This window comes from Glaciimonas sp. CA11.2, assembly GCF_034314045.1.
Taxonomy (GTDB): Bacteria; Pseudomonadota; Gammaproteobacteria; order Burkholderiales; family Burkholderiaceae_D; genus Glaciimonas.
In genome coordinates, this window is record NZ_JAVIWL010000001.1 from 3,226,814 (window position 1) to 3,457,499 (window position 230,686).

The window sequence follows — 230,686 nt, forward strand, 5'->3', positions numbered from 1 at the left end:
GAAGTGAGCCAGTCGGCCATCGTCTCACGCGGCGTAGCACAGGCATAGGTGTAGCTCGATGCGCCCAGAGCAGCGACGAAGATGTGGGCACGGCTACCATCAGTGAGACCGATAGTCGGACCAGCATAATCAATGAACAGTTTCTCGCCAGCCCGGTGAATCTGGCGCATAGAGCGTTTGAGCTGTTTGGCAAACTGCCGGTAATTCACGCAGAACTGTGAGTAGGCATAGGTCTGGTGCTGGGCATAATCGGCACGATACTCTTCCCATAGCAACATCAGCGTCATCCCCTTGCGCCGCAGTTCGTGATGCAGCCTGGCGTAATCTGGCTGGACATGGTCTCGGGTCCGTTCTGGCGTGACCAAAAGCCGGTGCGCCAACTCGGTGTCGTCTACATCTTGCACCGCCGACCAGTCCAAACCGGCAACGGCGGCCAGGCCGACATACTTGGTGACGACTCCTTTTGAAATCCCCAGTGCTGCGGCAATCTGCTGGTGCGATAGTTTGGCATCCAGTTTTAAACGTAATACGTCTTTTATCTTACGCATAGTGATCCTTTGTACGGGCACGTTGTCTCCAGACAAACTGGAAGCGTACCCGTTCGGTTGCTCTATGCGTAACATCATCACGGTGCTGTACGACACCATTCCGGTATCGTGACCGATGATTCTGCTATCGTGACCGCCGATTCTGGTCGGGCTTGAAATCGGTCACGATAGACCGGAATGAGCGGTCACGATGCGCCAGAATGGTCGGTCACGATAGACCAGAATCGGTGGTCACGATCGGCCAGAATACCCACAGCCATCGAAGAAGCGAAAAAAGGACTCGCTGAAGGTGGTATTCCTATTGGTTCGGTGCTGGTGATTGACGATAAAATCGTGGGAAGAGGGCACAATCGGCGCGTGCAAAACGGCAGCGCTATTTTGCATGCTGAAATGGATTGCCTCGAAAACGCGGGTCGACTTAAAGCCAGCGATTATCAACGGGCGGTCATGTATTCCACGCTATCTTGTTGCGACATGTGCAGCGGCGCGGCGCTGCTATACAAAATTCCAAAAATTGTCATTGGAGAGAACCAGACTTTCCAGGGACCGGAAGCCTACATGCGGTCGCGTGGCGTGACCTTGGAAATAGTAGATAACGACGAATGCGTCACCCTCATGCGGGATTTTATCCAAGCCCAACCAGCGCTTTGGGATGAGGACATTGGGGAAGATTAAATTCTACGCTCATCAAATGATGCCCTGATTCATGACACCTTCGGTGTCTCAACCGCGCTGAAATATATTGAATTGAAGAGAGAGAGCAAACACCAAAACGTCATCAGTATCGCCCCAACTATCGTATTCGTTGCAGCCAGATCGTTTTAGGAAGTTTGTCCCATTAAAACCAAGCTAAGCCAATTGACTTAGCTTGGTTGTCATCGACGCACTCGCAGTTTCTACACTTAAGTTGAAATAAATGAAAAGCCGCGATAGTGCTGTCATCACATTGGAATATTTTCTGGCGTATATTTTTCGGGTGATTTTGAAGGATCTGCTTTTACTGCTCTTCCCGCCTTTCTCTGATCAATATAAGTATCTTTTAAAAGTCCTTGCTCGGTATTGAATAATCTTGACTGCCTACGCTCAGCAGGCATTTCCTTATAGGGAGAGCTGATCCAGGGTTGGTGCGCATCTCCCAAAACGTCAGGGTTGGCATCGTGTGGAGGCGCCCCGAACAGCGCAGCATTCCCTCCGGGAAGCTCGGCAAGATACTTTTGCATTGCGAATAAGGCGCGATCAGACAATCCACTTTCAATACCAGTCGGATAGCTACCGCCTACATCGGCATGCGCCCCTGGCGACAACCATTGGGTAAGATTTGTTCGCACATCCCATAACGTCGGAGTAAAGTCGGTCCGTTGTTCGTCCAGTGATATTGCATGGAACCCATATTCAACGCGCTCATTCAGAGCGAGGTCCGCAAAGCGAAAAACATCTAACCGCTGATCTTCGTTCTCGTATTGTGGAATACCTAATGCCCCTACCGTGTCCCATACGCCAATGGCTTGAATCTCAACATCCTCAATTAGCATGCTTGCTTGAGGCGGTGATGAAAAAAAACCAGGTAAATCGTATATTGTCTTTTCAAGCCGATGAATAAATTCGACTTTATTAATGCGATCGTCATCCTTTTGTTTTTGGTTCCACAAGGCACAACCGAGCTTATACGCCTGCTCTTTATCATCGAGATTAATTTTACGTGCATCGAGCAATCCCTGGCTGAGAATCAGTCCTGCCAAAGCACGTGCGGTGTACGCGCCGCGACTGAACCCCACCAGAAAAATTCGGTCACCAGGAACATAGTTGCGAGAGATGAACGTATAACCACGTACGATTCGAGTGACCAGCCCGGCCCCAAACACACCACCTAATAACTTCACCAGCGCATTCGCATCATCCCCGACACCATCAAGGTATTTCGAGATTTGGAGCAGGTTACCGTCGGAATCGAACAGTGAGCGCTCGGCTTCACCGGCATAACTTGTTGACGCGATTGAATCTCGACCAGAAAGCCAGTGGTACAGCTTGAGAACATTGCTAGGCAGCGTGGGAACAGGATCGCCATCAACATCTTTGCCGGGACCATTCCATGTGCCATCTGTGCATAAAATAATATTCTTAGCCATATTGTTTACTTTCCTTTGTGTTTATTGCATGAGCCGGACATGCCAAATCTGCCGATCAGTGAAGCGGAAACGTCATACCTAAAACTTTTAAATGTGCCATTAAGAGGAGAAGAAAAAACTAATGATTTTAATTAAAAAACGGTCGTAACTAATGTCTCTGCAAACGGATCTAAGCCGTCATTTTTTAAAAGGAAAATTTCTTAACATGCGTGTTTCTCCTTCTATTTCGAAGGTTGGTGCAAAAGTTAATCTATAGATATTCGTGTTTACAGGTAAGTATCATTACGTAACATTGGGGTTACATAAAAAATCTATGGTTGATCGCCTTTAGGGCCAATTTAACCGGAGAAATAAGAAGGGTGAGTCTTAAAGGCCAGTGGTGTGGACCGCGAGGCTGGCAAAATTTCCGAAATAAAACGAGCGTATGTTATTCGTTTTATAAAAAATAAAATGAAAAATTTTAAATATTGAATGTGAGAAATATTTCGTTGTTTTTGGATGAGATGTTGCTTATAATAAAATCGTCGAAAACAGGGTGTCATTGCAGCCAGTGTTTTACGACTTATGAAAGTTAAAAAAATCTACCCATCAGATAATTTTTGGAGTGCGTTACATCTTTCGCAAGATATATTTGAGCCGAGAGTCGACGTTCCATCATTTAGGGGTGTTCTGTGAACGCATACGTATTACCGCAAGCCAAATCGCTTTGGGTAACCTCGTTATCAGCGCATATCGGTGCCAAGATTGACGGCATCAATATAAGGGGATCGTTGCCGGGACTGCAAGTCGCCGAGATGTGCGCGGCGTTGCTTCGTTGGGCGATGATATTTTTCCGCGCACAATTTCTGACCTTTACGCAGCATGTCGCATGTAGCTCGCAGTGTGGCGATTTGACGGCAGCACGTCCCGTCTTCTGGCATGTCGACGCCCATCAACATATCTCTTCTCGTCCCAACTCTCGCAGAGCAACCTGCTTTCAGCCCAAGCCCTGAAAGTTACCTCTTCACGACCTGAAAACGTTATTCGATACTCGACAAGACGTGGTCAATATTTTTTTAAACAGGGGCAAATATTCGCAGCGACGCCTATAAACAGTGTCGTCCCTCCACTTAAATAAAGGAATGCCAAGGAATAATCCGAAGTGTTTAAAAACTTAGTCGATTGCAGATGCTGCTGACCATACGCAGCGAATTATTCGCCAGCGTAAAGATCTGTCTGCTTTCGGCGTTGAGCGGTTGTTGGTACCCATTATAAGCGTGTGAGATTTGGTAATTAGCCAGTTAACATAGTATTGCAAATCGAGGACCACTTACCATGAGCATAGTCAATCTAGATCTCCTTCCTGTAACCGCTCGTATTGGTGCCGAAGTACGTGGTATTAACCTATCGGGCGTCATTCATGGCGATACATTTGAGTCACTTCGGCAAGCGCTGTTTAAACACAAAGTATTATTTTTTCGCAACCAATATCATATAGATGACCAAGCGCAAGAAGGCTTTGCACGCCGCTGGGGCGAGCTGGCCCCGCCTACAGCCGCCCCGTTGCGCGACGACGCTGACTTTTTGATGGAACTGGATTCCAACTATAATGGCGGCGCGAATGCATGGCATAGCGACGTGACCTTTGACGTGGCCTATCCGCAAGCCTCTGTCTTGCGTGTGGTTGCGATCCCAGCGGTAGGGGGCGACACCGTATGGGCCAACACCGCTACGGCCTATACCGATTTACCCGAGGGCTTGCGCAAGCTTGCAGATACATTATGGGCATTACACACCAATGATTATGGCCATGCCGCTACCCGACTTGATCCAACGGATGAAAGCTTGCGTCATTATCGGGATGTATTTACTTCAATCATCTATGAAACCGAACATCCCATCGTGCGCGTGCATCCCGAAACCGGAGAGCGGACATTGGTGTTGGGTCAGTTTGTGAAAAAACTGCTGGATTTCACTGCGGGCGATTCGGAACGTCTCTTGTCCATACTTCAAAGCCATGTGACTCGTCTCGAAAATACTATGCGCTGGCGCTGGGCTGTCGGTGATGTGGCGATATGGGACAACCGCGCAACGCAGCACTACACCATCAACGATTACGGTGATCAGCATCCTATCGTCCGGCGTTTGTCCATCGCAGGTGACGTGCCCATCAGTGTCGATGGACGACGTAGCTTAGCACGCGTAGTGGCAGCACGCAGTGGTCCCGAGCTAGCTACTGCCGCCAACCTCGTCGCGGTCAAAAACCAATACGAGGATACGCACATAGTCTTGCCGCGTCTTTGAGTTAGAGGAAAGGCGTCCCCAGCAAGAATGCATATTCTTGCTGGGGATCAGTCACCGTTATGGGATGTTATTCAGGCTTTAAGTGGGCGCGGATATTGAGTCTGTCAATCCGACTGGCTGCAAGTTCAGCCAGCAAATGAGAGGACGATGCAAGCTGACATTACAACGTGTCTACTTGCACTGAATCACTAGAACCTATGATGGAGAAAGGATATCCATGGAGCCTGTCATCAGCGTCAAATAGTCGGTCTGTAGAGAAGTATTAGTGATGATGTGATGGAAAGACAACCCGCCCGGATGGGTTGGAGATCACGGTTCATTAACACTCCCCTCACGGGTTCCATGCACGAGCAGGCGGAGTAGGTTACGAGGCGGCGGGAATTTACCACTCGGATTTCATCTAAGTACTAACGCTAACGGAGAACACCTATGCGTTTTTTTCTCACCTCGACGCACACTCGCAGCGTCCGCATAAGCATCATCGCCGCTGCAGCGTGCCTTATATTTGGTACTTCCAGCGGCGTCGCGCTAGCCGATACGCTAGCGTTCAGGCCAGTTCCCAGCGCTGAAATTTCGGCGCTATCTTCCGCGCCACCATCCGAGCTATATCCGGCGCTTTTTGCTACGGTGCAGATGGCACATGTTTTCACCGACGGCAAAACCTTTGCTGACGCGATACCGAAAGACCCACCGTCCATCATTGCGGCGCTTTACCAGAGAGAAAAAAATCGCCTGGGATTCAAGCTGGCCGACTTTGTGCAACAGCACTTTGATTTGCCACAAGACAGCACGGATGTGTATGTCAGCGATCGAACTCAATCGTTACAACAACACATCGCTGGCCTTTGGCCGCACCTGACTCAGCAGCCTGCCCAAGTGCGCCGCGGTTCTTCACTGCTACCGTTGCCGCAACCGTATGTGGTGCCAGGTGGCCGCTTCCGCGAGGTTTACTATTGGGATTCTTATTTCACCATGTTGGGCCTTCTGCAAAATGGCAAGCCGCAGCTAATCAGTGCCATGGTCGATAATTTTGCCAGCCTGATTGATCGCTACGGCCACATCCCGAACGGCAACCGTAGTTATTACCTAAGCCGTTCGCAGCCGCCTTTCTATTACAAGATGGTGGGTTTGTTATCTACTGAGGATGAGGCCAGCGCTTATGCGCGCTATTTGCCGCAATTGCGAAGGGAGTATGCTTTCTGGATGGATGGTGCAAGTGGCCTCAAGCCCGGCACTGCGTACCGACGCGTTGTGGCGCTGCCTGATGGCGGTTTGCTGAACCGTTACTATGATGACCGCGACGTGCCGCGCGACGAGTCGTATGCAGAAGACGTCAAGGCGGCGCAGCAGAGCAAGCGCCCGGCAGCGGAGGTTTATCGCGATCTGCGTGCCGGTGCGGAAAGTGGCTGGGATTACAGCAGTCGCTGGTTCGCTGACGGAAAGTCACTGACTACTATTGAAACCACCGCCATTCTGCCGGTTGATCTCAACAGTTTGATGTTTGGCTTAGAAAATGCGATCCACCTCGGTTGCGAGCGCGTGCACGATGTGGCGTGTAGTAAGGATTTCAAGCAGCGCGCCGACCGCCGCCGTGCAGCGGTGCAAAAGTATTTTTGGGACGACACCGCTGGAAATTATGTTGATTATCAATGGATCAGGCGGCGATCAACCGCCCGTCCCAGTGCTGCCACGTTATACCCGCTATTCGTCGGCATCGCCGAACCCGCGCAGGCTGTCCGGGTGGCACAGTGGGTTGGCAAGTCGTTGTTGCGGCCCTCGGGTATCGTCACCACGACGGTCGACAGCGGGCAGCAATGGGATGCGCCTAATGGCTGGGCGCCGCTGCAATGGATAGCGGTCGACGGCCTCAATCGTTATGGTCAGCATGCCCTGGCACGCGATATCGCCACGCGCTGGATGGGGAAAGTGCAGCAAGGCTACGCTGCTAGCGGCAAGCTGGTGGAAAAATATAATGTCATTGGCACCAGTGCCTACGCTGGCGGCGGTGAGTATGCTTTGCAGGATGGCTTCGGCTGGACCAACGGCGTTGCGATGCAGCTGATGACGTTGTATCCAGAGCTGAAGCAGCCTTGAAGGGGTGTTTTTTCGATTTATATTAGCTTGTGTAGTTTCTTGCAATATCAAAACATGCGCTGGAGACGTTTGATAAAACACCGGATGTGGCATTTCTCAAGAGAAATTTTATAGCGTTGAGTGGAAATACTTATTAACAAGTGGCAAATCAAGCTTGAGGTCCACGCGTGAGAAAGGCCCAGGGTTGGTCGTAATACGTTCTATGCGCTTAACGTCAAATAACAATATAATCCTGCAAAGTATTTCAATGATAGGAGCATTCTGTGATTAACGCGATCGTAAAAAGCACGCAGGAAACGCTGAATCATGATTTTATATTAGCGACCGAAGAAACCGATTTTGCCAAAGCGCAGACGTTGCTTGATCTAGGCGTAAATGTGAATTGTTTCAACGGCGCCGCGCTTGCGATAGCGGTTGGTAATGGCGAAACAGCGTTCGTCGATTTCCTGATCGCCAACGGTGCAAACGTGCATCTCAAAGAGCCATTTGGATTATCGTTAATTCATCTGGATGCGGCACGCGGCGGTTATTGTACCGAAGCACTCATCAACGCGGGTGCGAACGTGAGCGAAAAAATCGGGGCAGGCAATTCACTCCTACACAATGCTGTTCTCATCGGCGACGCGGAGCGGGTTGAGATGCTGATCAAAGCCGGCGCAGAAGTATCTGCGACAACTCGTCGTGGTGAAACACCATTGATGTTGAACCTGTTAAAGATTTCTGAAGAATTAATGGAAGATGCTTCTCGCCGACTGGAATTTGGTCCGCACTGGTTGCGTGCGCGCTACGCCATTCTTGATCGCTTGGTCCACTCCGATGATGCTGATCTGAATATCCCGGATTCCGGTGGAAAGACTGCGCTGCACTATGCTGCAAGTATCAATGATGACGTTACGTTACGCATGATGTTTTCTACTCTGCCTACTTTGGATACGAGAGACTTACAAGGAAAAACGCCTCTCCACATCGCTTTTGCTTGTGGGAACATATTATTTATTCAGCGAGCAACAGATGGCGGTGCAGATCCCGAACTGTTGAAAAGTTTAGCAAAAGTATAAAATAGTATGGTCAAGGAAAATGTGAAGAACTGATCCGCTTATTTGCAATGATGAAAAATAAAAAACGGTATTTTTACGATTATTGATATTGAATTTCTCCCGAATTTTTGTCGCCTTTGCACAATCTAATATGTATGGCGCTCTCTCAAAAAAAACCGCAAGCTGGTCATTCATATCTGCAATGCGGATGCGCAGCCCAGCCTTTGCGGCAGTTGGAATGTAGCGCATCTGTCGCTTGTTCTTAACTTGATCTCCGATCACAAAGTTAGCCGCTGACATAGTCAAACGCCACCAAACGCCATCAAGCGTGGTCAAACGTATCAATAACGGAAATCGGCCCGTTATACCGTACCTTAATTGCACAACAACGCTACATCCACGTATATTGTCGAACGGATCGCTGAATCTTAGCGTGGAACAGATGTTATGTTTTTAGTCACTGGTGCGACGCTTGTTTCTGCCAGTTGTGTGTATGCGTATTGCTAAAAGCAATAACAAAATCGGAGGATAGATGCGCAAACACCTTGTTAAAAAAACGGGTATGCAGAATCCCGGATATTCGATTCCCCAAACGCACGGGCCACTTCAAACCCACCCTCGCACAATCGGCTGGTTTGGCGCCACTGCACTGGCAATAGGCGGCAGCAATCAAATCCTGTTCCTGCTGTCGGCGCTCTTTATCGGACAGGAAACCATATCGGGACAAGGTAGCGCGACAATTCCCCTGCTGATCGCTGGCCTGTTGCTTGCCTGGGCCGCAGCGCCTGGCTGGGTTGAACTGGTATTGATGTTTCCAAACCGTGTGGGCGGCATTTCCGCAAGTTGCGTCGAGGCTTTTCGGCCATATAGTCCGGTACTCGCCAATCTGACTGGCGTCTGCTACTGGTGGGGATGGGTTCCCACCTGCGGGTTGACCGCCATACTATCGGCATCGGCAATACACGAATGGTATTTGCCGGGCGTGCCAGTCAATGTGATGGCAGTGTCGCTGGTGGTCTTTTTTACCGGTATCAGTCTGTGCGGTATCAAATGGGTAAGTCGGCTGGCGATTCCGATTGCCAGCCTGTCGGCGTTACTGGCGTTCGTTTCTGGATTAGCGCCGATGCTGGCTGGAGAAGTCGATTGGCAACAGGCCACCACCTTCCATCTGACCACGCCTTTTCCCGGCTGGTTCGGCGAATTGACCAGCCTCATGGCCGGGTTGTATCTCATTGGATTCGCCGCGCCCGCGTTTGAGGCGGCGGCCTGTCATGTCGGCGAAATGGTTGATCCTAAGAAAACGTTGCCGCGCGCCATGCTCGCCAGCGCTGCGATAGCCGGTCTGTTCTTCATAATGCTCCCAATCGTGTGGCTCGGCACGCTTGGAGCGGATGCAATGGGCAAAGATTTGGCGCTGGAGTTGGGCCCCACCTTTGCCCCGTTGTTTGGCAATGCTGGCAAGGCAATCGCGGTCTGGTTCATGATGTTAAGCATGTTTTCCGGCACCTTGCAGCCGCTCGCCGGTGCCTCGCGCACGTTGTCCCAATTATCGGAAGACGGCTTGTTGCCACGCGCTCTCGCATTGCGTTCGCGCACCGACACACCTTGGGTGGCGACGTTGCTGACGGCTGGGATGGCGATCTTGTTCCTGTTAATCGGCGACCCGATCTGGCTAATTGCCGCTGCCAATTTTACTTACTTGATCAGTATTGCATTGCCCAGTGTTGCGGTCTGGCTGCTGCGGCGTGATGCGCCCGCGATGGCGCGGCCTTACCGCGCTCCTCGTGGCACCATCATGCTCGGACTGGCTGCCGCCGTCATGTGGGCGGTGTCCGCGTTATTAGGATTCGAGCAGTTCGGATTGCCGACCGTACTAATCGGTTTGGCCTTTGCCTATTCTGGCTCGTTGCTGTACATGTGGCGCAGGATTGCGGACCGGCGCGATTCCGGTTTGCCGGGCATTGCACGCACGCTGCACCTTAAGCTAACCGGCGCGATGATACTGGTTATGGTGTTGGACGGCACCGGTTATCTTCTGGCAGTCGCCAACATTCCACGCCCCGAGGGCGTCTTGATGACGGCACTGGCGGATATTTTCGTCGCCGTCGCCATGCTCACCATTGCCGTTGGGTTAGTGTTGCCTGGCATGATCGCCCATTCAGCAGTCGAGATTCCGAAGCCGCAAAACAGCTTGCCAGCGGCACGCTGACAGAGCTTTCGCGTGCCATGCAGGCGCTTGGACGCGGTGATATTAACGCGGCCCATGCTAGTGTTTCATTTACCCCCGTGCGGGCACGTTCACGCGACGAAGTCGGCGAGATGGCCGCAAGTTTCAATTTGCTACAGTATGAAGTTGCCAACGTAGCCACTGGGCTCGACGGTGCCCGCGAAGGGTTGCGTCATGCGCAGCACGAAGTCACCACTGCGCACTTCAAACTCCAGCAACGCATCCACGAGCATGAGCAAGTTGAAGAAAAACTGTCGGGCATCCTGGATTCCATCCCGATGGTGGTGTGGTCTATTTCCGCTGAATATGCGCTGCTGTATATAAACCCGGCGTCGCACGTCATTTACGGACGGTCGGTGGCAGAGTTTACCGCGGACCCTACTTTGTGGACCAAAATCGTGCACCCCGATGACCGCACCAGGTTCAGGCAGTGGCTGGCGCAAGTATTAATCGGGGACCCACAAACGCTGGAATATCGCATCGTGCGGCCGGATGGCGAGGTGCGCTGGCTTGAAGATCGCGCCAGAACGGCTCGCGATGCGCATGGCAATCCACTCAGGCTTAATGGTGTGGCAACTGATATTTCCGAGCGCAGGTTACGCACTGCACGAATCGAATCCCTCGCTAATTTTGATCCACTGACCGGGCTGCCCAACCGGAATCTCTTCGTCAACCGTCTCGAACAATCATTACGTCATGCACGTCGTGCACGGTCCAGAGTTGGATTACTGTTTCTCGATATCGATCGTTTTAAATACTTCAATGACAGCTTTGGCCACGCATTCGGTGACAGCGTGCTTAAGGAGTTTGCCTTCAGGATTAAATCAGTCCTGCGCGACGAAGACACACTCGCCCGTTTTGCAGGTGACGAGTTCGTCATCCTTTTAGATCACATCAGAGAGTCAGAAGACGCCGCCAGTGTCGCTTTGAAAATACTGACCGCGTTTGCGGAGCCAGTGTCAGCGGATGGACGTGAACTACATATGAGCGCCAGCATCGGCGTCAGCGTCTATCCCGAAGATGCCGATAGCGCTGACACTTTACTCAAGCACGCAGACCTGGCAATGTATCGGGCTAAAGATCAAGGTCGCAATTGCTTCCAGTGTTATACGGTGGAAATGGGTGCTAAGGCAGTGGAAAGGGGGCATCTTGAAGATGCTCTACATCACGCGTTAGAAAACAATGAATTCGAGCTGCATTACCAACCCCAGATCGATTTGGAAAACGGACATGTAAAAAGTATCGAAGCGTTGATCCGCTGGCGAAATCCAAAACTTGGGTTCGTAGCGCCCGGACGTTTCATTCAGATCGCGGAAGAAACCGGCCTTATCGTTCAGATCGGCGAATGGGTACTGAAAACGGCTTGCGCGCAAGCCAGCATCTGGCATCAAGCGGGTTATCCGCTGACCGTGGCAGTGAATGTGTCGGGTCGTCAGCTTAAGCAAAAAAACTTCCTGCATTTGGTGCAGGACGCGATCGAGGCAGCCGACTTGAAGGCAAACTATCTTGAGTTGGAGTTGACCGAAAGTATGTTGATGAACGACTCCGAAGCGACGATTCAAATTCTGGATGATCTAAAAGTCCTTGGGGTTCAGCTATCGATTGACGATTTTGGAACCGGCTTTTCAAGCTTGAGTTATCTGAGTCGATTCCCTATAGATATTATCAAAATCGATCAGACGTTCGTTGCTGGTCTTGCTATCAAACCGGAGGCGGCATCCATTACACTGGCGATCATCGCACTGGCAAAGGCGCTTGGTCTTAAAACCGTCGCGGAAGGCGTGGAGACGGTCGAGCAACTTAATTTTTTGTATGAAAATGAGTGCGATGCGATACAAGGGTTTTATTTCAGTCGCCCATTGCCTGTGGCAGAAATGACAGCGTTACTGCAACGCGGTAGAAAACTACACCTCGGTAAAACTCACGATCTGGGTCCTTATCTGCATCTGATTCCACATTTAGGGACGGATGGTTAGGTTTCAAGCGGCGTCGTCTTCGGCCGCTTGGTGGCGTGATGGAAAAGGGGGCGTTAGCCGAGCTGGGCATTCGCCAGCTCGCTGATGGATATCAGTTATCTTTTACGTCCGTATTCGGATACGGTGATGTTATTCGGGCTTTGTCAGGGCGTGATCATTTAGTGCGTCGATACGACGTGCTGCCAGTTCTGATAGCAGATGAGATGAGGACAATGCAAGGCGCAGTAAGGTTTCCGTGTCCAAGATGTCGAGGGTCGGCATTGTGTTGTCGTCGCGATCTGTGTTGCTTAAGTGGGCTAGGTTGATGCAGGTTTTTATGTCTTGGCAGATGTCTAACGTCAGGGCGTAAAATTCGGCTTCTCGGTCGCCTTTTAATGTTGGGGTTAGCCATGAGAATGACTTGTGGAATGATTCGATTGGTGGTTTGGAGGAGGATGGGTTGAATTCAGGCTTGCTCATGATTGCACCTTGGAGGTGAATGATGAGGGTGCTGTTGGGATTGGTGAAGGGGAAGGGTGTGGGATCGTTTGCGAACGGGAATGTGTAAACGAGGTTCTGCTAAGCATATCGACGGTTCCTTTGTTGGTTATACCGCTACTCGCTACCAAGCGGGTGGGCGGCAAATGGCAGAGTTGGTAGACCGTCAACAAAGGCAAGCGGCAGGCCGAAGCCTCTCTACCACTGCCGCCCCGTGAGGGCGCACAATGGCAAACGCACACAGAAAAACGGCTTTACGCCGTTTGTACGCCTTTGTTGAATCGGGCTACCAACCCGGTCCCTTTTTTTTAGGGACGAAATGAGTATAAAGCATCATCGCTTTTTTTTGAAGTCTCGATTTTCTAGCTTTTGCTGTTTGCCGATTTGCCCAACAAATTAGGCTTTGTTTTTCTACGCGCCGATGGCGCATTGTTTGGCAAATGATTATTTCAATGTCGTTGATAACTTGAACGGCTGGCGCTCCGTGGATGCTTGTCGGGGGTGGCCCGACAGCCAGTTACTTTCTTTTGCTTCGCCAAATGAACAGTAACCAAAGAAAAGGCGACCGCAGAGACGCCGCCCTTCGGGTCCCCAAGTTTTTCGACCGTCAGTCGGGTTGAAAGACCAACTCGCTTCGCTCAAACATGTCTTCCAACAATTCCCGACTAACAGCCGAAAAACTTGGCAGCATCTATGTAGGGGTACGTCAAAAGCAAAAGCAAAAGCAAAAGCAAAAGCAAATTCAAAAACAACCGCAACCGCAACCGCAACATCAACAGCCGTCATGGTTGATGTGATTCAGTTTGTACTAATCTCACCTATCAGCTTTACATGTCTGCACGCACTAGATTTGTCAGCATCGTGTTTAATAATGAAGCGATGACGATTGAAGAGCGACTTGGTTGGCTGGCTTTAGACTATTAATTCGGTAGTGTCGGGAACGTCGGGCTGGGTGGATAAGTTTTTCAGTGCAGCTTTCAGTCCGTCAAAGCATTGCTTGTCGATTGCGCTACCGACCATTGCGGCCATCATCTCTAGTGCTTGCGGTACTGGGATTGGCCCGCGATAAGGGCGATCGGCGGTAATGGCATCAAAAATATCGGCGGTTGTAATGATGCGTGTTTCAAGGCTGATCTCGTCGGCATTGATTCCGCGAGGATAGCCGCGCCCGTCCAGTCGCTCATGATGCGCTCCGGCGACCCGCGCCAGTTCGGCAAAAGCGCCAATGCGCGATAAGATGGTTTCGGTGTAGGTGGCATGAAGCTTCACTGCTACCCACTCTTCTGCATTAAGTTTGCCTGCCTTATCCAGCACACTGTTACTGACACCCAGCTTTCCTACATCATGCAGCAACGCGCCACGCTTCAGCCATCGGCGCCTGGCGAGGGAGAGCCCGAGCGCTTCGGCAATCAAATCCGTATAAAACGCTACCCGTGTGCTGTGACCACTAGTGTAGGGACTTTTAGAATCGACGACCTGACCAAAAGCGGCGGCAATATCATCAAGGTAATCATCGTCAACTGGCACTTCATAGCTGCTGGGCTCAAGCGCAAGAACTGCTGGCGCGATATCTGGCGCGATCAGGGTAGACCAGAATTCACTGGCTTGGGCTGCGCGTTCAAAGGCTTGGACTAACTGTGGATCGAACCAGCGACCTGAGCGTAGGCGTACTTCGTTGATTGCTGCCTCAATGCCATCGGCTGTAAGAAAGACATCAATGACCTGCGCCATCAGTGCAATACGGGCAAAAACAGGTATGGCATCGCCCGCCAATCCATCAGGTTTACCTTGTCCGTTGTAGTGTTCATCCAGGCTATAAATACCGCCAGCGACAGCCTCCGAAAATCGCAACAGCCGTGCGATTTCGGCACCGCGCTGGCAGCGGGTGGCAATCAATTCGCGCGCAATTTGACTACCGTCGCGCAAGATCGTCAACACACTACGAAAACGGTCGGCTAGTCCAGCCTTAAGGCCGGTATGGTTGAGAACGAATTTAAGCACCTGCGGTAGACTTTCACCGACAGTTTTAAAGTCACGCTTGAAGTTAATGTCGTCGGTGAGATACAGCTCGCAGATGCGTGCGGCGTTGCTGCTGCAGCCCAAGTCCTTCAGCAGCAAGGTGTAGTAAAGATCCCATAGCTGGTCCTCAGAAAGCCCCAGCTCACGCCCAATGTGCATTCCAATCCAGCAGCAACGCATACAATGCCCGGGCGGTTGACCTTCCGTGATGTCAAGTGCATAGCTAAGCGAACCGATCAATTCCGACAGTTTGATGCCACCGGCCGGAGGAAAAGCATCCAAATTGGTGTGAAGGTTGTGCATCCGCGACATCCCTTACTTGGCATAAATGAAGCTTAATTCTACGCGACGGAGGGGGAGTCTTGGGAGTTATATTGGTATGTAGCTTGGGGGAAATTTAATGAGTAAGTACTGCGTCCTCACCCCGCGCCTTTGTATGACAATAACGTGTGCGTTATCGATTGCGCTATCTAATAGGCTTTTAACGCTTTTAACGCTTTTAACGCTTTTAAGATTGTTACGCGTTGGGGTATAAGTCAAAACGCGCATGACGTATTTCTTTCATGTGCAGATTAATGATTCACTACGGCTTGCTTGAAGTGAAGCGTCAAAAAAACGTTCACGTAGGGGCCATGCAACATAAAAAGTGGATAGCAAATATTTCGCTGAATATTAGTAATACCTAATATTCAGCATTTATTAGTAATTCCTAATATGTTGAACCTAACGACCAATTATCTTACGCTCGCGCAGATCAGCCAAGGTGTCTTCGGACAAATTCAATTCACCCTGCAGAACCTCTTGGTTTGACTCACCCAAATGCTGGCCGGCCCAGCGGATGGTGCCGGGCATGCGTGACAGTCTGGGAACCGGTGACGTAAGGCATACGTCGCCACGGTCATGATCTGGCACGTCGACAAAGTTGCCGCGTGAGATCACTTGCGGGTGATGCATCAAATCATCAATACTTTGAATTTTTACCGCAGGAACATCTGCCAGTTGAAAAGCGGCGAGTGCTTCTTCGGTTGTGCGAGTTTTCAACCATGCGTTGATGGCGGCGTCGAGCAACGGCCGATGCGTGACTCTATCCTTGTTGAGTTTAAACATCGGTTGTTCCGGCATTTCGGGATGACCGACAACGGTCATGAGCCGACCAAAGACGCGGTCACCTGTTCCGCTGACGAAGATCCATTCATTGTCGCCGGTTAAGTAAGCGCCACCTGGAGACACGTAGTCGGGCGTATTGCCGGTGCGCTCCGTCACCTTTCCCTGATGTCGGTATTTCATCGGGATGTCTTTCAGGAAGGGAATCATGGTCTCATAGAGCGCCAGATCCACTTCGTCGCCAACATTCTCTTTGTGCAGATGTTTGCCTAGTAATGCGGTGACCGCGCCAAAGGCTGCCCATAATCCGGCGGTGAAATCGCAAACAGGCAATCCGGCTTGCTGCGGTGCCGTGTCCTTTTCGCCCGTGACGTACACCAGCCCTGAAAAGGCTTGGGCGTTGCGGTCGAAGCCGGGCGTGTCGCGCCAAGGTCCGTCTTGGCCGTAGCCGCTAATACGCACGATGGTAATGTCGGGACGTTGCTCTTTCATCCAGGCCGAAGTAATTCCCCATCGATCAAGCGTTCCGGGCCGGAAGTTTTCGATGAGAAGTTCAGTCGTTTTAAGAAGTTGGCCTAGGATGGTGCGACCTTCTGGTGTACGAATATCGAGCGCGACGGACCGTTTATTGCGTCCGATTGTTGACCACCAATAGCCGCTATCGCTTTCACGGTCGGAAGGAAAGGCGCCCAGTGTACGCATAGGATCACCCACTTCTGGCAATTCTATCTTGATGACATCAGCGCCAAAGTCTGCCAATAGAGTGGCGGCAAACGGAGCAGAAATGAAGGTGCCAAGCTCGATTACGCGTATTCCTTTTAGCGCTGGTTTGAGGGGCGTGTCTTTGTGGAGTATAGGTTGTGTCATGGCAAAGAGCGTGATTTCATTAGATATCTACGTGATGAATTAGCATTGCTATTGCTGTGCCGAGAGGGATAACCAATCTTGGTCATTGTATGATGCCAAGTCTCTTGGCGAGCTGCTTCGCCTTTTCGGATTCCGCTTTGAGGTCGACCGTGAATTGCGCATTGGTTGGGGTGATCGACTGCGCACCCATTGTGACCAAACGCTCTTTGACTTCGGGATCCTGCATGGCGCCGTTAATAAGGGCGCTCAGGGTCGCTACGACTTCTTTTGGCGTTCCCGCCGGTGCTACAAAACCGTACCAGACAGGCGTCGGGAGATATGTCGGTAAGCCGAGTCCTTCCGCAATGGGAGGGATATCTGGAAAAAGCGCCGAGCGATGGGTGTCAAACACAGCCAGCCCACGCACCTTTCCTGCGCGCAGATGCTGCTGCACCAAAGGCACCACGACGGGAAACAACGCAATGTGGCCCCCGAGCAGGTCGGTCATAGCCTGTGCAGTGCTCTTGTACGGAATCTCAACGACATCAATGCCAGTGGCCTGTTTAAAAATCTCCATCTCCTGTTCACTGATTGTGCCGGGACCGGAGGAAGCATAGCTCAATTTACCCGGGTTGGCCTTGGCATAGGCCACTAGCTCTTTTATATTATTGATCGGCAAAGCAGGGGAGAGAGCCAGCACCAGAGGGATGGTAGCCACTTTTGCGATGGGAACGAAGTCTTTGACCGGATCGTAAGGCGGTGTAGATTTTTGGATCGGTGCGATCACGAATGGATTCGCGGCGATGAGAATTGTGTATCCGTCGGGTGCCGATTGCAACGCAGTCAGGGAGCCGATCAAACCACCTCCACCATCCCGGTTCTCGACAATCACTGATACATGTGATTTCCTGGATATGCTCTCGCCGATCGTGCGGGCCATGACGTCGCTCCCGGTACCCGGCGAATACGGCACGATAATCTTGATTGTCTGATTTGGATAGGGGCTGGCGTGGGCGATGATCGCTGCGCTCGCCAGCGATAGTGCCAACGCCAACGACAATACCTTTCCTAATTTAATCTTGCGGTTTGTTCTTCCGATATTCCATGAATCCATTGCTGTCTCCTCAAAAATCAACTTGAACTTGATTAACGCCGCGCCCTTTGCGGGTCTGCGGCATTTTTTTATTGTATAACTATTTAACTTTCTGATGTAATAATAAATCGATTCGGTCCGAAGCCGCGGACTTTTAAAAAGTCAATTTTATGATGTTGTTACCTTTTGATAGGTTGTCCGACACGCCAAAATGACAGGCGTTACTGGGACTTAATTGTGCAAACGCCCTATCAGTTTGTCGGGCTATTTCTTTCTCTTCATCGAAAGAATCTTTATATAAAAAAATAGTGTCCGATCAATTATCCAATCACGTCATGGATTGATCGTTTTCATGCGAGTGGATCAAAGTACCTGTTTTTTTGACGCTGTTTCCAATCTCTTTGGAAGTCACACATCGTGTAAAAAAATACGGTAATAGCTCTGTAAGCTAAGCTGGTAGGGGTGATGGCGCTAAAGAAAGGTCTCTAAAAATTAGGCCCCGGTGGCTATCGTTATTAATTGTCTCTGAATGCTCAATCTATATTGAGGAGTTGATCAAGCGACAAATGTTGTTTAAAGAATGACAGCATGATGGGAGGTAATTGAGAAAAAAATTTCATTGCGCCACACTCGAAAAACCATTTCGAAATGGTGATATGGTGAAAAGTGCGCGACGCTAGTTGGCCTATTTGAATAGCTTAATTTTCTTATGTGAAAAATATTAGAAAATAAGGTTAGACGATTTAACGCACAATAATCTAAATAGTTATACAATTAGATTTGATGATTGATTATCCGCTCCCCGACCATTGCGCAGATGCGACAACTGTGGCCGCTGGAGTAAGTTAAACGACTGAAAATTAAACGACTGAAAACTGGGAGCGCATCTGTGAATTGGCCAACCGTGATTTACAACGAAGAGGTGATGAGAGAAGGTTTCGGAATAGAAGACGTGTGCATTCCTCTGGAAGCCAAAGTGGCGTTTTTAGATGCACTCTCCGAGACCGGCTTGAAACGGATAACAGTCGGCGCTTTTGTCAGCCCGCTCTTCGTTCCACAGATGGCTTGCTTTGAGGAACTGTTGCGCGCATTCCACCCGAAAGAGGGCGTGACGTACTTGACCTTTATTCACAATCAGAAGGCCAAGAAGCGCGCTGAGCAATATTCTCCCCCTCTGACAATCGAAGAGGAGTTCTGTACGCTGTTTCTCGATATCTGCGACGTTCATCAGCGCAGAAACGTCAATCGCTCGGTCGAGCAGATGATGGAAGGTTGGCCAGAGGTCATTCAGGATGCAAAGGAACGTGGCATCAGCAAAGCCCGCATTGGAATCGGCTCCGCGTGGGGTTCCAACTTCTTGGGAAAGTTTTCTCAGGATTATCGCTTTTCTTTTCTCGAGCGGCAAATGGCCTTGTTAAATGCGGCCGGAATAGCCGTCGTTGAGATCGCACTGCACGATTCGCAGAGTTGGTGCTTGCCTCCCGAGATGGAGGAGGATCTCAAAAAAATCAAACTTCGTTGGCCCGAGGTCAAACAGTTCAATCTGCATATGCATAACGCGCGCGGCATGGCGCTGCCTGCGATTTATACCGCCTTGCGCACTCTGGATAAAGACGACACTGTGATCATTGAGGGAACGCTCGGAGGAATCGGAGGCGGGCAATTCGGCGGGAACGGTCGTGCATCGGGAATGGCGGCGACCGAGGATGTCATCCATATGCTGGAAGGACTGGGCATCGATACCGGCGTGGATCTGGATAAGATCATCGACTGCGTATGGATGCTGGAGAAAATTATTGGTCGCGCCGTATTTGGTCACGTGGCTAAGGCTGGCCCAAGACCAATGCATCCGGATGCATTTTACGATCCGAACATTCCGGGTTTAGAAAGTCTGGAAGCGGCCAAGCATTTTAAGTTGGGGCCGCAAGCATACCAAAAAGAGGGTTACACCCCGTGGAAGCATCCTATCTCTGGTCCTTACTATCAAGGGCCGCGAGAATCTATAAATGATGGACATAAGGAGAAGACAAATGGACTTTAGTTATTCTGATGATCAAGAGATGATCCGCGATTCGGTGAGGAAATACGCTGAGGCGGAACTTCTTACCCAATACAAGCGATGGGACAGAACCGGTGAGTGGCTGACCAAGGATTTCATGGACAAGCTGATCAATATGGGATTGTTGCGGTTGCGCCTTCCAGAAAAGTACGGTGGTCAGGGTTATTCGTTCGTCGACTGCGGGATCGTGTGTGAGGAGATTGGTCGTTGTGACCATAACATCCGGTACATCATCAGCAACGCCATTCACCTCGGTGAAATGGCTTCGTCCATGGCGCCAGAGTTGCAAGAAGAGTGGATTCCACGTATTGCCAACGGCGAAATGATGTCGCTGGCCTTCACCGAACCCGGCGGTGGTGCCGATGCAGGCAACATCACAACTAAGGCAGTTAAGGATGGCGATCATTACATCATCACCGGCGAGAAAACCAGCATCACCTTTTGTGGGGTCTCGAAGGTGGTGTTCGTCTCGGCTCGGACCGGCGGACCCGGACCTCGGGGACTTTCATTCTTTCTGGTTCCAACCGACACGCCTGGCGTTACCGCCACGCCTTTCGAGCGCATGGGACAACGGATTGATCGTGCGGGTAGCTTCTTCTTTGACAATGTGCGGATACCAGCACGTAATATGATCGGCGAGGAGAACCAAGGTTTCATCTGGGCGATGACGATCATCGGTTACAACCGCAATTTCGTTCCATTGGCTTGTATCGGCGCTGCCCAAAAATCCCTCGACGAAACAATCGAGTACGTCAAGATCAGACAAGTTATGGGGCGTTCACTTTCAAAATGGCAAGGCGTGGCAAACGAACTGGCAATGGAGGCAACGAAGCTGGAGGCGGCACGTATGTTGTGTTACCGCGCTTTGTCATTGAAGGACAAGGGACTGCGCCATGATAAAGAATCGTCGATGGCCAAGTGGTGGGGCGTGAAGGCGGCCAACGAAGTCCTTTATACGTGTATGCGTTTGCACGGCCATTACGGTTGGGCGAAAGATTTGCCGTTCGAGCAACGACTGCGGGATTGTCTGGGAATGGAGTCTGCGGACGGACCGCGTGAGGTGCATCTGGGCATCATTGCGCGTGACATACTTGGGAAAGAATTCGCCCCATTTTGAACCAACACCACATTGCAATATAAATGCATGGAAATCCGCCCGATGATGGGATCACGCGCACAATCGGATGCTGTGATGACGGCGGGGACTAACAGCAAGAGGGAGTACTTATGAAGCTCGAAGGCATCCGTGTCATTGACCTGTCGCGCTTTCTGCCCGGACCAATGTTGACGCAGTTCATGGCCGATCACGGCGCCGAGGTCATCAAGATTGAGTCAGTCGACGAGGGCGAGCCGACTCGCGCCGTTGGCGAGATGCGCGACGGGGTCAGCGTATTCTTTGCCAACTCCAGCCGCGGCAAGAAGAGCCTGGCGCTAGATCTAAAGCAACCGGCCGGACTGGAGGCATTGATGCGGCTGATCGAGGTCTCGGACGTCGTCATTGAGGCGTTTCGGCCCGGCGTGGCCGGCCGCATCGGCGTCGGCTATCAACAGATCAGCGCGCGCGCGCCGCACATCGTATATGCATCAATCTCTGCCTTTGGGCAGAGCGGTCCGTACCGTGACCTCGCCACCCACGACCTCGCGATTGAGGCGATGGCCGGTGTGCTGTCGCTGAACCGGGGCAGGGATGGCGAGCCTGCAATTCCCGGATTGCCGGCAGCAGACATGCTGGCGTCGATGGTCACGCTCTCAGGCGTGATGATGGCGCTGCTTCGTCGCAAAGAAACCGGCCGCGGGGATTTTATCGACATGGCAATGGCTGATTGCTTGCTTGCCGCTATTCCCAACAACCTCGACACAGCGATGGCGGGGAGACGTCAACCTAACGTCCCCGAGGCGCGCTCGCTCGGCGGCAACGCGCTCTACGCCATTTACGCTACCAAGGATGGCGACTGGATCGCGCTCGGCGGGCAAGAGATGAAATTCGCTGTCAATCTTCTCACCATGCTGGGCCGGCCCGATCTGATCGATATATGCAAGCTGCCGCCAGGTAAGGGGCAACATCCTGTGCGTGACTTTCTGACAGAAACCTTCCGCACTAAAACCAAGAGCGAGTGGGTGGCCTATTTCAAGGGTCGAGATATACCCTTCGCACCCGTGCAAACGCTGCCTGAAATGCTCGAAGACGCCCACTTCAGGCAGCGTGGTGCTGTCATAACCGATGAACGTGGCTGGGACCATATCGGCAATCCAATCCGATTCACGGACGAACCGGGACACACACGCTTCGACGCGCCAGCGCTCGGGCAACATTCGGCAGCGATCTTGCGTGAACTGCACTATTCGGAAGGTGAGATCGCAAAACTCCAGGAGGATGGCACCATCAAAGAAGCAACACAGGAAGATATCTCGCGTCATACCGGCTCGGACAAGACGATACCCATTGGCGGCGCTGCGTAAATCTGCATTTTGAAAATTCGGGCTTTTTTGGGTTGTGATGCAACTAGCGACATTTGTTTAATCAATGTCGTGATGTTGCATCGCTTTAGGTGACTTGTGCTGCATTTTAGGTGATCGATTTGTTTTAGCTGTGCATGCGCAAACGCCTTATGGCGAACTAGCCTTGCTGGATTCGGTGGCGAAATTTGCGTTCTCCCATTGTTTTCACCAGATAGGTAAAAGAAAACTGATATTTCGAATGTCAACGATTGCAAAGAAGGATTATCTTTTGTTAAAAATGGTGGCCTTCGGGTAATTGTTCCCATCTTTTTTCGCCTTGTCATTGCCATTATTTAATCTCAAAAGTAGTGAACGTCGCTGCTTACGGAATGCACACAAACGCTTGCTTTTTCACGTTTGAAATCGTCAAAAAATCAGGCCAATTTATCTACCTAAAACGATTTTCCATTTATCGTTTAATAACGACATGTGCTAATATAATTTGCATGACAAATACTGTAACCAAGCCCCGCAAAACCACTACTACGGTATCCCGTAAACCTCAAAAAGCCGCCGCTACAGTAGCAGAGGCATTACGCCGTCAAATTGTCACGGGTAAGCTCAAACCTGGCGACAAGTTACATCCCGAGAACGTACTACAAATCGAATTCGGCATCTCGCGTCCAACGCTTCGCGAAGCGTTGCGCCTTCTCGAATCTGAGTCGCTCATCACCATCGCCCGCGGCAGACACGGTGGGGCACGTGTGAACTCAATCGATGTCGGTGCCGCGGCCCGCCAAGTCGGTCTGTTTCTACAAATCGAAGGCACGACACTAGAAGACATATGGCTCGCTCGCATCGTCATTGAACCACCAGCCGCCGGATTGCTGGCGGCGTCGCGCAACCCCATCGCCTTAGCTGAGCTTGAGGCAAACATCGCCGAAGCACGCGAGGCCGCGCAGTCTGATCTGATACGCTACGCCGATCTCAGCGCTGAGTTCTCAATGCTTATTACTCGCCACTGCGGCAACAAAACGATCCATCTTCTCGCTTCACTAATCTACAACATCATCCGCCGCCAGCACGAGCATGTAACAGAACGCACAATCGAAAAAGCCAGTGTCGACAAGCTACGTCAAGACAGCATCAAAGACCGCCAAAAAATGGTGAAGCTGATGCGCAGCGGCACGCCCGCCGCCGCCGAGAAGTTTTGGCGCACGCATCTGGAACACACCCGCGACCTGGTCATGAGCGCATATAGAGCGCCAAGAACGATTGATGTGTTGAATGAGCCGATTGGTGAACTGCGTGCGGTTGGGATTGTTAAGCGACCTGCGCGTCTGGCCCAGTGAATTCGAAGACTGCAGCGCTGATTGATGGAAAGTATCCGACGCTGTTTTACATCAAAACTGACAGTAAAACTCACGGTTAAATCGTCTCACCTGAGTACGGCCCGGCTCTACCGCAGGTTGTCATCAGATGGGAATCCCGTCCCTCGCTGCTTGTCGGCTATCCTCGACGCGATGGGACTTCATATCGGGGTGCAATTTTTACCGACTTCATCCGCACACGCTTAAAACGGTGGCGTCTATACTAAAAATTAGATGTGGTAGTCTTACGCGAATCTGACCGCCTGCCGATTAGGTGGATCAACTTGATAAGAATTTATAAACCATCAAAGATTATTGGGAGTTTTTCATGAAGCCATATGTCATCTGTCATATGTTGTCCTCCATTGATGGACACGCGCTCACTGACGGCTGGGCGCGCCCTTTTAAAAAAAATGCTGGCGACCTGTATGAGAAGCTTGCTCAGCAATTCAAGTTCGATGCATGGATCTGCGGTAGGGTCACAATGCAGGAAATCGCGCACGGTGACGATTATCAGAGAGGCCTGGCCAAAGCACCCGTTCCACGCATTCATTATTTTGCCAACCGCAATGCGGACTGCTATGCCATCTCAATTGACCCTCACGGCAAAGTGGCTTGGAAGAGCAACGTAGCGCTCGCTTCGCATGTCGTCGCGGTTGTGACAGAAGCGGTGTCGGATGATTATTTGGCCTATCTGAAATCCATCAACGTGTCTTATATTTTTGGTGGCAAGACAGAAATTGATCTGGCCCATGTCATTGCAACCCTTGCAAATGAACTTGGCACTAAGCGTCTTATCGTCGAAGGCGGACCCGCGGTGAGCGGGTCATTTGTAAACGCAGGGCTTGTCGATGAGGTCAGTGTTCTTATCTTGCCGCTGATTGATGGACGTGGTGAGCATCCCGCATCGTTTGAGATCGCCAAAGATGTCTGGTCGCAGCCAACTTACCTTACATTAGAGTCGGCAGATATCCAAGAAGGCGGCGGTGTGTGGTTGCGCTACAAGAAGCAGTGATGTCCCAAAAAAATAGCATTTTTGGGATTTTAATACGTGCATCCCTCAATTTTGATGCGCAGTATAGAAAGTGTCTGCAAATCGGCAGCATCGCTGAACCAGCAGTAAGCCTGGACCTTAGCTAAGGTATGGCCAAAACACACCAGATCCACCGGATCAAATGAACGGCGCACTGCGGGATACCGGTCAGAGTTGCTATTTCTTAATGGAAAACCTGGCGGGTTACTCCTGGCGTGTTGTGTACCAAATCAACATCCTCCAGGGCTTGCCTCAATTGAGGTCAATCTGCAAACAATACGAAAGCCAGAAGTCATTGAATTCGCAGCAATTACGCCTGTTTTAGCTGCGGTTTGCTTGTATTTTGCTTCGGTAATGCGCGAAGTAAAGTTGATACATCCTTCAAATTCGAGGTAATACCGCTAAATTGTAAAATTAGGCGGGGATCCGCAAGATGCCTGGTTCACATCCGCTTTTCACTTATCCAAGCGATAGTGCGTCGAAGGTGCGCCCGGCATTCCGAGGTGTGAGTACCCAAATTCGGGCGTCGCATAAAGTTGTTGACCCCGCCGCATGTGCAACTTTGTACGCCCCTTGTCAGTGCCTGTGTATGTCCGTTTTAACTCGTTTAACCTTATACCTATCGAACGCCCATAAAAAAAGCGCGTAAGTCTTTGAAATCAAAGACTTACGCGCTATGTTCTTGGCGGAGAAAGGGGGATTCGAACCCCCGGTAGGCTATGAACCTACACACGCTTTCCAGGCGTGCGACTTAAACCACTCATCCATCTCTCCTGTTTTACTACTCTTCTCTAACTGACTCGATGTTACCGAAGCCGTGTTTCGCGAAGCCGCAGATTATAACAATGTTTTTGGTGGTCTGGCGACTTTCGGTTTTAAACAGTTCACTTTTAACGATTTACCTAGCCTCAAGCGGACTTAAACCAAATTTTTCGGCTTGGTCCAAAGGTTAAGGGAAGCTAACGACAATCTGAATCAGGTAGCCAAAATCCACAAAACCGTCAGGGTGACAACTTACTTGAGTCGCCTTAACGGTTCCTTTTACGACGTTATTGCGCCTCTTTCAACTGATCCAGAATGCCTGGATTTTCGAGAGTGGAGATGTCTTGCGTGATTTCTTCGCCTTTGGCTAGGATTCTCAATAGACGGCGCATGATTTTGCCTGAGCGTGTTTTTGGCAGGTTGTCACCGAATCGGATTTCTTTTGGCTTGGCGATCGGGCCGATTTCTTTGGCTACCCAGTCACGCAGTTCTTTGGCGATTTGTTTCGCTTCGTCGCCGGTTGGGCGGCTGCGTTTGAGGACGACGAAGGCGCAGATTGCTTCGCCTGTGGTGTCATCGGGTCTGCCGACGACGGCTGCTTCGGCCACCATCGGGTTGGCTACTAAGGCTGATTCGATCTCCATGGTGCCCATGCGATGGCCTGATACATTCAGCACGTCATCGATACGGCCCGTGATGGTGAAGTAGCCAGTATCTTTGTTGCGGACTGCGCCATCGCCAGCAAGGTACAAATTGCCGCCAAACTCTGGTGGGAAATAGGTGCTTTTGAAGCGCTCTGGATTGTTCCAGATGGTACGGACCATGGCGGGCCACGGACGTTTTACCACGAGGATGCCGCCTTGACCGTTTGGCAAATCATGGCCGGTTTCATCGACAATCGCTGCCTGAATGCCTGGCAATGGCAGGGTGCATGAACCCGGTACCAATGGCGTCGCGCCCGGTAGTGGCGTGATCATGTGACCGCCGGTTTCGGTTTGCCAAAATGTGTCGACGATTGGGCAACGTTCTGCGCCGATGTGTTTGTGATACCACATCCATGCTTCTGGGTTGATCGGTTCGCCGACGGAGCCTAGCAAGCGCAACGAGGTTAAATCGTATTGCGATGGATGGATCTTTTCATCGGCATCTGCGGCTTTGATCAGCGAGCGAATCGCTGTCGGTGCTGTGTAAAAAATGGTGGCTTTGTGACGCTGAATCATGTCCCAGAAGCGCCCTGCATTCGGGTAAGTCGGAATGCCTTCGAAAATGATCTGCGTGGCGCCAACTGCTGTCGGTCCGTAGGCAATATAGGTGTGGCCTGTGATCCAGCCGATATCGGCGGTGCACCAGTAGACATCATTGGGTTTGATGTCAAAGGTCCATTTCATGGTCAACGCGGCCCACAAGAGGTAGCCGCCGGATGAATGCTGAACGCCTTTTGGGGTGCCGGTTGAGCCGGATGTGTAGAGGATGAACAGTGGATGTTCTGCGCTGACCCATTCTGGTTCGCAATGCTCAGGCTGGTCGGAGACCAATTTATGCATCCAGAGATCAAAGCCGGGGTTAAAGTTGATGTCGCCGCCCGTGCGCTGATAGACGATGACATTTTTGATGCATTCGCAACCGCCGAGGGCGAGCGCTTCATCAACGATGGCTTTTAGTGGCAGACGTTTGCCGCCACGGACTTGCTCGTCGGAGGTGATGACGGCTACTGCGCCTGCGTCAATAATGCGTTCTTGTAGCGATTTTGCAGAAAAGCCGCCAAATACGACTGAATGCGTGGCGCCGATACGGGCGCACGCTTGCATGGCGACGACGCCTTCGACTGACATCGGCATGTAGATAACGACGCGATCACCCTTTTGTACACCGAGCGATTTTAGGCCGTTGGCGAACTTGCAGACTTTTTCGTATAGCTGTTGATAGGTTACTTTGACTACGTCACCGCCGTCGTTTTCAAAAACGATAGCGACTTTGTCGGCGTTGCCATTTTTCAGGTGAACGTCAAGGCAGTTGTAGGAGACATTGAGTTGACCGTCTTCGAACCATTTGTAGAAGGGGGCGTTGGTTTCATCCAGCACTTTGGTGAAGGGTTTATGCCACTCCAGATTTTCACGGGCTAGTCTGCCCCAAAATCCGTCATAGTCGGTTGCCGCCTCCTGGCATAAGGCGTTATAGGCGTCCATGCCAGAAATCGCCGCGTTCTTGGCAAAGTCTGCGGGTGGAAGAAAAACGCGCGTTTCGTGCGACAAAGTTTCGATGTTGGCCATTCGGTGGTCTCCTGCTATTAGAAATTATTGATGCCAGAAAGTAGGCTTTTACACTTACTCAAGCCTTACAGTCAGCGCATTGGTGAAATTTGCATGGTATTCAGGGGTTCTGGTTTGTTAATAGAGCGGTTATGGAATTTCCCGAGGAAAACAGTCGTTCTGTATATCAACTTTTGATAACATTACATGGCTTTATTCCAATAGATTACGCTAAATATGACCTTAATCGTTGACTACGATCGAGCGTATTTGAACAATTTTAAACGGGTTTGTTAGTGGCAACGCGGGCAAACGCCTCTTCGGCCAATTCTGGCCACGCTTGACGTGTAAAATAGCGCAGTCGCACTTTTCAACACTTCAGAACACTATGAGCAACGACTTGAATCCTGTAGCAAAAAAACCGATTGGCATGCTCCCCAATGTCATTTTCATGAGTCGTTGGCTTCAATTGCCACTATATTTAGGCCTGATTCTGGCGCAATGCGTTTATGTATTCCATTTTTGGGTCGAATTAAGCGATTTGATCGGTGCTATTTTTGGCAATGCGGCGTCGCTCCAGCATATTCTTGACGCCGTTACGATTGACGGGGCGATACGGCCGACCAAGCTTACCGAGTCGACCATTATGTTGGTGACATTGGGCTTGATTGATGTGGTCATGATCTCGAATCTGTTGATCATGGTGATTGTCGGCGGATACGAAACTTTTGTTTCTCGCATGAATCTTGAGAATCATCCTGATCAGCCCGAGTGGCTCTCGCACGTTAATGCGTCGGTGTTGAAGGTTAAACTGGCGATGGCAATTATCGGCATTTCGTCGATTCATTTGCTGAAAACCTTTATTAACGCCAATGCGTACGATACTAAGACGCTATTGGCGCAGACCGGTATTCATATAACGTTTTTGCTATCCGCATTGGCGATTGCGTGGTGCGACCGTATTATGACCGCCACCCAACAAAGCCAGCGGATGAACGGTGGCGAACATTAAATGCTGGTAATGGATGCGGAATAAATTGCGCTCTTTACCGATACGCCAAATTTGATTACTGATTCTGATGATGGACGCCTTGATGGAGATGCAAGATGTCGATATATCGCAATTCTGACTATACGGTGCGTAACGATTCGCACGCTTGACCGATTGATTGTTAATTTTAGAAACCTTTCCCGGGGTTTTACCTAGGATTTTACCGAGATACGCCATGACCACGACCACAATTAAGCAAGAAGACCTTATTGAATCGGTAGCTGCAGCATTGCAATACATCAGCTATTACCATCCAGCGGATTACATTCAGCATTTGGCACGCGCTTACGAGGCGGAGCAAAGTCCGGCCGCCAAAGATGCCATCGCGCAGATTTTGACCAATTCACGTATGTGTGCTGAGGGTAAGCGCCCGATTTGTCAGGACACCGGCATCGTGAACGTTTTCCTAAAAATTGGTATGGACGTGCGCTTTGAAGGTTTTAAAGGTGACATCACGGATGCGGTCAACGAAGGCGTACGTCGTGGTTATCTTCACCCAGACAACGTGCTGCGCGCATCGATCGTGGCGGACCCGCATTTTGAGCGCAAAAACACCAAAGACAACACGCCAGCCGTGGTGCACATGGAGCTGGTGCAGGGTAATACTATTGACGTTCAGATCGCGGCCAAGGGCGGCGGATCTGAGAATAAAAGCAAATTTGTGATGCTCAATCCATCCGATTCACTGGTTGACTGGGTCATGAAGACTGTGCCGACCATGGGCGCCGGCTGGTGTCCGCCGGGAATGCTGGGTATCGGTATCGGCGGTACGGCTGAGCGCGCGATGCTGATGGCGAAGCAAGTGTTGATGGAAGATATCAATATGTACGATTTGCTCAAGCGCGGTCCGGAAAGCAAAACGGAAGAATTACGCATTGAATTGTTCCAGAAAGTAAATGCGCTTGGTATTGGCGCGCAAGGTTTGGGTGGTTTGACCACCGTACTGGATGTCAAGATCATGATGCATCCGACGCATGCAGCATCAAAACCGGTGGCGATGATTCCAAACTGTGCCGCCACGCGCCATGGACATTTTGTTCTGGATGGTTCTGGCCCTGCGTTCATGGAGCCGCCTTCCTTGTCCGACTGGCCAGAAGTGCATTGGATGCCGGACACCGAAAAATCGCTGTCAGTAAATCTTGATACGTTGACTAAAGAAGAGGTTGCATCCTGGAAGCCGGGTCAAACGTTGCTGCTAAACGGCAAGATGCTGACCGGTCGCGATGCAGCACATAAGCGGATTCAGGAGATGCTGGCTAAAGGTGAGAAATTACCAGTCGATTTCACTAACCGCGTGATTTATTACGTTGGTCCTGTTGATCCGGTGCGCGACGAGGCGGTTGGTCCGGCTGGTCCGACGACAGCGACACGGATGGACAAATTTACTGACATGATGCTCGAGCAAACCGGTCTGATTTCGATGATCGGCAAAGCAGAACGTGGCCCGGAAACAATCGCATCGATCAAGAAGCACAAGTCGGCCTATTTAATGGCGGTTGGTGGCGCTGCGTATTTGGTATCGAAAGCGATTAAATCCGCTCGCGTTCTTGGTTTCGCCGATTTGGGTATGGAAGCAATTTACGAGTTTGACGTAAAAGATATGCCGGTGACAGTCGCGGTCGATTCGAATGGTATTTCGGTTCATAATACCGGGCCGAAAGAATGGCAGGCGAAGATTCAATCGGCGTCGCTGGCGAATATTCCGGTTACTGCTGCCTGACGAGGTTTATTGCGGTTGGTAAGCGCTTTCCTGATGTTACTTATAAGGACGCAGGAACGCGCGTTTTATTTGGCCGTAGTGATGCCGCGTTGTCGCCTCTTATATAGTCTTAGTTAATAGTCCTTACTAATAGTCTTACAATATGATGACTCCGAGAATGCCGATGGAAAAAGAGAGGCCCATTGGCATTTTTGATTCCGGTATCGGTGGTTTATCGGTTCTTCGTCATATTCGTGACGCCATGCCGTCAGAGAATTTGCTGTATTTTGCAGACTCCGCTCATGCGCCTTATGGCGATAAAACGGAGCAAGCGATCCTGGAACGGTCGCTGTCAATCGCTGAATTTCTGCTCGAACAAAATGCAAAGGCGATAGTAGTCGCCTGTAACACGGCAACGGCCGCTGCAATTAAGGCGATTCGCAGCGCTTATCCCACGTTGGCCGTGGTTGGTATCGAACCCGGGCTGAAACCTGCTGCGCTGCAAACCACGACAAAGAAGATTGGTGTTTTAGCGACGAAGGGCACATTGTCCAGTGCTAGCTTTAACATGTTATCTCAAAAAATTTCAGCCGCAACAGGCGTCCAGTTCACGTTGCAAGCCTGCGTTGGCCTCGCAGATCAGATAGAAAAAGGCGAACTGGATACAGAAACAACGGACTCCATGATATTTCGGTATGTGGCGCCTTTAATTGAACAAAACGTTGATACATTAGTGCTCGGCTGCACCCATTACCCGTTCGTTCGGCCAATGATCGAAAAAATTGTCAAACGCCTTACCTCCACACAGGTTGCGCTCATCGACACCAGCGATGCGGTAACGAAACAGTTGATCCGGATACTTGCGGAATACGATTTGGGCCAAACTAATCCCGAATGTGGGTCTTTGACTGCGTTCACCACTGGCAAGCCAACTGTGCTGAAAAACACCTTTTTTAGTTTGCTGGGATGGCAACCGAGGGTGTTTCAGGTCCCGACGGTACCATGATGAAAAAATAACGCTATTAATCGCATCATTTTCGTATTTTTGAATTGCCAGTACTAATTTTAGTTTGTATAATAGCGAGCTGTTCTGGTCCACAAGATCAAATAGAAATAGTAAGACAGTGGTGGCTGTAGCTCAGTTGGTAGAGTCCAGGATTGTGATTCCTGTTGTCGTGGGTTCGAGCCCCATCAGCCACCCCAATGAAATCAAGCACTTAGCCCACTTTATAGTGGGCTTTTTGTTTTTTTAGGAAGCTAAAACTTCAAATTTAGCAAGATAAATCAAGGGATACCGTGAAAACGGCATCCCTTTTTTTTCTTCAAATTCTGCGTGGTACGTGCATCGCCATTTCTCTGGTTGGGCATAATCTCAACCTGCTCGGTTCCGTTTAGCGGCCATGGCGTATGTAAAGCATAGTCAGCGGGGGTTCCTTGGCAAATCAAATCCGTCGTCTATCTATCTATATATATATAGATAGATAGATAGATAGATAGATACATAGATTGTGCGTCGCCTTTTTGTTAGCAAAAAGAATCGGCGCGAACAATCTCATCTATAAGAAGTAAGTAATTTCATCTTCTTGATCGCGCGCGGGCAGCTTGTCGTGGGCAGAGTAAAGTCTGGCGCAAAGAGATCGGATTTCTGCAGAAGATTGCAGAGTGGCCGCGATGAATTAGAATTATAAAATGACGAATCTGCATAAAAAAGCGGTTGTAGGGCTTCTTCGCCTGCTAATTAGTATGGGCACTTTAGTGTTTGTGCCTGAGCGGACATTGCATTATTGGAGGGGCTGGGCTTTTTTGGGTGTATTTTTGGGCTCTGCGCTGGCGATTACTGTCTATCTGGCAAAAAAAGATCCTAAGCTATTGGCGCGGCGACTAAATATTGGTCCCAGCGCCGAAAAAGTAGAAGGCCAACGCACGATATTAGCGCTGCTCGTCATCGTATTTGCCATGGTGTTTGTTTTGTCCGCCATTGACCATCATTTTGTTTGGTCAACCGTTCCTCTATATATAGTGGTGCTTGGAGATGCTCTTGTCGCCGCGGGGTTCCTTTGTATTTTTTTTGTGTTCAAAGAAAATACCTATGCGTCGGCGATCATCGAGGTCGACGCGAATCAAAAAATCATTTCGACTGGGCTGTATGCATTCGTGCGCCATCCGATGTACGCCGGTGGCGTCGTTATGCTTACTGGCATTCCGCGCGCGCTTGGCGCGTGGTGGGGGTTGTTGTTAGTTGTTTTGATGGCGCTTTTAATTGCGTGGAGGCTCTTTACTGAAGAGATTTTTTTGGCCGAGAATCTTTCTGGCTATGTTAATTACGAAAAGAAGGTTAGGCATCGTTTGCTGCCGTTCATTTGGTGAGGGTACGTGAATGGCGTGGCTTCTTAGAAGTGTTGTTCGCTGCGCAGAGTGTGCGGGCTGCTTTGGCTTCTTCTAATAAGATGCTAATTGTCGAAGTGTTTTCGGCGGTATGTGATGAGGCGCATGAATCCATCGTGATCTCCAATTTTTTCGGGATTAAGTATTATGGAGTACTGAAATAGCGACGGGATTTGCGCGGTAGTTTTGCCTGCTTTCGAGCCGGAATCCGAGATGGAAAAAAAGGTGGTAAAAGTCCTTTTTAAAAGTATTTCAAAATTGTTTATAAAATTGCTTGCCAGTGTTGAGATGTGTTGCTATAGTTCGGCCTCTGTTGAAAACGACGCGAAATACTGAGTACGGCGCAAGCGGTGCGAAGGGCGAAATTGGAGGCGGAAACGAGGTTGTAAAGTGGGGTGTTTTGAGCGGTAGTTGTGAGTTGATTTGGTTTTAAATTGTTTCTAAAATGATTTAAAAAGAAGTTGACGAAAAGTTCGAAGTGCCACATAATCTCATCTCTCTGCTGCTGACAAACAAAACGCTTTGTCAGCGCTGCGAACACCGAGCGTAAGGTTGGGTGTGACGCCAAACAGAGACAGTTCTTTAACAATTAACAGCCGATAAGTGTGGGCGTTTAATGAAAGTGCAGCGTGAACTACTTCGGTGGTTTGCGTATAACTTAAAACATTAAATGTTCACAAAAGAAGAAAATAGGATATTTGCCTGAGTCAAATTGGGGAGATAGCCTGTCAGTATTTTGAGTGAGCGATAGCAGCGATGCTAGGCAGCAATGCCACAAAACAGAGATTAAACTGAAGAGTTTGATCCTGGCTCAGATTGAACGCTGGCGGCATGCCTTACACATGCAAGTCGAACGGTAACAGGGAGCTTGCTCCGCTGACGAGTGGCGAACGGGTGAGTAATATATCGGAACGTGCCTGGTAATGGGGGACAACTAGTCGAAAGATTAGCTAATACCGCATACGCCCTACGGGGGAAAGAGGGGGATTCGCAAGAACCTCTCGTTATCAGAGCGGCCGATATCTGATTAGCTAGTTGGTGAGGTAAAGGCTCACCAAGGCTTCGATCAGTAGCTGGTCTGAGAGGACGACCAGCCACACTGGGACTGAGACACGGCCCAGACTCCTACGGGAGGCAGCAGTGGGGAATTTTGGACAATGGGCGCAAGCCTGATCCAGCAATGCCGCGTGAGTGAAGAAGGCCTTCGGGTTGTAAAGCTCTTTTGTCAGGGAAGAAACGGTCTTGGTTAATACCTGGGGCTAATGACGGTACCTGAAGAATAAGCACCGGCTAACTACGTGCCAGCAGCCGCGGTAATACGTAGGGTGCAAGCGTTAATCGGAATTACTGGGCGTAAAGCGTGCGCAGGCGGTTTTTTAAGACAGGTGTGAAATCCCCGGGCTTAACCTGGGAATGGCATTTGTGACTGGAAGGCTAGAGTGTGTCAGAGGGGGGTAGAATTCCACGTGTAGCAGTGAAATGCGTAGAGATGTGGAGGAATACCGATGGCGAAGGCAGCCCCCTGGGATAACACTGACGCTCATGCACGAAAGCGTGGGGAGCAAACAGGATTAGATACCCTGGTAGTCCACGCCCTAAACGATGTCTACTAGTTGTCGGGTCTTAATTGACTTGGTAACGCAGCTAACGCGTGAAGTAGACCGCCTGGGGAGTACGGTCGCAAGATTAAAACTCAAAGGAATTGACGGGGACCCGCACAAGCGGTGGATGATGTGGATTAATTCGATGCAACGCGAAAAACCTTACCTACCCTTGACATGGCTGGAATCCTTGAGAGATCAGGGAGTGCTTGAAAGAGAACCAGTACACAGGTGCTGCATGGCTGTCGTCAGCTCGTGTCGTGAGATGTTGGGTTAAGTCCCGCAACGAGCGCAACCCTTGTCATTAGTTGCTACGAAAGGGCACTCTAATGAGACTGCCGGTGACAAACCGGAGGAAGGTGGGGATGACGTCAAGTCCTCATGGCCCTTATGGGTAGGGCTTCACACGTCATACAATGGTACATACAGAGGGCCGCCAACCCGCGAGGGGGAGCTAATCCCAGAAAGTGTATCGTAGTCCGGATTGTAGTCTGCAACTCGACTACATGAAGTTGGAATCGCTAGTAATCGCGGATCAGCATGTCGCGGTGAATACGTTCCCGGGTCTTGTACACACCGCCCGTCACACCATGGGAGCGGGTTTCACCAGAAGTAGGTAGCCTAACCGTAAGGAGGGCGCTTACCACGGTGGGATTCGTGACTGGGGTGAAGTCGTAACAAGGTAGCCGTATCGGAAGGTGCGGCTGGATCACCTCCTTTCTAGAGTTTGCCCGGACATTAAGCGTCCACACTTATCGGTGTGTTAGTTAGAAGAAGAACAGTCATATTAGGAACGTGCTAATCAGGACGGGTCTGTAGCTCAGTTGGTTAGAGCACCGTGTTGATAACGCGGGGGTCGTTGGTTCGAGCCCAACCAGACCCACCAGTTATAGAGGTACGATTTAAGGGGGGCTTAGCTCAGCTGGGAGAGCACCTGCTTTGCAAGCAGGGGGTCATCGGTTCGATCCCGTTAGCCTCCACCATTTACTTTTCCGGGCACACCGCCTGGTGCATAAAGTAAGCGTAAAAAATCAAACCTAAGTCAGTATTTGCGCGGGGTAGTAGCGTGAAATAAAAGCGATTTAGGTTTGATCTTTTTAAGATCATTGGCTGTTTGTTCTTTAACAATTTAGAAGAAGTAAAGATTCGTCTGCGCTACGACAGTAGTGTGGATGGGTATGATTGTATCAAATCAAAAAGTATTAAAGAGTTCTCAAAAGAGCATACGTAAGTATGCAAATGCGATAACACTTTGGATACGGCAAACGCTAAAGTAATACTCATAAGTAATATCCTATAACCGGTTTTTGGTCGTGAACGCGATCAGAGGCTAACGTTATAGGGACAAGTGAATAAGTGCACATGGTGGATGCCTTGGCGATTACAGGCGATGAAGGACGTAGTAGCTTGCGATAAGCTGCGGGGAGCCAGCAAACAGGCTTTGATCCGCAGATTTCCGAATGGGGAAACCCACCCTTTATGGGTATTGCATACTGAATACATAGGTATGCAAGGCGAACGTGGCGAACTGAAACATCTAAGTAGCTACAGGAAAAGAAATCAACCGAGATTCCCAGAGTAGTGGCGAGCGAAATGGGAACAGCCTGCACGATTTAGCATCAGCGATAATGGAACACTCTGGAAATAGTGGCCATAGAGGGTGATAGCCCCTTACATGAAATCGGTGGTGTGGAACTAAGTGTGCGACAAGTAGGGCGGGACACGTGTAATCCTGTCTGAACATGGGGGGACCATCCTCCAAGGCTAAATACTCGTAATCGACCGATAGTGAACCAGTACCGTGAGGGAAAGGCGAAAAGAACCCCGGAAGGGGAGTGAAATAGATCCTGAAACCGTGTGCATACAAACAGTAGGAGCGGACTTGTTCCGTGACTGCGTACCTTTTGTATAATGGGTCAGCGACTTACATTCAGTGGCAAGCTTAACCGTATAGGGAAGGCGTAGAGAAATCGAGTCCGAATAGGGCGTTCAGTCGCTGGGTGTAGACCCGAAACCAAGTGATCTACTCATGGCCAGGATGAAGGTGCGGTAACACGCACTGGAGGTCCGAACCCACTAATGTTGAAAAATTAGGGGATGAGCTGTGGGTAGGGGTGAAAGGCTAAACAAACTTGGAAATAGCTGGTTCTCTCCGAAAACTATTTAGGTAGTGCCTCAAGTATCACCATCGGGGGTAGAGCACTGTTATGGCTAGGGGTTCATTGCGAATTACCAACCCATTGCAAACTCCGAATACCGATGAGTGCGAGCTTGGGAGACAGACGCCGGGTGCTAACGTCCGACGTCAAGAGGGAAACAACCCAGACCGCCAGCTAAGGTCCCAAAGATTGGCTAAGTGGCAAACGAAGTGGGAAGGCTAAAACAGTCAGGAAGTTGGCTTAGAAGCAGCCATCCTTTAAAGAAAGCGTAATAGCTCACTGATCGAGTCGTCCTGCGCGGAAGATGTAACGGGGCTAAGCCAGTCACCGAAGCTGCGGATATGTACCTATTTATAGGTCATATGGTAGGAGAGCGTTCTGTAAGCCTGCGAAGGTGTCTTGTAAAGGATGCTGGAGGTATCAGAAGTGCGAATGCTGACATGAGTAGCGATAATGGGGGTGAAAAGCCTCCACGCCGTAAGCCCAAGGTTTCCTGTTCAACGTTCATCGGAGCAGGGTGAGTCGGCCCCTAAGGCGAGGCAGAGATGCGTAGCTGATGGGAAGCAGGTTAATATTCCTGCACCGTCGTGTGATGCGATGGGGGGACGGATCGCGGAAGGTTGTCCGACTGTTGGAATAGTCGGTTTTTGGCTCAGAGAAGGCTGTTAGGCAAATCCGGCAGCGTAATTCAAGGGGTTGAGACGAGTGAATTTATTCATGAAGCAATCGGAAGTGGTTCCAAGAAAAGCCTCTAAGCTTCAGTCACACGAGACCGTACCGCAAACCGACACAGGTGGGCGAGATGAGTATTCTAAGGCGCTTGAGAGAACTCGGGAGAAGGAACTCGGCAAATTTGTACCGTAACTTCGGGATAAGGTACGCCCCGGTAGCTTGACTGGCTCGCGCCAGAAGGGTGAAAGGGCTGCAATAAAAAGGTGGCTGCGACTGTTTAATAAAAACACAGCACTATGCAAACACGAAAGTGGACGTATATGGTGTGACTCCTGCCCGGTGCTGGAAGATTAAATGATGGGGTGCAAGCTCTTGATTGAAGTCCCAGTAAACGGCGGCCGTAACTATAACGGTCCTAAGGTAGCGAAATTCCTTGTCGGGTAAGTTCCGACCTGCACGAATGGAGTAACGATGGCCACACTGTCTCCTCCCGAGACTCAGCGAAGTTGAAATGTTTGTGATGATGCAATCTACCCGCGGCTAGACGGAAAGACCCCATGAACCTTTACTGTAGCTTTGCATTGAATTTTGAACCAATCTGTGTAGGATAGGTGGGAGGCTTTGAAGCGTGAACGCTAGTTTGCGTGGAGCCAACCTTGAAATACCACCCTGGTTTGTTTGAGATTCTAACCTTGGTCCGTTATCCGGATCGGGGACAGTGCATGGTAGGCAGTTTGACTGGGGCGGTCTCCTCCCAAAGTGTAACGGAGGAGTTCGAAGGTACGCTAGGTACGGTCGGACATCGTGCTGTTAGTGCAATGGCATAAGCGTGCTTAACTGCGAGACTGACAAGTCGAGCAGGTACGAAAGTAGGACATAGTGATCCGGTGGTTCTGTATGGAAGGGCCATCGCTCAACGGATAAAAGGTACTCTGGGGATAACAGGCTGATTCCTCCCAAGAGTTCATATCGACGGGGGAGTTTGGCACCTCGATGTCGGCTCATCACATCCTGGGGCTGTAGCCGGTCCCAAGGGTATGGCTGTTCGCCATTTAAAGTGGTACGTGAGCTGGGTTTAAAACGTCGTGAGACAGTTTGGTCCCTATCTGCCGTGGGCGTTGGAAATTTGAAGGGGGCTGCTCCTAGTACGAGAGGACCGGAGTGGACGAACCTCTGGTGTACCGGTTGTCACGCCAGTGGCATTGCCGGGTAGCTAAGTTCGGAAGAGATAACCGCTGAAAGCATCTAAGCGGGAAACTTGCCTTGAGATGATATTTCCCGGGAACTAGATTCCCCTAAAGGGTCGTTCGAGACCAGGACGTTGATAGGCTGGGTGTGGAAGCGTAGTAATACGTTAAGCTAACCAGTACTAATTGCCCGTGAGGCTTGTCCCTATAACCTTAGCAGGTTATAGATTAAGCTAATGAGATATGTGTTTGCCTGAAAAGTGCAATCATACCCAGCAGTGCGGTGACACACCCTTGTCACTGCACTGCAGTAATACAAAACTTTACTTCTTCTAGATTGCGTTGTTTGTTGCCCCATTGGGAACACACGACACTACAGTTTATGCCTGATGACCATAGCGAGTTGGTACCACCCCTTCCCATCCCGAACAGGACCGTGAAACGACTTTGCGCCGATGATAGTGCTGCAACCAGTGTGAAAGTAGGTCATCGTCAGGCTCTTATTAGAAAACCCTCCCCGAGTAATCGGGGAGGGTTTTTGCTTTGCAGAAACGATTTATGCAATGACAACACCCAACACCCAACACCCAACACCCAACACCCAACACCCAACACCCAACACCCAACACCCAACACCCAACACCCAACACCCAACACCCAACACCCAACACCCAACACCCAACACCCAACACCCAACACCCAACACCCAACACCCAACACCCAACACCCAACACCCAACACCCAACACCCAACACCCAACACCCAACACCCAACACCCAACACCCAACACCCAACACCCTCTCAACGTTTAATCTTGAAATTTCCGGACGCCGTGCCCGACCAAGAGACGCCGCTAGTCGATTACCTCCTCTTTGTTGTCTTAACGCTCTTTTTTTTGACGTTGATCAGCGTATTTCCGCTACTTCTCTTCCGTTGCTACCGACGCAGGATAATCGGCAGCAATGGGTACAGTTCGAATAGTCATGTAAATCCGAAAAAATATGATATTTACAATAAAAATGTGGGATTACTAACCGTACTTCAGGTAAGTGATGATAATAAGAGACCTTCAAATCACCCATAATTTTATATTGATCGCGGGTGTCCCACTGATTAAGCTTGTCTGCGCCACTTTTTTATCGGGCTACCTTCGCATCACCGGTCCCTTAAAAGATTATTTAATGTTATCGGAACATGTGTTTTTTTGTAAAATTAGCTGTGCAACGAATGAATTAAGATAGGCTGTATGGGTCCTATTACAGTTAATAACTCAAGGAAATTACACATGAAAAAAATCGCACTTATTCTCGGGTTAACAATGGTTTGTATTGGCGCGCAAGCTGCTGATTGGCAAGTTGTTGGTCAAAGTGATGTATCCAGCCTCCAGTTAGATAAGGATTCTATTAAAGAAACAAACGGCATACGACAAGTATGGTCGATGTGGAACTTTCGAGAGGCGCGTAAGAATGAGGGAGATCCTACGTTTCCGACTTTTAAGTCGTACCAGGATTTGACAGAATATAATTGCGCTGCGAAGACCACGCGATTAGCGCGAGAAATTTTGTTTGTGGAAAATGATGCCAAGGGGGACAAACGCGATCATTCAGAAGCGTTGAAAAATAGTAAGTTTGCCGCACCGGTTAAGGGCTCTTTGGCTGATGGAATTATGACAAATTTCGTTTGTAATCAAACGCTTGGGGCTCAATAATCCCTATCTGAAATAGGAATCGGCGATATGCATATGTCAGAACACCACTTGAATCGCTTTTATTTTAGTCCTGACATGCGTAACTTAATTATCTTCTGATTCCTTTTTTACCCTCTGAGGAAAGCGCTTATAGTGCTGGACCCGATGAATAATAGGATGATGCAAAACCGCTTGCGGTAATTTACTACAATCTGTGGCTCCAGTGTAACTACCGCATGGAAGACAGAATAATTTTCTTCATGCGTTTTTTTATTATTCGCCTTTCTTTCTAATTACTAAAAAATTGGCGCAGTCTGTTATCTGATGTGACATGGATCGTCTTAGATAGGCAATTCATACAAAGAAGACTGTATAATTCTGCCGCGAGTGTCGCCTTCGCATAACGGATAATGCAATCCCCTCCTAAGGGATAGATACAGGTTCGATTCCTGTAGGCGATACCATACTGCGAGATTACGGTCGCATATTTCAGGTTAATAGCGCTATTTTGAATTGAATTTGGTATCCACAATACCGTGTTTCAGTTTGCTATTGATGAGGTACTACAAGGTAATTCCGATACGTACATTGCTTAAATTGCAACTTTTTCAAAAGGGGCGTGTGGCAAAGTCATGTTGAGCGAGCATATTCGAATAAACACGGTGCTGCTGCCAATGGGCCGCTCATTAAATTCCAATTTTTTGGATGCGTGTGACAGGTCATCGAATTCAAGCCGATGCCCTTAGTGAGCTGTATGGTTTTTTGGCTATAAATTACACAACGATCCAACCCGAGCCAACTTAGTGCGGCGATTACTCATAAAATGCAACAACAAGCTATAAAGCGCGTAACTTATAGCGAGATATCGCCACCTATCGGTACAATGCGCAATTCATTCATTTAATTGGCTGCGTGGTGATTTTCGCAGACTCTCTTTTTCTGGTTTTCTACTATGGCAGTCATTTCTATTACCAACGCACAACTTGCGTTCGGTCACGTTGCGCTATTGGATCGCGCTGAATTTTCCCTGGATTCGGGAGAGCGAGTCGGTTTGATCGGTCGTAACGGGACTGGAAAATCCTCTTTGTTAAAAACTATTGCTGGCGTTTCCAAACTGGATGATGGTTTGATGGTGATGCAGCAAGGGATAAAGATCGCTTATGTTGATCAAGAGCCGCATTTTGTTCCTGAAATGTCAGTGTTTGATGCTGTAGCATCCGGCATGGGCGAGATGCAGGCGTTATTGAATGAGTATGACGCATTGACAGGGCAATTTGGTGGGGACGATGACGACGCCATCATGGAGCGCATGCACGTAATCCAGAGCAAGCTTGATGCAGCAGACGCATGGAGTCTGACAAATAAGGTCGAAACCACGCTTGATCGCCTTAACCTGAACAAAGACTCCTTGATGGGTACGTTGTCAGGTGGGATGCAGAAGCGTGTCGCTCTCGCTTGCGCGTTGGTCAGTGCCCCCGACGTTTTGCTTCTCGATGAGCCAACCAACCATCTTGATTTTAGCTCGATCATGTGGCTGGAAGGATTATTGCGCGACTATAAAGGTAGCGTCCTGTTCATTACCCATGATCGTAGTTTCCTGGACAATGTAGCGACACGTATCGTTGAACTTGATCGCGGTCGTATTTTGTCGTTCCCCGGTAACTTTACTGCGTATCAGGTGCGTAAAGCTGAGCAACTCGAAATTGAAGAAGTTGAAAATGCCAAGTTCGACAAATTTCTGGCACAAGAAGAAATTTGGATTCGCAAAGGTGTACAGGCACGCCGTACCCGTGACGAAGGCCGTGTGCGACGTTTAGAATCGTTGCGTCTGGATCGCACAGCGCGGCGCGACCAGCAAGGGCAGGTCAAGCTCGATGTGTCAGCAGGCGAGCGTTCAGGCAAGATTGTCGCTGAGTTGACGGATGTTAATCGCGCCTTTGGTGACAAGGTCATCGTTCGCGATTTCACTGCAACTATTTTACGTGGCGACAAAGTCGGTTTGATCGGGCATAACGGCGCGGGAAAAACCACGTTGCTGAAGTTGATTTTGGGCGAAGATCAACCAGATAGCGGCACTGTCAAACAGGGAACCAAGTTACAGGTTGCCTATTTTGATCAAATGCGGGCGCAATTGGATGACGAAGCAAGCTTGGCAGACACGATAGCACCGGGTAGCGACTGGGTCGAGATTAACGGTCAGCGTAAGCATGTAATGACATATCTGAACGATTTTTTGTTTGCGCCAGAACGCGCTCGGTCTCCCGTTAAATCATTGTCCGGTGGTGAGCGTAACCGACTATTGCTAGCGCGCCTTTTTGCAAAACCAGCCAATGTGTTGGTATTGGATGAGCCGACCAACGATCTGGATATTGATACGCTCGAGTTGTTGGAAGAGTTGCTGGAAGATTATAAGGGCACTGTGTTTCTGGTCAGTCATGACCGTACCTTCCTCGACAATGTCGTGACGCAGGTTATCGCGGCAGAAGGCGGCGGTTTGTGGCGTGAATATGTCGGTGGCTATAGCGATTGGGAGCGCGTGCGTCCAAGTCCTGCAGCATTGGCGGCTAAAGTCAAAGCCGAAACTAAGGCAGAAGTTATACAAGCTCCAGCGGCAAAGCAAAAAAAGCTCAGCTATAAAGAGCAACGTGAACTGGATGAGTTGCCGGTACTTATTGCGAAATTGGAAGCAGAGCAAAAGGCGATTACCGCGCAATTGGCTGATCCTGAGTTGTATGTTAAAAAGCCGGATGAAGTGAAGCGCTTGAACCTGCGCTTTACCGAACTAGATAGTTTGTTGCTCGAAGCGTTGGAAAAATGGGAAGTGATTGAAGCCCGCAACAAAGGTTAACTGCCAAGGCCGTTAATTGTTACGACGAAAAGACATGAAAAATAGGTCGACAGCCAGTATATTTGAACGACGACAATTCAGGTATAACGCTGTCGATTGTATGTTTGCTTTCGTTATTAATTCAGTTTTTTGCACGCTTTTCGCAGTTCACGTGCTTGCGCGCGCAATGCATCAGCATCTTGTGCATGTGGTCGTTGGGTCAGATAATTTTCAATATCGTCTAAAGCTGCTTGCGGACAATCCAAGTGTGCGTAAGCCGCGCCGCGATCACGCAACTCAATGGGATCATTGGGCCGTAGTATCAGCAAGCGTTGCTGCAGTTTCAGTAAGGGCTCCCAATGCTGTCCTTGTGTGAATATTATTTTAAGGTTGCGTAACAGACGACCTAAAATTTCGTGAGGATGGGCGTTTTGCAAATAAGGTTGTAGCGATATTTTCTTTTCTTTGCCCTGAGACGGCGAAGTCCGTAAATAGGGCTCCAGTCTTTCTTCGAGTTCTACATGCGATAGACTTGACCCATTTAAGGGGTCTATCACAATATCACCCGAGGAAACAGTCAGTTTCATCAAGAAATGGCCGGGGAATGAAATTCCGTGTATTGGTAATCCCACCTGTTGCGCCAATTCCATATAAATGATCGCCAGCGAAATAGGAATACCGCGCCGCGAATTAATGACGCATTGCAGATAGCTATTATCAGGGTCGTAATAATTATTAACATTACCTGCGAACCCTAACTCTCGAAAAAAGAAATTATTTAATAACTGTAACTTTTTAATCTGTGAAGCATCTGCGTGAATGCGTTGCTTCAATGTATTGGCGAATTTATCCACAGCAATCTGTGGAGCATTTAGATCCAATGCTGGATAGGGGTCTTGCGCAATGGCAAGTGCCGCTTCAAATAGCGGCACGCTATTGGCCTCTTGCACCAGGGTCGTAAAGTAATTTAGAGAAGAGATCATGTTAAGTATGCTACCAAATAATATCTAATGTAGCTCAGCTTATCGATTAGTGCGAGGAACGTTTGAAATCTTGAAATCGAAACCCCATTGCAAGAAGTGCCCCAAAGTAGGTGATCCCACAAGCCACAAGAACGGCCATCAGCGCACCGACGCGAGCGATCGAATTGGTATGTAGTCCAATCCAGTCAAAGCGCTCTGCGGTCCATAGTGCGACTGCAGCCATCAGGCAAAGAGCGCCCACCAAGCGGATAAAATATAGCATCCAGCCTTTTTCCGGTTTGTAGATACCACGCCGTAACAGACTCCACAGCAAAAGTCCTGCGTTCATGCAGGCACCAAAACTGATTGATAACGCCAATCCTGCTACTGCAAAAATCGGGACAAATAAAGAATTAAGTAGCTGCGTGGTGATTAGCACCGCGAAGGCAATTTTGACCGGTGTTTTGATATCTTGTTTGGCATAAAATCCTGGCGCCAAAATCTTTACGACAATTAAACCTATCAGACCGACGCCATACGCAATGAGTATCCGACTCGTCATCGCGACCGAAATGGCGTCGAATTTTCCGTGATGGAATAGAGTTGCTGTGAGGGGAACCGACAGCGTCGCAAGCCCAACCGCGGAAGGAAGCGCCAGTAAAAAGGTCAGTCGTAATCCCCAATCTAATAGTGAGGAGTATTCGCGATGGTCTGCGTTGGCATTCGCTTTGGAAAGGCTTGGCAGCAGAATAGTGCCGAGGGCGACGCCCAGTAACGCAGTTGGAAACTCCATCAAGCGATCACCGTATGATAACCAGGAGACACTTCCGTGCTCCAGGCGCGACGCGATATTTGTATTGATCATCAGGCTGATCTGCGCTGCGGAGACTGCAAATACCGCAGGTCCCATTTTTTTGAGTACGCGCCTTACACCGCTATCGCGCAGTCCGATAAAGGGGTTTCCCATCATACGCGGCATCATCCCTATTTTGCGCAGCGCAGGGATCTGAATCGCGACTTGCAAAATGCCTCCGACCAATACCGCAAAAGCCATCGCGTAGATCGGCTGAGCCATATGAGGTGCGACAAAAAGTGAAGCGACGATAAATGCGAGATTCAATAGCACCGAAGTAAGCGCCGGAATCTTGAATTCATGCCACGTGTTCAAAATTCCGCCGGCTAACGCTACAAACGACATAAAACCGATGTAAGGAAACATGATGCGCGTCATTACAACCGATGCATTAAACGCAACCGCATCATTTTTGAGCCCAGTTGCCATAAAATAAATCAGCAATGGTGATGCAAGGATACCGACGATGCAGGTAAGAATCATGACCCATGTCATCACCACTGATACATGGTCGACTAAATGCTTGGTTGCTTCTTGACCTTTCTTATTCTTGTATTCTCCAAGAATCGGAACGAAAGCTTGTGAAAATGCGCCTTCCGCGAACAGACGGCGCAATAAATTGGGTATACGAAAGGCGATGTTGAAGGCGTCGGTGAAAGCTGAAGCGCCAAACGTAGACGCAAATAAGATTTCACGAATCAGTCCCGCTATACGCGACAACATCGTCATGCCAGAGACGGTGGCAAGCGTTTTATGCAAGTTCATGGAGCGGCATTATAGCCGCTCATGTTGCCTGTTCACAGCTTTGTAACAAGCTCTTTCAGTCGAGTAGGTTCTCATATTGAAACTTTATGCTTCACATCAGACTGAAAAATGCCTTAGACGCCATTAAAATGATGAAGTCACTAATTCGTCTTGGTCCCAGATAGAAATCTTACTGAAGGAATGAATATTAAGGCAGGAGTGATATTGGTTTGCTTATTGGTGAGAAAGTAGTTATAATCCGTGGCTTTACAGAATTCTGCGTCGCGGTCTGGTTAGTTTTGCCGCGTAAGCATTCCCGACCTCGTTTTAGGATATATAAATGGCAAATACCGCACAAGCACGTAAGCGTGCTCGTCAAGCAGTCGCTCAAAACCTGCACAATTCTAGTCAGCGTTCGACTCTACGCACAGCAATCAAAGCTGCTCGCAAAGCAATCGCCGGTGGCGATAAAGAAGCTGCAACTCTGGTTCTGCAAAAATCTGTGTCAACTATCGACCGAATTGCAGACAAGAAAATCATTCATAAGAACAAAGCTGCACGTCATAAGAGCCGTCTAAACGCAGCTCTGAAAGCACTGTCAGCGTAATATGTATTTTGCCGACTAGGTCGGTCGAAGTTCTTATTTGAGTACTGATTTAAAAAATCCTTGCATAGCCTTTGGTTACGCAAGGTTTTTTTTGTTTTTTATTTTGTCCGTTATAGTCATTTTTTATTTTGCCAAAACAGGCCGCTCGCTAACTTCAGCCTGAGTGTTGACCTTTTTCCGTTGGATATCGGGTGCGTCTCAGCGTAACGTCATGCTAGTCATTCCATTTTTGGGGGGACTCATCAGCAGACCAATCAACATTACCTCCCTTGGGAGGTAAAATCATCGCCAAAGATATTGAATTTTAGAAGATGCGGAAGCTTATTGTGCGCGCGGTAAACCGCTAATGGCGGTGCCTGGTTTTAGATTCTTCTGCTTAAACCAACCTGGATTCATCTCCAATGCATATAGCGCAGCTTTCTCAGCACAATGGGAATCGAGGGTCTGGGCTTTCATTTCTTCGATATTGATGATGACACCGTTTTGGTCCAAAAAGGCGACTGATAACGGAATTAGCGTGTTCTTCATCCACATACAAACGCCCGCAGGCGCATCAAATAAAAAGACCATACCCGCGTTGGAAGCTAACTGTTTGCGAAACATCAGGCCCTGCTCACGCTGGGCTTCTGTCGTAGCCACCTCAGCCTTGATCACATGGATTCCGGCATTCAGTGAGACGACTGGAAATTGTTGCGTTCCTTGCGCTGTTGCTGCAGAGATGACGCCGATGGTGCTGCCTAAGAGTGCAAGCGCCATAACAGCAGTCGATGGGCGATATCTTCTCATGTTGGTAAAGTCCTTTTATGTTTTACCGGATTATACAGAGGGTTATCGCGGGTCGGCAACGCGCTATGTGGTCACGCTCTGATGCAAAGGCAGAAGCTCTACCTCAGATTGAAAACTGATCGGACATAAAAAAAGACAGGCAATGCCTGTCTTTTTTTGAAACTGACGCCTGGATTACTTAGCAGGAGCATCAGCGGCAGGAGCCGCATCAGCTTTAGCTTTCTTAGCTACTTTTTTGTGTGCTTTTTTAGTTGCTTTTTTCGCAGCCGGAGCTGAAGTAGCCGGAGCAGCGGCGGCTGGAGTAGCAGCAGGAGCGGCAGCATCAGCAGCGAAAACAGAAGTTGCGAAAAGGCCAGCTACCAAAACAGCGATCAGTTTAGACATTTTAGAATCCTTTTGATTATTAATCATGTAAGTGCATAGATGATTCATTTGAATCACTGCAATTAACGGTGTGCTGAACTTATGGTTGACGCTTTTTTTAAAAAAAATAAAATAATATTTTAAGTAGCGGCAGATGTCGTATTAGTTGATCTTTAGAAATGTAAGCAATCCCTTCAGATTGCTTGCCGACTTGTTAGCTCAGATGGATCGATTGCACGGAACTCTCCAGGCCAAAGCGGGTGGCTCTCTAATGTAATTTTTCCAATGGCGATTCTGATCAAACGAAGAGTGGGCAAGTCGACCGCAGCGGTCATGCGCCGCACCTGTCGATTTTTTCCTTCGGTGATGGTGAGTGCTAGCCAACTAGTCGGTTTATCCAAGCGTTCGCGGATAGCGGGAACGCGGGGCCAAAGCCATTCTGGCGGGATGATTTGACGAACTTCACAGGGTTGGGTCATAAAGTCACCAAGATCAAGTCCATTGCGCAGGCGAGCCAGCTTTCCGTTATCGGGCAAGCCTTCAACTTGAGCCAAATAGGTTTTTGGCTGTTTAAACGCGGGATGGCTGATGTGATGTTGCAGCTTTCCATCGTTGGTTAATAGTAGTAACCCCTCACTATCAGCATCAAGCCTTCCGGCAGGGTAGATGTTTGGGATAGTAAGATAGTCGGCGAGAGTTTCACGCGTTGGGTGCGATGAAAACTGGCACATCACCTGAAAAGGTTTATTGAATAGAATAAGAGGCATACCGTAGTGTCTCAAAAACATAGCGTCTAGTAAAATACTAGTGCATAATATAAATCGCTGTCTTATGTCTTATATAAGACTCGATGTAATGCCGAATACAATACCAAATATAGAATGGGCCGAAATAGAAGGGTAAAACCTTGGCTCCACCCTCTCGCTTCATCTTTGGAGATATTGCATGTCCCAACATATTAAAGTGCCAGCTGAAGGCAAAAAAATCAGCGTCAATGCTGATTATTCGCTGAATGTCCCGGATAACCCAATCATTCCTTTTATCGAAGGTGATGGAACCGGCGTCGATATTAGTCCGGTCATGATTAAAGTGGTGGATGCAGCAGTTGCCAAAGCCTACGCTGGTAGGCGCAAGATCAGTTGGATGGAGGTCTATGCTGGTGAGAAATCGACGAACGTTTATGGTCCTGACGTTTGGTTGCCAGCCGAAACGCTAGCGGCTATCAAAGATTATGTCGTCTCTATTAAAGGTCCTTTGACGACGCCGGTTGGCGGCGGTATTCGTTCGCTGAACGTCGCTTTGCGTCAAGAACTGGATTTGTATGTCTGCCTTCGTCCCGTGCGTTATTTCCAGGGTGTTCCATCGCCAGTTCGTGAGCCAGAAAAAACAGATATGGTGATTTTCCGTGAGAATTCGGAGGACATTTACGCAGGTATTGAGTGGCAAGAGGGCAGCGAAGATGCCAAAAAATTGATCAATTTTCTCATCAATGAGATGGGCGTTAAGAAGATTCGCTTCCCGAATACATCGGGCATTGGCATTAAGCCGGTATCGCGCGAAGGTACTGAGCGTCTGGTACGTAAGGCGATTCAATACGCGATCGATAATGACAAGCCTTCTGTGACCATTGTTCACAAAGGTAATATCATGAAGTTCACTGAAGGCGGTTTTCGTGACTGGGCGTATGCATTAGCGCAAAAAGAATTCGGTGCGGAGTTGATCGATGGTGGTCCATGGGCAAAATTCAAAAATCCTAAGACTGGTCGCGACATCATTGTTAAAGACTCGATAGCTGATGCATTTTTGCAACAGATTCTGTTACGTCCGAATGAGTATAGTGTTATTGCCACGCTTAATTTGAATGGCGATTACATTTCCGATGCACTAGCAGCGCAAGTTGGTGGTATCGGCATTGCGCCCGGCGCCAATTTGTCTGATTCCGTCGCGATGTTTGAAGCTACTCACGGCACTGCACCAAAATATGCTGGCAAAGATTATGTGAACCCAGGTTCACTCATTTTGTCGGCTGAAATGATGCTGCGTCATATGGGCTGGCTCGAAGCTGCCGATTTAATCATCGCCTCTATGCAAAAATCGATTTCATCGAAAAAGGTGACTTATGATTTTGCCCGCTTGATGGAAGGTGCAACGCAAGTTTCATGCTCAGGCTTTGGTGATGTGTTGATTGAAAACATGTAATTGTATTAAATTTGGCACGATATTAAAAAAACCAGAACTTAGTTCTGGTTTTTTTTGGTGGTCGTTTTTGGCTCTTTTTTGACCTTGTATAAAAAACGCGCGAGCGCGGGTTTTTTACAACAAGCAATTTACTGATAAATTAAGGTGCCTGAATATTAGAAGCTTGCTTGCCTTTTGGGCCTTGAGTGACTTCGAACTGTACTTTTTGGCCTTCTTTGAGGGTTTTAAAACCGTTCATTTGGATTGCGGAAAAGTGTGCGAACAAATCTTCACCACCATCATCGGGAGTGATAAAACCGAAGCCTTTAGAGTCGTTGAACCACTTGACTGTACCTGTTGACATAAAGTAGCGTCTTTCAAATAATGACCAATCAAACGAGCCGTAAAAGCAAGATGCCTTTTCTAGGCCTCCTCTAAAACTTGCTCCCTTCTATTAACAAGAAAACATACTTATTAACTGTGTGCTATTTTTCTTTCAGAAAAAAAATAAGTCAAGTTATTTTTTGTGAAGCGGCATGTGATGATATCCGGCATGTTTTTCTTCGATAACGTGCTCTTGAATTCCTTCGTTGTAACGTCATCTGCACTACAAGAAGAAAGCGCGTACTATTAAATTAATGTAGATTTAATTCCGCGTTTATTTCAAACTATAAAGCATTATCTTTGCAGCGGTTTTGCTGCGTATTTGTATGAACGTTTTAGAATAGACGCATGGCAACCAAGCACGAAGACGGAACGGTAGCGACGCGACAGGAGCAAAAGCTCAAGCCGCCCCCTATGTACCAGGTATTTTTGTTGAATGATGATTTCACGCCAATGGAATTTGTAGTGGCCGTGATTCAGGAGTATTTCAACAAAGATCGAGAGACCGCGACGCAGATTATGCTTAAGGTGCATCGCGAGGGAAAAGGTATGTGTGGGGTATTTTCGAAAGATATCGCGTCGACAAAAGTCGAATTAGTATTAACGCACGCGCGAAAAGCAGGACATCCCCTGCAATGCGTGATGGAGGAAGCATGATTGCGCAGGAATTAGAAGTAAGTTTGCATATGGCGTTTGTTGAGGCTCGACAAGCACGACACGAGTTCATCACTGTTGAGCATCTCCTTTTGGCACTGCTGGATAATCCATCGGCTGCCGAAGTATTGCGCGCTTGTGCTGGCAATATTGAGGATCTGCGCAAGACGTTGACGATTTTTATCGGCGACAACACACCAACGGTGCCTGGTTCCGGGGAGGTAGATACACAGCCAACCCTCGGCTTTCAACGCGTCATTCAGCGTGCGATTATGCACGTTCAGTCGGCATCTAACGGCAAGAAAGAAGTCACTGGCGCGAACGTGCTGGTGGCAATCTTTGGCGAGAAAGACTCGCATGCTGTGTACTATTTACACCAACAAGGTGTGACGCGTCTGGATGTGGTGAATTTTATTTCACACGGTGTTCGCAAAGACCAGGTCGGTGAAGGTCAAAAATCTCCTGAGAGTGTGGAAGAAGTGCAGGCTGAAGGGCAGCAAAAAGAAAGCCCCTTGGATCAGTTCACGCAAAATCTGAATAAACTGGCGCTGGAAGGCAAAATCGATCCATTGATCGGGCGTGAGTTTGAGGTCGAGCGTGTGATTCAAACGTTATGTCGTCGCCGTAAAAATAATCCATTACTGGTCGGTGAAGCCGGCGTGGGTAAGACGGCGATCGCAGAAGGTTTGGCCTGGAGGATCACACAAGGTGATGTTCCTGAAATTTTGAGCAACGCAATCGTCTACTCACTGGATATGGGCGCTTTGTTGGCTGGCACTAAATATCGTGGTGATTTCGAGCAACGTTTGAAGGCAGTCCTGAAACAGTTGAAGGACAGCGAACACGGCATTTTGTTCATTGATGAGATTCATACCATCATCGGTGCGGGCTCAGCTTCCGGTGGCACACTAGATGCGTCCAACTTATTGAAACCAGCGCTTTCCAGTGGCCAACTAAAATGCATCGGTGCGACGACGTATACTGAATTCCGGGGCGTGTTCGAAAAAGATCATGCGTTATCACGTCGCTTCCAGAAAATCGATGTCAATGAACCGACAGTCGAAGAAACCGTACAAATTTTACGTGGCTTGAAGTCTCGCTTTGAAGAGCATCATGGCGTGAAATACTCCGCGATTGCGTTGACGACGGCGGCTGAATTGGCAGCGCGATTTATCAATGATCGTCATTTGCCAGATAAAGCGATTGATGTCATTGATGAGGCCGGGGCTGCGCAACGCGTGTTGCCAAAGTCGAAGCAAAAGAAAACAATTGGTAAAACCGAGATTGAAGACATCATCTCCAAGATTGCCCGCATCCCACCGCAAACTGTTAATCAGGATGATCGTAGCAAGCTAAAGACGATTGATCGTGATTTGCGGAACGTGGTGTTTGGTCAGGACCCGGCAATTGATGCTCTGGCTTCGGCAATCAAAATGGCACGTGCTGGCCTAGGCAAAACTGACCGGCCGATCGGGTCTTTCTTGTTCTCGGGTCCGACCGGTGTTGGCAAGACTGAAGTGGCAAAGCAGCTCGCGTTTATCATGGGTATCGAATTGATTCGTTTCGATATGTCTGAATACATGGAACGCCATGCGGTGAGTCGTTTGATCGGTGCACCACCAGGTTATGTCGGGTTCGATCAGGGTGGTTTGCTGACTGAGGCTGTTACCAAAAAGCCGCATGCAGTATTGTTACTTGATGAAATTGAAAAAGCACATCCTGATATTTTCAATATTCTGTTGCAGGTAATGGATCATGGCACGCTGACTGATAACAATGGACGCAAGGCAGATTTCCGTAACGTGATCATTATTATGACCACTAATGCGGGTGCTGAGAGTTTGCAAAAGCGGACTATTGGTTTCACAGAGAAGAAAGAAGCCGGTGATGAGATGGTGGATATTAAGCGGATGTTTACGCCTGAGTTCCGCAACCGTATCGATTCAATCATCAGTTTCCGTGCCCTGGACGAAGAAGTCATCCTGCGTGTAGTAGATAAATTCTTGATGCAATTGGAAGAACAACTGCACGAGAAGAAAGTGGAAGCAGTCTTTTCCGAGAACTTACGCAAGTTCCTGGCACGCAAAGGTTTTGACCCATTGATGGGTGCGAGACCAATGTCCCGGTTGATTCAGGACATGATTCGAAAGGCACTTGCTGACGAGCTATTGTTCGGTAAGTTGGTGTCCGGTGGTCGGGTAACGGTTGATCTGGACGATAAAGAACAGATTAAGCTTGATTTTCCTGCGAAGAATCAAGCAAAGCCGGCGACCCCGCAAGAGACGGTTGAAGTGGAATAAGTTTTGGCATTCAGCATGAACTTGTGAGCGGGAATATATTCAGTCCCTCTCTTTGTGTTTTTGATTGTGGGTCCAAAAGAGCTGCATGAATAAAATAGTGCAGTCATCACCTCAGTAAAGTACGATAAAAAGCCCGAATTCACGTCTGTGATTCGGGCTTTTTTTGGATCAAACGAAGCATTGTTTGAGTCTAATGAAAGACTGTTTGTAGTAGCGGCAGGGCACAGAAAAACGCATACGCTGCCGCGCAGACCATTAAGGCGTCAAAGCAGCGCCAATCGCTTGCTTGGCTTCAATCTCTGTAATAGTTTTTCGGATCATATCTAGCCGTGCTGAAGTGGCTGGATGTATCGCCGTATGACCGTTTGGAGCACTCGCTGGGTATTGGTTTGCCAGACGTTGCCAAAATACCCCTGCATTATCAATCTTATATCCAGCGCGTGCCACCATGTAGAGTGCAAGTTTGTCGGCGGCGACGTCCAATTGCTGCGTATAAGGTTTGACGCCCGCACTACCAGATAATGAACTGGTATCAGGACGGAGGCGTATCAAGTTGTCGATAATGCCGCTCATAGTGGCTGTCATTCTTTGTCTCACGACGTGCATGAGCGAATTATGGGCCATCTCGCGGGCGATGACATAGGCCAGCTCATCGTCGGTTTGGGCAAATTTGACCATTCCCGATGTAATCAGCAGACGGCGTCCATCCGCATAGCTGTTAACGTTCTCTGTATTTCCCAGTTCGACACCAAATGCGCAGGCCCGGGTTAATGGCACGTTGAGGTTAACGTTATGCCCATTCCGAATCATGCCCAAATTGATGGTTGCGCTTCGGCTGACCAGCGGTCCTAACATGAGCGCGGCCAGTCTCTCAGCATTTGGTCCTGGCGGGACTGGTTTGCCTTCGATAGTCGAGAGTAAGTCGCCGGGCTTGACACCAGCTTGTGCAGCACCGCTGCCAGCCAATACGCCGGTAACTTGTAGTTGATCGGACAAGCCTAAAGAAACTTGGGCCGCCTCGATAAACTCACTCGAATAAGAGAATTTTGTTTTTGCGGTAAAGCCGAGTAGGTTGCGGGCATTGTTCCGGCAAAGATCGGCATTATTAACCAACAATGGCGCTGCAACAGCATACAAACGATCCTGCTGAGTGACGATTACGCGCAATTCTGCTTGCTGAGGATTAGCTGGTGGCTTGATTGGCTGCAGTGTTGGTTGAGTTTTATGAGCGGTTGGTGTTGTGACTGCAGTGGGCTGATTCGGCTCTTGCGTCGCACAGGCGGCTAGCAAGACAAGCGGTAACATTATTGCAGTTCGTCTTAAAGCTAACCATTGCGGAGGTGTTGCCTTCATAGATTTTTCCATCAGTGTTTTCCTGTGCTACCGAAGCCGCCGGTCCCACGCTCACTGCTGTCGAAATCAGCAACAATATTAAAATCGACTCGGAGGACCGGTACGATGACGAGTTGTGCCAAACGTTCCATCGGATTAAGAACGAAATCAGTGTCGCCGCGATTCCAGGTTGATATCATCAGTTGCCCTTGATAATCGGAATCGATCAAGCCGACCAGGTTGCCCAATACGATGCCGTGTTTATGGCCCAGTCCACTGCGCGGTAAGATCATCGCTGCGTACGCTGGATCGCCGATGTGTATGGCCAGACCAGTTGGTACTAAATGTGTTTCACCCGGCTTAATCGTGATTGGCGCATCAAGGCAAGCACGTAAATCAAGACCGGCACTTCCTTCGGTGGCATATTTGGGTAGCTGATCCTGCATACGTGGATCAAGAATTTTTACGTCGATTGTTTTCATATAATAAATTATTTAGCTAATTTTTTGAAAAAGGTGAGTCAAGTAATCGGCCAATGCGGCAACTAAGCGTAATAAAGCGGTTATCGAGCGTCTGCAATGTGGCGATTGTGTCACCGCCATGGCCGCTTAACTTCCCTTTCGGTCCACGTCTTACGATGGCATTTGACGATAGATCAAACGATGCCGACGTTGATACGTACGGCAATTTCGGCAATGAGCTGACGCGCAAGTTGCAGTTTATTCGCACGCGGAAAACTGCTATGACCTTTGACGTCGAATAGGACAAGTTGGTTCTCGTCTTTTCCAAATGTATCGTGACCGATATTGCCAACCAGTAGCGGCACATTTTTCCGTTGACGTTTTGCTTCGGCATATTCGAGCAGGTTTTCGGATTCTGCCGCAAAGCCGACACAGTAAGGTCGTTGCGGCAAGGGCAGAGCGGCAACCGCCGCCAGTATGTCGGGATTTTGGGCAAATACCAATTCGGGCGTGCTACCCTCCGCATTCTTCTTCAGTTTTTGATCACTCGCATTGGCGACGTACCAATCCGCGACCGCTGCGACAGCCACAAAAATATTCTGGCCTGTCACATGCGATAACACAGCATCATGCATTTGCTGGGCGCTAAGAACATTAAGGCAGCGCACGCCATATGGAATCGGCAGAGCAGTTGGTCCTGATATGAGGGTGACTTCAGCACCAGCTTCACGTGCGGCGCGGGCAATCGCGTAGCCCATTTTTCCGGACGAAAGATTGGTTATGCCGCGCACCGGATCAATTGCTTCAAAGGTGGGGCCAGCAGTCAGCAGCAAGCGTTTACCTTTGAGTATTTTGGGCTGAAAGGATGAAATGACTTCTGCCAAAAGCTGGTCAACCTCCAGCATGCGACCCAGGCCGACTTCACCGCAAGCCTGATCTCCCGCGGCAGGGCCAAGCAATTGAATGCCGTCTGCTAACAATTGTTTTGCGTTGCGTTGCGTAGCGGGGTTTTGCCACATTTCCACGTTCATGGCGGGCGCAATCAATAGCGGTAGTCGTGCTTGTCGCGCCACACACAACGTCGATAATAGGTCATCGCAGACGCCGTGGGCTAGTTTAGCCATGAAATCAGTCGAGCAAGGTGCAATCACGATCGCATCGGCGTCCCGCGTCAGATCAATATGCGGCATGTTATTGCCGATACGTGCGTCCCATTGATCAGTAAACACTGGCTGTCCCGATAAGCCTTGCATCGTAATCGGGGTGATAAATTGGAGCGCACCCTGTGTCATGACGACCTGTACCGATGCACCTGCTTTGATCAATGCACGCGTGAATTCCGCCGCTTTGTAGCAGGCAATGCCTCCGGTAAGGCCGAGAACAATTTTTTTACCAGCGAGATCCATCATTACTCCCGGGATAAAACTTCAAAAAAGTAGTGCAAGTTGCTTATTTATTGACACGACGCAGCTCATCTATGACGAACAATACCGCGCCTATGCAAATCGCGCTATCGGCGATATTGAATGCAGGCCAATGCCAGCGCCCAATGTATATATCCAAAAAGTCGATCACGTGCCCATAAGCGATACGGTCCGTTACATTGCCCAGCGCACCGCCGAGTATTAACGCCAGCGCAGTACAAAACATGCGTTGTCCAGCGTGACGTTTAAGCAGAAAAACAATGAAAATCGCGGCGGCTATACCAACGCCCGTAAAAAAATAGCGCTGCCATCCTGACGCAGATCCCAGAAAACTGAATGCGGCGCCAGGGTTGTACACCAACACAAGGTTGAAGAACGCCGTTACCGGATGGGATTCGCCATAACTGAACATCCGCGTGATGGTGACTTTGGTCAATTGATCAATAAGAATTACGAGCCCTGCGATTCCCATCCAGGGAAGCAATCCTGCACTTAATTTAGAGGATGAGTGCGAGTTCGACGATACAGAGCGTTTTTTAGTGGCCATAAATATAGGGTTCAGCAAGCAAGAATCAGTGGTGCCGGATATAAAGCAAATACAAACAAAAACCATCAAGATGATTTACGACCCGAAAATAATACAGATTGATTTCGGGCCGTTCAGTTAAAGCTGGTCTTTGTACTCTATGCAATCAGCAGCTTAGGCAAAATGGCGGTCTTCACCGCTGCCAAACAGGTTAGAAACACAACGTCCGCATAAACCAACATGCTCGGCGTGGCTGCCGACATCAGCGCGATAGTGCCAACAGCGCTCACATTTTTGTTGGGATGATGGCGTTACCAAGATAGTTTCTTCGGCTGCCGATGCGACTTCTGTCACGGTGGCTGCGGAAGTAATCAGGATAAATTTAAGATCATCGCCAAGGCTGTTCAACAGTGCGTATTTACTAGCCGTGACCTTCAACTCAACCTCAGCTTGCAGCGACGAACCAATACCGCCAGCAGCACGCACTTCTTCCAGACGTTTGGTGACATCGGCACGCAACGTGCGTAAGGCATTGAATTTTTCGATCAATGTCGCAGCGCCATCAATGACAGGAAGCGTGTAATAGGTTTGCGTAAAGATCGTCTCGTCACTGTCGGCATAAGCATCTTTGCTGGCAAAGAACGACCAGGCTTCTTCTGCTGTAAATGACAACGTTGGTGCGATCAGGCGCAGCAAGGCTTGGGTAATGTGCCATATCGCGGTTTGGCCCGAACGTCGCGCGTGCGATGTAACACCACCGGTGTATAGCCGATCTTTCAAAATGTCGAGGTAGAAACCACCCAGGTCTTCCGAGCAATACATCTGCAATTTCGAGATAACCGGGTGAAACTCATAACCTTCGTAATGTTGCAAAACATCAACTTGTAGTTGCGTCATGCTAGCAATGGCATAACGGTCGATTTCCAGCAACTCACCAATTGGTACCGCGTCAGTCAATGGGTTGAAGTCGGAAGTGTTCGCCAATAGAAAGCGCAGCGTATTACGGATGCGACGATACGATTCGGTGACGCGTTTCAAAATCTCGTCAGAGATCGTGATTTCGCCAGAATAATCGCTGGAGGCAACCCACAAACGCAAAATTTCGGCACCGAGTGTGTCCGATACTTTCTGTGGTTCGATGCCGTTTTTCAACGACTTCGACATTTTTTTGCCTTCACCATCGACCACAAAACCGTGTGTCAACAGCGCTTTATAGGGCGCACGGCCATTCAGCATTGAGGAAGTCAATAATGACGAGTGGAACCAACCGCGATGTTGGTCCGAGCCTTCCAGGTACAGATCAGCCGGGAACTGCGATTGCAGATGATGCGATCCGCGCAGCACTGTCTGATGTGTCAGGCCCGAGTCAAACCAGACATCCAGCGTGTCTTTATTTTTTGTATAAAGATCAGCTTCGTCGCCGAGCAGGTCCTTTGGGTCCAATGCTTGCCACGCTTCGATGCCGCTTTTTTCGATTAATAGTGCGATTTGCTCTAGCAATTCTGGCGTACGCGGATGCAGGTCGCCGGTTTCTTTATGGACGAAGAAGGCCATCGGCACGCCCCATTGGCGTTGGCGCGAGAGCGTCCAGTCGGGACGATTGACAATCATGCCATGCAACCGGGCTTTACCCCATGCAGGGAAAAAAGACGTGTCTTCAATAGCGCGGATGGCAGTTTTGCGTAAGCTATCACCGCCATCTGTTGGCAAGTTATCCATGCTGGCAAACCATTGCGATGTGGCGCGGTAGATGATGGGTGTTTTATGACGCCAGCAATGCATATAACTGTGATCAAACATCTCTAGCTTAAATAAGCTACCAACTTCTTCCAGTGTCGCGCAGATGGGTTTCGACGCTTCCCAGATTGTCAGGCCATTAAATAACGGCAATGACGATGCATAACGTCCATCGCCCATGACCGGACTGATAATGTCATCGTCTTTGAGGCCATGCGCTTTGCAGGAAATAAAGTCTTCGATACCATAAGCGGGTGCCGAATGAACGATACCGGTGCCGCTTTCAGTGGTGACGTAGTCGCCTAAATAGACTGGTGACAAACGATCATAACCAGCATGCGCAGTGGCTAGCGGATGTTTGAAATTGATTAGCGACAGTGCCGAGCCTTTACAGGTCGCGATGACGCTACCTTCGAGACCGAAACGGACCAGCGATGCCGCAACCAGATCTTGTGCCAAAATCAGCAAAATCGGTTCGCCATTGCGGACCGTCTCCACTAAGGCATAGTCGACTTCAGGATGGACGTTGAGCGCCTGATTAGAAGGGATGGTCCACGGCGTGGTGGTCCAGATAACGACGTAGCCTTTATCGATCGGCAACGCTGACAGGCCGAATGCGGTGGCAAGTTTTTCTGGTTCTGCAAACGGGAAGCCGACATCAATCGATGGGTCACGCTTATCCTGATATTCGACTTCCGCTTCAGCTAGTGCCGAGCCGCAATCGAAACACCAGTTGACCGGCTTCAGACCCCGATACACATACCCTTTTTCGAGTATCGTGCCGAGCGCGCGTAACTCATCTGCTTCGTTGCTGAAGTTCATGGTCTTGTAGGGATTATCCCATTCGCCCAATACGCCTAGCCGGATGAAGTCTTTGCGCTGCAAATCAATCTGGGCGTTGGCATAAGCGCGTGCTTTTGCCTGTACTTCCGCCACGGGCAGATTTTTGCCATATTTCTTTTCGATCTGGATTTCGATCGGCATGCCGTGACAATCCCAACCGGGCACGTATTGCGCGTCAAAGCCAGCCATATTGCGCGCTTTAACGATCATGTCTTTCAGAATTTTGTTCACCGCATGACCTAAATGGATCTCGCCATTTGCATACGGTGGGCCGTCATGCAGGATAAATTTAGGGCGGGCTTTAGAGGCTTTGCGAATGCGCTCATACACCTTTTTTTCTTGCCACTCTTTTACCCATTGCGGCTCTCGCTTGGCAAGATCGCCACGCATAGGGAAAGCTGTTTCGGTCATATTGACCGGATATTTGCTTTGTGGCTTAGTTACTTTTGCGGCCTTGTTATTTTCTGGCTTAGGTACTTGAGTTGGCTGGTCGGACATAATTTTCTTCAATTGAATTCAGTGGATGTCTGTGGCAAAGTGGCGATTGCGGTAAGCTTTGCACCCCTTGGGATGGCACCAATATGTCACAGACTCAGTGCGACAACCTTATCTGCTGCAACCGGCGCTTCATGTTGCAACACGCCTCAAATTCGGTCGGTCGCTGAAATGGCGGCGCTATCGTGCTGGCGAAAGTAATCCCGTGTATTTTCAACATCGCGCTGGATTGCCGCAGTTAATGTTGGCAGATCAACGTACTTTTCTTCGTCGCGCAATTTTTTTAAAAATTCGACCTTTACCACTTTGCCGTAACAATCGCCAGAGTAGTCAAGGATAAAGGCTTCTAGCAGCACATGCCCGCTTTTGTCGACGGTAGGGCGTGTGCCAATACTGGCTACGGCGGGTAGAGGCTGCTCTGTTAGTCCGTGGACCCGCACTGCAAAAATGCCCGACAACGCAGGTCGTTTATGGTGAACGCGCAGATTCAATGTAGGAAACCCCAACGTCCGCCCTAATTTTTTTCCATGAACAACGTGTCCTGAGATGGAATAAGGATGGCCTAATAAGGTTCTTGCAGCGGCAAAGTCACCATTCGCCAATGCGAGACGTACTGCCGATGAGGACACGCGTGTTCCGTCGTTCATCACATTTGGTAAGGTTTTTACCTGAAAACCGTATTTTTTCCCGGCTTCAATCAGCGTTGCGATATTGCCAGCGCGGCGCGCGCCAAAGCAAAAATCTTCGCCTACCATTAACCATTTGATATGCAGGCCTTGTACTAATACTTTTTCGATAAAGTCTTGCGGCGACAGAGCGGAAAAATGCGCATTGAAATGTTCGACGATCACGCGGTCAATACCGGCTTGCGCCAACGATTGCAACTTGTCACGCAAATTGGCTACGCGGGTTGGCAATATGACCGGATGTTGGAAATGCTGAGCAAAAAATTCACGCGGATGTGGCTCAAATGTCATCACGGCAGCATCGAGACCTAATTCGGTCGCGGCTTTGCGCACGTGCGCGAGCAAAATCTGATGGCCGCGATGTACGCCGTCAAAGTTGCCGATCGTCAGAGCGCAGGGCGCACGCGATTCTGCGTTGGGAAGTCCGCGAAATACCTTCATAGAAGTGGCCGGGAAAGATGTTGCAAAACCATAGATTATAAATGCTTTCGCGTCGCAACTCCCACCTACCGTTGGAATGGTTGGTCGTTCTTTGTTTTATTTGTGTTTGAAAAGGAAGAAACGATGAAAAAATCGCCTCAAAAGGGCGATTTTCCAAGCTTCGCGGTATTATTCTCCGCAATTAATGACCGGTATTACTTAAGGAAAAGTCACCGATTTAAGCGGATTTGTTACCGCCGAGTAGGCCGCCAAGCATACCCGCAAGCCCGCTCAAACCACCACCGGATTCAGAAGCCTCTCCATTAGGGGTTAATTTATCAATCAATCCAGGTAGTATTTCTGATAAATGGCTGGCAGTTTCGCCTTCAGAAAGTCCGGTAGCTTGTGCCAAATGTTCTAGTTGACCACCGCCTAACGCCTGTTGGACCTGATCTGGGGATATCGCTTGATTTTGGCCGTTGCTGACCCATGAACTCACCACGTCACCCAGTCCGGCAGCCTGAAATTTGCTCAGTAGACCGCCTAAACCACCCTCTGCGCCACCTACACCAGCACCAGAATGATTGGTTAGCATGCTAAGCGCGGCTTGTATCAGCATCGCTTTGGGATCGTTCGTTTGCCCTGACTCTCCTTGATTGCCGCTGACCGCGCCAAGCAAGCCATCTAATAATCCCATGATTTTCTCCTCAGTAAAAACGGATACCAATATGAAGCGAAATAAAAAAGAACGGGTAACCGACGGCGATACCCACCTAACTATAGGGCTAAATGTGGACGACTGCGACCCTCAATGCGAGTTTTTACTAATAATATTGCCTAAAAGCACTGTATTATTTGCAATATGGAAACAAATTTTGTTGCGGACGACTGATCAGAATGGATGTTTATGATTTAAATTTATCAAAATAGCATGTTAATTTTGGCGTGATAGATTTTATTGCATCTTGTGCAAATGACCGACACTAATTACATTTCTCCCCAGATACCATTTATCGCTGCCAGCGCTGCGAGCCCCGCTGTTTCAGTACGTAATATTCTTGCGCCCATAGACAGCATCAATGCGCCTTGAGCGCACGCGGCTCGCTCTTCTAACTCGGTAAAACCACCTTCCGGACCTATCAATAGCGCCACCGATTGCGGCGGTTGATGGCGGGCCCAGTTTGACAAAGACTCTTCTCCGCGCGGGGACAAGATAATCCGCTTATGTAAGTCTTGTTGACCTAACCATTCATTGAGGGAGGTGAGCGGGGCTAAATGGGGCAATCGATTGCGTCCGCTTTGCTCCGCCGCGGCGACAATGACAGCTTGCCAATGTGCTTGTTTTTTTTCGACCCGATCGCTGGAAAATCGCACGACACAGCGCTGTGCTGACAGAGGTTGAATGCCGGCAGCGCCCAACTCAACGGCTTTTTCAATGATCCAGTCCAGCTTTGACGATTCGGGCAGCGCCTGCGCCAGAGTGATGGCGTAAGGCAATTCAGCTTCACGTGGCGAGAACGTTTTGATTTCTACACTGACGCGCTTTTTTTCGATGCTAATGATAGTGGCAGTGAACTCACCGCCGCCTCCATTGAATAATGTAATCGGTGTCCCAAGTGCAAGACGGAGCACTTGGATATGATGCGCCACCGATTCCGGTAGTGCTAAATGGGAACCAATTTCAAGTGAATTAGGGATGTAAAAACGCGGCATAGGATCGAAAGAATGTGAGTGGCAACTGTAATAGGTTGAGCAAATAGAATGGAGACCTATTAGCTTGCCGTAAGATGGCTTAGTATGACGGAAGTTGACCGGAATCGCTATTTTGATCACGGCTATTCGCCTTAGTAGAGGTTTATTTGGAAGAGTTAACCCAACTAATTCGTTTTGATCGCGTTGGTGATCACGAAGTAAAAATGAATTCTTTATCCATCAGCTTGTTTGTCGCCTTGTTCATCTGTTTGTTTCTCATTTGAAATGAGAGCAGCTGAATCTGTATTTCGATCCTTAAAACTATTTATTTTTGCCTCTAAAAATGCTAGTCGACGTGTTTTTGCAACGTAGGACTCGGCATTTTGGTAAAATATCGCGCTTTAGTGCTATCTCTTTGGACGCGAGCCTAAAACGTCATTTTTTCGCCGCTTGCTGCGCCCTGCACGAACAACCATTGCCTAACTGTAAAAACCATGACCACCACACTCCCGACCTCGAAGATGGCCAATGCGATCCGCGCTTTGGCAATGGATGCAGTACAAAAAGCCAATTCCGGCCATCCAGGTATGCCAATGGGCATGGCCGATATCGCTGTGGCGCTGTGGGCGAAGCACTATCGGCATAATCCCACCAATCCAAAATGGATCAATCGGGATCGATTTGTGTTGTCGAACGGACATGGTTCAATGTTGCAATACGCGTTATTGCATTTGACCGGCTACGACCTGCCGATGGACGAGTTACGTAATTTTCGTCAAATGCACTCCAAAACACCGGGTCATCCGGAACTGGACGTCACGCCTGGAATTGAAACCACGACGGGGCCGCTGGGGCAGGGTTTAACCAATGCAGTCGGCATGGCATTGGCTGAAAAATTGTTGGCCGCAGAATTCAACCAGCCAGCCTTTCCAGTTGTCGATCATTACACTTACACTTTTGTGGGTGACGGTTGTTTGATGGAAGGCATCTCGCACGAAGCGTGTTCGCTAGCGGGTACATTGCGTCTCTCCAAATTGATTGTGCTATATGACGATAACGGTATTTCGATTGACGGTCATGTCGAAGGTTGGTTTAAGGATGACACCCCAAAACGTTTTGAAGCCTACGGTTGGCACGTGATCCGCAGTGTAGACGGGCACGATGTTGAGGCAGTGAATGCTGCCATCCATCAAGCCAAATTAGCCGACAAACCAACCCTGATTTGCTGCAAAACAGTGATCGGTAAAGGCTCACCTAATCTGGCTGGTACCGATAAAGTTCACGGCGCAGCATTGGGCGACAAAGAAATCGCCGCAGTGCGCGAAGCATTGGGCTGGACTTCAGCACCGTTTGAAATTCCTGAGGATGTTTATGCCGCATGGGATGCCAAGGTGCAAGGTCAACGTTTTGAAGATCAATGGAATACTTTATTTGCTGCTTACAGCGCTGAATTTCCAACCCAGGCCGCTGAACTGACGCGTCGTATGAAGGGCGAGTTACCTGGCAATTTTGATCAGACGCTGAGCGCTTACGTTGTCACATGTGTTGAAAAGCAAGAAACTATCGCGACGCGTAAAGCGAGTCAAAATGCAATTCAGGCTTTGGCTCCGGTATTGCCTGAATTCCTCGGCGGTTCCGCTGATTTGACTGGTTCCAATCTGACTAACTGGAAAGAGTGCGTCGCCGTTCGTGCCGACCAACCGGGTAACCATATCAATTATGGCGTGCGCGAATTCGGGATGAGCGCGATGATGAACGGGATCACCTTGCATGGTGGTTACATTCCATTTGGCGCGACCTTTTTGACCTTTTCTGATTACAGCCGCAATGCGTTGCGTATGGCCGCATTGATGAAAATTCGTTCGATATTTGTCTTTACGCACGACTCGATCGGTCTTGGCGAAGATGGTCCAACCCACCAATCTGTTGAGCATGTATCAAGCCTGCGCCTGATTCCGAATCTGGATAACTGGCGTCCATGCGATACGGTGGAATCAGCGGTTGCGTGGGGTTATGCAGTCAAGCGCCATGATGGTCCGAGTACATTGATTTTCTCACGCCAGAATCTGCCATTTCAACAACGTAATCCGACGCAAATTGCGGACATCGCACGCGGCGGCTACGTTCTCAAAGATGCTAAAGACGCGAAAGGCATCATCATTGCGACTGGCTCTGAAATTGAATTAGCAGTCAAGGCGGCCGACGCGTTGGCCGCTGAAGGCATCGCAGTACGCGTCGTCTCAATGCCAAGCACTGATGTGTTTGATCGTCAGGAAGCGTCCTATAAGGCGAGTGTTCTCACCCGTGGCTTGCCACGTGTGGCGATTGAGGCTGGCGTCACTTCAACATGGTATAAATATGTTGGTCTTGAGGGCGCAGTTGTTGGAATGGATACTTTCGGTGAGTCGGCTCCGGCTGGCGTCTTGTTTAAGCACTTTGGTTTCACAGTGGAAAATGTGGTGGACAAAGTCAAACTGACCCTGGCATGAGCGTGGGTATAAAGAAAATTAAAAGTGTTCCTGAGGTGGCCGACGTCACCGATTTCGCCAATATAGTTGGTGACTTTTCGGTGCGTCGCGGTACTGTGGCCGATGCCGGGGTGATCGCTGGGTTGCGCATTGATAGCTGGCGTGCAACTTATCGTGGAATTCTTCCTGTCGCTTATCTCGATAGCATGAAAGTTGACGAAAGTACGGCATTGTGGACGCGCATACTGCATGCAGCATCCGATGCGGCTTGTGTTTTTGTCGCTGAAATTGATGGTGAAATTGTCGGGTTTGCTGCAGGTATGACGCTCAGTGAGCCGAAGTTGGGTTTCGATAGTGAGCTGACTGCGATTTATTTAATTCCATCGGTGCAGCGTGCTGGTATTGGTCGTCGGTTAGTCGCGCACGTAGCATCGACGCTTGCCAGCGCGGGTGCAAACAATATGCTGGCCTGGGTATTGTCACAAAATGACATTGCCCGACAGTTTTATACCAAGTTAGGTGGAGAATTGCTGACCGAGCAAACATTTATCTGGGATGATCTGGAGATGCAGGAAGTTGGTTACGGCTGGCGTACGATACGTGTTAATTGAATGCCGGGTAATGCTAAAGCAATGCTAATACGAGCCGCATAAGAATAAAACTCAGGCTCTAAGCAGGCTTAACGCACTCAGGCAACGACGATTGTACACAATCGTCTGAAGTAAATTTTTGTTCATACCTTAGGAGAAAAGCATGACTATTCGCGTTGCAATTAATGGCTACGGCCGCATCGGCCGCAACATCCTCCGCGCGCATTACGAAGGCGGCAAGAAGCATGACATCGAAATCGTCGCGATTAACGATTTGGGTGATCCAAAAACGAATGCGCATTTGACCCAATACGATACAGCACACGGTAAATTTCCCGGTACTGTGACAGTGGATGGCGACGCGATTGTTGTTAACGGAGACCGTATTAAGGTATTTGCACAACGCAATCCAGCTGAACTTCCATGGGGTGAGCTGAAGGTTGACGTTGTTTTGGAATGCACGGGCTTCTTTACCACCAAAGAAAAAGCTAGCGCGCATATTCATGGCGGCGCCAAGAAAGTGATTATTTCGGCACCAGGCGGTAAAGATGTTGATGCGACGATTGTTTTTGGCGTTAATCACAATGTGTTGAAGTCCACTGATACTGTCATTTCGAATGCATCTTGCACCACCAACTGTCTAGCACCATTGGTTAAGCCATTGAATGACAAAATTGGTGTGGTAAATGGTTTGATGACAACCATTCATTCTTATACTAACGATCAAGTGTTGACAGATGTCTATCACGAAGATTTGCGTCGGGCACGTTCAGCGACAATGAGCATGATTCCAACCAAAACGGGTGCAGCTGCCGCAGTTGGTTTGGTCTTGCCAGAACTGAACGGTAAGTTGGACGGTTTCGCCATTCGCGTGCCAACCATCAACGTGTCGTTGGTCGACCTGTCGTTTGTTTCTGCACGCGAAACAACGGTCGATGAAGTCAATGCCATCCTGAAAGAAGCCTCGGAAGGTTCACTGAAAGGTGTACTGACTTATAACGTTGAGCCATTGGTTTCAGTCGATTTCAACCACAATCCTGCATCGTCCAATTTTGATGCAACATTGACCAAAGTTTCTGGCAATTTGGTTAAAGTGTCGAGCTGGTATGATAACGAATGGGGTTTCTCGAACCGCATGCTGGATACCACTGTGGCATTGATGGAAGCCAAGTAATCTTAACGGTTACCTGAATTTTCCGAAGCCCCGCTAGTCGGGGCTTTTTAACGACCTTAACTTGCAGAGAGTAAACGTTATTACGTTATGATTCTGCGTTTTTAAGGATCAAATCACATGATGAGTTTGATGGTTTGAGCGATTAAGTTGATGGGAAATTAGGCCGCTTTCCCATCAACTGCATCATAAGTTTAATGCGTAGCGGCCGTAAATACTGATGCCAGTAGCTTCTTCACTATGGGTGTTTCAGCGGCAACCCAATCCGGCGATACCCGCGCTCGCTCGTCACCCTGAAGGCGGCGCTGATGTTGCAACTTGCGATAATGGCGATAAGCATTTGCAGCTTCGCTCGCGAGTTCCGCATCAATCAAGCCTAACTCGCCACATAATTTTAATAATGCGATATTGCCAATGTCGGCGGTGAGTTCAGGGTGTAGCGCGGAATGTCGCAAGATTAAAAACTGTACCAAAAACTCAATGTCGATCATCCCACCTTCATCGTGTTTGAGATCAAATAGATCGCTACGATTGCGATTGGCGTCTCGCATTTTTTGGCGCATAGCGCGCACTTCCTGTTCCAGTTTGAGCGGATCGCGGACCTGACGCAAAACATCAACACGAAGGGCTTCGAAGCGTTCACCAATATCGCTGTCGCCTGAGCAAAACCGCGCGCGGGTTAACGCTTGATGTTCCCATAACCACGCTGACTGTCGTTGATATTTTTCGAATGTGGCAAACGTTGATACCAGTAAACCACTGGCGCCATCCGGACGTAAAGCGATATCGATATCGAATAGTATTCCAGCGGAAGTGTGACTCGTCATCCAGGTGATAAACCGCTGTGCCAGTTTGGCGTATAGCGCAGGTGCATCCTGATCTGCATCGTCGTAGAGGAAGACCACGTCAAGATCGGACGCGTAGCTTAACTCCTTCCCTCCCAACTTTCCATAAGCAATAACGGCGAATTTGGGCACTTCGCGATGACGATTTGGGAAGGTTTTCCAGACCGACTGAATGGTGGTGTCGACTAAAATATCTGCAAGCAAGGATAAGTAATCAGATAAGACCTCGACGCTTAGCTTGCCTTCCAGATCTTGCGCCAACAATCGAAACAATTGGGCGTGATGGAGTTCCCGCAGTAAATCAAGCTGACGCTCAGTATCACCTGCGACGGCGTCCATCTGACGTCGGCAATCTTGGGCAAATTGTGGCCAGTCAGGATCGTCATGGAGACTACGGTCGTCCAGCAATTCATCAAGTAGGATAGGATGAAGCGTCAGGAATTTAGCTGCCCAGTCACTTGCGCCGATCATACGGATCACGCGAAGCAAGGTTCCGGGATACTCTGTTAATAATGCCAGATAGGCAGCGCGACGAGCGATAGTATCGAGAAAATCAAGCAGTCGGCCAAGCGTAATGTGTTGTGAGGTCGATTCAGTGCTATTTTTGGATTCTGACAGTTTGCCAATGATAGGCAGCGCAACGTTGATTAACGCCGTATAGCGATTGCGACTAATTTCGGGTAAGTTCTGTATGCGTCCAGATTGCCAGGACGAGGCAAGGCGGCGCGCATTATCGGTGACATCGCCGAAGCCTAGTGAAGTCAATACGCTTTCGATGACGTCCACACTGTCGCGGTCGCTCAGGGCGCAGAGGATATTTTGTGCCTCATTATTGGCGGCATTGTGTTGTCCATTTTGTTTATTTTGCTTATCTTGTTTGTCGCTAAAAATAGCATCAAACTGAGCCGCAACCAGCACGCGACGTTTTTCAAGTTCGTTGAGTAAAGTCTCGGTATCGCCAAATCCCATCGATTGAGCGATGATCAGACGTTCGGCATCGCTAACCGGCAGGGTATGGGTTTGCGCATCATCGAGGTATTGCAAACGATGTTCGAGATTACGCAAAAAATCATACGCTTCCAACAGTTGGTCGACGACCTCGGCAGTCAGCAAATTCTTGTCAACTAACGTGCGCAAGGTTTTACGGGTCGAGCGGTCACGCAGATCATGCTCACGTCCGCCCCGTATCAATTGGAATACCTGCGCCAGAAATTCGATTTCCCGGATTCCACCACGTCCCAGTTTGACGTTATTGTTGCGATCAGGATGTAAAGCTTCCTGGCGGGTGACTTCCGCCCGGATTTGTCTGTGCATCAGCCGCATGGCATCGATCGTGCCGTAATCCAGATAGCGTCGGAATACGAAAGGGCGAGAGATGCTCTCAAGCGCGACAATGTCTTCAGGTCGACCGGTCATTGCGCGCGCTTTGCACCATGCGTAGCGCTCCCATTCCCGACCTTGCGTGACCAGATAGTTCTCGACCATATTTAAACTGGCGACGAGCGGACCCGATGCGCCGTTTGGACGCAATGCCATATCAACCCGAAAAGTAAAGCCGTCCTGAGTGATTTCGGATATGGCGGTGATCAGTTTTTTGCCCAAACGTATAAAAAACTCATGATTTGATAAAGGACGCTGTTCAGTGCTATCGGTGACGGTATCACCGTCTTCCGCGTACACAAAAATCAAATCGATGTCGGACGATACATTGAGTTCGCCACCACCCAGTTTACCCATGCCAAGGATGATCAGTTCTTGCGGTAAGCCAGACTCTTTACCAATCGGCATGCCGTGCAGCCCGACCATCTCGCTCATGACGCTGGCGAGATGCGTTTTGACCGCAAAATCGGCGAATACGGTCATCGTAGTGACGACTTCTTCCAAATCTGCCACACCAGTTATATCACGCGCAATTAACGTGCAGACAATCAAATTCCGCAAACGGCGCATCGCACGCGGTAACGGCATGCCGGAATCTATTTCATTTTGTAACAGCAGTGCAAAAGGCGTCTGGCTTAGGGATAATTGCGCTAATCCCGCAACTTTTTCTGCGCGGCCCGCTTCCGCGCTAATCCAGCGAGTATAAAAATGAGAGGCGGCATCGGTGCTAATGAGGGATTGCGTCACGGCGTTTGACATTCAAGTAATGAATACGGTTTGACTAATTGAATCACTACGCGTGTGACTCTAGACATTAAGCATCGCACAGTGAGTAAGTACGCATGATGCCGCGGATGGAATGGATTTGGAATACTTTTGTCGGGTTTTAAGGGTTTTGATATTTATCGATAACGATACGTGCGAACATAGAGGGGTATTTTGAGTCTGATTGCGTCACTAAGCGGAAAGTAGGTTTATTTTTATTTTCTCTGCATCGTTGATGTATGTTTGTTTTCTGTTTGTCTTGCGTTATTGCGCCATTTCGTTTTTAAATCACCAATTTTCCCCATTGATTGATGTCTAAAAAGCAACAAAATAATCCTGTCGCCGTGCCTCGAATCACACTATTGTGGCGTGCGATTACGAGCGCATACCAACGTATTAACCTGCTAACACATCATTTGGTCGGGTTTGTGCTGAAGACCTTGGTCGTGGCGTATTTTATATTTTGTGGGGTGTTTCTGACGCTGCGTTATGTGGTTCTGCCAAATATTAGCCACTACAAAAGTAACGTTGAACAAATCGTCAGCAGTGCGCTTGGATCTCCGATATCAATTGGAACGATTGCGGCATCATGGGACGGTTTGCAACCGACGCTGACGTTGACCGATGTCATTGTTGCGGATCAAAAAAAATCACCTGCTTTAAGTTTGCCGCAAGTTGCTGCCACACTATCCTGGCGTTCGTTATTGTTAGGTACGCTGCGCCTTGATTCATTAGAAGTTGATCGCCCGAATCTACAAATAGAACGCGATACGGCAGGTAACTTGTTTATCGCCGGGATTCCAATTAATCCCAAATCCGAGAATGGCGGCGGCGGTGCAGAATGGGTTTTGGCACAAAATCAAATTGTGATTCGTCAAGGACGTGTCAGCTGGAACGATAAGTTGCGGGGCGCACCAGAACTAGCGCTCACGAATGTTGATGTGGTAATAAACAACCGTTGGCGTCACCATCGGCTATCAGTGCGGGCAACGCCACCTGCGACATTTTCTACGCCGATTGATTTGCGCGCTGAATTCACGCATCCAGTGTTTGCTCGGAAGAAAGCCGATATTTCTCGTTGGAAGGGAACGCTTTACGCGGACATTCGGAATACAGATTTAACACTCTGGAAAGCTTACGTCGATTATCCGATTGAACTAAATCAAGGAAAGGGCGCGGTAAGAGCCTGGCTTGATCTTGATCATGCCAAGGTGGTCGATTTTGCTGCCGATGTGGAATTAGCCGATTTGTCGGTACGTTTGCGCAAAGATTTAGCGCTCCTGACTTTGCGTCAGGTACATGGTCGGATTTCCGCGCAGGAAGAAATCGGACCGTCATCAGCAGATGGCGTACCGACCTTCGGTAGCAACGGGCATCATATTTCGTTGACGGATTTTTCGTTCGAAACCATGGACGGTTTGGTCCTTCCGCGCACCACCATTAATGAGTCTTATTTGCCAGCCAAAGGTAGTCGGCCAGAAAAATACTCTTTAACCGCCGACAGGCTTGTACTGCAAACCTTAGCTGATTTTGCTCAGCGCTTGCCGTTGACCAAGTCACAAGTCCAGATGCTGAACGACTATGCACCGCGTGGCGAGTTACACAATTTCTCAGCCCAGTGGCAGGGCACTTATCCAGCAGTTACCGCTTATCATGCTAAGGGACAGTTTAAAGGACTGAGCCTAGCTGCGCAGTCGTCTCGAGTTGCTCAACCAAAAACGGCATCCCAGCCAGCGCAACCGGCCATGTCAGCTATTCCTGGCGTTGATAATATTACTGGCAGTATCGACGTTAGTCAGTCAGGCGGTTCGCTCAACGTTGCGTCGGACAAAATGTCAGTGACCTTGCCCGGCTATTTTGTGCAACCGGTGATGCCGTTCCAGCACCTGGACTTAAAGGCGCATTGGCAGGTTCAGGATGGCATGTTAGAAAAATTAGCTCAGAAAGCGTTACCCTCACCATCAATCCCAAGGCAGGGCAAAAATCTGCTGATACAAATTGATAGCCTGAATTTTGTGCAGGATGGAGCCGCCGGATCACTATCGGGCACCCATTTGTTGCCGTTAGGGCGTCATGACGGTGGTCTCGGAATGATCGATATAACCGGCCAGATAAGCATGTTTCAAATAAATACTATCGGGTCTTATTTGCCGTTACACACCCCTGAGCATTTGCGACACTGGTTGGTTGGCGCATTGAAAGACGGGACCGCACGTGACGTAACGATTAAACTTAAAGGTGATCTTGCACATTTTCCATTTAATACGCCAGCGAACGATCCTACCGCAAAAGCCAAGGGTGAGTTTAGCGTTTTCGGTAAGATTGATAACGGAACAATGGAATATGATCCTGGTATTTTTGGTCAGGACGGCAAGCAACCCTTGTGGCCGCTTCTGGAAAAAATTAACGGAACGATTGCCGTGGACAGGACACGGTTGCAAATTAAGGCTGATAGCGCTAAAACGACTAACGTGGCGTTGAGCAATGTGGTCGCAACGGTTCCGGATTTATTGTCGCATGATGGAATGCTCAATATTGAGGGGAAAGGTGCCGGTGCGCTCGGCGATTTTCTGTCCTTTGTTAATAACAGTCCAGTTGAGCACTGGATTGGTGGTTTTACGAATGAGTCTGAAGGCAAGGGCAACGCGCAACTCAATCTCGATCTTCACATTCCCTTGGCGCATGCATTCGATTCTAAAGTCAATGGTACGGTCCAATTTTTTAACAATGACGTTGTGTTGCAAAAGATCATTCCGCCATTACAAGGCGTCAATGGCAAACTTGAATTCAATCAAAAAGGGTTCAATCTAAATGGACTCAAGGGTTCTTTTCTTGGCGGTCCGGTTCAGGCCAGTGGTGGCACGCAGCCAGATGGTCAGAGCAAAATCAAGATTGACGGTGTGGCAACGCTGGATGGGTTAAAAATAGTGTATCCAAGTGCCAACGCGCAAAGTATTTTGAGTCATGCCAGTGGTGCCAGTCGCTACAGCGCAACCGTATCTATCCATGATCATCATACCGAATTGCTGGTTGATTCCAGTTTACAAGGGCTGACATTGAATTTCCCCGCACCATTGCAAAAGGCTGCTAATGACAGCTTGCCACTTAAATTTGAATGGGTCGGCGTAACGTCTAATGATCCATTATTTTTACGTGACGAAATTCGTATATCTTTGGGCGCGGCGATGGCTGCACGCTATCAACGGCAGAAATCCATCGACAAAGAAGCCGAATGGAAAGTATTGCGTGGCGGTATCGGGGTCAATGCACCTATACCGGAACCCGATAGCGGAGTGGTCATTAATCTGAATGCGAAATCGTTAAACCTTGATCAGTGGAGTGATCTGGCAGGCGCTGCTAACGATGGCTCGGCTAATAAAGCTATCACAGATCCAGCTCAACTTGCTGGTATCGCCCAATATGTCAAACCGGAGGTAGTGGCGGTCCGGGCTGGTGAATTGATTCTCATGGGAAAAAAGCTGAACAATGTGGTGGTGGGCGCATCGCATCAAAAAAATATATGGCAGGCAAATATCGACTCTACTCAGGCATCTGGTTACGTGACCTGGAATACGGTCAGTTCTGGGCACGGCCTTGGTAAGGTCACAGCACGCTTGTCATCGCTGATCATTCCAGAGAACGCGACGTCGGATGTGAAAGAAATATTAGAGAGCAAAGATGCTGCGACCGAGATACCGGGTCTTGATATCGTTGCTGAAGATTTTCAGTTAATGGATAAAAAATTAGGTCGGCTGGAACTGGTTGCTGACAACGTGCATGCCGATGTCGGTAGCGAATGGCGTATACGGCGATTGTCCATTCGCAATCCCGATGCCGAACTCAAGGCAGCGGGCAAATGGACCACGGTCAATGACAATAACTTGACCAATTTAACTTATGCGCTAGACGTCAATGATGCAGGAAAATTGCTCGAACGTTTTGGTTTCGCCCATATCCTTAAGAGCACCAAAGGGCGGATGGATGGCGATGTTACATGGAAGGGATTGCCGTTTTCAATTGATATACCATCACTAACAGGACAGATTAATCTGGATATGCAACAGGGTCAATTTCTCAAAGTCGATCCCGGTGCAGCCAAGTTGCTGGGCGTACTCAGCCTGCAGTCATTGCCGCGTCGCCTGACACTAGATTTCAGGGATGTATTTTCGGAAGGGTTTGCGTTCGACAGCGTCACCGCCACGGCGACGATTGCGCAAGGCAAGGCAACCACTGATAACTTCAAGATGCGTAGTGTGGCGGCGACGGTTTTGTTGAGTGGTAGCGCTGACATTGCTCAGGAAACGCAGAATTTGCATGTCGCTGTTCTTCCGGAAATTAATGCGGGTGCGGCCTCGCTGGCAGTATTGGCAATCAATCCTGTGGTTGGCATCGGTACTTTTTTAGCCCAGTTATTTCTACGTGATCCGTTGATGCGGGCTTTCACTTTTGAGTATGATATTACTGGTCCATGGAAAGATCCGATAGTGAAGAAAATCGGGCATAAAGACGATCAGTCTGAAGGCAAAAGTAATGCTACAACTGTCATCGAAAATCATTAGAGTTAACATTAAAAGCAAAGATTAAAAGTAAAAATTAAAAGCAAAGCAATCACCATCAATTAGTCAGTAGCTGTATCGCTTTAAAAAAATAGCGCAAATCACATTAACCTGAGAGTCGGAGTCGAAATATGATGAATCAAGCTACAAGCCCATTCAAAATTGCCGCCATACAAATGGTGTCGACGCCGCAGGTTGAAGAAAATTTTTCTACCGCGCGAAAATTGGTCGCTGAAGCGGCACAGCAAGGTGCGCAATTAGTTTTACTGCCTGAATATTGGCCGATCATGGGATGGCAAGATAGCGACAAAGTGACCATTGCCGAATCTCTTGGCGCTGGCCCTATTCAACGTTTTATGGCAGGGCTGGCAAAAGAACATAATATTCATTTGATCGGCGGCACGTTGCCGCTTATCTCGCAAGAGTCAGGAAAAGTGCTTAACGCCACGTTGGTGTATGGCCCTGGCGGCGAGCAGTTGAGTCATTACGATAAAATTCACTTATTTAGTTTTAATAAAGGCGAAGAATCGTACGACGAGGCGCGCACCATTTCTTATGGCAAAGACGTCACCACTTTCAATGCACCGTGTGGCAAAGTTGGCCTTTCAGTATGCTATGACTTGCGCTTTCCTGAGTTGTACCGCGCCATGGGCGATTGCAGTTTAATTGTGATGCCGGCCGCCTTCACTTACACGACCGGTAAAGCGCACTGGGAAATTTTATTGCGTGCCCGCGCCATCGAAAATCAATGCTATGTTTTAGCTGCCGCGCAAGGCGGTAAACATCCGAATGGCCGCCGCACATGGGGCCACAGTATGTTGATTGATCCTTGGGGCGAAATCAAAATGGTACTGCCTGAAGGCGAAGGTGTCGTCAGCGGCGAGATCGACGCCGATTACATGCGACAAGTGCGTGAAAATCTGCCAGCTTTGCGACATCGGAAGTTGTAATTTCTTTTGCTTTAATGAATGTCTCGGAGTAGACCCGCAGATATCCGAAAGAGGCTAGGAAAGGCTGATCAATTGGGCCTTTCTGCAGAGTTGTTATGGCGCATTAAACTTTAGCGCGGGGTTATCGAACATCGAGATGACGCGTGCGCGCATGGTGCCGGATGGACACAATTCATCTTGGGTATATTGGGTCAGACGAATAGAGTTCGGTACGTTGGCTTTGCACGTCACGCCGACAAACTCAGGTTCCAGACCAGCACCCTTAAAGGTGAAATTTTCCTTGTATTCATCGGTCGGCTTGAATAGCTTTATCAGATCACCTGGATTTTTGAGGCCGTTGTAATCAAAGCCCATGCCTTGGGTTACCAGCGCTGAAATCTGCGCTGGATTGATCCCCGCTTTATCTACCCGATAATTGCCGCCGAAACCCGATGCACCACCAATCAACTGGGATAAATTTCCATACTGACCATTGTTAAGCACCATGCCCACGTGATTGGTTGGTGCGAGCGGATTGAGCTCTCCATAAATCCGTTTAATCGCGACCGCTCCGGGCGCCGACCAGGAGTTAGTCACCATAGTCAGGCTGCCCAACGCCAGATTGGTCGTCACGCCGTCGCTACTTGCGCCAGCGGGCGGCGTGATCCCAAAACGTTGTTGCATGAATGCTGTAATAAATTCCCCTAATCCGATGGCACCGTTGACTTGAACTCGTTCGTAAGGTTTATCATCAAGCTTGAGGCTGGTGAGCGTATTGTGAGTAGGATCGAATCCCATCGGACCGCCGGGTGCCGTATTGGCGTTAGTCGTGACTGTTAATGCGCTGCTGGTGACGGCACCAAAGGTAGCGCTTGCAAACGTGTTGGTAAAAAAGCGAGCGGCTGTCGTCATCCAATCTGGATGATCTTGCATCATCGCGTCGCCTCCCGGGGCTTGCGATTGTCGTGCGCCACGTGGCGTTAGATAAACGTTTCGAAACACTTTGGGCGCTAGATCTGCATCGCTACTGTAAAGCGACTGCACGTCCGCTGTCCCGTTGTCTTTATAGGCAGTTCTTTCCCACATAGCGAAGCGTGGGGCTTCAGCATTTAACTGCGCCAGTTCTCCAAAGCGCCACACCCACTGCATCGCAAACAAAAATACCATAAACAGGCTGAGCGCCACCACTGACTCGAATAACGCCTGCCCAAACTGACGGCGGGAAGGTAATAGATAAAGCCTGCGGGTTTGCGATATAAGCATAGGACTCAGTCAATCAGGAAGAACAACGATTTCTCAGGATAATTCAGTCCTTCCAGTCGTGCGTTCCAGTACGGCAGCATCAGATTGGCGTGCGAGACAATTTGCGAGCGAGTGGTCCAACGCTCAACCGGTGCGCGATAATAGACGCGCGCCTTGCCAATAGCCTTCAGATAATTTTGTTTTATTTCCGCGTCATAATCATGTAACGGCGCTCGGCCGAGATTGAATTTGCTTTCTGATTTTAGCGGTAATTTGTCGGTCGTTTCTTGCAATGCCACCACGAACGAAGGGCCAAGATCCTTTAAGGCTGAATTCTGTATTTCTTTGCTGGCGACAAATATATTACTGGCGGCACGGTCACCTATTTGATAGTTGCCCATATTTGCGTCGCGCATTTCCCACAAGCCAAATCTTTCCGCAGGCAATCCCATGTCGGCTGCAACCGCACCGCCCAATCCCGGTTTTTGAAATAACGTTTCGGTTCCGCGCGAGGAGCGCATGCCGAGCACATCAATCAGATCGCCGAGACCCAACGCCTTGAGAAAGAACTGGGTGAACTTGTTTGGCGCGTTGACGGGATCATCGAATACCGTATTCGCCATCGTAAAACCGCTACCGAGCATGTTTGAAATGGACGTGGCGACATTGCCGCCCAGATTGGACAGGTTCTGAAAATTTGCTGCTTGTTGTGCCAGCGCAGTGGCCATTTCAACTTCGGCATCGCCACCACCCGGACTTGGTGCGTTGAGTGCAGCGCCCGACGCTGGCATCCCGGCAGGCGCACCGCCTACGACGCCAGTCAGGTTGCTTGCATTAGCGTCAGGTAGATTCACTGCTGACGAAGCAGAGCTACTTCCATTGATGCCGCCACCGGCAGCATCCAAAATTGGTGCCAACGTGGCCATAGCGGCGTTGTTCAACGTTTCGGTGGCGGTCGCTATTTGCGGCTGGCCTTTCATTGCGCGGTTGGCTGAGGCCTTGGCGATATTCATGACACCGCGTTCGTAATATTTTTTTGCAGCACCAGCGGCCAACGATGCGCATGCGCCGCCGATGCGGGGTGCATACACCTCGCCGGTTGGTAACGTGAAATACATACAGTCATCAATCCCTGTTGCCTCGCCCCAAAATGCTTTCTTCCAGGCGGGCGTAGCGTTCACCACATCTATAAACTTGTCTAAGTCATCGGGAATCGTTTGGTTTTTATTCAAACCTTGACGACCCACCTTGGACATTGTTACCGCACCTGCCATCGGGATGTGGATATTGAACAGATGGGGATTAATTTCCATGATATCGATGTTGCTCCATGCATATGTCCCGTCCTGCATTTGAATCATGCGTGTACCGCCAGTACGCTCATAAAGACACATTATCGGACTCACGATAAGACCTACCGTATTCATGAATCCTTCGATAACGGGACCAATCACGTCGGCCGCAACATTACCTGCCAACGCGGGGACGATCTGTTCCAGACCGTTGACCGATAGGCCTGTTAGCAACCCATTCGTCGCGCTCAAATTACAGCCATCCACTGTCCATAAACCAACGGCATTGGGAAACAGGCGACGACCGCCCATACCACTCGTCAACTTGAACATATCTGCCATCATCAAGCGATGTACCAAATTGAATTCAGCAGTGCCTTTATCGCCAGGAACTTTGGTTTTCATTTCAGTGCTGCCCATAAACTTACGCGGCGGCTGATGCAGCTTAATCATGCTGCCGAAATCAACTAGACTTTTACCGATCTGATACATCACCGTTTGCGGAATGTATTCTGCTTGCGGTGCATTCGCTGTCAGCAAATCTTTTTGCATTGAGATCAAGGCAGAAGCGGTAGTTGCCAGATGGACCTGTTGCGAAGCAAAAATGGCGTAGTTAGTCAGCGATGTAGTCGCCGTGCCAGCATTGGCTAATACCTGACTGGTGACGCGCACGCCATTGACGATCTTTTCCCAATAGTCGCTAAAGGTTGAGACGGTTTTGAGGATGCTCGATAAACCGGTACCGATATAGGGGATGAATTTGGTTAAGGCAGCCGTTGCCTTCAGCACCTTGGCGTTATTACGCCAGTACTGGTCCGACATGGTGACGTTAGACCACATCGCCGTCATTTGTCCAACAGCCTGATAGTTCGCAATCATGGCGCGGTTGGTGTAGGCGGTGTAATTGAGTCCTTCAGCGGCGACGTTAGCTGAACTGTAAGCAATGGCATCGGCTGCATTGGTCAGGCGGCGCTTTTCAGCAGTTAATTGCGCCATGTTATAAATGGCAAATAATCCGATACAAAGCACTGCAAGAAAAAAGATGGTAATAGGTAAAACCGCACCACGTTGTGTGCGGAGCATATCGCCATGAGCTTTTGAAAAAGTATTTTTGCGCGCGTATTGTAGAGAAAAATCGGGTTCCGTTTTTAACAAAATAGCCTCAACGCTCAGGTCGTTCATGTGACATTGTTGAGATCATAGAAATTTATGGTCGGGATCTGGAAGCTAGCCGCGATATTAATATCTTGATACGACATTCAATCGGCGTGAATGACAAGCGGTGTCATGAATCTTGAATTTAATGACGCGGGGAAGATGATGGTTGATAGTAGAAAGGTTTTGTTACGGGGTGATGACGACCGCCAGTTTGCATCCGAATTACATTTTTTATTGTGAATTAACTTGGCATAAGAGCGAAACGTATTGCTACGTTCTACAGAAAAATAACGCAAAAAAGCACGCGCGTGACGATGTTCACGCTGTCTCTTTTATAAAATAGTGATGGAAGTTTTATCAGAAGACGATCGCATTGCGCGATCGTTTTTAGTACGGCGTAACGTTAGAAATGTGGCGTTGAAACTGGTAAAAGAACGACTATCTGGATGACCTTGCCAGTAACCGGTTGAGCAAGTTCTGCCAGACAATCATCCACTTTCAAACCAAGCCGAGCGGCGTTTCCGGCGCTCAACTCAAGGCAGGAATGCGCTTTAGCCGCAGCAAATTTCCATGGTCGGATATGTTCCACAATACGCATGATATTTCCATCTAGATCAATAAATACTGCATCAATTGGCAATCGCATGAAGCATGTATGGATGCTATTGCATGGAGAAATCAGCATTCCTTGCTGGTCATTTAGAGGAAGTGAACCCAACAAACCGACAGCGCGTTTCCAAAAATTATTGGCGATCCGGACGTCAATTTTCATAGGGTAGTTTGTTATTTGAACGCGTGGTCAGTGCGATGGCGAGTGTGGAGTGGGTCATCGTCTTTAACAATCTGATGATGCGTGAAGAAAAAATAATGAGGCTATAAGTTACACAAATAAACCACACAAATAAACGCCACAAATAATGGACTGATCGTCTTGCGGTATCAGCGTGGTACGTCTATAAATATGAAGTGGTCATTACAAATCGAAAGGTCTGACCTCCAAAAAACTTGCCATCTCCAGATTGGCTCGTGGACTAAACAGGAGTCGTACGGTTTGTTCCACTCCGTTTGTCAGCGCAAAGAATTCCATTTCCGCATTTCCATGTTCGTGCAGCGGTGGTAGGCATTTTTCACCATTACGCGCAGTTGATTTTTCCCATTGTTGTCCAAACAATTTTTCCATGTTCCGATAACTGACTCGTTCATCTTCGTTGCGCAACCACAAGTTGAGACGTCCCTCTACGTCGCCGCCGAATTGTTCCTCCTTCCGGCAGAGGATCGTTAGTCCCCCTTCGTCACGACGTCCGTCCCAAGAGGTTTTAACCATAGCGCCAAAGCGGGTAATTTCAACACGTTTGACGTTCTCTCTGTTTTCTCCGACACGACTAATCTGAGCGCCGCCTGTGAAACGCTTGAGGTTTTCATCGGTGTAAAAGTCATCTGTCAGCAACAAGTTTTTACTCAATGCTTTCTTGATATTTTCCAGAAGCGTAAGCGTAGTCGCTGGTACTTTTATCATCCTACATTCCTCTCTCCCAAATCCAAAGCGAACTGGTGGGGCGCTGTTGGTGATGACGTTCTTAGCCTTATCAGCGATAAAAATTTCCATGAAACTTGTCCCAATCTCATTCAAAAGCGATCCCAAATTTTCATCGAAAAATACTACTTAATCTGGTTTGAAACTTCTCAAAAGCGCGCTATCCATCATCTTGTGTTGAAATTGGCAATAAATTACTTTCTCAACTGATGGCAATCGTCGATTTGGGCGAGTACACATTGCAGTTTTGAAAGGGATTCATGGGGTGATAAATTGAATATCCAGCAGGGAAATCCTCATAAACGGAATGCTTTTTCAGCGATGATTTTCCAATAAAACCATTAATACAGAGTCAGATTTTCAGACGCGACCCATGCTTATCCATTTTTTTTTAGACAACTTGCTTTAGCCACATTTAGTCGTTTTTCCATGCTGGCCTCTAGCAATGGCGATTTGCCGGTTTTGATTAGCGAGTCGTACTCTGCCTGCGGTACGCTGTTCCAATAAGTATTAGAAACACAATCGCAGAACGTAGGCAACTTCGTCTTATTTTTTGGAGTGCCTTGTGCGCTTGCACCCATTTGTATGCATACCTGCGTATTTGCTTGCTTAAGCTGCGGCAGGACTGTAGCGCCCCAGACCGTGCCAGAACAAACAAGAGATAGTGTTAGGGCCGAGCTGAATATTTTTGTTTTCATTAGTGTTTGTTCGAGTTGTCAGATTGGGAATGGTTCAGTGAGAATGATAAAAAGTATAGCTTTTGATGAATGCTGCTATGACGCGCGCACTCTTTATCTGAAATTTGTCATGATAGTGAGCACAATCGGAAAGGCGATGATGATAAAAGTGATTGGGAAAATGAACATGATGAGTGGGGCGATCATTTTCATTGGCGCCTCCATTGCCAATTTCTCTGCTCTCTGAAAGCGCTCGGTGCGCTTTTGTTCCGAAAATTTGCGCAAAGTCGGTCCGAGTGGAACGCCCAGTTTGTCACATTGCAGCACAATACCAACAAAGCGCTTGATGTCCAGATTGCCGGTACGACGGGCGAACTTTTCGAGAGCTTCGGCGCGTCCGGCTCCCGTTTTCATATCGCGCACTACCCGCTCTATTTCCTGCCGCAAGATACAGGCGGGGCCACGCTCACAAAAATTAATGATGGCTGTATTTAAGGTTAGGCCACATTCACAACAGAGCGTCACGATATCGACAAAGGATGGGAAGTAGCGGGATATTTCCAGGTTACGGCGCTTCTTTTGGTCCTTGATCCACATTAGCGGATAAAACCAGCCAATTGACCCAAGCACAGCGACAATATAAAGCACCTTATAATCAATACCAAATGCCCCAAAACTGACCAAAATTCCGAAGAAGAGAGAAACAGCCAGAGAGAAAAATTGAACAGCGAACGTCTCGTTCGGCGTCATGAAATATTCCAGACCGGCCGAATTGAGCATTTGCTTACGCTTGAGTAAGGTGGCTTCGGATAAATAAGCACCGAAATAAAAATCAAAAAACATGACGCCATTCCATACTTTTTTCAGGAGTGGTGGCAATGGATCCATATTGGGCCGAAATTTGCTAACTTTGGCGTTCGCCAATAACTTAAAGATGTAAAAAAGAAATACGCTAAGACTGCCGAAGGCCAGAATGATCGCGCTATATAGATAAATTGAACTGTTCATACCATTCGTCCCTTAGTGATGTTCGTGTTGGGTTTATGCGTATTGCCAATTGCGTGAGTTTTAGAAAACGTTAGTATCTCTGAGGATGGCTTTCTGTATCAGACATCGATGGCGAGAATTTTTTGTATTACTTTGTGACCGATGTAGGCCATGGTCAAACAGATAAACAAGACGATTTTTCCGTAGAAGGTGGTGACTAGTTGACTCATCTCTTCCGGTTGGATGAAATACAAAGCAACGCCCACCAGTCCTGGCAGGCAGATCATGACCCACCCTTGCATTTTTCCCTGCGCGGTCAATGACCTGATTTTTCCTTCAATAGTCAGCTTTTGCTGTATCGTATTAGACAGACTCATCAGGGTTTCAGATAGGTTGCCACCGACCGATTTTGAAATACGGAAGGTCATGACCAATAACTGAAAATCGACCAAATTAATACGCTTGCCAACTTCTTCGATGGCGGTCTCAAAGTCGACACCGACTTTTTGTAAACGAATCACGTGCGCAAATTCATTTGCCAGCGGCGAGCTGATTTCCTTGGAATAAGATTGCAGTGCGATGCTCAGCGATACACCGGCAGTCAGGCTCGATGCAATCACGGTGAGGGCAGTCGGCAGTTCATATTCAATACTACTGAGGCGACGTTTACGTTTGTGATCACTGATCCACAATGGCGCTTTGAAAATAAAATAACCAATCAGCATGATCAATAAAATATTACGCACGACAAAATAGATCACCACCGTCAGCAATATCGTGGCCGCAATTTGCGCAAATAGAACCAGATAGACCCGGCCATCTGTAAGGCCGGTCCACTCCTTGATGCGCTCTAGATAGCGCACGTGCATATCAAAAAGTACTTTAAGAAAGTAGTTTTTTGAGTTTAGCAGTGACCAGGCAATAAACACGACCAGTACAAACACAATCAAGGAAAACATGAAGATCATACTATTCATTGTTCATCCTTTCGATGAACGCCGGCATCATCCCTGAATAACGGAATTCTCCACATGTCTTGCCATTTTTGTCCAATCCTTCGCGATGGAATTTAAAAACGTCTTGAAGTTGAACGGTTTCTGATTCGATCCCGACTACCTCAGTGATGGCGGTCACTTTACGCGCCCCGCATGAATAGCGGGTGAGCTGAATAATCAGATGTACCGCCGACGAGATCTGTTCGCGGATTGCGCGCACCGGCAAGTTCATGCCGGCCATCAGTACCAGCACTTCCATCCGTGCTAATGCATCGCGCGGGGAGTTTGCATGCAAGGTGGTCATTGATCCATCATGGCCGGTATTCATTGCCTGCAACATATCGAGCGCTTCGCCACCGCGACACTCACCGACGATGATGCGATCCGGTCGCATCCGCAAAGAGTTACGCACCAAATCGCGAATTGCGACATGGCCCTTGCCCTCCACATTGGGAGGGCGACTTTCCAGAGATACCAGATTGGGCTGAGAGAGTTGCAATTCAGCAGCATCTTCGATCGTCACAATCCGTTCATCGTTTGGTACGAAGGCCGACATCATGTTAAGGAAGGTGGTTTTCCCGGAGCCAGTACCTCCCGAAACGACAATGTTCAGACGCTGCTCGACAGCACTACGCAGAATATGCAGCATTTCATCGGTCATGGACCCGTACTTTATCAAGTCTTCAGCGATCATTTTGCGACGTGAAAACTTTCGAATCGTCAGTGTTGGTCCCCGTAGCGATAGCGGCGGTACGATGGCGTTGACGCGTGAGCCATCTTTTAGCCGCGCGTCAACCATTGGCGAACTCTCATCAATCCGACGCCCAAGAGGCGTGACAATCCGTTCGATAGCGCCCATGACAGCCAGGTCGCTGGTAAAAGTAGCGGCCGATAGTTCGAGTCGACCGCCGCGCTCAACCCAGATTTCGTCAAACCGGTTGACCATAATTTCAGTGACGCTCTCGTCGGCGATCAAGGGCTCTAAAGGGCCCAGGCCAACTGCCTCATCCAGTACTTCTCGGGTTAGCTGCTCGGTATCAATATTGTCCGGTACGTTGAACGTGGAGGCCAAAAGCTCCTTGATCAACGTTTTGACGTTGGCCTTAAGATCTTCCTCCGACATCTTATTGGCATCGATCCGGCGTAAATCGATTTCATACAGAACGGCCTCGTGCAGCGTTTTGCGCCAGCGCGAAAACTCATGATCAATGACGCGCGCTTGAACCGCAGGCGCTTGTGTGCCGGCACTAGTTGGACGCGATGACGCTGGCTGCTCTGCACGTTCAGTGCGTTCCGGCTTAGTCGCTGGTCTCAGGATGGGAGGAGGATTTGAAGATGTCGCGCTTTCGTGCCTCGCTGTTACGGTTGGTGTGAACGCGGCCGTTGATGGAGCCTTTACCGGTTGCGGTGCACGTTCCTGCGCACGCGGTACCCGCTCAGCAGAAGCATCAAGCAGATCATCTGCTAACAATACGTCATCATCGAAACTGATTTCATCGACCGTTGCGCTGGGCCTAGTGGAATGGTTCGGTGGATTATTGTGCATATTTGCAGACAATGCCCGACGTGCGTTTGCATTGTTTGCTTCATTTGGGTCGTCAAGCTCACGTCGACTGGCGGAGGTGTCTCCTTGCCGATTAACGTGCAAGGTCAGCGTGTAGCCACCGATTCGAATTTCCGTTCCTGCGTTGAGTGGACCAAGGCGATTAATCCGTTCGCCTTCAATCCATGTGCCGAAAATGCTACCGCTATCCTCAAGGAAAATACTGCCCTCGTTGATCAGAAATGTCGCATGTAATTTACTGACACTCCAACCTTTTAAGCGCAGATCGGATCCGTCGGCTTTTCCGACGATAAATTTATCCTTAGTGATGGCGACTTCATCAAGTGTGTCATAACCATCTGACACCACCGTCAATAAGAAACTTCCAGAAATATCTGCCATGGACTATATCTCTCCATTAAAAATAAATGTATTCAGATGTATGCAATCTACTCCAGCGCCGTCGTTATTTATTGGCGGTTCTCGCTACTGTCGTCATCGGCACGATGGCAAGCGCGGTGCTAGAGCAATTTTGTATAACGCCTATTGATACGCTTTACCCAAGTTCGACCTGAGTTCGGCGCACATTCGAACTGTTTAAGGTGTGCGGTCTTCAGGAAATGACACTCCGCCTGGCACAGGACCCGGAACTGGCGTAGCTGGCATTGGACCGGGCTCCTCCATTGGTGGGTCCATTAAACTACGCATCGTCGGCAATTCGCGTTGTTGCGGCATACCTGCTTCTTTACGCGATTGATTGATCCGGTTATTCAGGTTACGCAGCGCATTTGATGTTTCTGCCTGTTCGCCTTCGTGAATGTGTGGGATCGCCACCAGAAATACTTCGGTTTGATTGCGTATCGTCCCAGTTGATTTAAACAGATTACCCAGCACCGGCACGTCTCCCAATCCCGGCACCTTCTGTACGTCGGTACTGCCATCCTGACTATACAAGCCCGATAAGATAATGGCGTCACCGGTCTTCACCGAAAAATCGGTTTCAGTCCGACGGGTGGTAAAGCCCGGAATGCCTCCAACACTGACACTTGGATCAATCTTGCTAACCTCAGCCTTGAGAAGTCCTGTGACATTACCGAAAGGGTCTAGCTTGGGTGCGATTTCGATCAGGATGCCGTAAGGTTTAAACGTGACGTTAGTGCCATTCTGGCTAACCGTTGGGATCGGTACTTCTCCACCAGCCACGAACTTGGCCTGACCGCCGTTGCGGGTTGCGATACTGGGCGAAGCTAAGACGAACGCGTTCCCACTATCGACAGCTAACTGAATGATGGACGGAATCGCAATTGATGCATTCACGGCAGCACTTACTCCACGCTGCTTCTGGTCTGGCACAGTGAAGGTGGCACCTGTGCTGTCGGCACTTTGTGGTAACGGCCGCAGATTGGTGCTGCCACGCGTTGCTTCACCAAATATACCGATATTGAAGCCGTTAAAGCTCTTGGCCCAATTGACACCAAGATTCTCCAGATAGCCTTTCTTGAACTCTACAAAGTACAAGTCAAACACTAGCATTTGCGATTCCTGTTTATAGGCCGGTACGGTGTCGATATCTAATGTGGTGGAGTTGATCAGATTGGCATATTGGCCGGTCAGCGCAGTAATTTTAGAGAGATCTTCTCGCGTAGAGATATGTCCTTCGACATATAGTCGCTCACCTCGGCGGACTACTTCAACACTCGGTAAATCGGCGAGTGCAGCTTTGACATCGCGTTGTTGTTTTAGTACATTGAGTGCGGTGACGCGCAGCCGAATTTCACGTGATAAATTCGGCTTTTTCCATAGCAGGATATTGGTCAGTCCGACTTCCTGTGCAATGATCAGAAGTTTTGTTTTTTCGATCACAGCGGTTGACGCAATCTTGCCGTTACCGACTGCAATGCGATTGACTGGCCCGACTTCCATTACGCGGGCCTCACCTGCATACATCAGAATTTCGTCATCAGGCGGAGGCAGAGGTTTGGCAGGGCCTTTCAAGACGCGATTCGCTGCGCTATTTTTTGCGGCGTTTGAGGTTGATGCGCCCGGCTCATTTTCTCCCTGCGCAATTTGACCATCTTGACCAATTACCTGGACGCTACCATTGCGATCAAGTGATTTTCCATCTAGATACTGCACTTCGGCGCCGTCTCTAGATGCAATTTTTTGGGTAGATGCAGTTTTCCAGCCAGAGTCTTGTGCAGCTGGAGCGGCAAAACTAGGTGTCACTATCAAGGCTGACAATAGTACAAGTATACGTGCGGTGCGGTGATTGATCATGTCGTAGCGTGGTTTTTTTATAGTAATCATTGTGGATTCCCTACCGTGCCGAGAAAGCGTTTAAGTGCTTCGATTTTTTTCGCCTGGTCGTCACCACCGTCTATGTACTCGCCGGTCTTGAAGCGGCCACCGATGATGTAATCAACCTGTGGGCCTTGCGGCAGCTTGAAGCGTTCTTTAGCACCTGGATCAAGTACATCAGACAAAAACAATTTCTTTTGGACGCCATCTACATCGTCTGGGCGGCGCAGGACCGCCACGATACGGGCGCCGGTCTGTACCAAAATCACTTTCTGGGCATCGGCAGCAGGAACCGAAATAGTGACCGTACTGTATGTCGTCCGTCCTGGTTGACTCTGACGGTCACCGAAGCCGCTTTCTTTGGCCCGATCAGCCGCTAGCACTTCGCGTTCGGTGGTCTGGCCTGTCGCCCGGATTTCAACATTTTCCAGTAGCGGTGCCAGCATTGTGTCTTCTTGCGCTGGTCCCGGCGTCGGCATCGGCATTTGTGGGCCATCCGGCGGTCGCTTCATCATGTAAAACAAATCAATATGATCGCCTGCGCGCAGTAAGCCGGAGAACGAATTAATTTCATCCACTGGAATGGTGATGGCACGATCACCCGCGTCAATTGACTTGGAAAAAGGTACGGATTCGTACAAGAGAAAATAGGACTCTAGTAACGGCGTTCCCTTGCGCACCGGTCGGATGATTTTCTTACCAATATAAGCGTCAATCTGTTCTGGAGTGATCGCATCAAAGTTCATATACTCTTTTGGTACCGTGCGCGAAGCTAGCTGGTCCATCGTCAGGATATCGCCGGGACTCAAATCCATACGTGGTACCGTGACTGTTGTACGTACTTTGCTGGCCTCATCGCTGAGGCTTTTTTCTATTTCACTGGAACGGCTTTTTAAATAACTATTAGCCAGAAAAACCGCTAGCGCTGCAATCAACAGAATAACTATTAGCGGAAGCGCTTTCTTAATCTTGTCGGGATTGATGTAACGTTTTAGATTCATAGTGATGGTCTGGAGGTGAGGTTTTAATAAATTCGAAAGACTCGTTTTCTGCTTGAAAAAAGAAGTGCAAAGGACGGTAAGTAAAGGCGGTGCGTGCGGTGCGGATTGTTTGGGTAGTCCTTAAACGGGGAATCCTATTTGTGTGAGCGGTCGTAACTCTCACCCCACCAATGTGTTTTCACGTCGTTAGGATCGCCCTCGGCCCAGGCACCCATATCCATGGCACCAAGGCAGAATCCGATCTGTGGTTCTGCGGGGTCAAACTTACCTTCCATTCTGCTGACGATACTGTTCCAGATTATGACGATAACGTCGAAGGCTTCATAGCCGCCGCTGCCGCCTGGCGGTGGTGCCATACTTCCTAATGGATAGAACGGATGCCATGCCAGTGCATTTTGTGCACGGTAGCTGGCTGATGAAGAAAATGGATAGCGGCCGCGAGATAACGCCTTGGCCTGAAATGCGGCGGTCAGGTTGGAGCTCGGGCTAAGTGCGCCCATCATGTTGGTGATACCGATGATGATGCTATTGGCGATCGGGACTTTAAGCGGATAACTCCATAAGATTTCAATCGATAGAATCGTGTTGTCCTGAATGTTTTTGTTAGTCAGGTTACCTTTAAGACTGTCGCTGCTAAGATCGTCGCCGCCAGCGGCAGCGGTAACGCCAAGTGGCGTACGAAAACGCATATAGTCGGATGGTAATTTGAGAATGCCGTAATCCAATCCCTGCAATTCAATGGTGCCAGATTCGAGAAAAGCAGCTTGAGTAGGGTTGTGATACAGAATGCAAGAATTGAACATCGCATCCTTATAGGCCGCTACCTGTGCCTCGACCACGGCGAGTTTACCAGTGCCGCTTCCCATGTACATCGGCGTAATACCGTTTATGAAACCTTGCAATACCGAGCTGTCGCCGTAGCGCATCAGGCCTTGGATGAACGCCCAGACTGCGGGCGTTACTTTGGTTTTAGCCGTTCCCAGAAAGGAAGAGACACCACCGGGCTTGTTGGCCGCCTCGGACCCATCGCCGCCCGATGTGCCGACGTCGCTATTGGCGGAGGGACCGTCCATCACGCCGCCGGCCTGACCGGCCCCGGCCAGTTCATTGCCGGGTGTTGTGACCACGCTAATGACGTCTTTTCCAGAGGCGTCTTTGCTGTGCACTATTTTGCCAACAGCAGCATAGCCGAGGTTGCCAAGTTGCGCGGTGAGTGGATCGGTCACAAAGCGTGGGACGACTCTGCCGTTGCTCATCGCACCGATGCGTGCTGCTTCCTGAACTGCAAAATTATGTGCCAGTTTGGCGCGATACATCAGCATCAGTTGCAGGCAAAGCAGGGCGAATATCAGAACGACGGGAATGGCGACGACGAATTCTACGAGGCTGGCGCCTCGGTGGTGTTTGGACTTGCGTCTATTTTTTCTCAGCATGGGCGTCAGTCGTTGAAGATTTCAGGATGTTGGTTTTAAATAGGCGTTGAGACGACACCAAGTCCTTGGATATAACTAAAATTCAAATGTCGAATCGCGTCTAACAACACACTCAAGACTGACTTTCCATCGACGGAAACAAATAGAACCATGGCCACGAAGACCAGTAAAATGGAATACTCCACCGCAATCTGACCTCGTTCGATGCGCACGAATCTGATATTACGCATGACAATCCTCGCAATAGAAAATCTTCCATTTGGTGCAGACGGGTGAGCCAGTTGTGCTTAATCTTTGGTTCATCGGGTAATCCAGTTGACAACAATAAAAGTCTGTCCTGCTCGTCGGGTGAAGGTATAGGTTGCTTCGTGGTTTTCGCCGGAGACGAACTTGATTACGGTTCCTTTGTTACCTTCAGCGACGCGCCGGTAAGCGACTTTCCAGGCCTCCGCAGCGCGATCTTCTTCATAGAAAGCAATGTTTTGTTCAAGGTCGAAGTTGTTTGTCATCGTCGTCATAATTGATTCACCCGCTTTATCCACGGTCCGCACTTCGTTCAAAATTATCGTGCCGGAAGGTTTGCGCAAGTGTTTGCCGAGCACCGGCGCTTTGGAATCGATATCGGCTTTCATGCGGGTTGGAAGGTCTGACAAGCTAAGATAGCCTTCCGTGGTCTTGCGATTGCTGCTGCTAAGATTGGCCTGCTTCAGCCAACCGTCTCGGATACCGATGATTTGGACTTCGTGACCAGCTGGTTTGGTGGTCACTTTCCAGCTATCTTTGGCCCACGCAGCTGCGATCAGTACAGATGCTTCGCGCAGATTTTGCGGTCCGTCGATTTGAAAGATCAACATCGGCAATCCGTTCACCTCGATTTCATCGGCCATTCTGGTCATTCCCCAATCTTTAGGAATTCCCTCAAGAAGTAACTGTTCTCCACCTTTCCATCTGTCAAATGCATGGGCGCTGGTGGATACCAGAGCGCACAACCAAAAGCACGTTGCGATCAGATTCTTCAATCGGCACACTTCACCATGGTGATAGTTGTCGTGGTTGTGACAACGGTTAACTTTTGCATCGTGGTTGATCCTAACGTTGGTGAACTAGGGTGAGACAAAGCGTAGCGCCGGGTTGTCGAACATGGAAATGGTGCGGGCGCGCAATATCCCCGCAGGGCAGAGTTCGTCCTGCGTATATTGCGTTAGGCGGATAGAGCGTGGCACGTTGGAAGTGCAGGCAACACCAACGTAATCGCCTTCAAAAGGTGGTCCGCCCTTAAATTGGAAAGTTTCTTTGTAATCATCAGTTGGTTTAAAAATTTTGAAAAGATCCGCTGGATTTTTCAGGCTGTCGTAATTGAAACTCATTCCTTGCGAGACCAACGAGGAGATCTGCGCGGGATTAATCCCCACCTTATCGACGCGGTAATTGGCGCCAAATCCAGAGGCGCCGCCGATCAGTTGCGACAGGTTGGCGTATTGGCCATTATTCAGCACCATTCCCACATAATTGCTTGGCCCCAACGGGTTGAGTTCCTCAAACATACGCTTGCTGCCAACTGCCGGTGGTGCAGACCAGGAATTGGTCACCATGGTCAAACTACCCAAGCGGGTTGGCGTGGTGGTTCCTGCGCTGGGTGATCCAACTGGCGGCGTCACGCCAAATCGTTGTTGCATGAATGCGGTAATGAAATCACTGAGTCCAATTGCGCCGGTAACCTGGACTTGCTCGTACGATTGGTCATCCAGTTTAAGTCTGGTCAGCGTGTTGTGCGTGGGGTCGAATCCCATCGGTCCGCCCGGGACTTTATTGGCGTTTGTGGTGACGGTCAATGCGCTATTGGCAACGGCAGAAAAGGTAGCTGTTGCAAACGTATTCGAAAAAAAGCGCGCTGCAGTATTCATCCAGTCAGGATGGTCCTGCAGCAAATCGCCGCCACCGTTGGCCTGCGAAAGCCTGGCACCGCGTGGCGTCAGATAAACATTGCGAAAGACCTTGGGTGCCAGATCTGCATCGTCACTAAATAATGATTGGAAGTCGGCATCGCCATTACTTTTGTATGCCGTACGTTCCCAAATCGCAAAGCGGGTGGCCTCGGTATTTAATTGTTTCAATTCGCCAAAACGCCATACCCACTGCAAGGCAAAAACTAACACCATAAATATACTGCAAGCCAGAATTGATTCCACCAGCGCTTGCCCGTGCTGGCGGCGTGGTTGCAGCAAGGTTGGATAGGGCACTCTGGTCGGCTTGCTTTGGCGTTTGGCTGGGCGTTTAGCTGGGTTGCGCATAGGGCTAGTCGATCAGGAAGAATAGAGATTTTTCCGGATAGTTCAGGCCTTCCAGCCTTGCATTCCAGTATGGCAGTATCAGATTGGCGTGTGACATAACCTGCATTCGAGAGGTCCAGCGCTCCACTGGTGCCCGGTAGTAAACACGGGCCTTGCCGATCGCTTTCAGATAACTTTGTTTGGTCTCGGCGTCATAATCCTTCAACGGTGCACGTCCAAGATTAAATTTGCTTTCTGAGCGCAGCGGCAGTTTCTCTGCCGTTTCCTGCAAGGCCACCACAAAGGATGGACCAATATCTTTTAGGGCATTGTTTTGGACTTCCTTACTAGCCAAAAATATATTGCTGCTGTCCCCGTTGGCACGGTCTGCGTTTTGAACACGGTAGTTACCAAGATTCGCGTGACGCATTTCCCAAAAACCGAAACGTTCGGCCGGCAATCCCATATCGGCCGCAATCACGCCACCCAAGCCAGGTTTTTGGAATAACGTTTCGGTCCCGCGCGAAGTGCGCATCCCCAAAACATCGATTAAATCGCTCAATCCCAGTGCTTTTAGAAGGAATTGAGTAAATGCGTCTGGCGCGTTGACCGGATCGGTAAAGGACATGTTGGGTAAGGTGAAGCCGTTGCCCAACACGTTTGAAACCGCCGAAGAGACGTTGTTACCCTGACTCGACAGGTTCGCAAAATTGGCAGCTTGTTGTGCTAGACCACTAGCAATGCCTACCGCCGGATCTCCGCTGCCTGGGGTTGGCGCGTTCAATGCTGAACCGGATGCGGGAAGACCAGCTGGTGCGCCACCCAATACGCCAGTGGTGTTGCCTGCGTTGGCATCTGCTAGGTTGATTAAAGATGACGCCGAGCTGGTGGAGTTAATGCTGCTGCCGACTGCCTGAATTATCGGTGCCAAAGTGGCAGTGGCTGCATTGCTAATTACCTCGGTGGCATTCGCAATCTGGGCTTGGCCTTTCATTGCTCTATCGGCAGAAGACTCGGCAATATTCATCACGCCGCGATCGTAATATTTTTTCGCCACACCGGCATTCAGTGACGCACAGGCACCGCCGAGGCGCGGTGCGTACACACCGCCGGTTGGGAGCGTGAAATACATGCAGTCGTCAATGGCGACCGCTTCGCCCCAAAAGGATCTTTTCCATGCGTCGTTGCCATTTACCACGTCAACAAACTTTTTCAGGTCATCAGGTATTTCTTGATTTTTGTCTAGTCCCTGACGACCAACTTTGGACATCGTCACGGCACCCGCCATCGGGATATGAATATTAAACAGATGTGGATTAATTTCCATGATGTCAATATTGCTCCACGCGTAGGTACCGTCCTGCATCTGGATCACACGTGACCCACCCGTGCGTTCATACAGACACATGATCGGACTAGCAATGATTCCGACAGTATTCATGAAGGCTTCGATGACGGGGCCGATGACATCAGCAGCGGTGTTGCCAGCGAGCGCAGGTATGATCTGTTCAAGGCCGTTGGTCGATAACCCGGTTAATATCCCGTTGATGGCACTCAGGTTGCAACCGTCTACCGTCCATAAACCTACTGCATTTGGAAACAGGCGTCGCCCAGCCATATTGCTGGTGAAGCCAAACATTTCGTCCATCATCAGGGCATGCACCATATTGTGTTTAATACCGGTGCTGTTCGGCATGTCGGTTTTCATCACTGTGTCGCCTAAGAACTTGCGCGGCGGTTGATGCAGTTTGATCATGCTGCCGAAGTCAACCATGCTTTTGCCAATCTGATACACGATCGTCTGCGGTATATATTCTGCTTGTGGCGCATTGGCGGCCAGCAGATTGCTCTGCATCGAGATCATGGCCGAGGCAGTGGTGGCGAGATGCACTTGTTGCGATGCAAAAATAGCGTAATTAGTCAGTGAGGTCGTCGCCGTGCCAACGTTAGCCAATACCTGACTGGTAACGCGCACACCATCAACGATTTTGTCCCAAAAGGTGGAAAACTTACTGACTGCGTTGAGAACGCCAGATAGACCTGTGCCGATATAAGGAATATATTTAACCAGTGCGGCAACCGCTTTCATCACCACTGAATTGTTTTTCCAGTACTCCTCGGACATAGTCATGTTGGACCACATCGCCGTCATTTGACCGACCGCCTGATAGTTGGCGATCATGGCGCGGTTGGTATAAGAGGTGTAGTTGAGGCCCTCAGCGGCGACATTTGCGGTGCTATAGGCAATGGCGTCGGCGGCGTTCGTTAGTTGGCGTTTCTCACTGGTTACTTGCGCCATGTTATAGACCGCAAATAGTCCGAGACATAATACAGCGGCGAAGAAGATGGCGATTGGTAATACTGCACCACGCTGACGCGCGACGATAGAGCGGGAAGGGCGATGTTGGTGCACAGCTTTGCTGTTGCGCCATACGGCGCTCGCCATCCTTTCTTTAGCGCATGGTGATAAACGTCTCAATTTGCGCCCCGTATTTGAACAAAGTTTTTATAGATTAATGATTTCGCATGGTCAAACACTTTTGTTGCGTGACTAGTCTGCCCGTCGGTAGTGAGGCAACTCTTTCCCGTAAAATTTTCTCGCGTCGCTGTAAAATGTGCGACGCGAGAGTTGTTGTCTCCAGGATTAGCGACAGATACCGGTAACCGTTTGTGGGGCGATTAACGGTTATCTGTACCGTAATCTTTCATAGTGCGTTGTGTAGCAGCCCTCGTGGCGGCCAGCGTCGCTGCGGTACCAGCGGCAGTAATCTCTGTCTGTCCGTTACTGCCAGACAGTTCTGCAGCCATACCTGCAACCTGATGGCGGATGGTGCTGCCAAAGGCTGCAAAAACACCGATACTTACGACCGCAATCAATGCCACGATGATGATGTATTCCGACATTCCTTGTCCACGTTGGCGCAATGCCGTTTTAATATTTTTAATGTGACGGAATTTGGATAGTGAAAGCGTAGCCATTTGAAATCTCCTAAAGACGCGTGGTTGTGGGACGATTCCCCGTTGCAAGCAAAACAGTCACAAAAAAATTTCCGCAGTTATGCAATTACGTAGCCAACATCAAAAAACGAATGTTAACGGTGCTTTTTTACAGTAGTACGAGGGCTTCTTTTTGGGATTGCTTTGCGGTGCTCGTTGCCGGATAGTTTCGGCAAATTCTGTCAGGATTCACAACTGCTGAAGCGCCGGGCGGCATCAATTCAGGAGCATTTTTTACTACTTCATCGACATAATTCGATAGTGCTCTTTGTCTTTTTAGGTATTTTTCAAAATTATACGCGGCACTTTTTTTAATTTCCCTAACGCAATTGTTGTGCCATGGCACTAAAAATAATTCTGTTTCAAGATCATTTATCTATGAAATTCACGGATTTTTTTAACTGAAAAATTAATTTAAATAGTGTGAATTTTAGGGCGGAAAAATAGGCATTTTTTGCTATAAAAATCATTGTATGGCGTTTTTTGCTTTGCGCAAAAGATGCGTACGAGCGTTCTTATTTCGTGCATTCTTACATATTTTTGTATCGTTTTTTTAGGTATGCAGCGCTTACTTGAAACGGAAATAGGCAAGTATTACGGCAATGTGACACCGCAAAATTTGCATGCCAGAAGCGGATTTGGATCATTTTTCTCATATAGAAAAATGGGAGAAGCCCGAGATGAGAATTTTGGTCGTAAACTGGTCGCAATAAACAGATTCTTCTTTAGCGCCAGATGCTATCGTTACGCAGAATATTTTTCCTTTTCTATAACCACATTTTTCCGAAAAAATCCTATGCCAGATTTGCCCTCTTTTAGGTCGTTCAGTTTTTTACTGATGACCTTTTTTGGTGCGGCGTCATCAATCGTGCAGGCTGCACCAACTTATGGCCCTGAACTCGAAGGCTTTTCAATGCCTTATCCTTTGCAGCATTACGGCTTTTCATCACAAGGCGTTAATTTGCAAATGGGTTACCTGGACGTGGCTGCGGTCACTAAGCCGAATGGCCATACTGTCGTACTAATGCACGGTAAAAATTTTTGCGGCGTAACGTGGGAAGAGACCATAAAATCTCTTAGCGGCGCGGGATATCGGGTTGTAGCACCAGATCAAATCGGCTTTTGTACATCAACCAAACCGGAACACTATCAATACACATTCCAGCAACTGGCGATCAACACGTATGGGTTGTTGGAAAAGTTGGAAGTCACGAAGGCGACGATTATCGGCCACTCCACCGGAGGAATGTTAGCTACACGTTATGCTTTGATGTATCCACAGCAGGTCGATCAATTGGTCCTGGTCAATCCAATTGGATTAGAAGATTGGAAGGCACTTGGCGTACCTTATCGAACGGTGGACCAATGGAACGAGCGCGAACTCAAGATGACATCGGAGGGTATTCGAAAGTATGAGTTGAATACGTATTATGTTGGACGATGGAAGCCGGAGTATCAGCGCTGGGTAGATATGCTGACGGGATTGAATCAGGGGCCGGGTAAAAAATTGGTGGCTTGGAACTCGGCTCTGATATATGACATGATTTTCACGCAACCGGTTGTATATGAGTTTAAAAATTTAAAGATGCCGACCCTGTTGATGATTGGTGACGCCGATACCACCGCGATTGGAAGTGATGTGGCGCCGCCTGAAGTGAAGGCCGTCATCGGTCATTATTCTCACCTCGGCAAGCAAGTTGCAAAAATGATTCCACAAGCGACGTTGGTTGAATTTCCTGGTTTTGGTCATGCCCCGCAGATGGAAGATCCAGAAAATTTCCATAAAATACTGCTGGAATGGCTTGCTAAACAATCGTGAAGTAGGGGGTCGTGTCAATTTTTTGTTATTACTAGAAAGGTGCTTTCTCGATAAAAAATTGTGTTCAAGGCAACGCAACTCCCTCGTAATCTAATTTGGTAAGCTTTCTGCAGCCTCGCTGCCGGTAAGGCATAATTCAGAGACACATGTGTTGTGTACATCGCATGTGTTTTATGTGTACTCAAGCTTGATTGATGCGCAGCGATTCCTGTTAGTACGTTCATGAGCACGTGAATCATTTTTACCCTATATTTTTTAGATTCAATAAATCGATATTGGCTGTAGTATTTTTTATCATGAGGAAGCGCTATGACTGAAGAAGATATTCGCCGCAACGCGTTTGCTATGCCGTTTCATAATCCAGCCTTTCCGCCCGGACCTTATCGTTTTGTTGATCGGGAATTTTTGATCATCACTTACAGAACAGATCCGGAAGCATTAAAAAAGATTATTCCTGCTCCGCTACAATTTGTTGAACCCATCGTCAAATTTGAATTTATCAAGATGCCGGATTCAACCGGATTTGGGCATTATTGTGAATCGGGACAGGTTATTCCGGTAATGCTGGATGGTGTTGCTGGAGGATACGTTCACAGTATGTATTTGAATGACCAGCCGCCAATTGCAGGTGGTCGGGAGTTGTGGGGTTTTCCAAAAAAGATGGGTGAACCACAGCTAAAAGTGCATAAAGATACGATGGTTGGTACGCTCTCCTATAGTGATACCCAGATAGCCGTTGGAACGATGGGCTATAAGCATTTACCCCTCGACGCAGGCGTGATCAAAAAATCGCTGGAAGCACCGACCTTTTTGTTAAAGATTATTCCACATGTTGACGGGACGCCACGAATCTGCGAACTTGTTCAATATAGCCTCACCGATGTGACGATCAAAGGTGCGTGGAGCGGTCCTGGTGCCCTTGATTTACGCCCCCATGCATTGGCACCGATAGCTGATCTGCCTGTGCTTGAAGTGATTTCTGCTGTACATATTATGTCCGATCTGACGTTGCCGCACGGCACTGTTGTTTATGATTATCTCGCCAATTCAAAGTAAAGGAATGCTATGTCATTAAAAGATAAAGTTGCACTAATTACGGGTTCAGCCAGCGGTATCGGTAAAGAAATCGCCATTGAATACGCACGTGCCGGTGCTAAAGTTGTGATCGCCGATTTGGCCCTCGACGCTGCTACCGCTACCGCTGACGAAATCAATAAGTCCGGTGGTACTGCAATGGCAGTCGCGATGAACGTCACGGATGAAGCGCAGGTTGATAAGGGAATCGCAGATACGGTTGCCGCTTTTGGCAGTATTGACGTGCTGATCAGCAATGCGGGAATTCAGATTATCGCGCCTATCGTTGACTCGACGTTGGATAACTGGAAAAAAATGTTGGCGATTCACCTCGATGGCGCTTTTTTGACCACGCGCGCGGCTATGCGAGAAATGATCAAGGCGGGAACGGGCGGTTCGATCATTTATATGGGATCGGTGCATTCGCATGAAGCCTCGCCCCTGAAAGCACCGTATGTTACCGCTAAGCATGGTTTGATCGGTCTGGCAAAAGTAGTCGCCAAGGAAGGTGCAAAGAACAAGATTCGCGCGAACGTCATTTGCCCCGGTTTTGTGCGTACACCGCTGGTTGAAAGGCAGATTCCAGAGCAAGCCAAGGAATTGGGAATCACTGAAGATCAGGTTATCAAAAACGTGATGTTGAAAGATACCGTGGACGGTGAATTCACGACGGTACATGATGTCGCGCAAACAGCCATATTTCTTGGGGGATTCGAATCTAATGCATTGACTGGCCAGTCGATCGTGGTGAGTCATGGTTGGTTTATGCAATGATCCAGATAATCATCGTCGCCGCTGTAAACTATAATTTGTAACACTTTTGATTTATGAGATTCGCCCGCAATACTTAAAATTAATCCGCATCAGGTGGCGCACATCGTGTGCTATCTGATTGCGCGAATTCGTTAAAATTCTTCTAATTACATCCTCTCATTTCACGCTCTATTTTTAAGCTGTGACGCTGGTGTTCGTCCACGTTTTCTTTTCACTTTAGTAAAAAAGGAAGGTGAAAAAAAATACAGGCAGATTTTTAGAAAAATTTCACCTGATCAAATCATTGCAATATGTTGACCTCAGAAAGAAGTCAATGGAACGCTACGACCCGATGAAAACCTGTTTTAGGTTGCGCTAATAAAGAGAGAATTATCTTGGCAGAATTGTCTTGGTTTACCTGCTGGGAATGAATTCATCTCGTTTATAGTGAATCGAAGCGAATAACAATCTAAGATAGGTCATCGTGGAAAAAATAAATGTGAGACAAGCAGAAATCATCCTGGCTATGCAAGATAAAATTAATCGAAAGGTTGATGATAATTGGTTAGGTTCGGGATATCCCTATTTACGCGGTGTACTGGTTGAGGCTGTCGAAGCACTGGATCACTATGGATGGAAATGGTGGAGTAGCGAGCCAAGAGATTTTTCTCTAGTGCAGATTGAGCTCATTGATATGTTGCACTTCAGCTTGTCTCACCTTATTAGTGAATGTGATGGGAACCTGAATGTAGCGACAAGCGTGTTATTAAGTCGCTCCAATCCAAAACTGGAAAGCTGCCATTTTGATGGCAAAGAATATACGTTGGCGCAGTGCGACGTACCGAAGCTATTGGAGCTAATCGCGGCTTTTGCTGCTAGTGGGCGCAACGAATTGGCTTTGCTGGAGGTCACGTGTCGTGCCTGTTGTCTGAACTGGGACCAGATTATGGTCTTATATATTGCTAAGCATGTATTAAATGTTTTCCGCCAAAACCACGGCTATAAAACTGGGCGCTACACCAAAGTATGGGGCGGGAAAGAGGACAACTCGCATCTGATCGAAATTGTCTCCTATCTTGATCCCGCGGCTGCTAATTTTTCAATGCAAATTTACACATTGCTCAATGAGCGTTACGCTTTTTATGCTTTGTTGCCTCAACCCATCATTTGTGCGCAAAGTGATCGTTCTGACAATTGACGCATTACCTGGCCCTCGTGGATTACCTTGATGCGGTTTTCGTATTGTTTTTAGGCTATTTGGGGGCTGTTTTTAGGTTGTTTACTGCAGCCAGCAATTGGATGCTCTACAATCAAGCTTAATCTGTCCACATTGCAAGGCACCTAATAATATGAAACCATTTGAACCCAATCTACAAGCGCTCGCTGTCGCACGCGATGTTTTGCTAACGCCTTTCGGCCTTGATGAATCCAGTCTGCAAAAAGCGCTCGCGACGATGTTCACGCACAAGGTGGATTATGCCGATCTCTATTTTCAGTTTACAAAAAGCGAAGGCTGGAGTCTGGAAGAGGGAATTGTCAAAACCGGTAGCTTCTCCATTGATCAAGGCGTCGGTGTACGCGCGGTTTCTGGCGATAAAACGGCGTTCTCTTACTCAGACGAAATTTCGGAACGCGCATTACACGATGCTGCAATTGCGACGCGTACCATTGCGCGTCAAGGTGCAGGAAAAGTAAAAATAGCGAGTGTCATGGAGCAAAAAGGCGGTCGCTCGTTGTATTTGCCCAACGATCCTTTAACGTCGCTGGATGCAACTGAAAAAGTAAAATTGCTGGAGCGAATCGAACGCATAGCCCGCGCTAAAGATTCGCGCGTCGTGCAAGTCATGGCCGGGCTGGCTGGTGAATATGACGTCGTTCTGGTAGCGCGAAGTGATGGCGTTATTGCTGCCGATATTCGCCCATTGGTACGACTATCAGTCACTGTTATTGCAGAAAAAGATGGTCGACGTGAAATGGGTAGTAGCGGCGGTGGCGGTCGTTATAGTTACGGTTATTTTACCGATGAGTTGCTGGAAAAATATGCCGCTGAAGCAGTCGCAGCGGCCTTGGTGAATTTGGACGCTCGTCCCGCTCCTGCCGGTCCAATGACCGTGGTGCTGGGTAATGGCTGGCCAGGTATTTTGTTGCATGAAGCGATTGGTCATGGCCTCGAAGGCGATTTTAATCGCAAAGGTTCCAGCACGTTCTCGGGGCGCATCGGAGAGCGCGTTGCCGCCAAAGGCGTAACGGTAGTCGATGACGGAACGCTGGCGGACCGTCGTGGCTCGCTGAACATTGATGATGAAGGCAATCCAACGCAGTGCACCACGCTGATCGAAGACGGTATTCTCAAAGGTTATATTCAAGACACCATGAACGCGCGTCTCATGAAGATGCCGGTCACGGGTAATGCACGTCGTGAATCGTTTGCCCACCTTCCGATGCCACGGATGACCAACACCTACATGCTCGCCGGTGATAAAGATCCGGCTGAGATTCTAGCTTCGGTCAAAAATGGCTTATATGCGGTAAATTTCGGCGGCGGACAGGTCGATATAACGAACGGCAAGTTCGTATTCTCCGCGAGCGAGGCATACATGATCGAAAACGGTAAGGTCACTTATCCGGTCAAGGGTGCGACGCTTATTGGTAATGGCCCTGACGTACTGCATCGCGTGTCGATGATTGGCAACGACATGCGTCTTGATCCAGGCGTGGGCGTCTGCGGTAAAGAAGGTCAAAGCGTACCTGTTGGCGTGGGACAGCCAACGTTGCGGATTGATGGCGTGACCGTAGGTGGAACTGCTTAAAAGCGAAAGGCGCATGATGGTCGAAAAGGTTGTCGTCGCTGATAAGTCGGAGCACGAGGTAAAAAATAATCAGGAAAATATCCGGATGCTCGACTGGAGTTGGCTTCCATTTCAAGATTTGAGCGCTTCCCAGACGTATGATATGTTGGCTTTGCGTCAGCAAGTCTTCGTTGTAGAGCAGAAGTGTGTTTTTCAAGATGCAGACGGGATTGATCAGCAATGCTGGCACGGACTCGGCTATTTGCCCAACGCCGGTTTAGTAGCCTATGCGCGCATCGCACCGCCCGGTGTTGTTTACGCAGAAGCGTCAATTGGTCGGGTCGTAACCGCGTCAACATTGCGTGGCATGAACGCCGGACATGCCTTGATGAATCAAGCGATGGCGCAAGTCGCGAAGTTATTTCCCGGGCATGCCATTAAAATTGGTGCGCAGGCGCATTTGCAACGGTTCTATGGTCGCTACGGTTTTGAGCGGATCGGTGAAGTGTATGATGAAGATGGCATTCCTCACATTCAAATGATAACCACCAGTATGCCAAATTCGTCGACATTCATGCACGACGAAACTATTGCAAAAATTCGTAAGTCTTAGCATTCTCCGATGTTTCTCGAATGATAAAAACCGCCACGGATGGCGGTTTTTTTTTGCGCGAAGATTTTTTTCACGTAAAGCTGTCCTCTTTTTTTTCAAAAAAGTATCGGTTTGCCGATCAAGGATTGGTGGTGTCAACTTAAGTAGCATGTTTGAATGATTCTCATTATTAAATTATGGCTTTATCGGAAGTTTCATCTCTTTCCCATCGCTTGATCGATTTCAAGTTGGCGGAAGAGGTGGCCTGGATCTCATTTTTTTTTGCACGGGAAGGGTTCTAATATGATTCAAACTACTCTAAGTGTCACTAGCAATTTGACGGAACGTGTTGATAATTTTCCTCAAAATTTGACGCAGACACAATGGACTCTGGCCAGAGCTGAAGCCAATAAACGTGGTTTGCAACTCTTGTTGCAGGCCTTATTTCGCGAAAAATTACTCGATTCTGATCAGTTAATTTTTGATCCCGCGAGTGATGCGGTCTGGCTGCCGCACTGGCGAAGTAAAACGTTGTTTCGTTTCGATGGTTTGAAGGCGGGAATGGCGGGGAGTTGGCAATTGAATGGCCATATTCATTATTTGAAAAATCATCAAAGGCCGATTAAAGTGACGACCCCGTCCGAAGCGCTAAATATTTTGGCCGGTCTGTTTGAAGTAGCGACTTCAAAGCCGGACATTGAAAGGCTGCAAGCCGAATTACGTAATAGCACCGAGAACGACACGCTCTGTCTGGCTTACCGTCAATCTTGGGCGCGTAGACTTGAGCAAGAAATACCGATGGGGGAAGGAATGATTTCCTGGTTGCAAAAAAAATCAGGAAACAACAAAGGTGGCGAGCGCTTTAATGGCTGTCTGTTTCTTGAACAATGGGGCACTCTGGGACATCCATGGCATCCAAACTATAAGACAAAACTTGGGATGTCAAAGCAGGAGGTATTTGACATGTCTCCTGAATTCGAAGCCAGCATCGAAGTCGAAGTCGCTGCAGTGCGTGCCGACGTTATGCATATAGAAAACATGCCAGGAATGTCTGGCTTTTCTACTTATTCGGATTGGTTCGAACTTACCTTTCCGCAGGTTTGGGGAATATGGAAAGAGGCTTTGCTTGCGCGTAATTTAACCGTTTCTGAATGGTTGCCGTTGCCGATGCATCCATGGCAGGCACAACGCCATTTGCCGACCGAATTTGCGCTTGAGATCGCTGATCGGAAATTAATTCTACTTAACGAGGTCACGTGCGTGGCTTCGCCAACTATGTCCTTTCGAACTGTCGTTCCACAACGCTCTTCACATTTGCCGATGATGAAATTACCGATCTCATTACGGTTGACGAGTGTGCAGCGAAGTCTTTCCCCAAAGTCAGCCCAAATGGGCCCGCGGGTGAGCGCTCTACTACAGGAAATTCTTGCGAGAGAGCAGGGCTTCGGTGATACGTTGGCCATCGTTTGCGAGCAGATCGGCTTGCATTATATTGATCCGAAAGGTAATGATGAGCACGCCCGGCATCTGTCGATTTTGTATCGCGTCAATCCCATGCATCACGCTCAGGACGGCATGTTTCCGATTCCTGTAGGCGCACTTTTTGCCCCAACATCTATACAAAACAGTGGTAAAAAGACGGCATTAGTGACGGAATTGGTTGCAAGCGCTTTTCAGGATAATGCACAAGGCGCGATCGCCTTCTTCCACCAGTATGCGCAGATTGTGGTGACCGCTACGCTTGGCGCTTATTTGTTGTACGGCATAGGTTTTGAGGCGCACCAACAGAATAGTTTTGTACTGATCGACGCGGACGGCATGCCACAAAAATTACTATTGCGTGATTTTGGTGATATCCGTATTCATGCCGAGGCTCTCCGGGTCGCAGGGTTGACATTGCGTTGTTATAAGGCTGATCAGACCGTATTTGAGGATCGTCAAACGGTGCGCGATAAGTTATTGCATGCGGTCTTTCTTTGCCATCTGGGTGAACTGGCTCTGTTATTAACGCAGCTTTACGATTTACCAGAGAAAAAACTGTGGACGGTTCTGCGCGATGTAATGCAAGATGCCTTCGACCATTTGAAGCCGCGCATCGCCCCTACATTGTGGAAGGAGGAACACGCGCTATTAATGGAACAAGCATGGCCTGCAAAATCGTTTATGCGAATGCGTCTGACGGAAAGCGCCGACGATGAGTTGCGTACTATGTCAAATCCACTTGTTGGGCTAGATCCAAGTGATACGGCAAGGATCAATGGCAACTGAGTCAGCTCAAAGCCGCCGTGCGTTATGGTGGCTGTACGGGATTCAGTTGGTATCAATGGGAGCACTCGAAATGAGTGGCCCTTTTTGGCCAGTTTATCTGCGCTCCCTCGGCCATCTTTCACCACAGATGACCAGTATCGTTGGCGGTGCAGTATATGCTGGTCCGATGCTGGCGGCGATGTTGACGACGCCGCTATGGGGACGTTTGGGGGATCGATTTGGACACAAACCGATGTTATTGCGTGCCCTGTTTGCGCTCGCAATAACCCAATTATGGGTCGCAATCGCGGGAAGTGTCACCAGCATCTTGCTTGCACGTTTGGTACAGGGTGGTTTTGCTGGCTTCATCGCCGCAGCACAAGCTTACGGGGCCGGTATGAGTGCGCCTAAACAACGTACCTTTCTGATCGCACAGCTACAAACGGCGACGGCAATTGGCTCTTTTGCGGGGCCGATGCTCGGTGGGTGGCTATATGCCTATTCCGGATTTGAAAGTGTAAATTTGGTCGCAACCGGGTTATGTTTGTCATGCGCAATAGCTGCGACTGCATGCTTACCGCCGCAGCGAAATTGTTTGCCACAGCCACGCAGTAGCGTTTGTATGATCAAAAAAAACGCTAGTAATCTATCCCTTTTTTGGATCGGATTGCTGCTAGCAATCGTATTGATACAAGCCGGAAAAATGATGCCGCAAGTTTTCTTTGCGCTCTATATCGATAGCGTATTATTGGCTCCGGCGTGGGTGACTGGACTTTGCTACGGAGTCACCGCCTTGGGTCTAACGCTCTCGGCGCCATTTTGGGCGCGCTACTTCGATAAGCAATCTGACGCGCGCGCATTGGGAACGGTCGAACGCATTACCTTGCTGTGTGCAGTCACCGTGGGTTTGCAGGCATTGGCTACCAACATTACTGCGTTCATTGCCGTGCGGTTTCTATGGGGGATATGGCTAGGTGGACTATTGCCGGTTTTTTATGCGCTATTGTCGCGTGCCAGCAGCGACAGCATTCAAGGTTACATTATGGGGCTGGGAAATAGTGCGGCCAAGGCCGGCGCATTACTTGGCCTTGGGTGCGGGACGGCCGCTATTGCGTGGTGTGGCCTGACCGCAGGATTCTGGTTTGTCGCAGTGATGTACCTGTTTGCAGCGCTCGGAATCCGCGTGCTACGCTTTTACTTTCTTCCTAATATCGAGGATGTATTGCATTAATTGGCGATCACGTCATCGGCTGAGTCAGCAGGTTCTGACACATGTACCTAAGCCATCCGAAAACTAAACGTTATGTTGTCGGACAATGGTCATTGTTCGACGCGGTGGCTGCGATTAATATCACGTTTTCCGAAACCGAATTCTCAGTAGGAACTGTCTCTGAACCGCGCCTTGAAAACTCGGTCACGATGCACAAATGGCCAATGGCGACCCTACGTTGGATGATTTAAAGAATTGATTATAAGGCATTATTCTGCGAGTGCAGATTGCGTTTCTGATTGATAACGCACATAATTTTTCGGTGGTAATTGGGTGGTGCTTGCTTAATTTTCAAAATTGCTGCATTATCTGGTCCATAGTTCTCATTAATTACGCGAAAAAATGTCTTTTTCAAACACTTACTTTTATTTTTATTTTAGCTATTCCAGCCCCACGGCGGTGAAAAGCGGTAAGCGTTCGTAATCACAGAACAAACCGAAATTCAAAAAAACCGCCCCTGATGGCGGTTTTTTTATTCCCAGTCACTTTTTAGCCAGGAGAGAGAAATGCCACGTACCGATGACTTGCGCATACGAGAAATGAAAGAGTTAACGCCACCATCCCATTTAATCCGCGAATTTGGCGTCACCGAAAAAGGTGCTACCACAGCCGCTGATTCGCGCATTGCGTTACATCGCATTTTGCATGGACAGGATGACCGATTGATGGTCGTGATTGGACCTTGTTCAATTCATGACACCAAAGCGGCGATGGAATATGCACGTCTTTTGGTCGTCGCACGTGATCGTCTGAAAGGCGAACTGGAAGTCGTGATGCGTGTGTATTTCGAAAAACCTCGCACTACGGTTGGCTGGAAAGGTCTGATCAATGACCCTTACATGGATAACAGTTTCCGCATCAATGACGGTTTGCGCATGGCGCGCGAATTGCTGCTCAATATTAATGAGTTAGGTTTGCCAGCGGGTACTGAGTTCCTCGATGTTATCAGCCCGCAATACGTCGCTGACCTGATCAGTTGGGGCGCGATTGGCGCACGGACCACTGAATCCCAGGTACATCGTGAGTTGGCATCTGGCCTGTCATGTCCGGTAGGCTTCAAAAACGGCACTGACGGCAACGTAAAAATTGCAGTAGACGCTATGAAAGCAGCATCGCAGCCACATCACTTTCTGTCCGTCACCAAAGGCGGTCACTCTGCCATCGTATCGACCAACGGAAATGAAGATTGCCACATCATTTTGCGCGGTGGAAAAGCACCTAATTATGACGCTACAAGTGTCGATGCAGCCTGCAAGGACATCGCAGCGAATGGCTTGGCGCAACGCCTGATGATTGATGCGTCGCATGCGAATAGCTCCAAGAAGCCAGAGAATCAGATTCCTGTCTGTGCTGATATCGCAAGTCAAATCGCCGCTGGTGACGATCGCATTGTGGGCGTCATGATTGAGTCACATCTGGTCGCCGGACGTCAGGATCTGGTTCCAGGCAAGGAACTGACTTACGGTCAATCGGTTACCGATGGTTGCATCAGTTGGGAAGAAAGTATTGCCGTCCTTGATGGATTGGCGGAGGCGGTTAAGCAGCGTCGTCTGAAAAAAAACGCGGCGTAACTGCTGTTATCGATCAGTGCGGAAATCGCTTCTGAGCAAAAAATAAAGGCCGATTCAGTTATCTGAACCGGCCTTTATTTTTTCGTAAGTCTTTAATCAAAAACGTTTGGTCAAGACCATCATGTCACCCTCGCGCCGCATCTCAGTGCGATTGAGAAATGACATACCCAGCAATGCAAATGACAATCCGCTTTCGAGCACGACTGCATCAACCTGCCTTATTTCGATATCGCCAACCTTGACGATATCTAGCCGTACACGATAACCAGGCGTAAGACCGTTGGCGGTATTCATCATCGTTTTTTGACCTCGCTTGTAGTTGATGCCAAGCCTGATCGCATCTGATGCCGGCAAAGCAATGACGGTCGCGCCGGTATCAACCAACATCGTCATGATTCCGCCGTTGACCTGACTTTGTGCCACAAAATGACCTGCGCCGTTCACTTTCAACGTCACACTGGCGTTTGCGCTGGGCGCACTGCGACTGACGAACTCACCAATACCGATGGTCTCAAGTTTGCCTTTTACATTCACCGTTGCAGTCGAGCCTGTGACTGAAGTGAGGCGTATATCGCCGCGAACATTATCGCCGACAGAGTAGGTTTTAGGAGCGGCGCCATCGATGATTAAAACCGCTTTACCAGGGAAAAGGCCAGCCACGCCGATATCGGTTGCTTGAGCCGATAATGCCGTAATTATCATGAAAAGGCAGGCGTTCAGCTTCAGCAAGCGCATGGAGTGTGGACTTCCGATAGGCAAGTTAACGTGGAGGAGGGCGGAAAGCGCACGATATAGCGCTTTTCCGCAGTGGCGTCTTTTGAGGCTTGAGACTGCCGTAGCGAACAATCTCGCTTAATCCCTGAAATTGTTAAATTCCAGCGGCAAGTCTGGTACTTCCTTGCGCAGCATTGCCATCGCCGCTTGCAGATCGTCGCGCTTGGCACCGGTTATGCGGACTGCGTCGCCCTGAATACTGGCCTGTACTTTCATCTTGCTGTCTTTGACCACGCGAACGATTTTCTTGGCATCGTCGGATTCGATGCCGTTCTTGATCTTGATGACTTGTTTGACCTTGTCGCCGCCAGTTTTCTCGATCTTACCGATGTCGAGAAATCTTACGTCAACACTGCGCTTCACCAGCTTATTTGTGAGCACATCGCGTACTTGGGCTAATTGGAAGTCGGAATCGGCGTAAGCAGTCAGATCGCGCTCTTTCAGTTCAACGCGTGCATCGCTGCCTTTAAAGTCGAAGCGCGTAGCAATTTCTTTGCTGGCTTGATCGACGGCATTCTTAACCTCAGCAAGATTGGCTTCGGAAACGGTATCAAATGATGGCATTTTGGTAATTCCTTAATGTTTTTCTAATGGTGCGTGTATTTTGTATTCTTTGAGGCCGTGCGTACCGTTTAGCATTTTGGCCCATTGTGGACGATCCTATCGCTTCGAACCAATTAGACCGACAGCCTCATAGCGTGCATTCTATCGAACAAAAAACCGGGCGGCTATGGCTTCCCTCATTCTTTGCACCGTGGTGTCTACTTTACCCGAGTTTTGCTCGCTTATTTGGCGGGAGCTGTGCGACTTACGTATAATCTTGTATGCCTTTCGCCTATCAGCACGACACGACTCTCACCGCAAATTTGGCGGTTCAGACCGACTTTCCCATGCGCGCCCTCAATACATTAGGTATCGAGGCGACCGCTCATGCCTATTTATCGATCAACTCGGTGGCAGACCTGCAACTGGTGCGATCAGATCCAGCCCTATCTCAGTTGCCGCGCCTGATATTAGGTGGCGGTAGTAATGTGGTGCTCACGCGCGATTTTCCAGGATTGGTGCTGCACATCCGCAATCAAGGTATCCAAGTTGTTGGGGAAGATGCTGATGCTGTCATGATACGTGCCGCTGCCGGTGAAACCTGGCACGCGCTCGTTGAGTGGACATTGACGCACGGATTGGGTGGATTAGAAAATCTATCGTTAATTCCAGGCAATGTTGGTGCCGCACCGATTCAAAATATCGGCGCTTATGGCATTGAGATGCAAGACCGGTTTCATGCGTTAACCGCATTCGATTTTACGACCGGAGAAATGTTGACGTTGCATCGCAAAGATTGCGCATTCGGCTATCGCGACAGTATCTTTAAACACGCTTTACGCGACCGTGCTGTCGTGATTGATGTGACATTTTCATTACCGAAACGTTGGCAAGCGGATGTGCGTTATGGCGATATTAAGGATGAATTAGCGGCGCGTGGTATCGCCGAACCAGATGCGCTTGATGTGAGTAACGCCGTCATCGCGATTCGGACGCGCAAGTTGCCTGATCCAGCGGTGATCGGCAACGCAGGCAGTTTTTTCAAGAATCCAATCATCCCAGCCGCTCAACGCGACGCTTTACTCGCCCAACATCCTGCAATGGTCAGCTATAAACAAACAGACGGTGGCTTTAAACTTGCCGCTGGATGGTTGATTGATCAATGTGGCTGGAAAGGGAAGGCTCTGGGACGGGTTGCCATGTATCAAAAGCAGGCGTTAGTTCTGGTTAATCTAGGTGGTGCGAACGGGCAAGACGTTGTTCGCTTATCGGAAGCGGTTCAGGCCGATGTGATGGCGCGCTTTGGCGTGGCATTGGAACCGGAGCCGATTTTTGTGTGATCGGTGATGACGTGCAAGGCGGTTTTACATGAGTCGTCTTGCACCGTGGGCGACTTTTAAGAAGCCGCCCACTCTCCATTCAATACGATGTTAGGCATAATGACAAACGTAGTTCAGCGTCTCAATCGTTTCAATATCAAAACTGGAATTCGCTGGAATATCAAAGCTATCGCCTGCCACGTACCTGGTCCACAGCGGCTGATCTTTTTGGCGCACTTGGCAGAGTCCGCTGGTGACGTCCATTATTTCGGCCACGCCAGTGTTAAATGTCAGCGTCGAAGGCAGGATTACACCCAAGGTTTTTTTTATGCCATTTTCAAGAATGATGGTGTGGGAAATACATTTGCCATCAAAGTAGACGCTGGCTTGTTTCAGGACAGATACGTTATCGAATTGCGCGCTCATAAGGAAAGCCTTTTAGTTAGAGGGTAAGAGTTGGTGAATGTGATAAAGCGTGCGCAATTATGCCAAATTTCATTGCTTTCATGATCGGCTTGTCCATAATATTTAATGCAATATTTTCCGTAATCAATACGCAAAAAATATGTAAAAAAAGATGCGTAACGTGGATGTCGTGCGTTAGTATTTTTCTACATCGGCGCGCTAGATCGCTGAATATGCTTTCAACGATAAAAAGTCCCTATTGATCATTGCATCAATAGGGACTTTTTATTTTTTCAGGCAGAATTCCACGTGTATTAGTGTTTTAGTGAATGGATGAATGAGTGAATGTGATTCAAATCATTCAGACACTTTTGCGACCAATATTATCCGCGCTGGTTACGCGCGTTAGCAGCAATCCGCAAACGCAACGCATTCAGTTTGATGAAACCGCCTGCATCGGCTTGGTTATAAGCGCCGCCATCTTCATCGAATGTAGAAATCTTCATGTCGAATAATGAGTCGGTTTTGGAGTCGCGTGATACGACGATGACATTGCCTTTATAGAGCTTGAGACGAACCCAGCCGTTGACGCGTAATTGAGTTTGGTCAATCAGCGTCTGCAATGCAACCCGTTCCGGCGCCCACCAGAAGCCGTTATAAATCATCGATGCGTAACGTGGCATCAGATCATCTTTCAGATGCGCGACTTCGCGATCCAGTGTGATGGATTCAATGGCGCGATGTGCGCGCAGCATGATCGTGCCGCCCGGGGTTTCGTAACAGCCGCGTGACTTCATGCCGACGAAACGGTTTTCGACCAGATCCAGACGGCCGATACCGTGCTTGCCGCCTAAACGGTTCAGTTCGGTCAGAACGGTTGCTGGTGACATGCGCGTGCCGTTGAGTGCAACGATGTCGCCTTTTTCGTATTCGATGTCGAGGTATTCGGCTTGATCCGGTGCTGCTTCTGGGCTGACAGTCCAGCGCCACATACTTTCTTCGGCCTCGGCACTTGGATTTTCCAAATGACGGCCTTCAAAGCTGATGTGCAGCAAGTTGGCATCCATTGAATAGGGTGCGCCGCCATTTTTGTGTTTCATGTCGATTTCGATACCGGCGTCTGCTGCGTATTGCAGCAATTTTTCACGCGACAGCAAATCCCATTCGCGCCAAGGTGCAATGACTTTGACGTTTGGCATCAACGCATAAGCGCCAAGCTCAAAACGAACTTGATCGTTACCTTTGCCGGTCGCGCCGTGCGAGATTGTGTCTGCGCCGGTTTCGCGGGCGATCTCAATGAGGCGTTTTGCGATCAACGGACGCGCAATCGACGTGCCGAGCAAGTATTCACCTTCATACACGGTGTTGGCACGAAACATCGGGAATACGAAGTCACGCACGAATTCTTCACGGACATCATCGATGTAAATATTTTCCGGCTTGATACCAAATTTCAATGCTTTTTGGCGCGCTGGTTCCAGCTCTTCGCCCTGACCTAAATCGGCGGTGAAGGTGACGATTTCACATTGATAGTTGTCTTGTAGCCACTTCAAAATGACTGAAGTGTCGAGGCCGCCGGAATAGGCGAGAACTACTTTTTTTACGTCGCTCATGATCTTCTTTCTAATGTTTCAGTGCTATTCAGTAATTAAGTTGCTAGCTAACGTGTTAACTAAGTGGCTTTTCGGTCGGCGTCAACGTGGCGTTACACCGCTTGAAAGTCTGCTTAGGCGATCTGGTTGCATTCTCGCTTGCGTAGGAATGTAAGACAGAAATCGCATTTAAAAATATACATTTCAGGTATCGAGTTTTCCTACCACCAGATATTCCAACAGTGCTTTCTGCACGTGCAAGCGATTTTCAGCCTCGTCCCAAACGACCGATTGTGGTCCGTCGATGACTTCGGCTGATACTTCTTCACCCCGATGCGCGGGAAGACAATGCATGAAAAGTGCGTCCGGCTGTGCACGTGCCATTTTGGCCTGATCCACGATCCAGCCATCGAAGGCTTTCAGGCGTGCATTATTTTCAGCCTCATAACCCATACTCGTCCAGACATCGGTCGTGACCAAGTGTGCGCCCACGCAAGCATCCGAGGGATTATCGAACAAAGTGTATTGCGTGCTATCAGCGGTGACCAGCATCGGATCGAGATCGTAGCCTTTTGGCGTTGAGATATTGACGTGAAAGCCAAACACCTGCGCCGCTTGTAGCCATGAATACAACATATTGTTGGCATCGCCGATCCACGCTATCGTCTTGCCAGTGATAGAACCACGTTGTTCAACGTAAGTGAAAAGGTCCGCCAATACCTGACATGGATGATATTCATTCGTCAGGCCATTGATCACCGGCACGCGTGAATTGGCAGCAAAACGCTCAATGATGTCCTGGCCGAAGGTACGGATCATGATGACGTCGCACATGCGTGACATCACTTGTCCGGCGTCCTCGACCGGTTCACCACGTCCGAGTTGGCTGTCGCGCGTGTTGAGATAAATGGCGGCACCGCCGAGTTGATGCATTCCGGCCTCAAACGACAAGCGGGTGCGGGTCGAGTTTTTCTCGAAAACCATTACCAGCGTGCGATCAAGTAGCGGGTGGTGCGGCTCATAGTTCTTAAACTTACGCTTGATGATGCGGGTACGTTCAATGATGTACTCGTACTCATCGAGCGTAAAGTCGGAAAACTGCAGGTAGTGTTTGATTGCCATAAATGAAAATGGCGGCCAGTGGTAGATCTGCCGCCGAAGTTTCTAACCCGTTCAATTATAAGGGATATTGCTCAAAAAGATACCTAAGGAAGGAGCCTAATCAACCTTATCTCCGCTACAAGCCATGCACAAGCCACGGCGTATCGGAAGCATGTTGGGATGGCCGCATCATCTGGCTTCAATACAGTGTTTGTGATGATTCATGCAACAGTTGCTTATAGAGCTGATGCCGCATTGGGGCAATTTTTCCTTCTTGCACCGCTTCAAGAACAGCGCAATTCGGTTCTATCAAGTGATGGCAGTTGTAAAATTTACATTTCCCCAAAAATGGTGCGAACTCTCGAAAAGCGCGTTCCAGCATGCCTTCGCTGAGTTGATACAGGCCAAACTCCTGAAATCCGGGCGAGTCAATGATGTAGGTTTCATCGTCAGCCGTTGGATGCACTTCATACAATCGGGTGAAAGTCGTCGTGTGTTTTCCGGTATCCAATGCCGCCGAGATTTCCCGGGTGGCAATGTCAGCGTCTGGCACGATCAGATTGATGATCGATGATTTGCCCATACCTGATTGCCCGATCAGGATGGTCGACTGGTTTTCCAGAAGAGGCATTAAGGTGGCGCAGGTTTGCTCTGGCGCTCCTATTGCCGATACTTCGTGGATCGGATAGCCAAGCTTGGCATACGGTTGTAGCCGTTCGCGTGTTCTCGGCAGTGAGGCGACGATGTCGGTTTTGTTCAATATGATGTGCGCGGCGACACCCGCCGCTTCAGCCGCCACCAAGGCGCGCGAAATCAGATCGTCGGTAAAGCCCGGTTCCGTCGCCACGACGATAAATAGTTGCGAAACATTGGCGGCGAGCAACTTCGATTTGTATTGATCCGAACGGTATAAGAGGCTGCGCCGTTCTCCGAGGGACTCGATCACCGCCTGGTTTTTTGAGGTCATGTTGAGATTGACCTTATCGCCCACGGCAACATCGCTCTTCTTGCCGCGTGTCACGCAATGCAGTTTTAAGGACTCGCCATCCACTAGCGCCTGAACCATATAGTGACGTCCGTGGGCCGCGATGACGACGCCGACAGCATTGGCGATGCCCGTTTTTACCGCTTTACCCGGCTTCGGTTTGTAATGATCAACCATGGAATGTAACCGGTTCTAATTTTGTGGCGAGTAGCTTATTGATACGTACCGAGGCTGGAGGATGCGAATCGTAAAACGCGGAATGTAACGGATCAGGCGTGAGCGTCGAGGCGTTGTCCTCGTACAATTTAACCAGCGCGGCGACCAGATCGTCAGCATTAGTATATTTGGCTGCAAACGCATCTGCTTCAAATTCATGCTTTCGCGAAGTGATTGATGACAGCGGTGACAACATGAACGTAAAAATTGGCAGTGCCAGCATGAACAAAATTAATGCCATCGCATTGTTATTCGAAAGGTCAGATAACAGCAACGGAATAACGCCAAGTCCGGTAAAAAACCATAATTGTTCTTTGAGATAACCGAGTAATGCCAAGAAAACAAGTGAGACTGCAAATATGACCACGATCCGCTTAACAATATGTTTGAGTTTGAAATGTCCCAATTCATGCGCCAATACCGCTTCGATTTCATGCGGTGCAAGGCGCGCCAGTAATGTATCAAAAAAGACAATACGTTTGCTAGCGCCAAAGCCGGAGAAATAAGCATTGCCGTGCGCGCTGCGCTTGGAACCGTCCATGACGAACAATCCCTTTGACGCAAAGCCGACACGCTGCATCAACCCTTCGATCCGTGCTCGCAAGCTGTCATCGGTCAATGGCGTGAACTTATTGAACAGCGGTGCGATCACCGTTGGAAACAGAATGAGCATCAATAATTGGAAACCGCTCCACACCAGCCAAGCATAAAACCACCAAATATCACCGGATTTTTCCATGAGTAACAAAATCACCCAAATCAACGGCAAGCCAATTGCAGCCCCCAACAAGGTGCTTTTTAACAAATCGGCGAAAAACAGCTTATGCGTCATTTTGTTGAAACCATAACGCGCTTCAAGAACAAATTGTTTGTAATAGGCAATTGGCAAATCGATTACGCCAGAGATCAATACAAAGGCGACCACCAGGCTCATTTGATACAACATGCCAGAACCGGTCCAGCCATATAATGTGCCGGATAGCCATTGCAAGCCACCCAATAGCGTGAAGCCGATCAACACAACGGCATTGATGAGTAAGCCAAAAAGTCCAAATTTGGTCTTGGCAACGGTGTAATCTGCGGCCTTTTGATGCGCCGAAAGATGAATTTTTTCGGCGAATTCGGGTGGCACTGCGCTACGATGCTGGATGACGTGACGAATCTGTCGCGAACCGAGCCAAAAGCGTACTGATAGGCTTATTGCCAAAAAAACTATAAATAATACTGAAAATGCAAATGAAGACATGTTGTCCCTATGTGAGAAAATACGCGACTGACGGCGAAAACTAATCGCGTTTCCCAATAAATAGTAAAGAGAACAATTATGTCACAAGCTATCGACTCATCGACACCATCCGCACCTGTTGTGGCGCCATTACGTCCGAATGAATTCAATCTGATCTGGGTTGATATGGAAATGACCGGACTTGACCCGGATGCAGAGCGCATTATTGAAGTGGCGGTAGTCGTCACCGACCCGCAACTGAATATTCTGGCAGAAGGTCCGGTTTTTGCGATTCATCAGTCTGATACATTCTTGGATGGTATGGACGCCTGGAACAAAGGCACGCACGGTCGCTCTGGTTTGATCGAACGCGTCAAGACCTCCACGGTGACTGAAGCCGAAGCCGAAACTGAGCTGATCGCCTTCCTGCGCAAATACGTACCGAACGGCAAATCGCCGATGTGCGGCAACACTATTTGCCAGGATCGTCGTTTCATGGCGCGTGGCATGCCTAAGCTGGAAGCGTTCTTCCACTATCGCAATCTGGATGTCTCAACATTAAAAGAATTATGCCGCCGCTGGAAGCCAGAGTTGGCGAGTGGATTCAAAAAACATCAAAAGCACACGGCGTTGGCAGATATTCTAGAGTCAATTGAAGAGCTGAAATACTACCGCGAACACTTTATTAAAGAGTAAGCCGGACACGCGTCAAGATAGGCGTTCAAGCAAAAAAACCTCACCGCTCATATGAATCGGTGAGGTTTTTTATATTGTGCAATGCATTCCGCTATATCGGATTGCCCACCATTGCAGACAGCGCTGCAAAGTTAATTATTCTTCAGCTAACCCAGCGCCACAGCATTTTTTAAATTTCTTGCCGCTACCGCACCCGCACAGATCATTACGTCCGACTTTTGGTGTTTCGCGTTGAATCGTTTTGACTGCGGATTTGCGGTTTGGCAACCAATAACGGTAAATTTCCGGAATGGCTGATTCGACTTCCACGGTCAGCTTATGGCGCTTGACCGGATCCTCGCGCAAAAGCATTTCCTCTTCTTCCAGCTCTTCGGCCCCAAGCAAATAAATCGGCCGCACCACGGTCGCTAAATTCGAGGTCCAGATTGGCTCCCACGCTTTGGCGCGTAGATTAATACCTTCCCAGAAACCCCACGTCCACGCTTCACCATCCAGCAGCGGCTTTCCTTCATGCTCAAACTCGCAAAATAATGGCTCGTATTCTTTTGGTGCCACTTCCAACGTCACCGCGATTTCATTCATGTAGCGCGCTATCAGGCCGACAGTGCGCTCGAATTCCTTGTCAGACTTAAACTTAGGCGCATCCTTCAGTGATGGTCCCCAGACGTGCGGTAACCACTCACCAAGTAAAACTTGCTCTGGCCCGATCACCAGCGCGGTCAGATAACCGTGCAGCGTATCCATCGTCATGCTTTCTTCGCCGCAGCGGTCAGAAAGCAAAAAGTCGTCTAATTCATCAAATTCTTTATCTGATAACGGTTCGTCAAGTTCCATCGTGATGCCTATATAAAATGTAAGTGTAAAGTGCGCGATGGCGGATTTTACGATTGAAATGCGCCAAACCTGCAAAAAGCGTCAAAAAACAATCAAATCACGGGAGTGTTGACTAGCTCCGGCCATTTTATTGCCGACGCTCAGTCAAATGAACGTGAAGATCAGCTTGGGAAGTCCCGTCCTAGTGCGTGCATTAGCCGATCTCTTCTTCGAAATTAAGCTCAATGCCGTTACCAGCAGGATCTTTGAAGAAAAGCTGGGTTTGCCGCGTTATCTGCACCAAAGCAACTTTGTACACGACTTGATGCAGCGCCAATCGTGCTCGCATCTCTGCCTGATTGATACAGGTAAAGGCAACGTGGTCAAAAGTGTTGGATCTTGTATTTTTTGCATCGCCTAATAATGCGTCGCTTGGTACTTCCTGCACTGCTTCGCTGGCAATCTCATTCATTGCCTGACTCAAATGCAAAATCGGGCGACCGCCTGCATAAAGCCAAAATCCGACACTATTAAAAGCAGGGCGCGCACCTTCTTCGAGACCCACAACATCGCAATAGAAATCCCTGAGTATCAACATCAGGTCGTGCGGTGCGCGTAAATTGTAATGATTGAGGCCGATGGCTGGCATGAAAAATTCCGGTTGAATTGATGTCGACAACAACGGCCACTTGTTCTCCGTAACCCAAATTTTACGCCTGTTGAATGATGACGTTGTGCTTTATCCCATTGTGGCAAAAATGACGGTCAATAAGCGGTATTCCTTCGGTTGGAAAAAAATAGTGACCGTGACTGAAATATTTGGATGTCACGAAAGATGATAGGGCGACATTGCAGCTTACAATGGAGATTATGAACCTACTCACACCCGCATCATTTTCTACCTTGACCCCGGACACCGTGCTCGATGCGCTCGACAGCATTGGCTTACACGGCGATGGTCGTTTGCTTGCGCTCAATAGCTACGAAAATCGGGTTTATCAGATTGGGATGGAAGATGGTCCTCCGCTGGTGGCGAAATTTTATCGACCACAGCGTTGGAGCGATGCCGCGATTTTGGAAGAGCATGCATTTGTGGAAGAACTTGTAGAGCGCGAAATTCCCGTAGTGCCAGCTTCGGCGAGTAAAGACGGCAATACTTTGCATCAATTTCACGGCTTCAGATTCGCAGTGTTTCCACGCCATGGCGGACGTTCGCCTGAATTGGAAGATAGTGCGACGTTAGAATGGCTCGGACGATTTTTGGGCCGTATCCATTCGGTTGGACAATTAAAAACATTTCAACATCGGCCTACGCTAGATATCACTACCTTCGGAATCGAGCCAAGTAATTATTTGTTGGGAAGCGGGTTTGTGCCCGAAGATCTGCTTGCGGCTTATCGCACTACTGTAGCGCAGGCGCTCGACGGTGTGCGGCGCTGCTTTGATCGTGCCGGTGACGTTGGCGCGCTGCGCTTGCATGGCGACTGTCATGGCAGTAACGTACTCTGGACCGATGCCGGGCCGCACTTTGTCGATTTTGACGATAGCCGCATGGGACCCGCTGTACAAGATTTATGGATGTTATTGTCGGGTGAACGTCAGGACATGGTGCGACAGTTGTCCGACCTGCTTGCAGGATATGAGGATTTTTGCGATTTCGATCCGCGTGAATTGCATCTGATTGAAGCGTTGCGAACCTTGCGTCTGATTCACTATTCGGCATGGATTGCCCGGCGTTGGGATGATCCTGCCTTTGCCGTTGCATTCCCCTGGTTTAATACGCAGCGCTACTGGCAGGATCGCGTGCTGGAGTTGCGCGAGCAGATCGCATTGATGGATGAGCAACCGTTGTGGCCAGCGTAAGGTTTCTGGCAACTAGATGGCTGGAATTGACGCAAAGCTCGTCAGCAAAACGCCTCGATTTAATTGACGGCAGTTTTGCTACTTCTAAAGCGTATATAGACAAAGTAATCGAAGATACATAATGACATCAAACAGCAAAACACTCACACCCGCATTGGCATCTCAGTTTGCCAACATGGTCCTTGGTCATCTGACGCAGGAATACCCCAACAAACTGACGCATACGCTAGATAGCGCCGCCGATGTAAAGAGTCCTCGCGCCCTCTATCCCATTTTTTACGGCAGCTACGACTGGCATTCTTGCGTTCACGGTTATTGGTTACTTACGCGGTTGTTGACGCGTTATCCGACATTGGCGGAGGCTTCGGCAATACGGGCCGTGTTTGACCAACAACTGACTGAAGAAAACGTAAAAGGTGAGTTGGCCTATCTTGCATCGCCATCACGCGCCGGCTTTGAGCGTCCATATGGATGGGGGTGGTTACTGGCGTTGCAGTCTGCGCTGAACAAACTTGACACCCCAGAAGGCCAGCGTTGGGCCAAAACCTTAATGCCGCTGTCCGATGCTTTTGTTGCCCTTTTCGTTAATTTTTTGCCTAAAGCAACTTATCCGGTGCGCGTCGGTACGCATTTCAATACGGCCTTTGCGATGACGTTGGCGCTGGAATACGCCCGTGCGGTTAATAACACACAGTTGGAAACACTGATCGCCGAAACGGCACGACGGTGGCATGCCCAGGACGTGGACTGTCAGGCCTGGGAACCAAGCGGGGATGAATTTTTGTCGCCTGCGCTGATGGAGGCTGAACTGATGCGGCAGGTTTTGCCAGCCGCCGAATTTGATACGTGGTTCCGTGCATTTTTGCCTCATCTGGCGCAACGTCAACCGGCTACCTTGTTTGAACCAGCAACAGTTACTGACCGAAGCGATGGCAAGATTGCGCATCTGGACGGACTTAATTTTAGTCGTGCCTGGTGTCAGCGTTCACTGGCAGGTGCATTGCCGTTGGATGATGCACGTTCAGTCGTATTATTGGATGCAGCCGATCACCATTTTGACAGTGCCATTGCACATATTTCTGGTGATTATATGGGGGAACATTGGTTGGGAACGTTTGCTTTGTTGGCTTTGGAGGCTTGATTTATTGTGCAGGTATTTTGAGTCGGGAAGGGCTTGCGGTTCGATGCTTGGATAACTTGAGCGGTTGGTGCTCCGTGGATGCTGGTCGGGGTAGCCCGACAGGTAGTTACTTTCTTTTGCCTCGGCTCGGCGCCCCCGCCAAGAAAAAGTAACCAAAGAAAAGGCGACCGCAACTGACGCTGCCCTGCGGGTTCCCAAGTATTTCAGCCGTCAGTCGGGTTGAAAGACCAACTCGCTTCGCTCAAACATGTCTTCCAACAATTCCCGACTGACAGCTGAAATACTTGGCAGCGTCCTTGACGGGGTACGTCAAATTCAAAAGCAACTGTAACTGCAACTTCCACAGCATTTATAGTGGCTGTGATTCAGTTTGCAATAACCCCGTCTACAAGCTTTATATGTCAATAAACTTAAGCGAACGGTTAATGCGCAACCGATTTAGAAAAGACATTCAGTACGACGACGCCCGCCACAATCAAACCGATCCCGATCAACGCTGCGGTGTCCAACGTTTGTTTGAATACTAGCCACCCGATCATGGCGATTAGCGCAATACCAATGCCGGACCACATCGCATACACGATGGCGACCGGCAATGTGCGCAATGTTAGCGACAGAAAATAAAACGCGATCAGATAACCTGTGACGACTACGATTGACGGCAGCAAGCGGGTGAACTCGCTGCTGGCTTTTAGTGCGCTGGTGGCAATGACTTCTGCGACGATAGCGATACCTAAATAGAGCCAATGCATTATTTTCCTTAGAAGCCAGTACTGGCGCAGCGGGTGAAAATTGGTCGACTAACATCATCGATTTTGGATTTTCTCAGTTCACGTTAAGTCGCTATCGGTTTGCGTATTTCTTTGTGCGTGCGTTCTGCGTGAACATCTGATCATATAAGAACAGACAAACACCTCGGATGTTTGCGCGACAGGTTTTTGCATGAATGCGGCATGCCGATAATATTGGGAGCGCTTACTCGCTGTCTGTGCCATGGGGTTCTTCGTCGGACAGAGCGAGAATCAACGCATCAAATACAAGTCGGATTCTGGCGGGTACCGGACCTCGCTGTGGTCGATACACAAACAAGCCCCAAGGCTCGGGAGCCAGTTTTTCCATCACAGGAATAAGCTCTCCGGCGGCGATTAATTTTTCCACTAAGAATCCCGGTATCTGACCATACGCCAGGCCCGATAGCACCGCCGCCAATTCAGCTTCTGCGTCATCGCAAATAAAACGTGCGTTGGGAGGGTTAGATTGCTGTCCTCCCGCGAATAACCATGGCCATGGTCGACCGGTATCGCGATCAAACATGGCGGTGGTTGGGAGTGCGTTTAAATCTTCTATATGTTTGGGATCGCCATGTTCGGCAAAGAGGCCCGGCGTAGCAACCACATGAAAGCGCACTTTGGCGACCTGTCGCGCGACGAAACGGCTATCGCGTAAATACCCCATCCGTACGCCGATATCGATTTTTTCACTTACCACGTCAGCATGGCGGTCACTTAGACGAAGGTCGAAACGGAGTTGAGGATGTTGTTTTGCAATCAACGTGAGCGCAGGCAACAATAACTGACGCCCGAGGACGCTGGGTGCGGTCAGCGTTATCAGACCTTCCAATTCCAACTCGCTAGTTTCATCGGCGCTTACAAACAGACCATCCAATTGCGCTACGCTTTGACTGGCGCGGGTTGCGAGCATTTCGCCGTAGGCTGTAATTTGGACATTGCGTGTATTACGATGAAACAGAAGCTCACCTTGTAATCGTTCAAGCTCTCGCACCGCTCTGGTGACCGCTTGCGGCGATATACCAAGTTTGATCGCGGCTTCTTTAAAACTGATTGCTTCCGCTGCAACACAAAAGATACGCAACATTTCTAAGCGATTTAACATTTTCCCTAACTATTCCAAAAAATGGAATTATAAAGTGAAATATTGATCATTTACTGGCAGATAGTATCCTACGATACTTGCTCCAACGCAAAAAATGTTTTGCATAAACTGGAGTAACAAAAATGAACAAAAATATCGAAGGTAAAGTAGTTGTGATTACCGGTGCCAGCAGCGGTTTGGGTGAAGCCACTGCGCGCCATCTGGCCGCTCTTGGAGCTTCAGTGATGCTCGGCGCACGGCGCCTGGATAAATTGATTCAGATTGCCGCTGACATTCGCGCAGCAGGTGGAAAAGTAGAGATTGCTGCCACAGATGTGACGCAGGCTGTTGAAGTGCAGGCGTTGATCGACGCCGCCGTCCGCACTTTTGGACGTGTCGATGTATTGGTAAATAACGCGGGGTTGATGGCGATTGCGCCGATGAGCGAGACCAAGGTGGATGAGTGGGATCGGATGATCGACATTAACATCAAAGGCGTGCTCTACGGCATTGCAGCGGTATTGCCAATTTTTCAAAAACAAGGCAGTGGACATTTTATTAACATTGCTTCGGTGGCCGGTATTAAAGTATTCAGTCCGGGCGGCACTGTTTATAGTGGCACCAAGTTTGCCGTGCATGCGATTACTGAAGGATTACGTCATGAAGTGGGTGGCGCGATCCGCACCACGACCATTTCGCCAGGTGCGGTGGATTCCGAACTCAAGCTGGGCAGTTCCCACGAAGCAAGTGCTGCGTCAGTGAATGATTTTTATCAGATGGCGATTCCAGCGGATTCGGTCGCGCGTGCAATCGCTTACGCAATTGAGCAACCCGCTGGCGTGGATATTAATGAAATTGTCTTGCGGCCGACGGTTCAGGATTTCTAAGTTAGTAAGTGTTTAACCTAAATAATGCCATAAATTTTTTCATTAATATTGTTATAAATGTTGTACTAAATATTGCACGAGCATGATTGAGCTAAGTGAAAATGCTTAGCTATAAAATAGTAAATAGTAAAGATAAAAGCGGCGCTGAGTGTGCCGTTTTTTCTTTTTAAAGTCGTTATTATAAAATTATCGATTGCTGTAAATAATATTGATTAATTGATCCCATAAATGTCGTTAGAAAAGTATAAAAACCTTCAGCCGTACCTTCAGCCGTTTGTCTCCGCAAGCCCTTACGGTGACCTTGTCAGGTCATCTCTCTATTAAGAAATAATAGCCATTATTGATCACGTTTGACAATTCGAAATAGTTATTTATTTTACAATTTCAATGCTGTCAAAAGGATGATTTTTTCACACTTTATTGCTTTCAAAGCAACGTTAAAAGTGCGTTAATTCATCGACAATTCGATCCTCATTTTGAGTGAAAATAAAACATTGTGATCTAAATAATAGTGATTCAAATATAGCGTAAATGACGTATTTATTTATTGCTGCACGCCAATTATTGTATTGAGAATGATTCGTATTTGCTTTATAGTCTTCGTTCCACCACTTGCAGAACGGAGCGACAACATGGGTACGTCAAGGCAGCCGGAAGCGAATAACGGAAGTGCAGAAGTAGGTACAGTGTTGATTGCAAATCGTAATCTGCTGGTGAATATTGCAACAGGAATTACCGGTTGTCGCTGTCGTGCCGAGGATGTTGTACAGGACGTTTTTATTAAAGTCAGCGAAGGCGTTGCGCTCGCATCAGTGCGTCAACCATTAGCTTATCTCATGCGAATGGTGCGTAATCTGGCGATTGATCATTACCGTCGCAGGACCTTTGAGCGTCGTCACACCACCAATGAAGAAGAAGGCTATGACGTGCCGTCTCCGCATGCGGGGCCTGAGGCGAGCGTGATTCTCCGCGACATGTTGCAACACGTGTCGGATGCGTTGTCGACATTGCCCAAGCGCACGCGGACTGCTTTTGAGATGGTGCGCATTGGCGATTGCACATTACAAGAAACAGCGCGTGAACTCAAAGTATCACAAACCTTGGTCCACTTTATGGTCCGTGATGCCACCACCCATTGTCTAAATTGCGTGCAGGGTGCGCATGCATTATTGCGTGAGCCATCGGTTGCATGCAGAGGCTAAATCAAAGACTGAACAAAACCTGTTCAGGCCAACGATTACACGGCTGATCCCACATGTAAACTAAGGGTAAATAAAACCCGTGCTCATCCGTCTATAAGAAAATGGGTGGCCATTTCCCACCATGGTTCAAGGAGTAACGACATGAGTTTTGATAGCATAGATACAGTTTTTAGAGTCGTAGCGAATCACGAAGAGCAATACTCGATTTGGCCCGACTACAAGGATATGCCATTGGGTTGGCGCGAAACCGGCTTCAGCGGTAACAAGCAGGCGTGTCTCGCGCACATTGAAGAAGTCTGGGTTGATCTGCGCCCGTTAAGCCTGCGCCGACATTTGGCTGCGCAATCGATCTAGTAACGACAGATGAAGTCATCAATGACGCTGTTCTGTTTGCCGCATGCTGGCGCTAGCGCGAATGTCTACGCGCCCTGGCGTCGATTATTACCGCATTGGATGACGGTGCATCCGGTCGAATTGCCAGGGCGTGGCAACCGATTGAACCAACCGTTGGTTAAGGACTTTGACGTGTTGGTCGCGCAATTAGCTGATGAACTATCAGCCGCAGCGCATAGCACGCCGCGATATGCATTGTTTGGTCACAGTCTGGGCAGTTTGCTTGCTTTTGAGTTAGCTTATGCGTTAGCAGAGCTTGGCGTATCGATGCCTGCGGCACTATTCGTTTCAGGAGCGCCGGGGCCGATTTGGCGCGATATTGCCAGAGATGATTTCTTTAGCACGTGGCCAACAGATGCACAATTGATGGAAGAGTTGCGCCGCCTAAATGGCATGCCGACAGAACTTCTGCAAAACGCCGAATTGATGGAAATGGTATTGCCCGTAATGGCTGGAGATTTTCGTTTGGGTGCCAGTTTTGTTCGACGTGAACGCACGCCACTGCGTTGCCCGATTTACGCATTCGGCGGAACGCGTGACCCAGTCGTATCGACTGCAGCGCTGCATGCATGGCAGTGTGAAACAACGGCAGAATTTAAGACTCAGATGTTCGATGGCGATCATTTCTTTATTCGTGACCACGAGCGTGTTTTGTTAGGGCGATTGGAAGCGCTCTCCGCACAATCAGTAGTTGAGGCAGCTTGACGATCAACGCAACGAGCTGCTTCGAATTGTCGTCAGCCACACACATTTTTTCGGAAAAGGTTCGCTACTGGCAAGTACATCTGAATCTGACGCAAGAGCCGGACATCGCTATGTTACAAGCACTATTACCGCAAGAGCAGCAGGAAATGTTGCGTTTCCGCCAGCGCGAAGATCGGGTTCGTTTTGCCGGTGTGCGCGCTGCATTGAGAAAAATATTAGGAACTGTGTACCACGTAGATCCGATGGCATTGATCCAACGCGATCATTTCGGAAAACCGGAATTAGTTACGCCACTAGGTGCATCGCTTGCGTTCAACGTATCGCATTCAGGCGCGTGTGGCTTAATCGCTGTATCTCAGTCGGGGCAAGTCGGTGTTGATATTGAAAAATTATCGCCGATAAATGTTGCGGGTTTAGCGCCGCTTATTTGTACGCCATCAGAATGCGCCAGGCTTGCGGCATTGAGTGCCGCAGCAGCACAGGATGCCTTCTACCGTTTATGGGTCGGTAAGGAAGCGGCACTCAAGGCGGTCGGCGTAGGGATTGGCGGGGATCATATGCGGACCATTGCATTACAAGATGACGGACGCGTATGCACGCCGGATGCGGCTCCGCCATTTGATCCCGCATTGATCTCAGTGCAGCCAATAGTAACTACTGACGGCTATTGTGCAGCAGTCGCTTTATATTTCGCGCCATGAGGTCTTGGTGCAGCCGTTTATCTGGAGAGTTTCAACATGCAAATACAATCAATTGATACGACCGGCCTCTGTGTCGAGTTTGGCTTTCCGCTGAAAGTCAGTCCACTTGAGTCGGGTGCCAGCGTGATGAGTCTTTTACCGCAATTGCATGCACTCGTGACATCACGGCTGCCAGAAGTCGGAGCGATTTTATTTACCGGATTCGCTGTTGGCGGGGCCGAAGCCTTCCAACAATTTGCGGCATCGTTTGGGTATCCGCTACTGAACTATGAATTTGGCTCGACGCCACGCAGCAAGGTCAGTGGCGGCATTTACACCTCGACCGAATATCCGGCACATCAACATATTCCGCTACATAACGAGCAAGCTTACACCAGCGAATGGCCGATGAAGATATGGTTCTATTGCGATATTGCCGCACAGGTCGGTGGCGAGACGCCAATTGCCGATAGCCGTGCGGTGTATCGCGACATCGCACCAGAGATTCGCCAGCGCTTCATTGACAAAGGCTTGATGTACGTGCGCAATTATGGCAACGGACTGGATTTGCCGTGGCAACGGGTTTTTAATACCGAGAATACGGCGGAAGTAGAGGCCTATTGCAATCAGCACGCGATTGCGTTTGAGTGGTCGGAGGAGGGCGATTTGCGCACTAGTCAACGCTGTAAAGGCGTCGGCCAACATCCGGTCACGGGCGATGCTGTGTGGTTCAATCAGGCGCATTTGTTTCATATTTCGACGCTGGAGCCCGATATGCGCGAAATATTATTAGATAGCGTGGGCGAAGAAAACTTGCCGCGGAATGTGTATTACGGTGACGGCAGTGTAATAACCGATGCAGAACTGGATCACGTTCGGACGGTGTTAGAGGCGCACAAAGTAGCGTTTCCATGGCAACAAGGTGACGTCCTGATGCTGGACAATATGTTGTCCGCACATGCGCGTGCGCCATTCACCGGTTCGCGCAAAGTCATGGTGGCGATGGCGGAAAGCCATGGTGATCGTTAAGCGCGTTTCAAGCGGTCAAGGTTTATCGCATTATTCCTTTTGCATTACTCCTTACTTGTCATTGCTTCAGGCGCTGCTTATTTAGTATGAATTTAGTTTCAGTTTAGTTTCAACAATAGGAACGGCATGACCTCCTCAACAATCGCTTCTTTGCATGATCCTGCCAAATCACTGACTTCTGCGCCAGCGTTGTCAGCGCACGACATTTCGGTTTCGTATCAAGATCACGCAGTGTTCAAAGGATTGAGTCTGGATATCGCCCCCGGACAAATCACTGCATTGTGCGGGCCGAACGGCTGTGGCAAGAGCACACTGCTACGCAGTCTCGCTGGCTTGCAACCGATTACAGAAGGCACGATCTCAGTCAAAGGGCGACCACTAGCATCCTATAAGCGGCGCGAACTCGCTCAGACGCTCACCATGCTGGCCCAGTTTAATCAGATTCCTGAAGGATTAACGGTCGCCGAACTTGTGGCTTACGGTCGTTATGCGTTTGGATCGATTTTTTCAGGTCCGTCCAATGCCGACCGTGCTGCCGTGATGGATGCCTTGATCGCGACCGGACTTCAGGATTATGCAGATCGTCAGGTGACTGCGCTGTCCGGCGGAGAGCGGCAGCGGGCCTGGGTCGCCATGGCGTTAGCGCAAGAGTGTGAAATATTGCTCCTTGATGAACCGACGACTTATCTCGATATTCATCATCAGATTGATGTATTGCGAGAGTTACGCCGCCTTAACCGCGAACGTGGACTGACGATTGTGTGGGTATTGCATGAGCTCAATCAAGCGGCTGCCTTTAGCGATCATATCGTCCTGATGCGCGGAGGACGCATTTTGCATCAAGGCACGCCCGATGCCATGATCGATCCAGTCTGTCTGTCGGAAACATTCGGTTTGCCGATGATGCGCCTCAACCATCCCGAAAGCGGCGAGCCAGTGTGTTTGCCGTCTTATCGTTCTACTGAAGAAACCCGTCCGATCAGTACTGCCACCGTTGCTGTTAACGCTCCCAAGGACAAACTTAAAAGCGGCCTCAAAAACCGCATCAAAGACAGCACATCAGCGTACGCGGCATGAATGTTATGACGGCCAAAACTTCTCTTTTCTCGCCTTTTCTTTTCCAGGGATCAAGGACAAACCAGCTTGCCATTGGCGGCACACTTTTCCTGATTATGTTAGCCGCGCTGCGCCTGTGGCCGGATATCAATGCGCTATCGCAATCAGATGCGACCATGCCAGATGGTCAGGTTGCGCGTCTACTCCTATACGAATTGCGATTGCCGCGTGTCCTGGCAGCACTGGTTTCAGGTGCGGCGCTTGGTTTGTCCGGTGCACTGTTTCAGGCCCTTACCCGCAATCCGTTAGCCGCACCTGATTTATTAGGCGTCACCGGCGGTGCGCAACTTGGCGTATTCGCCGCGATCATGTTGCCTGCCTTGGGCGGCGTCGCCAATGTGCCGTTATTGTTTGGCTGCGGATTATTGGCCGCGCTGTTAGCGATGGTGACAGCGGGCGGCTGGCGCGTATCTGCGTTGCAATTGATTATCGCCGGAACTGCCTGCTCGCTACTGTTTTCGGCCATCACCATGATGCTGCTGACGATATTTGAAGATGATATTGCGAGCGTTGCGTTGTGGAGTAACGGCGTGCTATATCAACCCGGTGCGGCGGGGCTCATTACTGTCATGAAATGGTTGATTGCGCCACTCTTAGTATTACCGTGGTTAATTCGTCCGTTAGAAGTCAGTGCGCTCGGCGATGACGGTGCGCGGATGCTCGGCGTACCATTGAGACCAATGCGGTTAGTGACGATGGTCACCGCAACCATGTTTGCTGCCGCAGCGGTGAGCGTGGCGGGACCAATGGGTTTTGTCGGACTGATCGCACCTAATCTTATCCGCGCCGCGGGTGTGCACAGACTCCGTGCTCTTGTGCCACTATCGGCCTTATGGGGCGGATGTATTCTGCTCGCCGCGGATAGCCTCGTACTAGCGTTGAAATTGGATGCCACCGTTTCCACCGGCGTCATGATTGCCGTTATCGGTACACCCGTTTTACTACTGCTGATTCATCGCAAGCGCATGCTGGCAGGCGCAGAAACCGAAGTGCGTGCCGCGCTGCGTGTCAATTTATCTTTTCAGACCTGTCTATTGCTCTGTGTCAGTGTGCTCATTGCGTTGGCTGCCTTTGCCGTCGCGTGCGGCGATACCTGGCTTAGTCCGCTAAGTTGGTGGGAAGCAGCAATAGGCAACGATGCGGTGGCACGGCTAATAATTGACTTGCGACTTTCACGCGTGTTGACAGCCATGTTGGCCGGTGCATTGCTAGCGGGCAGCGGGACTTTATTGCAAAGCGTCGTGCGCAACCCTCTCGCGGGGCCGGAAGTGTTAGGCATTACCCAAGGGGCGGGTTTAGCAGTGTTGTTAGCGTTAGTCGTATCGCCGTTGGTCTCGCGTCCCGCCATGTTCGGGGCTTCGTTACTAGGTGGCACAACTATCTTGCTCATCATATTGTTTCTTAACCGTCGCCATCGTCTGGCACCTTTGCCAGTCGCACTAACCGGCATAGCTTTAGGCGCGATGTGTGCCGCGCTCTCTCAATGGCTGATCGTTGAAAACAGCGTTCAGCAAGCTCGCTTTCTGGTCTGGCTGGTCGGCGGCACGTATGGTCGGAGCGCCACTGATGCGGCATCATTATTGCCATGGCTGGTGCTGACTATACCGATGATTTACTGGCTCGCGCGCCCACTCGATCTGCTGGCACTCGGCGAGCAAAGTGCCGCGGCACTCGGCGTTCCAGTGACACGTTTGCGACTGGTCGCTCTGGGACTAGCCACGCTCTTAGCATGCGCCGCCGTTGCGGTTGTAGGGCCAGTCGCATTTGTAGGTTTGATGACGCCGCATCTGGCGCGCATGCTCGGCTTTCATCCGCATCGTCGTCGGCTTCCAATTGCCATGCTTTTCGGTGCCATTTTGTTGGGACTTGCTGACATCTTGGGGCGCACTATCTTGGCACCGATCGAAATACCGGCTGGCGTCATGACAGCTCTGATTGGCGCGCCGTATCTGCTTGGCATGTTAGCGTTCAGTCGTCGTAAGCGTTCAGCGCGAGGTCGTCAATGAATGCCGTCGCGATAGACCATTTTGGCAATTCAATCTGCCTGGCCGCATCCGTACCAGCAGAATTCGCAGCGCAGTGTCGAAGTGTCTGGCTTGGCCGACATCCAGTCATCAAAGGAACCAGCCTGTTAGTACCAGCTAACCGGCTGACGGAGCATGTGGCGTCATTAATCACCGCGATGCAACAGCATTACGCTGGCGACGATATCCGCGCACTATTATCGCAATGGAGTAAATATTATTTCAGTCTGATCATTCCCGCCGCTGTGGTCGCCGCCCGCGTATTACGCCGTCCGCTCCACATGGCGTTGGAAGCAAGTACGTTAGTACTACGCAACGGCATGCCCCATACGCTGTGGTTGCCTGCCGACGCGCTTGGCGCCATTACGGATGATCCTCTTGCGCGCTATCACTCACTATGTGTAGAACACCTTGCACCACAAATAGCCGCCATTTCAGCAGCCGCAAAAATTCCCGCTCGTGTGCTGTGGAGTAACGTTGGCAATTCATTAGAATATGCACTCTCTACGCTCGCCGTGGATGAAAGCACAGCGCACGATATCGCCTACCTATTCGAGCGTCAGGCCTTCTTCGATACCAGTCAACCCAACCCCTTATACAGGGCGATTCGTTATGTGCGAGCGGTATCGGCACAGTTGCCCAACCCAATGCGTATCAGACGCATTTGCTGTCTTCGCAACCAATTACCCGGCGAACAAATGTTGTGCTCAAGCTGTCCTTTACTAGTAAACCTCAAAGAACCGTTACTCGCGATCCAGTTGCAATTGATGAACCAAGGTGACGACGCGTGATGCAATTCTTTCAAAAAATGATGTTAGCCATTTGTTGCTTTTTGATCCTAACGGCAACACAGGCCATGGCCTCGGATGAGATCGGTATACGTAGCGCCGTATTACCCGACCATCCAAAGCGCATAGTAGTGCTAGAATTTTTGTTCGCCGAGTCGCTCGCCGCGCTTGACCTGACACCAGTTGGCATGGTCGACCCAGATCGCTACCGTGAATGGATCGGTTACGACAATGCGCGCTTTAGCAACGTTATTGATATCGGCACACGCCAGCAACCCAGTCTGGAAGCCATCGCCAGACTTAAACCTGATCTCATCGTGGGCGTCACGTTCAGGCACGCCGCATTGTTTGATGCCTTTGAGCGAATCGCTCCCACTGTACTTTTCAACTTCAACGCAACCGACATCAAAGTCAATCAGCTCGATCACGCACTTAAGGTGTTTGACGTATTTGCAAAACTCGCTGGTCGTAGCGCGGCTGGTAAAAAAGTAGAGCAGAACTTGGAAATATCACTGGCAGCCGACCGCGCACGTCTCACTGCTGCCGGATTATCCGGCAAGCGCTTAGCCGTATTGCAAGAACTTGGTCTGCAAGACATGTACTGGGCTTACGCCACCAACAGCATGGCCGGTGGTATTGCCCAGGTATTAGGACTCTCCCTTTGGCCCAACTGGCCGACAAAAGAAGGAACAACGTTTGTATCATCTGAAGACCTTCTTAAGCAGAAAGAATTGCACGTCTTGATGATCAGCGCAACCGGTCCAGAAGTCGGATTAGCACAAAAGCTCCATTCACCAATCTGGCGCTATGTGCCAGCACGCATTGCCGGACACGTAGCGTTAGTACCACGCAATATATGGGGATTCGGCGGCCCGATGTCAGCGGCTAAATTGTCGCGTCAGTTGACGGATGCAATGCTCGCGGCGGGGCGGGGTGATGGCGCGTTGAATAGGTAAGGGCGATTTTGGTGTTTTTTCAATTTAAGGATAAATCGCTGCATTTAACTTATAAACGTCGGATACAGAATCAAATATTAGCCACTGCACCAAAAAGCTTAAAAGTACTCATCAATGCGTAATCAGGTCTGCACAAAAAATCGCCTTGATGCTCTATACTCTTTTTGTCCCTGAAAAAAAAGGGAACTGGTTTGACGACTTGATACTTGATATATCCAAAGAGCGTGCCGCGAAATGCGGTTTTTTTATTTGCGCTCGTCTTTGTGCGTCCTCTTTAGGCAGCGGTGACGGTTAAGCGTTTTAATCCTATCAAGACAAATACAATGCCTCACATCTTGTTTTACCAATCCTGTTTACACACCATCCACCGCATTCCTGGTTACGTCAAAGTCGAAGAAGTATCCGATGTTGCCCGGCACGCTGCCAAGGTGATGCCATCATGACCAAACCAAACATCCCCAATAACTCGCCCGGACCAACAACGCAACCGGAACCAGCGTCAATCCACCAAGCCTTTTCATGGCTGCCGCTTGAACATAGAACAGATCCACATGCGCAATTTATTGCCATGACCAATGACATCTGCCTTGGCGTACAAACCTGTATCGATCTGGCCCATTTCAGCACCATGGACCGAGGCAGCGATACAAAACCCGTGCTGGATACCGCCGACACCGACCGCTTGTTACGCATGGCTTCAATGTCATCACAAATGCTGGCGGATGTGGCAGAGAGTCGGATTGATCGACTGAAGCGTCAACCTGATCAGCAAACGGAATAACCGACCTAAAAGCCTCTAGCGTCAATGCTGGCGGACAGATTTTTGCCCCGATGTTAAATAATTAAACGCACCAAACTGGCACGACGTGCCCGCATGAATCTGGCGCATAGCGGCCATAAAACAACACTCACTCCGTACCATTTTCATGTCGATTTAGTTTTCTGGCTAGCGCATTCGCACGTCTATACCAACTCTATTTTCCAGGTTAATTTACTATTTAATTCGGTGCAATTTAGTATCAGACGACACGTAAGAAATTCCTTATTGTTCACAATCACCCCTTTTTTATTGCGCCTAATCCGATCTAGTATTGCGCACTTACACACTTTTTATCCGCCATTGCGCTGAATAAAAATCTAACAAATTCTTGAGCATTTTTCTTATACCAAACAGACAGAAGCGCCATGTCGTGTCTCGCCCGTGTTGATTTCACGTGCGCGTATCGACATCGGCGGTAGTTGTTAAGACGCAGAAAGAGGCATCGGCGCTGCAGCAATACGATCCAGTGCGTGGCGTATTTCGCGGGTTGAGTGTGGCGATTCTTAGTGCTTTCGTTAGCATGATTTTACTTAGCAATAAGGTCAGCGCGAAATTAATCAGTAAAAAAATGGTGCCAAATACACCGGGCGATACTACGAGTTTTGTTATCACTGACCGCCACGATAACCCGGATGAGGCGTCGTCAGCTTGTGTGCGCTTTGAAAAAAATATGGCGCGATCTACATAGAGCAATCTATTCTGTAATCAAAGCTACAGCAAAAACTGTGCTTATGGTTGAGTCAAAATCATTACGAGTTGATGCAGTACGTTTGGTCTTTGAGAGACGTCTAAAAAAGCGGCGGCCTTAACTACTTTAAACTTGCGGCCTGAAGATTATGCTTTGGCCGAAGCTTATTTTGCGCAAAATCCACCCCATGGAAACAATGCCAAGCCATCACCAATTAAACCGTGAATTCATCATGAGCCATTGATAATTTTCTGATCGCGGTCTGGCGGCCCCTTCCGACCAAGGGCGGCGAACCAACGACCGTCACCGATATTTTTTACATTTATGCCGACCACAGCAATACACCCCGCGTCATCACCGACGCCAGCAATAACCAGATGGTCTGGCGCTGGGATCTTGGCGATCCGTTCGGCATCTTGCCACCAAGTGAGAATCCACGCGGACTCGGCAACTTCACCTACAACCCGCGCTTCCCCGGCCAGTTGTATGATCGGGAGACGGATCACTTTTATAATTACTATCGGGATTATGATCCGCAGTTGGGACGGTATTTGCAGAGCGACCCGATTGGGTTGGCGGGTGGGATTAATACGTGCACTTACGGATTGAATAACCCTTTAACTTACACGGATCCTACGGGGCAGAATGCCGCAACACCAATAATATTGGATTAAAACCAATAATATTGGATTAAATGCTTACGGTCGCTATGCTCTCGACGATAGTTATATTGGTCTAATACGATGTAAGCAAGAATGCCAAGAAACATTCGCGATGCAACTCATCGTGCCGAATAAGGCTATCGACAATAAATGTCTATACAGTTTCATTAATTTCCAATCTGTTTTGAGAGATTTTCCTTAGCTAGCCAGCGCGAGCGGCTTAATCGCTTGGGCGATGGCCTTTCCAGCAGATATCTCGGCAATACGAAGATCGTAGGCGCTTTGGAGGTTCAACCAGCCTTGCGCCTCGCTACCAAAATACCGTTCGAGGCGCAGGGCTGTATCAGCAGACACGCCACGTACTCCTTGGGTGATCTCGCTAAGACGCGAGTAAGGAACATGCAGAGCCAAAGCCACAGCCCGCACGCTGACACCCATAGGCTTCAGGCTCAGTGTGGGTCTTTCATCAATACGTCGTAGGGTCCACTTTCACCCCACTTAAAGGTTAGACGCCACTGGTCGTTGATCCGCGCATGCCAAGCGCCGTTGTACTCTTTCAGGTCGTTGCCTGGCGGGACTTTCATAAAATTCACTGAGGGTGCTGAATTGAGTAGGGCCAGCTTACGCTCGGCTACACTCTTTATGTTGGCAAACCGGCGACTCTTGCCCGTGGTGAACAGGGCTTCAGTGTTACTACAGTTAACAGTCAATATGGACTACTATTTTTCCATTAATCAGGTAATTAATAACACTGGAAAAATAGGATTCTGTCGCGTTAGCAGAGACAGATCAGACTGCTAGCAGACTTTGATCAACCTTTAAACTGAACGGATTTATCGCGCCAAACTATAAAATTGGTTGGCAAAAGACATTTCATCGGATATTTCCATTTTGGGCCGTCCTTTGCGTATGTTGTGCATCAGTTCAATGCGCGCTAATACGTTTTTACCTGCAGGGGTAAAGTTGATGTTAAGCATTGGTTTGTTCCCCCGTTCGATTGCACCTCTTCATCAACAATCATCCCATTTTCCAGCTTGATACAGCGATCCGCCAGGTGGAAATAGCGGTCGTCGTGGGTGATGGCGAGTACGGCTTTGCCGCGTGCTGCCAACTCTGGCAATAATTCCTGATAGAACACGGTTTTGAACATGGGGTCTTGATCTGCTGCCCATTCATCGAACAGATAAAACGGTCTGTCTTCGAGATAGGCGACAACCAGCGCTAGGCGCTTGCGTTGGCCTTGCGATAGTTCTCGTGTTGAAAAGGCGCCGTTGACGATTTTTACTTTGTGATCTAGATGGAGTTTTGCCAGCAGTGCATTGGCACGGGCGTCCAGATCGCTTGAATCACCTGGTTTTCCGTTGGCGTTGGAACTGATACCAAGCAGCGATTCAAACAAATGAAAGTCTGAGAATACCGCTGAGAAAAGTTGACGGTATTGCGGCCGATTGACGTCGTTAATGATGTGTCCGTTGACGCGTACATCGGCACCTTCTGGCGTATAAAGACCTACTAATAACTTTGCCAGGGTGGTTTTTCCACTACCATTTCCACCGACTAAAAATGTTAATTCACCGGGTTTGAAGGTCAGGTCCATGGGGCCGAACTGGAACATGCCGTCTTCTTTTTCGCGATAGTAGCGATGCGTCAGTCCTCTGATGGATAGTTGTTGGAAGTCGTCAAATGTCGTGGACGTAGTGTCGTTTTCAACGTCTTGGAGTTCCTGCAAAACGTTCTCTATACGGCCGAGCGAGACGCGGGCGGCGTTGAGTGTTGGCAGGTTGTTGAGTACACCATCCAGCGGCACCAGCATGAATAGAAATACGATCACATAACCGGCCAGAACCTTGAAATCGATGACGGCAATTTGACTTGGCAGAAAAATCACTACGCCGAGGAATACGTAGAATAGAAACAAAATCCAGCCGACTCCGACGGCATACGATACGAACGCCTTGGTACGATGCAAGCGCACTGCGTCAATCTCTGGATTCAGTGATTCGTGCATAAAACTGCGGGCGCGTTCGCGATGTAATTTTAGCTCTTTAGCACCGGCGAATAAGGCGTTGAAGTAGCCGAACAGTTTGTCTTGCGCCACGCCAGCAGCTTCTAGCGCCTTGATGGCACGGGCATCGCCGAGTCGATAGCCTAGCGAACCGATGACGACGACTGCGCTTGCCAGGAAGAATACTGGCCATGACAAATAGGCCAGATATCCAAGGCAACCGGCGACGATGGAGCCGTGCATAAGCAGATTGGGTAGGGCGAAGAAAAGCATCGACACATTGGTCGCATCTTCGGTAACGATCGATTGTGCACGCGCTGCACCCAATTTTTCGACATCGCGATAGGACGCGCTGGCGACGCGTTGGGAAATATGTTCGCGCATTTTACTCATCGTGCCTTGACTGAGTTGTGCAAACAGTACGCCACCCAGAATCCGGCTTACCAGCGTCAGCACGGCCAGCCCCGCAAATTTCCAGGCCAGCGGCGTGAGCGCCTCGGGTGTGGCTGTCAGCGCATGGTTGATGAGCGCGACCAGCGACACGCTGGAAAGTCCATTGACGACGCAGGCAATTAACGCTATAGCGAGCGGCCAGCGCGAACGATATAGGAGTGACAGTAAAAGCCGGGTTGCCGGTCGATTTTTTTGGCGCGGTGGAGTCTTCATCGTATTCGCAAAAGTGGGTGTCATTGATTAGACGATTGGGAGGCGAGAATAATTAGCCAGGACTGTCGCAAAATCGCCCCAATTGCGTTGCGCTCTCCTGGCTGGACTAACGTACTGTCGTCGGCGCGCCTTGTTGAGAAGGTTTTGCGTAAATCTTATTAGCGTCTTTTTTTTTCGGGTGAAGGTCATGCTTAAAAAGTGCTGACCCCATTCGTCATCCCATTACAACCGCGAGGTTTGACGGTTATTGACGAATGAAATGACGAGAAGAAAAGACGGTAAGAAATGAGAAATGCGACAGGCGTTGAGCGCCATCTTCCGTATTGGCAAGCAAAATTAGGGGATGCCGACGCGCAATTAGTATTGCCTTATGACCGGCCGCGGCGTTTTCCGCGTTCGCATCAGGTTGTGCGCCATCCTTTTGCGCTGACCGATCTGTTAACTAGTCGGTTGCGTCATTGCCAGCGAGATGGGCGACACAGCCTGGAAGGTACATTTTTATCCGCATTTGCTGCGCTGCTGCATCGATATAGCGGCGAGTCGGCGTTGCGGGTGGCGGTGTCGGGCGCGGAAGATGCATATTTGTCATTAATTCAGCCACTAGGACGGCAGCCGGTATCATCATTATTGGCCGATGTTGACGCAGCATTAAACGATGCGCGGGCGCATCCGTTGCCATTATCGTTGCTCGCTTTACAGCAAAAAAAATGCTTTGCAGATGGGTTGGATGGTGATGAAGACTTGTGTCGGGTCGCTGCTTTTCACCATCCTTTCGGCGAGGAAATGTGGTATTCGAACAACGCGCCACAACTTGAGGGTGCGCCTTTTTTTGACCTAACGCTTGTCACCGAGGAAAGCGCAGATGGCGTGTTAAGCGGTGCGTTCGTGTACGCGGCAGAGTTGTTTTTGCCGTCAACGATTACCCGATTGACCGGCCATTATCTGGCGTTGTTGGAGCAAGTTGCCCAAAATCCGAGTATTACCCTTAATCAATTGGCATTGTTAAGCGATGCAGAACAAGCGCAAATTACGCGCTGGAATGCGGCAGCAGATCAAACAGTTGAAAAACTATTTGTGCCCATCCATACGGCGTTGACTGCGCAAGCCGAGATGTACGGAGACCGCATTGCGCTATGCCATGGCGTAACGACTGTGAGTTGTGATGAATTGAATATTCGCTCAAATAGGCTGGCGCATCGTCTGATCGCCAGCGGGGTAAAAGCCGAGGCACGGGTCGGTGTCAGCATCGAACGTTCTGCCGAGATGATCATCGCGTTGCTGGCGATTCTCAAAGCCGGTGGCGCGTTTGTGCCGCTTGATCCGCGTTATCCGGCTGCACGTTTGTCCTACATGCTCAGTGATGCTGGTGTGCAACATCTGGTCACGCAGCGCGGATTATCGACTGTAGCAATCACGCCCGACTCGATGACCACCTTGTACGTGGAGGACGTGCAAAATGAGGATTCCACGGAATATGATCATCCGCCCGCCGTGGTCATTCATCCGTCGCAAAGCGCCTATTTAATTTATACCTCCGGTTCGACCGGTCAACCGAAAGGGGTCACTGTCGAACACGGACCGCTGGCACGGCATTGTCAGGCCATCGGTGAACGTTATCAGATGAGTGTCGAAGATCGGGTCTTGCATTTTGCCTCGATCAACTTTGATCTGGCGCATGAGTACTGGCTGATGCCGTTACTGTTTGGCGCACGCCTGGTGATTACCGACAACGTGTTATGGAGTCCGGCTGAGACCTGCGCACAACTGGCGCATCACGGCGTGACCGTGGCTGCGTTTCCACCGAGTTATCTGGTGCAACTGGCCGAAGCGGCGCAAGCACGTCAGGATAAGCTGGCTTTGCGGGTACTTGCCTTTGGCGGTGAAGCGCTCTCGCGTGAACACTTCGAACTGGTGCGCACCGTGTTTGCCCCTGCGACCCTGATCAATGGCTACGGTCCGACCGAAACCGTGATTTCGCCGATGCTCTGGATCACGCAACCGGATACCGATCCTGCCGAATGGCAACATAACGCCTATCTACCGATAGGCACGCCGGTCGGTGCACGCTCGGCGTATGTGCTGGATGCCGCGCTCAATGCGCTGCCGGTCGGTGTCGCAGGCGAACTCTATCTGGGCGGCGCGGAACTGGCGCGTGGGTATCACGCGCGCGCAGGGATGACCGCCGAGCGGTTTATCCCTGATCCATTCTGTGCTGGCGGTCGACTGTATCGTACCGGCGACCGCGCCCGTTGGCGCAGCGACGGCAGTGTGGATTATTTGGGGCGATTGGATCATCAGGTTAAATTGCGTGGTGTGCGCATCGAACCGGGCGAAATTGAGGCGCAATTGCTAGCATGTTTGGGTGTGCGGGAAGCGGCGGTATTGGTCCACGGCGACGGGGGCGATGGGCAACTGGTGGCTTATCTGGTGGCGGAAGAAAGCGGTGCACCATTGGATCGGACGTTACTGAAATCTCAGCTTCAGCAACGTTTGCCGGATTACATGGTACCGGCCCAATTCATGCTGCTGGACCGCTTGCCGGTGACGGCCAACGGCAAGCTGGATCGTCGCGCGTTACCTGCGCCAACGTGGAAAGGTCGCGCTTATCGTGCGCCGGAAAGCGTTGTTGAGATCAGTCTGGGCACGATCTGGGCCGAGGTATTAAAGCTGGATCGCGTCGGCCTTGATGATCATTTCTTTGAACTGGGCGGGCATTCATTGTTGGCGACTCAAGCGACTGCGCTCATACGCGAACGACTGTTAATTGATATGTCGTTAGCTGATTTTTTTGAACATCCTACCCTTACGCAGTGCGCCGCACATCTGTCCCGACATGTTGGCGCGGCGCGATTGACTGAAGCGGACGATTTGTCCGATATGGACGCGTTGTTGCAAGCCTTGGAGAACTAATTTTATGTCATTTGATAAAGTCGATATTGCGCGCCGTTTTATCGCGCTACCAGTTGCCGCACGCAGTAAATTTTTGCAAGCCCTCGCAGCTAAAGGCATTGATTTTTCTCGTCTTCCTATCGTACCAGCGCCGACGGAGGGTATGTTGCCGCTCTCGTTTGCACAGCAGCGTTTATGGTTTCTCGATCAAATGGAGCCGGGTAACACTGCCTATCATATCCCCGCGATGCTGCGCTTGAACGGACGACTGGATCGGGCGGCATTGCAAGCTAGTCTTAATGCTTTGGTTGCGCGCCATGTGGCCTTGCGGACAACGTTTGGCAACACCGCAGTGGGCGACGCGCAGCCCGAGCAAATAATCCACTCTCCATCAGCAGTCATTATTACGGAGTCAGATTTTTCAGCACTTGCTCCATCGGAGCGGATCGTCGAGACGAATCGCGTAGCTAAAGAAGAGACATTAAGGCCATTTAATTTGACAGCAGGACCGCTATTACGCGTGCGACTGATTCGTCTTTCCGATGGCGAGCATCGTTTGCTATTCATCCAGCATCACATCATTTCCGATGGCTGGTCGGTGGAGTTGTTGCTGCGAGAATTCGCTGTCTGTTACCGCGCCTTTTGCGCGGGAGAAAACCCTGTTTTTCCAACGTTGACGGTGCACTATCCTGACTATGCATTGTGGCAACGGCACTGGCTGGAAGCCGGTGAGCGCGAACGTCAACTGGACTGGTGGCGTGCAACGCTCGGTACCGAGCATCCGGTGCTGACGTTGCCATCCGACCGGCCACGTCCAGCTACGCGTAATTTACACGGCGCACGCCATTCCTTTGCGATAGGCGAGGCGCTGTCGGTCGACTTGCATTTGCTCGCACAGCGCAGTGGCGCGACCCTTTTTATGGTGTTGCTTGCAGCGTTCCAATTGTTGCTGTCGCGTCTGAGTGGTCAGTCTGAGATTCGTGTTGGCGTGTCAACGGCTGGACGTACGCGGCGCGAAATCGAAGGCGTGGTCGGCTTCTTTGTGAATACCCAGGTTTTAGGTACAACAGTCGATGGTGGGCAGCGGTTTGATGATTTTTTGGCGCAGGTAAAGAGCGCCACGCTGGGCGCACAGGCGCATCAGGATTTGCCATTTGATGTGCTGGTGGATGCATTGAAGGTAGAGCGCAGTCTGAGCCACAATCCTTTGGTGCAGGTGAAATTTACCCAGCAGATTGCGTTGCCAGAGGCCATCGCCTTGCCGGAATTGATGGTGCAATTGCTGCCGTTACCGGATCATGCGGCGCGTTTTGATCTGTCGCTGGATGTGACGGATGGCGTGCAAGGCGTTGAGGCGACATTCAGCTACGCGACCGATATGTTTGATGCGGCACGCGTGCTTGGCTTTGCTGACGCCTACGTCCATTTGTTGAGCGAGATCGTCGCCACGCCAGCATCTCATTTGGCGACGCTGGGATTGCCGACCGATGCAGCCGATTTTTCTTTACAAGGCGAGCGGCTCGATACACAAGATTTTAATATTATGGATGCGTGGGCGCACAGCGTAGCGGTTAACCCGGATGCACGGGCTTTGCAATATCAGGTTCAACAAAAGATCGGTCAGCAAACAAGCGACCAGCACACAAGCGAAGGCATCAGCTTTTCTGAATTGGATGCAGCGTCTAACCGTCTGGCGCATTATTTGATAAGCCAGATAACGGTCCATGGAGCCGAGTTGCGCGTGGCAGTATGCGCAGCGCGCTCACCTGAACTGGTACTCGGTTTGCTGGCGGTATTGAAGGCCGGTGGGGCGTACCTCCCCATTGATCCGACTTTGCCAACCGAACGGATCGCCTTTTTGCTGGCAGACGCCGGCGTGCAGTGCGTGCTGGGTGATATCGACGGTGCTATTGCCGCGGGCGCAACTGGGGCGAGTGTCATTTCTCTCAGCGCCGACGCGGTATGGTCGACATTTGATGCGACGCCATTAACCTATCGTCCAGACCCGCTTGCCGCTGCTTATTTGATCTATACCTCCGGTTCTACCGGTCGTCCGAAAGGCGTCATAGTTACCCACGGTGCGTTGGCCGATTACGTGTGCGGGATGCTTTCTCGTTTAACGTTGTTGCTGGGGGAAAGCATGGCGATGATATCGACGGTCGCTGCCGATCTTGGTCATACCGTGCTGTTTGGCGCACTGTGTTCAGGACGATTGTTGCATCTGATTTCAACGGATTGTGTGGCCGATCCCGACCGCTTTGCCGCTTACATGGCTACGCATCAGGTTGGCGTGTTAAAGATTGTGCCGGGTCATCTGCAAGGCCTGTTGCAAGCGGCTACATCAGCTGATGTTTTGCCACGCCATGCGCTGATTCTGGGTGGCGAAGCGTTGTCCTGGAGTTTATGCGAGACGGTGCATCGATTGCAGCCGACTTGCCGCGTGATTAATCATTATGGTCCGACTGAAACGACTGTTGGTATTCTGACGCAAGAAGTGTCATTCGAACAGGCGGCCACACCGGCGGCGTCCATCAATGTCCCCATCGGCGTTCCGTTGCCAAATGCCGAGGCTTTGGTGCTCGACGTTAATCTTAGTCCTGTTCCGTTGGGTTCAGTCGGTGAACTTTATCTCGGTGGCGCAGGACTGGCGCGTGGTTATCTGGGTCGTGCTGACTTAACCGCAGAACGCTTTGTGCCGCATCCATTCGCCGATGGCGCACGGCTTTATCGATCCGGTGACCGGGTCCGTTTATTGGCAAGCGGTGTAGTTGAGTTTCTTGGTCGGGCCGATGATCAGGTCAAAATTCGTGGCTATCGGATTGAGCTGTCGGAAGTCGCAGAGGCGTTGCGCTCACTGCCAGATGTCGCTGCTGCCGAAGTGATTATCACGGCGATTAACGATGACGAAAGTCGGCATCAGTTGATTGGCTATCTGGTGGTCGATGAAGGCAAGGTGCTGGATATTGTTGCAATCAGAAATCTACTGGCACAACGTCTTCCGGACTACATGGTTCCGGCGCATCTGGTCATATTGGAGCGCATGCCGTTGACGGCTAACGGTAAGTTTGATCGCAAAGCGCTACCGAAAATAGGCCTTGTGCGGAGTTCGGAAACGTCAGTCATGTCCACAGCGGAAAGCGCGCTGGCAGCAATTTGGAAAGCGGTATTAAACATTGATGAAGTCGGGCTGAATGATAACTTTTTTGCGCTTGGCGGCGATTCGATTCTGAGCTTGCAGATCATCGCTCGCGCACGAAAGCAAGGCATACGGTTAACCCCTAAGCAGCTATTCGAACATCAGACAATCGGAAGACTCGCTGCGCAGATACAGTTGTCAGCGCCGCCACCGCCGTCACCATTGATGAGTGATAACGAGCAAGCCCTGATTGCTATCTGGAAGACAGTTCTTGGGATTGATCAGGTGCGACTGGATGATAATTTCTTCGCGCTGGGCGGCGATTCTATCCTCAGTTTGCAGATCATTGCAAGGGCGCGAAAACAGGGCCTGAAATTGACACCGAAGCAGTTGTTTGCAAATCAAACTGTGGCGACGTTGGCACGCGCAGCTGTGCCGCTGGTGGCGATCGCTGCGGCGCCTGTGTCCCTGGGTGAGGCCGCGCCAGTTGCGGGTCGAAGTTTGCTGCTGACGCCGGTACAAGAACATTTTTTCACACTGAACATCGCAAACGCCAATCACTGGAATCAGGCGCTACGTTTTAATGTGAGTGAAGTGCTCAATCCAAATCTGTTTAATCAGGCGTTAAAATCGGTCCTTGCGCTGCATGCTTCCTTGCGTTGTGCCTATGAACGCACGGTAGATGGTAAATGGCGCGCAAAATTAGTATCGGATGGTGTGATGGATGACGCGCTATGGTTGCGTCATTTTACCGATGACGCGCAGCTTGAATCTCTCTGCGATCAAGTCAATAAGAGTCTGGATATCCATGCCGGACAACTGTTTCGGTCGATGCTTGCCGAGCATTCCGACGGTACACAAACAGTGTTTATGGCGATTCATCACTTGGCTGTGGATGGCGTGTCCTGGCGTATTCTGCTGGAAGATATTAATGTCGCTTACCGACAACTGGTTGCCGGTGAGTCGGTTCGACTGACTCCGCCGGAAACCTCCGGCGCCGAATGGGCCGAGCGCCTGACCGATTATGCGCAGGGTAAAGAATTGGCGGCCGAGTTGCCCTACTGGCTGGCGCTGGTCGATTGTTCTGGTATTGCATTGCCGCAAGATAAGGTCAATGGCGCAAGCCGCGTGGCCGATGGCGCGCAGAGCGTGGTGACACTTAACCGCGAACTGACGCGCAAGCTATTAAAGGATGCGCCAGCCGCTTATCGGACACAGGTGAATGATCTTTTATTGACCGCGCTTGGTCGGGTGTTGTGTCGCTTTACCGGCGCGCCCGAGGTGTTAGTTGAGCTGGAAGGGCATGGGCGTGAAGCGCTATTTGATGACGTGGATTTGTCGCGGTCTGTGGGATGGTTTTCTAGTCACTTTCCGGTGCGCTTGATGGCAGAAGGGGATACTGACGTAGCGATTCGTTCGGTCAAAGAAACTTTGCGCAATGTGCCAAATAAAGGAATCGGTTTTGGACTGCTAAAAAGCCTGTCAAGCCCCGACGACCGCGCACAGATCGCGGCACTGCCAAAGCCGCGTGTCACCTTCAATTATCTTGGACAGTTTGACTCCGGCGCTGTGCAAGACGCGCTGCTTCGGCCGGTATTTGGCAAATCGGGAATGGAGCGCGACGGTAGTGGGCCCTTAACCAACTGGCTGGCAATTCATGGACAGGTTTCGGATGGTGAACTGGCTCTTACGTGGGTCTTCAGCCGAGAGATGTTCGATGCCGCGACGATTGATCGTTTAGCCGAGGATTATCGCGTCGAACTGATTGCATTGATTGAACACTGTTGCCTGCCAGCATCGGGCGGTATCACGGTGTCTGACTTTCCGTTAGCTGCTTTGACACCGAGCGAGTTGAAACACCTTCCCGGATTAGCGCGAGAAATCGACGACATTTATCCGGCGACACCGTTGCAACAAGGGCTGTTATTCCACGCATTGTTAGCCCCGGAAGAATTGGCTTACGTGAATCAGTTATCCATGACCCTGACGGATCCAGATGCTGACCGACTGGCCGCGGCGTGGCAGTCGGCGGTAGATAACCACGCTATTTTACGAACGGGATTCTGGCATGATGGTATTGAGAAGCCGCAACAGGTAGTGCACCGCACCGCGCGTTTGGTGATGGATCGCTATGACTGGCGAACAGATAACGCGGATCAAAAGGCGGCGCTGGCCGGTTTAAGCGAGCGCGAGCGTCAGCAACCGTTCGATCTGGCGCGTCCTCCGCTGATGCGACTGGCCTTGGTGCGGTTGACCGACAGCCAGTATCGGTTAATCTGGACCCGCCACCATTTATTGCTGGATGGTTGGAGTACAGCGCAATTATGGGCAGAAGTGGTGCGTCACTACGCTGGTTCGCCAGTACAAGGCGCAGGGCGATCCAACTATCGGGATTATATCGCTTACTTAGCGGGACAAGATATCGCCGCCACCCGCGAGTTTTGGCAAAGCCGTTTTGTTACGCTCGATGAGCCGACGCGTTTGGCTGGCGCTTTTTCTGCTAAAGCTTCTGGCCTCGGTTACGGCACGTTATCACTTGATTGGAGCGCTACCGATACCACACGTTTACAACAGTTTGCACGTGAAACCCGGATTACATTTAATACGCTCATTCAAGGCGCGTGGAGTTTGTTGCTGCAACGTTACACCGGTAAGTCTACGGTCGCTTTTGGCGTAACTGTCGCCGGTCGTCCGGCTGAATTGGTTGATGTAGATCGGGTCCTTGGTTTGTTCATTAATACGCTGCCGTTGGTTGTTACGCCGTCCGCAGCCGTATCGGTGGAGGATTGGTTAGCTGCTTTACAGGCCGATAATCTGGTGATGCGTGAACATCAGCACACGCCTTTGTTTGACATTCAGCGATGGGCGGGATGGGCGGGACAAGCATTGTTCGATAGTCTGATCGTGTTCGAGAACTATCCCGTAGCGCGAGAGTGGACCGAGCAGGATGTTAATTCACGTTTTCCTTCGTTACGCTTTAGTGATTTGGTGAATGTCGAATCAACCAGCTATCCGCTCACCTTAGTGGTCAATAATGCGCAAACGCTGTCGGTCGAATATGGTTTTGATCGCACGATGTTTGGAGAGAATGAGATACGTCAGTTACATGCGCACTTTGTCGTGCTGCTGGATAATTTGATGCAAGATGCCAAGCGGCCTTTGGGCAGAGTGACCATGCCAACTTATGCCGAGCACAAACAATTAGTCGCATGGAATGCAACTGATACAGAATACGTTGACGCAACGCCGGTGCATCGTTTGTTCGAACAGCAGGCTGCATTGCAACCGGCGGCTATCGCGTTATTGTTTGGCGATGCAACGATGGATTATCGTGCGCTGGATCAACGGGCCAATCAACTGGCGCATCGATTAATTAGCTTGGGTGTGCGACCAGATGATCGCGTTGCCGTTTGCCTTGAGCGCTCGTTTGGATTGGTTGTTGCATTACTGGCGGTGCTGAAAGCGGGTGCGGCGTACGTGCCGATTGATCCGGATTATCCGGCTGAGCGGCGTACATATATGTTGGAGGATGCCGCGCCGACTTTGGTATTGACCCAGCATCAATGGAGCGAGGCACAAAGTGATGCCGAAGTTGCGATTATCGATGTACCGCAAATTGCGCAGACTGCTGCTCACCTGTTTTATGTCGATGTCGAGGATGTGTCGAACGAGCCGACCCACCGACCCGATGTGGACGTGCATGCAGAGCAACTGGCTTACCTGATTTATACTTCAGGATCGACCGGACAGCCCAAGGGGGTGGGCAACAGTCATGGCGCTTTGTGCAATCGTTTATCGTGGATGCAGGACTCCTATGGTTTGAATGCTACCGATACAGTGTTGCAAAAGACGCCTTTTAGCTTTGACGTATCAGTATGGGAATTTTTTTGGCCGCTCATGACCGGTGCGCGTCTTGCTATCGCGGCCCCGGGCGAACATCGCGATCCGGCTAAGCTGGTTGCGCGGATTGCGCAACATGCCGTCACGACCTTACATTTTGTGCCGTCGATGCTACAAGCTTTTGTGACGCACATTGCGCTGGAGAGTGGGCCGGTGTGTGTGTCGAACTGTGCGACTCTGCGGCGTATCGTTGCTAGTGGCGAAGCGCTATCGGCTGAACTGGCTGTGCGCACGCAAGAATATTTGCCGCACGCAACGTTGGTTAACTTGTATGGTCCAACCGAGGCATCCATCGATGTCACGCATCATCTTTGTGTGAGCGAACACGGTGCATCGGTCCCCATTGGACGTCCTATCGCGAATACGCAAATTCATATTCTGGATGATGCACTTAACCCGCTGCCGCCCGGTGTTGCTGGAGAACTCTATATCGGTGGCGTTGGATTGGCGCGCGGTTATCACGCACGTCCTGCGCTCACGGCAGAGCGTTTTGTACCAGATCCTTTTCGAATTGGTGCGCGCCTGTATCGGTCCGGCGACCTTGCGCGTTGGCGGGATGATGGGGTAATCGAGTATCTCGGTCGACTTGACCATCAGGTGAAGTTGCGGGGTTTGCGGATTGAATTGGGCGAAATTGAGGCGCTGTTGTTAATGCATTCTTCTGTGGCAGAAGCGGTAGTGGTGGCGCATGGCGGTGAGCAGTTGATTGGGTATGTCGTACGCTATGATGGCGTGCTCCCTGAGGAAGTAGTGTCGATCGCGCTTCTGGAATATCTGGGACAGCATCTGCCTGCATTTATGGTGCCAGCACAACTGGTGACGCTGGCAAAGATGCCGCTGACACCAAACGGTAAGTTAGACCGTAAAGCGCTACCGGATCCGATCTGGCAGAGTGTTGATGACGAAGCGCCGATCTCTGAAATCGAGCAACACATCGCCGCGATCTGGCGTGATGTGTTGGGTGTTAAGGCAATCGGGCGAGCTGATAATTTCTTTGGTCTGGGTGGACATTCGTTGTTGGCGACGCAAGTGATATCACGACTCAAGGCAGAGCTTCAGGTCAGCGTGCCGTTACGTCGCGTATTCGAAGCCGCGACACTGGCGGGTTTTGCCGAGGTGGTAGATCAGGCTCGGAATGGTGCATTGAATGATAGCAAGCTGGATGCGCTGGATGCACTGTTTGGCGAAATGGAGGGACTATGAATCAGGACCGCTTGCTGGCACTTGCACACCGGTTCGCTGATCTCGCCCCGGCGCAGCGCTCGGTATTTTTGCAGCGGTTAGCGGATCAGAATATTGACTTTAGTCTGTTGCCAATTCCGCCCCGTAGCCAGGCCGAAGCGGGCATCGCTTTACCGGCGTCTTTCGCACAGTCGCGGTTGTGGTTTTTGTGGCAAATGGACCCTGAAAGTCCGGCTTATAATATGGCTGGACGGCTTCGACTTGTCGGCGAATTAAACGTGGAGGCGCTGACCGCCAGCGTGCAGTCCTTACTGGCGCGGCATGAGGGATTGCGCACCACGTTTCTAGCTGGATCTGACGGTGCAGCGCTACAAAAGGTGCATCCGATAGTGTCGCTGGAACTGCGCTATGTCGATTTGCAGCATTTGTCTGATGCGGAGCGGGAAAGCGCAGCCAAGGCTGAGGCCTTGCGTCCGTTTGATCTGGCAAGCGGGCCACTCTTGCGCGTGATGCTGATTCGATGCAATAGCAACACCCACTGTTTATTACTGACGGTTCACCATATTGTTTCCGATGGCTGGTCTGCTGAAGTGATGTTGCGTGAATTGGCTGAAGGCTATCGGCTTAATGTCAGTGTTGATTTTGACGTTGCTGTTGCAATAGCTTTACCCGAGAAATTATTCATTCAATATCCCGATTTTGCACTCTGGCAGCGGCGCTGGCTGGAAGCGGGAGAAGCCGAGCGTCAGCGTAATTGGTGGCGTAAGACTTTGGGAGATGATCATCCGGTGCTGGCTTTGCCAACAGATCGGCAACGTCCGGCAATCCCGTCGTCACAAGGTGCGCGCCAATTTTTTACGTTAACACCGCAGGTAACAGAGCAGTTACGGACGCTCGCCCGAGGGCAGGGTGTAACGTTATTCATGGTATTGCTTGCAAGCTTTAAAGCGCTTTTGTACCGCTATAGTGGGCAGGATGATATCCGCGTTGGCGTACCCGCTGCTGGACGAAACCGGATTGAAACCGAGGGATTGATTGGGTTTTTTATTAACACTTTAGTGGTGCGGTCTCGTCCATCGGGACAAAAAACGTTTGCGGAGTTGCTGTTGGAACTGAAGGACGCATTGCTGGGTGCTGAGGCGCATCAGGATTTGCCATTCGAGCAATTGGTCGAAGCGCTGCAGGATGTGCGTAGTACAAGCCATCATCCGTTATTCCAGGTAATGGCGAATCACCAGACTCGTGGTGCAACGCCGCAGTGGGATGGCTTGGTTGTCGATGAGGTGTCGGAAGGTAATCCAGTTGCCAAATTTGACCTAACGTTGACAACCGAGGAAAGCGCAGATGGCGTGTTAAGCGGTGCGTTCGTGTATGCGGCAGAGTTGTTTTTGCCGTCAACGATTACCCGATTGACCGGCCATTATTTGGGCTTGCTCGAGCAAGTCGCCCAAAGTCCGAGTATTACCCTTAATCAATTGGCATTGTTAAGCGATGCAGAACAAGCGCAAATTACGCGCTGGAATGCGGCAGCAGATCAAACAGTTGAAAAACTATTTGTGCCCATCCATACGGCGTTGACTGCGCAAGCCGAGATGTACGGAGACCGCATTGCCCTATGCCATGGCGTAACGACTGTGAGTTGTGATGAATTGAATGTTCGCTCAAATAGGCTGTCGCATCGTCTGATCGCCAGCGGGGTTAAAGCCGAAGTGCGGGTCGGTGTCAGCATCGAACGTTCTGCCGAGATGATCATCGCGTTGCTGGCGATTCTCAAAGCCGGTGGCGCGTTTGTGCCGCTTGATCCGCGTTATCCGGCTGCACGTTTGTCCTACATGCTCAGTGATGCTGGTGTGCAACATCTGGTCACGCAGCGCGGATTATCGACTGTAGCAATCACGCCCGACTCGATGACCACCTTGTACGTGGAGGACGTGCAAAATGAGGATTCCACGGAATATGATCATCCGCCCGCCGTGGTCATTCATCCGTCGCAAAGCGCCTATTTAATTTATACCTCCGGTTCGACCGGTCAACCGAAAGGGGTCACTGTCGAACACGGACCGCTGGCACGGCATTGTCAGGCCATCGGTGAACGTTATCAGATGAGTGTCGAAGATCGGGTCTTGCATTTTGCCTCGATCAACTTTGATCTGGCGCATGAGTACTGGCTGATGCCGTTACTGTTTGGCGCACGCCTGGTGATTACCGACAACGTGTTATGGAGTCCGGCTGAGACCTGCGCACAACTGGCGCATCACGGCGTGACCGTGGCTGCGTTTCCACCGAGTTATCTGGTGCAACTGGCCGAAGCGGCGCAAGCACGTCAGGATAAGCTGGCTTTGCGGGTACTTGCCTTTGGCGGTGAAGCGCTCTCGCGTGAACACTTCGAACTGGTGCGCACCGTGTTTGCCCCTGCGACCCTGATCAATGGCTACGGTCCGACCGAAACCGTGATTTCGCCGATGCTCTGGATCACGCAACCGGATACCGATCCTGCCGAATGGCAACATAACGCCTATCTACCGATAGGCACGCCGGTCGGTGCACGCTCGGCGTATGTGCTGGATGCCGCGCTCAATGCGCTGCCGGTCGGTGTCGCAGGCGAACTCTATCTGGGCGGCGCGGAACTGGCGCGTGGGTATCACGCGCGCGCAGGGATGACCGCCGAGCGGTTTATCCCTGATCCATTCTGCGCTGGCGGTCGACTGTATCGTACCGGCGACCGCGCCCGTTGGCGCAGCGACGGCAGTGTGGATTATTTGGGGCGATTGGATCATCAGGTTAAATTGCGTGGTGTGCGCATCGAACCGGGCGAAATTGAGGCGCAATTGCTAGCATGTTTGGGTGTGCGGGAAGCGGCGGTATTGGTCCACGGCGACGGGGGCGATGGGCAACTGGTGGCTTATCTGGTGGCGGAAGAAAGCGGTGCACCATTGGATCGGACGTTACTGAAATCTCAGCTTCAGCAACGTTTGCCGGATTACATGGTACCGGCCCAATTCATGCTGCTGGACCGCTTGCCGGTGACGGCCAACGGCAAGCTGGATCGTCGCGCGTTACCTGCGCCAACGTGGAAAGGTCGCGCTTATCGTGCGCCGGAAAGCGTTGTTGAGATCAGTCTGGGCGCGATCTGGGCCGAGGTATTAAAACTGGATCGCGTCGGCCTTGATGATCATTTCTTTGAACTGGGCGGGCATTCATTGTTGGCGACTCAGATGTGCGCGCGCATTCAGCGTCGGCTGGGTTTGGTCGTGCCGCTCAGATACCTTTTTCAAACGCCAGTCTTAAGCGAATTTTCAGCGCGTGTAGCGACCGAATGCAGAAGTGCCGAGTTAGCGCTGATACCCAAGCGTCCTCCCGAAGCGTCGGTGCCTTTATCATTTGCGCAGCAAGGGTTGTGGTTGCTCTGGCTTGCTGATCCAGAAGATGCGGGCTACAACATTTATAGTGCGCTGCGATTCCGTGGTGCGCTTGACTACGATACATTGCAGGCCAGTTTTGATGCATTAGTCGCACGCCATGTGGTGCTACGGACCACGTTCATGCAAGGAAAAAATGATTCTGTGTTGCAGCGGATTCATCCGCCTGCGCCGGTTCAGATGACGCTGGTTGATCTCTCGCATTGGGCAGATGCTGAGCGCGAGACAGAAGCACAGCGGTTAGCTGAAGTCGAATCTTTGCGGCCATTTCATTTAGAAAATGGACCACTATTGCGAGTGCAATTAATACAGATGGCGGCGGCTGATCATATCTTGCTGTTGTCGATCCATCACATTGTTGCTGACGGTTGGTCGATAGGGTTAATTTTCAATGAGTTGATGGCGCTTTATCGTGGTTTTCATGATCACCAAAGCATCGCACTGCCGCCAATGAAACTTGATTATGCTGACTACGCTTTTTGGCAACGGCTGCCAACCGTCGCCAATTCCGACGCTGCGACACGGGATGCGACTGACCGCGCTTATTGGCGGCAACAACTCAATGCTATAAAGCCGCTTAACTTACCACGCCCACAAAAGAGGGTGCAATTGCCCGGGATGCGTGGCGAGCAGCTTTTATTTACGTTGGAATCTAATCTGATTAGCCGTGCACGCGATGTGGCGCAACGCAACGGTGCGACTTTGTCGATGCTGTTACAGGCGACATTTCATGCCTTGTTATATCGGCATACCGGTCAGGCAGATCATTGCATCGGTATTCTTGCAGCCAATCGTGATCGTATCGACATTGAGCCGGTAGTCGGCCTGTTTCTTAACGCTCTGACGCTGCGCGCACAAATTGATCCGAAGCTCGGGTTTTCTAGCTTATTGGGCGCAGTGAAAGAAACACATTTAGCGGCACAAATGCACGTTGGTCTGCCTTTTTCCTCATTGGTAGAAGACTTATCGCCAGTTCGGGAGGCCGGTAGAAATCCATTATTTCAGGTTCTTTACAATTTTCTACGTCCTGATTTTGAGAGTCTTTCCGGTTTGCCGGGAATGCAGATTGATGACTTTCCCGTACCACGGCGGACGGTGGTTTTTGATCTCGAATTGGATGTCGTCGAGGATGTGCATGGCGCAGTGTGTGGGGCTTTTTCGTACGCAGTTGAACGGATCGATGCAACGTTTGTAACAGCGCTGCGGGATGATTATTCCACTTTGCTTGCCGCGCTGCTGGATGCGCCCGACTTGCCAATTGCCGGGATCGTAAAGCCCATCATGAATCCTGCGAACGGTCAAAAAATCACCCCCGTTATTGATGTCTCCATAGCGCCTATCGTTCTGCCTTTGTATCCCGAATGGGAATCCATATTGACACAAGTGTGGATTGAAACGCTGGGTGTCGCCGCAGTCGCGCGAGATGATAATTTTTTTGCTTTGGGGGGAAGTTCATTGCTTTGCCTCACAGTGTTGGCGCAATCAAATCGGTTTGGACTTGGACTTGGACTTAGTCTTGCCGATTTATTTCTTCATCAGACGATTGCACAACTTGCAGCGGCAAAGGGAGCATCGCTTCCGTGTGCTACCAAACCGCACACTCGCACTATTGTGCCGCGCCAAACATCTAAGGAAATGTCTTGAACAAAAACAACGCAACCATACCCCGCACTGCTGACTGTTTCGACATTGTTTTGAATGATGGGCCGCGTGTGAAAGTCTTACTTGACGGACAGGCGCTTGAAGTATGGCTTGACGATGCGCCTTCGTTGCGACTGTTGCTAGGCGGAACTGACAGTGCCACGCGCAGTGCAATGATTATTGGTTTGAATACCACGGATGCGGTGGGATTGCGGCTGGCAATACTTGGTGCGTTAAATTTTCTGTTCGCGACAGATGTAATGGTTGACACATTGAAGCTGAATTTCTCGGATTATCAGCAAGCCTTGCCGTCGCTGTTGAGAAGTGGTCTTGCCGTCGTTGATCTCAACGGGCAGGTTTTGTTCACACGAGACGCGTTTGTTCAGCAGCCGGATTTATGGCTTCAAGTTGAATCCAGTGCGGCGTATCCACTTGCTTATGTGATCAGCAACGGCAAACGTCATCCACGCCGTCCACCGAACAATCCAAAAACGGTTTATCGACGCTTTATTCCTTGGCTGAATCAATGGCTAACATTGCGTACTTTGGATCTTGATACCGATCTCGATAGTTTTCACGCCTGGATGAATAATCCGCGTGTGGCAAAATTTTGGGAAGAGGATGGTGCAATTGAAAAGCACCGTGCGTTTATCATCAACGCATTGGCTGATCCGCACGTACATCCGCTGATTGGTTGTCTGGACGATAAGCCCTTTGGCTATTTTGAAGTGTATTGGGCAAAAGAGGATCGTATTGCGCCCTTTTATAATGCGACAGATTATGACCGTGGCTTACATATGCTGGTTGGTGAGGAATGGGCGCGTGGTCCGCACTTCATTTCGGCATGGCTGAACTCGCTCGTACATTATGTGATGCTGGACGATCCACGTACGCAATTAATAGTGTGCGAACCCCGCGCCGACAACGTTCGCATGATCGACTATCTACGGCAAACCGGTTTCGCTTTTCATCGTGAGTTCGACTTTCCACATAAACGTGCCGCGTTGTTAATACTTGAACGCGAGGTATTCTCTCAAGGACCGTGGATAACGGACTGACTTGAGGTTGTTCACAGTAAGGCGTTAGCAGAGATTAATAGTAGTTCTGGGCAAGTCTTAGTGGGTGTTGAGATGTGAGGTCAGTAGATCAGGTTAGTGCAAACTGAATCACATCCACTATGAATGCTGTTGCTGTTGCTGTTGCTGTTGCTGTTGCTGTTGCTGTTGCTGTTGAATTTGTTTTTTTTGACCTACCCCGTCATTGGCACTGCCAAGCTTTTCAGCTGTCAGTCGGGAATTGTTGGGAAACATGTTTGAGCCGCAGGCGAGTTGGTTTCTCAACCCGACTGACAACTGAAATGCTTGGGGACCCGACCAAAGGGAGGGCAGCGCCTCTGCGGTCGCCTTCTTTTTGGTTACTTTTACTTGGCGAAGCAAGAAAAAGTGACTGGCTGTCGGGCCACCCCCGACCAGCATCCACGGAGCACTAACCGTTCCAGATATTGATGAACCGAACCGCAGAAATAACACCCAACCCAACCTCAATGTGAATGAATCTCACTCTCGTCTATAAATATTTGCATCGTTCGTTCGTCATGTTTGATATCGGCAGGATGTGCGTGGCATAACGTGCGTCTTTCTCCCATTTCCGGCAAGAGGTTGAACATGCGTATTTCTGCTATTGAGCACGACTTTATCGGCGTTGGTTTCGGCCCGTCAAATTTGGCAATTGCAGTCGCCATCGAGGAACAAATACAACACGGTAAGAAGGCTCTGGATTATTGCTGCATTGAGAAAAAGCCTGCGTTTATCTGGCATGGCAGCATGTTGCTGGAAGGCAGTGATATGCAGATATCTTTCCTAAAAGATCTGGCGACATTGCGCGATCCGACCAGTCGTTTTACTTTTATTAACTACTTGCATGAAAAAGGCAGATTGAGGGAATTTATCAACCTCAAGAGTTTTTTCCCGTCGCGTATTGAATATAACGATTACCTCCGCTGGGCGGCAAGTCACTTTGATCATCGGTGCCGTTACGGCGAGGAAGTGGTGGATATTGAACCCGTGAAAGAGGGCGGAAAGGTAACGCGGTTGCAGGTCCATTCGCTGGATGCCAGCGGTCGCGCGCATACGCGGTTGGCGAGAAATGTAGTATTTGGCATTGGCGGCGTACCAAGTATTCCTGAGGCTTTTGATGGTGTGCGCGATGATCGGGTATTTCATGCGGCGTATTATCTTGAGCGAATCGAGGCACTAGTTCAGCGTAACGCCACACCACGCCGAATCGCGGTGATCGGTGGTGGTCAGAGCGGCGCTGAAATATTCATGGATCTGGTGTCGCGCTTTAGCGATGTCGAGGTCACGCTGATCACGCGTGGCAAGGCGTTGATGCCTTCCGATGATAGCCCTTTTGTGAATGAAATTTTCAGTCCGGAATTCACCGATCTTATCTATCACCAGCCGGAGGAGTTACGCCGCGCCACCCTTGAAAAATACCGCAGTACAAATTATTCGGTGGTTGATCTCGATTTAATCGAAAAAATTTACATGTTGCTCTATCAACAGCAGGTAAGCGGCAATAAGCGTCATGCGCTGTTGCCGGGCCGTGATGTGAGCGAGGTGCGCCTCGGTAGTAGTGGCGTCGAGTTAGCCCTATGTAAACGGGATAGCAGCGAGACTGAGCCAATTCAATTTGACGCGGTAGTGATGGCAACAGGATATCGTCGCGACGATCACAAACGGCTTCTCGGCAGCTTGGAAAGCTATATCGATGGATATGACGTGGAGCGTGATTATCGCTTGCGTACCAAGGGTGATTTCTTACCCAAAATTTATCTGCAAGGATGTTGCGAAGATAGCCATGGTCTAAGCGATACCTTGCTGTCGGTACTGGCCGTGCGATCAGTCGAAATTCTGGAATCTCTTCGAGATGATCGGATTCTTTTAAATAAACAGAATAAAAGTATTCAACAAAATACCGGCGGCCAACGTTGCTGCCCGGTCGAAAAGTTAAGTCCGGCATTTCGCGTCGCGATTTAAATCAAGGTTGGGGATTGGGAGATCCTTTTGCTTTGATGCCATGTGGCTTAATTGTTAGTTTGACCCCAGGGGAGTTGAAGTATGCAGAAAATATGTAGTCGTAATGGTGCGCGCAATAATATTGGTGCTCGCAATACTGTTGATGGTCATAGTGGCCGCAGTCCTGGCCGCAAACTAAATAATAAACACAGCCGTAATTTTCTGCTTGGGACTGTGCGTATGACGCCGCTTGCGTTAGCGTTATTGACTTTGTCGGCCCCGTCTCATGCCGAAGCTGAATTGCCAACTGTCAACGTCACTGCCCAGCAGGGTGATGAAAGTGCATTATCCAGTTATCGCGCCTACATCGGGAGTGCCGGCGCTTTGGGAACGAAAGAGTTGCTTGATACCCCGTTCTCGGTGAGCGTCGCAACCAAGGAATATATCGCCAACCAGCAGGCGACTACCATTGCGGATGCATTCAAGGGTGACGCCGCTGTGACAGCGCTGAATAATAATATTTCTGGTGAAAACTCTCAGATAGCCATTCGCGGGCTGGCACTCGATACACTGAATGGATTTAAAGTTGATGGCCTCAACACAGTCCTATGGCAAGCTGATTTGCCATTAGAGCATTTTGAGCAGATTGAAATTCTGAAGGGATTGTCCGGCTTTATGTACGGCTTCAGTTCGCCGGGTGGGATTGCTAACTTCCAGACCAAGCGCGCTACCCAAGCGCCAATATCGATGGTGACAGTGGGTTATGGCACCCAATCGCAATACAAGGCACAGGCCGATATTAGCCGACGTTTCGGTGAAAATGATCGCTATGGTTTACGCGTCAATGCGGTGCACGAAGGCGGTACGACTTATCTTGATGCGCCGATTAAGCGCGATTCGGTATCGGCGGCTTTTGATGTGCGCCTCGCACCAGGTTTAGTCTGGACGTTAGACGGACTGTATCAAAAACGTAAAGTGAATGGTTCGCTCTTTGCGCTGACCTTGGCTGATGGCGTGGCGTTGCCTAGTCCAGTAGATGGAAGCCATCGTCTTAGTCAGGATTTCACTTATCACGAAACAACGATCGCCACCGTCGGAACAGAATTGCGCTGGAACATTGCGGGAAGTTGGGACATGCGTTCGGGCTATCGCAGCATGCGCCAGACACGTACCAACTATGATAGTGCTCTGACGGTGACTGACAACGTCGGCAACTATAACGAAAACCTTTATCGTTGGTATAGCAAGCAGAACAGCGACTCAGCAAATTTATTGTTTTCTGGTCAATTACAGACAGGCTCAATTAACCATGACGTCACCTTCGGTACCGATATGCAAAGGGCGGAACGTATCAACGGCAATTTGGGTGAAGACTTCCTTGGTACCGGTAATCTGTATCGTGATACTGTGCTTGCCAATCCTGGTTTGCCGGTAGATCAGGCGCTCTTCAAAGCGTCCGATACGCGCAATGTGGGCGTGTTTGTGAGTGACACGGTTCATTGGACGCCGCAGTGGAGTTCTATCATCGGTTTGCGTCATAGCAACTACACGCAGCACTCGTACAATTTGGACGGTTCCACATCGGACACCTATACCAAAACTGCTTTGTCGCCGACGCTTGCCATGATCTGGAAGCCTGCTCCATCGGTCTCCTACTATGTCAGTTACGTTGAATCACTGGAACAGGGCGGCTCCGCACCGCTGAGCACAGTCAACTATGGCGATACATTTGGACCGTTGAAGAGTAAGCAGTATGAAGCGGGCGTCAAAAAAGAAGGAAAAGGCTGGTCTGCCGAAGCGGCCTTATTCCGTATCGAACGCGGGCTGGAGTTCACGAACAGCAGTAACGTCTATATCCAGGAAGGGGCATTAAGCTATCAGGGGCTGGATGTCGCGGGTCGGATGGAATTGGGTCGCGATTGGGGCTTGATGGCTAGTGCGGTATGGATGACCAGCAAAAATAAGAGTGATGATCCAACGGTTGATGGCAAACGTGCAAACAATGTCGCCAACTTCACAGCCGCCTTACAAGCCGAATACAAAGTACCAACGTTGACTGGTCTGACTTTATCGGGTGGAACGCGCTATGTTGCGTATTCTGGTCAACGTGACCGCTCATTCTGGCCGATCGTGACCGCTGCGCCTGCGATGTTGTTACGCGGTTAAATTGTAATGTCTGCGGTCACGATGGGTCGATAGTTTTCTCCTTTTTGCTGGTTTTAGGTCGTTCTGCGCCACGCAGTGAATCGCCGGTCAGTGTCAGCCGATGATTGCGCTGCAGAATGCGGTCCAGGATGGCGTCGGCAATAGTGGCGTCGCCAATCCAGGCATGCCAATGGTCAACAGGAAGTTGACTGGTAATAATCGTCGCTCTGTTTGCCGCCCGGTCGTCAATCATCTCCAGCAAGTCGGAACGGGTCGTGCTGTCGATCGCGCCCATGCCCCAGTCATCAAGTACCAAGACATCGATCTTGGCGAGTTGGAGCAGCCATTTCCCAAAGCTGCCGCTGCCGTGCCGGATGCGTAGTTCTTCCTGTAGACGGGGTACGCGTTGATAAACAGCAGAGTATCCGCGCCGACAGGCGTACTGTGCCAGTGCGCAGGCCAGCCACGATTTGCCAGCACCGGTCGGTCCGGTAATGAGAATGCTGTGGCCAGCACTGACCCAATCTCCCAGCGCCAGACTCATCACTTCACGGCGGTCGATGCCACGCCCCGAGCGGGCATCAATGTCTTCAATCGCCGCTTGTGCGTATTTCAGGTGGGCGTTCTTAAGCAGGCGCAGGAGCTTGCGGTCATTGCGGCAATGGACTTCGCGATCAACCAAGAGTGCCAGACGTTCCTCGAAACTCATCGCCGCCATACTGGCCTGCGTCAATTGTTCCTCCAGTCCGGTCGCTAAGCCATCGAGTTTTAAGGTCCGCAATTGGGCCAGAGTGGTATGCATCATCATCGTTGACATCCTCATTGATAGTAATCAGGGCCACGCACATGGGCATGGTCAGGACTGACCCAATCGCCAACTGGGGCACACGGTGTGCGATCACGGTTATTTTTGAGAATGTCACGGACGTGGCGGTATTGGCAGGCACCGAGCTGTAAGGCCAGCATGCATCCTGCTTCAAGACGTGGCTTGCCGTAGCGCTTGGCCAATGACAGCAGACCAAGACAGGCACGGTAGCCGTGCTCGGGATGTCTGTTCTCGGCCATCAGACGCGTCACCGCCTCCGCTGTCGCCGTACCGATGGTCTGTCCCCAGTGAATCAGTCGCTGTGGCGTCCATTCCAATTGCGCACGATGCGCCACCGGCATATGCAGGGTGTCGGTGGTGAACCCGCCTTCGCCACTGTTGCGCGGATGACTGGCGACACGTTGACCGCGATGCAGGATTTCCACTGTCGTCGCTGTCATCCGGGCTTCCAGCACCTGACCGACCAGGGCTTGCGGCACACTGTAGTGATGGCGGCCGATCTCAACGTGGTAATCGTTATGCACCCTGACAGTCTTGAAATGCGCCATCTCATAACATTGCAATGGCAAAGGCCGTAGCGCCGGGACATCGAGTTGGGCAAACGCACTGGCGCGACTACCGGGTAGCTTCTGAAACGGCTTATCGTTAAGTACGCTCAGCAGCGGTGCGATGGCGACATCGACCTCGTGGACGCTGCTAAATTGCTGATGTCGCAGACGCGCCATGATCCAGCGCTCGACGATCTGCACTGCTGATTCGGCCTTCGCTTTATCCTGAGGATGACGCGGACGGGCTGGCAAGATGGAGGTGCCGTAGTGGCGCGCAAAATCGCGTACGGTGTCGTTACTGCGTGGTTCGTAGCGATTGGCGTCGGCGATCATAGCCTTCGGATTATCGGGAACAATCAACTGCGGTACCCCGCCGAAGAAGCGCAGCGCACGCGCTGTCGAAGTGAGCCAGTCGGCCATCGTCTCACGCGGCGTAGCACAGGCATAGGTGTAGCTCGATGCGCCCAGAGCAGCGACGAAGATGTGGGCACGGCTACCATCAGTGAGACCGATAGTCGGACCAGCATAATCAATGAACAGTTTCTCGCCAGCCCGGTGAATCTGGCGCATAGAGCGTTTGAGCTGTTTGGCAAACTGCCGGTAATTCACGCAGAACTGTGAGTAGGCATAGGTCTGGTGCTGGGCATAATCGGCACGATACTCTTCCCATAGCAACATCAGCGTCATCCCCTTGCGCCGCAGTTCGTGATGCAGCCTGGCGTAATCTGGCTGGACATGGTCTCGGGTCCGTTCTGGCGTGACCAAAAGCCGGTGCGCCAACTCGGTGTCGTCTACATCTTGCACCGCCGACCAGTCCAAACCGGCAACGGCGGCCAGGCCGACATACTTGGTGACGACTCCTTTTGAAATCCCCAGTGCTGCGGCAATCTGCTGGTGCGATAGTTTGGCATCCAGTTTTAAACGTAATACGTCTTTTATCTTACGCATAGTGATCCTTTGTACGGGCACGTTGTCTCCAGACAAACTGGAAGCGTACCCGTTCGGTTGCTCTATGCGTAACATCATCACGGTGCTGTACGACACCATTCCGGTATCGTGACCGATGATTCTGCTATCGTGACCGCCGATTCTGGTCGGGCTTGAAATCGGTCACGATAGACCGGAATGAGCGGTCACGATGCGCCAGAATGGTCGGTCACGATAGACCAGAATCGGTGGTCACGATCGGCCAGAATACCCACTATGTCGGCAATCAAGCGCTGGAAAGCGATAACGCGCACATAATCGGTAGTTATCAACTGGTTGATATTGGCGCACGCTACAAGGTAAAAGTCGGCGGCAAGGATGTTGTTTTCAGGGCGAATCTGGATAACCTGACCAATGAGAAATATTGGTTAGGTAGCTGGAATGGCTTCCTGATTCAGGGCGCGCCGCGGACGTTGCGGGCTAGTGCGGAATTTAATTTCTGATCTAAAACGGTAGGGTGTGAATAAAATTAAATAGCGATGCTTCCGGCATCGCTATTTTTTATGTTAATCGCCATGATGCGTAGAAGGTCACGATGAGTGATCTATGCAGAAGCTAAATCAGCCGCTTCAACTTCTGCAAATAACGCCGTCACAAAATCGACAAACACCCGGACTTTTACCGATAGCTGATGACTGTGGTGATACACGACCGATACCGGCGGGCCAGACGTATTCCAGTCGGTGAGAATCGGGGTCAACAGTCCGCTTCGTATCTGCGGGTGTAGCGACAGCGAAAGTAACTGAACAATACCCGCACCGCTGGTTGCTGCATGAATCAGCGACTCAGCGTGATTGATTGAAATACTTGTTTGCGGATTCAATTCAACGTGTTGCTTGCCTTTGTTAAAGGTCCATGGAACGTTCAGGCCGGTATTTGGATGAATAAAGGATAGGCAGTTGAAGCGCGCCAAATCTTGTGGTGTCTCGGGCGTGCCATGCTGTGAAAGATAATCCGGCGACGCACAGCACATATTTTTTGTTTGATAGATCCGTCTCGCCACCATACTGGAATCTTTTAATTCACCAATCCGCATCCAGATATCGCCCCGGCCTTCCACCATATCGACCATCCGGTCGCTGACGTTCATGCGCACCGTTAGATCGGGGTAGAGCGCGGTAAAGCGCGATAGCGCTGGCGCAAGATAAATGCGACTGATCACGGTTGGCACGTCAATCCGCAGCACGCCTTGTGGTGTCGCCCTGGAACCTTGTAATGCGTCTTCCAGCTCCATCATGTCGCCCAGCAATCGTTGCGCACTTTGATAGCAGCGATGTCCGTCATCGGTCAGAGAAATTTTACGCGTAGTCCTATTTAACAAGCGGACGCCAAAATGCCGTTCAAGACTGGCGATATGATTGGTAATTGAGCCGTTTGAGAGTTCTAGTTGCTGTGCTGCACGACTGAAGCTATTGAGCTCAACGACGTGACAGAATATTCGCAATGATTCGAGTCGGTCCATGGGAAGCGTAATTGGTTGGTGACTGATTAGGGATTATTTAATAAATCTAAATAATGATTTTAAATATTTCCTATTATTTTGTAAATGAAAAATGTGCATAATATGGGTAGGTCGGGCGCTAATGATCCGACAGACAACACTTTTTTCGGAGACCGTATTCATGACATTAGCCTCATCATCGCCTGATGGCGTCCACCGCCAGTTAGATATTCCTGCCTTAATCGACCGCAGCAAAATCGGCGTTCCTCAAACGATTATGTTAATTTTGTGCGGCTTGTGTCTGATCGTTGATGGTTTTGATGTGCAGGCCATGGGCTACGTAGCGCCCGCGATTATTCAGGATTGGGGTATTGCGAAATCGCATCTTGGACCGGTTTTTGGGGCTGGTTTGTTCGGAATGCTAGTCGGTTCGTTGACGTTTAGTATTTTGGCCGATCGGATTGGCAGGCGTCCGGTATTGATCGCAGCGACGTTATTTTTTGCCATCTGCATGCTAGTGACGCCGATGGCAACTTCCATCGGTCAGTTGGAAATCATCCGCTTCGTCACCGGTTTGGGGCTGGGCGCGATTATGCCGAACGCGATGGCGCTGGCGGGTGAATACAGTCCACTACGCAAACGTGTGACATTGATGATGCTGGTATCTTGCGGCTTTACGTTGGGTGCGGTGCTGGGCGGGCTGTTGTCGGCATACCTGATTCCGCGTTTCGGATGGCAATCGGTGTTCCATGTTGGCGGCGTTGTGCCGTTGGTTATTGGTGCGCTGATGATTTTTCTGCTGCCAGAATCAATGCAGTTTTTGGTGCTGCGCGGTAAGAAGCTAGATCAGGTCGGCAAGTGGTTGCGTCGGATTGATCCAAACATCCACATAGATGCTGATACCCGTTACGTGGTGAACGAAAAAGCAGGTAAAGGCGCACCGATGCTGCAACTTTTTCAGGAGGGCAGGGCAAAGGTCACGATCCTGCTATGGGTAATCAACTTCATGAATCTCGTGAATTTGTATTTTCTGTCAAACTGGTTGCCCACCATCGCAAAAGACGCTGGATTATCGACGGCGAACGCGGTATTGGCTGGCACCGCGCTACAGATCGGTGGCACGTTCGGGACGCTGATTATGGGACAACTAATTGACCGTTCGAGTTTTCGCCGGGTGTTGATTCCAGTGTTCGTCGTTGCCGGTATCGCCGTGGCCTTGATTGGACGTCCCGAGGCATCGTTGATTTTCTTATTTGGAAGTATTTTTGTTGCTGGCTTTTGTATTGTTGGCGGTCAACCTGCGGTAAATGCGTTGGCTGGCACGTATTACCCGACCACATTGCGTTCGACTGGTATCGGTTGGAGTCTCGGAATCGGAAGGATTGGCTCGATTGTGGGTCCGGTATTGGGTGGTGAATTGATACGCCTTAACTGGCCGAACAGCACGATTTTTATCGTCTTGGCAGTACCGGCACTCGTTTCGGCGCTGATGCTGATATTGATGGGAAACAACTCCCTTCGTCAATCAACCAGCGCCAATGCGGGGCAATCCACTAGTCGCGCCACATAAATCGTAAGGAGAGTACGCATGTCAACACCAATTGCCGAGCCATTGCACGCATCTACGCAGGACGCAATTCACAAAACAGATCCTGAAGATGCCGGCGTGCTCAGGTATCAATCCGGATTTTGTAATGACTTCGCTACAGAGGCTTTACCCGGCGCGTTGCCCGCCAGCCAAAATTCACCACAAAAAGTAGCGTACGGCCTCTATGCCGAGCAATTATCCGGCACGGCGTTTACCGCACCGCGCGCGCGTAATCGTCGTTCCTGGTTGTATCGCATTCGGCCGGGCGTGATGCATCATGCCTTTGAGCCGTGTGATCATCCCTTATTGCGCAGTGGGCCTTTTAACCAGGTGGCGGCGTCGCCCAACCAGCTGCGCTGGGACCCTTTACCGTTGCCAGCGTCCGATCAACCGGCCGATTTTATTGATGGCTTGGTGACCATTGCCGGAAACGGTGATACGTCGATGCAAGCGGGTATGGGAATCCACATATACGTCGCGAATCGTTCGATGTACGATCGATTTTTTTATGATGCTGATGGCGAATTGTTGATCGTACCGCAGCAAGGCCGTTTGCTGGCGCATACCGAGTTCGGCATAGTGGATGTCAAGCCGGGTGAGATTTTGGTGATCCCGCGTGGTGTGCGCTTTCGTATGGTGCTGCCGGATGGCGCAGCGCGTGGTTACATTTGTGAGAATTATGGCGCGCAATTTGAGTTGCCCGAATTAGGCCCGATTGGATCAAATGGATTAGCCAATACCCGTGACTTTCAGACGCCAGTGGCCGCCTATGAAGACAGGGAAGGCGATTTTCAGTTAGTGGCAAAATTTGGCGGGCAATGTTGGTCTGCCGCGATTGACCATTCACCGCTGGACGTGGTCGCGTGGCATGGCAATTATTCGCCTTACAAGTATGACCTGAGTCGCTTTAATACGATTAATACGGTCAGTTTCGATCATCCTGATCCTTCTATTTTTACGGTCTTGACCTCGCCATCGGATACTGGAGGAACCGCTAATGTGGACTTTGTAATCTTTCCCCCGCGCTGGATGGTGGCCGAAAATACTTTCCGGCCACCTTGGTTTCATCGTAATGTCATGAGCGAATACATGGGATTGGTGCACGGCGCTTATGATGCCAAGGCCGAAGGCTTCGCCCCGGGCGGCGGTAGTCTGCACAATTGCATGAGTGGCCACGGCCCCGATGCCACAACTTTTGAGAACGCTAGCAACGCGACACTGATGCCGCATCGAATCGACAATACGTTGGCCTTTATGTTTGAAAGTCGATACGTGATTCATCCGACGCATTTTGCGCTAGAGTCGCCACTTTTACAGAAAGATTATCTGGCTTGCTGGGATGGTCTGAAAAAGAATTTTAATGGACAGCCTTGAGTTTTTTTTACGGACTGACAGTCATGCTTAATGTGGGTGACGGTATGACGAAATGCACTATATAAATTTAAACGGGAGTTCTTATGCAACCCAATGACCCAACGCTGAAGTCTTTTATTGAGACATCACCAGAATGCCATTTCCCTATTCAAAATTTGCCGTTTGGCATCTTTAGCAATCTAGAAGATCCGACCTTGCGCGTCGGCGTCGCCATTGGCGACCAAGTATTGGATCTGGCGATTCTGGCAGACGCAGATCTCTTGCCGTTGCCATCGGAGATTTTTCTTAGCGGTAGCTTAAATCAATTTGTGGCGCTAGGGCATGCGACCTGGCGCGCGACGCGTGAGCTCATTAGCCATTTGTTGCGTGATGACAATCCGCTATTACGTGATGATCAGACGTTGCGTGCTGCTGCATTCCTGCGGCAAGATGCGGTTACTTTACATTTGCCGATGGAAATCGCCGGTTACACCGATTTCTATTCGTCGAAAGAACACGCTACCAATGTCGGATCAATGTTCCGTGATCCAGAAAATGCCTTGTTACCAAACTGGCTGCATATCCCGATTGGCTACAACGGGCGCGCCAGTTCAGTGGTGGTGAGTGGAACCGCATTGCATCGCCCAAAAGGACAATTAAAACTGCCAGATGTTGATGCCCCGATTTTTGCACCATCCCGCAAGCTGGATTTTGAGCTGGAAACCGGTTTCTTGATCGGGCAGCCAAATGCTTTGGGCGAACCGATTGATATCAACGTGGCGGAGCAACATATTTTTGGCATGGTATTGCTTAATGATTGGAGCGCCCGCGATTTACAGCAGTGGGAATATGTCCCGCTGGGACCGTTCAATAGTAAATCATTCGGCACCTCGATTTCACCTTGGGTGGTGACGATGGAAGCGCTGGAGCCGTTCCGTGTTGCCAGTCCTGTGCAGCAACCGACACCATTGCCGTACTTGCAGCAACAGACCGATAATGCCTATGACATTGCTCTCGAAGTGACGTTGACGCCCATAGAGGACGAGGGGAAGCCTGGTTCGGGACAAACAATTTGTAAGACCAATTTTAAGGCGATGTATTGGACCATGGCGCAACAACTGGCGCATCACACTGTATCCGGCTGTAATACTAAAGTCGGCGACTTGATGGGCTCTGGCACCATCAGTGGCAGCGCATCAGGCGCGTTCGGTAGTCTGCTGGAATTGACGCGGAACGGGCAGAAGCCGTTGATCTTGGCAAATGGCATGCAACGCGGTTTTATTCAGGATGGCGATGCAATCAGCATGACCGGATGGTGTCAGGGTGACGGCTATCGCGTTGGTTTTGGTCAGGTCACCGGCAAGATATTGCCAGCGCGGTAAAGCGGATTTGGGAGGCTTGGGCACGATGCTTCGTGCCCAAACAAACATTTATGTGAGGATCTTTTATAACCAGATGATGGCAGCGATGACGCCGATTATTAACCCAAATTTGATCACGTAATAGAGTGGCTTGCTAAACTTTTTGAGCGCTCTGCGGTATTGTCCGGCAGCCCAGACAAAGCGAAACAGCTTGTTAATGCCGCCGGTTTCATCTCCTGTGTCATTCGGTGATGCAGCTGCGCTCATCATGTGGCGGCCAAGCCAGCGGTTGACAGCCTGCGCCCACGCATACTTCATCGGGCGTTCGATATCGCAGAAGATGATGATGCGATTGACGTCGGTACCGTTATGCGCCCAGTGCATGAATGTTTCGTCAAATACGACACCCTGACCATCACGCCAGCTATGGCGTTCGCCATTGACCTCAATAAAACAGCGATCATCATTCGGCGTAATAAGACCAAGATGATAGCGCATCGATCCAGCAAATGGATCGCGATGCAAATTCAGTTTTCCGCCCGGTCCAAGTTCTGCAAACATGGCAGCTTTTACGCTTGGTGTCCGGCGCAGTAACGCGACCGTTTTCGGACAAAACTGTTCAGCCGATGGATGGCTGGCGTCATACCATTTCAGATAGAAACGTTTCCAGCCAGCTTTAAAAAATGAGTTAAAACCGGCGTCGTCGTTCTTCGCCGCAGCGCGGATTTTTTCCATTCCGATCAGGGCTTGCGCTTCGTCGCGAATAGTTTCCCAATTGTCTTCCAGAATTTTCAAGTCACTGAAAGCGCTGGTTGGCAGATAAGCCGTGTTGGTCGGCACTTTGGAAAACATGTACATCAAAATATTCAACGGTGCCATGATCGACGAATGGTCGAACAACTGACGAAAAAACGGTAACCGTACCTTGCCGCGGAAGTGGACGTAAATAATGGATAAAAGAAAAATGCTAATCACTGCCCATTTCATGACAATGTGCTCCAATCAAAAAAAACTGCTTCACGATTATTCAACGTCGGAGGCACTCAGGAAGGCGCGCTAACGTTAAGTATCAATGAGCAAAAAAACAATAAGAAGTCAGCCTGAAATGCATTTAGTCGACATTTTAGCCGTTTGTGACTATTTTTCCTCGTTTATGACCATTTATGGGCAAATAGAATGGCAATGAATGGCGGCAAACCTATTTGGACGATTGCCAGACCGTGAATTTTAATGATAATATCGGCGCTTCCTTTGGGGAGTAGCCTTCTTGCGATAGATTGACGCTGCCGTGCCTGACTTAAAGTTAGCGTAGAGCGAGTCATTGTTGCAATGAGCGTATGTCAACATACTTGACGCTTATCGTCATGGCATACGAGACCGTCAGGTGTGGCAAGACCTTTGGTGCAATGTCCTTACCCGGCTGGGCGGGGGCGCTGCGCCATTTGTCAGCGCCCAGCCCTCAGGAACTCCTTTATGTGCAAGTCTCGTTATTTTCCTGTTGGTCATTCCAATTTATCACGCATTTCACTCTCCGCTGATCAGGCTATCGTCTGGCACGAGGTATCGGCATGATATTAACCATTGCGTTGTTGCTGGGCTCAGCAATTGTTATTTATTTGTCATGTGAGTATTTCGTCAATAGTATCGAATGGGTAGGACGTCGTTTGGGTGTTGCCCAAAGCGCTGTCGGTACTGTGCTGGCTGCGTTCGGCACGGCATTACCAGAAACTGTCGTTACTTTTGTAGCGGTGGTGTTTGGTCGCGATGCGGCGCATAAAGATATCGGCGTTGGCGCTGCCCTTGGTGGCCCGTTGGCGCTGAGCACGATTGCTTATGCAGTCGTCGGCTTGATGTTTATTCTGAACCGCAAAAAAATTGGAGGCATCTTACTTTCCGCAACCGATGGCGCCCGATTAAGTCGCGACCAAGCCTGGTTCATGGGAATTTTTGTCCTGAAGGTCTTGCTTGGTTTGTTCGCGTTCACCTTCAAGCCGTGGCTCGGTTTGTTGTTTCTGCTGGCATACGGCACTTATATTTGGGGCGAGATCCGCAAAGAGGATAGCGCCGATGTGGAGATTCACGATCTTGATCCGCTGAAATTTCGCCCAAACGATCCACAACCGGGACTTGGCTGGGCTGCATTGCAGACAATAGTTGCGCTCGTCGTCATTTTTTTGAGTTCACAGCTATTTGTGGCGCAGCTTGAGGCAATGGCGCCATGGCTTGGTATTTCCCCCCATTTGGTGGCTTTATTGCTGAGCCCGATTGCGACTGAACTGCCAGAGATTCTAAATGCGGTGATCTGGGTGCGACAAGGTAAACAGACATTAGCGCTGAGTAATATTAGTGGTGCAATGATGATTCAAGCGACGATTCCCACCGCATTGGTATTAATCTTCACGCCATGGATGCTGGATACCGCGCTTATTTGGGCCGGAACGATCACCATGGTGTCAATCGCAGGATTGTATGTGCTGTTGCGCAAACAGGTGTTGACGGGTGGTCGGCTGGCAATGTTTGGCGGACTGTATCTGATATTTGCAGCGGGCCTGGCGATTATTGGTGTACGTTAATGGTCATAATTTGTCTAAGCTAGTTTGAGCCGTCGTTAAATGTTGACTATTTACAGGGGGGTGAGCGCTAGGGACTTGAGGGGCCTCGCTCTGTTCAGGCCCGTGGTCTTGAGGCGCGTTATGATCCTCGCATCATCGGTGCTTCAGATTTCCGACACTCCGGTATTGATTTCATCTCGCGCCACGTTAATCTCTTTGGTTTCAAATTCAATTCCACCTATGCGTTGCGCTGCCGTGTTGTACACCCACGCGCCAAACAGCGTACAACCAAAACCACATAGCGCGTACAGAATCGGTGTCGAAAGGATCAATCGGGACAATTGGAATGCGCGGAAATCCAGCTCGATCCACGTAATTAGAGCCGACACAATCATGAGCAGTAAGGTGATGGCAAAATAAAGAACAGCTAATATCTTGGCGGTTTGCAGCGGGGCGATACGGATAATTTGTTTTTTCATGTGAATTTTCTTGGTGAATTTTTGATTTTTCGGAAAACTGTGATGACCTGATTTTGACCGTTTTCCAAGGACATACGAACTAGGCGCGCGACCCCATGGCTATGATGGCTGCGCCGCTCAATGCTAGTCCGGCACCCAGTACATCACTCCAACGTGGCGTAATGCCATCTATACTCCATAACCAAACTATAGCTGTGGAAATATATACCGCGCCATAGGTAGCGTAGACGCGACCACTGGCAATGGGATGGAGTGTAAGCAACCAGACGAACGCGACCAGACTAACGACCGCTGGAAGTAGCAACCACGCTGAACCTTTGCCATTGAGCCATAGCATTGGCAGATAGCAGCCGAGTATCTCGGCAACGGCGGTTAAAAAAAATAATCCAAACGTTTTTACGAATGCAGTCAAAAGCATGGTGGAAAATTTCCCTGACCAGGATTGGCGTTATTTATATGGTAGGGGAGGAGTATACGGTACGGCAAATTTTTAAGGGTGTATTTTGTTTTTTGCCGATTTAAGCCAATCTATTGGTACACGCACGGTGTCGTTTCGCTGACCAAAGCGGAGTAACTTATCCTGTGGCTTAACCTGCACAGTTTCGGTATATTCGTGGTGGGTGTTGAACGGCATACACTAATAAAAATTACGCTTTAAGTGCTTCTTACTAGCCTCTTAATCACCTCTTGGTTACCCCTCAACTGCTCTTTAATAACAAAAGGAGATACGATGCTGGAACTCAGACCCACCTGTGAACACTGCAACAAAGCATTACCTCCGGCTTCACTTGACGCACGTATTTGCTCCTATGAATGTACCTTTTGTGCATCCTGCGTCGATAACGTTCTGGAGAATGTCTGTCCAAATTGTGGCGGCGGCTTTGTTCATCGACCGATCAGACCGGCAACAAACCGCAAGGGCGGTAATTTCCTCGGGACCGATCCGGCAAAAACCGAGGTTAAGCACAGGCCGGTCGATGCTGAGGTGCATGCGCGCTTTGCCGCTACAATCAAAGCAATCCCACCGGAGCAACGTTAGTCCTAAACAGGGATAACATGGACAGGCATGTATGGGCGCGGGCTCCTTTTTTACGTGTCATTGGTTCGTCACAATCGAACATTACAATCTGCCCGATTATGATGAGCAATACCTCCGACTAGCGATTCAGGCAGATTGCTGGTCCACCACCCGATGACGATTTATTGAAAAATATGACCTTTCCTCTACTAAATCGCGAACTCGGCGTCCTTGCCTTCAATGAGCGGGTGTTGGCCCAAGCGGAAGATTCAAACGTGCCTTTGCTCGAGCGCGTGCGCTTTGTATGCATCACCAGCAGCAACCTTGATGAATTTTCTGAAATTCGTATGTCGGGTTTGCAGGAACAAATGCGCGAATCGATCGATGGCGTGACGCCAGACGGAATGTCGCTACAACAGGCTTACACGGTCATCAGCGAGCGCGCCCAAAAACTGGTCGCTCGCCAATATGCGCTATTTAACGATGTGCTATTGCCTGCGCTCAATGCTGAGGGAATCGTTTTTTACGCAGAGTCGGATTGGGACGAAAAGCAGCGCGCCTGGGCGCACGAATTTTTTAAAACGGAACTGCTGCCGGTATTGACACCGATTGGTCTTGACCCAGCGCATCCTTTTCCCAAAGTACTCAACAAGAGTTTAAATTTTGCCGTCAAATTGAGCGGCAAAGATGCCTTTGGTCGCGAACCGGAACTTGCCATCGTTCAGGCACCGCGCGCGTTACCGCGATTGGTGCGCATGCCGGAAGAGTTGTCGCGTCATCCTTATGGCTTCGTTCTGTTAAGCAGCTTCATGCAATGCTTCGTGGGTGAATTATTCCCCGGCTTATCTATCGGCGGATGCTATCAATTCCGCGTGACCCGTAACAGCGATCTGTTTGTGGATGGAGATGAAGTCACCGATTTACGGCTGGCATTGCAGGGCGAACTCCCAACTCGCCAACTTGGCAATGCGGTGCGTCTGGAGGTTGGGGATGATATCCCCGCATCGTTAGTATTACGGTTACTGAACCAAAACGGTTTGCAGCAAGCCGATTGTTATCGCGTCAATGGTTCGGTCAATCTGGTCCGGTTGATGCCATTACCGGATTTGGTTGATCGCCCCGATTTGAAGTTTGTACCGCACACACCAGTGCTGCCAAAGTCGTTCTTTACCGGATCGTCGGTGTTTGATGTCATTGATCAGGATGATGTTTTGTTGCATCATCCCTACGAGAGTTTTCAGCCGGTTCTGGAACTGTTACAGCAGGCAGCAATTGATCCCGATGTGCTGGCCATCAAGCAAACTATTTATCGTACCGGTAATGAATCGGCGCTGATGAATGCGTTGATGCAAGCAGCAAAAAACGGTAAGGAAGTGACTGTCGTGCTGGAACTAATGGCGCGCTTTGATGAAGAAACCAATATCGGCTGGGCTGCCAAACTGGAAGCAGTCGGCGCACATGTTGTATATGGGGTCTTCGGTTATAAAACCCACGCCAAGATGCTGTTGATCGTACGCCGAAAACAACATGCCAAGCACACCAAACTCAAGCGCTACGTGCATCTTGGTACAGGCAACTATCACTCCCGGACTGCGCGTTTGTACACGGACTTCGGTCTGATGACCAGTGATGACAAAATGTGCGAAGACGTCCATAACGTGTTTCAGCAACTGACAGGATTCGGCAAGCAAGTTCAGCTTAAGCGTTTGTGGCAATCGCCTTTTACGTTACACGCGAATATTCTCAAGGCCATTCAGAAGGAAGTCGACGCTGCCAAAGCCGGACGGCAGGGCTACATCATTGCCAAGATGAACGCATTACTGGAACCAACCGTCATCGCCGCTTTGTACGAGGCCTCACAAGCTGGGGTAAGAATCCAGCTGATTATTCGCGGCGTATGTGCGCTGCAAGCCGGTGTTCCCGGCTTGTCGGATAACATCACCGTGCGTTCCGTTATTGGCCGTTTTTTAGAGCATCATCGGGTCTTCTATTTTTATGCAGACGGTGAGGAAAACGTGACACTGTCCAGCGCCGACTGGATGGATCGCAATTTATTCCGCCGCATTGAAACCGCATTTCCGATTCTTGACAGTAAGTTGAAGCGCCGGGTCATTGAAGAAAGTTTGCTGATACATCTGCAAGATAATGCCTCAGCATGGGATATGACGAGTGATGGCTCTTACAAAAAAGTGAAGCCGGGTGATGCAGAGCCATTAGTGAGTCAGATTGATTTGTTGGCGCGGTTTTGAGCGCGCTTCAATTAGTTGCGTAAAAAGCGCATTCATTGCTTGAGTCAAGTCTAGTTCGTTTCCATGCGATGTCAAATTGATGGAGAGGAATCTCTCTTTATCGTCTGGTATTAAGAGATATATTGCGTAGTCCGCCTGACTTAGCGCCGCGTTCTGCGGTTGATCGTGTCAAATACCTGCGCGACTCTATCTATATTCTGAAAGTCTACGTATCGCGTAACTGAGAAACACGAAATATTACGTATCAAAAAATCGCAACAACACCCACGCCACCTTTGAGAGCAAGCTTGGATGGATAGGAATATTCCTTACCATCGCTAGCGCCATTCATACCGCGTGTCTATTCGTGTTCCAGCAACTCCTAATCGGCGACGTTTTCCATACGCTCGTTACCCCGTGAATAAATTAATGGCTCGGATGTCACTCTGCCGTTGATTTTATTCAGTCAGCGCGCAATCTAGTGATACCAAAATAGATATCACTTATGAATAAAAAGTGATTGGTCATAGCGCCCAGGAATTTTTACACTATGCCAAGATTTAGCCAATAAGCGCGTATTTTTTCTTTTGGCTAGAGTAATCAGGTCGCTCACAGTTGCACTATATCTCTGGGGGCGAACTGAGCCCTGGATATCAAAATGAATATTGAATTTGTAAAAAAATTCATTTGTTTGATATCGCTAACATTCGTACTATAACGGGTGAAGTTGTTAAAAAGGTTGGCATTGAAAAGGTTAAGATGCGTTTGGGAAAGGTATTCCATCAAAGCCGTGCTACCTTATTTTGCGATAATAAAAAAAGTGTGCTGATTGGCGCCGGGCGAGGTTGCTGTAGAAAGCACATCACCGTTGTCGTTTGACCTAACACTAGCAGGTTCGTCGTACTTAATACTCGCAGCACCACAATAACTAAAGGAGACAAGTTGTGAAGATGATTAAATCCACGATTCTAGGATTGATGATAGGCCTAATTGGCGTTGCATCGCAGGCCAGCGCGCAGGAAAAAGCATTGGTCGGTATTTCAATGCCGACAAAATCCTCAGCGCGCTGGATCGCTGATGGTGACAATATGGTCAAGGTCTTCAAAGAAAAAGGTTACAAGACCGATTTGCAATACGCTGAAGATGACATCCCGAATCAGTTGGCGCAAATTGAAAACATGGTAACCAAAGGCGCAAAAGTCCTGGTGATCGCATCAATTGACGGCACAACGCTGTCCGACGTACTGCAAAAAGCCGCCGACAAGGGCGTCAAGATTATTGCGTATGATCGTTTGATCCGCAATTCCAAAAACGTTAATTACTACGCCACTTTCGACAACTTTCAGGTTGGCGTACTGCAAGCCGGTTATATCGTCAAAGCGCTCGATTTAAAAGATGGCAAGGGTCCATTCAATATTGAGCTTTTCGGCGGTTCGGCAGATGATAACAATGCCTTCTTTTTCTACAATGGCGCGATGTCAGTCTTGAAACCATATATCGATAGCGGCAAGCTGGTTGTTCGTAGCAAGCAGATGGGCATGGAAAAGGTTTCCACGCTACGTTGGGATGGTGCAGTTGCACAGGCGCGTATGGATAATCTGTTGAGCGCGTATTACACAAACGCACGGGTAGATGCGGTTTTGTCGCCATATGATGGCTTGAGTATCGGTATCATTTCATCGTTGAAAGGTGTCGGATATGGCACGCCAAAACTACCAATGCCTGTCGTCACAGGACAAGATGCCGAGATCCCATCGGTGAAATCAATTATCCGCGGCGAGCAACGCTCAACGGTCTTTAAAGATACGCGTGAACTCGCCAAGGTGACGGTCGGCATGGTTGATGCTGTGTTAAGCGGTAAGACACCGGCAATCAACGATACCAAAACCTATAACAATGGCGTGAAGGTTGTTCCTGCGTTCCTGTTGAAGCCGGTCGTTGTTGATGCGTCTAACTGGAAGCAAGTATTGGTCACTGGCAGCGGTTATTACACCGAAGCGCAAATTAAATAAAGTAATAAACCTGCGCGAAGAACCGTGGTTTCGATAGGAGAGTTGCTTCTCCATTCGATTCTGCGGTGCTGAATGGATGCGGTATTGATGTCGGTACTGAACCCGTCGCAAGTGCCGATTCGTACGATCAGCGAAGGTGTTAACGAAACCCTGTTATTAATATTCAGTCGAAATTTGGTTGTCAATCAAGTGCTGAAAGTTGCAACATTGCGGCGCTCTGGTGACGATAAGAGGTTATAAGATGGAAACGATCCTTGAGATGCGAGGAATCCAGAAAACATTCCCTGGCGTTAAAGCGCTGGACAATGTGAACCTGGTAGTCCGCAGTGGCGAAATTCATGCTCTCGTGGGCGAAAACGGGGCCGGAAAATCAACCTTGATGAAAGTGTTGAGTGGTGTGTTTCCTTACGGCACCTATTCAGGTGAAATACATTTTCAAGGTCAGGAACGCCAATTTAAAGATATTGCCGATAGCGAAAAGATCGGCATCATCATCATCCATCAAGAGTTGGCATTAGTGCCGTTGTTGTCGATTACAGAAAATATTTTTCTTGGCAACGAGCAGGCCACTAACGGTATTATCGATACGGCTTTGTCGTACAACAAAGCCAAAGAACTCCTGCAAAAAGTCGGGCTGAAAGAATCGCCGAGTACGTTGATCACGAACTTGGGTGTTGGTAAGCAGCAGTTGATTGAAATTGCCAAAGCGCTCTCTAAAAAAGTCAAATTGCTGATTTTGGATGAGCCAACCGCCAGCCTGAATGAAAGCGACAGCGACGCATTGCTCGAACTGTTGCTGGAACTCAAGGCTGAGGGAATTTCTTCGATCCTTATTTCACATAAACTCAACGAAATTTCGAAGGTAGCGGACTCGATTACGATCTTGCGCGACGGCACGACAGTCGATACGCTGGATTGCCACAAAGAAGTGATCAGCGAAGATCGCATCATCCAGAACATGGTTGGTCGTGAAATGGCTGATCGTTATCCGAAGCGCACACCTGACATTGGCGAAACCATATTTGAAGTAAAGCAATGGCGCGTGCATCATCCGTTGCACCCTGATCGGGAAGTGATCAAAGGCGTCGATTTTCATGTAAAAAAAGGCGAAATTGTCGGCATCGCCGGATTGATGGGCGCGGGTCGTACCGAGCTGGCGATGAGTATTTTTGGACGGACTTACGGCAAGCGTATCAGTGGCAAGGTTTTTTTGCGTGGCAAAGAAATTGATGTCGGCACAGTCCAAAAAGCAATTAACCACGGCATCGCGTATGTCACCGAAGACCGAAAAGGTTACGGTCTGATTCTGGATGAGGATATACAAAAAAATATCACTCTGGCGAATCTTGACGGCGTGTCTAAGATGCTGGTGATTGATGAAGGGCAGGAATATAAAGTCGCTGCCGATTACCGCAACAAATTACGGATTCGCTGCGCCAGTGTGTTTCAAAAAGTGTTGAATTTATCGGGTGGAAATCAGCAAAAAGTGGTGCTGAGTAAGTGGCTGTTCTCCAACCCTGATGTGCTAATTCTCGATGAGCCGACGCGCGGGATTGACGTCGGTGCAAAGTACGAGATTTACAACATCATCAGTCAATTGGCTGCTGAGGGAAAATGCATCATCATGATCTCATCGGAAATGCCCGAATTGCTGGGAATGTGTGACCGTACTTATGTCATGAACGAAGGAAACTTCGTTGGTGAGTTTTTGGCGGCAGAAGCGTCTCAAGAAAAAATTATGCGCGCGATTGTAAAAAACGCGAAGATCGGAGATAACTAATATGAACTCAAAAATGGCAGCAGCAGAGACACAACTTCCTGGCCCTATACCAATCGCGGAAACCAAAGACTACGCAGGTTTTCTCAAAAAGAATATGCGTGAGTACGGGATGTTGCTGTCGTTGATAGCGATCATGGCGTTCTTCCAATACATGACAAATGGCACGCTGATGCGGCCATTGAACCTCACCAATCTGGTGTTGCAGAATAGTTATATTGTCATCATGGCTCTTGGGATGTTGATGGTGATTGTCGCGGGACACATCGATTTATCGGTGGGTTCGGTAGTCGGTTTTGTTGGTGCGCTGGCGGCTGTTCTGATGGTGAATTTTCACCTTAACTTTATTCTTACTATCGTAATTTGCCTGATTGCTGGCGCTGTTATCGGTGGCGCGCAAGGTTATTTTGTGGCATTTTTTCGGATACCGTCGTTTATCGTTACGCTTGCCGGGATGTTGGTATTTAAAGGATTAACACTGGCGTTGCTGGACGGACAGTCGGTAGGACCGTTTCCTGATACATTTCAGCGACTCAGCTCAGGATTTATCCCTGATCCACTAAACGGTGTCGACTTGCGCACTACATCGTTGCTTGCAGGCGTTGCTGTTGCTGCAATCTTGATCATTGTCAAAATTCGGGGGCGGTTAAGCCAAACCAAGCATGGAATGGAGGACGAACCGCTGACGTTTTTTATCATTAAAAATATCGTGTTTGTGTCCATCATCATCTATTTCAGCTACTTGCTTTCGACTTACAAAGGGATGCCAAACGTATTGATCATCATGTTTGCATTGATGGTCGTGTACACCTTTATCGCTAATCGCACGACGCTAGGTCGCCGCGTCTACGCTGTCGGTGGTAACGAAAAGGCCGCAAAATTATCTGGCATCAAAACAACACGTGTATCGTTTTATACCTTCGTCAACATGGGCTTGCTGGCTGCTTTGGCGGGACTCATTTTTGCCGCACGCCTGAATACTGCGACACCAAAAGCCGGTACCGGATTTGAACTAGATGTAATTGCTGCCTGTTTCATCGGTGGCGCTTCGGCATCCGGCGGTGTCGGCAAAGTTATGGGCGCTGTGATCGGCGCGTTTGTGATGGGTGTGATGAACAACGGCATGTCGATAATGGGTATCGGAATTGACTATCAGCAAGTCATTAAAGGTCTTGTATTGCTAGCTGCTGTTTGTGTCGATGTCTACAACAAGAACAAATAAGCGCAACGCTTATTGTAAGAATTATTGCAAGACCGTTTAAGCGCCAGGTCTTACGCTTCAAGACCTGATGTCGCTTTACAACCTAGATCAATTTTTTCATTTGCATCCTGTATCCCGGCGATCCAGTGGATGCTGCTCATCTTTTAAAAGAAGGCCAACCATGACTATCGACAAAAAACGTCCATTACGCTCCGCCGAATGGTTTGGCACCAATGACAAAAACGGCTTCATGTATCGTAGCTGGATGAAAAATCAAGGCATTCCTGATCATGAGTTTCAAGGAAAGCCCATCATCGGGATTTGCAACACCTGGTCCGAGCTAACGCCATGTAATGCCCATTTTCGCAAAATTGCGGAACACGTAAAAAACGGGATTTTAGAGGCGGGCGGTTTCCCGGTTGAGTTTCCGGTTTTCTCCAGCGGCGAATCCAATCTGCGTCCTACGGCAATGCTAACCCGTAATCTGGCAAGTATTGATGTAGAGGAGTCGATCCGTGGCAATCCGATGGATGCGGTGGTGTTGTTGGTCGGCTGCGATAAAACCACGCCCGCTTTGCTAATGGGCGCGGCCAGCTGCGATATTCCCGCCATCGTCGTCACGGGTGGCCCGATGCTGAATGGCAAACATAATGGCAAAGATATTGGTTCCGGCACGGCGGTTTGGCAGTTGAGCGAAGCCGTCAAGGCAGGCCAGATTACCATGCACGAATTTATGTCGGCAGAAGCCGGTATGTCGCGATCGGCCGGCACCTGCAACACTATGGGAACGGCGTCGACCATGGCATGTATGGCCGAAGCACTAGGTACGTCATTGCCACACAATGCTGCCATTCCCGCTGTTGATGCGCGACGCTATGTGCTGGCACATATGTCGGGAATGCGGATTGTGGAGATGGTATGGGAAGATCTGCGCCTATCCAAAATTCTAACGCGTGAAGCGTTCGAAAATGCGATCCGTGTGAATGCCGCCATCGGTGGTTCCACCAACGCGGTGATTCATTTGAAAGCGATTGCGGGCCGTATCGGGGTCAATCTGGAGTTGGAAGATTGGACTAACATTGGCCGTGGCACACCCACGATCGTTGATTTGCAACCGTCCGGCCGCTTCTTGATGGAAGAGTTCTATTACGCTGGTGGCTTACCCGGTGTTTTGCGTCGACTTGGTGATGGCAATCTGCTGCCGCACAAGGATGCATTAACGGTGAATGGCAAATCGATCTGGGAAAACACATTAAGTGCGCCGGTGTACAACGATGAGGTGATTCGAACGTTGGATAATCCGCTGATTGCTGATGGCGGAATTTGTATTCTGCGCGGTAATCTGGCCCCACGCGGGGCAGTACTAAAGCCTTCAGCTGCCTCGCCGGAATTGATGCAGCACCGTGGTCGCGCTGTTGTTTTTGAGGATTTCGATCACTATAAGATCCGTATCAACGATCCTGATCTGGACGTCGATGCAAGCTCGGTGCTGGTGATGAAAAACTGCGGCCCTAAAGGGTATCCGGGCATGGCTGAAGTCGGCAATATGGGGCTTCCACCAAAATTGTTGGCGCAAGGGGTCAAAGATATGGTGCGAATTTCGGACGCAAGAATGAGCGGTACTGCGTACGGCACAGTGGTGTTGCACGTAGCGCCGGAGGCAGCCGCCGGTGGCCCGCTGGGCATCGTACAGGATGGCGACTGGATCGAGCTGGATTGTCATGCAGGACGCTTGCATCTGGATATCAGCGACGCAGAAATGGCGGAGCGCCAGACCGCACGGGCGGCAGCAGTGGATACCAATGCGCCGACCATGAAAGGTGGCTATCAACAGCTTTACATTGACCGTGTGCTGCAAGCAGATGAAGGTTGCGACTTCGATTTCCTGGTTGGTTGTCGGGGGTCGGCAGTGCCAAAGCACTCACACTAACCAATGAACGTAATCGGTCAGGTCTCGCTGTTTTAATCAAAAGAACTATGTGGTTTTGGCGAGGTTTGTACCGTTTTAAAAAGCATTTTTTAATCGGAACAGCCATGTTATTAGTTCAATTCAAGCAACCAGACAACAGCCGCCATATCGGCGTTTTAGATAGCGACAGTGAGACCATTCGCCTGATTGACGGTTACGCGACGACTTATGCGTTGGCGCAAGCAGCTATCGCCAAAAAAACATCCCTAAAAGATCTCGCCACCAGTGCATTGGGTGAGACTGTTGTGGATTATGTAACCGTCGCTGAACAAGGTCGACTTTTAGCGCCGTTGGATCATTCCGATCACGCGCATTGTTTTGTTACTGGCACTGGCTTAACGCATCTCGGCAGCGCTGATGGCCGTGACGCCATGCATAAAAAAGTCAGCGCTATCGATACGCTCACCGATAGCATGAAAATGTTTCGTATGGGACTCGACGGTGGAAAACCCGCAGCAGGAAAGTTGGGCGTTCAACCAGAATGGTTCTACAAAGGTGATGGCTCGATCGTACGCGCCAGTGGCGAAGCGTTAACCATGCCGCACTTTGCGTTAGATGGCGGCGAAGAGCCTGAAATCGCGGCCTTGTACGTGATCGGTGTCGATGGCTCCCCGTATCGTTTGGGTTATGCAATTGGTAACGAATTTTCAGACCACGTGACTGAGCGCCAGAATTACCTCTACTTGGCGCATTCCAAGTTACGCCAGTGTTCACTGGGACCGGCTTTATTGTTGGGAGAATTACCCTCCCACGTAGAAGGGATGTCACGAATTCTCGACACCGCAGGCGCAGTGCGCTGGGAGAAACCATTCGTCAGCGGTGAGGACAACATGTCGCATACCATCGCCAATTTGGAATATCATCACTTTAAATATCCATTATTTTGCCGTCCAGGTGACGTGCACGTGCATTTCTTCGGCACAGCGACACTAAGTTGCGTGGATGGAATTGAAGTATCAGCGGGCGAAACCTTTGAGATCGACGTAGCCGCATTCGGACCACCTTTGCGCAATCGACTTGCCGTGGAAGAACTATCGCGTCCTATAATTCATTCTCTTTAAGCTATCGCTAAGCCATTAAACATCTGCCGTTATCGGCCAAGGAATCTCCATTGAATATCACAGGTCAGGCGCTCATCGGCGCTAAAAGCGTTACCGGCGACGGTGAAGTATTTTCGGCATTCAGTCCGGTCTCGGGCACGGACATCGCGCCAGTTTTTCATACGGTCAATAGCGCACAGATTGACCAAGCTTGCACTCTGGCCCAAAAAGCTTTTGATCCCTATCGGGCGACCGATCCGGAGACCCGTGCACGCTTTCTGGAAACGATTGCCCAAAAAATTATTGATCTGGGCGAACCGTTGATCCTACGCGCCATGGCCGAGAGCGGTTTGCCGCAAGCGCGTCTTGAAGGCGAGCGCGGTCGTACCGTCGGACAACTAAAGTTATTTGCTGCGGTGTTGCGCGAAGGCTCATGGATGGATGCGCGCATTGATCCGGCATTGCCAGAACGTAAGCCGCTTGCGCGTGTTGATCTGCGCATGCGGATGATTGCATTGGGTCCGGTTGCGGTGTTTGGCGCTAGCAATTTTCCACTGGCATTTTCCGTCGCCGGTGGCGATACGGCCGCGGCGCTGGCAGCCGGTTGCCCGGTAGTTGTTAAGGCACATCCTGCGCATCCTGGTACTTCCGAATTGGTGGGGCGTGCGGTACAACAAGCGGTCGCCGAGTGCAACTTGCCGGAAGGCGTATTTTCTCTATTGACAGGTGTTGGCAATGATCTTGGCACTGCGCTGGTCCGTCATCCTGCCATTCAGGCTGTTGGCTTTACCGGCTCACGACAAGGCGGATTGGCGTTGATGGCAGTTGCGGCTGCGCGTCCGCAACCGATTCCTGTATATGCCGAAATGAGTAGTATTAATCCGGTGTTTATGATGCCCCAAGCATTGTCCGCCCGCGGCGATACGCTGGCGACCAGTTTCGTCGATTCTCTGGTGATGGGCGTCGGTCAGTTTTGTACCAATCCTGGTTTGGTACTGGGTGTAGCGGGCGCTGATTTCGAACGCTTCACGACACTCGCAGCCGAGCAATTATCGCAACGCACTGCGGCCACGATGTTGACCGCAGGGATACATGATTCCTATCAAAAAGGGGTTAGTCGCCTGGCAGCAAATACTAAGGTGCACGATCTTAGTCGCGGTGTTGCCGTTGATGGTGCTTGTAAAGGTACGCCATCGTTATTCTCTGCCAGCGCGGCAGATTTTTTGGTCGATGCGCATTTGTCGGAAGAGATTTTTGGCCCAACATCGTTATTGATCAGTTGTGCGGATATCGCCGAAATGCAGCAAGTTGCAGAACATCTTGAAGGTCAGTTGACCGCAACATTGCAAATGGATGAGGGCGACTATGAAGCAGTGGGAACATTGCTGCCCATCCTCGAACGAAAAGTTGGCCGTATTCTGGCAAATGGTTTTCCAACTGGCGTGGAAGTGTCCTATTCGATGGTGCATGGCGGACCATTCCCATCGACTTCCGATGGTCGCAGTACATCCGTTGGCAGTGCTGCAATAGAGCGCTTCTTGCGCCCGGTGTCGTATCAGAATCTGCCGCAGCAATTGTTGCCAAGCGCTATTCAGGATAGCAATCCATTGGGAATCTGGCAGCGTGTGGATGGCAAACTATCAAAATAACGTTCAATCCGTGGATACTTGGTGGATCCCTAAACAGTCGGTGAGGTTTATTTATGTTAGATGACGGAACAGTTCTATCAGACTGACACAAAATCGCTCCGGATACGCGGTTGTCAAACCTGGCGATGAAGACAGTTCGTCAGGAATGTACAATCCTAACGGAGCGATTTTACGTAAATCCTCACACTTTGGAGTAAGCATGTCAGCGAGTCAAAAAGCGATTAAGGGTCTTGCACAATATCCGAGCTTAAAGGGGAAGCGCATATTCATTACCGGCGGCGGTACCGGAATTGGCGAGGCGCTGGTCAGCGCATTTGCGGAGCAGGGTGCGTTGGTTGCCTTCGTCGATATCGCAACGGAAGCGAGCGAGGCATTATGCGCTAGATTGGCTGCAGCGGGCTTCCCTGCACCGTTGTTTCGGCATTGCGATATCCGCGACATCGGCCTGTTGCAGGCAACGATGGCAGCAATGGCCAAAGAGATTGGTGATTTTGACGTTCTGGTGAATAACGCTGCGAATGATACACGGCACGCCGTTGAAGATGTCAGTGTAGAGTTTTGGGATAACAGTATTGCGATTAATCAGAGACCGTTATTTTTTACTTGTCAGGCGGTGTTAGCTGGCATGAAGAAAAAAGGCGGTGGTTCAATTATTAATTTTAGTTCGATTAGCTGGCACATAGCAAACGGTGGCTATCCGGCTTACGTCACGGCTAAGTCGGCGGTGATCGGATTAACGCGTGGACTGGCGCGGGAACTTGGTCCACATAATATTCGGGTCAATACTGTCACGCCGGGTTGGGTAATTACTGAACGACAGAATAATTTGTGGCTGGATGAAAAAGGCGAGGCTGACATCAAACGCAACCAATGTCTGTCTGGAAAATTATTGCCCTGGCACCTGGCGCGGATGGTGCTGTTTTTGGCATCGGACGATAGTGTGATGTGTACATCGCAGGAATTTGTGGTTGATGCTGGTTGGAGTTAATTTTTTTCTGAAATGATACCGCAACGTGCGGTATGGTCATTGCGCAAAATTGCTCCGACGGTGTCGCCGATCAGAGTAATCTGTTCAACTTGGCCCGCAGCCCAAGTTAAAAAATCCCCTATTTTCTTCCCATATCAAGGTCCTCCACACAAACCGTTCTGTCGGGCAGATCACGCTCGCCGATTTCGTCGATACGTTTTGATAAACGCATGGCAGAAACATTTTCGCTTGATTTTCAATGGTAAGACAAAACCTTAAGTACTCTTTCGCCAATTAATAATTACAATTTTTTTGAAGCACAATAGATCGCTCTTACGCACAACGCGTAAAGATGCATCTACCGGGATCAGCCTCATGAAAGAATGTACTATTGACGCCGCTATTTTTGAAGGCGTACAAAAAATAAATAATCGTAGTCTGACCAACAATCTTCACACAGGTAGATTGGCGAACGACTTTTCATCATTGGAGGGTTACAGCGGCGCAATAGCAATGCTCGGCGATGACGGTCAATATCAACTTATGAAAATTTCAAGGCCCGATGTAAAAATCCCGGATCTATCACTTGACCAACTATGGGATTGTGCGAAAGACCATTACGGACTGGCTGCTATTTCTGTGAGCGCTGGTATTGGTGGGATGCCAGTACCTAAATCGATGCTTGGTTATAGACAGTTGCTGCGCTCTAGTGAAAATACTAATTTGGTCAGTCATTTTTGACATAAATTTTTTCCAATGGCAAAAGTCCATACTAGTCTTCGAAAATCCGCGAAAGCCACTTTTGGCTCGACTCGAATTTTTGGCGTCATCGGTAGAGGATTTCCTTTTGTCGCAGTTGGTTTTGCCATTTACGATGTTGTTAGTATTGGGATGTGTGCACTGGAGGCGCGTGATGGAAAATAATCAGACCCGTGAAGAAGTCCTCGAAATAATCATAGATATCTTCGTCGTGGAAATCGGGTTTATTGAAAGGGAAGAAATTTCGCCGGCCACGCACGTAACTAAAGATTTTAAAATTAATTCAGATGATCTCTCTTATTTTATAAGCGTTTTGGAGAAACATTTTGACATGTTAGCGCCAACGGAAGAGTGGGAAAAAATATCAACTTTTAACGAGACAGCAGATTTGATTATGCTTTATCGCGGTGTGAAAATTCCAAGAAAAAAACCTTGGGATTTTTTGAGACGGATATTTAGATGAGTTTTATTTAATGAAAAATAATCAGACCCGTGAAGAAGTCCTCGAAATAATCATGGATATGTTCGTCGTGGAAATCGGGTTTATTGAAAGGGAAGAAATTTCGCCGGCCACGCATGTAACTAAAGATTTTAAAATTTATACAGACGACATCACTATTTTTTTAAACGCCGTAGAGAAGCGTTTTGACATGTTAGCACCAGCGGGAGAGTGGGAGAAAATAGAGACTTTTAACGAGATGGCAGATTTGGTTATGCTTTATCGCGGTGTGAAAATTCCGTTCAAAAGACCTAAGGGAATTTTGAGTTGGGTGTTGAATTGTATAATTCGATGAGTTTTATTTAATGAAAAATAACCAGACCCGGGAAGAAGTCCTCGAAATAATCATGGATATTTTCGTCGTGGAAATCGGGTTTATTGAGAGGGAAGAAATCTCGCCGACCACGCATGTAACTAATGATTTTAAAATAGATACAGATGATAATACTATTTTTATAAACGCCGTAGAGAAACATTTTGACATGTTGGCGCCAGAAGGAGAGTGGGAAAAAATAGCGGTTTTTTAACGACAGGGCAGATTTGATTATGCTATCTCGCGGCGTGAAAATTCCGAGAAAAAAACCTTGGGATTTTTGAAATGGCTCGCCAGAAGAAATTTATAAGTCATTTATCTTTTTGACCTATTGGAAAAAGATAAGCAGCGACGCCGTTCAGCTAATACCAATCCTTCACGAACGGCGGTGAAAGATTTATCGCCTCGATTCTTATATTCGACCTAAAACGCGATAATGACGACCGATCCGGCGACGATCAATGATCCGCCGATAGCTATTGGCCAAGTGAGTTGCTCACCAGCGAACAACAGTCCCAATACGATCGCGAAGGCGACGCTGAGTTTGTCGATCGGGGCTACTTTTGTGATCGGTCCGATTTGCAGGGCATGGTAATAGCAGAGCCAGGACAGGCCGGTGGCGATGGCTGACAGTGCGAGAAATAACCAGTTGCTGGAGGCGACCAAGGCTGGTTTTTCCCATTCGTTGCGTAGTGTCACAATACCAGCAATGACAAACAAAATAATTACGGTGCGGATGAATGTGGCGAAATTCGAGTTCATACCGGTGACGCCAAACTTACCGAAGATGGCGGTCAGGCCTGCAAAAAAAGCCGATCCAAGTGCATATAACTGCCAACTATTGCGCAAGTCCATGTGATTCTCCTGAATCGTTTATCAAGCTGATGTTGTAGTATCTTAACTCTCAGTCGCGAGGTCGCTGATTTACTAAATTGCTAATTTACATCCCTATGCATTTATTCTCAAGTTCACACCAATTATCCAGAGTCTGATGATCTAAAACAATGATCAAATTAAGTTGGTCGCAGACCTGAACTATCCGGAAACGTCCGCTCAATCCCGAAAATACTTCGCCAGTTTTGGAGAATAATTAATTTGGGGCGGGTGATGTTGTTGGTGTTTTTCCGTGATTTAAGGCTGCGTTGTCCGGTAATGCGTTCTGATTCCATCCGCCCCCTAATGCGGCAATCAGTTGTACGCTGGCAGCCATGCGGCGATTAAGAATGTTAAGAGCCGAATTCTCTGCGCTAAGTGCGGTAGCTTGTACAGTCGCCACGCTGGTGTAATTCACTAATCCCGCTTTGTATTGATTCAGGATCAGCGTTACCGCTTTGCGTGCGGATACTACCGTTTCGTCCTGCACCTGCGCTTCCTGTTCCAATATTCTTAATGCTGCCAGATTATCTTCAACCTCCTGGAAACTGGTCAAGACCGCTTGCTTGTATCCGGCGACGGTGCTGTCATAGTTGGCGATGGCCTGGTCGGTTTGCGCCTTGCGTGCGCCACCGTCGAAAATTGTCTGGGCCAGCGCGGGTCCGAGCGACCAGACACGGCTTGGCAGACTAAGCCAATTGACAAAGCTATTGCTCTCAAAGCCGCCTGATGCGGATAAGGTGAGGGCAGGGAAGTACGCTGCTTTGGCAACGCCGATCTGCGCGTTAGCGGCAGCGGCGAGCCTTTCGGCGGCACTGATATCAGGGCGACGCTCTAATAGTGACGACGGTATGCCGGTAGGAATGGCTGGTACGACCGCAACCAAAGGCGCAGGCGCGATTGAAAATGTCGACGCCGGTTGTCCGACTAACAGGGCGATCGCATGTTCTGTTTGAGCCCTTTGTACGCCGAGATCGATCATCTGAGCTTGTGCCGATTTTAATTGGGTTTGCGCCTGTATGACATCGGATTGGGCAACTACGCCCGCAGCATACTGATTTTTGGTTAGCTGAAAAGACTTCTGATAGGCTGTAACGGTATCTTGCAGCAAATTTTTCTGTGCGTCGAGTATCCGCAGTTGCCAATAATCCTGCGCCAATGCCGATTGTGCACTCAGTTTTGCGGCCTGCAAGTTGGCAGCGCTGGCTTGCGCATTGGCTTGATTTGATTCGACTGTGCGGCGCACCCGCCCCCACAAATCAGGTTCCCAGCTTGCGTTGAGTGATAGCGAGTGGCTAGTTGAAGCAGAGCTACTGCCGCTGGTCGAGTTGGTATTACTGGTGCGATTGCTTGCGCCACCTCCGCCAGATCGGGTCGCTGAAACATTCGCGCCAACGGTTGGAAAGTATGCGGCCTGGGATTGTTGCACCAACGCGCGCGCCTGGCGATATTTGGCTTCGGCTTGCGCCAGATTTTGATTCGATATGTCGATCTGGGTGACGAGTGCGTTCAGTGTGGGATCGTTGTAGCCTTCCCACCAATGGTCGCCAAGTTCATGATCGCGCGGCTCCGCAACTTTCCAATCCTTGGATTCTTTAAAGGCGGTTGGCGCCTCCATGACCGGACGGACATAATCAGGACCGACCGCGCAGGCGCTTAACACCGCTACGGAAAAGGCTACTAACAATGTAGCCGGTAACCGGCTTCTTTCGTAGCCGCCTACCCGCGCCTTGACTTCACTGCGCTCGTTACGGCTCCGCAATAAGTCTAATGTGAATCTATTATTGTATTTCATATCAATTCCATCCACTTATCGGGCCTAATAGGGCAGCCCTAAAAATATGTCTAAAAATCTTGCGCCCGCTGCTTCGCGCCGTTCTTTGTTCCGATAATTTCTCACCAAATTTTGGGATTATTTTTAGGTCAAACATGGGCGCTTTCGCCATCAGTTTCATGGTCAGCGCGTTTAAATTTTTCTTTCCACCATAAACTAAAGCGATCCAGATAAAGATAAACCACCGGTGTGGTGTATAAGGTCAGGAGTTGGCTAACAATCAAACCACCGACGATCGAGATGCCGAGTGGGGTGCGTAATTCAGCGCCATCGCCGCGACCAAGTGCCAACGGTATTGCGCCCAGCATGGCGGCCATTGTGGTCATCATAATCGGGCGGAAGCGTAGGAGACAGGCTTCAAAAATCGCGTCGCGTGGCGACATGCCGCGATTGCGTTCCGCGTCGAGGGCAAAGTCGATCATCATGATGGCATTTTTCTTAACGATACCGATCAGCAGAATCACGCCGATCAAAGCGATCAGACTGAAATCGGTTTTGGTGATGAGCAGAGCCAACAGTGCACCGACGCCAGCAGATGGCAAGGTCGATAGAATCGTCAGCGGATGAATATAGCTTTCATACAATATTCCCAGCACGATATATACCGCCAGTAGTGCCGTCAGGATCAATAGTGGCTGACTGTTCAAAGAAGACTGAAACACGTTGGCCGTTCCAGCGAAAGTGCCGTGCACCGAGGTCGGAACACCTAGTCGGCTCATGGCATTGTTGATGGCTAACGTTGCCTCGGATAATGATTTCCCCGGTGGTAGATTAAAGGAAATAGTGGAGGCGATAAACTGGCTTTGGTGATTCACCGAGAGTGCGGTATTGGTCGCTGCAAACGTCGAGAATGAAGATAGCGGGACTTGTGCTTCGACCGCAGTGGAAAGTGTTTGCGCCAGCGATGAGTTAGATGCAAGTTGACCATTCGCGGTCAACGCTGGCGGTGTTCCTAATGCCGAAGTGGTGGGCGAAAGATTGGCGCTTTTTGGCGTGACGCTGACATACGTATGGCGCAGAATTTCGGGACTCTGCCAATATTCAGGGGATGCTTCCATCACTACATGGTATTGATTCATTCCGCTATAGATGGTTGAAATCTGGCGTTGACCGAATAGATCGTTGAGCGAAGAATCGATTAATTGCGGTGTCACGCCGCTTCTGATGGCGGTCTCGCGGTCAATCACCAGCGAGGTTTGCAGACCTTTATCATTTTGGTCAGTATTGACATCGGCCAGTTCTGGTAATGCATCCAGTGCAGCCCGTATTTTTGGCTCCCAAAGACGCAACTGATTGATGTCATCCGATTGCAAAGTGTATTGATATTGTGCATCGCTGGAGCGTCCACCGACGCGAATATCCTGTACCGATTGCAAGAAGAGATTTGCGCCCGGAACATGGCTGAGTTTGCCGCGTAATCTGGCAATGACCAGATCAGCGGATAGTTTACGCACAGACAGCGGCTTGAGCGTGATAAACATCACCCCGCTATTACGTCGGCTGCCACCGGTAAAGGCAATGACATTTTCGACCGCGGGATCTTTTTGAACGATTGCCACAAAAGTATTCAGCTTGACTTTCATCGCCTGAAAAGAAATCGCCTGATCACCCTGAATCCCGCCAATCAGGCGTCCGGTATCCTGTTGCGGGAAAAAGCCTTTCGGAATAATCTTGTACAGGTGAATATTCAGCGCGATGGTTCCCACTAAAATCAGTATCATCAGCGGCCCAAAGCGCAGCGCCCAGGTCAGCGAACGTTTATACCCGCTTAGCGCAGCATCAAACATGCGTTCGGTAGCGGTGAAGAAGCGTCCTTGCTTGCGGTTTGGCTCATGTTTTGATAGGCGCGCGCACATCATCGGCGTAGTCGTCAGGGAGACCACCAGTGACACCAGAATAGCCGCCGACAGCGTGACCGCAAATTCACGGAATAAGCGGCCAACAATACCGCCCATCAGCAGAATCGGGATGAAAACAGCGATCAGCGAGATACTCATCGACAGGACGGTGAAGCCAACTTCACGCGCGCCTTTGATAGCGGCGTCGTACGGCGTCATACCTTCTTCAACATGACGCGAGACGTTTTCCAGCACCACGATCGCATCATCGACGACGAATCCGGTCGCGATTGTCAGCGCCATCAAAGACAGATTGTCCAGGCTATAGCCGAGTAAATACATCACGCCAAATGTGCCAATCAACGAGATTGGCACCGCGACGGTGGGAATCAGCGCGGCACGTGCATTGCGCAGAAACATAAACACCACCATGATGACCAGCGCGATTGATATCAATAACGTATGTTCGGTATCAACCAGCGATGCTCGGATAGTCGGCGTGCGATCCATCGCGATATTAAGATTGATAGCGGATGGAATGGAAGCCTGCAACTGCGGTAAAATCGCGCGAACATTGTCGACCGTTTGAATAATATTCGCACCCGGCTGTCTGCTCAAGGTGACCAGAATGGCGGGTTTGCCATTAGCGGAACCGGCATTGCGCAGGTCGGCAACAGAATCCAAAACGGTAGCAACATCCTGCACGCGGATCGGAGCGCCGTTGCGATACGATACGATTAACGGCATGTATTCAGCGGCGGTCTTGGCTTGGTCGTTAGCGTAAATCTGCCAATTTCTGTCACCGTCTTCCAGTATTCCTTTGGGACGATTGGCATTGGTTGCGGCAACGGCGGTGCGAACGTCAGCACTACCGATACCATATTTGTTAAGGGCAGTTGGATTTAACTCGATCCGAACTGCCGGTTGCGAACTGCCGCCCACGCTGACACTACCGATACCAGCAACCTGAGACAATTTTTGCGCCAGTATCGTATCGGCAGCATCGTAAATCTGGCCTGGCGTCAAGCTGTCCGAAGTCAAGGATAAAATCATTACCGGCGCATCGGCGGGATTGACTTTGCGATAGGTGGGACTACTCGGCATGCCGGTTGGCAACAGGTTACGTGCGGCATTCAAGGCCGCTTGAACATCACGCGCCGCGCCATCAATATCCCGACTCAAATCGAACTGCAAGGTAATACGCGTGGAATTGAGCGAGCTTGAAGAAGTCATTTCGGTGACTCCGGCGATCGTACCTAGCGCCCGTTCGAGCGGGGTCGCAACCGTCGCCGCCATAGTCTCTGGACTCGCTCCGGGCATGGATGCCGAGATCGAAATGGTGGGGAAGTCGACTTGCGGTAATGGCGATACCGGCAGCATCCGAAACGCCACCAGACCGGCCAACGCTATCCCGATCGTCAGAAGCGTTGTGGCGATCGGTCGCTGAATAAAAGGAAGCGAAATATTCATAGGGGCACTTTATTGATACACTTTTTGAGCCGCTTTTTTTTCGACTCTTTGGACCATTTTTTGATTAGCATAACGACGTGCAATTAGGGCCGCACTGGTTCGGTAGGCGCGCGCGCATCTTGATCATCGTCATCTTGATTGTCATTGTCGGCTTTGCCAAAACGCGCCTTAAAGCGTCGTGACAGACGGTCAAATGCAAGATAAATAACTGGCGTGGTGAACAAGGTTAATACCTGTGAAACCAGCAAGCCGCCGACCATGGTGATACCCAGCGGCTGACGTAGTTCCGAGCCGACGCCGGTGCCAAGCATCAACGGCAATGCACCCAGTAGCGCCGCCATGGTGGTCATCAAAATCGGCCGAAAACGCAGCAAGCAGGCCTGATAAATCGCATCATGCGGCGACAATCCCTCATTGCGTTCTGCATCCAGGGCGAAGTCGATCATCATAATCGCGTTCTTTTTAACGATACCGATCAACAGGATAATGCCGATGATGCCGATAATGCCCAAATCATTGCCAGAAATCATCAATGACAATAACGCTCCGACGCCCGCGGATGGTAGCGTGGATAGAATCGTGATGGGATGGATATAACTCTCGTACAGGACGCCAAGCACGATATACATGGTGACGATGGCGGCCAGAATCAGCCAGAGCGTGTTACTTAGCGAAGCCTGAAATGCCAGCGCCGCGCCCTGGAACCGCGTCTGGATGCTGACTGGCAAATCGATTTCTTTCTCAGCGACACGTATCGCATCAACTGCTGCGCCCAACGATGCGCCAGGAGCCAGATTAAAGGAGATCGTGGTTGCCGGGAACTGCCCGATATGGTTCACCACTAGCGGCGCGTTACGCTCGCTGACGGTAGCAATGCTGGATAGCGGGACCTGCTTGCCGTTGGCGGCGACCAGGAAAATACTGTCGAGCGCGGCTGGGCCTTTTTGAAATTCCGGCTGTACTTCCATCACCACCCGATATTGATTGGACTGGGTGTAGATAGTAGAAATGAGGCGTTGGCCGAACGAGTTATAAAGAGCATTGTCAATCGCCGCTGTTGTCAGGCCAAGACGCGATGCTGCGTTACGGTCGATCTCAATATAGGCCTGTAATCCCATATCTTGCTGATTGCTGGCGACATCAGCTAGTTCCGGTAGTTGCTGTAATTTATCAATTAATTTCGGTACCCATTTTGTCAGTTCAAGTCCGTTTGCATCTTCCACGCTAAATTGATATTGGGTACGACTGACGCTGTCTTCGATGGTCAGATCTTGTACGGGTTGCATGTACAAGGTAATGCCCGGTACATCGCGGGCTAACTTTGGCTGCAAACGACGGATGACATCGGTGGCGCTGACGTCGCGAGTATCGTGGGCTTTAAGATTGATCAGAATGCGGCCGCTATTGAGCGTGGTATTAGTGCCGTCAACGCCGATGAACGAGGATAAGCTTTCGACCGCGGAATCTTCCAGTACGACTTTTGCCAGTGCTTGCTGGCGTTCCGCCATCGCGCCAAACGAAGTGGATTGCGCAGCTTCGGAAATGCCCTGAATCACACCGGTATCCTGTATTGGAAAGAAACCTTTTGGGATGAAAATATAGAGGATGACTGTTAACGCGAGTGTTCCGAGGGCGACTAACAACGTAGCGTTTTGATGTTTCAGAACCCAGACCAGGGCTTTGCCATAGCGCGCAATGATATTGTCAAAAAAATTGCCGCTTTTGCGATAGAACCAGCTTTGTTCTGCTTCCGGCGTATGGCGCAGCAACTTGGCGCACATCATCGGAGTAAGGGTCAGCGAAATAAACGCTGAAATCAGAATCGCGACCGCCAGCGTAATCGCAAATTCCCGAAACAATCGGCCGACTACATCACCCATGAATAGCAGCGGAATCAACACAGCGATCAGAGAGAAGGTCAGCGAAATGATGGTGAAGCCAATTTGCTCTGCGCCTTTTAGCGCGGCTTGTAACGGCTTCATGCCTTGCTCGATATAGCGCGAAATATTTTCGATCATCACAATCGCGTCATCGACCACAAAACCGGTCGCAATGGTGAGCGCCATCAGCGTCAGGTTATTGATCGAAAATCCAGCCATGTACATAATCCCAAATGTGCCGACCAATGACAACGGTACGGCGACGCTAGGAATAATAGTGGCCGGTATGTTGCGCAGAAAGACGAAAATCACCATCACAACCAATATCACCGCCAGGATCAATTCGAATTCGACGTCTTTGACAGATGCGCGGATGGTGGTGGTGCGGTCAGTTAGAATCTTGACATCGATAGCGCCGGGTAACGTGTCTTGCAGAGTCGGCAAGATTTTCTTGATGCTGTCAACCACGCCGATAACATTGGCACCCGGTTGGCGCTGGATGTTCAAAATAACGGCCGGCGCGTTGTTGGCCCATGCTGCAAGGCGGATGTTTTCTGCATCATCGACCACGTCGCCAATATCGGAGATGCGAATGGCGGCGCCGTTTTTATAAGCGATGATCAGATTGCGGTATTCATTGGCGGAGGATAACTGGTCGTTGGCATCGATGGTCGACGCCCTCGTCGGACCGTCGAAGCTGCCTTTTGCCTGATTCACATTGGCGTTGCCGATGGCGGTTCTGATGTCATCGAGGTTCAACCCGAGCGCTGCTACTGCGCGTGGATTAAGTTGCAATCGCACCGCAGGGCGCTGACCCCCGGAGAGACTGACGAGGCCTACGCCTGGAACTTGCGATATTTTTTGTGCCAGACGGGTGTCGATCAGATCTTGAACTTTAGGTAACGGCAGAGTTTTTGACGTGATGGCAAGTGACAGAATCGGTGTGTCGGCTGGATTGACCTTGTTATAAATTGGCGGGGTCGGCAAATCTGACGGCAGCAGATTACCGGCGGCATTGATCGCTGCCTGGACTTCTTGCTCGGCAATATCCAGACTCAGCGCGAGAGTGAACTGGAGCGTGATAACCGATGCGCCGCCAGAACTGGTGGATGACATTTGGTTGAGTCCGGGCATCTGCCCGAACTGGCGCTCTAACGGTGCTGTGACCGAAGAGGTCATGACGTCCGGACTGGCTCCCGGATAGAGCGTGACGACTTGAATCGTCGGATAGTCGACTTCCGGCAAGGCCGATAGCGGTAACTGCTTATAGGCGACGATCCCAGCCAAAAAGATGGCGACCATCATTAAGGTGGTGGCGATTGGCCGGAGAATAAACTGCCGTGATGGATTCATGCGCTATGGTCGTCGTTATACGTTAATTAGTCGTCGGTTGCGTAAGCTATATTAGTTGCGTTGTTGCGTCGGTCAGGTTATGGCTGTTTCGCTGGCTGCGGGGAAGCAGACTTGGAGTCAGCTTTTGAATCAACCTTTGCATCCGTCGAGCCTGTCGTCTGCGCCGGTTTGCCACCGCTGGAAGCATCGGCACTGGCACTGGCACTAGCTGACGCTGCTGCTGAAGCATCTTGACCAGCTTGACGGCGGTGGCCATGTTTCTGACTATTGGTCGGGCTTGCTGCATCGCCAATTGCGCCACCTGCACCGCGCTTGACCGGTTCTACTTTTGCACCTTCACGCAGCTTATCGACGCCGTCTACCACCACGATTTCGCCCGCTGTTATTCCCTTGGCGATAGAAGTATTTTGACCTTCTACTGGGCCAACGGTCACTGGACGGATAGTAACCGTCTTGTCGGCTTTGACGACATACACAAAGTTGCCGCTGCTTCCGCGCTGGATGGCTGCGCTTGGAACGACGGTCGCACCGGATAAAGTATCAAGCAACATCCGCACATTAATGAACTGACTCGGAAACAACGCGTAGTCGGTGTTAGGGAAAACCGCTCTTAATTTGACAGTGCCGGTTGTGGCATCGACCTGATTGTCGATGGTGACAAATTGACCGGTGGCCAATTTATTGGCCTGCGAGCGATCCCACGCTTCCGCGGGCAATGTTTTGCCAGCCTGAATTTGCTTCATGACACTAGGAATATTGTCTTCCGGAATGCTAAAAATGGCGGTAATCGGTTGCAATTGCGTAATGATTACCACACCATTGGTATCCGAAGCGTGCACGACATTACCCAAATCAACCTGCCGCAAACCAAGTCGACCGCTAATCGGCGCAGTCACGCGCGAATAGAGAAGTTGTAGCCGTGCATTGTCTAACGTGCCCTGATCTGCTTGAACTGTACCGGCGTATTGTTTGACGAGTGCGGCCTGGGTATCGACTAACTGGCTAGCGATGGAATCTTGCGCCAATAAAGTCTGATAGCGCTTCAGATCAATTTGTGCAGCCTTTAGTAATGCGTTGTCATGACCAAGTTGGCCTTCCGCTTGGGTAACCAGAACCTGATAAGGACGTGGATCGAGTTCTGCTAATAAAGCACCAGCTTTGACAGTTTGGCCTTCTTTAAAATGTAACTTCATTAATTGCCCGTCGACGCGGCTTTTGACCGTTGCGGTGGCTTCGGGTGTGACGCTACCAAGGCCAGATAGATAAATATGCACATCGGCGATAGTAGCGCTGGCCACACCAACCGGCATAACGCTGTTTGGGCCGCCTGCCATGCCACGGCGACCTTTACCACCGCTCTGCATTGTTGCGCTTTGACCGTCCGCTTGCTGTGTATTGCGGCCCCAGAAGAAGTATGCCGCACCCCCTAATACAATGATCAACAATAGCCACCACCAACGACGGAATGACCCGACAGGTTTATTTTCCGTAGAATTTGGTTGCTCTGATGTCATAGAATTTTGCTTATTCGGTGGTGGGGTTGTGTTCATCGCGGGCCGGAAGTCAGTCAATTGTGGATAAGTTGAAGCAGTGTAACGAGTAAATTTTACCAGCGTAATAATTCAGGCAAAGTATTACAAAGAACGTAAAAGAGGATTTCAGCAAATCGCAGTATTGCCAATCATACTGTGTTTATTGTCAACTTTTGATAAGTGCATTATTCGCGTATCTGAGAAAAATTTACCGAAAGTAGCTTTGTTAACAGATATCGTTAAACAAAATAAGGTAATTATATTTATGCCAACTTAACTTTTTTGAAGATCAACCATGTACCAAAAGCCTCAGGCAGGATTACGCGAGGCTTCTGATAGTGGTCGACATACGTTAAATGGAAATTTCTACTAAGCCGTCATCTCTAATAAATATCGTTATTAAGGTAAAAATTTTAGAAAGATAAGCTAAGTCGTGGCTACCGGTTATTGATCCGTTTTACTTTCCTGCTTGCTCGCCCCAATGACCACGAGGGCCACCATGGCCACGGTGATGATGGCTAAAATGTTTATCCAGGACTTTTTGTTGTTCTGGCGTCAACACTGCATAGAACTGTTTCAACGCGGCGGCACGTTCGCCCATGCGTGTTTCCATTTTTTTCATCATGTCGATACGATGATCCATACGCTCAGGCGCTGTTTGTTTGGCCCATTCTTCTTCACTTGGACGGTGCATTGGCATACCTGAAGGGTTTGGCTTCATTTGACCAATGTAGGTTTTCCAGGCACCTTCTTGTGCGGGAGTAATTTTTAGCTCATCGTGCAATTTGGCTTGTCGTTTAGCCATACGCGCTTCAAATTTTGCGCGTTGTTCAGGCGTTGGAGGTTGATGCATTTGCGCAGCTTCCGCTTTTTCAACGGCAGGTACACCACCGGTGGTATTTTGGGCGTGGGCACTCATCCCCATGGCGCCAAAGCCAATAGCGGTGATGCCGATCAAAAGTTGTTTGCGAAACTTAAACATGATGAATCCTTTCAGGGAGAGTTGTCTTGAGCAGGTAATCTGCACAGAACTCATTAAACCGCATCTGTGTATCAACTATCTTTCGCCTTGCTATTGGTTTGTAACCCCGTGTGTTACGTAAGCCCAACTTTGTATCGCAATGTATCCAGACGCCATTTGGATATGCAAATATACAAAATTAGTTTCGCCATTGCCTGAATCAATTGCCATAATCGAGTCCATGGATACTACTGCTCACATATTGGTGGTCGATGACGATCGCGAAATTCGCACTTTACTGGCTGAATATTTGGACGCCAACGGTTTGCGCACATTAACGGCGAACAACGGTGCCGAAATGCGTCGGGTAATGGAGGAGGCGCGGGTTGATCTGATCGTGCTCGATCTTACTTTGCCGGGCGAAGATGGATTGACGCTTTGCCGGACGCTGCGTGCGCATCCTACGCATTTTGGGATCCCAGTTATTATGTTAACTGCGCGAGGCGAGCCGCTTGACCGGATTCTCGGTCTGGAAATGGGGGCTGACGATTATTTGTCCAAGCCGTTCGAGCCGCGCGAATTGTTTGCGCGTATCCGCAGTGTATTACGTCGAACACAAGCGCTGCCGCCCAATATGGCAACGCCGGAAGCGCAGCAAATTCAGTTTGCCGGTTTGACGCTCGATCTGATCGCCCGCCATTTGGTCAATCGGGAGGGCGTCGTTGTCGCGCTATCGGGAGCGGAGTACCGGATACTGAAGGTTTTCCTCGATCATCCGAATCGTATTCTGAACCGTGATCAATTGCTGGAGCTGACGCAAGGTCGTGAGGCTGATCCCTTTGACCGTTCGGTGGATATTCAAATTAGTCGTTTACGACAAAAGCTGGGCGACGACGCCCGCACGCCAAGTATCATTAAAACGGTGCGTAACGAAGGCTATGTTCTGGCAACGTCGGTTTCGGTCGAGTCGTGAATTCGTGAAGAATTTTTTTGACTCAGTTGCTAATCGGGTATTCCTCATTTTACTTGCCGGGGTGTTAGTCGCCGCTGGCGCTACCAGTTGGCTGGCGGATAACGAACGCCGTAACGCATTCCGTGAGTTGTATGATTTCCGAATCGCCGAACGGGTGGAACAGATCGTGCTGTCGTTGGACGACGTCAGCCCCGACATGCGCGAGACGGTATTGCAGGCTAGTGAAAATTTTGGGCTGGAAGCCAGTCTGGCGAACGATACCGAAAACGTCGCTCCAGACAATGCCTCCCTTGCTGCGTTATTAAGAACCAGGCTGGGTACAAACCGCCAAATCGTCGTATCCAAACAGATTGGGTGTAATTGGCGGCCTGGTAGATTAGCTGGTCTGGGCGGCCCCGGTGGTCCGGCTGAACGTGGTAGACCAAGGGTTGACGAATGTCAGGTGGTGTATGTTAGCTTGAAAGATGGCGCTTTACTTAAACTGAAGTTGCGTATGATGCGAGACCCTGGCGGTCTGCGCGGACGTCCGCCCGGCTTGCCTGCTTTCTCGCCATATTTCGCTTTATTTTTGCTCTTAATTGGATTACTCGCGTACGTGGTCGCAAAAATGACCGCGCGTCCGATTAAGAGACTTGCGGCGGCGGCGTCCGCGCTTGGTCGCGATATTGACCGTCCTCCCTTGAAAGCGGTAGGGCCGACGGAAATCCGCCAGGCGGCAAATGCATTCAACGCGATGCAGGCCAGAATCAAACGGCAAATTCAGCATCGTACCCACATGCTGGCGGCGATCACGCATGATTTGCAAACGCCATTAACCCGATTGCGGTTGCGATTCGAAAAGGTGAATGATCTCGATTTGCGCCATAAATTGATCGAGGATTTGGCAGTAATGCAAGGCATGGTGCGCGAAGGTTTGGATTTGGCGCGCAGCATGGATTCGGCAGAAGCGATGCAATTGCTCGACATCGACTCGCTGCTTGATAGCGTCTGCGCGGATGCAGCCGATGCTGGTCAGGACGTGACGCTGAAAGGCCTGACGCGGGCGTCGATTATGGCCCAGCCCAATGCTTTACGCCGCTGTCTCACCAATTTGGTCGACAACGCCGTCAAATATGGTCGCTATGCCCGTTTGCAAATAAGTCGCGAAGGTGCAGGAGATCTCACTCAGATCGTGATAACGGTACGCGATGGCGGTGCGGGAATTCCGGAGGATCAACTGGCCGCAGTATTCGAACCGTTTTTCCGGCTTGAAACATCGCGTTCACGGGATACCGGGGGGACGGGTTTGGGATTGACGATTGCGCGTAATATCGCTGAGAATCACCGAGCAGGATTGACGTTGAGAAATCATCCGGAGGGTGGGTTGGAGGTTACTTTGCGATTGCCGGGAAATGGGTAGATGGTTTGGGAGGCTTCCTTTCCTGGCCGGTTAGGTTTCCTTAATTTGATGTATCAAATGCGGTCGTTGTTATCGAATAATTTCATTGAGCAGCATGTATTGGATAACGACGATCTACAAATTACGATCTACAAATCAACGTCACACTCCAAAAAAAAGCCTACCTCCATTTCCAGAAGCAGGCCTTCAGCTACACATTAATTAACCCACATCAATAAGGCACATAATCCGGCGGCGTATTGTATCCACGTTGCTGCGGAGCATAATAATCAGGCGGTGGTGCAGGGGCATAGCGAGGGCGGCGATTGTCGTCATAGCCCGCCGGCACTGGTACGCGATTGCCCTTTGCATACATACACTGGGTGTACACATTGTTATATTGGCGTTGGATACCAGCACCGCTACGATCAGCATTGTTGCTTGCTGCTGAACTACCGACCAGCAATCCACCACCTGCGCCGATTGCTGCGCCCGCGCCAGCACGGCCGCTTGCTGCACCGATCAAAGCACCGACTGTCGCACCAATTAACGTACCTGCAACGGCTGTTCCGGTAGCATTATCTGCTGTAGCCTGCCCTGCACCTGGCCCCACCCGGTCCTGCGCATAGCGATGGCAATCGTTATCATCGTTCCGGAACTGGTCATAACTTTTGCCAGCGCCCGGCATGGCCATCACGTTCGGCCCAGTCGGCACACCCACGCATCCACCCAGCATTAATACGGCTGCAGCAGCGATGATTTTTTTAGGCTTGTTCAGAAATGGTTTGTTCACAGTGCCACCACCTTTTGTTTATCTTGGTTGAGAGTTGTCGGGAACTACCTTTAGCCAGCCTTTAGGACAACGTCCAATTTCTGGGTAGTAGCCTGAAGGGTTGGAGCAGTAATACCGAAAATCTTGTCCGTTAGAGACATTATCGTTGCGCTCAATATATGTTTGTTGCTGCGGTTCGATATATATCGGCTGCGGCGCATAATAAACGGGCGGCGGCGCGTAGTAGACCGGCGGAGGACCATAATAATAAGGGTCGCCGATACTAATTCCAACACTCGGCCCGTAAAATCCCCCGTGACCGTAATAACCGCCATGACCCCATGCATAACTAGCGCTGCTCGCGGCTAATAAGCTTAATGCCGTTAATGCCAATAAAATGAATTTTTTCATGATGTCTCTCACCATTTGTTAGTACTTAATGATAATTCTGCATTAGAACTATTACCAAGCTAAGTTACTTTCGGTTGCAAATCCTGTGGTACAGGGTCTAAATTGATACAATTCGAGGCGTGCCGATGTGCAAAATTTAAACGCGCATAATGCCCACTCCGATGACATTGAATAGAGGGAGAATCAGGATCGTTCTTCACCAGCTTTTTCCATTGTTCCTATTGAATCCGGTGGAATTATATATGCACCTATAATAATCGGCATTTTTGTAAAGTAATAATCATCTCTAAACGCGATTAGATACTGAGATTAAATCGACGTAAGTCGGTAAGGAGTTTTCTCTGAGTATTCGATTCAAGCGCTGGTTGCGGCTTAAAATGATCAAGTAGATAAAAAGTTATAAATTGAATAAGGATAATCAACGCATGACTTATCACGCCTCGAATAAACGTTATGAACAGATGCAGTACAGATTTTGTGGTCGCAGCGGTTTAAAGCTGCCGCTATTGTCAATGGGCTTGTGGCACAACTTCGGCGACACAACCACATTGGCGCGTCAACGCGAGTTGGTGCATACCGCTTTTGATCACGGTATTACCCATTTCGATTTGGCAAATAATTACGGGCCGCCATATGGCAGTGCAGAAATTAACTTCGGTCGCATACTTAAGGAAGATTTAAAGCCTTATAGAGACGAGCTGGTTATTTCAACCAAAGCTGGTTGGGATATGTGGCCCGGTCCATACGGACAGGGCGGCGGTTCGCGCAAATATGTGCTGGCAAGTCTTGATCAAAGTTTGCAGCGGCTGGGACTGGACTATGTCGATATATTTTATTCGCACCGCTTTGATCCCGAAACGCCACTCGAAGAAACCATGGGCGCGTTAGCGACGGCCGTGCAACAGGGTAAAGCGCTGTATGTCGGCGTATCGTCATATTCTCCCGAAAAGACCCGGGAAGCTGCTGCTTTATTGCGTGAGTGGAAAGTACCGTGCCTGATTCATCAGCCTTCCTACAACATGTTCAATCGATGGATTGAGAAAGGATTGCTCGATGCGCTGGAAGCGGAGGGCATGGGTTGCATCACTTTCACAGCGTTGGCGCAAGGACTGCTAACGGATAAATACCTGAATGGTATTCCAGACAATGCGCGGATCAATCAAGCTGGTGGCGGATCGTTACAACAAGCCCATCTCAGCCCCGAAAATCTGGCCCGTGTCAGAGCGCTCAACGAGATCGCATTGGCGCGTGGTCAAAGTCTGGCACAGATGGCATTGGCTTGGGTGCTACGCGATCCACGCGTGACGACCACATTAATCGGGGCCAGTAGTCCAGCTCAGATTGTGGAAAATGTCGCCGCGTTGCAACGCCTGGATTTCACCGCTGAAGAGTTGACGGCGATTGACGGGTTGGCGCAGGAAGGCGGCATTAATTTGTGGGCTAAATCTTCACAAGGTTAAGCAGATTGTTTTGAGTGGAGATATTAAAGTCAAAAGGCCTGCGATGATGCAGGCCTTTGTATTACAGCGTACCGTTTAATGTAGCTATTATCGGAATGCTGCCGCCTGAAATTGTCCACCTGTCGCCTGATTTAATAGTGGGATAGGAATGGAGACCGGAGTTTGTTTACGGCGCTCAGAACTTGGCGCCACATTAAACACCTCACGATAGGTTTTACTAAAGTGACATGCCGACTGGAAACCACATGCCATGGTAATACTCAAAATCGACATATCCGTCTGACGTAACAACTCACGCGCTTTGCGCAAACGCAACGTTAAATAATAGTGTGTTGGCGACATTCCCATATGCTCTTTAAACATGCGCTGTAATTGCCGCGGCGAAGAATTGGACAGCTGCGCCAGGTCTTCGAGCGATAACGGTTCTTCTATATTTGCCTCCATCAGCGACACGACCTCAACCATCGCAGGCCTTGCCGAATTCATCCGGACTGTTAATGGCACGCGCTGCTGGTCTTTATCATCACGTACATGTTCGAGAATAAATTGATCGGCAATGGCTGCGATAGTCGTTTTTCCCACCTGGCGAGAAATCAGATTGAGCATCATGTCCAGTGGCGCTATACCGCCAGTACAGGTTAAGCGATCCCGATCAATCACGAAAAGATCGCGTGAAAATGAGACGGACGGAAATGCGCGGCGTAATGCCGACATGTTTTCCCAGTGGGTCGCGCAGGTGTAACCATCCAGCAAGCCCGCTTTGGCTAAAGCAAAGGTGCCGGTACACAAACTACCCATCGCCACTTCTTGGTCCGCAAAATGCTGCATGAGTGACAATGACTCCGCATTGATTGCGGATTCTATATCTGTGCCGCCACAAACAAAGACAACGTCGGGGATGTCGTTTGGATCAGGCGGGGAGGAATCAATAGATAATCCATTGCTGGCGCATACCAAGCCACCTTCCGGGCTAACAACAGTCCAGCGATAGAGTGTTTTACCCTCTAGATAATTGGCCATTCTTAATACTTCGATGGCATTTGAAAATGCAATCATCGTAAAGTTATTAAGTGGAAGAAAAGCAAAATGCGAGAAAGATGAAATTTCACTTTTAGACATGACCCACTCCGTTGGCAACCATCAGCGACGGACAATGTACCGTCGAATTACTTAAAAAAACAAATGCTTTCGATTGTGCGCTGCAATAACCATGCCATTCGCGAACATGTAGCAATTGTTAAATTTTCGCAAATTCCATCTGACTTATTGGCATGCCTCGGAACGGTATTAGCGCATATCTCCGCCAATCCATTCATCAGTTCATAGCGCTGGACGACAAATCAAATTCGGCGTGAGGTCAATCAACTGAGGCCTTGAGCGGCGTATTGCAATTGTTAATAAATCCATCCAAAACACATTGTTGTTTTTTTGTGTGTCGTCGATTTCCCGCGCCCGATTTCGTGCAGCGAGCGCGGTTTTGGCGCTATCGCCTGTGCTGTTTTGGTGAATAACAAAATTGGTGTAACGCAGCACCCATACAAAATTTTTTTGTGGCGAATCCGGATAAATTGCAATTAACACAACTATTCTCTTTTACGCTTTGGGATCCATGCAGGCGAATAATTCGCTAAGTTTATTATGCGCCGGCGTTGAAAAAGATATTTTTCCCATTTTAAGCATTTTGGCTTTGCCGAGATCTCCATGGACTTGGCAAAAAGTGACAGCGTTGTCGTAATTTGAAAGGTTCCCGTCCGCTTTAGGAAATAGCACGGCTAGGCTTAGGACAAGATGTGACCAACAGAGAGAGAGTTGGAATAAGCCAGCTTCGAGACGTTATCTCTTCGTGCATTTTAGTTGCTGTCACTACCGGACCCGAGCCCATGACTTCTACAAACGCGTTTTTTTCCCAGTCACTATCCGAGCGCGATGCGCCGGTGATGAAAGCCATTTCGCTTGAACTAGAGCGTCAGCAAGATCAGATCGAAATGATTGCGTCGGAAAACATCGTGTCGCGTGCCGTACTAGAGGCGCAAGGTTCGGTATTAACCAACAAATATGCCGAGGGTTACCCCGGCAAACGCTATTACGGCGGCTGTGAGTTCGTCGATCAGATTGAAGTACTGGCGCTGGAAAGGGTGAAGCAATTGTTCGGCGCCAGCTATGCCAACGTTCAGCCGCATTCCGGCGCGCAAGCGAACGGCGCAGTGATGCTGGCGTTAGTGAAGCCGGGCGATACGGTGCTCGGTATGTCGTTGGATGCAGGTGGACATTTAACCCACGGTGCACGTCCGGCCATGTCGGGAAAGTGGTTTAACGCGGTCCAGTATGGCGTGCGTCCCGACACTATGTTAATTGATTACGATCAGGTCGAAGCGCTAGCTAAAGAGCACCAGCCACGTCTGATCATCGCTGGCTATTCGGCCTATCCACGCCAGCTCGACTTTGCGCGTTTCCGCGCCATTGCTGACAGTGTCGGCGCGTTATTGATGGTGGACATGGCCCATATCGCTGGTTTGGTTGCCACTGGTCATCATCCAAATCCAATTGAACATGCGCACGTCGTGACCTCAACCACTCACAAAACGCTGCGTGGTCCGCGTGGTGGCTTCATTCTTACCAACCATGAAGATATCGCCAAAAAAATTAATTCGGCGGTGTTTCCCGGCTTGCAAGGTGGCCCCTTAATGCACGTTATTGCCGGTAAGGCCGTGGCATTTGGTGAGGCGCTGCAACCAGAATTTAAGCAGTACATCAGCAACGTGGTTGCCAATGCCAGCGCATTGGGCGAAGTTCTGAAAAAGGGTGGCGTCGATCTGGTCACTGGCGGTACTGAAAATCATTTATTGCTAGTCGATTTGCGTCCTAAAGGATTGAAGGGCACCGACGTTGAGCATGCGCTGGAACGGGCCGGTATTACCTGCAACAAGAACGGCATTCCGTTCGATACCGAGAAGCCCACCATCACATCCGGTATCCGGCTGGGTACGCCAGCAGGCACGGCTCGTGGCTTTGGTATCGAAGAGTTCCGCACTATCGGTGGTCTGATCGTCGAAGTATTGGATGGTTTAGCCCGCAAGCCAGAAGGCTGTGCCGAGACTGAGCAAAGTGTTCGTGCACGCGTGCTGACGATGTGTAAACGCTTTCCCATTTATTGAATTGTCATAACGGCTAAACGTAGGTTTAGCTTTCAATAAGATTGAAATTCAGATTGAAACTAACTATTTTCGGATTATTTCCGGTCACCAACGGAGCACACTATGAGCCAATTACACCAACAAAGTCTGGTCATTGATGGCCTGAATATTTCCAAGTGGGAACGACCGGTTTTTGAAGATATGAAAAAAGGGGGGCTCAGCGCGGTTAACTGCACCGTCTCGGTATGGGAAAATTTTCAGGGCACAGTCGGCAATATTGTCGACATGAAAAATCTGATCCGTGATAACGCCGATTTGCTCACGTTGGTGCGCGGTGTCGACGACATCAAGCGCGCCAAGAAGGAAGGCCGCACTGGCGTGATTCTCGGTTTTCAGAATGCCCATGCTTTTGAAGATAATCTGGGCTACATCGAAGTGTTTGCCGAGTTGGGTGTGCGTGTAGTGCAACTTTGCTACAACACGCAGAACATGGTCGGTACTGGTTGCTATGAACGCGATGGTGGTTTGTCAGGCTTTGGCCGCGAAGTGATCGCCGAAATGAATCGGGTCGGCATCATGGTCGATCTTTCTCATGTCGGTGGTAACACCTCTACTGAATCGATTCTGGCTTCCAGTAAACCGGTGTGCTATTCCCACTGTCTGCCATCTGGCTTGAAAGAGCATCCCCGCAACAAGAGCGATGAGCAACTGAAATTTATAGCCGATCATAACGGCTTTATCGGCGTGACCATGTTTCCGCCTTTCCTTAAGCGTGGCAGCAACGCCAACGTGGACGATTACGTCGAGGCATTTGACTATGTGATTAATCTTGTGGGCGATGATTGCGTCGGCATTGGCACTGACTTTACGCAAGGATATGGCAAGCCTTTCTTTGAGTGGTTGACGCATGACAAAGGTCGCCACCGTCGCCTGACTGATTTTGGCACTGTCACCAATCCTGAAGGTTTTCGCACCATTGGCGACTTTCCCAACCTGACTGTTGCGATGGAACGCGCAGGGTGGAAAGAAAGCCGGATTCGTAAGGTCTTGGGCGAAAACTGGATGCGTGTTTTTGGTGAAGTCTGGGTCGGCTAGCCGTAGTTAAGTCACTCCCAAAAACATGATCCGATTGAATCGATAACGACCAGAGAAAGCCAAAGATGAAACCTCAATTACCGATAGAAGTCGATGCAGAAACCGGCGTGTGGACGACCGATAACTTGCCGATGCTATACGTGCCGCGCCATTTTTTCACAAATAATCACACCGCCGTTGAAGCCGCGTTGGGTCGCGATAAGTATGCGCAGATTCTTTATGACGCAGGTCATAAGTCAGCGTATTTCTGGTGTGAAAAAGAAGCAAAACAGCATGGCATGAGTGGACTTGAAGTGTATCAACATTACCTCAATCGCCTGTCACAACGCGGTTGGGGGTTGTTTAGCTTCTCTGAAGTTAATGCAGCTGAAGCGACGGCAAAAATCAAGTTGCTCAACTCATCATTTGTTCTCCAGCAGCCTGATGCAGAAGGCAAACTTTGCTACATGTTTGCAGGCTGGTTCTCCGGCGCGATGGATTGGGTATCGGACACTACCGGTCAAAAAATAAAAGCAACCTGTATTGAAACCCAATGTGCTGGTGAGGGTCATGCGCATTGCGAGTTTACGGTCACGGCATTGTTGGCTTAAATAATATCGGCAGCAAAAATTGTTGTGCTGGCTCATTGGTCCTTTAGGAGTTTGAACATTCATCATGCGTTACCCACATCTCTTTTCGCCGCTGACTTTAAACAAGGTGACGCTGCGCAATCGCGTAGTCAGCACCGCACATGCCGAAGTCTATGCGGATGCTGGCGGCTTGCCGGGTGAGCGCTATATTCGCTATTACGAAGAAAAAGCCAAAGGTGGTTTGGGTCTGGCGATTTGCGGCGGCTCCAGTGTCGTGTCGATTGACAGTCCGCAAGGTTGGTGGAAGTCGGTCAACCTGACGACCGATAAAGTCATTGAGCCGTTGGCGCGATTGACTGAAGCGATGCATCGTCACGGTGCCAAGATCATGATTCAAGCGACACATATGGGGCGCCGCAGCTCGTGGCACGGCGAAAGCTGGCCGCATTTGCTGACGCCGTCTGGCATCCGTGAGCCGGTGCATCGTGGTAACGCTAAAATTATCGAGATTGAGGAGATACGTCGTGTCATCGCCGATTTCGCCGCCGCCGCCAGACGCGTCAAGGCCGCAGGCATGGACGGCATTGAAATTTCGGCCGCCCATCAGCAACTGATCGATCAATTCTGGAGTCCACGCGTGAATGTACGCACGGATGAATACGGCGGCAGCCTCGAAAATCGGATGCGTTTTGGCATCGAAGTGCTGACTGCTGTGCGTGAAGCGGTCGGACCGGATTTTTGCGTCGGCATGCGGATGTGTGGCGATGAATTCCACGAAGACGGCATTGATCACGACACCGCCAAACGCATCGCCAAGGCAATGTCAGAAACCGGTTTAATCGACTTTCTTAGCGTAGTGGGTTCTGGTGCTGATACGCACAATACACTGGTCAATTGCATGCCACCAATGGCATTGCCGCCGGAGCCTTTCGTGCACTTGGCGGCCGGAATAAAAACTGTGTCAAAAGTGCCGGTCATGCACGCCCAAAGTATTCGCGATGCCGGTCAGGCCGAACGTATTCTGGCGGCTGGTATGGTTGATCTGGTCGGTATGACGCGTGGCCAGATTGCCGATCCACACATGGTGATCAAGATCCGCGATGGCCGTGAAGATGAGATTAAACAATGCGTCGGTGCTAATTATTGCATTGACCGCCAATATAACGGTCTTGACGTTTTGTGTATTCAGAACGCGGCAACATCGCGTGAAGAAACCATGCCGCATATTATCGCTAAAAGCCGTGGTCCAAAGCGTAAAGTAGTTGTAGTAGGCGCTGGTCCGGCAGGATTAGAAGCCGCGCGGGTGGCACGTGAACGTGGTCATGACGTTGTGCTGTTTGAGCGGTGTGATGCCGTTGGTGGTCAGATCAATCTGGCCGCAAAAGCACCACAGCGTGAACAAATGGCTGGCATTGTGCGCTGGTTCGATATGGAAACCAAGCGACTGGGCGTTGATCGCCGACTTGGCGTGGATGCCGACCAAGCCATGATATTGGCAGAACAACCGGATATCGTCGTTTTAGCGACGGGCGGCAGCAATTTCACCGGACAGGTTCCTGCATGGGGCGTGGCAGACGGATTAGCGGTCAGTTCATGGGATATTTTGAGTGGACGTGTCGCTCCCGGCAAGAACGTGCTGGTGTATGACGGAATCAGCACACACGCAGGGTTCGGGGTGGCCGATTTTCTGGCGAGTCGTGGCAGCCAGGTTGAAATCGTCACGCCCGATGTCAAGATTGCGGACGATACCGGTGGCACAACATTCCCCATTTTTTATCGTCGCTTATATGCACAAGGCATCATTCCGACGCCTAATTATTGGCTGGATCGTGTCTATGCCGAAGGCGATAAAAAAATTGCTATCTTACGGAATGAATACACTGAAATTCAGGAAGAGCGCGTCGTCGATCAGGTCGTCATCGAAAACGGCATCATGCCTAACGATCATTTGTATTGGTCGCTCAAGCCACAATCGGCAAACCACGGTCAGACCGATATCAAGAAACTGTATGCAGCCGAGCCGCAGCCAGCGCTATCTGAGCCGCTAGGTAACGGACGCTTTTTGCTGTTTCGGGTCGGCGACTGCATTTCGATGCATAACATCCATGCAGCGATCTATGATTCGCTGCGCTTGTGTAAAGATTTCTGAGCATGGATTCGTCAACCTTCATCAGCATGAGCCCGATCGGAAATGGAACGATTGTTCATCTCAATCCAATCATCACTATTCTGTTCTGGATAGCCGTAGTCGGATTGTTATCCGGTCTGACGCGGAGGGCCACGTTGTGGCGCGCTGGCCGCAAGGGTGCAGTCGCGCCGGTGCAATGGATCGGGTTGCTGGCGATTCCTAAGCGTTATTTTGTTGACCTGCATCATGTTGTGGCCCGCGATCCGTATATCGCGCGCACCCACATTGCGACAGCAGGCGGTGCAATTGCGGCCATGGCGCTGGTTGCCATCAATTACGGTTTCATGTTGTATTGGCCGCTCTTAAATGCTGCGATTGCCTTATTTGCTGTGGTGATGTTGGTGGGTGTCATTTTTGTCTGGCATCGTCGCCGCACACCTCCTGCACGGCTCTCGCTTGGTGCCTGGAATCGTTTGCCTTGGGTACTTGGTGCGCTAGCTTTGGGTCTATTGCTGATGGGTATTTTGCCGGTTGGTGTGGTATCTGGATTGACGGCAGTGGTGACAGTGTTGCTGCTAGGGTTTGGTGCCTGGAATATGACGGTCGGGATTGGTCGGGGCGGACCGATGAAACATGCGTTGGCAGGTTTGTTGCATCTGGCATTTCACCCACGCCCGGAAAGGTTTCAACAAAAAGCCGCACGCACAGGAATGGCAAAAGTCGGAGTGCCGACCATCGGAGTGCCGACCACAGCCCTCAAACCTTTGGCATTGAATAAAGGTGAGCTCGGGGTGCGGACACCGCTGGATTTTCGCTGGAACCAGTTGTTAAGTTTTGATGCCTGTGTGCAGTGCGGCAAGTGCGAGGCCGCTTGTCCGGCCTTTGCTGCGGGCCAGCCGTTGAACCCAAAAAAACTAATTCAGGACATGGTGCTCGGCATGGCGGGCGGAAGCGATGCCCATTTTGCGGGTAGTCCTTATCCCGGTATCCCTCTGGGTCAGCATCAAGGCGGCCCGCAAAAGGCAATTTTCCCCGGACTGATTTCACCAGACACTATTTGGTCCTGCACGACTTGTCGCGCTTGCGTTGAAGAATGTCCGATGCTGATTGAGCACGTGGATGCAGTGGTCGACATGCGCCGTAATCTGACGCTGGAAGACGGCGCGGTACCGGGGAAAGGACCCGAGGTTTTAGCCAATTTGCGTGAAACAGCCACGGCGGGAGGTTTTGATCTCAACGTGCGTTATAACTGGTCCATCGATTTGAACATCACCCAAATTGCTCCCGGCAAATCGGTTGATGTTCTATTGATTGTGGGCGAGGGTGGCTTTGACATGCGCTATCAACGCAGCTTGAGAGCATTGGTCAAAGTGTTGCAAGCTGGCGCTGTGGATTTCGCCATTCTTGGCGCGCTGGAAACAGATACCGGCGATGTGGCCCGACGTCTGGGTGACGAGGCAACCTTTCAGTCGCTCGCCAAACGCCTGATCTGCACGTTATCGACGCTGTCGTTCAAACGCATCGTGACTGCTGATCCGCATGTGATGCATTGCTTGCGCAACGAATATCCGGCGTTTGGCGGACGTTACGAGGTGTTTCATCACACGACGTTCATGGCAGCGTTGGCGAAACAGGGACAAATTACTCCCCGTGTCTCGATCGAAAGCGATCAAAGATTTACGTATCACGATCCTTGCTATCTGGGCCGTTACAACGGTGAGATTGAAGCTCCGCGTGAACTGCTTAAATTAATGGGACTGCCATTGCACGAAATGGAGCGCAACGGCATGCGCGGCCGTTGTTGTGGCGGTGGCGGGGGCGCGCCTTTAACTGACATTCCCGGCAAACAACGGATACCCGACATTCGCATTCATGACGCCCGTGCGGTAAAGGCCGACACCTTAGTGGTGGGTTGCCCAAACTGTACCGCCATGCTGGAAGGCGTCGTCGGACCGCGCCCTGACATCCGTGATATTGCCGAGCTGGTTGCCGCAGCTTTGGAGGCTTAATTGGAATCGACTTTGCATCACGCTATCAAACGGGTAAATCCGCGTCGTCCGTTTACGGTCACAGCCGAGGGATTAAGGCGAATCGTGCTGGGTCTTTCCAGTACCGGTTTAAAAGGCGAAATCGGCGATGTGGTGGATGTTTCGTTGATCGCTAGCGGACAGGCGCATCACCAGGCAAAGCCATTACGTTCCACTCAGTTGGCGACCAAGTCCTTTCTTGCCGTGGCGCATAGTGATCGTGGCGCATTGGATGAGCATGCGCGGCAGGTTATTGCGGCGGCGGCATTATTGGCCGATGCGGTCACTGAAGTTGTGTTGCTGGTCTTTGGTGAATTTAACGATGGCAATGACAGCAACGATGACAGCAACAATGCCAGCGCCATTTTGGGTGTTGACCGTGTCATTGTATTGCCGCAATACGGTAGTCACCTCTTTGCACCGGAACAAGAACTGGCAGCGTTACGCCATCTGATCGCTACGCTGCAACCTGAGCATATTTTCATTCCTGATTGCACGCTTTCTGGCGGCGATTTGGGGAGGCGTCTCGGCGCTGCTTTGGCCCAAGCTGGCGATTCGGATGACTTCAATAGCGGCATTGCGACGCATGTCGTCGAGATCAACTCGACCGGATTGGCAACTTATCGCCAGCAACAATCCGTGATGGCACGCCGTAATTTGTCGCGCATCATTATGTTGGCCCCCGATGCGGTCGATACGCGTTTGCCATTTTTGGGGCGTGGCGAACTAGACGAAAAGCGCATCGCTACAGCGAGCGCCGCTGCTGCCGTTTCTGCGCAAGAGTCATCCCGATACCGCGACCACGGCATTAAAGTATTGGCGGCATCTCAAATGGCACTCGATGAAGCAGACTTTATCGTATCGGCAGGGAATGGTGTCGATGACGTCGCGACTTTTAATGGTTTGGCGTCTGTGTTGGAGGCGGCGGTGGGCGCAAGCCGTGTTGCCGTGGATGACGGCAAATTCAGTCGCGACCAACAAATTGGTGCGACCGGAAAAACCGTTAGCGCCAGCGTCTATCTGGCCTTCGGTATCTCGGGTGCGGTCCAGCATCTGCAAGGCATCAAAGATTGTCGTCATGTGATTACGGTCAATCTGGACGCAAGCGCGCCGATGATTAAGCGTGCCGATCTCAGCATTATCGATGATGCGCATGCGGTGATTACGGCTTTGCTGGAACAAGTTAATCAAGCCAGAAATGTTGGGGTCGGCAACGTTGCGCTTAGCAATATTAAGGTTCGGACAGGGAGCGCATCATGAACCTCAAAAAGGGTGCTTCGAAAAGGTTGGCTGTGCTGGTTTCCGTCGGCCGTCATCCGGTCAGCGGCATCGCGCGCTATAGCCGTAATGATGCTGCCGCCATGAGTATGGCGGTCGCATTGGCGCAGTCAACTGCCGCCATCAGCTTGGATATTATTCATGCAGGCAATCCCGACAATGCTGCGTTATCGGATTATCTGGCGCTCGGCGCTAAAACGGTCAAAGTCATTGCATTAGAAGACGATCAGAATATTATTCCGGTGTTGAAACAAGCGCTGGAAAACTACGACCTGATTCTTTGCGGCAGTTGTGCTGAAGGTGGCGAAGCATCGGGCATGGTGCCGTACTTGTTGGCGAGTCAGTTAGGGCTGCCAATCGTCGCTGATGTGATTGGCATCACACCTGATCCTGCGTCCGCTTCAGATGACGTGAAGACTGACATTATGTTGCAACAGTTTTTGCCCAAAGGGCGTCGTCGGGCAATCGCCGTGACCTTACCGGCACTCTTGACCGTGCATCCATTAGCGCCATCCAATGCGCGATATGCCCACGCTAGCTTGCAAAGTGGTGCTATTGACCGTCATAAAACACGCACACAATTGTCATCTGTGACAAACAACCTTGATCAGCAGCAAGTGTGGCGCTTGTCACCGGCCACCGCCAGACCGTTAAAACTGGTCGCCCAGGAAAAGCGGTCCGGTCATGCCCGAATGTTGTCAGCGACGGTGGCTGAAAGTCGTGGCGGCAGGATGATTCAGGAAGGCAGTGCCAGTGAAAAAGCGCAGGCGATATTGACCTATTTGCGGGAGCATCGCCTTGTCGATTATTAAACTTCAAGCCCGACAGCGCTGTTCTTCAGCGACAGTATTAGTAAGCGTGTTGTTCTAAAAGTGTCATAGATGGAGAAGAAATTGAAAGTATCCAAACAGATTCAAGATTTGATTACCAAACGTCTAAAGGGTCACAGCCTGGACGCGCCTTTTTATCTAAGTCCTGAAATTTTTGACCTTGATATCAAGGAAATTTTTAGCAAGCACTGGATTCAGGTGGCGATTGATCCGGATATTCCGGAGCCGGGCGATTATGTGACGGTCGACATTGGCCGCAACTCTATCGTGATCTTGCGCGACGACGATATGTCGGTACGTGCGCATCACAACGTTTGTCGTCACCGTGGTGCGCGGTTGTGTTCAGAGCATAAAGGGTCCGTGGGCAATCTGGTATGTCCTTACCACCAATGGACCTACAATCTTACCGGAGAACTCATCTATGCCGAACATATGGGCGATCAGTTTAAGCACAGCGAACATCATCTAAAATCGGTACATGTAGAAAATCTGGCAGGATTGATTTTTATCTGTCTGGCCGAAGTGCCGCCACAGGATTTTTCGGTGATGCGCGATGCGATGATGCCGTATCTGCTTCCCCATGGATTGCAAGACTGCAAAATCGCCAAGCAAGTTGACTTGATCGAAGATGCGAATTGGAAACTCACGATGGAAAACAATCGCGAGTGCTATCACTGCGCGACCAACCATCCAGAGTTGACAGCATCGTTATTTGAATACGGTTTCGGCTACCAACCGTCACCGAATAATATTGAACAAGTCGAGGAATTCACGCGTTTGGCTGCGGAACGTAGTGCGCAGTGGGAGAGCGCTAATTTGCCGTCGCAAGAAATTGATCGGCTAGACGATTTGATTACCGGCTTTCGGACGCAACGGTTGCCATTAGATCGTGGGGGCGAATCACAAACATTGGACGGTCGCGTGGCTTCCGGCATTCTGCTAGGCGATTTTGACCGTGCAGATTTGGGTGGCTTGTCATTTTGGACACAACCCAATTCTTGGCATCACTTCATGAGTGACCATATTGTGAGTTTTTCTGTGTTCCCCATTTCGGCTGAAAAAACGCTGGTGCGCACCAAATGGCTCGTTCAAAAAGATGCCCGTGAAGGCATCGATTATCAGCTGGATAACCTGACGGCCGTCTGGAACGCTACCAATGATCAGGACAAGATGTTGGTCGAGTTATCCCAAAAGGGTGCCAATAGTGATGCGTATCAACCGGGGCCGTACTCGCCTTATACAGAAGGATTGGTGGAGAAGTTTTGCAAATGGTATATCGATCGCCTGACCGAATCAATTGATGTAATAGACTCGTCTGATTCGGTTGAACCGATCACATTCATCAAATCGATCAAATCTTAAAGTATCGCCGGAGCAGGCTATGGAAATGTGTGTGGATAAGCTGACGTCTGTGAAACCAGATTTTCCAGAGGGTGTTATGCAGAAAAATAGTCAGCAAAGAATCAACAGCGAGCGTTTTTGGGATGCGCTACCACCGCCTTGGAATAGCGATATTCAGGAAACGCTGACGTGTATTCAGGTACGCGTGGAAACGCATGACGTTAAAAGTTTTATTTTTGCGACGCCAGATAACAGCGGCTTTACGTTCCGACCCGGCCAGTTTATTACATTGGAACTGGAGATTGAGGGCGAAACGATTAACCGTTGCTATACCATCTCTTCGACACCGACACGACCGCATACGTTGTCGATTACCGTGAAGCGCGTTCCTAACGGGTCGGTTTCAAACTGGCTTCACGACAATCTGAAAGCGGGCGACAGCGTGCGTGTGTTGGGTGCCGCTGGCGAGTTCACCTGCGTCACTTTTCCTGCCGATAAATATCTGTTTCTATCTGCCGGTTCTGGTATTACGCCATTGATGTCAATGGCGCGTACCCATTTTGATTTGTCGGATGACCGCGACATCACGTTCATTCACAGCGCTCGCACGCCGGACGACATTATCTTTGAACGCGAGTTGGCTTTGATTGCCAGCAGTCAGCAAAATTTCCGTACATGCTTTATTTGTGAGCGTCTGGGCGCACGGCGTGATTGGCATGGCCCGACCGGCATGTTGTCGTTATCCGCATTGACATTGATGGCCCCTGATTTTATGGAGCGTGAAATTTTTGTCTGTGGACCCGCGCCTTATATGAAGGCGGTGCGCAGCATGCTGGACGCCGCGGGATTTGAACGGCAGCATTATCACGAAGAAAGTTTTTCATTCGAAAATCTGCCGGAAGAAGTGCGAGAGGGCGTGTTGGAAGCAGTCCTGGAAGCGCACCAAGAGGACGCCCCCAATACCGAATTAGAAGTCGCTGCATTGACGCCTTCCACCGAAGTTGGTGCATTGGCTTTGCTGTCGGAAGTGACGAGTTTTAAGGTCATGTTTCAAAAGAGTGCTCGCGAAATAGTCTGCGGCGCGCAGCAACATGTGCTGGAAGCGGCGCGTGCCACCGGCGTCCGATTGGCCTCTTCGTGTGCGCAGGGAATGTGCGGAACCTGCAAGGTGAAGTTAATTTCAGGGCAGGTCGCGATGCAACACAAGGGCGGCATTCGTCAGCGCGAAATTGATCAGGGAATGGTGCTACTTTGCTGTAGCAAACCATTGACCGATCTTGTGATTGATAAATAATAATCGGTTGATGCAGGCGTTGTTGATGGTGTCACAGGAGATTCATTCTGATTGGTTCTGACTATTCCCGATGTTTGCTGATTTTTAGTGATTCTTTTACGTAGCTTGTGCCTTTGTTGTGTTAAGAACCTAGATCTGCAACGCGTTGGATTATCTATTATTGAACCGCTAAATAGCGTCGTAATTGAGCCAAATTTTGTCGCAAATTGCGTACTTGTGAGCTGTCTGATAGACGATGATTAACATGACGGAAAGTAAATGTTTTTGAAATCTGATTCGTCCAAAAAATTTTATGACGTTATTCATTTCACTTTTAAGAGGCTCTCAATGAAACTGCATTCAAACTCTCTGTTAATCAAGCTGTGTTGGCTGAGCCTCGGTTTAGGAATCACGGCTGTGTCAGGCTTAGCCATTGCAGACACTAAACCGGTTATCAATATTGGCTATGTCCAAGGTTGGTCAGATAGTGTTGCCACCACTTATGTCGCGGCGCAGATAATGCGAAAAAATCTTGGGTATGAGGTCAAGCTGGTGCCTGTTGATGCTGGATTGATGTGGCAAGGCGTGTCGCGGGGAGATCTGGATGCCACCATGTCTGCATGGCTGCCAGCAACACACGGTGCTTATTACGACAAACTCAAAGATAAGGTCGTTGATCTGGGTGTTAATTTTCATGGTGCCAAGATTGGCCTGATTGTGCCGGAATACGTGACGGCAAAAACGGTCGGTGATTTACAGGCACAAAAAGCAGCTTTTGACGGGCGCATCGTCGGAATTGATGCTGGTGCTGGCGTGATGATCAAGACCGAACAGGCAATTAAGGATTACGGGCTGGATTATAAGTTGATGGCAAGTTCGGGCAGTGCAATGACAGCCGAGTTGGACCGCTCCATTCGCGCACACAAGCCGATCGCCGTGACCGGCTGGATTCCGCATTGGATGTTTGCCAAGTACAAATTGAAGTTTCTTGAGGATCCTAAGAACGTGTTTGGTGACGCAGAACATGTAGATAGCGTCGCAAACCCGGGCCTGGCGGCTAAGGCGAAACCGATCAATGATCTGTTAAAGAATTTTTCCTGGAAGCCGGGCGAGATCGATAGCGTGATGTTGGCTGTACAAAACGGTGAAAAGCCAGAAGCTGCTGCAGATAAATGGGTTGCTGCGCATCCTGAGCGTGTGAAGGAATGGTTGCAGGTAGCAAACTAACCTAGGGTCGTTTTGGTCATATTGGGACTTTCTTTTAGCTGTAAATTAACCAGGACGCGTCATCCCTCATCAGGATGGCGCGTTTTGCGTTAGCTTGTCTGAACCACGCAGGTAAAAAAATGGAACGGGTATTTCGGCTAAGCTGAAATTAGAACGTTTTGGTGACGGAGACCAAAAACGTGCTTGCTAACGGATTTGATACTTCTGCCGCTCCCGCAGAATTTAATGCGCCGGTGGTGTAGTGTGCGTAAATTCCATTTTTGGCCCAGCCTTTGGTATAAGCGCCGGTCAGCGTCCAACCGCCATCAAGCACTTTTGACACTGCAATTCGGGTGTCCTGAAAGTTATAGGCTGAAAAATTTTGGACCCGCTCATAACCGTAATGTAATAGCAGGTTGTAGCCGTTACTCAGATCGAAGTTGCCGTTGAGGTCGAGATAACCGGAGCCCTGACTATTTTTGTTATTACCAACGCCCAGCGTCTTGCTGTCATAGCCAAAATAAGTCGGCGTGTAGGTGAGCCAGTATTTAACGTTAAGCCATTTATAGGTGGCCGAGGCAACTGCTTCCCCATAGTTATATTTAGTCTTAGCGAAAGACATTTCTGCGCCGGGATAAAGGTAATAGTAAATCAGGCCGCTATAACTAACATCTCCGACGGTGCCGGAATAGCCGCCATATAAATCCCATTCGACCGTACCGTTTTCAATGAAGTGATCGCTTACGCTTGACATCCAGGTTCCTGCCGACCATCCGCTGGGATGGGTATAGTCGATCCCACCTTGGATGGCTGGCTTGCCCCAGGTTTGCCGGAACCCACGTGACACGTATTGTGAGGCCAGCGTAAGGTTAGCGGTCCAAGGAGATGCGAGAAGCGTTGCTGCTTGCGGCGTATCGGTCGTTACCGGCGCTGTAGTTGTCGGCATAATTGCAGCGCTATTCGGTGCCGTCTGGGCCATTGTCGGAGCTTGATAGCCGCACGCCACGGCAGCGACTACTAAAAATAAAGTCGATTTTGGTGAAATTAAAGAATGAGATGATTTTTTAAGCATAGATAACACTCCGTTATAAATTAGCCCGATGTGATGGTTGCAAAGACGACGGGACCAACCTTCGCATCAACGCGCTAATTATTGCTGCCATGAATCTATTTAAGTGTTGGTAAATACGACCAAAAGTGATGGAATTACGACAGGACATCAGGGCGTCGTTCTGGCCTATTGAGAGGCGGAGCATTGATTGTCTTTTAACGACGGAAGTTGGTCGTTTTTTTAAAGCGATGGCGACTAAAAATAGTGCAATAACGATAATGTTGAAATGTCTATTCGCTGCGCGCAGACAGGTAAACCTGCATTGGTCTTCGCGCGACAGGGGCGCCGTCGTTTTTGATTAAGTGGTTGTCGCAAATTTTCATCCGGCGCAAAACCTTTCTGGCGACTATGGTACTAACTTACAACGCGTCTTGAACGCGCTTTTGATGCGCCGTTAATGCATGGGTTAATCCATGGGTTAATCTATTGTTAACTACAATGTTGAAGCGCTGATTGAATCGGATCAGCTTCAAAAGAATATCGGCGATCGCTCGCCAAAGTAAGTGAAGACAGTACCAAGTGATGACATCTACCGTTGACGAGTACTACAGCGCGGTAGCAGCGAACGATCGATCAGGAGGCAATTGATGAAATCAGGAAAAGTGGTCGTTGACCATCTCTACAAAGTCTTTGGAAACACGCCCGAGATAGCGCTAAGTATGCTTAAAAAAGGATACTCAAAGGATAAGATTTTTGCTGAGACCGGACAAGTGGTCGGTGTACAGGATGTTTCCTTCGAAGTGCAAGAGGGTGAGATTTTCGTACTAATGGGGCTTTCCGGGTCTGGTAAATCAACGTTGATTCGCCTGATAAACCGATTAGTTGATCCGAGCGCGGGCAGTGTTTGGGTAGATGGTCAGGACGTTGCCGCGATGTCTAAAGCGGAACTGATCGATTTGCGCAGACGTGACATGAGCATGGTGTTTCAGTCGTTTGCATTGATGCCGCATCGGACTGTACTGTCGAACGCCGCCTTTGGTCTGGAAGTTGCGGGGATTCCAAAGAAGGATCGTGAACGTCAGGCGATGAAGGTTCTGGAGCAGGTCGGCCTAGCGTCATTTGCCAACAAACTGCCATGCGAGTTATCGGGCGGCATGCAACAACGGGTCGGTTTGGCGCGGGCGCTGTCGGTGAATCCGTCGCTGATGATCATGGATGAAGCATTTTCCGCACTTGATCCTTTGAAGCGTAAAGAGATGCAGGACGTCTTGCTCGAACTACAAAAAGAGCAACGCCGCACGATTATTTTTGTCTCACACGATCTGGAAGAGGCGTTTCGGATCGGTTCTCGTATCGCGATTATGGAAGGCGGGCGTTTGGTGCAGGTCGGTACGGCGCAGGAAATTATCGATAATCCGGCAGAAGAGTATGTACGCGCTTTCTTTGACGGCGTTGATACCAGTCGCTATCTGACCGCCAGCGATCTCATGCAATCAAATACGATACCGTTAATAAAATCCACCGATGAGCTAAAAGTAAATCCCCATTTATATGCAAGCAGCGGGTCCGACTTTGCCTTCGTGGTGGATGACGCACGCAAGGTGAAGGGTATCGTTCCTACACGCGGTTTTGCCGATGCCAGCGGCGTGATGCAGCCGTTGACATTGCAAAAAGTTGAACAGATTCACTATCGCACCTCACTTCGGGTGGTGATGGGGAAATTGATCGCCAGTCCGGTTCCACTTCCTGTAGTCGACGAAAATGGCTGTTATTGCGGCGCGATCAGTCAATCCATGATTCTTCAAGCACTATCCAAACCGGAGGGCTCTCATGTCTGACACTATTCCACTCGGACGTTGGGTCGATCACGGCGTCCACTATATTCTTGACAAACACGGCAACAGTTTTGACGCCTTTGGCAGCGCCATCAGCTGGTTTGCCGAATCCATCGAACATGGTCTGCAAATACTACCGATCTGGGTTTTGGTAGGTTTCTTTATTGTGATGGGTGTGTGGCGGGTTGGCTTCAAGTTTGCACTATTTACGCTAATTGCCTTCCTGGTCATCATTGGTACCGGTTTTTGGGATCAGATGGTGGTGACGTTGGGATTGACCATTTCTGCAACGCTCATTAGTTTAGCGCTCGGCATTCCATTGGGTATATGGGCCGCAAATAGCAAAAGGGTGGCAATGGTTGTGCGTCCGATACTCGATCTGATGCAAACGATGCCCGCATTCGTGTACTTGATTCCAGCGGCGATGATGTTTGGTCTGGGGCGAGTACCAGGTATTATTTCGACCGTCATTTTTGCCATGCCACCAGCCGTTCGTTTAACCGCGCTTGGTATTCGTCATGTCAATAATGAGATTATTGAAGCAGGGCAAGCTTTTGGTTGCACGCCTTGGCAATTGCTCTATAAAGTACAGTTTCCAAATGCTTTGCCATCGATCATGGCAGGAATTAACCAAACGATTATGATGGCGTTATCGATGGTGATTATTGCATCAATGGTCGGTGCGGGTGGATTGGGTAACGATGTGTTGGCGAGTATTCAACGGCTGGATATTGGCCTTGGATTTGAAAGTGGCTTGAGCGTGGTATTGTTGGCGATTATTTTGGATCGGATTACTGAAAGTTTTGGCACCACGCCTGAAGCTGGCAAGGTACAGCGATTCTTTAAGTTGCGCAAAATGTTTAGCAAGCATCGGGCATCTTCGGAAAGCGGCGAGACAGCCGGTGTCCAGTTGACCCAATTGCCATAATAAAAGACTGGGAATTGCTTGAATGCGCGAGGGATTTCCCTCGCGTCCAGATCGGATGTCGGATGGAGATCACATGGCGTCGCAACAAGTACCCGCAATAGTTTTGTCCCAGCCTGCGGCATTAGCCGCTGCTTACAGTCACACTGGCGAATCAAAATTTGGCAACACCACGCATTTTGGTTTTTTGACGCTATCGAATTTTTCCATGATTGCCTTTTCGAGTGCGATCGAAGTTTTACGTATGGCGAACTATATCAGCGGTCAACCACTTTATCGCTGGTCTGTCATCAGCATGGATGGCCGCCCCGTACCGGCCAGCAATGGCTTGCCAGTGTCGCCGACGCAGACTCTGGAACAGGCGGGTATTCCAGACGTTCTGTTTGTCTGTGGCGGTGTCCATATTCATGACGCCGTCAATGAAAAACTATGTGCGCTTCTGTTGAAGCTGGCTCGCAGCCACGTCAAGCTTGGCGGTATATGCACTGGCAGCTATGCGTTGGTCAAAGCCGGATTGATGAACGGTTATCAATGTGCGATTCATTGGGAAAATCTTTCTGCGTTGCGTGAGGAATTTCCTAAAGTCCTCTTCTCTGAAGGATTATTTTCGATTGATCGGGATCGATTGAGTTGCTCCGGTGGCACCGCCCCAATTGACTTAATGCTGCATCTGACCGCCACCAGCTTCGGCAAGACGCTGGCTGCAGAAATTTCAGAGCAATTCATTCTCGAACGAATACGCGATAGCAATTATCAGCAACATATTCCGATTGCGGCGCGCCTGGGATTTAGTCGCAAGGAATTAATTGAAGTGGCGCGCCTGATGGAGTCGCATATCGAGGAGACCTTGTCTTTCGATGAAATCGCGCGATTGGTGGGGCTCTCCCAGCGTCAGTTGCAGCGTATGTTTAAATATTATCTTGATGTCACACCAACGCATTATTATTTGCAACTACGGTTGCGGCGCGCCCGTGAATTGTTGCTTCAGACTGCCATGTCAATCATGAGCGTCACCGTGGCTTGTGGATTTCAATCATCCTGCCACTTCAGTAAAGCGTACCGCAATCAGTTTGGACGATCACCGAGTAGTGAACGTCATTTACATCATCCATTTCTTGCCGCCACCGATCATTTGCTTCCGCGTGAAGAGCTGGATGCTTCGGGCGCTGCCGCAGCATCAAAGGTATTTGACGCAGACAGACAATAGGATGTCGCAATCTATCCACGTCGCACGGGTTGCGGAGTGTAATTTATAGGTATTGCACGGCGGCATACTATTGAAGAGTTAAAGCTGATGTGCGGCAATAAATAGTTACTTATGGTGACAAATCCCTGATTGATACACGATGTCTGATCCGGGGCTCTAAGAAACATACTGAATCTTGCGCCGCTACTTGCAATGAATTGCATAAGGCGTTAATCGTTAAATCAAGAAATAGAAAAGCATCTTTTTGTTGCCAGTTTTTATACTCGGCATGCCAGTTCTTTGTTCGGAGAAACGCAATGAAATGTTTTAATCGTAAGGTGATCGCTCGTGTTGCTGCGGTAGGGATGCTTAGCACCTTGATGTTAACAAATGTAGCATCGGCAAGCGAGGCAAAAGCTTGCCAAAATGTCCGATTTGCCGACGTCGGATGGACCGATATCGCCGCCACAACCGGTTTGGCATCGGTCGTGTATGACGCTTTGGGGTATCACACAACCAAAACCATCGCGTCGGTACCGATCACTTTTGCCGGTATAAAAAATAAGCAGATTGATATATTTTTAGGTTATTGGTCACCAACGATGGACCCGATGATCGCACCATTTTTGAAAGACAATAAGCTTAAAGTTTTGGCCGCCCCGAACCTCACCGGCGCGAAATATACGCTCGCTGTACCGAGTTACGTCTATGACGCTGGTCTAAAAACGTTCGGTGATATCGCAAAGTATTCGAAAGAACTGGACGGAAAAATTTATGGCATCGAACCTGGAAATGATGGCAATGCGGTGATATTGAAAATGCTTGGAAAAAACGAATACAACTTGAAAAGTTTCAAGCTGATTGAATCCAGTGAAGCGGGAATGATGGTCGAACTTGGTCGTGCGGTTAAACAAAAGAAATGGATCGTATTTCTTGGCTGGGAACCGCATCCAATGAACGTTCAACAAAAGATCAACTTTCTAACCGGTGGTGATGATGTGTTTGGACCAAATTATGGTGAAGCCAAAGTTTTTACAGTTCTTCCTGCGGACTATCAGGCGCGTTGTCCCAATGCCGATCAACTAGCCCAAAATTTACACTTTACGACTGACATGGAAAATCAGGTGATGCTACCGATCATGGAAAGAACCGACCCGAAAGAAGCAGCCAAGGCGTGGCTAAAAAAGAATCCTGACGTCCTCAGCAAGTGGTTAATGGGCGTGAAAACGTTTGATGGAAAAGAGGGTTTGCCAGCTGTGAAGGCAGCGCTTGGCTTGTGAGAAATTAATCATTATTTGTTTCCCCTTTCTGTCGCTTGCATTGCCGTTATCAAGAAAAAATATAACGACAAGCGTGTCGGAGAGGGAGGCGGAGAACGCTCCGGAAGAATTGGCCGCCGAATTTTATTTTTTAGCGGTATCAGCGACCCAATTTAACGGAAATATACACTCTGATTTTAATCAGGAGGAGATCATATGTCAGAAAATCGCGGTGTCGTCTATGTCGGTGACGGCAAGGTAGAAGTACATTCCATTCCGTTTCCAAAACTGGATAATCCCCAAGGTAAGAAAATTGCGCATGGCGTCATTTTAAAAGTTATTTCCACCAATATTTGTGGCTCAGATCAGCATATGGTGCGCGGTCGTACTACCGCACCAACTGGCTTGGTATTGGGACATGAAATTACGGGTGAAGTGATTGAATGCGGTTCGGACGTGGAGACGCTGAAAAAGGGTGATTTGGTATCAGTGCCGTTCAACGTTGCGTGCGGCCGCTGTCGGACATGCAAGGAGCAACACACTGGCGTATGCGAAACAGTCAACCCCGCCCGTGCTGGCGGCGCTTATGGCTACGTCGACATGGGTGGCTGGATTGGCGGTCAGTCAGAATATGTGATGGTGCCGTATGCCGACTTTAACTTATTGCGCTTTCCCGATAAGGATCAGGCAATGTCAAAAATCCGCGATCTGACATGCTTATCTGATATTTTGCCAACCGGTTATCACGGTGCGGTCACTGCGGGTGTGGGTCCCGGTACTACGGTGTACGTGGCCGGGGCGGGGCCGGTCGGCCTTGCCGCGGCAGCTTCTGCACGATTATTAGGCGCAGCGGTAGTGATCGTGGGTGACGTGAATCCTTTGCGTTTAATCCATGCGCGCAATGTCGGTTTTGAAACCGTCGATTTATCGCTCGATGCCACACTCAGCGATCAGATAGAAAAAATTCTTGGAACGCCCGAAGTCGATTGCGCCATTGATTGTGTTGGTTTTGAAGCGCGTGGTCATGGGCATGCTGGTGCACAGGAAGAGGCGCCAGCTACCGTACTCAACTCCTTGATGGAAATCACACGGGTTGCTGGCAAGATTGGTATTCCCGGCTTGTACGTTACTGAAGATCCTGGTGCAACTGATCTGGCCGCTAAAAAAGGCAGTCTTAGCATACGCCTGGGTTTAGGGTGGGCAAAGTCGCATAGCTTTCACACCGGTCAAACGCCAGTAATGAAGTACAACCGGCAATTGATGCAGGCGATCTTATGGGATCGGATCAAGATAGCAGACATTGTCGGTGTTGAAGTCATCACGCTGGATAGTGCTCCAAAAGGCTACGAACAGTTCGATGCAGGTGCTCCGAAAAAGTTTGTCATTGATCCACATAATTTGATCAAACGTGCGGCCTGATGATGGATTGGCGAGATCCGCTCATTAGCAGATAATGTCTTCAGCATCTTTATGCTCCAAAAAAAGAGCTTGATCGACTTGACGTGATCAAGCTCTTTTTGATTGACGGCTTTGTTGATTAAATGATGCGTTTTTTTAAATTAAGTTGTCATGCACGATAAGAGGTTTTTGATGAAAAATACACCGACTTACGGCCTTACTTTGTCCTGTCCAAGCGAGGTTGGTCAGGTCGCTGCCGTCGTCAAATTTTTGGCAGATCGACAGTGTTACATTGCTGAAATTGCAGTCTTTGACGATGATGATTTTCGTACCTTTTTTCTGCGATGTATCTTCCGCGCGCCCGAGGACGAATCTCTTCAGCAGGAGCGTTTACGTGCGGATTATTATGCACATTTATGCGCAGATTTTTCCGTCATAGCGGAACAATTTGGCATGCATTGGCAGATTCACGATATGCACCATCGTCCGAAAGTGGTCGTCATGGTGTCAAAGTTAGATCACTGTCTGGCTGATTTGCTGTTCCGTTGGAAAATGGGCGAGTTACCGATGGATTTCACCGCGATCATATCTAATCACCCCGATCTTGCACCGCTGGCGGCGGCGCACAATATTCCCTTCCATCATTTGCCGGTTACCCAGGAAACCAAGGCAGAGCAAGAGGGTGAAGTGTTAGCGTTGATCGCGGGTTACGGAGCAGAGCTGGTGGTGTTGGCGCGTTATATGCAAATATTTTCAGAGGAAACGAGTGCGACATTGCGTGGCAAGGCGATCAATATTCACCATTCTTTTCTACCCAGCTTTAAAGGAGCTAAACCTTACCATCAGGCATATCAACGCGGCGTCAAGCTCATTGGTGCGACATCTCATTTCATCACCGATGATCTGGATGAAGGCCCGATCATTGAGCAGGCGGTGGAGCGCGTCGACCATACTTATACGCCAGAAAAATTGTTAGCTGTCGGGCGGGATGTGGAGTGTCTGGCATTGTCGCGGGCAGTACAATATTTTATTGAACACAGGTTATTCGTCAATGCCAATCGGACGGTGATTTTGCAGTAGGACCAGTTACGGGTACGGGTGTTTCTTTGGAGTAATCGTTGTTAGTTTTACGGAGCGGATCGGTCAGCAATCAGGGTTGATTTTTTTTATTGAAACAATCTCTGTACGTACGTCGCTACTTCCAGCAGCGTGCCATTTAGGTCTCACGCAAGGAAGATTGCTGGCGGCGCTCTTGCGAGTAAGTCCCGGAAGGCAATGGGAGGCTTTTAACACGCAGAAGCGCATCCTCAGTGCATATATCGGTGCACATACCGGCGCAAATATGCATATTTCTCCATTTTTTGTCCACATCGTCCAGATTGTCCAGATTGTCAAAATCACCGCAAATCACACCAATTACGACATCCGTGTCGGAAAAATACAAACGCCTGTCATCTTTGGAAAATAGTGGTCGTTCCGTTGGATCAAGAATGGGTCAAGGAAAAGCGGACTGCGTAACCGCATCAAACCTAGGCGTTGGTTGAGGTTTGCCAAGGGGCGGCGGTTGTTTCGCCGGGTTTAGACGGTCGTTATTCCAACATATCGTATCTACTTCAAGGGAGTCGTGATGCACGTTCTGGAAAATAGTTTCAATGATTTCTTTTCTACAAGCACGCGATGAGCATTAGCACCTTTGATCTTTTTAAGGTTGGTATCGGGCCATCAAGCTCGCATACCGTCGGGCCGATGATCGCCGCGTCGCGGTTTGCCAGGTATTTGCAACAGAGTGGCTTGTTGGGAGCGGTCAGTGCAATACGCTCCGAGTTATATGGATCGCTTGGTGCAACGGGAAAAGGCCATGGCACCGACAAGGCAGTGTTGCTTGGGCTGGAGGGCTATTTGCCCGATCAGATAGACCCGGATTTTGTCGAGCCGCGCCTTACCGAGATACGTCGGACTAAACAGTTGCTGCTCAACGGTGCGCACCCGATAGCGTTAAGTGAAAAAGAGCATTTACTCTTTTTTCGCCGTGAATCGTTGCCGCAACACCCAAACGGCATGCGCTTTCTGGCCATGGATGCCAGCGGAAAAGTGCTTGCGCAAAAGGAGTATTACTCGGTTGGCGGTGGCTTTGTCGTCAGTCAGGAAGGGCAGCCGATCAATGGCGTGCAGGTGAACGGGCCAGATGTGGCCCATCCGTTTCATTCTGGAGATGACCTGCTGCGGATTTGCAGGGAAAAAGAGTTGACCATCGCGCAATTGATGATGGAAAACGAAAAGTATTGGCGCACCGCAGAGGAAGTGCGCAGCAAGTTGCTTGGTATTTGGGATGTGATGGCTGGTGCGATTAAGCGTGGTTGCGCCACTGATGGCGAGTTGCCCGGACCGATGCGCGTTAAGCGTCGTGCGCATGAGTTATCGCAGCAACTTCGGAATCGCTCTGAAGAGTCACTTAATGATCCGCTCTCGATGCTGGATTGGGTGAATCTGTATGCGATGGCTGTCAATGAAGAAAACGCTGCGGGCGGGCGGATCGTCACGGCACCGACCAATGGTGCGGCAGGCGTCATTCCCGCAGTGTTGCAGTATTACATCAAGTTTGTGCCGGGTGCCAATCTTGATGGCGTGATGACTTTCTTGCTGACGGCCGCCGCGATTGGATTGATCTATAAAGAAAACGCTTCTATCTCAGGTGCAGAAGTTGGCTGTCAGGGCGAAGTCGGTGTTGCCTGTTCGATGGCGGCGGGTGCGCTTGCATCAGTGCAAGGCGGTACGACAGAGCAGATCGAGAACGCAGCCGAAATCGGGATGGAGCACAACCTTGGTATGACCTGTGATCCGGTTGGCGGGCTGGTACAAATCCCTTGCATTGAGCGCAATGCGATGGGCGCGGTCAAGGCCATCAATGCTGCCAGAATGGCGTTACGCGGAAACGGCAAACATTATGTATCGCTAGATAAAGTGATCAAAACCATGATGCAGACCGGTGCTGATATGAAGACCAAATATAAAGAAACATCGCGTGGTGGACTGGCGGTCAACGTGATTGAATGCTGACCAATCGTGATCATCAAGGCTGATTCAGCATACATCATCAAGTTTAAAAATTTTATCCGATCATCCAAACCAGTTATCCATATTTTATACAGCACCCGCATTCTTTTAGGAAAATCATGCGTAATTATTCGATATTCAGTTTGATCCGTAACGGACTTTCTTACCATGAAAACTGGCAGCGGGCCTGGAAAAGCCCTGAGCCAAAAACTGAGTATGACATTGTCATTATTGGTGGCGGCGGTCATGGTCTGGCGACGGCTTATTATCTGGCAAAAGTACACGGTCTGCGCAATATTGCGGTGATCGAAAAAGGCTGGATCGGCGGTGGCAATACGGCTCGTAATACCACCATCGTACGTTCAAATTATTTGTGGGATGAGTCTGCGGGCCTGTATGAAAAAGCCATGCAGTTGTGGGAAGGCCTTTCCGAAGATTTGAACTATAACGTCATGTTCAGCCAGCGTGGCGTGATGAATCTGGCGCATACCTTGCAAGACGTACGCGATACCGATCGTCGGATTAATGCCAATCGTCTTAACGGCGTTGACGCTGAATGGCTGACACCAGCGCAGGTGAAAGAAATCGTTCCGATCATTAACTTGAATAGCCACTATCCAGTACTTGGCGCATCGTTTCAACGGCGTGGTGGTGTGGCGCGCCATGATGCGGTGGCGTGGGGTTATGCACGGGGTGCGGATGCACGCGGCGTCGATATTTTGCAGAACTGCGGCGTGACCGGTATCCGTCGTGAAAACGGTGCGGTGACCGGGGTAGAAACAGTCAAGGGCTTTATCAAGGCTAAAAAAGTAGCGGTAGTGGCCGCGGGTAGTTCCAGTTTGATTGCCAGCATGGCTGGAATCAGATTACCGCTGGAAAGCCATCCGCTGCAAGCGTTGGTATCAGAGCCAATTAAACCAATCATTGATACGGTTGTGATGTCGAACGCCGTCCACGCGTATTTAAGTCAATCCGATAAAGGCGATCTGGTGATCGGCGCGGGGGTCGATCAATACACCGGTTATGGCCAGCGTGGAAGCTATCAAACCATCGAGAGTACGTTGCAGGCAATTGTGGAAATGTTTCCGGTGTTGAGCCGGGTTCGCATGAATCGGCAATGGGGTGGCATTGTGGATGTGTCGCCGGATGCATGCCCGATTATCTCGCTGACCGATATTAAGGGTTTGTACTTTAACTGCGGATGGGGAACCGGCGGCTTTAAAGCCACGCCAGGATCAGGTTGGGTGTTTGCCCACACCATCGCTAACGATAGTCCGCATCCGCTGAATGCACCATTCTCGTTGGATCGCTTTTATACCGGCCATCTGATCGATGAGCATGGCGCTGCAGCGGTTGCACATTAAACGCTTGGCAACAATGCCGACGAGAAGAACAAAGCATACCCCATTATAAAAGACAGATTCTGGAGAAATACCATGTTATTGATCACTTGCCCATGGTGCGGGCCGCGTGCAGAGAGCGAATTTCATTGCGGTGGTGAGGCGGATATTGCGCGCCCTTTAAATACAGAGAATTTAACTGATAAAGAATGGGGCGACTACCTGTTCATGCGCAAAAATCCACGCGGTGTGCACCGTGAACAATGGGTGCATAACCAGGGTTGTCGTCGCTGGTTCATGGCTGAGCGCGATACGGTCACGTATGAAATTTTGGGATATAGCAAGTTTGGTGATGGTGTTGTTCATCAGGGCGCATCTGTTGGTAAAGAAATTGCAGCAGTGGCATCGGTAGCAGCGTCGACTGTGACGTCGACAGCAGCGGGGAGCGCAGTATGAACGCCGTAACCAAGGTGGATAGTAAGTTGGACACCAAGCCATCCATGGAACCAACTAAAAATCAAAGTCATCGTTTGATGGAAGGCGGCAGAATCAATCGCCAACAACCGGTCATGTTTTCCTTTAATGGTAAAACTTATCAAGGGTTTCACGGCGATACGTTGGCGTCCGCGTTACTCGCGAATGGCGTCCATTTTGTTGCACGCAGCTGGAAATATCATCGGCCGCGCGGGATTGTCACCGCCGGTGTTGAGGAGCCGAATGCATTGGTGCAACTCGAAACTGGCGCTTACACGGTCCCGAATGCCCGCGCTACAGAGCTTGAGCTTTACCATGGGCTGACTGCGACCAGCGTCAACGCTAAGCCGAACATCGAAAATGATCGGATGGCGGTGAATCAACTCATTGCGCGTTTTATTCCAGCCGGGTTTTACTACAAAACATTTAAGTGGCCGCGTAGTTGGTGGGGCAAGTATGAGGAAGTGATCCGCGCCGCTGCCGGTTTGGGCAAGGCACCTGCCGAACTGGACCCTGATCGTTACGAGAAAACCTATGCCCATTGCGACGTCTTGATCGCCGGTGGCGGACCTGCGGGTTTGGCTGCCGCCTGGGTCGCTGGCAAATCCGGTGCGCGTGTGATTCTGGTGGATGATCAGGCTGAACTGGGCGGCAGTCTGTTGTCTGGCCCGGCTATCATCGACGGCAAGCCCGCCACGGCGTGGGCGGCACATATTGCAGCAGAATTGCGCAACATGCCGGAGGTGATAGTCCTGACGCGCAGTACGGTGTTTGGCTATCAGGATCACAATCTGTTGACGGTCGCAGAGCGATTGACCGAGCACTTGCCATTGATTTCACGCGGAAAATTACGCGAGCGTCTTTGGAAAGTCAGGGCCAAACATGTGATTCTGGCGACCGGTGCACACGAGCGTCCTATCGTATTTGGCAATAATGATTTGCCGGGCATCATGCTGGCTTCCGCAATTTCGACTTATATCCATCGGTATGGCGTATTGCCGGGTCGCAATGCAGTGATTTTTACGAATAACGATGATGGCTATCAGTCTGCGCTCGATCTAAAAAGCGTCGGTGCGCAAGTCATGGTGATTGATCCGCGTGCCGCCAGTAATAGCAGTTTGCCTGCGTTGGCTAAACGTCACGGCATTACCATCATCAATAACGCGGTAGTGGTTGCGGCCACAGGTGGTCGCCATGTCAAGTCGGTCGAAGTGGCCACGCACGTTGATGGCGTACCGGGAGCGGCGATCAATACGTTCTCCTGCGATCTGATCGGGATGTCAGGCGGTTGGAATCCAGTGCTGCACCTTTTTGCACAATCGGGTGGAAAAGCACAATGGGATAATGGAAAAGCGTGTTTCGTCCCCGGTTCTGCGATGCAAAAGGAAACCAGCGTCGGTGCTGCCAATGGCGATTTTAGGTTGGGTGGTGCGCTGCGTGATGGTGCACTAGCGGCACAACACGCGGTCAATGCGCTACATTTTAAATTATCAGCTATACCAACCTGGAAAGTCGCCGATATTGCGGAAGCGCCGATATTCCCTTTATGGTTGGTGGGAGATCGCACACGCGTCGGACGTGGCCCGAAACAATTTGTCGATTATCAAAATGATGTGTCGGCGGCGGATATTTATCTCGCGGCGCGTGAAGGTTATCACTCGGTCGAGCACGTGAAGCGATATACCGCGCTGGGCTTTGGTACCGATCAGGGTAAGTTGGGCAACATTAACGGAATGGCAATTCTCGCCGAAGTATTAGGCAAGACCATTCCTGAAACCGGCACCACGACTTTCCGCCCAAACTATACGCCGGTCACATTCGGCACTGTGGCTGGACGCGAATTGGGTGATTTTTTGACGCCGATTCGCAAAACTTGCATCCACGAATGGCATGAAGAACAGGGGGCGTTGTTTGAAGATGTCGGCAACTGGAAGCGTCCCTGGTATTACCCGCGCGGTAATGAAAATTTGCATCAGGCGGTGGCGCGGGAATGTCTGTCCGCTCGCAATAGTGTTGGGATATTGGATGCATCGACCCTTGGAAAAATCGATGTGCAAGGCCCCGATGCGATCACATTGCTGAACTGGATGTACACCAATCCGTGGAACAAACTTGAAGTCGGAAAGTGCCGTTATGGTTTGATGCTGGATGAGAACGGTATGGTCTTCGACGATGGCGTTACAGTGCGTCTCGGTGAACAGCATTTTTTGATGAGTACGACAACCGGCGGTGCAGCGCGCGTGCTCGACTGGATGGAGCGCTGGCTGCAAACTGAGTGGCCGGACCTGAAAGTTAATCTGACCTCGGTCACGGATCATTTTGCAACCTTTGCCGTGGTGGGTCCAAAGGCGCGTCAGGTATTGCAAAAAGTGTGCAAAGATATTGATTTTTCGAACGCGGCATTTCCTTTCATGTCGTTTCGCGACGGATCGATTAAGGATGTTGTCACCCGCATTATGCGCATCAGTTTTTCGGGCGAGCTGTCGTATGAAGTCAATGTGCCTGCAAACATGGGGCGGGCCATTTGGGATGCGATTATTGCCGCTGGTGAAGAATTTGATATCACGCCGTACGGCACCGAAACCATGCATGTATTGCGGGCAGAAAAGGGTTACATCATCGTTGGTCAGGATACTGATGGCTCGGTGACGCCGTTTGATCTGGGGATGGGTGGCCTATGCGCAAAATCGAAAGACTTTCTTGGTAAGCGTTCATTGACGCGCTCTGATACCGCGAAGGAAGGACGCAAGCAACTGGTCGGCCTGCTCACGAATGACCCCGCA

At 49.9% G+C, this 230,686-nt stretch carries 172 protein-coding genes, 5 tRNA genes and 3 rRNA genes (2 of these 180 cut by a window edge); 108 read left to right on the forward strand and 72 right to left on the reverse strand.

What is annotated here, in order from left to right:
* On the reverse strand, positions 1 to 569 hold the 5' portion of the coding sequence (gene istA, locus RGU75_RS14040; protein WP_322240175.1) for an IS21 family transposase. 955 nt of this gene lie to the left of the window's left edge; only the first 569 of its 1,524 coding nucleotides appear in the window; it begins with the start codon at positions 567 to 569; its stop codon lies off the left edge, out of view.
* A 156-nt stretch (positions 570 to 725) separates the two neighbouring features.
* Here istA (RGU75_RS14040) and RGU75_RS14045 point away from each other — a divergent pair, with 156 nt between their 5' ends.
* The gene (locus RGU75_RS14045) at positions 726 to 1,223 is read left to right on the forward strand and encodes a nucleoside deaminase (protein WP_322236913.1); all 498 of its coding nucleotides are present in this window, start codon (positions 726 to 728) and stop codon (positions 1,221 to 1,223) included.
* Between the two features lie 266 nt (positions 1,224 to 1,489).
* Here RGU75_RS14045 and RGU75_RS14050 read toward each other — a convergent pair whose 3' ends face one another.
* On the reverse strand, positions 1,490 to 2,674 hold the full coding sequence (locus RGU75_RS14050) for a DUF2235 domain-containing protein (RefSeq protein WP_322236916.1): 1,185 nt from the start codon (positions 2,672 to 2,674) through the stop codon (positions 1,490 to 1,492).
* A gap of 671 nt (positions 2,675 to 3,345) precedes the next feature.
* On the opposite strand from RGU75_RS14050, the gene RGU75_RS14055 reads away from it, so the two are divergent.
* The 4 genes from RGU75_RS14055 to RGU75_RS14070 all read left to right on the forward strand — a co-directional run bounded on the left by RGU75_RS14055 (position 3,346) and on the right by RGU75_RS14070 (position 8,109).
* Positions 3,346 to 3,666 carry a hypothetical protein gene (locus tag RGU75_RS14055; RefSeq protein ID WP_322236918.1) on the forward strand — a complete coding sequence of 107 codons (321 nt, stop codon included), beginning with the start codon at positions 3,346 to 3,348 and terminating at the stop codon, positions 3,664 to 3,666.
* Positions 3,667 to 3,988: 322 nt separating this feature from the next.
* Positions 3,989 to 4,957 (forward strand): TauD/TfdA family dioxygenase, encoded by a 969-nt coding sequence (locus RGU75_RS14060; RefSeq protein ID WP_322236919.1) that lies wholly within the window; start codon positions 3,989 to 3,991, stop codon positions 4,955 to 4,957.
* A 429-nt stretch (positions 4,958 to 5,386) separates the two neighbouring features.
* On the forward strand, positions 5,387 to 7,051 hold the full coding sequence (gene treF / locus RGU75_RS14065; RefSeq protein WP_322236921.1) for an alpha,alpha-trehalase TreF: 1,665 nt from the start codon (positions 5,387 to 5,389) through the stop codon (positions 7,049 to 7,051).
* Between the two features lie 263 nt (positions 7,052 to 7,314).
* Entirely contained in the window at positions 7,315 to 8,109 is a 795-nt protein-coding gene (locus RGU75_RS14070) for an ankyrin repeat domain-containing protein (RefSeq protein ID WP_322236924.1), read from the forward strand.
* Here RGU75_RS14070 and RGU75_RS14075 read toward each other — a convergent pair.
* Entirely contained in the window at positions 8,095 to 8,424 is a 330-nt protein-coding gene (locus RGU75_RS14075) for a hypothetical protein (protein WP_322236926.1), read from the reverse strand. The genes RGU75_RS14070 and RGU75_RS14075 overlap by 15 nt on opposite strands.
* A gap of 196 nt (positions 8,425 to 8,620) precedes the next feature.
* On the opposite strand from RGU75_RS14075, the gene RGU75_RS14080 reads away from it, so the two are divergent.
* Complete coding sequence (locus tag RGU75_RS14080) at positions 8,621 to 10,297, forward strand: APC family permease (protein ID WP_322236928.1); 1,677 nt, start codon at positions 8,621 to 8,623, stop codon at positions 10,295 to 10,297.
* A gap of 17 nt (positions 10,298 to 10,314) precedes the next feature.
* On the forward strand, positions 10,315 to 12,291 hold the full coding sequence (locus RGU75_RS14085; RefSeq protein ID WP_322236930.1) for a putative bifunctional diguanylate cyclase/phosphodiesterase: 1,977 nt from the start codon (positions 10,315 to 10,317) through the stop codon (positions 12,289 to 12,291).
* A gap of 129 nt (positions 12,292 to 12,420) precedes the next feature.
* Here RGU75_RS14085 and RGU75_RS14090 read toward each other — a convergent pair whose 3' ends face one another.
* The 4 genes from RGU75_RS14090 to RGU75_RS14105 all read right to left on the reverse strand — a co-directional run bounded on the left by RGU75_RS14090 (position 12,421) and on the right by RGU75_RS14105 (position 17,851).
* Positions 12,421 to 12,750 (reverse strand): hypothetical protein, encoded by a 330-nt coding sequence (locus tag RGU75_RS14090; RefSeq protein WP_322236932.1) that lies wholly within the window; start codon positions 12,748 to 12,750, stop codon positions 12,421 to 12,423.
* A gap of 930 nt (positions 12,751 to 13,680) precedes the next feature.
* Positions 13,681 to 15,090: an HD-GYP domain-containing protein gene (locus RGU75_RS14095; RefSeq protein ID WP_322236934.1), complete on the reverse strand. Its 1,410-nt coding sequence runs from the start codon at positions 15,088 to 15,090 to the stop codon at positions 13,681 to 13,683.
* A gap of 420 nt (positions 15,091 to 15,510) precedes the next feature.
* The gene (locus RGU75_RS14100; RefSeq protein WP_322236936.1) at positions 15,511 to 16,758 is read right to left on the reverse strand and encodes a CoA transferase; all 1,248 of its coding nucleotides are present in this window, start codon (positions 16,756 to 16,758) and stop codon (positions 15,511 to 15,513) included.
* Positions 16,759 to 16,840: 82 nt separating this feature from the next.
* Entirely contained in the window at positions 16,841 to 17,851 is a 1,011-nt protein-coding gene (locus tag RGU75_RS14105; RefSeq protein WP_322236938.1) for a tripartite tricarboxylate transporter substrate binding protein, read from the reverse strand.
* 868 nt (positions 17,852 to 18,719) lie between these two features.
* Here RGU75_RS14105 and RGU75_RS14110 point away from each other — a divergent pair.
* The 5 genes from RGU75_RS14110 (at position 18,720) to RGU75_RS14130 (ending at position 24,713) form a co-directional block, all read left to right on the forward strand.
* Positions 18,720 to 19,871, forward strand: a complete 1,152-nt coding sequence (locus RGU75_RS14110; protein ID WP_322236940.1) for a hypothetical protein — start codon at positions 18,720 to 18,722, stop codon at positions 19,869 to 19,871.
* Positions 19,861 to 21,006 carry an acyl-CoA dehydrogenase family protein gene (locus RGU75_RS14115; protein ID WP_322236942.1) on the forward strand — a complete coding sequence of 382 codons (1,146 nt, stop codon included), beginning with the start codon at positions 19,861 to 19,863 and terminating at the stop codon, positions 21,004 to 21,006. Before RGU75_RS14110 ends, RGU75_RS14115 begins: the two co-directional genes overlap by 11 nt.
* Positions 21,007 to 21,116: 110 nt before the next feature.
* Positions 21,117 to 22,349: a CaiB/BaiF CoA-transferase family protein gene (locus RGU75_RS14120; protein ID WP_322236945.1), complete on the forward strand. Its 1,233-nt coding sequence runs from the start codon at positions 21,117 to 21,119 to the stop codon at positions 22,347 to 22,349.
* Positions 22,350 to 22,834: 485 nt separating this feature from the next.
* Entirely contained in the window at positions 22,835 to 23,680 is an 846-nt protein-coding gene (locus RGU75_RS14125; RefSeq protein ID WP_322236948.1) for a FadR/GntR family transcriptional regulator, read from the forward strand.
* 346 nt (positions 23,681 to 24,026) lie between these two features.
* A complete protein-coding gene (locus RGU75_RS14130; RefSeq protein WP_322236951.1) occupies positions 24,027 to 24,713 on the forward strand; it encodes a RibD family protein in 687 nt (228 codons plus the stop codon).
* 701 nt (positions 24,714 to 25,414) lie between these two features.
* Here RGU75_RS14130 and RGU75_RS14135 read toward each other — a convergent pair.
* Positions 25,415 to 25,505 (reverse strand) — tRNA-Ser (locus RGU75_RS14135).
* Positions 25,506 to 25,780: 275 nt separating this feature from the next.
* Positions 25,781 to 27,763 (reverse strand): acetate--CoA ligase, encoded by a 1,983-nt coding sequence (gene acs / locus RGU75_RS14140; protein WP_322236953.1) that lies wholly within the window; start codon positions 27,761 to 27,763, stop codon positions 25,781 to 25,783.
* A 367-nt stretch (positions 27,764 to 28,130) separates the two neighbouring features.
* On the opposite strand from acs, the gene RGU75_RS14145 reads away from it, so the two are divergent.
* From RGU75_RS14145 to RGU75_RS14210, 14 genes are all read left to right on the forward strand, one after another.
* Complete coding sequence (locus RGU75_RS14145) at positions 28,131 to 28,754, forward strand: YqhA family protein (RefSeq protein WP_322236956.1); 624 nt, start codon at positions 28,131 to 28,133, stop codon at positions 28,752 to 28,754.
* Between the two features lie 214 nt (positions 28,755 to 28,968).
* On the forward strand, positions 28,969 to 30,513 hold the full coding sequence (locus tag RGU75_RS14150; protein WP_322236957.1) for a fumarate hydratase: 1,545 nt from the start codon (positions 28,969 to 28,971) through the stop codon (positions 30,511 to 30,513).
* Between the two features lie 142 nt (positions 30,514 to 30,655).
* Entirely contained in the window at positions 30,656 to 31,498 is an 843-nt protein-coding gene (gene murI / locus RGU75_RS14155) for a glutamate racemase (protein WP_322236959.1), read from the forward strand.
* 121 nt (positions 31,499 to 31,619) lie between these two features.
* A tRNA-His gene (locus RGU75_RS14160) sits at positions 31,620 to 31,695 on the forward strand.
* A 486-nt stretch (positions 31,696 to 32,181) separates the two neighbouring features.
* Complete coding sequence (locus RGU75_RS14165; protein WP_322236962.1) at positions 32,182 to 32,859, forward strand: isoprenylcysteine carboxylmethyltransferase family protein; 678 nt, start codon at positions 32,182 to 32,184, stop codon at positions 32,857 to 32,859.
* 806 nt (positions 32,860 to 33,665) lie between these two features.
* Positions 33,666 to 35,198: ribosomal RNA gene (locus tag RGU75_RS14170) — 16S ribosomal RNA — on the forward strand.
* 89 nt (positions 35,199 to 35,287) lie between these two features.
* A tRNA-Ile gene (locus tag RGU75_RS14175) sits at positions 35,288 to 35,364 on the forward strand.
* A gap of 21 nt (positions 35,365 to 35,385) precedes the next feature.
* Positions 35,386 to 35,461: transfer RNA gene (locus RGU75_RS14180), tRNA-Ala, on the forward strand.
* A gap of 359 nt (positions 35,462 to 35,820) precedes the next feature.
* Positions 35,821 to 38,703, forward strand: a 23S ribosomal RNA gene (locus RGU75_RS14185).
* Positions 38,704 to 38,881: 178 nt separating this feature from the next.
* Positions 38,882 to 38,994 (forward strand): 5S ribosomal RNA (gene rrf / locus RGU75_RS14190).
* The 16S, 23S and 5S rRNA genes sit together here with 2 tRNA genes alongside, the layout of an rRNA operon.
* Positions 38,995 to 39,059: 65 nt before the next feature.
* Positions 39,060 to 39,308, forward strand: coding sequence for a hypothetical protein (locus tag RGU75_RS14195; RefSeq protein ID WP_322236965.1), 249 nt, complete (start codon positions 39,060 to 39,062; stop codon positions 39,306 to 39,308).
* A gap of 473 nt (positions 39,309 to 39,781) precedes the next feature.
* Positions 39,782 to 40,204, forward strand: a complete 423-nt coding sequence (locus RGU75_RS14200) for a surface-adhesin E family protein (RefSeq protein ID WP_322236967.1) — start codon at positions 39,782 to 39,784, stop codon at positions 40,202 to 40,204.
* A gap of 368 nt (positions 40,205 to 40,572) precedes the next feature.
* A tRNA-Arg gene (locus RGU75_RS14205) sits at positions 40,573 to 40,647 on the forward strand.
* 488 nt (positions 40,648 to 41,135) lie between these two features.
* Positions 41,136 to 43,031 carry an ATP-binding cassette domain-containing protein gene (locus RGU75_RS14210; RefSeq protein WP_322236969.1) on the forward strand — a complete coding sequence of 632 codons (1,896 nt, stop codon included), beginning with the start codon at positions 41,136 to 41,138 and terminating at the stop codon, positions 43,029 to 43,031.
* A 116-nt stretch (positions 43,032 to 43,147) separates the two neighbouring features.
* Here the strand turns inward: RGU75_RS14210 and RGU75_RS14215 are convergent, their stop codons facing one another.
* Positions 43,148 to 43,993, reverse strand: coding sequence for a SirB1 family protein (locus RGU75_RS14215; RefSeq protein WP_322236971.1), 846 nt, complete (start codon positions 43,991 to 43,993; stop codon positions 43,148 to 43,150).
* A 46-nt stretch (positions 43,994 to 44,039) separates the two neighbouring features.
* Positions 44,040 to 45,590: a murein biosynthesis integral membrane protein MurJ gene (gene murJ, locus RGU75_RS14220; protein ID WP_322236973.1), complete on the reverse strand. Its 1,551-nt coding sequence runs from the start codon at positions 45,588 to 45,590 to the stop codon at positions 44,040 to 44,042.
* Positions 45,591 to 45,909: 319 nt separating this feature from the next.
* Between murJ and rpsT the strand changes: the two genes are divergently transcribed.
* The gene (gene rpsT / locus RGU75_RS14225) at positions 45,910 to 46,176 is read left to right on the forward strand and encodes a 30S ribosomal protein S20 (RefSeq protein ID WP_322236975.1); all 267 of its coding nucleotides are present in this window, start codon (positions 45,910 to 45,912) and stop codon (positions 46,174 to 46,176) included.
* A gap of 321 nt (positions 46,177 to 46,497) precedes the next feature.
* Here rpsT and RGU75_RS14230 read toward each other — a convergent pair whose 3' ends face one another.
* The 3 genes from RGU75_RS14230 to RGU75_RS14240 form a co-directional block, all read right to left on the reverse strand.
* Positions 46,498 to 46,962 carry a DUF192 domain-containing protein gene (locus tag RGU75_RS14230; RefSeq protein ID WP_322236977.1) on the reverse strand — a complete coding sequence of 155 codons (465 nt, stop codon included), beginning with the start codon at positions 46,960 to 46,962 and terminating at the stop codon, positions 46,498 to 46,500.
* 174 nt (positions 46,963 to 47,136) lie between these two features.
* A complete protein-coding gene (locus tag RGU75_RS14235) occupies positions 47,137 to 47,373 on the reverse strand; it encodes a hypothetical protein (RefSeq protein WP_416186816.1) in 237 nt (78 codons plus the stop codon).
* 146 nt (positions 47,374 to 47,519) lie between these two features.
* A complete protein-coding gene (locus RGU75_RS14240; RefSeq protein WP_322236979.1) occupies positions 47,520 to 48,092 on the reverse strand; it encodes a pseudouridine synthase in 573 nt (190 codons plus the stop codon).
* Between the two features lie 178 nt (positions 48,093 to 48,270).
* Here RGU75_RS14240 and icd point away from each other — a divergent pair, with 178 nt between their 5' ends.
* Positions 48,271 to 49,524, forward strand: a complete 1,254-nt coding sequence (gene icd, locus RGU75_RS14245; protein ID WP_322236981.1) for an NADP-dependent isocitrate dehydrogenase — start codon at positions 48,271 to 48,273, stop codon at positions 49,522 to 49,524.
* Between the two features lie 139 nt (positions 49,525 to 49,663).
* Here the strand turns inward: icd and RGU75_RS14250 are convergent, their stop codons facing one another.
* Positions 49,664 to 49,867, reverse strand: coding sequence for a cold-shock protein (locus tag RGU75_RS14250; protein ID WP_322210815.1), 204 nt, complete (start codon positions 49,865 to 49,867; stop codon positions 49,664 to 49,666).
* A gap of 368 nt (positions 49,868 to 50,235) precedes the next feature.
* Here RGU75_RS14250 and clpS point away from each other — a divergent pair, with 368 nt between their 5' ends.
* Together clpS and clpA are read left to right on the forward strand one after the other, a co-directional pair.
* Entirely contained in the window at positions 50,236 to 50,544 is a 309-nt protein-coding gene (gene clpS / locus RGU75_RS14255; protein WP_322236983.1) for an ATP-dependent Clp protease adapter ClpS, read from the forward strand.
* Positions 50,541 to 52,841, forward strand: a complete 2,301-nt coding sequence (gene clpA / locus RGU75_RS14260; RefSeq protein WP_322236985.1) for an ATP-dependent Clp protease ATP-binding subunit ClpA — start codon at positions 50,541 to 50,543, stop codon at positions 52,839 to 52,841. The genes clpS and clpA overlap by 4 nt, the downstream gene beginning before the upstream one ends.
* 255 nt (positions 52,842 to 53,096) lie before the next feature.
* On the opposite strand, the gene RGU75_RS14265 is transcribed toward clpA, so the two are convergent.
* The 8 genes from RGU75_RS14265 to RGU75_RS14300 all read right to left on the reverse strand — a co-directional run bounded on the left by RGU75_RS14265 (position 53,097) and on the right by RGU75_RS14300 (position 62,478).
* The gene (locus RGU75_RS14265) at positions 53,097 to 54,206 is read right to left on the reverse strand and encodes a M48 family metalloprotease (protein ID WP_322236987.1); all 1,110 of its coding nucleotides are present in this window, start codon (positions 54,204 to 54,206) and stop codon (positions 53,097 to 53,099) included.
* Positions 54,206 to 54,655: a dUTP diphosphatase gene (dut, locus tag RGU75_RS14270; protein ID WP_322236989.1), complete on the reverse strand. Its 450-nt coding sequence runs from the start codon at positions 54,653 to 54,655 to the stop codon at positions 54,206 to 54,208. The genes RGU75_RS14265 and dut overlap by 1 nt, the downstream gene beginning before the upstream one ends.
* Before the next feature lie 173 nt (positions 54,656 to 54,828).
* Positions 54,829 to 56,040, reverse strand: a complete 1,212-nt coding sequence (gene coaBC / locus RGU75_RS14275; RefSeq protein ID WP_322240525.1) for a bifunctional phosphopantothenoylcysteine decarboxylase/phosphopantothenate--cysteine ligase CoaBC — start codon at positions 56,038 to 56,040, stop codon at positions 54,829 to 54,831.
* 43 nt (positions 56,041 to 56,083) lie between these two features.
* A complete protein-coding gene (gene lspA / locus RGU75_RS14280) occupies positions 56,084 to 56,605 on the reverse strand; it encodes a signal peptidase II (protein ID WP_322236990.1) in 522 nt (173 codons plus the stop codon).
* Positions 56,606 to 56,758: 153 nt separating this feature from the next.
* Positions 56,759 to 59,662: an isoleucine--tRNA ligase gene (gene ileS, locus RGU75_RS14285; protein ID WP_416186817.1), complete on the reverse strand. Its 2,904-nt coding sequence runs from the start codon at positions 59,660 to 59,662 to the stop codon at positions 56,759 to 56,761.
* A gap of 146 nt (positions 59,663 to 59,808) precedes the next feature.
* A complete protein-coding gene (locus RGU75_RS14290; RefSeq protein ID WP_322236992.1) occupies positions 59,809 to 60,786 on the reverse strand; it encodes a bifunctional riboflavin kinase/FAD synthetase in 978 nt (325 codons plus the stop codon).
* Between the two features lie 217 nt (positions 60,787 to 61,003).
* Positions 61,004 to 61,462 carry a YidB family protein gene (locus RGU75_RS14295; protein WP_322236994.1) on the reverse strand — a complete coding sequence of 153 codons (459 nt, stop codon included), beginning with the start codon at positions 61,460 to 61,462 and terminating at the stop codon, positions 61,004 to 61,006.
* A 290-nt stretch (positions 61,463 to 61,752) separates the two neighbouring features.
* A complete protein-coding gene (locus RGU75_RS14300) occupies positions 61,753 to 62,478 on the reverse strand; it encodes a 16S rRNA (uracil(1498)-N(3))-methyltransferase (protein WP_322240528.1) in 726 nt (241 codons plus the stop codon).
* A 473-nt stretch (positions 62,479 to 62,951) separates the two neighbouring features.
* On the opposite strand from RGU75_RS14300, the gene tkt reads away from it, so the two are divergent.
* The 3 genes from tkt (at position 62,952) to gap (ending at position 66,689) form a co-directional block, all read left to right on the forward strand.
* Positions 62,952 to 64,946: a transketolase gene (tkt, locus tag RGU75_RS14305; protein ID WP_322236995.1), complete on the forward strand. Its 1,995-nt coding sequence runs from the start codon at positions 62,952 to 62,954 to the stop codon at positions 64,944 to 64,946.
* A complete protein-coding gene (locus tag RGU75_RS14310) occupies positions 64,943 to 65,536 on the forward strand; it encodes a GNAT family N-acetyltransferase (RefSeq protein ID WP_322236997.1) in 594 nt (197 codons plus the stop codon). Before tkt ends, RGU75_RS14310 begins: the two co-directional genes overlap by 4 nt.
* Before the next feature lie 142 nt (positions 65,537 to 65,678).
* Positions 65,679 to 66,689: a type I glyceraldehyde-3-phosphate dehydrogenase gene (gap, locus tag RGU75_RS14315; RefSeq protein ID WP_322236999.1), complete on the forward strand. Its 1,011-nt coding sequence runs from the start codon at positions 65,679 to 65,681 to the stop codon at positions 66,687 to 66,689.
* 191 nt (positions 66,690 to 66,880) lie between these two features.
* Here gap and glnE read toward each other — a convergent pair whose 3' ends face one another.
* Positions 66,881 to 69,670: a bifunctional [glutamate--ammonia ligase]-adenylyl-L-tyrosine phosphorylase/[glutamate--ammonia-ligase] adenylyltransferase gene (gene glnE / locus RGU75_RS14320; protein WP_322237001.1), complete on the reverse strand. Its 2,790-nt coding sequence runs from the start codon at positions 69,668 to 69,670 to the stop codon at positions 66,881 to 66,883.
* Positions 69,671 to 69,987: 317 nt separating this feature from the next.
* On the opposite strand from glnE, the gene RGU75_RS14325 reads away from it, so the two are divergent.
* Entirely contained in the window at positions 69,988 to 74,235 is a 4,248-nt protein-coding gene (locus RGU75_RS14325; RefSeq protein ID WP_322237003.1) for a YhdP family protein, read from the forward strand.
* A 128-nt stretch (positions 74,236 to 74,363) separates the two neighbouring features.
* Positions 74,364 to 75,182, forward strand: a complete 819-nt coding sequence (locus tag RGU75_RS14330) for a carbon-nitrogen hydrolase family protein (RefSeq protein WP_416186818.1) — start codon at positions 74,364 to 74,366, stop codon at positions 75,180 to 75,182.
* A 93-nt stretch (positions 75,183 to 75,275) separates the two neighbouring features.
* Here RGU75_RS14330 and RGU75_RS14335 read toward each other — a convergent pair whose 3' ends face one another.
* The 16 genes from RGU75_RS14335 to RGU75_RS14410 form a co-directional block, all read right to left on the reverse strand.
* The gene (locus RGU75_RS14335) at positions 75,276 to 76,424 is read right to left on the reverse strand and encodes a hypothetical protein (protein WP_322237004.1); all 1,149 of its coding nucleotides are present in this window, start codon (positions 76,422 to 76,424) and stop codon (positions 75,276 to 75,278) included.
* A gap of 5 nt (positions 76,425 to 76,429) precedes the next feature.
* Positions 76,430 to 78,877, reverse strand: a complete 2,448-nt coding sequence (locus RGU75_RS14340) for a pilus assembly protein TadG-related protein (RefSeq protein WP_322237005.1) — start codon at positions 78,875 to 78,877, stop codon at positions 76,430 to 76,432.
* Positions 78,878 to 79,256: 379 nt separating this feature from the next.
* A complete protein-coding gene (locus RGU75_RS14345) occupies positions 79,257 to 79,625 on the reverse strand; it encodes a DUF192 domain-containing protein (RefSeq protein WP_322237006.1) in 369 nt (122 codons plus the stop codon).
* 201 nt (positions 79,626 to 79,826) lie between these two features.
* Positions 79,827 to 80,459 carry a hypothetical protein gene (locus RGU75_RS14350; protein ID WP_322237007.1) on the reverse strand — a complete coding sequence of 211 codons (633 nt, stop codon included), beginning with the start codon at positions 80,457 to 80,459 and terminating at the stop codon, positions 79,827 to 79,829.
* A 305-nt stretch (positions 80,460 to 80,764) separates the two neighbouring features.
* Entirely contained in the window at positions 80,765 to 81,085 is a 321-nt protein-coding gene (locus RGU75_RS14355) for a hypothetical protein (protein WP_322237008.1), read from the reverse strand.
* Positions 81,086 to 81,178: 93 nt separating this feature from the next.
* Positions 81,179 to 82,072, reverse strand: coding sequence for a type II secretion system F family protein (locus RGU75_RS14360; protein ID WP_322237009.1), 894 nt, complete (start codon positions 82,070 to 82,072; stop codon positions 81,179 to 81,181).
* A gap of 98 nt (positions 82,073 to 82,170) precedes the next feature.
* The gene (locus tag RGU75_RS14365; protein ID WP_322237010.1) at positions 82,171 to 83,028 is read right to left on the reverse strand and encodes a type II secretion system F family protein; all 858 of its coding nucleotides are present in this window, start codon (positions 83,026 to 83,028) and stop codon (positions 82,171 to 82,173) included.
* Entirely contained in the window at positions 83,021 to 84,991 is a 1,971-nt protein-coding gene (locus tag RGU75_RS14370; protein ID WP_322237011.1) for an ATPase, T2SS/T4P/T4SS family, read from the reverse strand. The genes RGU75_RS14365 and RGU75_RS14370 overlap by 8 nt, the downstream gene beginning before the upstream one ends.
* 195 nt (positions 84,992 to 85,186) lie before the next feature.
* On the reverse strand, positions 85,187 to 86,896 hold the full coding sequence (locus RGU75_RS14375; protein ID WP_322237012.1) for a type II and III secretion system protein family protein: 1,710 nt from the start codon (positions 86,894 to 86,896) through the stop codon (positions 85,187 to 85,189).
* Positions 86,893 to 87,888, reverse strand: coding sequence for a Flp pilus assembly protein CpaB (cpaB, locus tag RGU75_RS14380; RefSeq protein WP_322237013.1), 996 nt, complete (start codon positions 87,886 to 87,888; stop codon positions 86,893 to 86,895). Before cpaB ends, RGU75_RS14375 begins: the two co-directional genes overlap by 4 nt.
* A 134-nt stretch (positions 87,889 to 88,022) precedes the next feature.
* On the reverse strand, positions 88,023 to 89,321 hold the full coding sequence (locus RGU75_RS14385) for a TadE family protein (RefSeq protein ID WP_322237014.1): 1,299 nt from the start codon (positions 89,319 to 89,321) through the stop codon (positions 88,023 to 88,025).
* A gap of 35 nt (positions 89,322 to 89,356) precedes the next feature.
* Positions 89,357 to 89,551 carry a hypothetical protein gene (locus tag RGU75_RS14390; protein ID WP_322237015.1) on the reverse strand — a complete coding sequence of 65 codons (195 nt, stop codon included), beginning with the start codon at positions 89,549 to 89,551 and terminating at the stop codon, positions 89,357 to 89,359.
* A 69-nt stretch (positions 89,552 to 89,620) separates the two neighbouring features.
* Positions 89,621 to 90,340 carry a hypothetical protein gene (locus RGU75_RS14395; protein WP_322237016.1) on the reverse strand — a complete coding sequence of 240 codons (720 nt, stop codon included), beginning with the start codon at positions 90,338 to 90,340 and terminating at the stop codon, positions 89,621 to 89,623.
* Positions 90,341 to 90,424: 84 nt separating this feature from the next.
* Positions 90,425 to 91,612: a hypothetical protein gene (locus RGU75_RS14400; RefSeq protein WP_322237017.1), complete on the reverse strand. Its 1,188-nt coding sequence runs from the start codon at positions 91,610 to 91,612 to the stop codon at positions 90,425 to 90,427.
* 4 nt (positions 91,613 to 91,616) lie between these two features.
* A complete protein-coding gene (locus tag RGU75_RS14405; RefSeq protein ID WP_322237018.1) occupies positions 91,617 to 94,037 on the reverse strand; it encodes a pilus assembly protein TadG-related protein in 2,421 nt (806 codons plus the stop codon).
* 233 nt (positions 94,038 to 94,270) lie between these two features.
* Positions 94,271 to 94,570 (reverse strand): pilus assembly protein, encoded by a 300-nt coding sequence (locus tag RGU75_RS14410; RefSeq protein ID WP_322237019.1) that lies wholly within the window; start codon positions 94,568 to 94,570, stop codon positions 94,271 to 94,273.
* Between the two features lie 856 nt (positions 94,571 to 95,426).
* Here RGU75_RS14410 and RGU75_RS14415 point away from each other — a divergent pair.
* The 9 genes from RGU75_RS14415 (at position 95,427) to aroG (ending at position 106,703) form a co-directional block, all read left to right on the forward strand.
* Complete coding sequence (locus tag RGU75_RS14415) at positions 95,427 to 96,407, forward strand: alpha/beta hydrolase (RefSeq protein ID WP_322240532.1); 981 nt, start codon at positions 95,427 to 95,429, stop codon at positions 96,405 to 96,407.
* Between the two features lie 309 nt (positions 96,408 to 96,716).
* Entirely contained in the window at positions 96,717 to 97,463 is a 747-nt protein-coding gene (locus tag RGU75_RS14420) for an acetoacetate decarboxylase (RefSeq protein ID WP_322237020.1), read from the forward strand.
* A gap of 9 nt (positions 97,464 to 97,472) precedes the next feature.
* Complete coding sequence (locus RGU75_RS14425; protein ID WP_322237021.1) at positions 97,473 to 98,255, forward strand: 3-hydroxybutyrate dehydrogenase; 783 nt, start codon at positions 97,473 to 97,475, stop codon at positions 98,253 to 98,255.
* Between the two features lie 463 nt (positions 98,256 to 98,718).
* A complete protein-coding gene (locus RGU75_RS14430) occupies positions 98,719 to 99,432 on the forward strand; it encodes a dUTP diphosphatase (RefSeq protein WP_322237022.1) in 714 nt (237 codons plus the stop codon).
* Positions 99,433 to 99,583: 151 nt separating this feature from the next.
* The gene (tldD, locus tag RGU75_RS14435; protein ID WP_322237023.1) at positions 99,584 to 101,044 is read left to right on the forward strand and encodes a metalloprotease TldD; all 1,461 of its coding nucleotides are present in this window, start codon (positions 99,584 to 99,586) and stop codon (positions 101,042 to 101,044) included.
* A gap of 13 nt (positions 101,045 to 101,057) precedes the next feature.
* Positions 101,058 to 101,636, forward strand: a complete 579-nt coding sequence (locus RGU75_RS14440) for a GNAT family N-acetyltransferase (protein ID WP_322237024.1) — start codon at positions 101,058 to 101,060, stop codon at positions 101,634 to 101,636.
* Between the two features lie 282 nt (positions 101,637 to 101,918).
* Positions 101,919 to 103,883 (forward strand): IucA/IucC family protein, encoded by a 1,965-nt coding sequence (locus tag RGU75_RS14445; protein ID WP_322237025.1) that lies wholly within the window; start codon positions 101,919 to 101,921, stop codon positions 103,881 to 103,883.
* The gene (locus RGU75_RS14450; protein ID WP_322237026.1) at positions 103,873 to 105,093 is read left to right on the forward strand and encodes an MFS transporter; all 1,221 of its coding nucleotides are present in this window, start codon (positions 103,873 to 103,875) and stop codon (positions 105,091 to 105,093) included. The genes RGU75_RS14445 and RGU75_RS14450 overlap by 11 nt, the downstream gene beginning before the upstream one ends.
* Before the next feature lie 545 nt (positions 105,094 to 105,638).
* Entirely contained in the window at positions 105,639 to 106,703 is a 1,065-nt protein-coding gene (aroG, locus tag RGU75_RS14455; RefSeq protein WP_322237027.1) for a 3-deoxy-7-phosphoheptulonate synthase AroG, read from the forward strand.
* Between the two features lie 96 nt (positions 106,704 to 106,799).
* On the opposite strand, the gene RGU75_RS14460 is transcribed toward aroG, so the two are convergent.
* Both RGU75_RS14460 and RGU75_RS14465 read right to left on the reverse strand, forming a co-directional pair.
* Positions 106,800 to 107,438, reverse strand: coding sequence for a retropepsin-like aspartic protease family protein (locus RGU75_RS14460; RefSeq protein ID WP_322237028.1), 639 nt, complete (start codon positions 107,436 to 107,438; stop codon positions 106,800 to 106,802).
* A 117-nt stretch (positions 107,439 to 107,555) separates the two neighbouring features.
* Positions 107,556 to 108,041, reverse strand: coding sequence for a YajQ family cyclic di-GMP-binding protein (locus tag RGU75_RS14465; RefSeq protein ID WP_322237029.1), 486 nt, complete (start codon positions 108,039 to 108,041; stop codon positions 107,556 to 107,558).
* 260 nt (positions 108,042 to 108,301) lie between these two features.
* Between RGU75_RS14465 and murB the strand changes: the two genes are divergently transcribed.
* The gene (gene murB / locus RGU75_RS14470; protein ID WP_322237030.1) at positions 108,302 to 109,360 is read left to right on the forward strand and encodes a UDP-N-acetylmuramate dehydrogenase; all 1,059 of its coding nucleotides are present in this window, start codon (positions 108,302 to 108,304) and stop codon (positions 109,358 to 109,360) included.
* A 90-nt stretch (positions 109,361 to 109,450) separates the two neighbouring features.
* Here murB and RGU75_RS14475 read toward each other — a convergent pair whose 3' ends face one another.
* The 5 genes from RGU75_RS14475 to RGU75_RS14495 all read right to left on the reverse strand — a co-directional run bounded on the left by RGU75_RS14475 (position 109,451) and on the right by RGU75_RS14495 (position 114,884).
* Positions 109,451 to 109,765, reverse strand: coding sequence for a pyrimidine/purine nucleoside phosphorylase (locus RGU75_RS14475; RefSeq protein WP_322237031.1), 315 nt, complete (start codon positions 109,763 to 109,765; stop codon positions 109,451 to 109,453).
* 362 nt (positions 109,766 to 110,127) lie between these two features.
* Positions 110,128 to 111,357 carry an argininosuccinate synthase gene (locus RGU75_RS14480; RefSeq protein WP_322237032.1) on the reverse strand — a complete coding sequence of 410 codons (1,230 nt, stop codon included), beginning with the start codon at positions 111,355 to 111,357 and terminating at the stop codon, positions 110,128 to 110,130.
* Positions 111,358 to 111,540: 183 nt separating this feature from the next.
* Complete coding sequence (gene argF, locus RGU75_RS14485) at positions 111,541 to 112,458, reverse strand: ornithine carbamoyltransferase (RefSeq protein WP_322237033.1); 918 nt, start codon at positions 112,456 to 112,458, stop codon at positions 111,541 to 111,543.
* A 178-nt stretch (positions 112,459 to 112,636) separates the two neighbouring features.
* Entirely contained in the window at positions 112,637 to 113,503 is an 867-nt protein-coding gene (rsgA, locus tag RGU75_RS14490; RefSeq protein WP_322240535.1) for a ribosome small subunit-dependent GTPase A, read from the reverse strand.
* Between the two features lie 88 nt (positions 113,504 to 113,591).
* Positions 113,592 to 114,884, reverse strand: a complete 1,293-nt coding sequence (locus tag RGU75_RS14495) for a M48 family metallopeptidase (protein WP_322237034.1) — start codon at positions 114,882 to 114,884, stop codon at positions 113,592 to 113,594.
* Positions 114,885 to 114,962: 78 nt separating this feature from the next.
* Between RGU75_RS14495 and orn the strand changes: the two genes are divergently transcribed.
* Positions 114,963 to 115,559, forward strand: coding sequence for an oligoribonuclease (orn, locus tag RGU75_RS14500; RefSeq protein WP_322237036.1), 597 nt, complete (start codon positions 114,963 to 114,965; stop codon positions 115,557 to 115,559).
* Positions 115,560 to 115,694: 135 nt separating this feature from the next.
* Here orn and RGU75_RS14505 read toward each other — a convergent pair whose 3' ends face one another.
* Both RGU75_RS14505 and RGU75_RS14510 read right to left on the reverse strand, forming a co-directional pair.
* A complete protein-coding gene (locus RGU75_RS14505) occupies positions 115,695 to 116,393 on the reverse strand; it encodes a UPF0149 family protein (protein ID WP_322237037.1) in 699 nt (232 codons plus the stop codon).
* Positions 116,394 to 116,586: 193 nt separating this feature from the next.
* Entirely contained in the window at positions 116,587 to 117,021 is a 435-nt protein-coding gene (locus tag RGU75_RS14510) for a diguanylate cyclase (RefSeq protein ID WP_322237038.1), read from the reverse strand.
* A 221-nt stretch (positions 117,022 to 117,242) separates the two neighbouring features.
* Here RGU75_RS14510 and RGU75_RS14515 point away from each other — a divergent pair, with 221 nt between their 5' ends.
* Positions 117,243 to 118,235 (forward strand): serine/threonine protein kinase, encoded by a 993-nt coding sequence (locus RGU75_RS14515; protein ID WP_322237039.1) that lies wholly within the window; start codon positions 117,243 to 117,245, stop codon positions 118,233 to 118,235.
* 121 nt (positions 118,236 to 118,356) lie between these two features.
* Positions 118,357 to 119,376, forward strand: a complete 1,020-nt coding sequence (locus RGU75_RS14520) for a DUF2891 domain-containing protein (RefSeq protein WP_322237041.1) — start codon at positions 118,357 to 118,359, stop codon at positions 119,374 to 119,376.
* A gap of 422 nt (positions 119,377 to 119,798) precedes the next feature.
* Here the strand turns inward: RGU75_RS14520 and RGU75_RS14525 are convergent, their stop codons facing one another.
* Together RGU75_RS14525 and RGU75_RS14530 are read right to left on the reverse strand one after the other, a co-directional pair.
* Positions 119,799 to 120,128: a multidrug efflux SMR transporter gene (locus RGU75_RS14525; protein WP_322237043.1), complete on the reverse strand. Its 330-nt coding sequence runs from the start codon at positions 120,126 to 120,128 to the stop codon at positions 119,799 to 119,801.
* A 223-nt stretch (positions 120,129 to 120,351) separates the two neighbouring features.
* The gene (locus RGU75_RS14530; RefSeq protein ID WP_322237045.1) at positions 120,352 to 121,269 is read right to left on the reverse strand and encodes a LysR family transcriptional regulator; all 918 of its coding nucleotides are present in this window, start codon (positions 121,267 to 121,269) and stop codon (positions 120,352 to 120,354) included.
* 122 nt (positions 121,270 to 121,391) lie between these two features.
* Here RGU75_RS14530 and RGU75_RS14535 point away from each other — a divergent pair, with 122 nt between their 5' ends.
* From RGU75_RS14535 to RGU75_RS14590, 12 genes are all read left to right on the forward strand, one after another.
* Positions 121,392 to 122,135 (forward strand): SDR family oxidoreductase, encoded by a 744-nt coding sequence (locus tag RGU75_RS14535; RefSeq protein ID WP_322237047.1) that lies wholly within the window; start codon positions 121,392 to 121,394, stop codon positions 122,133 to 122,135.
* Between the two features lie 632 nt (positions 122,136 to 122,767).
* Entirely contained in the window at positions 122,768 to 123,337 is a 570-nt protein-coding gene (locus tag RGU75_RS14540) for an RNA polymerase factor sigma-70 (RefSeq protein WP_322237049.1), read from the forward strand.
* A 141-nt stretch (positions 123,338 to 123,478) separates the two neighbouring features.
* The gene (locus RGU75_RS14545) at positions 123,479 to 123,691 is read left to right on the forward strand and encodes an MbtH family protein (RefSeq protein WP_322237051.1); all 213 of its coding nucleotides are present in this window, start codon (positions 123,479 to 123,481) and stop codon (positions 123,689 to 123,691) included.
* 9 nt (positions 123,692 to 123,700) lie between these two features.
* On the forward strand, positions 123,701 to 124,435 hold the full coding sequence (locus RGU75_RS14550; RefSeq protein WP_322237053.1) for a thioesterase II family protein: 735 nt from the start codon (positions 123,701 to 123,703) through the stop codon (positions 124,433 to 124,435).
* A gap of 110 nt (positions 124,436 to 124,545) precedes the next feature.
* The gene (locus tag RGU75_RS14555) at positions 124,546 to 125,136 is read left to right on the forward strand and encodes a 4'-phosphopantetheinyl transferase family protein (RefSeq protein WP_322237055.1); all 591 of its coding nucleotides are present in this window, start codon (positions 124,546 to 124,548) and stop codon (positions 125,134 to 125,136) included.
* A 36-nt stretch (positions 125,137 to 125,172) separates the two neighbouring features.
* Entirely contained in the window at positions 125,173 to 126,144 is a 972-nt protein-coding gene (locus RGU75_RS14560; protein WP_322237057.1) for a TauD/TfdA family dioxygenase, read from the forward strand.
* 126 nt (positions 126,145 to 126,270) lie between these two features.
* Positions 126,271 to 127,221: an ABC transporter ATP-binding protein gene (locus tag RGU75_RS14565; protein ID WP_322237059.1), complete on the forward strand. Its 951-nt coding sequence runs from the start codon at positions 126,271 to 126,273 to the stop codon at positions 127,219 to 127,221.
* A gap of 5 nt (positions 127,222 to 127,226) precedes the next feature.
* Complete coding sequence (locus RGU75_RS14570) at positions 127,227 to 129,266, forward strand: iron ABC transporter permease (protein ID WP_322237061.1); 2,040 nt, start codon at positions 127,227 to 127,229, stop codon at positions 129,264 to 129,266.
* Complete coding sequence (gene fhuF, locus RGU75_RS14575; RefSeq protein ID WP_322237063.1) at positions 129,263 to 130,075, forward strand: siderophore-iron reductase FhuF; 813 nt, start codon at positions 129,263 to 129,265, stop codon at positions 130,073 to 130,075. The genes RGU75_RS14570 and fhuF overlap by 4 nt, the downstream gene beginning before the upstream one ends.
* Positions 130,075 to 131,028, forward strand: a complete 954-nt coding sequence (locus RGU75_RS14580) for an iron-siderophore ABC transporter substrate-binding protein (protein ID WP_322240537.1) — start codon at positions 130,075 to 130,077, stop codon at positions 131,026 to 131,028. The genes fhuF and RGU75_RS14580 overlap by 1 nt, the downstream gene beginning before the upstream one ends.
* A 439-nt stretch (positions 131,029 to 131,467) precedes the next feature.
* Positions 131,468 to 131,809 carry a hypothetical protein gene (locus tag RGU75_RS14585; RefSeq protein WP_322237065.1) on the forward strand — a complete coding sequence of 114 codons (342 nt, stop codon included), beginning with the start codon at positions 131,468 to 131,470 and terminating at the stop codon, positions 131,807 to 131,809.
* A 433-nt stretch (positions 131,810 to 132,242) separates the two neighbouring features.
* Complete coding sequence (locus RGU75_RS14590; protein ID WP_322237067.1) at positions 132,243 to 132,536, forward strand: hypothetical protein; 294 nt, start codon at positions 132,243 to 132,245, stop codon at positions 132,534 to 132,536.
* A gap of 230 nt (positions 132,537 to 132,766) precedes the next feature.
* Here the strand turns inward: RGU75_RS14590 and RGU75_RS14595 are convergent, their stop codons facing one another.
* The gene (locus tag RGU75_RS14595) at positions 132,767 to 133,042 is read right to left on the reverse strand and encodes a hypothetical protein (protein ID WP_322240773.1); all 276 of its coding nucleotides are present in this window, start codon (positions 133,040 to 133,042) and stop codon (positions 132,767 to 132,769) included.
* Between RGU75_RS14595 and RGU75_RS14600 the strand changes: the two genes are divergently transcribed.
* Positions 132,953 to 133,210, forward strand: coding sequence for an RHS repeat-associated core domain-containing protein (locus RGU75_RS14600; RefSeq protein WP_322240540.1), 258 nt, complete (start codon positions 132,953 to 132,955; stop codon positions 133,208 to 133,210). The two genes, RGU75_RS14595 and RGU75_RS14600, sit on opposite strands and share 90 nt — an antisense overlap.
* Before the next feature lie 186 nt (positions 133,211 to 133,396).
* Here the strand turns inward: RGU75_RS14600 and RGU75_RS14605 are convergent, their stop codons facing one another.
* The 3 genes from RGU75_RS14605 to RGU75_RS14615 form a co-directional block, all read right to left on the reverse strand.
* The gene (locus RGU75_RS14605; protein ID WP_322237069.1) at positions 133,397 to 133,636 is read right to left on the reverse strand and encodes a HigA family addiction module antitoxin; all 240 of its coding nucleotides are present in this window, start codon (positions 133,634 to 133,636) and stop codon (positions 133,397 to 133,399) included.
* An 11-nt stretch (positions 133,637 to 133,647) separates the two neighbouring features.
* A complete protein-coding gene (locus RGU75_RS14610) occupies positions 133,648 to 133,908 on the reverse strand; it encodes a type II toxin-antitoxin system RelE/ParE family toxin (RefSeq protein ID WP_322237072.1) in 261 nt (86 codons plus the stop codon).
* Positions 133,909 to 134,132: 224 nt separating this feature from the next.
* Positions 134,133 to 135,869, reverse strand: coding sequence for a cyclic peptide export ABC transporter (locus RGU75_RS14615; RefSeq protein WP_322237074.1), 1,737 nt, complete (start codon positions 135,867 to 135,869; stop codon positions 134,133 to 134,135).
* Positions 135,870 to 136,154: 285 nt separating this feature from the next.
* Here RGU75_RS14615 and RGU75_RS14620 point away from each other — a divergent pair, with 285 nt between their 5' ends.
* From RGU75_RS14620 to RGU75_RS14635, 4 genes are read left to right on the forward strand one after another with little or no spacing between them, the layout of a single operon-like run.
* Positions 136,155 to 138,779 carry an amino acid adenylation domain-containing protein gene (locus RGU75_RS14620; protein WP_322237076.1) on the forward strand — a complete coding sequence of 875 codons (2,625 nt, stop codon included), beginning with the start codon at positions 136,155 to 136,157 and terminating at the stop codon, positions 138,777 to 138,779.
* A gap of 4 nt (positions 138,780 to 138,783) precedes the next feature.
* Positions 138,784 to 146,997, forward strand: a complete 8,214-nt coding sequence (locus tag RGU75_RS14625; RefSeq protein WP_322237078.1) for a non-ribosomal peptide synthetase — start codon at positions 138,784 to 138,786, stop codon at positions 146,995 to 146,997.
* A complete protein-coding gene (locus RGU75_RS14630; protein WP_322237079.1) occupies positions 146,994 to 152,039 on the forward strand; it encodes a non-ribosomal peptide synthetase in 5,046 nt (1,681 codons plus the stop codon). The genes RGU75_RS14625 and RGU75_RS14630 overlap by 4 nt, the downstream gene beginning before the upstream one ends.
* Positions 152,036 to 153,094 carry a GNAT family N-acetyltransferase gene (locus RGU75_RS14635; protein ID WP_322237081.1) on the forward strand — a complete coding sequence of 353 codons (1,059 nt, stop codon included), beginning with the start codon at positions 152,036 to 152,038 and terminating at the stop codon, positions 153,092 to 153,094. The genes RGU75_RS14630 and RGU75_RS14635 overlap by 4 nt, the downstream gene beginning before the upstream one ends.
* 117 nt (positions 153,095 to 153,211) lie before the next feature.
* Here RGU75_RS14635 and RGU75_RS14640 read toward each other — a convergent pair whose 3' ends face one another.
* A complete protein-coding gene (locus RGU75_RS14640; protein WP_322237083.1) occupies positions 153,212 to 153,346 on the reverse strand; it encodes a hypothetical protein in 135 nt (44 codons plus the stop codon).
* 354 nt (positions 153,347 to 153,700) lie between these two features.
* Between RGU75_RS14640 and RGU75_RS14645 the strand changes: the two genes are divergently transcribed.
* Both RGU75_RS14645 and RGU75_RS14650 read left to right on the forward strand, forming a co-directional pair.
* On the forward strand, positions 153,701 to 155,074 hold the full coding sequence (locus tag RGU75_RS14645; RefSeq protein ID WP_322237084.1) for a lysine N(6)-hydroxylase/L-ornithine N(5)-oxygenase family protein: 1,374 nt from the start codon (positions 153,701 to 153,703) through the stop codon (positions 155,072 to 155,074).
* An 81-nt stretch (positions 155,075 to 155,155) separates the two neighbouring features.
* Positions 155,156 to 157,219, forward strand: coding sequence for a TonB-dependent receptor (locus tag RGU75_RS14650; protein ID WP_322237086.1), 2,064 nt, complete (start codon positions 155,156 to 155,158; stop codon positions 157,217 to 157,219).
* Positions 157,220 to 157,235: 16 nt separating this feature from the next.
* On the opposite strand, the gene istB is transcribed toward RGU75_RS14650, so the two are convergent.
* Positions 157,236 to 158,006 carry an IS21-like element helper ATPase IstB gene (istB, locus tag RGU75_RS14655; protein WP_322232626.1) on the reverse strand — a complete coding sequence of 257 codons (771 nt, stop codon included), beginning with the start codon at positions 158,004 to 158,006 and terminating at the stop codon, positions 157,236 to 157,238.
* 11 nt (positions 158,007 to 158,017) lie between these two features.
* Positions 158,018 to 159,541 (reverse strand): IS21 family transposase, encoded by a 1,524-nt coding sequence (istA, locus tag RGU75_RS14660; protein WP_322240175.1) that lies wholly within the window; start codon positions 159,539 to 159,541, stop codon positions 158,018 to 158,020.
* A gap of 179 nt (positions 159,542 to 159,720) precedes the next feature.
* On the opposite strand from istA (RGU75_RS14660), the gene RGU75_RS14665 reads away from it, so the two are divergent.
* Positions 159,721 to 160,002 carry a TonB-dependent receptor gene (locus RGU75_RS14665; protein ID WP_322237088.1) on the forward strand — a complete coding sequence of 94 codons (282 nt, stop codon included), beginning with the start codon at positions 159,721 to 159,723 and terminating at the stop codon, positions 160,000 to 160,002.
* A 101-nt stretch (positions 160,003 to 160,103) separates the two neighbouring features.
* Here RGU75_RS14665 and RGU75_RS14670 read toward each other — a convergent pair whose 3' ends face one another.
* Positions 160,104 to 161,021 carry a LysR family transcriptional regulator gene (locus RGU75_RS14670; protein ID WP_322237090.1) on the reverse strand — a complete coding sequence of 306 codons (918 nt, stop codon included), beginning with the start codon at positions 161,019 to 161,021 and terminating at the stop codon, positions 160,104 to 160,106.
* A 160-nt stretch (positions 161,022 to 161,181) separates the two neighbouring features.
* Here RGU75_RS14670 and RGU75_RS14675 point away from each other — a divergent pair, with 160 nt between their 5' ends.
* From RGU75_RS14675 to fahA, 3 genes are all read left to right on the forward strand, one after another.
* On the forward strand, positions 161,182 to 162,570 hold the full coding sequence (locus RGU75_RS14675; protein WP_322237092.1) for an aromatic acid/H+ symport family MFS transporter: 1,389 nt from the start codon (positions 161,182 to 161,184) through the stop codon (positions 162,568 to 162,570).
* Positions 162,571 to 162,588: 18 nt separating this feature from the next.
* A complete protein-coding gene (hmgA, locus tag RGU75_RS14680) occupies positions 162,589 to 163,962 on the forward strand; it encodes a homogentisate 1,2-dioxygenase (RefSeq protein ID WP_322237094.1) in 1,374 nt (457 codons plus the stop codon).
* An 83-nt stretch (positions 163,963 to 164,045) separates the two neighbouring features.
* A complete protein-coding gene (gene fahA, locus RGU75_RS14685; RefSeq protein ID WP_322237096.1) occupies positions 164,046 to 165,323 on the forward strand; it encodes a fumarylacetoacetase in 1,278 nt (425 codons plus the stop codon).
* A 63-nt stretch (positions 165,324 to 165,386) separates the two neighbouring features.
* On the opposite strand, the gene lpxO is transcribed toward fahA, so the two are convergent.
* A complete protein-coding gene (gene lpxO / locus RGU75_RS14690) occupies positions 165,387 to 166,289 on the reverse strand; it encodes a lipid A hydroxylase LpxO (RefSeq protein WP_322237098.1) in 903 nt (300 codons plus the stop codon).
* A 581-nt stretch (positions 166,290 to 166,870) separates the two neighbouring features.
* On the opposite strand from lpxO, the gene RGU75_RS14695 reads away from it, so the two are divergent.
* Positions 166,871 to 167,875, forward strand: coding sequence for a sodium:calcium antiporter (locus RGU75_RS14695; protein WP_322237100.1), 1,005 nt, complete (start codon positions 166,871 to 166,873; stop codon positions 167,873 to 167,875).
* A 143-nt stretch (positions 167,876 to 168,018) separates the two neighbouring features.
* Here the strand turns inward: RGU75_RS14695 and RGU75_RS14700 are convergent, their stop codons facing one another.
* On the reverse strand, positions 168,019 to 168,333 hold the full coding sequence (locus RGU75_RS14700) for a hypothetical protein (RefSeq protein ID WP_322237102.1): 315 nt from the start codon (positions 168,331 to 168,333) through the stop codon (positions 168,019 to 168,021).
* 79 nt (positions 168,334 to 168,412) lie between these two features.
* Entirely contained in the window at positions 168,413 to 168,751 is a 339-nt protein-coding gene (locus RGU75_RS14705) for a YnfA family protein (protein ID WP_322237104.1), read from the reverse strand.
* Between the two features lie 312 nt (positions 168,752 to 169,063).
* Between RGU75_RS14705 and RGU75_RS14710 the strand changes: the two genes are divergently transcribed.
* The 13 genes from RGU75_RS14710 (at position 169,064) to RGU75_RS14770 (ending at position 183,979) form a co-directional block, all read left to right on the forward strand.
* Positions 169,064 to 169,372, forward strand: coding sequence for a DUF1272 domain-containing protein (locus RGU75_RS14710; protein ID WP_322237105.1), 309 nt, complete (start codon positions 169,064 to 169,066; stop codon positions 169,370 to 169,372).
* A gap of 173 nt (positions 169,373 to 169,545) precedes the next feature.
* Complete coding sequence (gene ppk1, locus RGU75_RS14715; RefSeq protein ID WP_322237107.1) at positions 169,546 to 171,600, forward strand: polyphosphate kinase 1; 2,055 nt, start codon at positions 169,546 to 169,548, stop codon at positions 171,598 to 171,600.
* 929 nt (positions 171,601 to 172,529) lie between these two features.
* Positions 172,530 to 173,591, forward strand: a complete 1,062-nt coding sequence (gene chvE, locus RGU75_RS14720; protein WP_322240544.1) for a multiple monosaccharide ABC transporter substrate-binding protein — start codon at positions 172,530 to 172,532, stop codon at positions 173,589 to 173,591.
* Positions 173,592 to 173,832: 241 nt separating this feature from the next.
* Complete coding sequence (gene mmsA / locus RGU75_RS14725) at positions 173,833 to 175,371, forward strand: multiple monosaccharide ABC transporter ATP-binding protein (RefSeq protein WP_322237109.1); 1,539 nt, start codon at positions 173,833 to 173,835, stop codon at positions 175,369 to 175,371.
* Between the two features lie 13 nt (positions 175,372 to 175,384).
* On the forward strand, positions 175,385 to 176,590 hold the full coding sequence (gene mmsB / locus RGU75_RS14730) for a multiple monosaccharide ABC transporter permease (RefSeq protein ID WP_416186871.1): 1,206 nt from the start codon (positions 175,385 to 175,387) through the stop codon (positions 176,588 to 176,590).
* A 160-nt stretch (positions 176,591 to 176,750) separates the two neighbouring features.
* Entirely contained in the window at positions 176,751 to 178,499 is a 1,749-nt protein-coding gene (locus tag RGU75_RS14735) for an IlvD/Edd family dehydratase (protein ID WP_322237114.1), read from the forward strand.
* 104 nt (positions 178,500 to 178,603) lie between these two features.
* Positions 178,604 to 179,599 (forward strand): AraD1 family protein, encoded by a 996-nt coding sequence (gene araD1, locus RGU75_RS14740; protein ID WP_322237115.1) that lies wholly within the window; start codon positions 178,604 to 178,606, stop codon positions 179,597 to 179,599.
* Between the two features lie 50 nt (positions 179,600 to 179,649).
* Positions 179,650 to 181,227 carry an aldehyde dehydrogenase (NADP(+)) gene (locus tag RGU75_RS14745; protein WP_322237117.1) on the forward strand — a complete coding sequence of 526 codons (1,578 nt, stop codon included), beginning with the start codon at positions 179,650 to 179,652 and terminating at the stop codon, positions 181,225 to 181,227.
* A 199-nt stretch (positions 181,228 to 181,426) separates the two neighbouring features.
* Positions 181,427 to 182,215: an SDR family oxidoreductase gene (locus tag RGU75_RS14750; RefSeq protein WP_322237119.1), complete on the forward strand. Its 789-nt coding sequence runs from the start codon at positions 181,427 to 181,429 to the stop codon at positions 182,213 to 182,215.
* A gap of 354 nt (positions 182,216 to 182,569) precedes the next feature.
* The gene (locus RGU75_RS14755) at positions 182,570 to 182,935 is read left to right on the forward strand and encodes a hypothetical protein (protein ID WP_322237120.1); all 366 of its coding nucleotides are present in this window, start codon (positions 182,570 to 182,572) and stop codon (positions 182,933 to 182,935) included.
* Positions 182,936 to 183,107: 172 nt separating this feature from the next.
* Positions 183,108 to 183,416 carry a hypothetical protein gene (locus tag RGU75_RS14760; RefSeq protein ID WP_322237122.1) on the forward strand — a complete coding sequence of 103 codons (309 nt, stop codon included), beginning with the start codon at positions 183,108 to 183,110 and terminating at the stop codon, positions 183,414 to 183,416.
* A 10-nt stretch (positions 183,417 to 183,426) separates the two neighbouring features.
* Positions 183,427 to 183,747: an acyl carrier protein gene (locus RGU75_RS14765; RefSeq protein WP_322237124.1), complete on the forward strand. Its 321-nt coding sequence runs from the start codon at positions 183,427 to 183,429 to the stop codon at positions 183,745 to 183,747.
* Positions 183,748 to 183,757: 10 nt separating this feature from the next.
* A complete protein-coding gene (locus RGU75_RS14770) occupies positions 183,758 to 183,979 on the forward strand; it encodes a hypothetical protein (protein WP_322237126.1) in 222 nt (73 codons plus the stop codon).
* A gap of 209 nt (positions 183,980 to 184,188) precedes the next feature.
* Here the strand turns inward: RGU75_RS14770 and RGU75_RS14775 are convergent, their stop codons facing one another.
* The 6 genes from RGU75_RS14775 to RGU75_RS14800 form a co-directional block, all read right to left on the reverse strand.
* Positions 184,189 to 184,620: an EamA family transporter gene (locus RGU75_RS14775; protein ID WP_205319682.1), complete on the reverse strand. Its 432-nt coding sequence runs from the start codon at positions 184,618 to 184,620 to the stop codon at positions 184,189 to 184,191.
* A 235-nt stretch (positions 184,621 to 184,855) separates the two neighbouring features.
* Complete coding sequence (locus RGU75_RS14780; RefSeq protein WP_322237129.1) at positions 184,856 to 186,433, reverse strand: efflux transporter outer membrane subunit; 1,578 nt, start codon at positions 186,431 to 186,433, stop codon at positions 184,856 to 184,858.
* A gap of 128 nt (positions 186,434 to 186,561) precedes the next feature.
* On the reverse strand, positions 186,562 to 189,780 hold the full coding sequence (locus tag RGU75_RS14785) for an efflux RND transporter permease subunit (RefSeq protein ID WP_322237132.1): 3,219 nt from the start codon (positions 189,778 to 189,780) through the stop codon (positions 186,562 to 186,564).
* Between the two features lie 83 nt (positions 189,781 to 189,863).
* Positions 189,864 to 193,013, reverse strand: a complete 3,150-nt coding sequence (locus tag RGU75_RS14790; protein ID WP_322237134.1) for an MdtB/MuxB family multidrug efflux RND transporter permease subunit — start codon at positions 193,011 to 193,013, stop codon at positions 189,864 to 189,866.
* A gap of 77 nt (positions 193,014 to 193,090) precedes the next feature.
* A complete protein-coding gene (locus RGU75_RS14795; RefSeq protein WP_322237136.1) occupies positions 193,091 to 194,527 on the reverse strand; it encodes an MdtA/MuxA family multidrug efflux RND transporter periplasmic adaptor subunit in 1,437 nt (478 codons plus the stop codon).
* Between the two features lie 475 nt (positions 194,528 to 195,002).
* Positions 195,003 to 195,527, reverse strand: a complete 525-nt coding sequence (locus RGU75_RS14800; protein ID WP_322237139.1) for a Spy/CpxP family protein refolding chaperone — start codon at positions 195,525 to 195,527, stop codon at positions 195,003 to 195,005.
* Positions 195,528 to 195,747: 220 nt separating this feature from the next.
* On the opposite strand from RGU75_RS14800, the gene RGU75_RS14805 reads away from it, so the two are divergent.
* Both RGU75_RS14805 and RGU75_RS14810 read left to right on the forward strand, forming a co-directional pair.
* The gene (locus tag RGU75_RS14805) at positions 195,748 to 196,479 is read left to right on the forward strand and encodes a response regulator (RefSeq protein WP_322237141.1); all 732 of its coding nucleotides are present in this window, start codon (positions 195,748 to 195,750) and stop codon (positions 196,477 to 196,479) included.
* Between the two features lie 4 nt (positions 196,480 to 196,483).
* Positions 196,484 to 197,878, forward strand: a complete 1,395-nt coding sequence (locus tag RGU75_RS14810) for an ATP-binding protein (protein ID WP_322237143.1) — start codon at positions 196,484 to 196,486, stop codon at positions 197,876 to 197,878.
* Positions 197,879 to 198,089: 211 nt separating this feature from the next.
* On the opposite strand, the gene RGU75_RS14815 is transcribed toward RGU75_RS14810, so the two are convergent.
* Both RGU75_RS14815 and RGU75_RS14820 read right to left on the reverse strand, forming a co-directional pair.
* Complete coding sequence (locus RGU75_RS14815; RefSeq protein WP_322237145.1) at positions 198,090 to 198,650, reverse strand: glycine zipper family protein; 561 nt, start codon at positions 198,648 to 198,650, stop codon at positions 198,090 to 198,092.
* Positions 198,651 to 198,668: 18 nt separating this feature from the next.
* The gene (locus RGU75_RS14820; protein WP_322237147.1) at positions 198,669 to 199,040 is read right to left on the reverse strand and encodes a hypothetical protein; all 372 of its coding nucleotides are present in this window, start codon (positions 199,038 to 199,040) and stop codon (positions 198,669 to 198,671) included.
* Between the two features lie 425 nt (positions 199,041 to 199,465).
* Here RGU75_RS14820 and mgrA point away from each other — a divergent pair, with 425 nt between their 5' ends.
* A complete protein-coding gene (gene mgrA / locus RGU75_RS14825; RefSeq protein ID WP_322237149.1) occupies positions 199,466 to 200,500 on the forward strand; it encodes an L-glyceraldehyde 3-phosphate reductase in 1,035 nt (344 codons plus the stop codon).
* A gap of 87 nt (positions 200,501 to 200,587) precedes the next feature.
* Here the strand turns inward: mgrA and RGU75_RS14830 are convergent, their stop codons facing one another.
* Entirely contained in the window at positions 200,588 to 201,619 is a 1,032-nt protein-coding gene (locus tag RGU75_RS14830; protein ID WP_322237151.1) for a GlxA family transcriptional regulator, read from the reverse strand.
* 761 nt (positions 201,620 to 202,380) lie between these two features.
* On the opposite strand from RGU75_RS14830, the gene RGU75_RS14835 reads away from it, so the two are divergent.
* From RGU75_RS14835 to RGU75_RS14880, 10 genes are all read left to right on the forward strand, one after another.
* Complete coding sequence (locus RGU75_RS14835; RefSeq protein WP_322237153.1) at positions 202,381 to 203,655, forward strand: serine hydroxymethyltransferase; 1,275 nt, start codon at positions 202,381 to 202,383, stop codon at positions 203,653 to 203,655.
* Positions 203,656 to 203,757: 102 nt separating this feature from the next.
* The gene (locus tag RGU75_RS14840) at positions 203,758 to 204,729 is read left to right on the forward strand and encodes a dipeptidase (RefSeq protein ID WP_322237155.1); all 972 of its coding nucleotides are present in this window, start codon (positions 203,758 to 203,760) and stop codon (positions 204,727 to 204,729) included.
* A 65-nt stretch (positions 204,730 to 204,794) separates the two neighbouring features.
* A complete protein-coding gene (locus RGU75_RS14845; RefSeq protein ID WP_322237157.1) occupies positions 204,795 to 205,319 on the forward strand; it encodes a DUF5943 domain-containing protein in 525 nt (174 codons plus the stop codon).
* Positions 205,320 to 205,383: 64 nt separating this feature from the next.
* Positions 205,384 to 207,447 carry an NADH:flavin oxidoreductase gene (locus RGU75_RS14850; protein WP_322237158.1) on the forward strand — a complete coding sequence of 688 codons (2,064 nt, stop codon included), beginning with the start codon at positions 205,384 to 205,386 and terminating at the stop codon, positions 207,445 to 207,447.
* Positions 207,448 to 207,473: 26 nt separating this feature from the next.
* Positions 207,474 to 209,435, forward strand: a complete 1,962-nt coding sequence (locus tag RGU75_RS14855) for a (Fe-S)-binding protein (protein ID WP_322240547.1) — start codon at positions 207,474 to 207,476, stop codon at positions 209,433 to 209,435.
* A 12-nt stretch (positions 209,436 to 209,447) separates the two neighbouring features.
* Entirely contained in the window at positions 209,448 to 210,713 is a 1,266-nt protein-coding gene (locus RGU75_RS14860) for an electron transfer flavoprotein subunit alpha/FixB family protein (RefSeq protein WP_416186872.1), read from the forward strand.
* Entirely contained in the window at positions 210,710 to 211,543 is an 834-nt protein-coding gene (locus RGU75_RS14865; protein ID WP_322237162.1) for an electron transfer flavoprotein subunit beta/FixA family protein, read from the forward strand. The genes RGU75_RS14860 and RGU75_RS14865 overlap by 4 nt, the downstream gene beginning before the upstream one ends.
* A gap of 81 nt (positions 211,544 to 211,624) precedes the next feature.
* Entirely contained in the window at positions 211,625 to 212,923 is a 1,299-nt protein-coding gene (locus RGU75_RS14870; RefSeq protein ID WP_322237164.1) for an aromatic ring-hydroxylating dioxygenase subunit alpha, read from the forward strand.
* A 76-nt stretch (positions 212,924 to 212,999) separates the two neighbouring features.
* Positions 213,000 to 214,196, forward strand: coding sequence for an FAD-binding oxidoreductase (locus tag RGU75_RS14875; RefSeq protein WP_322240550.1), 1,197 nt, complete (start codon positions 213,000 to 213,002; stop codon positions 214,194 to 214,196).
* A gap of 327 nt (positions 214,197 to 214,523) precedes the next feature.
* Entirely contained in the window at positions 214,524 to 215,402 is an 879-nt protein-coding gene (locus tag RGU75_RS14880) for a glycine betaine ABC transporter substrate-binding protein (protein ID WP_322237166.1), read from the forward strand.
* A 148-nt stretch (positions 215,403 to 215,550) separates the two neighbouring features.
* Here the strand turns inward: RGU75_RS14880 and RGU75_RS14885 are convergent, their stop codons facing one another.
* Positions 215,551 to 216,453, reverse strand: a complete 903-nt coding sequence (locus RGU75_RS14885) for a TorF family putative porin (protein ID WP_322237168.1) — start codon at positions 216,451 to 216,453, stop codon at positions 215,551 to 215,553.
* 626 nt (positions 216,454 to 217,079) lie between these two features.
* Between RGU75_RS14885 and RGU75_RS14890 the strand changes: the two genes are divergently transcribed.
* From RGU75_RS14890 to RGU75_RS14935, 10 genes are all read left to right on the forward strand, one after another.
* Positions 217,080 to 218,270 (forward strand): glycine betaine/L-proline ABC transporter ATP-binding protein, encoded by a 1,191-nt coding sequence (locus RGU75_RS14890; protein WP_322237170.1) that lies wholly within the window; start codon positions 217,080 to 217,082, stop codon positions 218,268 to 218,270.
* Positions 218,263 to 219,195, forward strand: coding sequence for a choline ABC transporter permease subunit (choW, locus tag RGU75_RS14895; protein WP_416186819.1), 933 nt, complete (start codon positions 218,263 to 218,265; stop codon positions 219,193 to 219,195). The genes RGU75_RS14890 and choW overlap by 8 nt, the downstream gene beginning before the upstream one ends.
* Before the next feature lie 73 nt (positions 219,196 to 219,268).
* Positions 219,269 to 220,399 (forward strand): GlxA family transcriptional regulator, encoded by a 1,131-nt coding sequence (locus RGU75_RS14900; protein WP_322237173.1) that lies wholly within the window; start codon positions 219,269 to 219,271, stop codon positions 220,397 to 220,399.
* Between the two features lie 344 nt (positions 220,400 to 220,743).
* Complete coding sequence (locus tag RGU75_RS14905) at positions 220,744 to 221,658, forward strand: choline ABC transporter substrate-binding protein (protein WP_322240554.1); 915 nt, start codon at positions 220,744 to 220,746, stop codon at positions 221,656 to 221,658.
* 195 nt (positions 221,659 to 221,853) lie between these two features.
* A complete protein-coding gene (gene fdhA, locus RGU75_RS14910; RefSeq protein ID WP_322237175.1) occupies positions 221,854 to 223,056 on the forward strand; it encodes a formaldehyde dehydrogenase, glutathione-independent in 1,203 nt (400 codons plus the stop codon).
* Between the two features lie 171 nt (positions 223,057 to 223,227).
* Positions 223,228 to 224,115, forward strand: a complete 888-nt coding sequence (gene purU, locus RGU75_RS14915) for a formyltetrahydrofolate deformylase (protein ID WP_322237177.1) — start codon at positions 223,228 to 223,230, stop codon at positions 224,113 to 224,115.
* A gap of 597 nt (positions 224,116 to 224,712) precedes the next feature.
* Positions 224,713 to 226,092 carry an L-serine ammonia-lyase gene (locus tag RGU75_RS14920; RefSeq protein WP_322237179.1) on the forward strand — a complete coding sequence of 460 codons (1,380 nt, stop codon included), beginning with the start codon at positions 224,713 to 224,715 and terminating at the stop codon, positions 226,090 to 226,092.
* A 116-nt stretch (positions 226,093 to 226,208) separates the two neighbouring features.
* Positions 226,209 to 227,453 (forward strand): sarcosine oxidase subunit beta family protein, encoded by a 1,245-nt coding sequence (locus RGU75_RS14925; RefSeq protein WP_322237182.1) that lies wholly within the window; start codon positions 226,209 to 226,211, stop codon positions 227,451 to 227,453.
* Between the two features lie 72 nt (positions 227,454 to 227,525).
* Entirely contained in the window at positions 227,526 to 227,885 is a 360-nt protein-coding gene (locus RGU75_RS14930) for a sarcosine oxidase subunit delta (protein ID WP_322237184.1), read from the forward strand.
* Between the two features lie 44 nt (positions 227,886 to 227,929).
* Positions 227,930 to 230,686 carry the 5' portion of a sarcosine oxidase subunit alpha family protein gene (locus RGU75_RS14935; RefSeq protein WP_322240556.1) on the forward strand. 261 nt of this gene lie beyond the right edge of the window, so 2,757 of the gene's 3,018 nt are visible here — the first part of the coding sequence; its start codon is at positions 227,930 to 227,932; the stop codon falls past the right edge of the window.

What these genes read in the sequence shown, in the direction of transcription:
- RGU75_RS14415 (WP_322240532.1), top strand. Translation starts at nt 95,427, where the DNA reads ATGACCTTTTTTGGTGCGGCGTCATCAATCGTGCAGGCTGCACCAACT.
- ileS (WP_416186817.1), bottom strand. Translation starts at nt 59,662, where the DNA reads ATGTCCGACCAGCCAACTCAAGTACCTAAGCCAGAAAATAACAAGGCC.
- RGU75_RS14615 (WP_322237074.1), bottom strand. Translation starts at nt 135,869, where the DNA reads ATGAAGACTCCACCGCGCCAAAAAAATCGACCGGCAACCCGGCTTTTA.
- RGU75_RS14365 (WP_322237010.1), bottom strand. Translation starts at nt 83,028, where the DNA reads ATGAATAGTATGATCTTCATGTTTTCCTTGATTGTGTTTGTACTGGTC.
- RGU75_RS14295 (WP_322236994.1), bottom strand. Translation starts at nt 61,462, where the DNA reads ATGGGATTATTAGATGGCTTGCTTGGCGCGGTCAGCGGCAATCAAGGA.
- RGU75_RS14830 (WP_322237151.1), bottom strand. Translation starts at nt 201,619, where the DNA reads ATGTCTAAAAGTGAAATTTCATCTTTCTCGCATTTTGCTTTTCTTCCA.
- coaBC (WP_322240525.1), bottom strand. Translation starts at nt 56,040, where the DNA reads ATGGATCTCGCTGGTAAAAAAATTGTTCTCGGCCTTACCGGAGGCATT.
- glnE (WP_322237001.1), bottom strand. Translation starts at nt 69,670, where the DNA reads ATGTCAAACGCCGTGACGCAATCCCTCATTAGCACCGATGCCGCCTCT.
- fahA (WP_322237096.1), top strand. Translation starts at nt 164,046, where the DNA reads ATGCAACCCAATGACCCAACGCTGAAGTCTTTTATTGAGACATCACCA.
- clpS (WP_322236983.1), top strand. Translation starts at nt 50,236, where the DNA reads ATGGCAACCAAGCACGAAGACGGAACGGTAGCGACGCGACAGGAGCAA.
- RGU75_RS14385 (WP_322237014.1), bottom strand. Translation starts at nt 89,321, where the DNA reads ATGCTGAGAAAAAATAGACGCAAGTCCAAACACCACCGAGGCGCCAGC.
- RGU75_RS14865 (WP_322237162.1), top strand. Translation starts at nt 210,710, where the DNA reads ATGAACCTCAAAAAGGGTGCTTCGAAAAGGTTGGCTGTGCTGGTTTCC.
- RGU75_RS14355 (WP_322237008.1), bottom strand. Translation starts at nt 81,085, where the DNA reads ATGAAAACAAAAATATTCAGCTCGGCCCTAACACTATCTCTTGTTTGT.
- murB (WP_322237030.1), top strand. Translation starts at nt 108,302, where the DNA reads ATGCCTTTCGCCTATCAGCACGACACGACTCTCACCGCAAATTTGGCG.
- RGU75_RS14770 (WP_322237126.1), top strand. Translation starts at nt 183,758, where the DNA reads ATGAAAAATAACCAGACCCGGGAAGAAGTCCTCGAAATAATCATGGAT.
- RGU75_RS14795 (WP_322237136.1), bottom strand. Translation starts at nt 194,527, where the DNA reads ATGACATCAGAGCAACCAAATTCTACGGAAAATAAACCTGTCGGGTCA.
- tkt (WP_322236995.1), top strand. Translation starts at nt 62,952, where the DNA reads ATGACCACCACACTCCCGACCTCGAAGATGGCCAATGCGATCCGCGCT.
- RGU75_RS14095 (WP_322236934.1), bottom strand. Translation starts at nt 15,090, where the DNA reads ATGCACAACCTTCACACCAATTTGGATGCTTTTCCTCCGGCCGGTGGC.
- RGU75_RS14530 (WP_322237045.1), bottom strand. Translation starts at nt 121,269, where the DNA reads ATGTTAAATCGCTTAGAAATGTTGCGTATCTTTTGTGTTGCAGCGGAA.
- RGU75_RS14850 (WP_322237158.1), top strand. Translation starts at nt 205,384, where the DNA reads ATGCGTTACCCACATCTCTTTTCGCCGCTGACTTTAAACAAGGTGACG.
- RGU75_RS14545 (WP_322237051.1), top strand. Translation starts at nt 123,479, where the DNA reads ATGAGTTTTGATAGCATAGATACAGTTTTTAGAGTCGTAGCGAATCAC.
- RGU75_RS14540 (WP_322237049.1), top strand. Translation starts at nt 122,768, where the DNA reads ATGGGTACGTCAAGGCAGCCGGAAGCGAATAACGGAAGTGCAGAAGTA.
- RGU75_RS14880 (WP_322237166.1), top strand. Translation starts at nt 214,524, where the DNA reads ATGAAACTGCATTCAAACTCTCTGTTAATCAAGCTGTGTTGGCTGAGC.
- RGU75_RS14620 (WP_322237076.1), top strand. Translation starts at nt 136,155, where the DNA reads ATGAGAAATGCGACAGGCGTTGAGCGCCATCTTCCGTATTGGCAAGCA.
- RGU75_RS14565 (WP_322237059.1), top strand. Translation starts at nt 126,271, where the DNA reads ATGACCTCCTCAACAATCGCTTCTTTGCATGATCCTGCCAAATCACTG.
- RGU75_RS14200 (WP_322236967.1), top strand. Translation starts at nt 39,782, where the DNA reads ATGAAAAAAATCGCACTTATTCTCGGGTTAACAATGGTTTGTATTGGC.
- RGU75_RS14375 (WP_322237012.1), bottom strand. Translation starts at nt 86,896, where the DNA reads ATGATTACTATAAAAAAACCACGCTACGACATGATCAATCACCGCACC.
- RGU75_RS14050 (WP_322236916.1), bottom strand. Translation starts at nt 2,674, where the DNA reads ATGGCTAAGAATATTATTTTATGCACAGATGGCACATGGAATGGTCCC.
- RGU75_RS14420 (WP_322237020.1), top strand. Translation starts at nt 96,717, where the DNA reads ATGACTGAAGAAGATATTCGCCGCAACGCGTTTGCTATGCCGTTTCAT.
- RGU75_RS14630 (WP_322237079.1), top strand. Translation starts at nt 146,994, where the DNA reads ATGAATCAGGACCGCTTGCTGGCACTTGCACACCGGTTCGCTGATCTC.
- RGU75_RS14515 (WP_322237039.1), top strand. Translation starts at nt 117,243, where the DNA reads ATGAACCTACTCACACCCGCATCATTTTCTACCTTGACCCCGGACACC.
- RGU75_RS14120 (WP_322236945.1), top strand. Translation starts at nt 21,117, where the DNA reads ATGAAGCTCGAAGGCATCCGTGTCATTGACCTGTCGCGCTTTCTGCCC.
- RGU75_RS14670 (WP_322237090.1), bottom strand. Translation starts at nt 161,021, where the DNA reads ATGGACCGACTCGAATCATTGCGAATATTCTGTCACGTCGTTGAGCTC.
- RGU75_RS14755 (WP_322237120.1), top strand. Translation starts at nt 182,570, where the DNA reads ATGAAAGAATGTACTATTGACGCCGCTATTTTTGAAGGCGTACAAAAA.
- RGU75_RS14230 (WP_322236977.1), bottom strand. Translation starts at nt 46,962, where the DNA reads ATGAGAAGATATCGCCCATCGACTGCTGTTATGGCGCTTGCACTCTTA.
- RGU75_RS14310 (WP_322236997.1), top strand. Translation starts at nt 64,943, where the DNA reads ATGAGCGTGGGTATAAAGAAAATTAAAAGTGTTCCTGAGGTGGCCGAC.
- rpsT (WP_322236975.1), top strand. Translation starts at nt 45,910, where the DNA reads ATGGCAAATACCGCACAAGCACGTAAGCGTGCTCGTCAAGCAGTCGCT.
- RGU75_RS14645 (WP_322237084.1), top strand. Translation starts at nt 153,701, where the DNA reads ATGCGTATTTCTGCTATTGAGCACGACTTTATCGGCGTTGGTTTCGGC.
- RGU75_RS14090 (WP_322236932.1), bottom strand. Translation starts at nt 12,750, where the DNA reads ATGAGCAAGCCTGAATTCAACCCATCCTCCTCCAAACCACCAATCGAA.
- RGU75_RS14920 (WP_322237179.1), top strand. Translation starts at nt 224,713, where the DNA reads ATGAGCATTAGCACCTTTGATCTTTTTAAGGTTGGTATCGGGCCATCA.
- RGU75_RS14510 (WP_322237038.1), bottom strand. Translation starts at nt 117,021, where the DNA reads ATGCCAGCCATCGGCCTCAATCATTACAATTTACGCGCACCGCACGAC.
- cpaB (WP_322237013.1), bottom strand. Translation starts at nt 87,888, where the DNA reads ATGAATCTAAAACGTTACATCAATCCCGACAAGATTAAGAAAGCGCTT.
- RGU75_RS14800 (WP_322237139.1), bottom strand. Translation starts at nt 195,527, where the DNA reads ATGTTTAAGTTTCGCAAACAACTTTTGATCGGCATCACCGCTATTGGC.
- RGU75_RS14165 (WP_322236962.1), top strand. Translation starts at nt 32,182, where the DNA reads ATGACGAATCTGCATAAAAAAGCGGTTGTAGGGCTTCTTCGCCTGCTA.
- mmsB (WP_416186871.1), top strand. Translation starts at nt 175,385, where the DNA reads ATGGCAGCAGCAGAGACACAACTTCCTGGCCCTATACCAATCGCGGAA.
- RGU75_RS14195 (WP_322236965.1), top strand. Translation starts at nt 39,060, where the DNA reads ATGACAACACCCAACACCCAACACCCAACACCCAACACCCAACACCCA.
- RGU75_RS14505 (WP_322237037.1), bottom strand. Translation starts at nt 116,393, where the DNA reads ATGGAACTTGACGAACCGTTATCAGATAAAGAATTTGATGAATTAGAC.
- choW (WP_416186819.1), top strand. Translation starts at nt 218,263, where the DNA reads ATGTCTGACACTATTCCACTCGGACGTTGGGTCGATCACGGCGTCCAC.
- araD1 (WP_322237115.1), top strand. Translation starts at nt 178,604, where the DNA reads ATGTTATTAGTTCAATTCAAGCAACCAGACAACAGCCGCCATATCGGC.
- icd (WP_322236981.1), top strand. Translation starts at nt 48,271, where the DNA reads ATGTCCCAACATATTAAAGTGCCAGCTGAAGGCAAAAAAATCAGCGTC.
- RGU75_RS14480 (WP_322237032.1), bottom strand. Translation starts at nt 111,357, where the DNA reads ATGAGCGACGTAAAAAAAGTAGTTCTCGCCTATTCCGGCGGCCTCGAC.
- RGU75_RS14535 (WP_322237047.1), top strand. Translation starts at nt 121,392, where the DNA reads ATGAACAAAAATATCGAAGGTAAAGTAGTTGTGATTACCGGTGCCAGC.
- RGU75_RS14900 (WP_322237173.1), top strand. Translation starts at nt 219,269, where the DNA reads ATGGCGTCGCAACAAGTACCCGCAATAGTTTTGTCCCAGCCTGCGGCA.
- RGU75_RS14475 (WP_322237031.1), bottom strand. Translation starts at nt 109,765, where the DNA reads ATGAGCGCGCAATTCGATAACGTATCTGTCCTGAAACAAGCCAGCGTC.
- RGU75_RS14495 (WP_322237034.1), bottom strand. Translation starts at nt 114,884, where the DNA reads ATGTCTTCATTTGCATTTTCAGTATTATTTATAGTTTTTTTGGCAATA.
- RGU75_RS14210 (WP_322236969.1), top strand. Translation starts at nt 41,136, where the DNA reads ATGGCAGTCATTTCTATTACCAACGCACAACTTGCGTTCGGTCACGTT.
- RGU75_RS14605 (WP_322237069.1), bottom strand. Translation starts at nt 133,636, where the DNA reads ATGGGTGTCAGCGTGCGGGCTGTGGCTTTGGCTCTGCATGTTCCTTAC.
- fhuF (WP_322237063.1), top strand. Translation starts at nt 129,263, where the DNA reads ATGAATGCCGTCGCGATAGACCATTTTGGCAATTCAATCTGCCTGGCC.
- RGU75_RS14585 (WP_322237065.1), top strand. Translation starts at nt 131,468, where the DNA reads ATGACCAAACCAAACATCCCCAATAACTCGCCCGGACCAACAACGCAA.
- dut (WP_322236989.1), bottom strand. Translation starts at nt 54,655, where the DNA reads ATGAAAACAATCGACGTAAAAATTCTTGATCCACGTATGCAGGATCAG.
- RGU75_RS14735 (WP_322237114.1), top strand. Translation starts at nt 176,751, where the DNA reads ATGACTATCGACAAAAAACGTCCATTACGCTCCGCCGAATGGTTTGGC.
- RGU75_RS14235 (WP_416186816.1), bottom strand. Translation starts at nt 47,373, where the DNA reads ATGATTAATAATCAAAAGGATTCTAAAATGTCTAAACTGATCGCTGTT.
- RGU75_RS14335 (WP_322237004.1), bottom strand. Translation starts at nt 76,424, where the DNA reads ATGCTTATATCGCAAACCCGCAGGCTTTATCTATTACCTTCCCGCCGT.
- RGU75_RS14330 (WP_416186818.1), top strand. Translation starts at nt 74,364, where the DNA reads ATGATGAATCAAGCTACAAGCCCATTCAAAATTGCCGCCATACAAATG.
- RGU75_RS14405 (WP_322237018.1), bottom strand. Translation starts at nt 94,037, where the DNA reads ATGGCGAGCGCCGTATGGCGCAACAGCAAAGCTGTGCACCAACATCGC.
- RGU75_RS14930 (WP_322237184.1), top strand. Translation starts at nt 227,526, where the DNA reads ATGTTATTGATCACTTGCCCATGGTGCGGGCCGCGTGCAGAGAGCGAA.
- RGU75_RS14105 (WP_322236938.1), bottom strand. Translation starts at nt 17,851, where the DNA reads ATGGATTCATGGAATATCGGAAGAACAAACCGCAAGATTAAATTAGGA.
- RGU75_RS14250 (WP_322210815.1), bottom strand. Translation starts at nt 49,867, where the DNA reads ATGTCAACAGGTACAGTCAAGTGGTTCAACGACTCTAAAGGCTTCGGT.
- RGU75_RS14130 (WP_322236951.1), top strand. Translation starts at nt 24,027, where the DNA reads ATGAAGCCATATGTCATCTGTCATATGTTGTCCTCCATTGATGGACAC.
- gap (WP_322236999.1), top strand. Translation starts at nt 65,679, where the DNA reads ATGACTATTCGCGTTGCAATTAATGGCTACGGCCGCATCGGCCGCAAC.
- RGU75_RS14525 (WP_322237043.1), bottom strand. Translation starts at nt 120,128, where the DNA reads ATGCATTGGCTCTATTTAGGTATCGCTATCGTCGCAGAAGTCATTGCC.
- RGU75_RS14215 (WP_322236971.1), bottom strand. Translation starts at nt 43,993, where the DNA reads ATGATCTCTTCTCTAAATTACTTTACGACCCTGGTGCAAGAGGCCAAT.
- RGU75_RS14750 (WP_322237119.1), top strand. Translation starts at nt 181,427, where the DNA reads ATGTCAGCGAGTCAAAAAGCGATTAAGGGTCTTGCACAATATCCGAGC.
- RGU75_RS14890 (WP_322237170.1), top strand. Translation starts at nt 217,080, where the DNA reads ATGAAATCAGGAAAAGTGGTCGTTGACCATCTCTACAAAGTCTTTGGA.
- RGU75_RS14700 (WP_322237102.1), bottom strand. Translation starts at nt 168,333, where the DNA reads ATGAAAAAACAAATTATCCGTATCGCCCCGCTGCAAACCGCCAAGATA.
- RGU75_RS14440 (WP_322237024.1), top strand. Translation starts at nt 101,058, where the DNA reads ATGATGGTCGAAAAGGTTGTCGTCGCTGATAAGTCGGAGCACGAGGTA.
- lpxO (WP_322237098.1), bottom strand. Translation starts at nt 166,289, where the DNA reads ATGAAATGGGCAGTGATTAGCATTTTTCTTTTATCCATTATTTACGTC.
- RGU75_RS14855 (WP_322240547.1), top strand. Translation starts at nt 207,474, where the DNA reads ATGAGCCCGATCGGAAATGGAACGATTGTTCATCTCAATCCAATCATC.
- RGU75_RS14705 (WP_322237104.1), bottom strand. Translation starts at nt 168,751, where the DNA reads ATGCTTTTGACTGCATTCGTAAAAACGTTTGGATTATTTTTTTTAACC.
- RGU75_RS14760 (WP_322237122.1), top strand. Translation starts at nt 183,108, where the DNA reads ATGGAAAATAATCAGACCCGTGAAGAAGTCCTCGAAATAATCATAGAT.
- RGU75_RS14560 (WP_322237057.1), top strand. Translation starts at nt 125,173, where the DNA reads ATGCAAATACAATCAATTGATACGACCGGCCTCTGTGTCGAGTTTGGC.
- RGU75_RS14790 (WP_322237134.1), bottom strand. Translation starts at nt 193,013, where the DNA reads ATGAATCCATCACGGCAGTTTATTCTCCGGCCAATCGCCACCACCTTA.
- RGU75_RS14650 (WP_322237086.1), top strand. Translation starts at nt 155,156, where the DNA reads ATGCAGAAAATATGTAGTCGTAATGGTGCGCGCAATAATATTGGTGCT.
- RGU75_RS14445 (WP_322237025.1), top strand. Translation starts at nt 101,919, where the DNA reads ATGATTCAAACTACTCTAAGTGTCACTAGCAATTTGACGGAACGTGTT.
- acs (WP_322236953.1), bottom strand. Translation starts at nt 27,763, where the DNA reads ATGGCCAACATCGAAACTTTGTCGCACGAAACGCGCGTTTTTCTTCCA.
- RGU75_RS14570 (WP_322237061.1), top strand. Translation starts at nt 127,227, where the DNA reads ATGACGGCCAAAACTTCTCTTTTCTCGCCTTTTCTTTTCCAGGGATCA.
- RGU75_RS14300 (WP_322240528.1), bottom strand. Translation starts at nt 62,478, where the DNA reads ATGCCGCGTTTTTACATCCCTAATTCACTTGAAATTGGTTCCCATTTA.
- RGU75_RS14350 (WP_322237007.1), bottom strand. Translation starts at nt 80,459, where the DNA reads ATGGAAATTTTTATCGCTGATAAGGCTAAGAACGTCATCACCAACAGC.
- RGU75_RS14400 (WP_322237017.1), bottom strand. Translation starts at nt 91,612, where the DNA reads ATGCGCAACCCAGCTAAACGCCCAGCCAAACGCCAAAGCAAGCCGACC.
- RGU75_RS14125 (WP_322236948.1), top strand. Translation starts at nt 22,835, where the DNA reads ATGACAAATACTGTAACCAAGCCCCGCAAAACCACTACTACGGTATCC.
- RGU75_RS14080 (WP_322236928.1), top strand. Translation starts at nt 8,621, where the DNA reads ATGCGCAAACACCTTGTTAAAAAAACGGGTATGCAGAATCCCGGATAT.
- RGU75_RS14370 (WP_322237011.1), bottom strand. Translation starts at nt 84,991, where the DNA reads ATGGCAGATATTTCTGGAAGTTTCTTATTGACGGTGGTGTCAGATGGT.
- RGU75_RS14360 (WP_322237009.1), bottom strand. Translation starts at nt 82,072, where the DNA reads ATGAACAGTTCAATTTATCTATATAGCGCGATCATTCTGGCCTTCGGC.
- istB (WP_322232626.1), bottom strand. Translation starts at nt 158,006, where the DNA reads ATGATGATGCATACCACTCTGGCCCAATTGCGGACCTTAAAACTCGAT.
- mmsA (WP_322237109.1), top strand. Translation starts at nt 173,833, where the DNA reads ATGGAAACGATCCTTGAGATGCGAGGAATCCAGAAAACATTCCCTGGC.
- RGU75_RS14340 (WP_322237005.1), bottom strand. Translation starts at nt 78,877, where the DNA reads ATGAACGACCTGAGCGTTGAGGCTATTTTGTTAAAAACGGAACCCGAT.
- rsgA (WP_322240535.1), bottom strand. Translation starts at nt 113,503, where the DNA reads ATGGTTCAGGCGCTAGTGGATGGCGAGTCCTTAAAACTGCATTGCGTG.
- RGU75_RS14695 (WP_322237100.1), top strand. Translation starts at nt 166,871, where the DNA reads ATGATATTAACCATTGCGTTGTTGCTGGGCTCAGCAATTGTTATTTAT.
- RGU75_RS14675 (WP_322237092.1), top strand. Translation starts at nt 161,182, where the DNA reads ATGACATTAGCCTCATCATCGCCTGATGGCGTCCACCGCCAGTTAGAT.
- RGU75_RS14905 (WP_322240554.1), top strand. Translation starts at nt 220,744, where the DNA reads ATGCTTAGCACCTTGATGTTAACAAATGTAGCATCGGCAAGCGAGGCA.
- clpA (WP_322236985.1), top strand. Translation starts at nt 50,541, where the DNA reads ATGATTGCGCAGGAATTAGAAGTAAGTTTGCATATGGCGTTTGTTGAG.
- murI (WP_322236959.1), top strand. Translation starts at nt 30,656, where the DNA reads ATGATGACTCCGAGAATGCCGATGGAAAAAGAGAGGCCCATTGGCATT.
- RGU75_RS14845 (WP_322237157.1), top strand. Translation starts at nt 204,795, where the DNA reads ATGAAACCTCAATTACCGATAGAAGTCGATGCAGAAACCGGCGTGTGG.
- tldD (WP_322237023.1), top strand. Translation starts at nt 99,584, where the DNA reads ATGAAACCATTTGAACCCAATCTACAAGCGCTCGCTGTCGCACGCGAT.
- RGU75_RS14625 (WP_322237078.1), top strand. Translation starts at nt 138,784, where the DNA reads ATGTCATTTGATAAAGTCGATATTGCGCGCCGTTTTATCGCGCTACCA.
- aroG (WP_322237027.1), top strand. Translation starts at nt 105,639, where the DNA reads ATGCCACGTACCGATGACTTGCGCATACGAGAAATGAAAGAGTTAACG.
- RGU75_RS14390 (WP_322237015.1), bottom strand. Translation starts at nt 89,551, where the DNA reads ATGCGTAATATCAGATTCGTGCGCATCGAACGAGGTCAGATTGCGGTG.
- RGU75_RS14550 (WP_322237053.1), top strand. Translation starts at nt 123,701, where the DNA reads ATGAAGTCATCAATGACGCTGTTCTGTTTGCCGCATGCTGGCGCTAGC.
- murJ (WP_322236973.1), bottom strand. Translation starts at nt 45,590, where the DNA reads ATGAACTTGCATAAAACGCTTGCCACCGTCTCTGGCATGACGATGTTG.
- RGU75_RS14925 (WP_322237182.1), top strand. Translation starts at nt 226,209, where the DNA reads ATGCGTAATTATTCGATATTCAGTTTGATCCGTAACGGACTTTCTTAC.
- RGU75_RS14085 (WP_322236930.1), top strand. Translation starts at nt 10,315, where the DNA reads ATGCAGGCGCTTGGACGCGGTGATATTAACGCGGCCCATGCTAGTGTT.
- RGU75_RS14115 (WP_322236942.1), top strand. Translation starts at nt 19,861, where the DNA reads ATGGACTTTAGTTATTCTGATGATCAAGAGATGATCCGCGATTCGGTG.
- chvE (WP_322240544.1), top strand. Translation starts at nt 172,530, where the DNA reads ATGATTAAATCCACGATTCTAGGATTGATGATAGGCCTAATTGGCGTT.
- RGU75_RS14240 (WP_322236979.1), bottom strand. Translation starts at nt 48,092, where the DNA reads ATGCCTCTTATTCTATTCAATAAACCTTTTCAGGTGATGTGCCAGTTT.
- RGU75_RS14765 (WP_322237124.1), top strand. Translation starts at nt 183,427, where the DNA reads ATGAAAAATAATCAGACCCGTGAAGAAGTCCTCGAAATAATCATGGAT.
- RGU75_RS14835 (WP_322237153.1), top strand. Translation starts at nt 202,381, where the DNA reads ATGACTTCTACAAACGCGTTTTTTTCCCAGTCACTATCCGAGCGCGAT.
- treF (WP_322236921.1), top strand. Translation starts at nt 5,387, where the DNA reads ATGCGTTTTTTTCTCACCTCGACGCACACTCGCAGCGTCCGCATAAGC.
- mgrA (WP_322237149.1), top strand. Translation starts at nt 199,466, where the DNA reads ATGACTTATCACGCCTCGAATAAACGTTATGAACAGATGCAGTACAGA.
- RGU75_RS14820 (WP_322237147.1), bottom strand. Translation starts at nt 199,040, where the DNA reads ATGAAAAAATTCATTTTATTGGCATTAACGGCATTAAGCTTATTAGCC.
- RGU75_RS14785 (WP_322237132.1), bottom strand. Translation starts at nt 189,780, where the DNA reads ATGAATATTTCGCTTCCTTTTATTCAGCGACCGATCGCCACAACGCTT.
- RGU75_RS14520 (WP_322237041.1), top strand. Translation starts at nt 118,357, where the DNA reads ATGACATCAAACAGCAAAACACTCACACCCGCATTGGCATCTCAGTTT.
- RGU75_RS14145 (WP_322236956.1), top strand. Translation starts at nt 28,131, where the DNA reads ATGAGCAACGACTTGAATCCTGTAGCAAAAAAACCGATTGGCATGCTC.
- RGU75_RS14410 (WP_322237019.1), bottom strand. Translation starts at nt 94,570, where the DNA reads ATGGCTACGCTTTCACTATCCAAATTCCGTCACATTAAAAATATTAAA.
- orn (WP_322237036.1), top strand. Translation starts at nt 114,963, where the DNA reads ATGTCACAAGCTATCGACTCATCGACACCATCCGCACCTGTTGTGGCG.
- RGU75_RS14780 (WP_322237129.1), bottom strand. Translation starts at nt 186,433, where the DNA reads ATGAAATACAATAATAGATTCACATTAGACTTATTGCGGAGCCGTAAC.
- fdhA (WP_322237175.1), top strand. Translation starts at nt 221,854, where the DNA reads ATGTCAGAAAATCGCGGTGTCGTCTATGTCGGTGACGGCAAGGTAGAA.
- RGU75_RS14450 (WP_322237026.1), top strand. Translation starts at nt 103,873, where the DNA reads ATGGCAACTGAGTCAGCTCAAAGCCGCCGTGCGTTATGGTGGCTGTAC.
- RGU75_RS14805 (WP_322237141.1), top strand. Translation starts at nt 195,748, where the DNA reads ATGGATACTACTGCTCACATATTGGTGGTCGATGACGATCGCGAAATT.
- RGU75_RS14875 (WP_322240550.1), top strand. Translation starts at nt 213,000, where the DNA reads ATGCAGAAAAATAGTCAGCAAAGAATCAACAGCGAGCGTTTTTGGGAT.
- RGU75_RS14580 (WP_322240537.1), top strand. Translation starts at nt 130,075, where the DNA reads ATGCAATTCTTTCAAAAAATGATGTTAGCCATTTGTTGCTTTTTGATC.
- RGU75_RS14150 (WP_322236957.1), top strand. Translation starts at nt 28,969, where the DNA reads ATGACCACGACCACAATTAAGCAAGAAGACCTTATTGAATCGGTAGCT.
- RGU75_RS14710 (WP_322237105.1), top strand. Translation starts at nt 169,064, where the DNA reads ATGCTGGAACTCAGACCCACCTGTGAACACTGCAACAAAGCATTACCT.
- RGU75_RS14885 (WP_322237168.1), bottom strand. Translation starts at nt 216,453, where the DNA reads ATGCTTAAAAAATCATCTCATTCTTTAATTTCACCAAAATCGACTTTA.
- RGU75_RS14060 (WP_322236919.1), top strand. Translation starts at nt 3,989, where the DNA reads ATGAGCATAGTCAATCTAGATCTCCTTCCTGTAACCGCTCGTATTGGT.
- RGU75_RS14460 (WP_322237028.1), bottom strand. Translation starts at nt 107,438, where the DNA reads ATGCGCTTGCTGAAGCTGAACGCCTGCCTTTTCATGATAATTACGGCA.
- RGU75_RS14465 (WP_322237029.1), bottom strand. Translation starts at nt 108,041, where the DNA reads ATGCCATCATTTGATACCGTTTCCGAAGCCAATCTTGCTGAGGTTAAG.
- RGU75_RS14045 (WP_322236913.1), top strand. Translation starts at nt 726, where the DNA reads ATGAGCGGTCACGATGCGCCAGAATGGTCGGTCACGATAGACCAGAAT.
- RGU75_RS14290 (WP_322236992.1), bottom strand. Translation starts at nt 60,786, where the DNA reads ATGAAGGTATTTCGCGGACTTCCCAACGCAGAATCGCGTGCGCCCTGC.
- argF (WP_322237033.1), bottom strand. Translation starts at nt 112,458, where the DNA reads ATGGCAATCAAACACTACCTGCAGTTTTCCGACTTTACGCTCGATGAG.
- RGU75_RS14345 (WP_322237006.1), bottom strand. Translation starts at nt 79,625, where the DNA reads ATGAAAATTGACGTCCGGATCGCCAATAATTTTTGGAAACGCGCTGTC.
- lspA (WP_322236990.1), bottom strand. Translation starts at nt 56,605, where the DNA reads ATGGCCACTAAAAAACGCTCTGTATCGTCGAACTCGCACTCATCCTCT.
- RGU75_RS14265 (WP_322236987.1), bottom strand. Translation starts at nt 54,206, where the DNA reads ATGGAAAAATCTATGAAGGCAACACCTCCGCAATGGTTAGCTTTAAGA.
- RGU75_RS14775 (WP_205319682.1), bottom strand. Translation starts at nt 184,620, where the DNA reads ATGGACTTGCGCAATAGTTGGCAGTTATATGCACTTGGATCGGCTTTT.
- RGU75_RS14640 (WP_322237083.1), bottom strand. Translation starts at nt 153,346, where the DNA reads ATGTTTCCCAACAATTCCCGACTGACAGCTGAAAAGCTTGGCAGTGCC.
- RGU75_RS14325 (WP_322237003.1), top strand. Translation starts at nt 69,988, where the DNA reads ATGTCTAAAAAGCAACAAAATAATCCTGTCGCCGTGCCTCGAATCACA.
- purU (WP_322237177.1), top strand. Translation starts at nt 223,228, where the DNA reads ATGAAAAATACACCGACTTACGGCCTTACTTTGTCCTGTCCAAGCGAG.
- hmgA (WP_322237094.1), top strand. Translation starts at nt 162,589, where the DNA reads ATGTCAACACCAATTGCCGAGCCATTGCACGCATCTACGCAGGACGCA.
- RGU75_RS14100 (WP_322236936.1), bottom strand. Translation starts at nt 16,758, where the DNA reads ATGACACAACCTATACTCCACAAAGACACGCCCCTCAAACCAGCGCTA.
- RGU75_RS14840 (WP_322237155.1), top strand. Translation starts at nt 203,758, where the DNA reads ATGAGCCAATTACACCAACAAAGTCTGGTCATTGATGGCCTGAATATT.
- RGU75_RS14555 (WP_322237055.1), top strand. Translation starts at nt 124,546, where the DNA reads ATGTTACAAGCACTATTACCGCAAGAGCAGCAGGAAATGTTGCGTTTC.
- RGU75_RS14425 (WP_322237021.1), top strand. Translation starts at nt 97,473, where the DNA reads ATGTCATTAAAAGATAAAGTTGCACTAATTACGGGTTCAGCCAGCGGT.
- ppk1 (WP_322237107.1), top strand. Translation starts at nt 169,546, where the DNA reads ATGACCTTTCCTCTACTAAATCGCGAACTCGGCGTCCTTGCCTTCAAT.
- RGU75_RS14665 (WP_322237088.1), top strand. Translation starts at nt 159,721, where the DNA reads ATGGTCGGTCACGATAGACCAGAATCGGTGGTCACGATCGGCCAGAAT.